The organism is Fictibacillus nanhaiensis (assembly GCF_023715445.1).
Lineage (GTDB): Bacteria > Bacillota > Bacilli > Bacillales > Fictibacillaceae > Fictibacillus > Fictibacillus nanhaiensis_D.
The window spans coordinates 115,151-345,836 of record NZ_JAMBOD010000003.1 but is presented as its reverse complement, the minus strand read 5'-3'; the positions used below and the strand labels follow the sequence as shown (position 1 = coordinate 345,836).

At 39.7% G+C, this 230,686-nt stretch carries 244 protein-coding genes, 1 tRNA gene, 1 riboswitch and 1 other annotated feature (2 of these 247 cut by a window edge); of the genes, 218 read left to right on the top strand and 27 right to left on the bottom strand.

Annotated features, from left to right (window positions below):
• On the bottom strand, nucleotides 1–597 hold the 5' portion of the coding sequence (locus tag M3196_RS11930) for an alpha/beta hydrolase (RefSeq protein WP_251322522.1). Its footprint begins 135 nt before the window's first position; 597 of the gene's 732 nt are visible here — the first part of the coding sequence; it begins with the start codon at nucleotides 595–597; the stop codon falls past the left edge of the window.
• A gap of 138 nt (nucleotides 598–735) precedes the next feature.
• On the opposite strand from M3196_RS11930, the gene M3196_RS11925 reads away from it, so the two are divergent.
• The 3 genes from M3196_RS11925 to M3196_RS11915 all read left to right on the top strand — a co-directional run bounded on the left by M3196_RS11925 (nucleotide 736) and on the right by M3196_RS11915 (nucleotide 2,700).
• A complete protein-coding gene (locus M3196_RS11925) occupies nucleotides 736–1,293 on the top strand; it encodes a phosphatidylglycerophosphatase A family protein (RefSeq protein WP_251322521.1) in 558 nt (185 codons plus the stop codon).
• A gap of 259 nt (nucleotides 1,294–1,552) precedes the next feature.
• Nucleotides 1,553–1,628, top strand: a tRNA-Val gene (locus M3196_RS11920).
• Between the two features lie 97 nt (nucleotides 1,629–1,725).
• Nucleotides 1,726–2,700 carry a tyrosine-type recombinase/integrase gene (locus tag M3196_RS11915; protein WP_251322520.1) on the top strand — a complete coding sequence of 325 codons (975 nt, stop codon included), beginning with the start codon at nucleotides 1,726–1,728 and terminating at the stop codon, nucleotides 2,698–2,700.
• Between the two features lie 1,748 nt (nucleotides 2,701–4,448).
• On the opposite strand, the gene M3196_RS11910 is transcribed toward M3196_RS11915, so the two are convergent.
• Nucleotides 4,449–5,600 carry a restriction endonuclease gene (locus M3196_RS11910; RefSeq protein WP_251322519.1) on the bottom strand — a complete coding sequence of 384 codons (1,152 nt, stop codon included), beginning with the start codon at nucleotides 5,598–5,600 and terminating at the stop codon, nucleotides 4,449–4,451.
• Nucleotides 5,601–5,851: 251 nt separating this feature from the next.
• Here M3196_RS11910 and M3196_RS11905 point away from each other — a divergent pair, with 251 nt between their 5' ends.
• From M3196_RS11905 to M3196_RS11815, 20 genes are all read left to right on the top strand, one after another.
• Nucleotides 5,852–6,025 carry a hypothetical protein gene (locus M3196_RS11905; RefSeq protein ID WP_251322518.1) on the top strand — a complete coding sequence of 58 codons (174 nt, stop codon included), beginning with the start codon at nucleotides 5,852–5,854 and terminating at the stop codon, nucleotides 6,023–6,025.
• Nucleotides 6,026–7,706: 1,681 nt separating this feature from the next.
• A complete protein-coding gene (locus tag M3196_RS11900; RefSeq protein WP_251322517.1) occupies nucleotides 7,707–7,895 on the top strand; it encodes a hypothetical protein in 189 nt (62 codons plus the stop codon).
• A gap of 30 nt (nucleotides 7,896–7,925) precedes the next feature.
• Nucleotides 7,926–8,474, top strand: coding sequence for a helix-turn-helix domain-containing protein (locus tag M3196_RS11895; protein ID WP_251322516.1), 549 nt, complete (start codon nucleotides 7,926–7,928; stop codon nucleotides 8,472–8,474).
• A 430-nt stretch (nucleotides 8,475–8,904) separates the two neighbouring features.
• Nucleotides 8,905–9,498, top strand: coding sequence for a hypothetical protein (locus M3196_RS11890; protein ID WP_251322515.1), 594 nt, complete (start codon nucleotides 8,905–8,907; stop codon nucleotides 9,496–9,498).
• Between the two features lie 45 nt (nucleotides 9,499–9,543).
• Nucleotides 9,544–9,780 (top strand): helix-turn-helix transcriptional regulator, encoded by a 237-nt coding sequence (locus tag M3196_RS11885; protein WP_251322514.1) that lies wholly within the window; start codon nucleotides 9,544–9,546, stop codon nucleotides 9,778–9,780.
• 379 nt (nucleotides 9,781–10,159) lie between these two features.
• The gene (locus tag M3196_RS11880) at nucleotides 10,160–10,303 is read left to right on the top strand and encodes a hypothetical protein (protein ID WP_251322513.1); all 144 of its coding nucleotides are present in this window, start codon (nucleotides 10,160–10,162) and stop codon (nucleotides 10,301–10,303) included.
• 17 nt (nucleotides 10,304–10,320) lie between these two features.
• Complete coding sequence (locus M3196_RS11875; RefSeq protein ID WP_251322512.1) at nucleotides 10,321–10,470, top strand: hypothetical protein; 150 nt, start codon at nucleotides 10,321–10,323, stop codon at nucleotides 10,468–10,470.
• The gene (locus tag M3196_RS22225; RefSeq protein WP_425310993.1) at nucleotides 10,470–11,033 is read left to right on the top strand and encodes an HNH endonuclease; all 564 of its coding nucleotides are present in this window, start codon (nucleotides 10,470–10,472) and stop codon (nucleotides 11,031–11,033) included. The genes M3196_RS11875 and M3196_RS22225 overlap by 1 nt, the downstream gene beginning before the upstream one ends.
• Nucleotides 11,026–11,244, top strand: coding sequence for a hypothetical protein (locus M3196_RS11870; RefSeq protein ID WP_251322511.1), 219 nt, complete (start codon nucleotides 11,026–11,028; stop codon nucleotides 11,242–11,244). The genes M3196_RS22225 and M3196_RS11870 overlap by 8 nt, the downstream gene beginning before the upstream one ends.
• Before the next feature lie 258 nt (nucleotides 11,245–11,502).
• Nucleotides 11,503–11,724, top strand: a complete 222-nt coding sequence (locus M3196_RS11865; protein WP_251322510.1) for a hypothetical protein — start codon at nucleotides 11,503–11,505, stop codon at nucleotides 11,722–11,724.
• Between the two features lie 170 nt (nucleotides 11,725–11,894).
• A complete protein-coding gene (locus tag M3196_RS11860) occupies nucleotides 11,895–12,191 on the top strand; it encodes a hypothetical protein (RefSeq protein WP_251322509.1) in 297 nt (98 codons plus the stop codon).
• 2 nt (nucleotides 12,192–12,193) lie between these two features.
• Nucleotides 12,194–12,397, top strand: coding sequence for a hypothetical protein (locus M3196_RS11855; protein WP_251322508.1), 204 nt, complete (start codon nucleotides 12,194–12,196; stop codon nucleotides 12,395–12,397).
• Entirely contained in the window at nucleotides 12,397–13,044 is a 648-nt protein-coding gene (locus M3196_RS11850; RefSeq protein ID WP_251322507.1) for a hypothetical protein, read from the top strand. Before M3196_RS11855 ends, M3196_RS11850 begins: the two co-directional genes overlap by 1 nt.
• A 195-nt stretch (nucleotides 13,045–13,239) precedes the next feature.
• The gene (locus tag M3196_RS11845) at nucleotides 13,240–13,545 is read left to right on the top strand and encodes a hypothetical protein (protein ID WP_251322506.1); all 306 of its coding nucleotides are present in this window, start codon (nucleotides 13,240–13,242) and stop codon (nucleotides 13,543–13,545) included.
• Nucleotides 13,546–13,735: 190 nt separating this feature from the next.
• A complete protein-coding gene (locus M3196_RS11840; protein WP_251322505.1) occupies nucleotides 13,736–14,494 on the top strand; it encodes an ABC-three component system protein in 759 nt (252 codons plus the stop codon).
• On the top strand, nucleotides 14,494–14,727 hold the full coding sequence (locus M3196_RS11835) for an ABC-three component system middle component 7 (RefSeq protein WP_251322504.1): 234 nt from the start codon (nucleotides 14,494–14,496) through the stop codon (nucleotides 14,725–14,727). Before M3196_RS11840 ends, M3196_RS11835 begins: the two co-directional genes overlap by 1 nt.
• Nucleotides 14,711–16,324 (top strand): DUF2326 domain-containing protein, encoded by a 1,614-nt coding sequence (locus M3196_RS11830; protein ID WP_251322503.1) that lies wholly within the window; start codon nucleotides 14,711–14,713, stop codon nucleotides 16,322–16,324. The genes M3196_RS11835 and M3196_RS11830 overlap by 17 nt, the downstream gene beginning before the upstream one ends.
• A 468-nt stretch (nucleotides 16,325–16,792) precedes the next feature.
• A complete protein-coding gene (locus M3196_RS11825) occupies nucleotides 16,793–17,221 on the top strand; it encodes a CotD family spore coat protein (protein ID WP_251322502.1) in 429 nt (142 codons plus the stop codon).
• Between the two features lie 110 nt (nucleotides 17,222–17,331).
• A complete protein-coding gene (locus tag M3196_RS11820; protein ID WP_251322501.1) occupies nucleotides 17,332–18,069 on the top strand; it encodes an SDR family NAD(P)-dependent oxidoreductase in 738 nt (245 codons plus the stop codon).
• A 90-nt stretch (nucleotides 18,070–18,159) separates the two neighbouring features.
• Complete coding sequence (locus M3196_RS11815; protein ID WP_251322500.1) at nucleotides 18,160–19,032, top strand: cation diffusion facilitator family transporter; 873 nt, start codon at nucleotides 18,160–18,162, stop codon at nucleotides 19,030–19,032.
• A gap of 9 nt (nucleotides 19,033–19,041) precedes the next feature.
• Here M3196_RS11815 and M3196_RS11810 read toward each other — a convergent pair whose 3' ends face one another.
• Together M3196_RS11810 and M3196_RS11805 are read right to left on the bottom strand one after the other, a co-directional pair.
• Nucleotides 19,042–19,401 (bottom strand): VOC family protein, encoded by a 360-nt coding sequence (locus M3196_RS11810; protein WP_251322499.1) that lies wholly within the window; start codon nucleotides 19,399–19,401, stop codon nucleotides 19,042–19,044.
• Nucleotides 19,402–19,406: 5 nt separating this feature from the next.
• Nucleotides 19,407–20,138 carry a sulfite exporter TauE/SafE family protein gene (locus tag M3196_RS11805; RefSeq protein ID WP_251322498.1) on the bottom strand — a complete coding sequence of 244 codons (732 nt, stop codon included), beginning with the start codon at nucleotides 20,136–20,138 and terminating at the stop codon, nucleotides 19,407–19,409.
• A 122-nt stretch (nucleotides 20,139–20,260) separates the two neighbouring features.
• On the opposite strand from M3196_RS11805, the gene M3196_RS11800 reads away from it, so the two are divergent.
• From M3196_RS11800 to M3196_RS11780, 5 genes are all read left to right on the top strand, one after another.
• On the top strand, nucleotides 20,261–21,124 hold the full coding sequence (locus M3196_RS11800) for a LysR family transcriptional regulator (protein ID WP_251322497.1): 864 nt from the start codon (nucleotides 20,261–20,263) through the stop codon (nucleotides 21,122–21,124).
• Between the two features lie 75 nt (nucleotides 21,125–21,199).
• Complete coding sequence (gene dapD, locus M3196_RS11795; protein ID WP_251322496.1) at nucleotides 21,200–21,916, top strand: 2,3,4,5-tetrahydropyridine-2,6-dicarboxylate N-acetyltransferase; 717 nt, start codon at nucleotides 21,200–21,202, stop codon at nucleotides 21,914–21,916.
• 28 nt (nucleotides 21,917–21,944) lie between these two features.
• Complete coding sequence (locus M3196_RS11790) at nucleotides 21,945–23,069, top strand: N-acetyldiaminopimelate deacetylase (protein WP_251322495.1); 1,125 nt, start codon at nucleotides 21,945–21,947, stop codon at nucleotides 23,067–23,069.
• Between the two features lie 282 nt (nucleotides 23,070–23,351).
• Nucleotides 23,352–23,597, top strand: a complete 246-nt coding sequence (locus M3196_RS11785; RefSeq protein ID WP_251322494.1) for a YkuS family protein — start codon at nucleotides 23,352–23,354, stop codon at nucleotides 23,595–23,597.
• Nucleotides 23,598–23,712: 115 nt separating this feature from the next.
• Nucleotides 23,713–25,032 carry a hemolysin family protein gene (locus tag M3196_RS11780; protein WP_251322493.1) on the top strand — a complete coding sequence of 440 codons (1,320 nt, stop codon included), beginning with the start codon at nucleotides 23,713–23,715 and terminating at the stop codon, nucleotides 25,030–25,032.
• A gap of 5 nt (nucleotides 25,033–25,037) precedes the next feature.
• On the opposite strand, the gene M3196_RS11775 is transcribed toward M3196_RS11780, so the two are convergent.
• Complete coding sequence (locus M3196_RS11775) at nucleotides 25,038–25,241, bottom strand: ChaB family protein (protein WP_251322492.1); 204 nt, start codon at nucleotides 25,239–25,241, stop codon at nucleotides 25,038–25,040.
• Between the two features lie 249 nt (nucleotides 25,242–25,490).
• Between M3196_RS11775 and M3196_RS11770 the strand changes: the two genes are divergently transcribed.
• Complete coding sequence (locus M3196_RS11770) at nucleotides 25,491–26,039, top strand: peroxiredoxin (protein WP_251322491.1); 549 nt, start codon at nucleotides 25,491–25,493, stop codon at nucleotides 26,037–26,039.
• 192 nt (nucleotides 26,040–26,231) lie between these two features.
• Nucleotides 26,232–26,897 carry a potassium channel family protein gene (locus M3196_RS11765; RefSeq protein ID WP_251322490.1) on the top strand — a complete coding sequence of 222 codons (666 nt, stop codon included), beginning with the start codon at nucleotides 26,232–26,234 and terminating at the stop codon, nucleotides 26,895–26,897.
• A gap of 46 nt (nucleotides 26,898–26,943) precedes the next feature.
• Here the strand turns inward: M3196_RS11765 and rnjA are convergent, their stop codons facing one another.
• Both rnjA and M3196_RS11755 read right to left on the bottom strand, forming a co-directional pair.
• Nucleotides 26,944–28,614 carry a ribonuclease J1 gene (gene rnjA, locus M3196_RS11760; protein ID WP_251322489.1) on the bottom strand — a complete coding sequence of 557 codons (1,671 nt, stop codon included), beginning with the start codon at nucleotides 28,612–28,614 and terminating at the stop codon, nucleotides 26,944–26,946.
• A 3-nt stretch (nucleotides 28,615–28,617) separates the two neighbouring features.
• Nucleotides 28,618–28,827 (bottom strand): DNA-dependent RNA polymerase subunit epsilon, encoded by a 210-nt coding sequence (locus M3196_RS11755; RefSeq protein ID WP_251322488.1) that lies wholly within the window; start codon nucleotides 28,825–28,827, stop codon nucleotides 28,618–28,620.
• 379 nt (nucleotides 28,828–29,206) lie between these two features.
• On the opposite strand from M3196_RS11755, the gene M3196_RS11750 reads away from it, so the two are divergent.
• Together M3196_RS11750 and M3196_RS11745 are read left to right on the top strand one after the other, a co-directional pair.
• Nucleotides 29,207–30,127 (top strand): DMT family transporter, encoded by a 921-nt coding sequence (locus M3196_RS11750; protein ID WP_251322487.1) that lies wholly within the window; start codon nucleotides 29,207–29,209, stop codon nucleotides 30,125–30,127.
• 61 nt (nucleotides 30,128–30,188) lie between these two features.
• Nucleotides 30,189–31,622 carry a carbon starvation CstA family protein gene (locus M3196_RS11745; protein ID WP_251322486.1) on the top strand — a complete coding sequence of 478 codons (1,434 nt, stop codon included), beginning with the start codon at nucleotides 30,189–30,191 and terminating at the stop codon, nucleotides 31,620–31,622.
• A 68-nt stretch (nucleotides 31,623–31,690) separates the two neighbouring features.
• Here M3196_RS11745 and def (M3196_RS11740) read toward each other — a convergent pair whose 3' ends face one another.
• Nucleotides 31,691–32,242: a peptide deformylase gene (def, locus tag M3196_RS11740; RefSeq protein ID WP_251322485.1), complete on the bottom strand. Its 552-nt coding sequence runs from the start codon at nucleotides 32,240–32,242 to the stop codon at nucleotides 31,691–31,693.
• A 545-nt stretch (nucleotides 32,243–32,787) separates the two neighbouring features.
• Here def (M3196_RS11740) and pdhA point away from each other — a divergent pair.
• From pdhA to M3196_RS11715, 5 genes are all read left to right on the top strand, one after another.
• Complete coding sequence (pdhA, locus tag M3196_RS11735) at nucleotides 32,788–33,870, top strand: pyruvate dehydrogenase (acetyl-transferring) E1 component subunit alpha (protein WP_251322484.1); 1,083 nt, start codon at nucleotides 32,788–32,790, stop codon at nucleotides 33,868–33,870.
• Nucleotide 33,871: 1 nt separating this feature from the next.
• Complete coding sequence (locus M3196_RS11730; RefSeq protein WP_251322483.1) at nucleotides 33,872–34,849, top strand: alpha-ketoacid dehydrogenase subunit beta; 978 nt, start codon at nucleotides 33,872–33,874, stop codon at nucleotides 34,847–34,849.
• A 106-nt stretch (nucleotides 34,850–34,955) separates the two neighbouring features.
• Nucleotides 34,956–36,287, top strand: coding sequence for a dihydrolipoamide acetyltransferase family protein (locus M3196_RS11725; protein WP_251322482.1), 1,332 nt, complete (start codon nucleotides 34,956–34,958; stop codon nucleotides 36,285–36,287).
• 4 nt (nucleotides 36,288–36,291) lie between these two features.
• On the top strand, nucleotides 36,292–37,704 hold the full coding sequence (gene lpdA, locus M3196_RS11720; RefSeq protein WP_251322481.1) for a dihydrolipoyl dehydrogenase: 1,413 nt from the start codon (nucleotides 36,292–36,294) through the stop codon (nucleotides 37,702–37,704).
• A gap of 120 nt (nucleotides 37,705–37,824) precedes the next feature.
• Nucleotides 37,825–38,061, top strand: a complete 237-nt coding sequence (locus M3196_RS11715) for a hypothetical protein (protein WP_251322480.1) — start codon at nucleotides 37,825–37,827, stop codon at nucleotides 38,059–38,061.
• On the opposite strand, the gene M3196_RS11710 is transcribed toward M3196_RS11715, so the two are convergent.
• Complete coding sequence (locus tag M3196_RS11710) at nucleotides 38,050–39,543, bottom strand: glycine betaine uptake BCCT transporter (RefSeq protein WP_251322479.1); 1,494 nt, start codon at nucleotides 39,541–39,543, stop codon at nucleotides 38,050–38,052. The genes M3196_RS11715 and M3196_RS11710 overlap by 12 nt on opposite strands.
• 121 nt (nucleotides 39,544–39,664) lie before the next feature.
• Nucleotides 39,665–40,114 (bottom strand): DUF1885 family protein, encoded by a 450-nt coding sequence (locus M3196_RS11705; RefSeq protein WP_251322478.1) that lies wholly within the window; start codon nucleotides 40,112–40,114, stop codon nucleotides 39,665–39,667.
• A 217-nt stretch (nucleotides 40,115–40,331) separates the two neighbouring features.
• On the opposite strand from M3196_RS11705, the gene M3196_RS11700 reads away from it, so the two are divergent.
• A complete protein-coding gene (locus M3196_RS11700) occupies nucleotides 40,332–40,631 on the top strand; it encodes a DUF3055 domain-containing protein (protein WP_251322477.1) in 300 nt (99 codons plus the stop codon).
• Nucleotides 40,632–40,734: 103 nt separating this feature from the next.
• A complete protein-coding gene (locus M3196_RS11695; protein WP_338082944.1) occupies nucleotides 40,735–40,866 on the top strand; it encodes a GapA-binding peptide SR1P in 132 nt (43 codons plus the stop codon).
• 35 nt (nucleotides 40,867–40,901) lie between these two features.
• On the opposite strand, the gene M3196_RS11690 is transcribed toward M3196_RS11695, so the two are convergent.
• Complete coding sequence (locus M3196_RS11690; protein ID WP_251322475.1) at nucleotides 40,902–42,377, bottom strand: aminotransferase class I/II-fold pyridoxal phosphate-dependent enzyme; 1,476 nt, start codon at nucleotides 42,375–42,377, stop codon at nucleotides 40,902–40,904.
• Between the two features lie 125 nt (nucleotides 42,378–42,502).
• Between M3196_RS11690 and M3196_RS11685 the strand changes: the two genes are divergently transcribed.
• Entirely contained in the window at nucleotides 42,503–43,465 is a 963-nt protein-coding gene (locus tag M3196_RS11685; RefSeq protein ID WP_251322474.1) for an NAD(P)H-dependent flavin oxidoreductase, read from the top strand.
• 102 nt (nucleotides 43,466–43,567) lie between these two features.
• On the opposite strand, the gene M3196_RS11680 is transcribed toward M3196_RS11685, so the two are convergent.
• Nucleotides 43,568–44,197, bottom strand: coding sequence for a YktB family protein (locus M3196_RS11680; RefSeq protein WP_251322473.1), 630 nt, complete (start codon nucleotides 44,195–44,197; stop codon nucleotides 43,568–43,570).
• Between the two features lie 167 nt (nucleotides 44,198–44,364).
• On the opposite strand from M3196_RS11680, the gene M3196_RS11675 reads away from it, so the two are divergent.
• Nucleotides 44,365–44,553, top strand: a complete 189-nt coding sequence (locus M3196_RS11675; protein WP_251322472.1) for a hypothetical protein — start codon at nucleotides 44,365–44,367, stop codon at nucleotides 44,551–44,553.
• Between the two features lie 111 nt (nucleotides 44,554–44,664).
• Nucleotides 44,665–45,459, top strand: a complete 795-nt coding sequence (locus M3196_RS11670) for an inositol monophosphatase family protein (protein WP_251322471.1) — start codon at nucleotides 44,665–44,667, stop codon at nucleotides 45,457–45,459.
• Nucleotides 45,460–45,475: 16 nt separating this feature from the next.
• On the opposite strand, the gene M3196_RS11665 is transcribed toward M3196_RS11670, so the two are convergent.
• Nucleotides 45,476–45,646, bottom strand: coding sequence for a DUF5325 family protein (locus tag M3196_RS11665; RefSeq protein WP_251322470.1), 171 nt, complete (start codon nucleotides 45,644–45,646; stop codon nucleotides 45,476–45,478).
• Nucleotides 45,647–45,801: 155 nt separating this feature from the next.
• Here M3196_RS11665 and typA point away from each other — a divergent pair, with 155 nt between their 5' ends.
• The 3 genes from typA to M3196_RS11650 all read left to right on the top strand — a co-directional run bounded on the left by typA (nucleotide 45,802) and on the right by M3196_RS11650 (nucleotide 48,294).
• Nucleotides 45,802–47,643, top strand: coding sequence for a translational GTPase TypA (typA, locus tag M3196_RS11660; protein WP_251322469.1), 1,842 nt, complete (start codon nucleotides 45,802–45,804; stop codon nucleotides 47,641–47,643).
• A gap of 79 nt (nucleotides 47,644–47,722) precedes the next feature.
• Nucleotides 47,723–48,004: a YlaH-like family protein gene (locus tag M3196_RS11655; RefSeq protein WP_251322579.1), complete on the top strand. Its 282-nt coding sequence runs from the start codon at nucleotides 47,723–47,725 to the stop codon at nucleotides 48,002–48,004.
• Between the two features lie 11 nt (nucleotides 48,005–48,015).
• A complete protein-coding gene (locus tag M3196_RS11650) occupies nucleotides 48,016–48,294 on the top strand; it encodes a hypothetical protein (protein ID WP_251322468.1) in 279 nt (92 codons plus the stop codon).
• A gap of 430 nt (nucleotides 48,295–48,724) precedes the next feature.
• On the opposite strand, the gene M3196_RS11645 is transcribed toward M3196_RS11650, so the two are convergent.
• Both M3196_RS11645 and M3196_RS11640 read right to left on the bottom strand, forming a co-directional pair.
• On the bottom strand, nucleotides 48,725–48,925 hold the full coding sequence (locus tag M3196_RS11645; RefSeq protein ID WP_251322467.1) for a YlaI family protein: 201 nt from the start codon (nucleotides 48,923–48,925) through the stop codon (nucleotides 48,725–48,727).
• Between the two features lie 341 nt (nucleotides 48,926–49,266).
• On the bottom strand, nucleotides 49,267–49,899 hold the full coding sequence (locus tag M3196_RS11640; RefSeq protein ID WP_276531340.1) for a YhcN/YlaJ family sporulation lipoprotein: 633 nt from the start codon (nucleotides 49,897–49,899) through the stop codon (nucleotides 49,267–49,269).
• Nucleotides 49,900–50,036: 137 nt separating this feature from the next.
• Between M3196_RS11640 and M3196_RS11635 the strand changes: the two genes are divergently transcribed.
• Entirely contained in the window at nucleotides 50,037–51,371 is a 1,335-nt protein-coding gene (locus M3196_RS11635; protein ID WP_251322466.1) for a PhoH family protein, read from the top strand.
• Nucleotides 51,372–51,413: 42 nt separating this feature from the next.
• Here the strand turns inward: M3196_RS11635 and M3196_RS11630 are convergent, their stop codons facing one another.
• Nucleotides 51,414–51,911 (bottom strand): peptidyl-prolyl cis-trans isomerase, encoded by a 498-nt coding sequence (locus M3196_RS11630; RefSeq protein WP_251322465.1) that lies wholly within the window; start codon nucleotides 51,909–51,911, stop codon nucleotides 51,414–51,416.
• A 142-nt stretch (nucleotides 51,912–52,053) separates the two neighbouring features.
• On the opposite strand from M3196_RS11630, the gene M3196_RS11625 reads away from it, so the two are divergent.
• From M3196_RS11625 to pyc, 3 genes are all read left to right on the top strand, one after another.
• Complete coding sequence (locus M3196_RS11625) at nucleotides 52,054–52,323, top strand: YlaN family protein (protein ID WP_425310996.1); 270 nt, start codon at nucleotides 52,054–52,056, stop codon at nucleotides 52,321–52,323.
• A 202-nt stretch (nucleotides 52,324–52,525) separates the two neighbouring features.
• On the top strand, nucleotides 52,526–53,686 hold the full coding sequence (gene ftsW / locus M3196_RS11620; RefSeq protein WP_251322463.1) for a putative lipid II flippase FtsW: 1,161 nt from the start codon (nucleotides 52,526–52,528) through the stop codon (nucleotides 53,684–53,686).
• Nucleotides 53,687–53,708: 22 nt separating this feature from the next.
• Nucleotides 53,709–57,152, top strand: coding sequence for a pyruvate carboxylase (gene pyc / locus M3196_RS11615; protein WP_251322462.1), 3,444 nt, complete (start codon nucleotides 53,709–53,711; stop codon nucleotides 57,150–57,152).
• 420 nt (nucleotides 57,153–57,572) lie between these two features.
• On the opposite strand, the gene M3196_RS11610 is transcribed toward pyc, so the two are convergent.
• The gene (locus M3196_RS11610; protein WP_251322461.1) at nucleotides 57,573–58,460 is read right to left on the bottom strand and encodes a COX15/CtaA family protein; all 888 of its coding nucleotides are present in this window, start codon (nucleotides 58,458–58,460) and stop codon (nucleotides 57,573–57,575) included.
• A gap of 401 nt (nucleotides 58,461–58,861) precedes the next feature.
• Between M3196_RS11610 and cyoE the strand changes: the two genes are divergently transcribed.
• From cyoE to M3196_RS11575, 7 genes are all read left to right on the top strand, one after another.
• Nucleotides 58,862–59,755: a heme o synthase gene (gene cyoE, locus M3196_RS11605; protein ID WP_251322577.1), complete on the top strand. Its 894-nt coding sequence runs from the start codon at nucleotides 58,862–58,864 to the stop codon at nucleotides 59,753–59,755.
• A gap of 175 nt (nucleotides 59,756–59,930) precedes the next feature.
• A complete protein-coding gene (gene coxB / locus M3196_RS11600; RefSeq protein ID WP_251322460.1) occupies nucleotides 59,931–60,950 on the top strand; it encodes a cytochrome c oxidase subunit II in 1,020 nt (339 codons plus the stop codon).
• Nucleotides 60,951–60,981: 31 nt separating this feature from the next.
• Nucleotides 60,982–62,826: a cytochrome c oxidase subunit I gene (gene ctaD, locus M3196_RS11595; protein ID WP_251322459.1), complete on the top strand. Its 1,845-nt coding sequence runs from the start codon at nucleotides 60,982–60,984 to the stop codon at nucleotides 62,824–62,826.
• Nucleotides 62,826–63,446, top strand: a complete 621-nt coding sequence (locus tag M3196_RS11590; RefSeq protein WP_251322458.1) for a cytochrome c oxidase subunit 3 — start codon at nucleotides 62,826–62,828, stop codon at nucleotides 63,444–63,446. Before ctaD ends, M3196_RS11590 begins: the two co-directional genes overlap by 1 nt.
• A gap of 3 nt (nucleotides 63,447–63,449) precedes the next feature.
• Complete coding sequence (locus M3196_RS11585) at nucleotides 63,450–63,794, top strand: cytochrome C oxidase subunit IV family protein (RefSeq protein ID WP_066289065.1); 345 nt, start codon at nucleotides 63,450–63,452, stop codon at nucleotides 63,792–63,794.
• A gap of 135 nt (nucleotides 63,795–63,929) precedes the next feature.
• Nucleotides 63,930–64,802, top strand: coding sequence for a cytochrome c oxidase assembly protein (locus M3196_RS11580; protein WP_251322457.1), 873 nt, complete (start codon nucleotides 63,930–63,932; stop codon nucleotides 64,800–64,802).
• A gap of 112 nt (nucleotides 64,803–64,914) precedes the next feature.
• Nucleotides 64,915–65,643 (top strand): nucleotidyltransferase domain-containing protein, encoded by a 729-nt coding sequence (locus M3196_RS11575; protein ID WP_251322456.1) that lies wholly within the window; start codon nucleotides 64,915–64,917, stop codon nucleotides 65,641–65,643.
• A gap of 33 nt (nucleotides 65,644–65,676) precedes the next feature.
• Here M3196_RS11575 and M3196_RS11570 read toward each other — a convergent pair whose 3' ends face one another.
• Nucleotides 65,677–66,027, bottom strand: coding sequence for a YugN family protein (locus M3196_RS11570; RefSeq protein ID WP_251322455.1), 351 nt, complete (start codon nucleotides 66,025–66,027; stop codon nucleotides 65,677–65,679).
• A 158-nt stretch (nucleotides 66,028–66,185) separates the two neighbouring features.
• Here M3196_RS11570 and M3196_RS11565 point away from each other — a divergent pair, with 158 nt between their 5' ends.
• Nucleotides 66,186–66,614 carry a CBS domain-containing protein gene (locus tag M3196_RS11565; RefSeq protein WP_251322454.1) on the top strand — a complete coding sequence of 143 codons (429 nt, stop codon included), beginning with the start codon at nucleotides 66,186–66,188 and terminating at the stop codon, nucleotides 66,612–66,614.
• A gap of 118 nt (nucleotides 66,615–66,732) precedes the next feature.
• Nucleotides 66,733–67,764, top strand: coding sequence for a CAP domain-containing protein (locus M3196_RS11560; protein ID WP_251322453.1), 1,032 nt, complete (start codon nucleotides 66,733–66,735; stop codon nucleotides 67,762–67,764).
• A gap of 43 nt (nucleotides 67,765–67,807) precedes the next feature.
• Here the strand turns inward: M3196_RS11560 and M3196_RS11555 are convergent, their stop codons facing one another.
• Entirely contained in the window at nucleotides 67,808–68,293 is a 486-nt protein-coding gene (locus tag M3196_RS11555; protein WP_251322452.1) for a PaaI family thioesterase, read from the bottom strand.
• A gap of 171 nt (nucleotides 68,294–68,464) precedes the next feature.
• Between M3196_RS11555 and ylbD the strand changes: the two genes are divergently transcribed.
• From ylbD to M3196_RS11535, 4 genes are all read left to right on the top strand, one after another.
• On the top strand, nucleotides 68,465–68,866 hold the full coding sequence (ylbD, locus tag M3196_RS11550) for a YlbD family protein (protein WP_251322451.1): 402 nt from the start codon (nucleotides 68,465–68,467) through the stop codon (nucleotides 68,864–68,866).
• A gap of 15 nt (nucleotides 68,867–68,881) precedes the next feature.
• The gene (locus M3196_RS11545) at nucleotides 68,882–69,184 is read left to right on the top strand and encodes a YlbE-like family protein (RefSeq protein ID WP_251322450.1); all 303 of its coding nucleotides are present in this window, start codon (nucleotides 68,882–68,884) and stop codon (nucleotides 69,182–69,184) included.
• A gap of 56 nt (nucleotides 69,185–69,240) precedes the next feature.
• A complete protein-coding gene (locus M3196_RS11540) occupies nucleotides 69,241–69,681 on the top strand; it encodes a hypothetical protein (protein WP_251322449.1) in 441 nt (146 codons plus the stop codon).
• 114 nt (nucleotides 69,682–69,795) lie between these two features.
• Nucleotides 69,796–70,230 (top strand): YlbF family regulator, encoded by a 435-nt coding sequence (locus M3196_RS11535; protein WP_251322448.1) that lies wholly within the window; start codon nucleotides 69,796–69,798, stop codon nucleotides 70,228–70,230.
• A 5-nt stretch (nucleotides 70,231–70,235) separates the two neighbouring features.
• On the opposite strand, the gene M3196_RS11530 is transcribed toward M3196_RS11535, so the two are convergent.
• Nucleotides 70,236–70,559: a hypothetical protein gene (locus M3196_RS11530; RefSeq protein WP_251322447.1), complete on the bottom strand. Its 324-nt coding sequence runs from the start codon at nucleotides 70,557–70,559 to the stop codon at nucleotides 70,236–70,238.
• 109 nt (nucleotides 70,560–70,668) lie between these two features.
• Between M3196_RS11530 and M3196_RS11525 the strand changes: the two genes are divergently transcribed.
• Nucleotides 70,669–70,944 carry a YlbG family protein gene (locus tag M3196_RS11525; RefSeq protein WP_251322446.1) on the top strand — a complete coding sequence of 92 codons (276 nt, stop codon included), beginning with the start codon at nucleotides 70,669–70,671 and terminating at the stop codon, nucleotides 70,942–70,944.
• A gap of 40 nt (nucleotides 70,945–70,984) precedes the next feature.
• Here M3196_RS11525 and M3196_RS11520 read toward each other — a convergent pair whose 3' ends face one another.
• The gene (locus M3196_RS11520) at nucleotides 70,985–71,362 is read right to left on the bottom strand and encodes a DUF7147 family protein (RefSeq protein WP_251322445.1); all 378 of its coding nucleotides are present in this window, start codon (nucleotides 71,360–71,362) and stop codon (nucleotides 70,985–70,987) included.
• Between the two features lie 341 nt (nucleotides 71,363–71,703).
• Between M3196_RS11520 and rsmD the strand changes: the two genes are divergently transcribed.
• Nucleotides 71,704–72,258, top strand: coding sequence for a 16S rRNA (guanine(966)-N(2))-methyltransferase RsmD (gene rsmD / locus M3196_RS11515; RefSeq protein WP_251322444.1), 555 nt, complete (start codon nucleotides 71,704–71,706; stop codon nucleotides 72,256–72,258).
• A 20-nt stretch (nucleotides 72,259–72,278) separates the two neighbouring features.
• The gene (gene coaD, locus M3196_RS11510) at nucleotides 72,279–72,767 is read left to right on the top strand and encodes a pantetheine-phosphate adenylyltransferase (protein WP_251322443.1); all 489 of its coding nucleotides are present in this window, start codon (nucleotides 72,279–72,281) and stop codon (nucleotides 72,765–72,767) included.
• Here the strand turns inward: coaD and ylbJ are convergent.
• Nucleotides 72,764–73,978 (bottom strand): sporulation integral membrane protein YlbJ, encoded by a 1,215-nt coding sequence (gene ylbJ, locus M3196_RS11505; RefSeq protein WP_251322442.1) that lies wholly within the window; start codon nucleotides 73,976–73,978, stop codon nucleotides 72,764–72,766. The genes coaD and ylbJ overlap by 4 nt on opposite strands.
• A 127-nt stretch (nucleotides 73,979–74,105) precedes the next feature.
• On the opposite strand from ylbJ, the gene M3196_RS11500 reads away from it, so the two are divergent.
• The 3 genes from M3196_RS11500 (at nucleotide 74,106) to M3196_RS11490 (ending at nucleotide 76,388) form a co-directional block, all read left to right on the top strand.
• Nucleotides 74,106–74,903: a patatin-like phospholipase family protein gene (locus tag M3196_RS11500; RefSeq protein WP_251322441.1), complete on the top strand. Its 798-nt coding sequence runs from the start codon at nucleotides 74,106–74,108 to the stop codon at nucleotides 74,901–74,903.
• A complete protein-coding gene (locus M3196_RS11495) occupies nucleotides 74,890–75,933 on the top strand; it encodes a SepM family pheromone-processing serine protease (protein ID WP_251322440.1) in 1,044 nt (347 codons plus the stop codon). Before M3196_RS11500 ends, M3196_RS11495 begins: the two co-directional genes overlap by 14 nt.
• A gap of 317 nt (nucleotides 75,934–76,250) precedes the next feature.
• Nucleotides 76,251–76,388, top strand: a complete 138-nt coding sequence (locus M3196_RS11490) for a hypothetical protein (RefSeq protein WP_251322439.1) — start codon at nucleotides 76,251–76,253, stop codon at nucleotides 76,386–76,388.
• Between the two features lie 46 nt (nucleotides 76,389–76,434).
• Here the strand turns inward: M3196_RS11490 and M3196_RS11485 are convergent, their stop codons facing one another.
• A complete protein-coding gene (locus M3196_RS11485) occupies nucleotides 76,435–77,640 on the bottom strand; it encodes a nucleotidyltransferase (RefSeq protein ID WP_251322438.1) in 1,206 nt (401 codons plus the stop codon).
• Between the two features lie 151 nt (nucleotides 77,641–77,791).
• Between M3196_RS11485 and M3196_RS11480 the strand changes: the two genes are divergently transcribed.
• The 4 genes from M3196_RS11480 to M3196_RS11465 all read left to right on the top strand — a co-directional run bounded on the left by M3196_RS11480 (nucleotide 77,792) and on the right by M3196_RS11465 (nucleotide 80,039).
• Nucleotides 77,792–78,310 (top strand): YceD family protein, encoded by a 519-nt coding sequence (locus M3196_RS11480; protein WP_251322437.1) that lies wholly within the window; start codon nucleotides 77,792–77,794, stop codon nucleotides 78,308–78,310.
• A gap of 51 nt (nucleotides 78,311–78,361) precedes the next feature.
• Nucleotides 78,362–78,535, top strand: a complete 174-nt coding sequence (rpmF, locus tag M3196_RS11475) for a 50S ribosomal protein L32 (protein ID WP_066240492.1) — start codon at nucleotides 78,362–78,364, stop codon at nucleotides 78,533–78,535.
• 78 nt (nucleotides 78,536–78,613) lie between these two features.
• On the top strand, nucleotides 78,614–79,375 hold the full coding sequence (locus M3196_RS11470; protein ID WP_251322436.1) for an enoyl-CoA hydratase/isomerase family protein: 762 nt from the start codon (nucleotides 78,614–78,616) through the stop codon (nucleotides 79,373–79,375).
• 91 nt (nucleotides 79,376–79,466) lie between these two features.
• Nucleotides 79,467–80,039: an RsfA family transcriptional regulator gene (locus M3196_RS11465; protein ID WP_251322435.1), complete on the top strand. Its 573-nt coding sequence runs from the start codon at nucleotides 79,467–79,469 to the stop codon at nucleotides 80,037–80,039.
• A 118-nt stretch (nucleotides 80,040–80,157) separates the two neighbouring features.
• On the opposite strand, the gene M3196_RS11460 is transcribed toward M3196_RS11465, so the two are convergent.
• On the bottom strand, nucleotides 80,158–80,637 hold the full coding sequence (locus M3196_RS11460; RefSeq protein ID WP_251322434.1) for an N-acetyltransferase: 480 nt from the start codon (nucleotides 80,635–80,637) through the stop codon (nucleotides 80,158–80,160).
• 166 nt (nucleotides 80,638–80,803) lie between these two features.
• On the opposite strand from M3196_RS11460, the gene M3196_RS11455 reads away from it, so the two are divergent.
• The 47 genes from M3196_RS11455 to M3196_RS11225 all read left to right on the top strand — a co-directional run bounded on the left by M3196_RS11455 (nucleotide 80,804) and on the right by M3196_RS11225 (nucleotide 131,231).
• Nucleotides 80,804–82,147, top strand: a complete 1,344-nt coding sequence (locus tag M3196_RS11455) for an acetyl-CoA carboxylase biotin carboxylase subunit (protein ID WP_251322433.1) — start codon at nucleotides 80,804–80,806, stop codon at nucleotides 82,145–82,147.
• Nucleotides 82,148–82,166: 19 nt separating this feature from the next.
• Entirely contained in the window at nucleotides 82,167–82,379 is a 213-nt protein-coding gene (locus M3196_RS11450) for an acetyl-CoA carboxylase biotin carboxyl carrier protein subunit (RefSeq protein ID WP_251322432.1), read from the top strand.
• Nucleotides 82,380–82,433: 54 nt separating this feature from the next.
• A complete protein-coding gene (locus M3196_RS11445) occupies nucleotides 82,434–83,972 on the top strand; it encodes an acyl-CoA carboxylase subunit beta (protein ID WP_251322431.1) in 1,539 nt (512 codons plus the stop codon).
• A gap of 387 nt (nucleotides 83,973–84,359) precedes the next feature.
• Nucleotides 84,360–85,253, top strand: coding sequence for a ketopantoate reductase family protein (locus M3196_RS11440; RefSeq protein ID WP_251322430.1), 894 nt, complete (start codon nucleotides 84,360–84,362; stop codon nucleotides 85,251–85,253).
• Nucleotides 85,254–85,257: 4 nt separating this feature from the next.
• A complete protein-coding gene (locus tag M3196_RS11435; RefSeq protein WP_251322429.1) occupies nucleotides 85,258–85,641 on the top strand; it encodes a DUF3397 domain-containing protein in 384 nt (127 codons plus the stop codon).
• 82 nt (nucleotides 85,642–85,723) lie between these two features.
• Complete coding sequence (gene bshC / locus M3196_RS11430; protein ID WP_251322428.1) at nucleotides 85,724–87,346, top strand: bacillithiol biosynthesis cysteine-adding enzyme BshC; 1,623 nt, start codon at nucleotides 85,724–85,726, stop codon at nucleotides 87,344–87,346.
• A gap of 128 nt (nucleotides 87,347–87,474) precedes the next feature.
• Nucleotides 87,475–87,906, top strand: a complete 432-nt coding sequence (mraZ, locus tag M3196_RS11425; RefSeq protein ID WP_251322427.1) for a division/cell wall cluster transcriptional repressor MraZ — start codon at nucleotides 87,475–87,477, stop codon at nucleotides 87,904–87,906.
• A gap of 33 nt (nucleotides 87,907–87,939) precedes the next feature.
• Complete coding sequence (gene rsmH / locus M3196_RS11420; protein WP_251322426.1) at nucleotides 87,940–88,872, top strand: 16S rRNA (cytosine(1402)-N(4))-methyltransferase RsmH; 933 nt, start codon at nucleotides 87,940–87,942, stop codon at nucleotides 88,870–88,872.
• Nucleotides 88,873–88,886: 14 nt separating this feature from the next.
• On the top strand, nucleotides 88,887–89,240 hold the full coding sequence (gene ftsL, locus M3196_RS11415; protein ID WP_251322425.1) for a cell division protein FtsL: 354 nt from the start codon (nucleotides 88,887–88,889) through the stop codon (nucleotides 89,238–89,240).
• 16 nt (nucleotides 89,241–89,256) lie between these two features.
• Nucleotides 89,257–91,476, top strand: a complete 2,220-nt coding sequence (locus M3196_RS11410; RefSeq protein WP_251322424.1) for a penicillin-binding protein — start codon at nucleotides 89,257–89,259, stop codon at nucleotides 91,474–91,476.
• Nucleotides 91,477–91,549: 73 nt separating this feature from the next.
• Nucleotides 91,550–93,484, top strand: a complete 1,935-nt coding sequence (locus M3196_RS11405; protein WP_251322423.1) for a stage V sporulation protein D — start codon at nucleotides 91,550–91,552, stop codon at nucleotides 93,482–93,484.
• Between the two features lie 100 nt (nucleotides 93,485–93,584).
• The gene (locus M3196_RS11400) at nucleotides 93,585–95,051 is read left to right on the top strand and encodes a UDP-N-acetylmuramoyl-L-alanyl-D-glutamate--2,6-diaminopimelate ligase (RefSeq protein WP_251322422.1); all 1,467 of its coding nucleotides are present in this window, start codon (nucleotides 93,585–93,587) and stop codon (nucleotides 95,049–95,051) included.
• Complete coding sequence (locus M3196_RS11395; RefSeq protein ID WP_251322421.1) at nucleotides 95,048–96,430, top strand: UDP-N-acetylmuramoyl-tripeptide--D-alanyl-D-alanine ligase; 1,383 nt, start codon at nucleotides 95,048–95,050, stop codon at nucleotides 96,428–96,430. The genes M3196_RS11400 and M3196_RS11395 overlap by 4 nt, the downstream gene beginning before the upstream one ends.
• On the top strand, nucleotides 96,427–97,401 hold the full coding sequence (gene mraY, locus M3196_RS11390) for a phospho-N-acetylmuramoyl-pentapeptide-transferase (RefSeq protein ID WP_251322420.1): 975 nt from the start codon (nucleotides 96,427–96,429) through the stop codon (nucleotides 97,399–97,401). Before M3196_RS11395 ends, mraY begins: the two co-directional genes overlap by 4 nt.
• Nucleotides 97,402–98,754 carry a UDP-N-acetylmuramoyl-L-alanine--D-glutamate ligase gene (murD, locus tag M3196_RS11385; RefSeq protein WP_251322419.1) on the top strand — a complete coding sequence of 451 codons (1,353 nt, stop codon included), beginning with the start codon at nucleotides 97,402–97,404 and terminating at the stop codon, nucleotides 98,752–98,754.
• A 68-nt stretch (nucleotides 98,755–98,822) separates the two neighbouring features.
• Nucleotides 98,823–99,890 (top strand): stage V sporulation protein E, encoded by a 1,068-nt coding sequence (gene spoVE, locus M3196_RS11380; RefSeq protein ID WP_425310995.1) that lies wholly within the window; start codon nucleotides 98,823–98,825, stop codon nucleotides 99,888–99,890.
• A gap of 290 nt (nucleotides 99,891–100,180) precedes the next feature.
• Nucleotides 100,181–101,089, top strand: coding sequence for a UDP-N-acetylmuramate dehydrogenase (gene murB, locus M3196_RS11375; protein WP_251322576.1), 909 nt, complete (start codon nucleotides 100,181–100,183; stop codon nucleotides 101,087–101,089).
• A 239-nt stretch (nucleotides 101,090–101,328) separates the two neighbouring features.
• Nucleotides 101,329–102,108 carry a cell division protein FtsQ/DivIB gene (locus M3196_RS11370; RefSeq protein WP_251322417.1) on the top strand — a complete coding sequence of 260 codons (780 nt, stop codon included), beginning with the start codon at nucleotides 101,329–101,331 and terminating at the stop codon, nucleotides 102,106–102,108.
• On the top strand, nucleotides 102,104–102,790 hold the full coding sequence (locus M3196_RS11365; protein WP_251322575.1) for a DUF881 domain-containing protein: 687 nt from the start codon (nucleotides 102,104–102,106) through the stop codon (nucleotides 102,788–102,790). Before M3196_RS11370 ends, M3196_RS11365 begins: the two co-directional genes overlap by 5 nt.
• Nucleotides 102,791–102,795: 5 nt before the next feature.
• Nucleotides 102,796–103,503: a DUF881 domain-containing protein gene (locus M3196_RS11360; RefSeq protein WP_251322416.1), complete on the top strand. Its 708-nt coding sequence runs from the start codon at nucleotides 102,796–102,798 to the stop codon at nucleotides 103,501–103,503.
• A gap of 1 nt (nucleotide 103,504) precedes the next feature.
• Nucleotides 103,505–103,858: a small basic family protein gene (locus tag M3196_RS11355; protein ID WP_251322415.1), complete on the top strand. Its 354-nt coding sequence runs from the start codon at nucleotides 103,505–103,507 to the stop codon at nucleotides 103,856–103,858.
• A 142-nt stretch (nucleotides 103,859–104,000) separates the two neighbouring features.
• The gene (ftsA, locus tag M3196_RS11350; protein WP_251322414.1) at nucleotides 104,001–105,281 is read left to right on the top strand and encodes a cell division protein FtsA; all 1,281 of its coding nucleotides are present in this window, start codon (nucleotides 104,001–104,003) and stop codon (nucleotides 105,279–105,281) included.
• A 31-nt stretch (nucleotides 105,282–105,312) separates the two neighbouring features.
• Complete coding sequence (gene ftsZ / locus M3196_RS11345) at nucleotides 105,313–106,500, top strand: cell division protein FtsZ (RefSeq protein WP_251322413.1); 1,188 nt, start codon at nucleotides 105,313–105,315, stop codon at nucleotides 106,498–106,500.
• 488 nt (nucleotides 106,501–106,988) lie between these two features.
• Nucleotides 106,989–107,900, top strand: coding sequence for a sigma-E processing peptidase SpoIIGA (spoIIGA, locus tag M3196_RS11340; RefSeq protein ID WP_251322412.1), 912 nt, complete (start codon nucleotides 106,989–106,991; stop codon nucleotides 107,898–107,900).
• Between the two features lie 31 nt (nucleotides 107,901–107,931).
• Nucleotides 107,932–108,654, top strand: coding sequence for an RNA polymerase sporulation sigma factor SigE (sigE, locus tag M3196_RS11335; RefSeq protein ID WP_251322411.1), 723 nt, complete (start codon nucleotides 107,932–107,934; stop codon nucleotides 108,652–108,654).
• Nucleotides 108,655–108,775: 121 nt separating this feature from the next.
• Entirely contained in the window at nucleotides 108,776–109,558 is a 783-nt protein-coding gene (sigG, locus tag M3196_RS11330) for an RNA polymerase sporulation sigma factor SigG (RefSeq protein ID WP_251322410.1), read from the top strand.
• Between the two features lie 105 nt (nucleotides 109,559–109,663).
• Entirely contained in the window at nucleotides 109,664–109,948 is a 285-nt protein-coding gene (locus tag M3196_RS11325; RefSeq protein WP_066289211.1) for a YlmC/YmxH family sporulation protein, read from the top strand.
• Between the two features lie 74 nt (nucleotides 109,949–110,022).
• Nucleotides 110,023–110,844 carry a peptidoglycan editing factor PgeF gene (gene pgeF, locus M3196_RS11320; protein ID WP_251322409.1) on the top strand — a complete coding sequence of 274 codons (822 nt, stop codon included), beginning with the start codon at nucleotides 110,023–110,025 and terminating at the stop codon, nucleotides 110,842–110,844.
• 7 nt (nucleotides 110,845–110,851) lie between these two features.
• On the top strand, nucleotides 110,852–111,532 hold the full coding sequence (locus M3196_RS11315; protein ID WP_276531337.1) for a YggS family pyridoxal phosphate-dependent enzyme: 681 nt from the start codon (nucleotides 110,852–110,854) through the stop codon (nucleotides 111,530–111,532).
• A gap of 14 nt (nucleotides 111,533–111,546) precedes the next feature.
• A complete protein-coding gene (locus M3196_RS11310) occupies nucleotides 111,547–111,969 on the top strand; it encodes a cell division protein SepF (protein ID WP_251322408.1) in 423 nt (140 codons plus the stop codon).
• A gap of 19 nt (nucleotides 111,970–111,988) precedes the next feature.
• Nucleotides 111,989–112,264: a YggT family protein gene (locus M3196_RS11305; RefSeq protein ID WP_276531336.1), complete on the top strand. Its 276-nt coding sequence runs from the start codon at nucleotides 111,989–111,991 to the stop codon at nucleotides 112,262–112,264.
• 9 nt (nucleotides 112,265–112,273) lie between these two features.
• Nucleotides 112,274–113,047 (top strand): RNA-binding protein, encoded by a 774-nt coding sequence (locus M3196_RS11300; protein WP_251322407.1) that lies wholly within the window; start codon nucleotides 112,274–112,276, stop codon nucleotides 113,045–113,047.
• 75 nt (nucleotides 113,048–113,122) lie between these two features.
• Complete coding sequence (locus M3196_RS11295) at nucleotides 113,123–113,632, top strand: DivIVA domain-containing protein (RefSeq protein ID WP_251322406.1); 510 nt, start codon at nucleotides 113,123–113,125, stop codon at nucleotides 113,630–113,632.
• Nucleotides 113,633–113,671: 39 nt separating this feature from the next.
• Nucleotides 113,672–113,896, top strand: a binding site (T-box leader).
• A gap of 282 nt (nucleotides 113,897–114,178) precedes the next feature.
• Entirely contained in the window at nucleotides 114,179–116,941 is a 2,763-nt protein-coding gene (ileS, locus tag M3196_RS11290; protein ID WP_251322405.1) for an isoleucine--tRNA ligase, read from the top strand.
• A 271-nt stretch (nucleotides 116,942–117,212) separates the two neighbouring features.
• Nucleotides 117,213–117,677 (top strand): signal peptidase II, encoded by a 465-nt coding sequence (gene lspA / locus M3196_RS11285; protein ID WP_251322404.1) that lies wholly within the window; start codon nucleotides 117,213–117,215, stop codon nucleotides 117,675–117,677.
• On the top strand, nucleotides 117,670–118,584 hold the full coding sequence (locus M3196_RS11280) for an RluA family pseudouridine synthase (RefSeq protein WP_251322403.1): 915 nt from the start codon (nucleotides 117,670–117,672) through the stop codon (nucleotides 118,582–118,584). The genes lspA and M3196_RS11280 overlap by 8 nt, the downstream gene beginning before the upstream one ends.
• 192 nt (nucleotides 118,585–118,776) lie before the next feature.
• Entirely contained in the window at nucleotides 118,777–119,319 is a 543-nt protein-coding gene (gene pyrR, locus M3196_RS11275) for a bifunctional pyr operon transcriptional regulator/uracil phosphoribosyltransferase PyrR (RefSeq protein WP_251322402.1), read from the top strand.
• 275 nt (nucleotides 119,320–119,594) lie between these two features.
• Nucleotides 119,595–120,914 carry a solute carrier family 23 protein gene (locus tag M3196_RS11270; protein ID WP_251322401.1) on the top strand — a complete coding sequence of 440 codons (1,320 nt, stop codon included), beginning with the start codon at nucleotides 119,595–119,597 and terminating at the stop codon, nucleotides 120,912–120,914.
• A gap of 133 nt (nucleotides 120,915–121,047) precedes the next feature.
• A complete protein-coding gene (locus tag M3196_RS11265) occupies nucleotides 121,048–121,968 on the top strand; it encodes an aspartate carbamoyltransferase catalytic subunit (protein ID WP_251322400.1) in 921 nt (306 codons plus the stop codon).
• Complete coding sequence (locus M3196_RS11260) at nucleotides 121,943–123,235, top strand: dihydroorotase (protein ID WP_251322399.1); 1,293 nt, start codon at nucleotides 121,943–121,945, stop codon at nucleotides 123,233–123,235. The genes M3196_RS11265 and M3196_RS11260 overlap by 26 nt, the downstream gene beginning before the upstream one ends.
• Nucleotides 123,232–124,329, top strand: coding sequence for a carbamoyl phosphate synthase small subunit (locus M3196_RS11255; RefSeq protein WP_251322398.1), 1,098 nt, complete (start codon nucleotides 123,232–123,234; stop codon nucleotides 124,327–124,329). Before M3196_RS11260 ends, M3196_RS11255 begins: the two co-directional genes overlap by 4 nt.
• Nucleotides 124,322–127,528 carry a carbamoyl-phosphate synthase large subunit gene (gene carB, locus M3196_RS11250; RefSeq protein ID WP_251322397.1) on the top strand — a complete coding sequence of 1,069 codons (3,207 nt, stop codon included), beginning with the start codon at nucleotides 124,322–124,324 and terminating at the stop codon, nucleotides 127,526–127,528. The genes M3196_RS11255 and carB overlap by 8 nt, the downstream gene beginning before the upstream one ends.
• Entirely contained in the window at nucleotides 127,525–128,295 is a 771-nt protein-coding gene (locus tag M3196_RS11245) for a dihydroorotate dehydrogenase electron transfer subunit (RefSeq protein WP_251322396.1), read from the top strand. Before carB ends, M3196_RS11245 begins: the two co-directional genes overlap by 4 nt.
• The gene (locus tag M3196_RS11240; protein WP_251322395.1) at nucleotides 128,292–129,230 is read left to right on the top strand and encodes a dihydroorotate dehydrogenase; all 939 of its coding nucleotides are present in this window, start codon (nucleotides 128,292–128,294) and stop codon (nucleotides 129,228–129,230) included. Before M3196_RS11245 ends, M3196_RS11240 begins: the two co-directional genes overlap by 4 nt.
• Nucleotides 129,203–129,934: an orotidine-5'-phosphate decarboxylase gene (gene pyrF / locus M3196_RS11235; protein ID WP_251322394.1), complete on the top strand. Its 732-nt coding sequence runs from the start codon at nucleotides 129,203–129,205 to the stop codon at nucleotides 129,932–129,934. The genes M3196_RS11240 and pyrF overlap by 28 nt, the downstream gene beginning before the upstream one ends.
• Nucleotides 129,906–130,541, top strand: a complete 636-nt coding sequence (pyrE, locus tag M3196_RS11230) for an orotate phosphoribosyltransferase (protein WP_251322393.1) — start codon at nucleotides 129,906–129,908, stop codon at nucleotides 130,539–130,541. Before pyrF ends, pyrE begins: the two co-directional genes overlap by 29 nt.
• 30 nt (nucleotides 130,542–130,571) lie before the next feature.
• Nucleotides 130,572–131,231 carry a class I SAM-dependent methyltransferase gene (locus tag M3196_RS11225; protein ID WP_251322572.1) on the top strand — a complete coding sequence of 220 codons (660 nt, stop codon included), beginning with the start codon at nucleotides 130,572–130,574 and terminating at the stop codon, nucleotides 131,229–131,231.
• Nucleotides 131,232–131,247: 16 nt separating this feature from the next.
• On the opposite strand, the gene M3196_RS11220 is transcribed toward M3196_RS11225, so the two are convergent.
• Nucleotides 131,248–132,957 (bottom strand): Rqc2 family fibronectin-binding protein, encoded by a 1,710-nt coding sequence (locus tag M3196_RS11220; protein WP_251322392.1) that lies wholly within the window; start codon nucleotides 132,955–132,957, stop codon nucleotides 131,248–131,250.
• 97 nt (nucleotides 132,958–133,054) lie between these two features.
• On the opposite strand from M3196_RS11220, the gene M3196_RS11215 reads away from it, so the two are divergent.
• From M3196_RS11215 to spoVM, 17 genes are all read left to right on the top strand, one after another.
• Nucleotides 133,055–135,727 carry a calcium-translocating P-type ATPase, SERCA-type gene (locus M3196_RS11215; RefSeq protein ID WP_251322391.1) on the top strand — a complete coding sequence of 891 codons (2,673 nt, stop codon included), beginning with the start codon at nucleotides 133,055–133,057 and terminating at the stop codon, nucleotides 135,725–135,727.
• 377 nt (nucleotides 135,728–136,104) lie between these two features.
• A complete protein-coding gene (gene remA, locus M3196_RS11210) occupies nucleotides 136,105–136,362 on the top strand; it encodes an extracellular matrix/biofilm regulator RemA (protein ID WP_251322390.1) in 258 nt (85 codons plus the stop codon).
• Nucleotides 136,363–136,377: 15 nt separating this feature from the next.
• On the top strand, nucleotides 136,378–136,995 hold the full coding sequence (gene gmk / locus M3196_RS11205) for a guanylate kinase (RefSeq protein ID WP_251322389.1): 618 nt from the start codon (nucleotides 136,378–136,380) through the stop codon (nucleotides 136,993–136,995).
• Entirely contained in the window at nucleotides 136,995–137,201 is a 207-nt protein-coding gene (gene rpoZ / locus M3196_RS11200; protein WP_251322388.1) for a DNA-directed RNA polymerase subunit omega, read from the top strand. Before gmk ends, rpoZ begins: the two co-directional genes overlap by 1 nt.
• A 136-nt stretch (nucleotides 137,202–137,337) precedes the next feature.
• Complete coding sequence (gene coaBC / locus M3196_RS11195; protein ID WP_251322571.1) at nucleotides 137,338–138,549, top strand: bifunctional phosphopantothenoylcysteine decarboxylase/phosphopantothenate--cysteine ligase CoaBC; 1,212 nt, start codon at nucleotides 137,338–137,340, stop codon at nucleotides 138,547–138,549.
• Nucleotides 138,546–140,954: a primosomal protein N' gene (gene priA, locus M3196_RS11190; protein WP_251322570.1), complete on the top strand. Its 2,409-nt coding sequence runs from the start codon at nucleotides 138,546–138,548 to the stop codon at nucleotides 140,952–140,954. The genes coaBC and priA overlap by 4 nt, the downstream gene beginning before the upstream one ends.
• A 16-nt stretch (nucleotides 140,955–140,970) precedes the next feature.
• The gene (gene def, locus M3196_RS11185; RefSeq protein WP_251322387.1) at nucleotides 140,971–141,444 is read left to right on the top strand and encodes a peptide deformylase; all 474 of its coding nucleotides are present in this window, start codon (nucleotides 140,971–140,973) and stop codon (nucleotides 141,442–141,444) included.
• A 6-nt stretch (nucleotides 141,445–141,450) separates the two neighbouring features.
• Entirely contained in the window at nucleotides 141,451–142,380 is a 930-nt protein-coding gene (gene fmt, locus M3196_RS11180) for a methionyl-tRNA formyltransferase (RefSeq protein ID WP_251322386.1), read from the top strand.
• A 2-nt stretch (nucleotides 142,381–142,382) separates the two neighbouring features.
• On the top strand, nucleotides 142,383–143,756 hold the full coding sequence (gene rsmB, locus M3196_RS11175; RefSeq protein WP_251322385.1) for a 16S rRNA (cytosine(967)-C(5))-methyltransferase RsmB: 1,374 nt from the start codon (nucleotides 142,383–142,385) through the stop codon (nucleotides 143,754–143,756).
• Nucleotides 143,749–144,834, top strand: coding sequence for a 23S rRNA (adenine(2503)-C(2))-methyltransferase RlmN (rlmN, locus tag M3196_RS11170; protein ID WP_251322384.1), 1,086 nt, complete (start codon nucleotides 143,749–143,751; stop codon nucleotides 144,832–144,834). The genes rsmB and rlmN overlap by 8 nt, the downstream gene beginning before the upstream one ends.
• Nucleotides 144,835–144,841: 7 nt before the next feature.
• Nucleotides 144,842–145,600: a Stp1/IreP family PP2C-type Ser/Thr phosphatase gene (locus M3196_RS11165; RefSeq protein WP_251322383.1), complete on the top strand. Its 759-nt coding sequence runs from the start codon at nucleotides 144,842–144,844 to the stop codon at nucleotides 145,598–145,600.
• A complete protein-coding gene (pknB, locus tag M3196_RS11160; protein WP_251322382.1) occupies nucleotides 145,597–147,570 on the top strand; it encodes a Stk1 family PASTA domain-containing Ser/Thr kinase in 1,974 nt (657 codons plus the stop codon). Before M3196_RS11165 ends, pknB begins: the two co-directional genes overlap by 4 nt.
• A gap of 2 nt (nucleotides 147,571–147,572) precedes the next feature.
• Complete coding sequence (rsgA, locus tag M3196_RS11155; RefSeq protein WP_251322381.1) at nucleotides 147,573–148,463, top strand: ribosome small subunit-dependent GTPase A; 891 nt, start codon at nucleotides 147,573–147,575, stop codon at nucleotides 148,461–148,463.
• Complete coding sequence (gene rpe / locus M3196_RS11150; RefSeq protein WP_251322380.1) at nucleotides 148,464–149,111, top strand: ribulose-phosphate 3-epimerase; 648 nt, start codon at nucleotides 148,464–148,466, stop codon at nucleotides 149,109–149,111. It begins immediately after the preceding gene.
• 20 nt (nucleotides 149,112–149,131) lie between these two features.
• A riboswitch (TPP riboswitch) is annotated at nucleotides 149,132–149,239 on the top strand.
• A 96-nt stretch (nucleotides 149,240–149,335) separates the two neighbouring features.
• Complete coding sequence (thiT, locus tag M3196_RS11145; protein ID WP_251322379.1) at nucleotides 149,336–149,905, top strand: energy-coupled thiamine transporter ThiT; 570 nt, start codon at nucleotides 149,336–149,338, stop codon at nucleotides 149,903–149,905.
• Nucleotides 149,902–150,546 (top strand): thiamine diphosphokinase, encoded by a 645-nt coding sequence (locus M3196_RS11140; RefSeq protein WP_251322378.1) that lies wholly within the window; start codon nucleotides 149,902–149,904, stop codon nucleotides 150,544–150,546. The genes thiT and M3196_RS11140 overlap by 4 nt, the downstream gene beginning before the upstream one ends.
• A gap of 106 nt (nucleotides 150,547–150,652) precedes the next feature.
• A complete protein-coding gene (spoVM, locus tag M3196_RS11135) occupies nucleotides 150,653–150,733 on the top strand; it encodes a stage V sporulation protein SpoVM (RefSeq protein WP_066240671.1) in 81 nt (26 codons plus the stop codon).
• Nucleotides 150,734–151,163: 430 nt separating this feature from the next.
• Here spoVM and rpmB read toward each other — a convergent pair whose 3' ends face one another.
• Nucleotides 151,164–151,352: a 50S ribosomal protein L28 gene (gene rpmB / locus M3196_RS11130; RefSeq protein WP_066240673.1), complete on the bottom strand. Its 189-nt coding sequence runs from the start codon at nucleotides 151,350–151,352 to the stop codon at nucleotides 151,164–151,166.
• A gap of 233 nt (nucleotides 151,353–151,585) precedes the next feature.
• Between rpmB and M3196_RS11125 the strand changes: the two genes are divergently transcribed.
• The 11 genes from M3196_RS11125 (at nucleotide 151,586) to rnc (ending at nucleotide 162,308) form a co-directional block, all read left to right on the top strand.
• Nucleotides 151,586–151,948, top strand: coding sequence for an Asp23/Gls24 family envelope stress response protein (locus M3196_RS11125; protein WP_066289314.1), 363 nt, complete (start codon nucleotides 151,586–151,588; stop codon nucleotides 151,946–151,948).
• A gap of 15 nt (nucleotides 151,949–151,963) precedes the next feature.
• Nucleotides 151,964–153,640, top strand: a complete 1,677-nt coding sequence (locus tag M3196_RS11120) for a DAK2 domain-containing protein (protein ID WP_251322377.1) — start codon at nucleotides 151,964–151,966, stop codon at nucleotides 153,638–153,640.
• A 94-nt stretch (nucleotides 153,641–153,734) separates the two neighbouring features.
• On the top strand, nucleotides 153,735–154,397 hold the full coding sequence (gene sdaAB, locus M3196_RS11115) for an L-serine ammonia-lyase, iron-sulfur-dependent subunit beta (RefSeq protein ID WP_251322376.1): 663 nt from the start codon (nucleotides 153,735–153,737) through the stop codon (nucleotides 154,395–154,397).
• 14 nt (nucleotides 154,398–154,411) lie between these two features.
• Nucleotides 154,412–155,299 carry an L-serine ammonia-lyase, iron-sulfur-dependent, subunit alpha gene (gene sdaAA / locus M3196_RS11110; protein WP_251322375.1) on the top strand — a complete coding sequence of 296 codons (888 nt, stop codon included), beginning with the start codon at nucleotides 154,412–154,414 and terminating at the stop codon, nucleotides 155,297–155,299.
• Nucleotides 155,300–155,301: 2 nt separating this feature from the next.
• Nucleotides 155,302–157,338, top strand: a complete 2,037-nt coding sequence (recG, locus tag M3196_RS11105) for an ATP-dependent DNA helicase RecG (protein WP_251322374.1) — start codon at nucleotides 155,302–155,304, stop codon at nucleotides 157,336–157,338.
• A 178-nt stretch (nucleotides 157,339–157,516) separates the two neighbouring features.
• The gene (gene fapR, locus M3196_RS11100) at nucleotides 157,517–158,089 is read left to right on the top strand and encodes a transcription factor FapR (RefSeq protein ID WP_251322373.1); all 573 of its coding nucleotides are present in this window, start codon (nucleotides 157,517–157,519) and stop codon (nucleotides 158,087–158,089) included.
• Between the two features lie 6 nt (nucleotides 158,090–158,095).
• Entirely contained in the window at nucleotides 158,096–159,094 is a 999-nt protein-coding gene (plsX, locus tag M3196_RS11095; RefSeq protein WP_251322372.1) for a phosphate acyltransferase PlsX, read from the top strand.
• 3 nt (nucleotides 159,095–159,097) lie between these two features.
• The gene (gene fabD / locus M3196_RS11090; protein ID WP_251322371.1) at nucleotides 159,098–160,048 is read left to right on the top strand and encodes an ACP S-malonyltransferase; all 951 of its coding nucleotides are present in this window, start codon (nucleotides 159,098–159,100) and stop codon (nucleotides 160,046–160,048) included.
• The gene (gene fabG / locus M3196_RS11085) at nucleotides 160,041–160,781 is read left to right on the top strand and encodes a 3-oxoacyl-[acyl-carrier-protein] reductase (protein WP_251322370.1); all 741 of its coding nucleotides are present in this window, start codon (nucleotides 160,041–160,043) and stop codon (nucleotides 160,779–160,781) included. The genes fabD and fabG overlap by 8 nt, the downstream gene beginning before the upstream one ends.
• Before the next feature lie 408 nt (nucleotides 160,782–161,189).
• Nucleotides 161,190–161,423 (top strand): acyl carrier protein, encoded by a 234-nt coding sequence (acpP, locus tag M3196_RS11080; protein ID WP_066289334.1) that lies wholly within the window; start codon nucleotides 161,190–161,192, stop codon nucleotides 161,421–161,423.
• A 174-nt stretch (nucleotides 161,424–161,597) separates the two neighbouring features.
• The gene (gene rnc, locus M3196_RS11075; protein ID WP_251322569.1) at nucleotides 161,598–162,308 is read left to right on the top strand and encodes a ribonuclease III; all 711 of its coding nucleotides are present in this window, start codon (nucleotides 161,598–161,600) and stop codon (nucleotides 162,306–162,308) included.
• 55 nt (nucleotides 162,309–162,363) lie between these two features.
• On the opposite strand, the gene M3196_RS11070 is transcribed toward rnc, so the two are convergent.
• Nucleotides 162,364–162,588, bottom strand: a complete 225-nt coding sequence (locus tag M3196_RS11070; protein ID WP_251322369.1) for a DUF1128 domain-containing protein — start codon at nucleotides 162,586–162,588, stop codon at nucleotides 162,364–162,366.
• A gap of 228 nt (nucleotides 162,589–162,816) precedes the next feature.
• Between M3196_RS11070 and smc the strand changes: the two genes are divergently transcribed.
• From smc to nusA, 71 genes are all read left to right on the top strand, one after another.
• On the top strand, nucleotides 162,817–166,383 hold the full coding sequence (smc, locus tag M3196_RS11065) for a chromosome segregation protein SMC (protein ID WP_251322368.1): 3,567 nt from the start codon (nucleotides 162,817–162,819) through the stop codon (nucleotides 166,381–166,383).
• Between the two features lie 12 nt (nucleotides 166,384–166,395).
• Nucleotides 166,396–167,388: a signal recognition particle-docking protein FtsY gene (ftsY, locus tag M3196_RS11060; protein WP_251322367.1), complete on the top strand. Its 993-nt coding sequence runs from the start codon at nucleotides 166,396–166,398 to the stop codon at nucleotides 167,386–167,388.
• 457 nt (nucleotides 167,389–167,845) lie between these two features.
• Nucleotides 167,846–168,169: a putative DNA-binding protein gene (locus tag M3196_RS11055; protein ID WP_077361341.1), complete on the top strand. Its 324-nt coding sequence runs from the start codon at nucleotides 167,846–167,848 to the stop codon at nucleotides 168,167–168,169.
• A 15-nt stretch (nucleotides 168,170–168,184) separates the two neighbouring features.
• The gene (ffh, locus tag M3196_RS11050) at nucleotides 168,185–169,531 is read left to right on the top strand and encodes a signal recognition particle protein (RefSeq protein ID WP_251322366.1); all 1,347 of its coding nucleotides are present in this window, start codon (nucleotides 168,185–168,187) and stop codon (nucleotides 169,529–169,531) included.
• A gap of 82 nt (nucleotides 169,532–169,613) precedes the next feature.
• Nucleotides 169,614–169,886 carry a 30S ribosomal protein S16 gene (gene rpsP / locus M3196_RS11045; protein ID WP_066393596.1) on the top strand — a complete coding sequence of 91 codons (273 nt, stop codon included), beginning with the start codon at nucleotides 169,614–169,616 and terminating at the stop codon, nucleotides 169,884–169,886.
• Between the two features lie 21 nt (nucleotides 169,887–169,907).
• The gene (locus M3196_RS11040; protein WP_251322364.1) at nucleotides 169,908–170,135 is read left to right on the top strand and encodes a KH domain-containing protein; all 228 of its coding nucleotides are present in this window, start codon (nucleotides 169,908–169,910) and stop codon (nucleotides 170,133–170,135) included.
• Nucleotides 170,136–170,566: 431 nt separating this feature from the next.
• Complete coding sequence (rimM, locus tag M3196_RS11035) at nucleotides 170,567–171,082, top strand: ribosome maturation factor RimM (protein ID WP_251322363.1); 516 nt, start codon at nucleotides 170,567–170,569, stop codon at nucleotides 171,080–171,082.
• Entirely contained in the window at nucleotides 171,082–171,822 is a 741-nt protein-coding gene (gene trmD, locus M3196_RS11030; protein ID WP_251322362.1) for a tRNA (guanosine(37)-N1)-methyltransferase TrmD, read from the top strand. The genes rimM and trmD overlap by 1 nt, the downstream gene beginning before the upstream one ends.
• Before the next feature lie 113 nt (nucleotides 171,823–171,935).
• Nucleotides 171,936–172,280: a 50S ribosomal protein L19 gene (gene rplS / locus M3196_RS11025; protein ID WP_066240730.1), complete on the top strand. Its 345-nt coding sequence runs from the start codon at nucleotides 171,936–171,938 to the stop codon at nucleotides 172,278–172,280.
• 84 nt (nucleotides 172,281–172,364) lie between these two features.
• On the top strand, nucleotides 172,365–172,916 hold the full coding sequence (lepB, locus tag M3196_RS11020; RefSeq protein ID WP_251322361.1) for a signal peptidase I: 552 nt from the start codon (nucleotides 172,365–172,367) through the stop codon (nucleotides 172,914–172,916).
• 10 nt (nucleotides 172,917–172,926) lie between these two features.
• The gene (ylqF, locus tag M3196_RS11015) at nucleotides 172,927–173,787 is read left to right on the top strand and encodes a ribosome biogenesis GTPase YlqF (RefSeq protein WP_251322360.1); all 861 of its coding nucleotides are present in this window, start codon (nucleotides 172,927–172,929) and stop codon (nucleotides 173,785–173,787) included.
• A 107-nt stretch (nucleotides 173,788–173,894) separates the two neighbouring features.
• The gene (locus M3196_RS11010) at nucleotides 173,895–174,680 is read left to right on the top strand and encodes a ribonuclease HII (protein WP_251322359.1); all 786 of its coding nucleotides are present in this window, start codon (nucleotides 173,895–173,897) and stop codon (nucleotides 174,678–174,680) included.
• Between the two features lie 2 nt (nucleotides 174,681–174,682).
• Nucleotides 174,683–176,155 carry a hypothetical protein gene (locus tag M3196_RS11005; RefSeq protein ID WP_251322358.1) on the top strand — a complete coding sequence of 491 codons (1,473 nt, stop codon included), beginning with the start codon at nucleotides 174,683–174,685 and terminating at the stop codon, nucleotides 176,153–176,155.
• The gene (locus tag M3196_RS11000; protein WP_251322357.1) at nucleotides 176,152–176,427 is read left to right on the top strand and encodes an EscU/YscU/HrcU family type III secretion system export apparatus switch protein; all 276 of its coding nucleotides are present in this window, start codon (nucleotides 176,152–176,154) and stop codon (nucleotides 176,425–176,427) included. Before M3196_RS11005 ends, M3196_RS11000 begins: the two co-directional genes overlap by 4 nt.
• Before the next feature lie 44 nt (nucleotides 176,428–176,471).
• Nucleotides 176,472–176,630: a small, acid-soluble spore protein, alpha/beta type gene (locus M3196_RS10995; RefSeq protein WP_251322356.1), complete on the top strand. Its 159-nt coding sequence runs from the start codon at nucleotides 176,472–176,474 to the stop codon at nucleotides 176,628–176,630.
• A gap of 202 nt (nucleotides 176,631–176,832) precedes the next feature.
• Nucleotides 176,833–177,993 (top strand): ADP-forming succinate--CoA ligase subunit beta, encoded by a 1,161-nt coding sequence (gene sucC / locus M3196_RS10990; RefSeq protein WP_251322355.1) that lies wholly within the window; start codon nucleotides 176,833–176,835, stop codon nucleotides 177,991–177,993.
• A 37-nt stretch (nucleotides 177,994–178,030) separates the two neighbouring features.
• On the top strand, nucleotides 178,031–178,954 hold the full coding sequence (sucD, locus tag M3196_RS10985; protein ID WP_251322354.1) for a succinate--CoA ligase subunit alpha: 924 nt from the start codon (nucleotides 178,031–178,033) through the stop codon (nucleotides 178,952–178,954).
• Between the two features lie 105 nt (nucleotides 178,955–179,059).
• On the top strand, nucleotides 179,060–179,926 hold the full coding sequence (gene dprA, locus M3196_RS10980; protein WP_251322353.1) for a DNA-processing protein DprA: 867 nt from the start codon (nucleotides 179,060–179,062) through the stop codon (nucleotides 179,924–179,926).
• A gap of 99 nt (nucleotides 179,927–180,025) precedes the next feature.
• On the top strand, nucleotides 180,026–182,101 hold the full coding sequence (gene topA, locus M3196_RS10975) for a type I DNA topoisomerase (RefSeq protein ID WP_251322352.1): 2,076 nt from the start codon (nucleotides 180,026–180,028) through the stop codon (nucleotides 182,099–182,101).
• A 13-nt stretch (nucleotides 182,102–182,114) separates the two neighbouring features.
• On the top strand, nucleotides 182,115–183,422 hold the full coding sequence (gene trmFO / locus M3196_RS10970) for an FADH(2)-oxidizing methylenetetrahydrofolate--tRNA-(uracil(54)-C(5))-methyltransferase TrmFO (protein ID WP_251322350.1): 1,308 nt from the start codon (nucleotides 182,115–182,117) through the stop codon (nucleotides 183,420–183,422).
• A 61-nt stretch (nucleotides 183,423–183,483) separates the two neighbouring features.
• On the top strand, nucleotides 183,484–184,386 hold the full coding sequence (gene xerC, locus M3196_RS10965) for a tyrosine recombinase XerC (RefSeq protein ID WP_251322348.1): 903 nt from the start codon (nucleotides 183,484–183,486) through the stop codon (nucleotides 184,384–184,386).
• A 23-nt stretch (nucleotides 184,387–184,409) separates the two neighbouring features.
• Complete coding sequence (gene hslV, locus M3196_RS10960; protein ID WP_251322346.1) at nucleotides 184,410–184,949, top strand: ATP-dependent protease subunit HslV; 540 nt, start codon at nucleotides 184,410–184,412, stop codon at nucleotides 184,947–184,949.
• A 25-nt stretch (nucleotides 184,950–184,974) separates the two neighbouring features.
• Nucleotides 184,975–186,369 (top strand): HslU--HslV peptidase ATPase subunit, encoded by a 1,395-nt coding sequence (hslU, locus tag M3196_RS10955; protein WP_251322345.1) that lies wholly within the window; start codon nucleotides 184,975–184,977, stop codon nucleotides 186,367–186,369.
• A gap of 24 nt (nucleotides 186,370–186,393) precedes the next feature.
• Complete coding sequence (gene codY, locus M3196_RS10950; protein WP_251322344.1) at nucleotides 186,394–187,173, top strand: GTP-sensing pleiotropic transcriptional regulator CodY; 780 nt, start codon at nucleotides 186,394–186,396, stop codon at nucleotides 187,171–187,173.
• 334 nt (nucleotides 187,174–187,507) lie between these two features.
• A complete protein-coding gene (gene flgB / locus M3196_RS10945; RefSeq protein ID WP_251322568.1) occupies nucleotides 187,508–187,894 on the top strand; it encodes a flagellar basal body rod protein FlgB in 387 nt (128 codons plus the stop codon).
• A 2-nt stretch (nucleotides 187,895–187,896) separates the two neighbouring features.
• Nucleotides 187,897–188,349: a flagellar basal body rod protein FlgC gene (flgC, locus tag M3196_RS10940; RefSeq protein WP_251322343.1), complete on the top strand. Its 453-nt coding sequence runs from the start codon at nucleotides 187,897–187,899 to the stop codon at nucleotides 188,347–188,349.
• Nucleotides 188,350–188,361: 12 nt separating this feature from the next.
• Nucleotides 188,362–188,661, top strand: a complete 300-nt coding sequence (fliE, locus tag M3196_RS10935; protein ID WP_251322342.1) for a flagellar hook-basal body complex protein FliE — start codon at nucleotides 188,362–188,364, stop codon at nucleotides 188,659–188,661.
• Nucleotides 188,662–188,742: 81 nt separating this feature from the next.
• On the top strand, nucleotides 188,743–190,335 hold the full coding sequence (gene fliF, locus M3196_RS10930; RefSeq protein ID WP_251322341.1) for a flagellar basal-body MS-ring/collar protein FliF: 1,593 nt from the start codon (nucleotides 188,743–188,745) through the stop codon (nucleotides 190,333–190,335).
• Between the two features lie 13 nt (nucleotides 190,336–190,348).
• Nucleotides 190,349–191,362, top strand: a complete 1,014-nt coding sequence (gene fliG, locus M3196_RS10925) for a flagellar motor switch protein FliG (protein ID WP_251322339.1) — start codon at nucleotides 190,349–190,351, stop codon at nucleotides 191,360–191,362.
• On the top strand, nucleotides 191,355–192,158 hold the full coding sequence (gene fliH / locus M3196_RS10920; RefSeq protein WP_251322338.1) for a flagellar assembly protein FliH: 804 nt from the start codon (nucleotides 191,355–191,357) through the stop codon (nucleotides 192,156–192,158). Before fliG ends, fliH begins: the two co-directional genes overlap by 8 nt.
• A complete protein-coding gene (gene fliI / locus M3196_RS10915) occupies nucleotides 192,148–193,467 on the top strand; it encodes a flagellar protein export ATPase FliI (protein ID WP_251322336.1) in 1,320 nt (439 codons plus the stop codon). Before fliH ends, fliI begins: the two co-directional genes overlap by 11 nt.
• Entirely contained in the window at nucleotides 193,467–193,904 is a 438-nt protein-coding gene (fliJ, locus tag M3196_RS10910) for a flagellar export protein FliJ (protein WP_251322334.1), read from the top strand. Before fliI ends, fliJ begins: the two co-directional genes overlap by 1 nt.
• Before the next feature lie 14 nt (nucleotides 193,905–193,918).
• Complete coding sequence (locus M3196_RS10905) at nucleotides 193,919–194,488, top strand: MotE family protein (RefSeq protein ID WP_251322332.1); 570 nt, start codon at nucleotides 193,919–193,921, stop codon at nucleotides 194,486–194,488.
• A 15-nt stretch (nucleotides 194,489–194,503) separates the two neighbouring features.
• Nucleotides 194,504–195,670 carry a flagellar hook-length control protein FliK gene (locus tag M3196_RS10900; protein WP_251322331.1) on the top strand — a complete coding sequence of 389 codons (1,167 nt, stop codon included), beginning with the start codon at nucleotides 194,504–194,506 and terminating at the stop codon, nucleotides 195,668–195,670.
• A 6-nt stretch (nucleotides 195,671–195,676) separates the two neighbouring features.
• Complete coding sequence (flgD, locus tag M3196_RS10895; protein WP_251322330.1) at nucleotides 195,677–196,129, top strand: flagellar hook assembly protein FlgD; 453 nt, start codon at nucleotides 195,677–195,679, stop codon at nucleotides 196,127–196,129.
• Nucleotides 196,130–196,143: 14 nt separating this feature from the next.
• Nucleotides 196,144–196,521 (top strand): TIGR02530 family flagellar biosynthesis protein, encoded by a 378-nt coding sequence (locus M3196_RS10890; protein WP_251322329.1) that lies wholly within the window; start codon nucleotides 196,144–196,146, stop codon nucleotides 196,519–196,521.
• An 83-nt stretch (nucleotides 196,522–196,604) separates the two neighbouring features.
• Nucleotides 196,605–197,468, top strand: a complete 864-nt coding sequence (gene flgG, locus M3196_RS10885; RefSeq protein WP_251322328.1) for a flagellar basal body rod protein FlgG — start codon at nucleotides 196,605–196,607, stop codon at nucleotides 197,466–197,468.
• Nucleotides 197,469–197,515: 47 nt separating this feature from the next.
• Nucleotides 197,516–197,731, top strand: coding sequence for a flagellar FlbD family protein (locus M3196_RS10880; RefSeq protein ID WP_251322327.1), 216 nt, complete (start codon nucleotides 197,516–197,518; stop codon nucleotides 197,729–197,731).
• The gene (fliL, locus tag M3196_RS10875) at nucleotides 197,732–198,160 is read left to right on the top strand and encodes a flagellar basal body-associated protein FliL (protein ID WP_251322326.1); all 429 of its coding nucleotides are present in this window, start codon (nucleotides 197,732–197,734) and stop codon (nucleotides 198,158–198,160) included.
• A gap of 35 nt (nucleotides 198,161–198,195) precedes the next feature.
• A complete protein-coding gene (gene fliM / locus M3196_RS10870; RefSeq protein ID WP_251322324.1) occupies nucleotides 198,196–199,188 on the top strand; it encodes a flagellar motor switch protein FliM in 993 nt (330 codons plus the stop codon).
• A complete protein-coding gene (fliY, locus tag M3196_RS10865; RefSeq protein WP_251322323.1) occupies nucleotides 199,182–200,321 on the top strand; it encodes a flagellar motor switch phosphatase FliY in 1,140 nt (379 codons plus the stop codon). The genes fliM and fliY overlap by 7 nt, the downstream gene beginning before the upstream one ends.
• Before the next feature lie 18 nt (nucleotides 200,322–200,339).
• Nucleotides 200,340–200,702: a response regulator gene (locus tag M3196_RS10860; protein WP_066289440.1), complete on the top strand. Its 363-nt coding sequence runs from the start codon at nucleotides 200,340–200,342 to the stop codon at nucleotides 200,700–200,702.
• Between the two features lie 14 nt (nucleotides 200,703–200,716).
• Entirely contained in the window at nucleotides 200,717–201,376 is a 660-nt protein-coding gene (locus tag M3196_RS10855) for a flagellar biosynthetic protein FliO (protein ID WP_251322322.1), read from the top strand.
• Nucleotides 201,369–202,049, top strand: a complete 681-nt coding sequence (gene fliP / locus M3196_RS10850; RefSeq protein ID WP_251322321.1) for a flagellar type III secretion system pore protein FliP — start codon at nucleotides 201,369–201,371, stop codon at nucleotides 202,047–202,049. Before M3196_RS10855 ends, fliP begins: the two co-directional genes overlap by 8 nt.
• Nucleotides 202,050–202,066: 17 nt before the next feature.
• A complete protein-coding gene (gene fliQ, locus M3196_RS10845) occupies nucleotides 202,067–202,339 on the top strand; it encodes a flagellar biosynthesis protein FliQ (RefSeq protein WP_251322320.1) in 273 nt (90 codons plus the stop codon).
• 1 nt (nucleotide 202,340) lies between these two features.
• Complete coding sequence (gene fliR / locus M3196_RS10840) at nucleotides 202,341–203,114, top strand: flagellar biosynthetic protein FliR (RefSeq protein WP_251322319.1); 774 nt, start codon at nucleotides 202,341–202,343, stop codon at nucleotides 203,112–203,114.
• Between the two features lie 4 nt (nucleotides 203,115–203,118).
• Nucleotides 203,119–204,198 (top strand): flagellar biosynthesis protein FlhB, encoded by a 1,080-nt coding sequence (gene flhB / locus M3196_RS10835; RefSeq protein ID WP_251322567.1) that lies wholly within the window; start codon nucleotides 203,119–203,121, stop codon nucleotides 204,196–204,198.
• Nucleotides 204,199–204,221: 23 nt separating this feature from the next.
• On the top strand, nucleotides 204,222–206,255 hold the full coding sequence (gene flhA / locus M3196_RS10830) for a flagellar biosynthesis protein FlhA (RefSeq protein ID WP_251322318.1): 2,034 nt from the start codon (nucleotides 204,222–204,224) through the stop codon (nucleotides 206,253–206,255).
• A complete protein-coding gene (gene flhF / locus M3196_RS10825) occupies nucleotides 206,255–207,379 on the top strand; it encodes a flagellar biosynthesis protein FlhF (RefSeq protein ID WP_251322316.1) in 1,125 nt (374 codons plus the stop codon). Before flhA ends, flhF begins: the two co-directional genes overlap by 1 nt.
• On the top strand, nucleotides 207,372–208,229 hold the full coding sequence (locus M3196_RS10820; RefSeq protein ID WP_251322314.1) for a MinD/ParA family protein: 858 nt from the start codon (nucleotides 207,372–207,374) through the stop codon (nucleotides 208,227–208,229). Before flhF ends, M3196_RS10820 begins: the two co-directional genes overlap by 8 nt.
• A gap of 8 nt (nucleotides 208,230–208,237) precedes the next feature.
• Nucleotides 208,238–209,281 (top strand): chemotaxis response regulator protein-glutamate methylesterase, encoded by a 1,044-nt coding sequence (locus M3196_RS10815; protein ID WP_338082943.1) that lies wholly within the window; start codon nucleotides 208,238–208,240, stop codon nucleotides 209,279–209,281.
• 18 nt (nucleotides 209,282–209,299) lie between these two features.
• A complete protein-coding gene (locus M3196_RS10810; protein WP_251322312.1) occupies nucleotides 209,300–211,303 on the top strand; it encodes a chemotaxis protein CheA in 2,004 nt (667 codons plus the stop codon).
• A 16-nt stretch (nucleotides 211,304–211,319) separates the two neighbouring features.
• Nucleotides 211,320–211,784: a chemotaxis protein CheW gene (locus tag M3196_RS10805; protein WP_251322310.1), complete on the top strand. Its 465-nt coding sequence runs from the start codon at nucleotides 211,320–211,322 to the stop codon at nucleotides 211,782–211,784.
• A gap of 1 nt (nucleotide 211,785) precedes the next feature.
• Nucleotides 211,786–212,418: a chemotaxis protein CheC gene (locus tag M3196_RS10800; protein WP_251322309.1), complete on the top strand. Its 633-nt coding sequence runs from the start codon at nucleotides 211,786–211,788 to the stop codon at nucleotides 212,416–212,418.
• Nucleotides 212,411–212,899, top strand: a complete 489-nt coding sequence (locus M3196_RS10795) for a chemotaxis protein CheD (protein WP_251322307.1) — start codon at nucleotides 212,411–212,413, stop codon at nucleotides 212,897–212,899. The genes M3196_RS10800 and M3196_RS10795 overlap by 8 nt, the downstream gene beginning before the upstream one ends.
• 35 nt (nucleotides 212,900–212,934) lie before the next feature.
• Nucleotides 212,935–213,699, top strand: a complete 765-nt coding sequence (locus tag M3196_RS10790) for a FliA/WhiG family RNA polymerase sigma factor (protein ID WP_251322306.1) — start codon at nucleotides 212,935–212,937, stop codon at nucleotides 213,697–213,699.
• A gap of 12 nt (nucleotides 213,700–213,711) precedes the next feature.
• Nucleotides 213,712–215,079 (top strand): DUF342 domain-containing protein, encoded by a 1,368-nt coding sequence (locus M3196_RS10785; protein ID WP_251322304.1) that lies wholly within the window; start codon nucleotides 213,712–213,714, stop codon nucleotides 215,077–215,079.
• Nucleotides 215,080–215,098: 19 nt separating this feature from the next.
• The gene (locus M3196_RS10780; protein ID WP_251322303.1) at nucleotides 215,099–215,362 is read left to right on the top strand and encodes a hypothetical protein; all 264 of its coding nucleotides are present in this window, start codon (nucleotides 215,099–215,101) and stop codon (nucleotides 215,360–215,362) included.
• 9 nt (nucleotides 215,363–215,371) lie between these two features.
• Nucleotides 215,372–215,791 carry a DUF6115 domain-containing protein gene (locus M3196_RS10775; protein WP_251322302.1) on the top strand — a complete coding sequence of 140 codons (420 nt, stop codon included), beginning with the start codon at nucleotides 215,372–215,374 and terminating at the stop codon, nucleotides 215,789–215,791.
• 160 nt (nucleotides 215,792–215,951) lie between these two features.
• Nucleotides 215,952–216,677: a 30S ribosomal protein S2 gene (rpsB, locus tag M3196_RS10770; protein WP_251322301.1), complete on the top strand. Its 726-nt coding sequence runs from the start codon at nucleotides 215,952–215,954 to the stop codon at nucleotides 216,675–216,677.
• A gap of 219 nt (nucleotides 216,678–216,896) precedes the next feature.
• Entirely contained in the window at nucleotides 216,897–217,775 is an 879-nt protein-coding gene (tsf, locus tag M3196_RS10765) for a translation elongation factor Ts (protein WP_251322300.1), read from the top strand.
• A 336-nt stretch (nucleotides 217,776–218,111) separates the two neighbouring features.
• Nucleotides 218,112–218,837, top strand: coding sequence for a UMP kinase (gene pyrH, locus M3196_RS10760; RefSeq protein ID WP_251322299.1), 726 nt, complete (start codon nucleotides 218,112–218,114; stop codon nucleotides 218,835–218,837).
• Nucleotides 218,838–219,395, top strand: coding sequence for a ribosome recycling factor (gene frr / locus M3196_RS10755; RefSeq protein WP_251322297.1), 558 nt, complete (start codon nucleotides 218,838–218,840; stop codon nucleotides 219,393–219,395).
• 203 nt (nucleotides 219,396–219,598) lie between these two features.
• A complete protein-coding gene (locus M3196_RS10750) occupies nucleotides 219,599–220,354 on the top strand; it encodes an isoprenyl transferase (protein WP_251322295.1) in 756 nt (251 codons plus the stop codon).
• A gap of 13 nt (nucleotides 220,355–220,367) precedes the next feature.
• Nucleotides 220,368–221,156: a phosphatidate cytidylyltransferase gene (locus tag M3196_RS10745; RefSeq protein WP_251322293.1), complete on the top strand. Its 789-nt coding sequence runs from the start codon at nucleotides 220,368–220,370 to the stop codon at nucleotides 221,154–221,156.
• 16 nt (nucleotides 221,157–221,172) lie between these two features.
• Complete coding sequence (gene dxr / locus M3196_RS10740) at nucleotides 221,173–222,330, top strand: 1-deoxy-D-xylulose-5-phosphate reductoisomerase (protein ID WP_251322292.1); 1,158 nt, start codon at nucleotides 221,173–221,175, stop codon at nucleotides 222,328–222,330.
• Nucleotides 222,331–222,335: 5 nt separating this feature from the next.
• Nucleotides 222,336–223,598: an RIP metalloprotease RseP gene (rseP, locus tag M3196_RS10735; protein ID WP_251322291.1), complete on the top strand. Its 1,263-nt coding sequence runs from the start codon at nucleotides 222,336–222,338 to the stop codon at nucleotides 223,596–223,598.
• 27 nt (nucleotides 223,599–223,625) lie between these two features.
• A complete protein-coding gene (locus M3196_RS10730) occupies nucleotides 223,626–225,335 on the top strand; it encodes a proline--tRNA ligase (RefSeq protein ID WP_251322289.1) in 1,710 nt (569 codons plus the stop codon).
• A 267-nt stretch (nucleotides 225,336–225,602) separates the two neighbouring features.
• On the top strand, nucleotides 225,603–229,904 hold the full coding sequence (locus M3196_RS10725; RefSeq protein WP_251322287.1) for a PolC-type DNA polymerase III: 4,302 nt from the start codon (nucleotides 225,603–225,605) through the stop codon (nucleotides 229,902–229,904).
• A gap of 155 nt (nucleotides 229,905–230,059) precedes the next feature.
• Complete coding sequence (gene rimP / locus M3196_RS10720) at nucleotides 230,060–230,530, top strand: ribosome maturation factor RimP (RefSeq protein ID WP_251322285.1); 471 nt, start codon at nucleotides 230,060–230,062, stop codon at nucleotides 230,528–230,530.
• A gap of 19 nt (nucleotides 230,531–230,549) precedes the next feature.
• A protein-coding gene (gene nusA, locus M3196_RS10715; protein WP_251322284.1) for a transcription termination factor NusA crosses the window boundary here: on the top strand, nucleotides 230,550–230,686 show its start. It continues 970 nt past the right edge of the window; only the first 137 of its 1,107 coding nucleotides appear in the window; the start codon lies at nucleotides 230,550–230,552; its stop codon lies off the right edge, out of view.

The window sequence follows — 230,686 nt, the reverse complement described above, 5'->3', positions numbered from 1 at the left end:
TGGTTCAAGAAAATCTTTAGTGATACCTTCAGGGTTTGTGAAACGATGTTCTTCATCACCAATTGAATGATAGATGGTTAACGTCTGCATCTGTTCAATGGATTCAACGGTTTGTAGCAGTTCATCTGGAACATACGGAGATTGGACGATAACTTTTCCGAACGTGTTCGGATATAAAAGACTTAGTTTAAGAGCAACATAACCTCCTAGTGAGTCGCCGATTAATCCCATTCCTGCACCAAGCTGAAGAGTATTATACTTCTCATTTAAATAAGCTGTTAGTTCAAAAGCCATAAATCTAATATAATCTTCGTGTTTTTCACCAGTTGGATCATATTTTGCTTTTCTGTCAGTCATCCCTTTATGGTTCACACCAATGATAATGCAATCTTCTATTTGGTGTTCTTCCATTAATCGGTCAGCCGTTTTTGCCAGCTTACCTAATTGAAAGTAATCCCTGCCATCTTGTGCAATTAATATTGGATATTTGACAAGCGGGGTGTACCGTGAAGGCAGGTAAACAAGAAGATCAATCGTTTCATCTAAGTATTTGCTGTATATTTTATCGTCTGTAATGGTACCTTTAAGAATGGCCATAAGCCGACCTCCTTTGCTGTCATCATAAAAAGTAAAAGCGTTTTCATTCGACTCGTATCATTGTATCATAAAATGATATAATGAAAGAATCAATTAGATGAACGATTCATAGTGAACATTAAGATGAGGTGAAGTCTGTTGAAAAATAGAGTGCACAGTCGGGAAGTAGAAGCAGCAGCGAGAAGACTGCTGAATGAAAGAGGCGTCACCATACCTGAGATCGCAGAAATCGTTTATGAAATGCAAATTCCGTTTTCACCTGGACTAACAAAGGAAGAATGCATGGAAAGTGTTGATGCGGTTTTAATGAAGCGTGAAATACAACATGCTATTTTAGTAGGTGTTGAACTGGATATATTAGCTGAACAAAAAAAGCTTTCCGAACCTTTGCAGAGTATCGTAGAACAGGATGAAGGCTTATTTGGGGTAGATGAGACCATTGCACTTGGAGCTGTATTCGGATATGGGAGCATTGCCGTTACGACGTTCGGACATCTGGATAAGTTTAAGATGGGCATCATCCAGAAGCTTGATACAAAAATAGCTAACGGCAAAGTCCATACCTTTTTGGATGACCTGGTTGCAAGTATTGCAGCAAACGCCTCAAGCCGTCTCGCACACAGACTTCGCGATAAACAAGAGCGTCTGACAGCAGAAGAAATCGCGCAGCATGAAAATGAAGAAAAGATCGGGTAGTAGATAAGCCCTCCGCGTTGGCGGAGTTTTTTTTGTGGGGGGAATTGGATCTAATGCTGAGGACTTATAAAAAAATTTGAAGACTTAAAAAAAAATCTGAAGACTTATAAATTTTTTTAAAGACTTATAAATTTTTTTGAAGACTTATAAAAGTCAATAAGGCATAATAAATGGTTTTGGGACTGCTTTTAGAGCATGAAATTTTTATTGACAGAGCCCATGCTGTATCGTATATTTTAAATTGTTCCGAAAAAATAGAGATCCGATAGCTCAGCTGGGAGAGCGCCACCTTGACAGGGTGGAGGTCGGGGGTTCGAACCCCTCTCGGGTCACCATACATACGATTATAAAACGTTGGTATAACGCCTTTTAATACGTTGGATTGATACGGTCATTGAATCGGTCAACTAGCGAATTAGGAGGCGTTTTTTCGTGACTAAACGTAAACCCGCATTACACGTTCAAGCCGATTTAAGCGGTGTATTCAACGTACAACAACCACAGCCCCCACGTCAGACCCACAAACTCACAATTCACAAAGCGTTAACCTCAGTACTTCGTCAAATGCGAGCAGCCGGACTTCGTGAACGTACGATGGACGACTACGAACTTCACGTCAGCCACTTCGCAAAGGTAACCGGTGTTCAAGCACTTGAAGACGTTACTAGCGATCATATTTACGAATGGCTATCGTCAATGAACGTCAGCAATCAGACGAAACTCACCCGACTAAAGTGTCTCAAGGCGTTTCTAAGCCGTTGTTTAGATAACGGTTGGGTTACGTCTAACTATTGGCGAGGCATCCGCATCAAGGTCGACAACCCAGTTAAAGAGGGCGCTACAGACCGAGACATTCGAATCCTACTGTCATTACTCGACTTAAGTAAGTTTGTAGAGTTACGTGATGCTACTGCCGTTTTACTTATGTATCAAACAGGGATCCGTGTCGGAACACTTTCGAAATTACAATCGAAACACATCGACTTAGATGCACAAATGTTAAAGATGGACGGCGGTATCATTAAGAATCATCAATCGTTGTATGTACCGTTCGACAATACACTTATGACGTTACTCACGGTTCTAATCGAACAAAACGATTTAGTACGCCAGGCTAATCGAACGAACAACGATTTACTGTTTATTACAAAGAATGGGACTCCGGTAGTCACGAGTCAGACGGGTAACAACATCACTAAGAGACTCGGGAGATACGCAAAAGAATACGGACTAAAGAACATCAATCCTCATGCACTTAGGCGAGGGTTTGCGAAGAATCTACTCGGTAAAGGTGCGAACATTGCATTGATATCGAAAGCACTCGGGCATAGCGATTTAGCCGTGACCACTCGTTACCTGCACTTAGACAAAGAAGAAGTCGCAGAGAATTTACGCAGTTATTTATAAACAAAAAAAATAGGACGCAACCACAGGGGCAAAACCACCGTGATATACGACCTACTCCGCAAAGTAAAGTATATCGCAAAAAATGTGTGTTAGTCAAATTCGGCAGCTACGTTTATTGAACCGAACAAACGTTCTAATCTTAGTGGTTACGTCCTCTAATACGGAGGGCAATGCAATGTTTTTATCATGCGAAGATACATATAAACGATTAACACGGTTTGACTCAGTCGAACAATTAAACGAAGCTATTCGGAAGCATCGGGAATCTCACGAACTATCGTCTACTGAACTCGCAGTACTGGACGTGTTAAGTCGTTACAGTTGTAAGTACCCCGGTGTAAGTTTCCTAACGAAGAATAACATCGGTAAGGCGATAGGTAAGTCACGACGTACTGTAATTCGAGTATGTAATCGACTTGAGGCACTCGGCATCATTAAACAGTACGAGTTACGTCGTAAGAGTGACGGGCAGCAGACGAGTAATGCAATCGTTGTAATGCCGTTTATAGAACGTTGTGTCACACAAGCCACCGCCGAAAGTGTCACACCATTAAACTCGATTCTTTTAAGCAATAAAGAGTTATTACATAATACGTCTGATGAACCGTTGTCTACGAGTCCATACGTTAGATTCAAACAAATAATCGACAACAAGAAACTACGCAATAAAATCTACGGGGTTTGGTTGGCACACATAAAATACATTCGAGGGATCTACGATGAATCGGAGCTACTGTACATCGGTATTAGGGCGGTAATGGTAACGTTTAAGGCGAATAACATACGCAACAAAGTCGGCTATTTTAACGGCGTCCTGGACCGAATGCTAGACCGACTACACGACGTTAATATGCAGTCAGCATCGTTTGTGTAACGTTTAAATACCGATAATACCACTCAGAATTAAAGGTTATAAATTCGTATAGAAGTAACTCGGAAATATGGTGAGTATACGGGAAATAAACGGGAAATAACATAATGCACAACGTTACACAATGGTGAAATTACCTACGTATGGACACCGTAATATCATCGGCAATGGCATTCAGCAGGCGAGAGGGTCGGAAAATATCGGGGGTCTGAGCATAACTAACGGCATACCACGTTGTTTACCGCTTACCAAACGATGGATCCCTGCGAAAATACCCACTCGTTTATGCACGATTCTATGCAGTATATCAATGTATATTATCGGTGGGTAAACGGCATCTATTCGGCAACAATCGTAAACCCCGTCATATCAACGTTTATACGATAGACCCAGTTTACATAACACTTGTTAACGGAAGCGAACGTATGTTCGTAAATCGGTGTGAACGTAGTCCAGGAAAGGGTTGGCGGCATATCAACGGTGGTCAATCGATGTATATGCGTAGCTGTATACGGATGAATAGCGTATGCAATGCGTAATGATGCGTCAGAATACGTTAACCCCCCCGGGGGTAGGTGCTTCCGTACGTGGCTGCCGGGTGGGTAAAAGTTTCGCCAAAATTTTAAAAGTTAAGGGGGCTAAAGCTTGCCTCTGATAGAACGGAAAAAGGTGGTTAATCGGCAGTCGGGGGCACCGTGCATATTAACGGGATACCAACGGACTTCACCGTGCGTAATAACGTTGATTCATGCGAATATGAACGTGTATTGTAGCCCCACTCCCCACGGTTACCTAAATATGGTTAGAGTCGGGGGTTCAAAGGTATCGTAGCATCACGAAATCCATGCGAGAAGAATCGTTATCCGTAGCCCCCCGGTTACTCGTCTTTAAAGTAATCATAATCTATTGCCTTAACGACAAAGGTTTGATTGATATCTACACCTACATTATGTGCTATCATTAACTTTGATAGTTCGATTCCATCAATTAAAATTATCTTTTTTGCCTCTAATCGTTCAGCATATTTCCTGGCGCCGTCCGTAAAATAGGATGTGGTGATAAAAACACCCTTTCTTGCTCCCTTACCGTCTAACGCCCCCGAAAAACTTTGTACAACTTCTCGACCAACAGAATTGTTTGCAGCATATCTTTTAGCTTGAACATAAATATTATCTAAGCCTAGTTTATCTTCTTTAATTACTCCGTCTAGTCCTTCGTCATTAGTTCGTTGAGTAACTTTCCCGTCTCCATATCCCATTACAGTCAAAAGCTCAACCACAATCTCTTCAAATTTAATCCAATGAACATTTCTCAATTGTTTTAACAAGTTATCTGCTAGTTCATTATTTAAATCGTCTATCTTTTCTTTAACTACAGTTAGTGGATCAACAACCTTTTCTAATTCTTCAATTTCTTCTATTATTTCGCTTCTACTTTCATTAAGAAGGTCTAAACCATCTGCTGTTATTTGATATGTTAGTTTATTAACTTCTTCAATGTAGTTCTCTTTTTTTAAGCTATATCTTACACTTCTTATTCTAGAAAGTAGTATTATATCAGGGTTATTTTCGTATTTCATTAATCGCTGTTCTTCACTTAATTTAAAGAACTCCACTAACTTTTCAGTAATTTCACTTGCTGGGTATGCTCTCCCATCTTTTATCATTTCTAAGTACGGTATCATCATTTCTCCGGTGGATGGAATCGTATCTTTAATTTGTTTATCAAATTCTCTATGCGCTTGTTCTGATTTATGTCTTTTAATTAAACTCTGTTCTTCTTTCTCGGTTGTTGGGATTCCTTCTTTATTAAGTATTTGCATAATGTCTGCAATAGTAAATCCGGCTTCGTTCATCTTCTTAAAGAATTTCATTATTCTTAACGACTCAGTGGTATACATAGTTTTATTTTTACTAGGAACCGTTGGTATATAATCTTTAAAGTGTTTAACCCATCTTCTTCCGTTTGTTTCTGACCATCCAACCAACTCGGACATTTTGGTTTTAGTATAAAGCTTATTGTTATTCACAAACTATCCCCCATCGTTTGTATGATAATAAATTCGTTTATTAAATTGAGTTTTATTTATATATTAACATTAATATCCAAATATTTTCCCTAGAAATAGGAAGTTTTTTGTAAAGAAACTGTTATAAAACCTGTTAAGCTCTCACCAGGACAACGTTTATTACCATCGACTCGGGAGCAGTGTCGGGGGTTAACGTGATACATTCGAATCAGTTGGCGCAGGGTAATTTTAACAGACGGGAGGTGCGTTGTATGACGTTAGTTTGGATTGGATCAGACGGTCGAACGATTGACCACAAGTTCAACGAAGATACCGCAAAGCTACGTGAGTTCTTTTTGGCGAAAGGACTACCGTTAGCAGTCGCGGAAGTTTGCGCTCAGTATGAGTGGGACGACGAGGTTGTAACGGAAATGCTCGGCGAGTAGCACAGGTCAGCCCCGAGTGATACGTATAACCGAACGATTATGCCGTAATAAACGTTAAAGTTCGTGTTTTTAATTGAACATCTAACGGATGAATTACGGCATTTTCCAGTTATAAACGAATATTTGTTCGGTAGTATCGGAATATCGTTCGGGTTTAGCTTATGGTGGTTGCTCGCTTATGGCTCGCCCTCAGCTATCGCCTCGGAACTGAACGATGCCTGTAATCGCCTAGTGCGGGGCTGAATCGATTCTAGAACGACAGTCGAACGAAAAAATTAAAGAATATATGCACCGATGGTTGTCCGGAGACACGGATCAGTGTAAAAAGTCGTGATTTATCGATGTGGGTTCAAGAGTAGATGGTGCATTTGCTCCAAACCAAAACCGTCGCAAATGTCCCGACTGAAGCATTTTAGCAATTTATCATAAATCTCACTTCTCAACCCTCTTTTGTAGGTGGGAGGGTGTTGCGAGGCGAAATTTATAATAAATGCTAAAATAGGCCCGCGCAGCGGGCGAAGTTAAGGTTTTTAGTTTTTTTTAGCCCGGATTCTGCCTATTTTCGGGTTAAATTATGGCTAAAGGTAAGTATTTTAGAAAAATATTTTTAAATATATTTTCAGAAATTCTATTGACAATCAAATTAAAGTATGCTAAGATTAAAAGATTTTGAACTTAAAAGAATTAAGGTCTTTAAGTACTTAAGTTCTTTAAAAGATTTAAGTAATTACGAGTTTACGTTAGTAAACGAGTACGAACGAAGTGAGTTATATACAACGTTGTTAACGAGTATTAAAGTCAACTACGTTCCCTTCGGTCACTTCGTACTCACTTCGCTTTGCTTAGTTCGTATAACCAATATACACGAAAACCTAAAGCATAAGCAAAACTAAGCGAAGATAACACCCAAGCCGAGTGGAATCGAGGTTAAACGTTGGTACCGTCGATCCGTTGGCTCGGGGGCTGGGCTGTAACTTCGCAACCCTAGACGCTGGCAGACGTCCATATTCGCCTTCTTACGGGGTTTCTGCTGCTCACAGTATTACTCCGCACCCTAAAATCGCTCTACGGGGCTTCTAGACGCCTTAAAACGCGTCTTAGAACGGGTGTTCTCGTCAATCCTGGCGACGACAAACGACTCAGGTGGCTGTCAGACGCAAAGAATGACGTCTATTTGCGATTCTAACCCGTTTTGAATACCAAAGGCGCCACCGTACCCTAAACGTCCCAAATTCGAGCTTCTAGACGCCTTAAACGACGAACGTGGGTTTGAGGGCAGCGTGCAAATCGATTCTGAGCTGTTTTTAGACGACAATAATCGCTGTTTACGGCATTGTACCCCGTTTTGAATACTAAGGGTGCCGATAGGGTATTTGATTCGTATTTCGCCCGAGTAGAGTCGACGTAAAATGGCACACCCAAATACCACCGTAAAGCATCGAAAAATAACAGGAAAAACTGGACATTGTTCGGATTTTAGCGAACACACGTTCTTAATGAAAAAACGCCTAATGTTCGGATTTAAAGAAAGGCTACCGGGTCAACCGGTGGTCTTTTTGGCGTTCGAAAAAAAAGTTTTGCAGAAATGCTGAAAACTATACCTACAAAGAAACCTCTCGTCGTAACTATAGGGGGAGTAATTCTAGCAATAAATCACACGATTTTAGGAGGTGAAAATCTTATGAACAACCCGTACAAAGTAATCCTGAGCATGGCGATTGCAAACGAGTTACTAACTAAGGGCTACCGCATCGTCGAAATCAAGCCGTCAACTAAGCACCGAGGAAAGGCAGCGTTTGTATTCGAGGTTTGCGGTAACTTTATCGCAGACTTATCGGAAATCGCAGACGCACGAGGTATCAAGCTCTAAACAACACTAAATCACATGGAGGTAAACACAATGAAACCCAACGAAACTCAAAAGCAATATCCTATCGAAATCAACGAATACTACTCGCCAGGGCTTAACAGTCTTAAGCGAATCTACACTAAGCATCCGAAGTTCAACGGAAATACTCGATTAATCTACGAAATACTATTCGATTACTACAATCCAGACTACGGTTACGCATTTCCTACGCATTGGGATCTCGCAAGGGACAGCGATCTTACTCGTGGCTCGATAATCAAGCAAATTAAGATACTCGAGGTACTGGATTTAATAGAGGTTCGTAAGTCACCGATGGGCGACCGTAAGAATAACGTCTATGTCGTAAAGGCACCAGTTACAACGATGGCTGAGTTCTACGCAAAGTTTCCGGATGTTTCCGACCAAGTTAAGGCGAAGTTGGCGAAAATAGATGCGGAAGAAGAAGCGTTGCAAAAGAAATGGTCGCAAGATAAAGCGAAAGGAAAAGCGTACACCAAGCCCGATAGCCCGCCCGAACCCGAAATGGTTCCAACGGAGCTGCCCGATGATGCTGACGAGGTTAACGAGAACTGGTTTTAGTACGCTATGTGCAAAAAATGAACATAGGCTATGTACAAAAAATGAACATGACTATGTGCAAAAAATGAACAGTATATAAATATACGTATATAAACGTACTACGATATAAATATACAATTACGCTCGCAAGCTCGCCCATGCAAGCATGGAAATAGATAAGCGAATATAAGAACACAAGTATATGAAAACCTAAGCGAATATATAAGAAACATAAGCAAACCCGGTGGCACCGCTATGGGGCTTATTTGCCGTGGGATAAAACACTATAAAACTCTAGGGGGAATTTAAAATGGCAAAGACATTAGGACAAATTCAAAAGACTTACAATCGAGCAGGAGTTACGGACGTGGAGGGTTTACGTAAGGATACGCAGGAATTTATCGACAAAACTATCAACCTCGACAAGAAGTCAATCGACCTTCTAGGCGGAGTGTGGGCGTTTGTTACTGTAAACATCGAGCGTGACAAGTGGAAATCGTACACTCGTGAAAACTGGGCGAAGTTGGAGCATGAGCACGTTGAAAAGTCGTCATTCACGGTGACCGATCTTTATGACAACGTACTGAGTCGTTTTGAACGTGGACGGATTACAGCGGAAGAAGCTCGTGCAGAGTTTACGAGTTACAAAGAATGCGAGTACGTGTTCTGTATCGAGGCATTTAAACCACGCCGTAAAGACCAACGGTTCTGCTGCCGAAACTGTAAAGAGCGTCAGAAGGAAGCTGAGAAGCGTTTTGAGCGTACAGGTACGTATCTACCGGAACACGTTTATAAAGAGAACCGTGATGAAACGGACGAACGCAACTACAAGTCTCGAGAGGTAGCGATGGAAACCGAAACAATAACGGACATCGTCGAGCCGTTCGAAAGAAACCGAGAAAAAGGCTACAAAAGATGCAGAAAACGTGAAGAAGTCTACGGATTTACGCCCGCAAAGGGGGAGAGCAGTCCCGTATATAATGAGAACAAGAGTTCGGTAGATGAGGTCGTTAGCACGCCGGCTTGTGTGACGACTTCTCGTTAATTTCGGACGTTATTTAACAATTTGTATAAATAGGAGGGGGTCTGAATGAACGCAAAACTAGTAAAAATGTTACGCAGGTTAAACTCGCTGAGCCAACACGAAGCAGCCGACAAGTTAGGCGTCAGCCGAGCGTTAATTGCATTGGTTGAAACGGAAAAAGCGCCAGTCAGTCGAAGCCTAGAGTTAAAGATAAAGGATACATTCGGACTACGTCAGATTGAACACGTTAAAGCTACGATGCGGGTATTCCACGGCGGTGAAAACGATGAAAAGAACGATTAAGCATACACCGTGGTATTACTCCGGCAATCCTGACCACGAACACTTGAAACGGGTGTACTTAACGGATTCTCGAGAAATGCTCAAGCTACTCATGCGACACAAGATCCATTGCTTCACGGTTGACCAACGGGTCGAATGGCTGGGCGACGCTACAATCGCAGGCGAGCCGAGGTTAAAGTTACTATGCGACAAAAAACAAATATATGCCGATAATCACGGTTTATATCGCCTGCAACAGTAACAGGACCCGACGAGGTCTATTTTTTATGCGCAAAAACAGAACTGGCGTTCGTACTGCGGGACATCGTCGCTGCCGCGACACTCCGCCCATAGGAGCCGGTAATTAGCGTTAAATACTTACGGGAAGGGATGTGACGGGATGGACACGGATAAGTTAGCAATGGCGATTTACTTACTAGCGTTGGCACAAATAGAAGCAAGCGGTGAGACGTTTGTTTCTCGAGAAGTTAGGACGACACAACGCAAGCTGCACGAAGTACTTGGATTAAAAAATAAAAACTAATTAAGGGGATGGGACGAATGGGAAGAGAGCAGATGTTATTCGAATTAATCATAAGACGACTAGATTCAATCGAAAAGAAGTGCGACCGACTAATCGACGATGTATCGGAGCTAAAGGATAAATCAGACGAACAGCAACGAGTAATTGCGAATGGGGGTCGTTACTAATGACGAAGACTTGTGCGAGGTGCCACGTTACGAAGCCGTTGAGCGAGTTCAGTAAAAACCGCAAACATAAGGACAGTCTTAGGAATGATTGTAAGGTTTGTCAGTCAGAGGCTAAGAGGAAGTACCTTAGAACCTACACAGGTAAGGCAAAGAACGCTCAGACATTTGCAAAGTACCGACGTAAGAGAGCTGAAAAAGCGATTGGGCAACCGATTAAGTGCGATCTTACTTCGCATCAGGTCAGCTTTATATTGAGCGAAGGCTCGTGCGGGTACTGTCAGAAACCGTTGGAGTACGCTGAGGCAACGGTGGATCACGTAATTCCTCATGCCCGCGGAGGCTATAACACGTTCGATAACGTAGTATGCGCCTGCTCTAGTTGCAATGCGACGAAACGAGATAGACCGGCACTACTATTCATGCTACAGTCGTGCAGTCCGCACGCTAGTAAACGTTTGCTTGAGCGATTGGCATTACGAAGTGGCTCGGATGTAACGGAAATATACGCAGGGCTAGTAGTTGATGCTCATGCTTACTTCGAGCAGGTGACATCGGATGCCTAATTCGATATGGCGGGCTGAAACGGGCTACTTATTCGCATACACTGAGAATCGCGATCTTATACGACGCATTAAACGATATAAAAAAGACTGGGCGATAACGGCTGACTATTTTCGAAATGGTCGGCTTATTGGCGTTCAGTTTAAAATACCGATTGAACAAAGGCGAGCAGCCGAAAGAATACTAGAAACTACGACAGAAAAGCGAGCTTAAACGCCGTTCTAAGCCAATGAATGCTATACCCTTAGCAAAGGTATTCGAACTAAAAAACAACGGCTCTAGTCGGCATTTTACGCTGAAAATCTGTCAAATACACACGAAATTAACGAGGAGTGACTAACAATATGAGCGAGAACAACAACAAACCACGAAAGCGTGGACGACGTAAGGGCAAGACCCGTAAGGTACAGCCGATGACTACGAAGCTACAAGACTTATTGCCGAAATCAATGGTCGGGAGGCTGAGACGCATTGCTAAAGAACGTACGGATTGAACCGAAGGCACCTCGAGAAAAGCACGAGGATATCGATAAATATACGAAGTCTAGCGATATCACTGAGTTTAACCTTTACGACCAGGACTACGAAACACTAGTCGACGAGGGGTTAGACTGGATATTCGCAAGCAGATCGGAATCTGAACGATTAAAACGTGAAAGAGAGTTGACCGAAGATGCCGAGATTAACACGTAAGGAAATAACCGTTAGAGGTGGATTCGAAGTTAAACGAAACCGGGCGAGATACAAAGATAAATATCCGGTGTGGGTGCTAGATATATTCGGTCTACAGTTGCCGAGATACTACTGGGAGCATCCGCCTGTATCGTTAGTAAAATATTCGCAAATCGAGGAGGTTGAGCAGCGTGAAATGGTTCGAAAAGAAGGGCGAGGTACACGAAAGCCACGAGGATATGAAAGGCAAGGTACTCACGCGCATCGACGTCGTGGGGCATGACGTAACGATAAAGGTTCACTCCCGAGAGGATAGTTCGGTGCTGTTTAAAGCCGAGTATCAAACGCAAGAAAGCCCACGAGCAGCGCATTACACCTCTGAGCAAATCGTTGAGGCATTCACGAAAGCAAACGGGTTGTACGTGCATACGAAGTTGACTAACGTTGACTTGCCCTATGTTGGCATGACGAGAAAAAGGAGTCGATAAGGATGGAAACCGGTAAATGGGAAGATAAGAACAAATTTGGTGACGTATTCGTTGTCAGATACGTAAAGCACTTAGAAACCGGGCAAATAAGTCTAGTGGACGCAAACACACAGGAGCCAATTATTATGTACCTCAAAAACGGTGAGCCGATGGTGTTTAACCCGACTGAGAAAGAAAAATTCGAATTTAAAGGAGATGTTGAGTGATGAACTTAAAGGAAACTTACTCAAAGCAAGTCGAGCAAGAGGTAAAGGCATTCCGAAAAGGTGTGCAAAAAATCGAAAATTCACAGAATCCTTACTACCACGACCCGGTGGTTGCGGAGTATGAGATAGGTAAACTACGAGAGTCACTAGAGGCTAACGTTAAGGGATTGGAATCGGAGTTCAGCGACAAAATTGACGAAGCTATCGCACACCAGTCGAGGGTAGCTGCCCGTAGTAGATTCGCAGTAAGCCCAACCGATAAGCAATTCGTTGAAGGGATCACGCAAGACTTAACGACTAAATTAACTTTCGCAATGAACGAGGCTGACACGCTAAGCGCAATCGCTGAGTATGAGGATAAACTCGAATCACTCGAAAACGAATCGGCGTTCAGCGAGGTTGTAAAGCAACTAGCGGAGGCATCACGTAAGGTCGGTGACAACGAACTGGCTCAGAAGAAGTTACGAGGGCTTTATCGTCAACTTAGCGATGGGCTAATGACACCTGAGCAGGAAGCGTTAGAATCGCTGAAAATGGATAAGTTAACGGGTGTCACATTTAAGTACAAGACACTAACGATGGTTCATCCGGCGTTTAAAGACGTTCAAGCAGCCCGTAAGTCCAACGTTAAGTTAAAGCAGTATTAACGCAAGCCTTCCGTTCGCACGACTTTAAACGACTCGTCCCCGTTTCTAGTCGGAGGAACAAGCGTAGAGTAGGATTAGTGGCGGTCATCGTCACGGGACGTCGGGTCGGTCTAAATCCGGCAAGACAAACACACGGCGGGGTTCGGAATTGGGACTCCTGCCCCGCCAAACTAAAAAACTAGGGGGGAATTTAACATGGTAAACGTAACAATTAAACTGGGACAGCACGGAGGTAGTCAATTCAGACACGGGTACAGAAGTCTTTTAGCAACGGATAATAACGGAATGCAACTAGCGAGCGACTTAACGGGAATGTCCATCGTTGACTTCATCGAGGTAGCGATTCGAGACGTAGTTAAGCAAACAATAGCAGGCCACGGACTAGCGCAGGATATCACGGTTAACTTGCCGGCTGAAATCGTATTGAGTGCGGGGCTACAAACGCATCTAAGCGATAAGTTCACGGCAGATCCACTCGTTAACTCAGTAGTATTCGCATAATACGGAAGTCCTTCGGGGCTTCCTTTTAATTTTAACCGAAAATCCGTAAGGTTTAAGAAACTATTTGTCCCTATTAAATCTAACGTATGATACACTATCAATAATGAATTTCCAAATATTTATTTTTTTGGTAGTATTATATAGTTTGGGAATAAACAATAAGGGAAAAGGTCGATGAGGTGTTTAGGTTATGCAGATTAATAGAAAGAATCTCAGTGCAAACGAAAATATTTTCCTTTTTTCAGAAGTAGAGGGCATGTGTCCTTTATGTACGAAAACGCTAATGTACGAAAAAAACGGCAAAAAAATGAAGATATTTGAGGGAGCGCATATATATCCTCTTCATCCTACACCTACTGAGAAAAAATTATTAATGAATGAGGAAAGGCTTCATGAGGATGTCAATAACTTAGATAATATTATTGCTCTTTGTAGAGACTGTCATAAAAAATTTGATAACCCAAGAACGGCTGATGAATATAGAAAGTTAGTAAAAATGAAAAAATTACTGATAAGCAGAACTCATGCGAGAGCAGGGTATTCAGATTTTCAAATTGAGTTAGAAATAAAGCATATAATATTAGCATTAGTTGATGAGACTGATGATACAAATGAAAGCCCGTTGAGTATGAATGCGCTTAAACTTAATACAAAAGCCAATAAAACACTGTCTAAACTGACCAAAAGAAAAATAAGGAATGAAATTACTGATTACTATTTTTTTATTCAAAAGCAATTTATGCAATTAGACAAACAATACCCTAAATCCTTCGATAGAATCGCTACTCAAGTAAAGTCTTTCTATCTCAATATAAGTAAAACAGAAACATCTCAAGAAAATATTTATGAGCAACTTACTGAATGGTTATCAAAGAAAACAGAGAACAGTTCGACGGTTTCATGCGCTATAGTTATTTCGTTTTTTATCCAAAATTGTGAGGTATTTTAATGATCGTTCCCAATAAGGTTATTCCTTTTAATGAGTCTATAGTTGGAAAAATGCCAGTAATACTTAAGGAATTGAAAAAAGAGGATATAAAACTAACAGAGCTGTATTTAAAAGTTCAAGAGGATTTTGAAGAGATAGATGAATTTATCTATTCGCTTGAAGCGCTATTTTTATTAGATGCAATAAATGTAGATTTTAAAAAGGGAGTAGTAAAGTATGTTAAAAGAAATTAGGTGTGAGATATTTAAAGAAAAAATTATAAAATTTCACGAAGGTTTGAATGTAGTGCTCGGTGATAAGGTAGGTTCAAACTCAATTGGAAAATCGACTCTATTGATGATAGTTGATTTTATTTTTGGAGGGAATACTTACATTACCCATAACAAAGATGTTGTTACAAAATTAGGACATCATACCTTCTTATACATACTAGAGTTTAACAACTTAAAACTATTTTTTAAGAGAGGAACTGAGGATCCCAATACAGTTTATAAGTGTACAAACGACTTTAAAATACAAGAAGCGATAAGTCTTACCGATTACAATAATCGTTTGTATCAATACTATGGTTTAGAATCTAAACAATTAAGTTTTAGGCAAGCTGTTAGTCTCTTCTCTAGAGTTTGGGGAAAGCAAAATTACGATGTAAAAAGACCTTTACATAACCATCATTCAGAGAAAAATTCACTTACTGTAACAAGATTAATTAAATTATTTAATAAATATGACAGTATCGCTAATGAGGATAGTGTTTTAAAAGATTTAAATGATTCAAAGAAAGCAATTAATAAAGCTAGTAAATATAATTTTATACCCAAAATAAATAAGACCAAATACAAATCAAACGTTAAGGAAATAGAATTACTGAAAGAAGAAATAGAAACATACAGTAAAAGTATGTTTAGTCCAATAATTAATGCTTCTGAAATTATTTCTGATGAATTACTTGAATTAAGGGATCAGAAGAATATATTAATGGAAGAAAAGGATTACTATAAGTCAAGGTATAGTAGAGCAGATAAGAGGATTACAAAATATACAGACGTAGGATTTGAAAAACTAATTGAGTTTTTCCCTAATGTAAATGTTGAAAAATTACATTCAATTGAGGAGTTTCATCAAGGGATTAGTACAATACTATCTAAAGAACTTCAACAAGCCAAGAAGGATTTAAAAGGTAAAATTGAGGAATTGGAAGATGAGATTAATGAAGTTAATAAAAAAGTAGAAGAGATATTAAATCCAAATAAAGAACCTAATATTTTTGTCGACAACTTAATTGAGTCTTCTTCAAACTTAAAGCAACTTCAACTTGAAAATGATTTTTACGACAAATTAATATCAATAAATGAAGACATAAAATTAAAAAGTATTTCATTAGCTGAGTTAAAAAAAGACATTATAAACAAAATTAAAGATGACATTAATTTAAAGCTAACTGAAATAAATGACTTAATTCATAAGGATAAAAGAAAACCTCCTGTATTAGAATTATCATTTAAAGATTATCAGTATAATTTGTTTGAAAACACAGGGACTGGTAAAGCTTATACTAATTTAATAATTTTTGACTTAGCGATATTTCATTTAACAAGGCTTCCTTTTGTAGCTCATGACTCTTTCCTATTTAAAAATATCGAGAAACCAGCGGTGGAAAATCTAATTCCTTTTTATATGAAATCAAAAAAACAAGCTTTTATTGCAATTGATTTTATAAACATTTATTGTAAGGAAACGCAAGATATTCTAAATGAAAGTAAAGTCATTAACTTGTCAAAAGATAATTTACTATTTACTTTTGACTGGCGGGATTCCAATACGGATGAATAAATAATTTCAGCTTCAGCGAAATTCACCTGTACTTTACATTTCTCCGTCTAATTGCATTAATACCTGATTGACCAAGCATATATAATAATGATAAAATGATTCAAACGGTCGCAGTTCGTTCAATGACCGAATCAACTAACGTATAGACCAACGTTTATTACCTATCGTTTATGACTGGTCGGGGGTTCGAACCCCTCTCGGGTCACCATAGACCATACATAGTTAACACTCTCATTTTTTTTTAAAAGAGAGTGTTTTTTTATCCTATTCATATATCGAGAAAAAACTCCTTAATAAGGAATAAAATTTAAATTGACAACTCCTCGAACATATAAAAACATACCTCAAAGGAATTTCCTTGATTAGCTCAAGGCGAATTTTTTGTGCTTAATTTGGACGAACTTTTTAAGTCGTCCCACATAAAATAAAGAGAAATAAGATTTAAGATTTTTGAAAGGAGAAGTCTTTTTGTTTAAACGCCCAAGAATTTTCCCTAAAAAGGGAATGGGGATGCCTGCAGCTGCTGGCGCGATAGGAATGGGGCCGACTTTGGGAGCTATGGGACAGATGCCTCAAATGGGTGGTTGCGGATACCCTCCCGTATCACCATCTCAGTATTATCCTCCGCAAGTATTGCCTGCACAATACAGTCCAACTAATCAACAGGTTCAATATAATCAGCAGGATGTATATGTTCCTATGATTCATCCAACACAAACGACTCAGGTTAACCAGACAAATTATAAATACGTTCACTATTTTCCTCAAAGTACGAATGTTGTTAACCAGGCAACTCAGCAAAACCTTTGTGGTACACAAGCTGTACAGCCGGTTGTTTGTCCTCCTCCTTGCCCTCCATGTCCTCCGCGTCCGCCATGCGGCTGGAGAAAAAATTAATGAAATGAAGCTGTCGTCAAATCGGCAGCTTTCTTTTTGATGATTGATACGATTGAAGTGAACTAGGGAATGAATAAGATAGTTAAATAAACGAGCGGAGGGTTAATAGGATGAACAAGATTGTACTAATAACTGGAGCAGCACAAGGGATCGGCAAACAAACAGCCATTGATTTTGCAAAAGCTGGCTGGATTCCATCATTGATAGATTTTGACCAGCAAGAGCTGGCGAAAACGTTAACCGAGGTTCATCAAATTGAACCGAAAAGTATATCTGTTCATTGTGATGTGAAAAATCCGAATGAGATAATAAAAGCTGTATTAGAAACACATGATAAATTGGGCGGACTGAACTGTGTAATTAATAACGCAGGCATTTCAAAATGGAAATCTCCCTATGAATTATCAGTAGATGAGTGGGATGAAATCATTCAGACTAATTTAAGAAGTGTATTTCTTTTTTCAAGAGAAGCCGCAAAATATATGTCCAAATCAGGCGGTGGCTCTATCATCAATATGGCTTCTACCCGTGCATTCATGTCAGAACCTCATTCTGAAGCATATGCCGCGACAAAGGGTGGTATAGTAGCGCTAACTCATGCCTTGGCAGCATCGTTTGCAGAGGAACATATTACTGTAAACTCTATTAGTCCAGGCTGGATACATACCGGAGATTACTCCAGGCTAAGAAAGATTGATCATGAACAGCATCTTGCCAAAAGAGTAGGTAAACCGTCAGATATTTCGCGGGCTTGTTTATTTCTTGCGGAGCCGGACAATAATTTTATCACTGGTGAAAACATTATGATTGATGGCGGTATGACGAGAAAAATGATCTACGAACATTAATGTTTCCTCTAGTGAAAAAGATTGCTCTAGACCCACCCGGAAACCATTCTTTATGATTAAAAAGGTATTATGGAATAAGGAGAAGAGAGAATGCAAGCTGAACAGCAAAAAAGAGTGGAACGCGGTGTTTATTATAGTTTAGGTGCATACATTTTTCTATCAATCGTAAAGCTGGTTTCAGGTTTCATATACAGTTCGGACGCGCTGATCGCTGACGGCTTAAATAATGCAACGGATATTATTGCTTCCATAGCGGTTTTAATCGGATTGAAAATTTCAAGAAAGCCAGCAGATGAGGATCATCCGTATGGCCACTTGCGTGCAGAAACTATCGCATCGATGGTAGCATCTTTTATTATGGTGGTAATCGGGATTGAAGTCCTGATTTCTTCCGTTAAAAAGATGTTTAGAGGGGTTGAAACCGAGCCTTCCCTTACAGCAGCATTGATTGCTTTGTTTGGAGCTGCAGTCATGCTGGGAGTATATTTTTACAATATTCGGATTGCCAAAGAAACAGACAGCCAAGGACTAAAGGCAGCGGCACTGGATAATCGCTCCGATGCTTTTGTCAGTATCGGAGCTGCAGTAGGGATCTTCGGTGCACAAGTGGGTATGGCATGGCTTGACCCCGCCGCAGCTGTAGTTGTAGGTCTTATTATCATAAAGACCGGATGGGAAATTTTCACCGAGACTTCTCATAACCTTTCTGATGGTTTTGATTACGAAGAAGGAAAAGAAATGGAACATAAAATTCTGGATGTCGATGGCGTTCAAAACGTAGGTGATCTAAAAGCAAGAAAGCACGGTAACCGGGCTATTATTGATGTAACAATAAAAGTTGATCCGTCGTTAAATGTTGTTGAAAGCCATGACATTACCGAGAAAATAGAAAATACCATTAAAGAAGCTTACAATGTTGAAAGTATACAAGTTCACGTTGAACCGGAAGATAGGAACAAATAAACACACGGATTACTCAGGTTCAATAAATTCAATCCTGTTGCCAAAAGGATCACGAATAGAAAAGCGGTTAAAACCTGGGATTGGTATCTCTTTTTGAATGGAAATTCCTTTAGCAGAAAGATGACTTTTAAGTTCACTTATTCCATTCACTAAAAAAGCGGGATGATGTTTACCTTTAAAAACTTGGTCCTCAACTCCAATATGCAGCTCCTGGCTGCCAACCTGAAACCACATTCCCCCGTTTTTTTGAAGAGTTTCAGGCTTAGGTATTTCTTTTAACCCAAGTACGTCTTTGTAAAAAAATTTTGCTTCAGATTCTTTTTCAGCAGGAATACATAATTGAATGTGATGAATGCCTGAAATTTTCATTTTGATTACCCCCATTGAATGATTAATTGAAGTATAAGCAGAGCGGTTACAGTCCTCATGAGGATTGTAACCTGTTTTGTTTTTAGCATAGGTGCAAGTTTTACTGCTAATTGAGCACCGCATATGCTGCCGATCGTTAATGGAATAGCAACGTTCCACATATAATGACCTGCCCAAAAATACGTAACCACAGCACCTGTACAGCTTAAAAATGTATTAAACCTTGTAAATGATACAGTCCGAATATAAGAAAAACCATTCCTTAAAAAAAGCTGCATTTGCATCGTACCTTGTCCTGGCCCGAACATCCCGTCGTATGCACCAATGCCGAAAAGATAGGGATATTTATTTGCTGGCAGCTGTTTGATCTCATTTTCGGGATTTAAATTCTTCTTTGTTTTTATAAAGGTTAAAAAAAGAGCTCCGCTTAACAAAATAAGTGCGATGATCGTTAGATTTTCTCTTGAGATTGCTGAAGCGATTAAGCCTCCGCATATCCCGCCTGTTAAGCTGACTGCGCCTGAAAGAAAGTAAGGAGCGAGCTTTGCATCATTTTTTCTCAATAGAACAAAAAAACTTGAAAAAGAACTGAACATGTTGGCAAACTTATTAGCAGCTATAGCAGAATGAACGGGGACTCCTAATAAAAGCATGATTGGAAAGTTAATCATTCCGCCACTCCCGGAAAGAGTGCCGATAAAGGTCGCACAAAAGCCGACAAGGATTAAGATATACATGCCTTCACTTCCTTTCTTTTCTGTTTACATATATATCCTATGTTAAGGTATACTTAAATTAAATTACTAAAATTGGACGCTGTTTCATAAGAAAAACTTATTGACTGAAAGAAGGCATTTATATGCAACTATCGGAATTTCGAATCTTAAAAGTACTTGCAGAAGAATTAAATATGAGGAAAGCTTCCGAAAGACTTTATGTATCTCAGCCAGCCCTAAGTCAACGGCTTCAGTCGATTGAAAATAATTGGGGCACGATTATTTTTGTAAGGTCCCAAAAAGGACTGACCCTCACTCCGGCTGGCGAAAAAATAATCTCTTATGTAAGTGAAGTGCTTCAAAAGGAGGAGGCAGTAAAAGAAGAACTGCAATCACTTTCGGAGCATGTTCATGGCACACTTAAATTAGCTGTAGCCTCAATCATCGGCCAATATTGGCTTCCGCATGTTTTAAAAGAGTACGTGAGTCTTTATCCTCACGTTAACATCTCTCTAATTACAGGATGGAGCTCAGAGATTATCAAGCATTTATATGAAGACCGCATCCATCTTGGAATCGTAAGGGGGAATCCGGAATGGAGAGGCAGCAAGGAGCATATTTTATCCGATCATCTGTACTTGGTGGATACAACGATATCATCCATTGAAGAACTGTCAGAGACAACAAAACCTTTTATTCAATTTAAAAGCCATTCCACCTATTATCAAGAAATACAAGTCTGGTGGCACAGTCATTTTAAAACGACTCCACAAAAGACCATCGTGGTTGACCAGATCGAAACCTGCAAGCAGATGGCCTTGAACGGAATCGGTTACGCGATCCTGCCTTCTATCAGCTTAAGACCAGAGGATGAAGTTTTTAAAATACCGCTTACTGATAAAAATGGAAATGTACTAAAAAGGGATACATGGCTCATTCACCATGGAACAGGATCAGAACTAAAACAAGTAAATGTGTTTATGGATCTGATTCAAAATTTAACGTAAGAATAACGTTTGAATGTTTCTATATTTAGTGGTTTAATACAATACAGAATGACTTTTAAGGAGGACATAATAAATATGAGAATGATGGATGCAAACGAGATTATTTCATTTATTCAAAACAGCACAAAATCTACACCTGTAAAAGTTTATGTAAAAGGAAATCTTGACAATATAGATTTCGGAAAAGAAACAAAAGTGTTCCCTTCAGGCAATTCAGCTGTATTGTTCGGTGAGTGGAAGGAAATCGAAACTGCTCTTAAAACAAACGAAAGCAGCATTGAAGACTTTGTGGTAGAGAATGACCGCCGCAATTCAGCGATTCCTCTTTTAGACATGAAAAACATTAAAGCACGTATCGAGCCGGGTGCGATCATCCGTGACCAAGTTGAAATCGGGGACAATGCCGTTATTATGATGGGTGCATCAATCAACATCGGTTCTGTAATCGGTGAAGGAACAATGATCGATATGAACGTTGTATTAGGTGGACGCGCAACTGTAGGTAAGAACTGCCACATCGGTGCAGGAACTGTACTTGCAGGTGTTATCGAACCTCCATCTGCTAAACCAGTAGTAGTTGAAGACGATGTAGTAATCGGAGCCAATGCAGTAGTACTTGAAGGTGTTACAGTTGGTAAAGGAGCTGTAGTTGCTGCAGGTGCAATAGTTATTGAAGATGTGGAACCATACACCGTTGTTGGCGGTACACCTGCCCGCGTTTTAAAAAAGATAGACGAAAAAACAAAATCGAAAACAGAAATCAGACAAGAGCTGCGCCAATTAAACGATTAATCAAAATGATTTAGGGGATGAGAAGAAGATGAAACCATTAATTGAGATCAGAAAAGACCTGCACCGGATACCGGAGCCAGGCTTTCAGGAATTTAAGACTCAAAGGTATCTACTCGATCTCATCTCTACTTTTCCTCAGGATAAGCTGGATGTGCATACATGGGAAACTGGCATTTTTGTACAAGTAAACGGGAAAAATCCTGAAAAAACGATTGCTTATCGTACAGATATGGATGGACTTCCGATTACCGAGGAGACAGGCTATGATTTTGCATCGTTGCATGAAGGTATGATGCATGCTTGCGGACATGACCTTCATATGACAATAGCACTTGGGCTGTTGGCTCATTTTGTCCTACATCCTTTAGATGATAATCTTTTGTTCATTTTTCAGCCGGCAGAAGAAGGGCCTGGCGGAGCACTACCGATGCGGGAATGCGAGCTTTTTCAAAAGCTGAAGCCAGATATGATTACAGCGCTTCATATTGCACCAGAATACCCAGTTGGAACGATTGCTGTAAAAGAAGGTTTGCTGTTTGCAAATACTTCAGAACTGTTTATTGACTTGATTGGAAAAGGCGGTCATGCAGCTTACCCTCACTTAAGCAATGACATGGTAGTTGCAGCGAGCCATCTCGTTACACAGATGCAAGCAATTGTTGCGCGCAATATCGATCCTTTAGATTCTGCAGTTGTTACGGTAGGGAAGATAACGGGAGGTACGAAGCAGAATATCATTGCTGAGAAAGCAAGACTCGAAGGAACAATTCGAACACTTTCTCCAGAGGCGATGGATAAGGTTAAAAACCGTATTGAGTCCTTAGTTCAAGGAATTTCTCAAGGATTTGACTGCCAAGCGGTTATAGACTATGGTTCGAACTACCGTCAAGTGGATAACGAACCGAAACTGACAAGAGAATTCATGGAATTTGCAATGCAGCAAGACAATGTGAATGTTGTTGAGTGTAAAGAAGCCATGACTGGGGAAGACTATGGCTATTTCTTAGAGAAAATACCAGGTTTTATGTTCTGGTTAGGTGTAGATACACCATTTGGCCTGCATCACTCGAAACTAAAGCCGCAAGAAGAAGCTATTCAGCATGCGGTCGATCTTTTAATTCAATATTTCTCCTATAAGGGGACTAGAAAATAGGAAAACGGCCATAACGGCCGTTTTTTTGTTACTCGTTGGAGCGAAAAAGCTTGCTCAATTCACAAAATATAGCTACTAATCCACAAATTATAGCTACCAATCCACAAATTTTAGTCCTCAATCCAAAAGTTTTTGCCCTCAATCCAAAAGATTTTGTGATTTATCCACGAGTCGACACACACACCTATCAATCGACACCGTGCCAGGAGCAATCACATGATATATTCATTACATATTCCCATACTGAGTTGGAAACATTAACAACAGTAAGGAGGTGGGAATATGGCTAGAATTGGTGTTGAACAATCATTAACGAACGTTTCTGATGCTCTAAGATCAGCAGGGCATGAAGTAGTGGAACTTAAACAAGAACATGACGCAAATGGCTGTGATTGCTGTGTAATTTCCGGACAGGATCAGAATGTTATGGGCATACAAAATGCGGTGATACAAGGCTCTGTAATAAACGCTCATGGTATGTCAGCAGACGAAGTACGTCAGGCTGTAGAAAGTAAATTACAATCATAGCATTCCCGGGGCCAGCCATGCTGCCCCTTTATTTCTGTTTAGCGATAGTTTGAAAAGGGAATTAATTGAGCAATCTTAATAAAATCTTTTTGTTTATAAAGATGGGGAGGATCTTATGCCAATCTTTAATGTACTCATGATCATTATACTCATCATATTAACCGCTTTTTTTGTTGTGACTGAATTTGCGATTGTTAAGGTCCGAAAAACAAGGATCGACAATTTGGCTTCAGAAGGAAACTCCAAGGCAATTGCTGCACAGAGGGTCATTGGAAATCTGGATGGGTACCTTTCAGCCTGTCAGCTTGGAATAACAATTACTGCATTAGGACTTGGGTGGTTAGGAGAGCCTACAGTGGAAATTTTCTTAAGGCCATTGTTTGAAAATGCAGGGCTTAACGAAGGACTTACCCATACTTTGTCCTTTTCGATTGCATTCGTCCTTATTACTTTTCTTCACGTTGTTTTAGGAGAGCTAGCACCTAAAACGGTTGCGATCCAGAAGGCAGAAACGATCAGCCTTGCTACGGCAAAGCCAATCATTATGTTTTATAAAATCATGTATCCTTTTATTTTTTTGTTGAATGGTTCAGCCAACTTGCTTACCCGGATTTTTGGAATCAGCCCGGCAAGTGAGCATGAGGTTGTACATACGGAAGAAGAATTGCGGTTAATTCTTTCTGAAAGTCTCCAAGGCGGAGAAATTAATCAATCAGAATATCGTTATGTAAACCGCATATTTGAATTTGACGACCGGGTTGCTAAAGAAATTATGATTCCTAGAACCGAGATGGTTTGTCTGTTTTTAGATAATACGGCTGAAGAAAACATGGCGATCATGCGTGAAGAAAAATTCACTAGATATCCAGTAGGCAATGAAGATAAAGATCATATTGTAGGACTTGTAAATATTAAAGAATTCTTTAATGAACATTTCAGTAATCAGAGGTTTGAACTAAAAGAATATATACGTCCAATCATTACTGTTCATGAGACAATTCCGATCCAAAAGCTTTTGGTGAAAATGCAAAAAGAACAAACTCATATGGCGGTACTAGTCGATGAATACGGCGGTACTGCAGGTATCGTAACTGTTGAAGATATTTTAGAAGAAATTGTGGGGGAAATCAGAGATGAGTTCGATGTTGATGAAGAACCTGAAATTCAGCAGATTTCAAACACAAACACAGTTGTGGATGGTAAAGTATTGCTTTCACAAATAAATGAAATGTTCGCACTCGATATTGATAACAGAGAAATCGATACAATCGGCGGCTGGGTACTTACAAGATCAATTGATTTAGAAAAAGAACATTCTTTTAATTACGAAAGCTACCGGTTTACCATTTTAGACTTAGAAGGACGTCAGATCAAAAAAATTGGAATTGAAAAACTGCCTGAAAAGACTGTCCAAGAACAAAGTAAAGGCTCCTGAGGAATTCAGGAGTCTTTGCTTTTCCATTTGCCATCTTCAGATTTTTCATATTTGTTCTTCACTGCGCTCCACGCAACTTTATGTGCAGTTTCTTCTTCTTTATATTCTTCAAGAGCTGAGTTGAATGCTTCTTTATAGATTTCTTGACCATGATGGGGAAGGTTATCCCTCACTCTTTCAGGTAGGTCTTTTAGTGAATCGTATGGCATTAAAATGCACCTCCTCATTGTATGATTTCCCAAGCAATCCTCAATTTAAACCTTGGAATTGAGAATGAAATGCTGAAAAATGAGCGGATGATTTCACATTTAATGTTTAACTTGCTATGATTAAGGAGAAATTAAAAAGTGGGTAGAAAACGCTTATTTAAATTAATTATTATTTAATATTGACTAAAAATAAGGACTGTACTATAATTACCCATGTAAATAAAACTGTTTTTGGAGGGATTTTTACCTATGGCTGAACGTATGGTAGCAAAACAAGCGCCTCGATTTGAAATGGATGCAGTATTACCAAATAAAGAATTTGGAAAAGTAAGTCTTGAAGAGAACATGAAGAACGACAGGTGGACTGTTCTTTATTTCTATCCAATGGACTTCACTTTCGTATGTCCAACAGAAATCACTTCTTTAAGCGATCGTTTCGATGAGTTTGAAGATCTTGATGCGGAAGTAATTGGTGTTTCAACAGATACAATCCACACTCACAAGGCTTGGATCAACACTCCGCGTGACATGAACGGTCTTGGAGAGCTAAGATATGCATTAGCAGCTGATACAAACCACACAGTAGCACGTGACTACGGTGTACTTATCGAAGAAGAAGGTATTGCACTTCGCGGACTATTCATCATTTCTCCAGAAGGTGAATTGATGTACTCTGTTGTTAACCACAACAACATTGGCCGTGACGTGGATGAAACTTTACGTGTACTTCAAGCACTTCAAACTGGCGGACTTTGCCCAGCAAACTGGAAACCAGGCCAAAAAACTCTTGAAGTTTAATAATTTATGAATCATAAATAACCCAAGACAATGTTCTTGGGTTATTTTTGTATGATAAGAAAGAAGGGCAAAGGGAGACCTTTATAGAAGTTTCCTATATAAAAAAAATACATATGATGCTATTAGCTTTTTAATGAAATAGAAGTGGTGTGGTAAAATAAGGTTATATGTTTGTGAAATGGAGTGAAGCCATTGAAAAAGCAATTTGCTGTCATAGGTCTTGGACGATTTGGCGGAAGCATGTGTAAAGCATTATCGGATCAAGGGATGGAAGTATTGGCAATTGATATTGATGAGGACAGGGTTAATGAGTTCTCAAATATCGTAACACATGCAGTAATTGCAGATTCAACCGATGAAGGTGTGCTGAAAAGCCTTGGAATCCGTAACTTTCAGCATGTTGTCGTTGCAATAGGGGATAATCTGCAATCAAGTATTTTAACGACATTGATTCTAAAAGAAATAGGTGTAGAAAAGATTACTGTTAAAGCCCAAAATGATTATCACGAAAAAGTGCTGCGTAAAATTGGAGCAGATAAGATCATACATCCTGAACGGGATATGGGTGTACGGATTGCTCACCAGATTGTCTCAAACAATGTATTAGACTATTTGGAGCTATCTGACGAACATAGCATTGTCGAGCTGGTGGCCACAAAAAAGATGGACGGAAAATCTTTAATTGAACTTGATATACGTGCAAGATTCGGATGTAACGTAGTAGCAGTTAAGAGAGGGAAAGATATTTATGTATCCCCGCAAGCTAATCAATCGATCAGACAGGGCGATGTATTAATTGTCATTGGCAGAGACAAAGATATAAACCGTTTAGAAAAACAAATGGCAAACGAAGAATAAAAAACCGTTTCCCCTTTCATAAAGGGTAACGGTTTTTTGTTTGTATTTAGATTTCCATGATGATCGGCAGGATCATAGGACGTCTTTTTGTTTTTTCATATAAGAAAGGTGCTAGGGTGTCTGTAATCTCATTCTTTATTTCAGACCATTGTGTTGTTCTTTTTTCACTCATTATTGTCTGCAAATGTTTGCTTAACAAATTTTGTGCATCATGAATGAGATCTCCAGATTCACGCATATAAACAAATCCGCGTGAAATGATGTCTGGTCCTGCTTCAATCGTGAATTCCTTCATGTCCATACTTACAACAACAACTACCAGACCTTCTTCAGAAAGGATTTTACGGTCACGAAGTACAATATTTCCAATATCCCCGATACCGCTTCCATCTACATATACAGAGCCTGATGGGATTTTACCCGCTATCATCGCATCGTTTTGGGATAAAGCGAGTACTTCGCCATTGTCCATAATAAAAGAATTCTGTAGCGGTACATCACAATCAGCAGCAAGTTTCGTATGCATTTTCAGCATTCTGTACTCGCCGTGTATAGGCAGAAAGTATTTAGGCTTCATCAGACGAAGCATCAGTTTTTGTTCTTGCTGGCCGCCGTGACCTGATGTATGAATATCATTTAGAGAACCGTGAATAACTTCGGCACCAGCACGATATAATTGATTGATTGTTTTGCTGACACTTAGTGCGTTTCCTGGAATAGGTGAAGAAGAAAATACAACCGTATCACCAGGGATAATTTGAATCTGACGATGTGTACCATTTGCGATCCTTGATAAAGCGGCCATAGGTTCACCCTGGCTTCCTGTACAAAGAATCGTTACCTGATTATCAGGGAGGCGGTTGATCTGGTTGGCATCAACAAAAGTCCCCTTTGGAGCTTTAATAAAACCGAGCTCCTGTCCAACCGTAATAGCAGAGTCCATGCTGCGTCCAAATACGGCAATTTTGCGGTTATTTGAGACAGAAGCCTCTACAACCTGCTGCAGTCTATGAATATTGGAAGCGAATGTAGCGAAAATGACACGGCCTTCCATTTTTCTGAAGATGTCTTGGATACTTTCACCAACACGTCTTTCAGATAAAGTAAAACCAGGTACCTCACTGTTTGTGCTGTCAGAAAGCAAGCAAAGTACGCCTTCTTTTCCGATCTCAGCCATTTTTGTAATGTTTGCAGGTTCACCGACAGGGGTGAAATCAAATTTGAAATCACCAGTATGAACGATGTTTCCTGGAGGTGTTTTAACAACGATTCCATAAGCATCAGGAATACTGTGTGTAGTTCTGAAAAAGCTAACGGAAGTTTTTCTGAATTTGATAACATCATCTTCAGTAATTTCATGCAGCTGAGCACGTCTAAGCAATCCGTGTTCTTCCAATTTGTTCTTAATAAGAGCAAGTGCAAGTTTGCCACCATAGATCGGAATATTCACTTGTCTTAATAAGTATGGAATACCTCCAATATGATCTTCATGTCCGTGAGTGATAAATAACCCTTTAATTTTTTCTTCATTTTTCACAAGATACGTATAATCAGGGATAACGTAATCAATTCCTAAAAGTTCATCTTCAGGAAATTTAATTCCTGCATCGATAAGGATGATTTCATCTTGAAATTGCACGGCATACGTATTCTTGCCGATTTCCCCTAAACCACCGAGGGCGAAAACGGCGGCTTGATGATTTTTAACAAATTTCATATGTTACACATTCTCCAATTCCAATGAGTTCGTATCTTTTTCATACTCAAGAAATTTTCCGTTAATTTCCTGTATGTATTCGATATTATATTTGCGGTCAGCAAGTTTTTTACGAACGTCATTTATAGTCTCTGCTTCAACGTATACCGTTTGCGTGTTCTCACGAATTGGTACCTCGGTTAAACTTGTTTGAAAATAAACTTTGAAAATCATGTTTCATGTCTCCTTACCGGTCTGTAGTATTTGAGTATCTTCGTTCTATTATATAGGAAAGTGACATGTTTTTCATGTGTTTTTCATTACCCGCTATTTTAACCATGAAAGTAAATAAATAATAACTGTTCGACGCGATGCTCTTTCCATTATAATGACAGTATCAATGGGAACTAGTTTAAGATCAGTTTTCCGTTATTATTCTGCTGCCTTACCCATTTCCTAAACTTTTTTAATAAACGTAATCTCTTTTTCATTTATTGCCCTCCGTTCGATTTTTTATTACATAGTATGCTTCAAACGTAAAGAGAATTTGAGAGGGAAATTGTGTCATTTTATTACAGGATAGCTGTTCAGCATTTCATACTAGGAGGATTTTATGAAACTTTATTCAGCACTTTTTATTCTAAGTTTGATCTGGGGCATGTCGTTTTTTTTTATTAAAGTGCTTCTCGATGTGTTTGATCCTTGGCAAATTGTATTTATCCGTTGTGTACTCGGGATTTTAACGATCATTCCGCTTTTCTTATTAACGAAACAAAAAATCAATTGGAGAGCGCTGCCTGTAAAAGCATTAGTAATCGTAGGATTATTAAATGCTGGTATTCCTTGGGGGCTGATAGCCTGGAGCGAAACATTTCTAGACAGTGGGTATACAGCGATTTTAAACGCGACTACTCCTATTTGGACGGCGATGATGGGAGTCGTTTTCTTTTCAGTAAAAATGCAGTGGAAACAGAGGGTTGGAGTGATGATCGGATTTGTGGGAATTATTTTCTTAATGGATGCCGATGCTCCTGGATTAACACAGAACCAGCTGTTAGTTGGAATCTTATTGATGCTGACCGCCACTTGCTGTTATGGCTACAGTTCACAGTATGCAAAAAAACATCTTCAAGGAACGACAGTTTGGATAACAGCCTCAGCAACACTTTTAGTTGGTTCTGTTTTAAGTGCCATTATGATGAGCTTTTCAGGGGGATGGAATGTAACTGGCAATACTGCTGACAGTAAAGTGATCCTTTTTTTAATTGGTCTTGGTGTATTTGGATCGGGTTTAGCTTATCTGTTGTACTATTATATGATATCTGCAGGTTCAGCTGAGTTTGCTACTCTTGTTACTTACCTTGTTCCGGTATCAGCTGTAATATGGGGAAGTGTCCTGTTAAATGAAAAGATTCCTCCAATCGCTTTTCTTGGATTGTTATTAATCTTCTTTGGGGTTTATTTAACAGGCAGGAAAAACATTCATCACCGATTCAAGTCTAATAAAACCGCACAGCCTAAACACTCAGTTTGAAATTGAGTGTTTTTTCTTTTTTGTGTACAATGTAAGCGTATACAAAAAGGAGGGAAAAAGGTTGATTACATTTTTAATCTCTATTGCTTTACTTGTACTTGGTTATGTAACGTATGGAAAATACGTTGAGAAAGTTTTCGGCATCAAACAAGACAGAAAAACACCAGCTTATGCTCAGAAAGATGGAATTGATTACGTTCCGATGGGGACTAAATCAAATTCACTCATTCAATTATTGAATATAGCAGGTGTAGGTCCTATCTTTGGTCCGATTATGGGAGCGTTATACGGTCCTGTGGCATTTTTATGGATTGTCTTAGGAGCAATTTTTGCAGGAGCCGTTCATGATTATTTAACCGGTATGATTTCTATCCGTAATCGTGGGGCGCATTTGCCGCAGCTGGCAGGAAAGTTCCTGGGTAAAGCAATGAAACATGTAGTTAACGGTTTTACTCTGCTTTTACTGCTATTAGTGGGTACCGTTTTCGTTAGTGCTCCAGCTGCGCTCATTCACAATTTAATAGGTAATTGGGTAAGTCTAAGTGTAATCGTAGGTCTGATTTTTGTTTATTATATTTTAGCTACGCTCCTTCCAATTGATAAAATTATTGGACGTGTTTATCCGATCTTTGGTGCATTGCTCGTAATAAGTGCAATTGGTATTGGGGGAGGGCTTGTTCTTACAGGAGCACCGGTTCCAGAATTGACGCTGCAAAACATGCATCCTGATAATGTTCCGATCTTTCCTCTTTTATTTTTAACGATTTCTTGCGGTGCTCTTTCTGGCTTCCACGCCACACAGTCACCGATCATATCAAGAACAACCAAAAACGAAAAAGCGGGAAGAAAAATATTTTATGGAATGATGATTGCAGAAGCCATTATCGCTATGATCTGGGCAGCGGCTGCAATGAGCTTGTTCGATGGAAAGTCGTTATCCGGAATAATTGCTGAAGGAGGTCCGGCAGCTGTTGTAAGCGAAGTTTCGGTAACGATGCTTGGAGCAGTTGGGGGAACACTCGCAGTTATTGGTGTGATTATATTACCGATTACATCAGGGGATACCTCATTTAGAAGTGCAAGAATGATTTTGGCAGATTATTTTAACATTGGCCAAAAGAAAATCACATCAAGACTTTGGATTGCGATTCCGATGTTTGTGATTTCATTTTTATTAACTAAGATTGATTTCACTTTGCTTTGGCGTTATTTTTCTTGGGCGAACCAGTCAACCGCAATGCTTGCATTATGGGTAGGGGCCATGTACTTAAAGCGAGCTCGGAAAAATCACTGGATTGCAACTATTCCAGCGATCTTTATGACGATGGTTACCACAACTTATATTTGTAATGCGCCTATCGGGTTAGGAATATCAATGAATGTATCATATTTGATTGCTGTAATAGTTACGGTAATTGTTAGTTTTCTTTTCTTTAAAAGTAAAACGACTGATAAAGATGCTATTTCAGTTGATGACGACCGTGAAGCTGCATAATCAGGTTTTGAAAAAAAGCTGGTCTCTGTTTGTGAAGAGATCAGCTTTTTATATGAATCTTTTTTTTATTATCTAAAAGTAACAGCGCTAGAAGGCGGTTCAAAGGGCTGCTTTTCATTGATGCGATCATAAAACATGATGCCATCTAAGTGGTCCAGTTCATGTTGAAAACAGATACCAGGCAGTCCCTTTAGCTTTAATTCAACTTCTTTTCCATCGGGTGTAAAACCTTTCGCTGTAACTTTTGCATAGCGTGGTACAAGCCCAGGAACATCTCTGTCAACTGAAAGGCATCCTTCACCGCCATCCAAATAAGTCATCTGAACAGAGTGACTGATTATTCTTGGATTTAATAGAGCGTAACTATATAAATTACCACTCTCATCAGTTACATGCATGGCAAATATTCGCTTTGGAACGCCAATTTGAGGAGCTGCAAGACCAATGCCAGGTCTTAAATTATACTTTCCGGCAACTGCAGGATCCTGGCTGTTTTTCACAAACTCCAGGAGCTGATTAGCAGTCTTAATGTCTTCTTCTGAGAACGGAACAGGTACTTCAGCGGCCTTTTGTCTAAGAACCGGGTTACCTTCTCTTACAATATCTTTCATTGTTAACACAAGCAAAACCTCCGTGCCTTAATTCGATTAATAGTAATTTCCTCTTATCATAACATAGAGAAATTTTATAAAAAAAGAACGCAAATAAAAAAATATTTCTTCTTGTTTTTCTAATTTTAATCCGTTTTTATACACATTCGACCCGCATTCAACTATTGACTGATACAGATGGAGTTTGTTTATGGAACAGTTTTATTAATAGGTGATGACAGGAATAGGGAGATGTCTATATTAAACAAGGTGGAATCTTTAATAAATCTATAGATTGACGGCATTTAACTGCTGGTGTAAACTAATTTACGTGATAAAGGTCGTTGTGTTACTCTAGATACATAACAAAGTAATACAGTTAGGATGCCGTAAGATGGTTTAGCTCCTGAATACAAGGGAAAACTTGAATTGGGACACAATGGTACGCCTAATAGCCTTTTTAAAATATAATCTTGTCTTAAAAATAAGGCACTTTGGGCAACCTGTAAAATGTGTGTGTGTTTTTAAGATCAGGGAAAATTGACAGGGTAAAAGAAAGGAAGAGGTGACTTTTCATGACGAAAACAATTGATGCTGTTCAAGATCAATTTGAAACGTTTCAGATTCTTTCTGAAGATGGAGAAGTAGTTAACGAATCAGCAATGCCTAAATTGTCAGATGAGCAGCTCCAAGAATTAATGCGCCGTATGGTTTATACGCGAATTTGGGATCAGCGTGCAATCTCTTTAAACAGACAAGGACGTCTTGGATTCTATGCTCCAGTTGCTGGACAAGAGGCTTCAATGCTAGGGAGTCACTTTGCATTAGATAAAGAAGACTGGATTCTACCAGGATACCGTGATATTCCTCAGATCGTATTTCATGGTTTCCCGTTATATCAAGCATTCTTATGGTCCCGTGGACACTTCCAAGGCGGACAGATTCCTGAAGGTGTAAACGTATTAATGCCGCAAATTATCATCGGTGCTCAAATTGTTCAAGCTGCCGGTGTTGGATTTGGTTTAAAGAAGCAAGGCAAGAAAAACGTATGTATTACTTACACAGGTGATGGCGGTGCATCTCAAGGTGACTTCTACGAAGGTTTGAACTTTGCTGGTGCTTATGCAGCTAACGCGATCTTTGTGGTTCAAAACAACCGTTTTGCGATCTCAGTTCCAGTTGAAAAGCAATCTGCTGCAAAAACAATTGCGCAAAAAGCCGTTGCTGCTGGTATTGAAGGTATTCAAGTAGACGGAATGGACGTACTTGCTGTATATGCAGCAACACAGCAAGCTCGTGAGCGTGCAATTTCAGGTGAAGGTCCAACATTAATCGAAACACTTACTTACCGTTACGGACCTCATACGATGGCGGGAGATGATCCTACACGCTACCGTACAAAAGACTTAGACAGCGAATGGGAAAAGAAAGATCCATTAGTTCGTTTCCGCAAGTTCTTAGAAAAGAAAAACCTTTGGTCTGAAGAGCAAGAAAATAAAGTAGTAGAAGAAGCGAAGGAAGATATCAAAGCTTCTATTAAAAAAGCTGATGGTGCGCCTAAACAAAAGGTTACCGACCTTATCAACTTTATGTTCGAAGAGCTGCCGTATAACCTTCGTGAGCAATTAGAACAATATACAGCAAAGGAGTCGAAATAATATGGCTCAAATGACTATGATTCAAGCAATTACAGACGCAATGCGCAATGAATTAAAAAACAATGAAAACGTACTTGTTTTTGGTGAAGACGTAGGTCAAAACGGCGGAGTATTCCGTGCGACTGAGGGACTTCAAAAAGAATTTGGAGAAGATCGTGTTTTTGATACTCCGCTTGCAGAGTCTGGAATTGGGGGACTTGCAATAGGTCTTGGGCTTACAGGTTTCCGTCCAGTAATGGAGATTCAATTCTTTGGCTTCGTTTTTGAAGTATTTGATTCAATTGCCGCTCAAATGGCTCGTATGCGCTATCGTTCTGGGGGGGTATATAACTCTCCTGTAACAATCCGTTCTCCTTTTGGAGGAGGGGTTAAAACTCCAGAGCTTCATGCAGACAGCTTGGAAGGATTAATGTATCAAACACCAGGGATCAAAGTGGTTATCCCTTCAACACCATATGACGCAAAAGGTCTATTAATTTCTGCAATCCGTGACAATGATCCTGTTGTTTATTTAGAGCATATGAAATTATACCGTTCATTCCGTGGTGAAGTGCCTGAGGAAGAATATACAATCGAACTGGGCAAAGCAGATGTGAAACGTGAAGGGAAAGACGTTTCTATCATCACTTATGGTGCAATGGTCCACGCATCATTAAAAGCTGCTGAAGAGCTTGAAAAAGAAGGCATTTCTGCAGAAGTAATCGACCTTCGTACGATCAGCCCGTTAGATATTGACACAATTATTGCATCTGTTGAAAAAACAGGACGTGCGATCGTTGTTCAAGAAGCTCAAAAACAAGCTGGAATCGGAGCGTTTGTTGTAGCAGAAATTAATGATCGCGCTATTCTGAACCTGGAAGCTCCTGTCCTGCGTGTAACAGCACCGGATACAGTCTTCCCATACGCATCTGCTGAGGATGTTTGGATTCCAGACCATCGTGATATTGTAGATAAAGCAAAGAAAGTCTACCATTTCTAAAATATAATTGAATGTCAGCTGAAAGGGTAGTTCATTAATGACTGCTTCTTTCAGCCTTTTCACATAAACGAGTAAAATAGATTGAACAAAATTGGAGGCGTTAACCGTGGCATATGAATTTAAGCTTCCCGATATTGGTGAAGGAATTCACGAAGGTGAGATTGTAAAGTGGTTTGTAAAAGCAGGGGACACTGTTAAAGAAGACGATATCCTGCTTGAAGTACAAAACGACAAAGCCGTTGTAGAAATTCCCTCTCCGGTAGACGGTAAAATTTTAGAAGTAAAAGTTGACGAAGGTACTGTATCTGTAGTAGGTGATGTCCTGGTTACAATCGAAGCTGAAGGGGAAATTCCAGCTGACGCACACGGCGGAAGCGATGAAACACCAGAACAGCCGAAAGCTGAAGAAGAAAAAGAAGTTACAGCTGACCAAGCAAAAGAAACCGACAATTCCGAAGCTAAAACAGATAAGACTGAGGACACTGCAAAAGAAGAGCCAGCTGATGAAACAAAACGTGTTATCGCTATGCCTTCTGTTCGAAAATACGCACGTGAAAAAGATGTTGATATTCGTAAAGTACAAGGTTCAGGTGACAACGGCCGTGTACTAAAAGAAGATATCGATAAGTTTGTAAGCGGCGGCGGAGAAGCTTCGGCCGAAGCACCTGCAGCTGACAAAGAGGCTCCAAAGGCAGATACTGCTAAGAAAGAAGCTCCAAAAGCTATTCCTGCTGGAGAAATGGAAACACGTGAGAAGATCAAAGGTATCAGAAAAGCGATCTCTAAAGCGATGGTTAACTCCAAACATACAGCTCCACATGTTACACTAATGGATGAAGTGGACGTTACTGATCTTGTTGCACACCGTAAGAAGTTCAAACAAGTTGCTGCCGATAAGGGCATTAAGCTTACTTATCTTCCATACGTGGTAAAAGCATTAACATCTGCACTTCGCGAATTCCCTGTGCTTAACGCATCAATCGATGATGCAAACGAAGAAATCGTGTACAAGCACTATTACAATATCGGAATCGCTGCAGATACAGATAACGGATTGATGGTTCCAGTTGTTAAAGAAGCAGATCGCAAGTCTATCTTCAAGATCTCTTCTGAAATCAATGAACTTGCTACAAAAGCACGTGATGGAAAACTTTCTGGTGAAGAAATGAAGGGCGGATCTTGTACGATTACAAACATCGGTTCTGCTGGCGGACAATGGTTCACTCCAGTAATTAATCATCCAGAAGTAGCTATCCTTGGTATCGGCCGTATCGCTGAAAAAGCAGTTGTTAAAGATGGAGAAGTTGTTGTAGCTCCAGTATTGGCACTTTCTTTAAGCTTTGACCACCGTCTGATCGATGGTGCAACTGCACAAAATGCATTGAATCACATTAAGCGTTTGTTGAACGATCCACAACTATTAGTAATGGAGGCGTAATTCGATGGTAGTAGGAGATTTTCCAATTGAGTTAGACACACTTGTCATTGGTTCAGGTCCTGGGGGATATGTTGCTGCAATTCGTGCTGCACAATTAGGACAAAAAGTTGCTATTGCGGAAAAGGCAGAAATGGGCGGCGTTTGCTTAAATGTCGGTTGTATTCCATCAAAAGCTCTTATTAATGCAGGTCATCGTGTTGAACATGCGAAGCACTCTGAAGACATGGGGATTAAAGCTGAAAACGTAACAGTTGATTTCAGCAAGGTTCAAGAATGGAAATCAGGCATCGTTAAGAAGCTTACTGGCGGTGTTGAAGGACTGCTTAAAGGAAACAAAGTTGAGATCATTCGTGGAGAAGCTTATTTCGTTAATGAAAATACAGTTCGTATCATGGACGAGAAGAACTCTCAAACATATACGTTTAAAAACGCGATTATCGCTACAGGTTCCCGTCCAATTGAAATCCCAGGATTCAAATGGAGCGACCGTGTGATTTCTTCAACTGGTGCACTTGCTCTTAAAGAAGTTCCTAAGAAGCTTGTTGTTATCGGCGGAGGATATATCGGTATGGAACTTGGTACGGCTTATGCTAACTTCGGTACTGAAGTTACAATCCTTGAAGGAAGCAAACAGATCCTTCCGGGCTTCGAAAAGCAGATGAGCCAAGTAGTTTCAAAGCGCTTGAAGAAAAAAGGCAATGTGGAAGTTTTTACTGAAGCAATGGCTAAAGGTGTAGAAGAAACAAAAGACGGTGTTACAGTAACTGCTGAAATCAAAGGTGAGTCAAAAACATTTGAAGCAGATTATGTACTCGTAACAGTTGGACGCCGTCCAAACACAGAAGAACTTGGTCTTGAGCAGGTTGGTGTTGAAATGACTGATCGCGGTCTTATTAAAATCAACAAGAAAGCTCAAACAAATATTAACGGCATCTATGCAATCGGTGATGTAGTTGAAGGGCCAGCTCTTGCACACAAGGCTTCTTATGAAGGTAAAGTGGCAGCCGAAGTAATCAGTGGACATGCAGCAGAAATTGATTATATGGCAATTCCAGCCGTTGTGTTCACAGATCCTGAACTTGCTTCAGTAGGTTATGATGAAAAGTCTGCTAAAGAAGCAGGTTTTGAAGTGAAAGCATCTAAGTTCCCATTTGCAGCTAATGGACGTGCGCTATCTATGAACGAGACAGATGGCTTCATGAAGCTGATCACTCGCAAAGAAGATGGACTAGTTCTTGGAGCTCAAATCGCTGGTGGAAATGCATCTGATATGATCGCAGAAATTGGATTGGCAATCGAAGCAGGCATGACTGCAGAAGATATTGCAATGACAATTCACGCGCATCCAACTTTCGGAGAAATTTCAATGGAAGCAGCAGAAGTTGCGATTGGACTGCCTGTTCATATCGTAAAATAATTAAATGGCAAACCCCTTGCAGAGCGCATATGCGTTTCTTGCAAGGGGTTTTTTCATGCAATCATATAATAGCAATCGTTTCATACCATTTAATTATAAAGATGTACATGGGAGGATAACATGAACGTATTGCTGTGTGCTGTTATTCAAATTCTAGTGTGGTGCGGATATTCATTAGTGCTTTATCTTTCTCATCATGACCATTCCTTTTATGAAAGTGTGCTTTTAATTATGTTTTCTTATTTTAATTTTCTTGTGGGGATCAGATTTTTTCAAAACAAAACCGCTGCAATGAATATAACCATATTCTTTACAGCGGTCTATGTTATGGGTAAAAGTATTATTTTATCCTTTTAATTTTTCTTCAGACAGGGCTTTTTGAAGTGAGATCATCATGAATATCATTACAAAAGCAAATGGAAATGCTGCGATGATAGAGGCTGTCTGCAGCGCTTCTAAACCTCCTGAGTATAGTAATATAGCCGCTGCAGCAGCTATAACGATCCCCCAGATAAACTTTGTCATTGAAGATGGATCTAACCGGCCATGGCGAGTCTGCATGCCTAAAACAAACGTCGCAGAGTCTGCAGAAGTAATAAAGAATGTACTTATTAAGAATATAGCCAATATAGACATAATCATGCCAAACGGTAGGTTTTCAAATAATGCAAATAAAGCAACTTCAGTACCTTTATCTGTAATAATCTTATTTAGACCCACATTCTTAAAGATTTCAAGATGCAATGCCGCTCCGCCAAAAATGGAGAACCATAGTGCTCCGAATAATGTAGGGACAAGCAACACACCTAAGATGAATTCACGAATCGTTCTTCCTTTAGATACACGCGCGATAAAAGTACCGACAAATGGAGCCCAGGCGATCCACCAAGCCCAATAGAAGACGGTCCACCCTTGTATCCAGCCTGCTTCACTCGGTCGGAAAGGACTTAGCTTCAAACTCATACTTGGCAAATATTGAAGATAATTGCCCAGTGACTGAACAAAAACATCCATTATAAAATTAGTGGATGACGCAAACAGCAGGAACGCCATTAATAAAACCGCGAGCAGTATATTAAGGTTGCTTAAATATTTAATCCCTTTATTTAGGCCAGTCTGTGCTGACAAAGTAAATAATACGGTTACGACAGCAATAATAATAAGCTGCGTTGTAAAGTTATTCGTAATATCTGTTAAATAGGATAGCCCTCCGCTTATCTGTACGGCACCAAGTCCAAGTGAGGTTGCTACTCCAAATATCGTGGCAAGTACAGCGATGATATCAATCGTCTTTCCAATTGGACCATGCACTTTATCACCTAACAGTGGAATAAAGATAGCACTGATCAAACCAGGTGCACCTTTTCTAAATTTAAAATAAGCCAGTGACACTCCGATTAGTGTGTAGATGGCCCAAGGATGCAGACCCCAGTGAAAAAAGCTGTAGCGCAATGCTGCTTGTGCTGATTCAGCGTTGCCCCCTTCACCTGAAGGCGGAGCATAAAAGTGGCTGATAGGTTCGGCAACTCCCCAAAATACTAAACCGATTCCCATTCCGGCACTAAATAACATCGCAAACCAGGTAACAGTATTATAATCAGGTCTGTCATCGGGATCGCCGAGTCTAATCTTTCCATACTTGCTGAACGCTAAGTATAGTACAAAAATTAAAAAGCTTGTAGCAGATAGAAGATAGAACCATCCAAACTTGTCTTGCAGAAAGTTTTGAACAGCTGTAGCACGGGCTTGAAATTCGGCAGGAAATAAGAATCCTATGATAATAAAGATCACAGATAATATCAGTGAAATGATAAAAACAGTGTTTGGTTGTTTTTTCATTTCTTCACATCCTTTCACGTATGTAATAATGTTATGATTCCCTATGGGCCCCAAAGTTTACATTTTAGTAGAAATAAATTAGGAAGTCCAATCATGTGATTGGACTTCCTGTAGAACGTACTTATTTTTTTAGGTAATAATACATAACTCTTCCATTAAAAAGATGAAGCTCACCCTTTAATTTTGAAGCTAAAAATTTGCAGAACTCATTTGCTTTTCCTTTATCTCCATGTGTCGAGATGTCTGTCAGCGAAACTTGTATGTAGCACTTTTGATGATCTTGGTGCTCTGAATCATCTTCTATTTGTTTATCATTCTCAAATCCGACACCGATTAAAATATATCTATTCTTCCTTGGATCGATGCCTTTTAAATAAAACCATTTGTTAGTTGCTTCTTCTTTTTCTTCAATCGTATAAGGAAATGCCGCTTCAGAGTATCCCCATGAAAGCTGTTCACCTGTTTTGGCGGTTATTGATTTGTAATACATTAGCATGTCTTTAACTTCATCAATGGTTACGATTTGTTTTTCGGATGCAGGAACTAGCTTGATAAAAGCGTTTTGGGACATTCTAACTCACTCCAGTTAGTCATTTTTAACAATATTCATACATAGAATAGTTTATCATATTTTATGAAGATTTTGACAATATTAGTTTATGGTTATTGAAAAAAGGGAATTACTCTTACATTCAATTAGAGACCTTTTAATTTTTCCATTTAAAACGTTAACAGTTGTTACACCACCCGATCGATGAACATTTTCTTATCATACGAGGAGGGATAACATGGAATGGTTTGAAAAATTGTATGACGAGAGTGAATCCGTTAAGGTAAGGTTCGTTGGATTTACAACAGATACAGTGAGATATGATTTTGGTATTGTATACACTAATATGTTTTTTGGGAAGCCACTGGTAGTATGCATGCAGACAGGAAGATCAGCATTGCTTGATTCTAATGATATGCGAAATCTTGAGTATATTAAGCAGGTTTTTCACATAAAAAGCCTTAAAGAAGCGGAAGATCTTGCCCTTTTCTTTGAAGAAGCAGTTCCACATCTCCCGGTATTAGAACAATACGATTAATGAGCACATTTTTTTAATGTGTTATACTAAAAGGGTTGACAAACCAATTGTGACATAATATTATACAGATATAAACGTAAGCGCTTTCAAAATGTGAAGGGAGATGGAACGGATGGGAGTAATCATTTGCCAAACGTGTGAAACAACAATAGAACATTTTGAAGAGGAAAAAGTAACGACTTTGTATTCTAAATCTTGTCCACATTGCCAAGAGCAAGATAGATTAAAGAAATAATAAAAAGAAGACCTGCTCAGGTCTTCTTTTTATTTTTATCGTATAGCTACTTGTTCTTGGATGACTTTTAAATAATTTAAATTGGCGTCCTCTGGTCCTTGAACTGGCAAACCTGCTTCAAGGTTTTCTTTAATGTAAGCTAAGTTTTCATTTGTAATGATTTCTCCAGGAATAAAGATAGGGATTCCTGGCGGGTAAACCATCACGAACTCAGCGATAATTCTACCAGCTGACTCTTCAAACGGTACACTTTCTGTATTGGCATAAAAAGCATCTCGTGGAGAGAGTGCAAGTACAGGAATGTCTGGAACATGCACCGGTAATGATTTAATCTCTTCCGTTTTTGAAGAGCTTTTTTCTTTTGAAAGCTTAGTTAATGCTTCTACAAGAATCATCGTATCTTTCTCATGATCAGCCGTTGTAATCAGGCACAGAATGTTATAAAGATCGGATAATTCAACTTCAATGTTGTAATTTTTGCGAAGCCAGGTCTCAACCTCATAGCCGGTGATTCCCAAATCTTTTACAGAGATCAGCAGCTTCGTTGGATCATAGTCAAAGGTAGCAGAAGTACCGAGCTTTTCTTCACCAACACAATAAAGGTTTGGAATCTCGTTAATTTTTTCTCTTGTTTGACTAGCAAGTCTGATCGTTTTTTCAATTAAAGTATAACCTTCAGTTGCCAGACGTCTGCGCGCAGCATCTAATGAAGCTAAAAGAATATAAGAAGTTGATGTCGTTGTCATCATGCTCAATATCGTTTGTATACGTTCTGGCGAGACAAGTCCTTCTTTTACATTTAAAATAGAACTGCCGGTGAGTGATCCTCCAAGCTTATGAACGCTAGTTGCTGCCATATCGGCTCCTGCCTGCATAGCCGAAAGCGGCATATGGTCATGGAAATGGATCAATACCCCATGCGCCTCATCTACTAGAACTGGCACGTTAAAACGATGCGCTACATTTACGATGCCTTTTAAATCTGCCGCAAAACCAAAATATGTTGGATTGATTACCAAAACTGCTTTTGCATCAGGATGCTGGTTTAAAGCCTTCTCCACACTATCAGGAGTAATACCGTGGGAGATGCCTAATTCGGGATCAATCTCTGGATGGATGAAAATAGGTGTAGCTCCAGAGAAAACAATAGCGGTCATAATCGATTTATGAACATTTCTGGGAACAAGGATTTTATCTCCTGGAGAAACAACAGACATGATCATCGTCATGATGGCTCCAGATGTTCCTTGTACGGAGAAAAACGTGTGATCAGCACCAAAAGCTTGCGCTGCAAGTTCTTGTGCTTGTTTAATCATACCTTTAGGATGATGAAGATCATCTAGAGGTGTGATATTGATTAAGTCAATGGAAAGAGCGTTCGGTCCAATAAAGTTTTTGAATTCTTCATCCATTCCCTGACCTTTTTTGTGGCCTGGTATATGGAATTGCAGCGGGTTTTTATTTGCATGTTCACGCAAGCCTGTAAATAAAGGAGTTTCATGTTGAGACAATTTATACTACACCTCATCTATCGTTAACTAAAGTTTTCATTTTTATATTTATAAAACAAAAGAAGTATAACAGAAAATGCATGAAGATGTAAGTAAATGATTTAATTTTCAGGAGGAGAGAGCACATGTTTAAAACACGTGTAACAACTTTGTTAAATATTGAACTGCCGATCATTCAGGGAGGTCTTGCATATTTAGCATATTCGGAACTGGCGGCAGCTGTTTCAAATGCGGGAGGGCTAGGACAGATTACGGCTATGTCACTACCTGACAGTTATGCTTTAAGGGATGAAATTAAAAAAACAAAGAAGAACACAAAAAAGCCTTTTGGTGTAAATTTTGCCATTGGACAGCATGGTAGATCTTATGAAGAACAGCTCGAAACCGCGATTGAAGAAGGAGTAGAGGTTATAAGTATTACTGGCGGAAATCCTGGCCCTGTTTTAAAAAGGTTAGAAAACACTGGCATAAAAACATTAGTTCTTGTATCAAGCAAGCGTCAGGCATTAAAAGCAGAACAGCTCGGGGCAGATGCTGTAATGGCAGTTGGGCAGGAAGGCGGAGGGCACATCGGGAAAGAAGATACAGGCACATTTGTACTAATTCCACAAATTGCAGAAAGCTTATCCATTCCTCTGATTGGTTCTGGTGGCATAGGGGATGGAAAAGGAATGATGGCTGCACTCGCGCTAGGTGCAGAAGGAATCGAAATGGGCACGAGATTTATTGCAACAAAAGAATGTGTTCATGCACACGCTGCTTATAAAAAATGGATCATTGAAAGCTCGGAGAATGATACTGTCGTAATAAAAAGGAAATTAGGGATGCCAGGGAGAACGTTGAACACTCCTTTTGCACTTAAGATTCTAGAAGAAGAAAATAGGAATGGAACATACGAACATCTGAGGGACTATATCAGCGGTGAAGCGAATCAGAAATTTATTTACGAAGGAAAAGGGAATGAAGGCTTCGGCTGGGCAGGACAAATAGCAGGAAGGATTAATGAGGTATTATCTGTGGAGGAATTGTTCATTCAAATCAAACAAGAAGCAAAAGCTGTCCATCAAAAATGGAACAGCCTATTCTAACACTTTTCTTACAATAGTGATACATACCCATACATTTATGCAATACGGCAATATACTAGTGGTAAGAAGCAGTTGAACTTCTGCTTCCTGCCACTTTTTTTATTACAGATTTTTTTTCAAGTGATATAGGGGTAACAGGGTTTTAAACGTTTCAGTGATGCGGCTGTACCATTCGTCTTCTGTCATATTCACCGCTTCATCCTTAGGAATATGAACGCCGCATAGCAATTCTGCTTTTTTCACTGAGCTGAGACGTTCAGCCATTTCTTTTAATTTATCCTTTTTTACTTCACTGTGTTTAAAACTTTCTGGCTTTGTGTGATCATCAGACCAGACATAGGAATCAGGAATGTCTTTTTTAATCTTATGAAGCTTTTTTAAAAACACCTTTCCATATGAATCTTTTATCGGTGATTCATAAATAAGTGCAAACCAGATAAAAACATGCGTTTCAAACAATCCAATCTGAAAATGTGGCAGCATTTTGTACCCTCTTTTATTAGGAGCAAAAGCAACCCATGTATCTTTTGGGGGATTTACAGTACGCCTAGCATGTTTTGCAACATGATAGAACATTTCCTCACCAGTTAAACCTGTAAGTTCATCAGCAAATTTATTGCCAAGCGCCTCTAGCTTAGGGCGAATAATAGTAATGATTTGATCCATACGCTGCTCAAGACCATCTGTCATAAATACATTGAAATCTTGTTCCTTAAATCCGTTAAAATTCATGAATGTTTCCTCCTGATTTAAAAACGATACAAAAGAAGTTTATCACAGAAGCAATTCTATAAAAAAATGTTTGCTTTAGATTCCACTAAGTGCCGTTTCACTATACATCAGTCATTCATAAAATATATAAAAGATGAATACGAAAAAAGAAAGGATGTGCCGGCGATATGAAACAAGTAATGAATACCTTAAAAAGAACGGATGCAGAAAGAAGAATTCCAGTTTTAAAACTTGAGATTGACTACGAATTAGTTACATTGTTTGATGCCTTAAAATCAAAAGATCAAAAACAAATCAATGATTCTAAACGTAAGCTCGAACGATTAAGGCTGGAGCTCGTGAGACTTGAGGCATGATTCAAAGAAATAGCGGGTAGCAAAAACGAATCCATCATGAACGGATGGTTCGTTTTTTTGTGAACAAGTCGGAATTGACATATACTAATAAGAAAGGCAAGGGGTGAAATCATGAAAAATGAAGAATGGAAAATGATTGAGAAGCATGCTAAAGCTTGGACACTCGAAGCGGCAGAGCTATTAAAGGCGTCTTTTGAAAATACGTTAACGATTACATACAAATCACATATTGCTGACCTCGTCACTAATATGGATAAAGCAATCGAAAAGTTTTTTATCGAAAAAATACAAGAAATGTTCCCTGATCACAGAGTTATTGGTGAAGAAGGATATGGAGATGATATCAAGGATAAAGCGGGTATTATTTGGATTATTGACCCGATCGATGGAACCACAAACTTTATCCATCAGCAGTCTAATTTTGCGATCTCCATTGGAATTTATGAAAACGGAAAAGGAAAGATCGGGTTGATTTACGACGTTGGCGGAGAAAATCTCTATTTTGCCAAAGATGGAGAAGGGGCATTCTTAAATGACTATGAGCTTCCCCGATTAGATAAAGCTTCTCTTTCTGAAGCGGTAATAGGAGTAAATGCTACATGGGTGGGTCCGAATAAAAGGATTAATCACGAAAATGTGCAAGAAATAGTCCGAAAGTCCAGAGGTACACGTTCATACGGCTCTGCTGCCATTGAACTCGCATATGTTGCATCAGGAAAATTAGATGCGTATATGACAATGAGATTGTCGCCTTGGGATTTTGCTGCTGGTCTGATACTGCTGAATGAAGTTGGCGGAATTGCAACGAAAACGGATGGGAAACCAATACAGCTCCTTGAACAAAATAGTATTCTTGCGGCAAAACCAGGTTTGCATGAAGAACTTTTAGGATATTTAATAAAATAAAAACGAAGAGAGCTTCTTATGAACGCTCTCTTTGCTTTTTCTTTAACGAAAAACCGTATCCCATTAATATGAAAACAGAAACGATGGATATGATAAATATTAATAAACTTTTTTCACCGATCGCTACGCCAATTCCACATATCGCAAGTGCAGTAAGTAAAGCAATAATCAAGAAAACTACGTTCATGATGACCTCCAGTGTAAATAAATCAGCCGATGCTGCATCATAAGTGTAACGAATTTACATAAAAAGAAAAAGCCTTTAATTAAATTTGTGATATAATAGTCAAGTTGAACAAAAAATGATAAGAAAAAGAGATAGGATATAAGGAGAGAATAATTTTGAATAGAAGAGATGATTTACGCAATATAGCGATTATTGCCCACGTTGATCATGGTAAAACAACCTTGGTTGACAAGCTGCTTCATCAGTCAGGAACATTCCGTGACAATGAACAAGTTAACGAACGTGCAATGGACTCAAATGATTTAGAACGTGAGCGCGGTATTACAATCTTGGCTAAAAATACAGCCATTAATTATAATAACAAACGTATTAATATCATGGATACACCTGGACACGCCGACTTTGGCGGTGAAGTAGAGCGTATCATGAAAATGGTAGACGGTGTTTTGCTTGTTGTAGATGCGTATGAAGGATGTATGCCTCAGACTCGCTTTGTATTAAAAAAGGCGCTTGAGCAGAAATTAACGCCTATCGTAGTTGTAAACAAGATTGACCGCGATTTTGCTCGTCCAGAAGAAGTTGTAGACGAAGTTATCGATCTTTTTATCGACCTTGGAGCAGAAGAAGAACAGCTTGAATTCCCGGTTGTTTATGCTTCAGCATTAAAAGGAACAGCTTCAATGGATCCAGATCCAAGCAAGCAAGATGAAGATATGACAGCATTGCTTGATACAATTATCGAAACGATTCCAGCACCGGTCGATAACAGTGCTGACCCGCTACAATTCCAAATTACGATGCTTGACTACAACGACTATCTTGGCCGTATCGGCATCGGACGTGTATTCCGCGGTACGATCAAAGTTGGACAAGCAGTATCTCTTATGAAGCTTGATGGATCTGTGAAGAAGTTCCGTGTAACAAAGCTGTTTGGTTTCCTTGGTCTTAAGCGTATTGAGATTAATGAAGCTAAAGCTGGAGATCTTATTGCGGTATCTGGGATGGAAGAAATCAATGTTGGTGAAACAGTATGTCCTGAAGGCCATGAAGAAGCTCTTCCAGTACTTCGTATTGATGAGCCAACACTTAAGATGACTTTCTTAGTAAACAACTCTCCATTTGCTGGACGTGAAGGAAAATGGGTAACAAGCCGTAAAATTGAAGAACGTTTAATGGCTGAATTGGAAACAGACGTAAGTTTGCGTGTTGAAAATACAGACTCACCTGATGTTTGGACAGTTTCAGGACGCGGAGAGCTCCACCTTTCAATCTTAATCGAAAACCTTCGCCGTGAAGGGTTCGAACTTCAAGTTTCAAAACCTGAAGTAATCGTTCGTGAAATTGATGGTGTAAAATGTGAACCTGTAGAGCATGTTCAAATCGATATTCCAGAAGAGTATACAGGTGCAATCATGGAATCTTTAGGTGATCGTAAAGGTGAAATGAAGAACATGATAAACAATGGTTCTGGACAAGTTCGTCTTGAATTCATGGTACCTGCTCGCGGATTGATCGGTTATACAACTGAATTCTTAACACAGACTCGCGGATACGGTATCCTGAATCATACGTTTGACAGCTATCAGCCAATGGTTGCTGGAAATGTTGGCGGTCGTCGTCAAGGTGTACTAGTTTCCATGGAAAACGGGAAAGCTTCTCAATACGGAATAATGGGTGTTGAAGACCGAGGTACCATTTTCATTGAACCAGGAACTGAAGTTTATATGGGTATGATTGTTGGGGAACACACACGTGAGAACGATATTACGGTTAATATTGTTAAAGTGAAACAAATGACGAACATGCGTTCAGCAAATAAAGACCAAACAGTAAGTATGAAAAAACCGCGTATTATGTCACTTGAAGAAGCACTTGAATACTTGAATGATGATGAATATTGTGAAGTTACACCTGAAAGTATTCGTCTTCGTAAAAAAGTGCTTGATAAGAACGAACGTGAAAGAGTAGAGAAGAAAAAGAAACTTGCTCAAGGCTAAACTTAACTTTTAAGAAGCGGGAGTGGGAATCGTGGAAGAACAAGAAATCATGAAAGCGACAGGGGAAGATTCATCTTCCATGGCTTTGCTGCTGGGGATCGAGAATGACCCTGTCAGAGCTTTTCTGCTGTTATATATCGTTATTACAGTCTTGAGTATCATTGTTTTTAAATTAGGATTCGCAAAGAAATTGCCGCCTTTAAAATCAGCATTGATCTACTTATTCTTAATAATCGGATGTATGCCCTTAGCGTTCTTTGGAATCGGACTGCCGGTTGCAGAAGGGTTAATTGTGGCAGCACTAATCCTTATTATTTACAAAGTAAGATTATATCGAAGTAAAAAGAAAGCAGCTAAATAAGGGGGTTCATCATGAAGCTAGTCGATGCTCTTTCAAATTGGTTAAGCATTAAAAAGGTGCATGAAGAACGGCCTCACGATTTAGCAGCAAAGGATACTTTTGAATTTTTTAGTGAAATCCTAAAAGACGACCATCAAGTTAACATTCAATCTGTAACTATTCAGGGTCATTTTTACATCGTAGAATTTAAAGCAGAAGGCGTTGAGAGAACAGAGCGGTTTTTTGTTGATGCTGTAGATGCTTTATATGAAGGAATTATAAATGAACCAAGATTTAACGAGGGGTGCTGATCAATCAGCACTCCTTTTTTTATGTATATATGAAACCAAGTATCCAATTAATAGTGCATATAAAATGTGTCCGATAATCCACAGTGTAAATGGAAAGAAAAATGGAGGGAAGAACGGCTTTGAAATAGCCATTTGATAAAGGGGAAAAAAGGTAAAGGACATAATAGCATTAATGATTACAGATAGGAGAAATGGATGAGAAAATCGTTCATAAAGTATATCAATGATAGCGATCAGAATAACAGATATGAATAGATGCATAACAAACTGAACAGGGACAGAATAAATAATGGTATCAGGTAAAGGCAAAAAATCAATGTTCAGCAAAAAAGTATAAAGTTTGATTTCCAGCCCTCTTTCTATCCAATAAAAAAAACAAGCCAGCAAAGTGCCGGCGATCGTGCCAAATATAAACCAGTTTATTAACCGGTTACCAATCATTGTTCGTATCGGGACTTTTATATAGTGTAAAATTACCTGTCGCTTCCCGCTGTGCTGTTTTTCGCGTGATCCGCTCTTTGCATGGCTCGCACATAAACGTGTGTATCGGTCTGTTTCTTAGTTTTTTTGCAAGTATACATTCGTTTTCAATAACTTCAATTGTATCGCATAATACGCATTTTACACGCATCGTATTTCACCTCTTTCAATCAGTATACCATAAAGGAAATTGTAAATTAAGCAAGGGAATTGAAGTACTCCAGAGAAGATTGAACGTTTTTGTGTATTTCAAGAGGACTATAACAAAGTATGTGCGTCTGATAACGACATATATCATGAGATTTTTGGTAACTTCTGGATAATCCCGCATTATTTTAAAAAATCCCACGTTAATTTAAAGAAACCCTCGTTATTTTAAAAAATCCCACGTTAAATGAAAAATACACGATTTTCGACATAAATCGTCAATTTATTTTCATAAAAAAATGACTGATAAAGGCTGAGTTCATCCCATATCAGTCATCGTAATGTTTAGCTCTCGTTTAATCGCTGCGGCTGATTCTTATCGGATTTTTCATGCTTTTTCTGATTATCTTTCAGCTGACGCTCTTCTTTTTCTGAAAGCTGGCTGTTATTTGTTTCTGTAGGCGATGGCTTTTCTGTTTGCAGGCTGTGCGGAACTTGTGGCATCAAACGGCCGACGATTCCAGCGAGCTCATTTGCGATTCCCCCTATAGGATGTCCCTGGCGAATCTGTTTTCCCATCTGACGCAGTCTTTCTGTTGTATCAGGATCTGCAGTTACAAGAGCGTTTTTTCCATTAGGATCATTTTTTAGAGCTTCTGCTACAGAGTATTTGATAGAACCTACACGAGAATTATCGAGCTTACGATCAACATCGATTCCTACAACTGCGTATGGACCTAATACAACTGCAGTTGCATCTTCAACACCTGGGATACCTGTAGCCAATCCTACGAGATGTCTGGAAATTTCCTGTGAACCTTTGGGCTGATCAGGCTTTTTGCTTTCAGCTGTTTGATTCACTTTTGTAAGACGCGGTATATTTTTATCAGCTTGAGCATTATCATTATTTTTTTCATTCATGCAGCCAAACAGAACAAAGATTGCGCATAATACAGCAGCAATACGGAATGTCTTCAATCATATCAGTCCTTCCAAGTCATTTCCGTTATTTTTTGTACATTCTTCTAACTTTATTCCTTAAGACATACATTTTTAATAGATAGTCCATAAAAATGCACTTTATAAATAGGATTACATTTAAGTCAGGAGGCTGAATGTTGAATAAACGATACGTCCTAGATACGAACGTGCTGTTGCAGGATCCTTATTCGATACAATCTTTTGGAGATAGTGAAGTAGTCATACCTGCTGTCGTGTTAGAGGAAGTGGATTCCAAAAAACGTTACATGGACGAAATTGGAAGGAATGCAAGAGAAGTTTCCCGCTTGATTGACCGGGTCAGACAAAATGGAAAGCTTCATATAGGGGTGCCGCTGGAAAACGGGGGAAAGCTTCGTGTAGAACTTAACCATAAATCGTTTCAAAGGCTTCAGGAAACATTTGTTGAACCGACGAATGATAACCGGATTCTTGCGGTTACTTTAAATCTGCAGCAGCAGGAAGAGGAAAAAAATAGCGGTATTAGGGTGATTCTGGTTTCAAAAGATGTACTAGTCCGGGTAAAAGCCGATGCCCTCGGCCTAGAAGCTGAGGATTTTTTAAGTGACAGGGTCATTGATAAGAATGATCAGACCTATACAGGCTATAAAGAGATCTATGTGCAAGGAGATCTGCTGAGTAAATTTTATGAGAAAAATGAATTGCAGCTTATTGAACTAACAGGACATTCATTTTATCCACATCAATTTGTTATCTTAAAAGATGTTTTTAGGTCTTCTGTTTCAGCACTAGGAAAAGTTGACGAATTCGGAAAAACTCTCAAGCCTTTGCGATATGATTCTGAACAGATTTGGGGAATACGGGCAAGAAATGTGCAGCAAAAAATGGCTTTTGAACTATTGCTGCGAAAAGACCTGCCGCTTGTTACTTTGATCGGTAAGGCCGGGACGGGTAAAACATTAATTACTCTTGCCGCTGCATTGCTGCAGACAGAAGACTTAAAAGATTATATAAAATTATTTATCGCACGCCCTATTGTTCCTGTCGGCAAGGACATCGGCTATCTGCCGGGGGAGAAAGAAGAAAAGCTTAAACCATGGATGCAGCCGGTCTATGACAATCTGGAATATTTATTTAACACGAAAAAGCAAGGGGAGCTTGAAAAAATCTTGGCTGGCATAGGTTCGATCCATGTTGAAGCACTTACCTATATCAGAGGGAGAAGCCTTCCTGATCAGTTTATTATAATTGATGAAGCCCAAAACTTAACGAAGCATGAAGTAAAGACTATCCTAACAAGGGTAGGGGAAGGAAGTAAAATTGTACTGCTTGGTGATCCTCAGCAGATTGACCATCCTTATTTGGATGAATTTACAAACGGATTAACGTATGTGGTGGAAAAATTTAAAGACCAGTCTGTCAGCGGCCACGTCCGGCTGGAAAAAGGAGAACGTTCTTCGCTAGCGCAGATCGCTGCTGACCTTTTATAATGAAAAAAGACAGCTCTCGGTTGAGCTGTCCAGAGATCTTCTTTATTGAATCGTAATGGCTGTAATATGCTTGATCGGATTTTCTTTGTTGCTTCCATCACCAAAGTAAAAGTGAACAGGACCGTCTGTTTTTAACGGTTTTCCGTTTTCGGAAAAAGCCAGATATCCTTCTTGAGCTTCTTTAAGTGTGATTTCTACGTTACCGTCCCCTGACTTAAATGTTACTTTCTCTGCGTCAGGGTGCGGTTGTGCATTATAGATGAAGTACGACAGCGAAATAGCAAAGGAACTAGTTAAGAGCGTTTCCTTTAAGGTTGTTTTTGGTTTTTGTTTTTCAGAAGGTGGAACAGCGCCTTCCTGCAATTCTCTGTCCCAGTGAGCAGAAACATCTTTTAAATATTTTTCTTGTTCACTTTCTTTATTATTTTTCCGGTCAAACAGCGTATTCAGGTCTTCTTTTCTATCGTCAAAAATCCAGACACCCGGATCTAATGTTAAGGGGTAGTTTACCTTCCCGTTAAGTGCAACTATAAATTCCATATAAGCCTCCTTGAATTGTAAACGCTATTAAAAGCATAGCATGATTATGTGAATACTGTAATATGTTGATTTTTTTTATTTAAACCTTTATATTTAAAGGTAGAAATTCGTGCGAACGGAGGGATGATCATTGTCAGCTGAGATGGCAACTGGACATCGGGAAAGAGCATTTGAACTATTAAAAGCAGATGCAGACAAAATCCTGAAATTGATTGAAGTTCAAATGGAAAACTTAACTATGCCACAATGTCCCCTCTATGAGGAAGTATTGGATACGCAAATGTTTGGTTTATCCCGTGAAATAGATTTTGCAGTCCGCTTAAATCTGGTAAATGAAGAAGCGGGAAAACAGTTGTTAGAATCGCTCGAAAAGCAGCTTACTGCATTGCATGATGCTTCTATGAAAAAATGATACACAGCCAGTCCGAAATACATTTGGACTGGATTTTTTTATATTTATAAAGAATTATTCATTTTTAATCAAAAACGGATACATTGTTACGAATGAATATGTTTAAAGGGAATATCGACGTGCTCAACTAATAAGAAAAAGGTTTTATATGTTACAATATCTAATAATTATGATTTTTTATTGAGAGGAGAAGGGTGAACAAGTGAAAAAAGCAGTAAGACCCTATGACTATTCTCTTTTAGTAGCCGTACTATTATTGTGCAGTACAGGTTTAGTCATGATATACAGCGCAAGTATAGGGGTAACCATTAACAAATACGATTATAGCAGCAGTTTTTTCTTCACAAGACAGCTCATCTTTTTACTCGCGGGACTGCTCCTCATGTATTTTACAATGAGATTTAACGTACAAATCTATAAAAAATTAATGCTCCCCATCGTGCTAGTCTCCATAGGAGTTCTGATTGCGGTTTTAATTTTAGGGCGGGAAGTAAATAACGCAAAAAGCTGGTTATACATAGGACCTGTTGGTATACAGCCGGCAGAGTTCATTAAATTATCCCTTGCCATTTACTTGGCAGCGATCTATTCCAAAAAACAGGGGAAGATGCATGATTTCAAAAAAGGAGTGATTCCTCCTTTGAGTATCTTTGCAGTCATGTTCATACTAATAATCTTGCAGCCCGACCTTGGAACAGCCCTAATTGTTGCAGGGGTTGCCGGCATCATCCTTTTTTGTTCAGGGATAAAATTCAAACACATCTTTTCCATGGCGGCATTGGCTGGCATTGTCGGAATAGGTATTTTCTTCCAGTTGAGTGAGGAACAATTATCCCGGTTTGATGCTGCATATGATCCTTTTAAAAATCCGGCTGGAGATGGGTATCAGCTTGTTAACGGCTATATTTCCATTGCTGCCGGGGGAATGACGGGCAGCGGATTGGGAGAAAGCATTCAAAAGTATGGATTTTTGCCTGAACCGCATACAGACTTTATCATTGCAATTATCGCGGAAGAACTTGGTTTTTTCGGAGTGTTTTTAATTATTGCTCTTTTGGGGTATATCGTATTGAAAGGATTTTGGATTGGTATGCAAAGCAATGAAACGTATACGAGTTTGCTTGCATTCGGAATATCTGGAATGATAGGTATACAAACAGTCGTTAATCTGGGGGCAGCTGTTGGTTTACTTCCAATCACGGGTGTACCGCTGCCTTTCATATCTTATGGCGGATCTTCCCTTCTCTTGTTTTTAACATCGATGGGAATTCTAATAAATATTTCTGCAAAAGTAAAATTGAATAAGAAAGTACCTGACAAACAACCGATTGAAAAAAACAGAAGCTTAAAAGCAATCATGTAACGGTAAAAGGAGAGGAACTTGTATGAGCAGAAAAATCAGCAAAGTCTTAGTAGCAAACCGAGGAGAAATTGCAATCCGGATTTTCAGAGCGTGTACAGAACTGGATATTCGAACTGTAGCGATATATTCAAAGGAAGATACTGGTTCCTATCATCGTTATAAAGCAGATGAAGCTTACCTTGTTGGAGAAGGAAAAAAACCGATAGATGCTTATTTGGATATTGAAGGAATTATCGAAATAGCAAAAACTAATGGTGTCGACGCCGTACACCCGGGTTATGGATTCCTTTCAGAAAACAAGGAGTTTGCAGACCGATGCCGTGAAGAAGGCATTATTTTTATCGGACCAGAAGAAAATCATCTTGATATTTTCGGGGATAAAGTAAAAGCAAGACAAGCAGCTATTGACGCAAACATACCGGTTATACCGGGAAGTGATGGTCCTGTTCATTCTTTAGAAGAAGTGAAATCGTTCGCAGAGGAACACGGCTTTCCAATTATCATTAAAGCTTCCATGGGCGGCGGCGGCCGCGGAATGCGAATTGTCAGAAGTGAAAACTCACTGGCAGAAAGCTATGAAAGAGCAAAGTCAGAGGCAAAGGCTGCTTTTGGCAAAGACGAAGTTTATGTTGAAAAATTCTTAGACAAACCAAAACATATCGAAGTTCAGATCCTTGGAGACTATGAAGGAAATCTCGTACACCTATACGAACGTGACTGCTCCGTTCAAAGGAGACATCAAAAAGTAGTTGAGGTTGCGCCTAGCGTTTCGTTAACGGAAGAACTGCGTCATGATATTTGTGAATCTGCTGTTTCCTTGATGGAGCATGTAGGATATGTAAATGCAGGTACTGTAGAGTATCTTGTTACCCAAAATGGCGATTTTTATTTTATTGAAGTGAATCCTCGGGTTCAGGTAGAACATACGATTACAGAAATGGTTACCGGTATTGACATCGTACAATCACAAATCCTTATCGCCCAGGGCTACTCATTGCACAGTAAAGAATTAGGAATTCCTCAGCAGAAAGATATTTATTGCCATGGTTACGCTATTCAATCACGTGTTACGACTGAGGATCCGGCAAATCAGTTTATGCCGGATACAGGAAAGCTTATGGCCTATCGTTCCGGTGGCGGCTTTGGAGTGCGTCTTGATGCTGGCAATGGATTCCAGGGTGCGGTTATTACACCTTTTTACGATTCATTGCTCGTAAAGGTTTCCACGTGGGCATTGTCCTATGAACAAGCTGCATCTAAAATGCTCAGAAACTTAAAAGAGTTCCGTATCCGCGGTATTAAGACAAATATTGCTTTCCTTGAGAATGTAGTAACACACCAGAAGTTCTTATCTGGAGACTATGATACTTCTTTTATTGATACGAGCAGTGAATTATTTGTGTTCCCTAAACGCAAGGACAGAGGGACCAAGATGCTTTCTTACATTGGGGCTACAACGATTAATGGTTTTCCTGGTCTTCAGAAACAAGAAAAGCCGCTATTTGATAACCCGCGCATTCCAAAAATGAGGCATTCTGAACCAATCCCAAATGGTACAAAGCAGCTATTAGACAATGAGGGACCCGAAGCGGTAGCTCAATGGGTAAAGGATCAGAAGAAACTCTTGCTTACGGATACTACATTCCGTGATGGTCATCAGTCGCTCCTTGCAACACGCGTCAGAACTAATGACCTTCTTCATATTGCAGAACCTACGGCAAGGTTATGGCCGGATATGTTCTCTCTTGAAATGTGGGGAGGAGCAACGTTTGATGTGGCTTATCGTTTCTTAAATGAGGATCCATGGGACAGGCTGTTGAAGCTGAGAGAAAAAGCTCCTAATGTATTATTCCAGATGCTACTAAGAGCTTCAAATGCGGTGGGGTATAAAAACTACCCTGACAATGTTATTGAAGAGTTTGTTAAAAAATCTGCTATGGCCGGGATTGATGTATTCCGAATCTTTGACAGCCTAAACTGGGTTGAAGGGATGAAAGTGGCAATTAATGCTGTTCGGGAAACAGGAAAAATTGCTGAAGCTGCTATTTGTTATACAGGTGATATTCTGGATCCAAGCCGTACGAAATATGATTTAAATTATTATGTGAAACTAGCTAAGGAACTTGAGCAGGAAGGTGCACATATTCTTGCTATAAAGGATATGGCAGGTTTATTAAAGCCTCAGGCCGCATATGACTTAGTATCTGCGCTTAAGGATTCTATTAATATCCCGATCCACTTGCATACACACGATACGAGCGGTAATGGTATTTTTACGTATGCTAAAGCTGCTGAAGCCGGAGTAGATATCGTGGATGTTGCATTAAGCTCAATGGCTGGACAGACTTCACAGCCAAGTGCTAATTCTTTGTATTATGCTTTAGCCGGGAACGAAAGGCAGCCTGACTTAAATATTCATCATGCTAAACAGCTATCAGCATACTGGGAAGATGTTAGAAAGTATTATTCAGGCTTTGAGAGCGGCATGACGGCACCTGACCCTGAAGTATACGAACATGAGATGCCTGGGGGACAGTTTAGCAATCTGCAGCAGCAAGCGAAAGCCGTTGCTTTAGGAGACCGCTGGGATGAAGTGAAACAGATGTATCGCAGAGTTAATGATATGTTCGGTGATGTCGTTAAAGTAACGCCATCTTCAAAAGTTGTCGGAGACATGGCACTTTATATGGTTCAAAATAACTTAACAGAAGATGATATATATGACAGAGGCGAATCATTGGACTTCCCGGATTCTGTTGTGGAATTCTTCCAGGGATATCTCGGACAGCCATATCAAGGCTTCCCTCGTGAACTTCAGCAGATCATTCTAAAGGGAAGAGAACCTTTGACGGTAAGACCGGGCGAGATGCTTGAAGCTGCTGATTTTAATGACATAAAAGAAACTTTGTTCCATAAGATCAACCGCCAAGTCACAAGCTTTGATGTACTGGCGTATGCGCTGTATCCGAAAGTCTTTTTAGACCGCGAGAAAATGTTTGCTCAGTTTGGAGATATCTCTGTACTGGATACTCCTACATTCTTCTATGGAATGAGACTAGGTGAGGAAATTGAGGTAGAGATTGAACAAGGGAAAACATTGATCGTAAAGCTTGTTTCAATCGGAGAAGCTCAAAATGATGGATCTAGAGTTCTCTATTTTGAATTGAATGGACAGTCGCGTGAAATTATTGTTATTGATGAAAGTGCAAAAGTAACGGTTTCTGCAAAGCAAAAAGTAGATCCATCTAATCCTTCACAAATTGGTGCTTCTATGCCTGGAACGGTAATAAAAGTACTGGTTGAAGAAGGTGAAAAAGTGAAAAAAGGCGATCATTTAATGATTACAGAAGCGATGAAGATGGAAACAACTGTTCAAGCTCCTTTTGACGGAAGAGTAAAAGCAATTTCTGTTCAAAACGGAGAAAGCATCAGTGCCGGAGATCTTTTAATCGAATTGGATAAATAAGTATTATAAAAAAAGAGGGTGTCTCGTTGTGAGACACTCTTTTTTATTGCATTTAAGGGAATATTTTTAGTATGACCGTGGCGAAATTTGTCGGTATTTGCCAACTCGTGGTTATAAGTTTATATTCGTGGGATTCTAATCGTTTTACGTGGGATTAATTTTATTAAGCTTAGAATTACAACTGTGTATACCCTTGACGGTATGGTTAAGAATGCTTTTCGTAAACCGATTTTTCAATTAAGAGGCGAATTCTAATTTTTTCTTTCCAACCATCAAAAAAAATGGCTGTAAAAAGCTCAATTCTTTCCTGCTAGGTTAGTTCATTAACTATCTGTTCCATGTTCAAAAATCTAACAAGGAAAGAAGCTGACACGAAAGGTTATTTTTATCTCAACCCTCGTACCAGCCTCTTTTATTTATCTATTTTCTATATACCATTAATGCTATAAAGCTCAGAACACCAAATAGGAAGGAGATAATCAGCCCATGTGACAAAGCTACAAATAGATTTAAGTTTGATAACACGATCAGAGCGCCTGAAATCCCCTGAAGTAAAACAAATAAAGCAGCAAATTGAAATCCTTTATTTAGAACCTTTTGATCTCTGTAATGTTTTCTAGCGTGATACCAAGAATAAATAATCCATAAAAATAACACGGTAGCTGCGATTCGATGAAGTAAATGTATACTCCCTTGAGAGCTCAATCCATTTATAAAAGTCCCGTCACACATCGGGAATTGCTGTCCACAGCCCATGCTGGAGCCTGTATGTCTTACGAGCGCACCTGTGTAAACAACTGCGTACAGGTAAGCGAAAAGCCAATAGATGTTCTTCTTGAATGCTGGTGTTACTTTTGCGATAAACGGCCGGTCGCGATCTTCAAAAGAAAGGATTGCCAAGAGAAGTACACTTGCAAACGATACCAATGAAAAACCAAAGTGAGAGGCCAGAACAGCTGATGATTGACTCCATATTACTGCTGCTGCACCAAGAAGTCCTTGTAGAACAATAAAAAATACAGCCGATCCTGCAAGGATTTTTACTTCTTTTCTATGAGGATCTCTTCTCCAAGCCCATATTGCTAAAATGATAACTAATATTCCGAGCCAGGCAGAAACATAGCGATGACTGACTTCAATTATCGTTTCAAGCTTTGGCTGGGAAGGCAATAGTTCGCCATAGCAAAGCGGCCATGAATTACCGCATCCTTCTCCTGAATCGGTCTTTGTTACTACTGCTCCCATAAGTAAAACGAGCAGCATACCAAAAGATGTAATAATCGAATAAACCTGATAAGCTCTTTTCAATTTCATTCACCTGCTTTTTTTCTATAACCTTCACAAATTTGTAAGAAATTCATCTGGTAATACTTCCAGCCTGATTGTACAAATAATATAAGGTACTATAAGGTACTGTCAGTATTAGTCGAAGTATACAAAGTACTTGTTTTGTTTTATAATGTTAAAGGACATTTTCTTTGCTTTCTTTTTATATTCTTATCCTACCATATGGGAAAATCAATCTACTTTACATATTGTGAACAGATAAAGACATTTTTTAACCGTTGATTTTACACACAAGCCCATATAGAATGAATGAGGGCTTATCTTACACTTGAAGAAAGAATTGGAACTGAACTTCACTTTTAGAAGGAGGTGTATCTGTATTGAGCAAAACACCAACTGCATATGAAGCCGCTAACAAAGTTATGGAACCGGGACCTCTTTCAGAAGCAAATCCGACTGGAACGTGGAAGGATTTTCTAACCATTGCAAAACTTGGAATAGTAATGAGCAACTTGATTACAACGTTTGCAGGGTTTTTCCTGGCTTTAAAGTATAACGATTATCTGTTCTCCGACAACATTCTCACATTAGTGTTGTGTATACTTGGAGCCGCATTAGTTATTGCAGGAGGATGCTGTTTAAATAACTATATAGACAGAGATATCGACCAGCTGATGGAGAGAACAGTTGAGCGTCCAACAGTTACTGGCCGTATTTCTGCCAGTCAGGTCCTATGGGTAGGAATTATATTATCTGCATTAGGAACGGTAATGCTCGCAATGACAACGCCTACAGCAGCTGTTATCGGACTTGTCGGACTTTTTGTATATGTGTTTGTTTATACAATGTGGCTAAAGCGCACACACTCTATTAATACAGTTGTGGGAGGGATTTCAGGAGCTGTACCGCCGTTAATCGGATGGGCAGCAGTTGATGCAAACCTTCATTGGGTTGCGTGGATCCTGTTCCTCATCATGTTTTTATGGCAGCCTCCTCATTTCCTTGCTCTTGCCATGAAGCGCTGTGAAGATTACCGTAATGCCGGTATTCCAATGCTTCCAGTAGTTTCTGGCTTCGGCATAACGAAGCGCCAGATGATCTGGTATGTTGCTGCACTGCTTCCAGTATCACTTTATCTGTTTGATTTTGGCATCATTTATTTGATCCTAGCTACTGTATTAGGCATGGGATGGCTGATTTTAGCCCTTTCAGGATTGAAAACAAAAGATGATATGAAATGGGCGCGCATGATGTTTGTTTATTCATTGAATTACATGACAATCATGTTTGTTGCCATGATTCTAGTAAATATATAGTTATTTTTACCAACGGAACAGCGCTTCATGTGCTGTTCCTGTAATTGCCTTTACATAAAAGGGCTTTCAAAAAGCTATTTAGCTATTTCCATTCAAATAACATACTTATTTGAATTGAATAGAAAGAAGATTCAGTCAAGACAGACTACAACGAGAAAGTGGGGTATATGTAGTGATGAAAAAATGGCTACAAAAAGGACGATTGGTTTCCTTATTTGCCATGTTGGCACTCTTATTGATGGGGTGCGGAGATCCGACTCTATCGGCTTTAATTCCGCAAGGTGAAGTTGCTGACAAACAGTTCCAGCTAATGCTGATCTCAATTAGTATTATGATTCTGGTTCTAGTGGTAGTTTTCGTACTTTATGCATTTGTACTATTAAAGTTTAGAAAGAAAAAAGGCGACAATTCTACACCTAAACAAGTAGAAGGAAACCATATGCTTGAATTACTATGGACAGTTATTCCGATCCTCTTGTTAATTATTTTAGCAGTGCCAACTGTAATGAGAACATTTGAATTCTCTGCAGATGCGAAACCAGCTTTAAAAAATGAACTAAGCATTAAGGTAACAGGACACCAATACTGGTGGGAATTTGAGTATCCAAAAGAAGAATTGATTACTTCACAGGAATTAGTTCTTCCAGCAGATACAAAAGTTCACGTTGAATTATCATCTGCTGACGTTATTCACTCGTTCTGGATTCCGTCACTTGCTGGTAAAACAGATACAAACCCTGGTGATAAAAATAAGAACTACATGTGGTTTGATACTGGAAGCAAGACAGATGTTGTTTACAAAGGTAAGTGTGCAGAGCTTTGTGGTGCATCACATGCTCTAATGGATTTCAAAGTAAGAGTTGTTTCTAAAGAAGACTACAAAAACTGGGTTGCGAGCTATAAGGCTGCAGACGGTAAAGCTTCTGCTAATGCTAACGGACAACAAGTCTTTGAAAAGAACTGTTTATCTTGCCACGCTGTTGGACAAGAAGGCGGTAATACAGGACCAAGCTTAACTGGTTTTGGTGATAAAGACCGTGTAGCAGGTATCTTAGAACATAACAAAGAAAATCTGGAAAAATGGATCAAAGACCCTCAAGAAGTGAAGCCTGGCAATAACATGCCTAAAGTGAACCTTACTGACGAGGAAATTGATGCTGTTTCAGATTACTTGTTAGGTCTTAAATTGAAATAGTCTTAAGCATAGCAAAAAAGGAGGTTACACCGTGGCAACTCACGAAAGTCACAAAAAGAGAAGTGGGCTTATGGATTGGCTCACTACCGTTGACCATAAAAAAATCGGTATTTTGTATCTTTTGGCTGGCGGGTTCTTCTTCTTAATCGGAGGACTTGAAGCCATCTTAATGCGTATTCAGTTAATGGAACCAGACAGCAAAATATTCACTGGTGAACTTTACAATCAATTATTAACGATGCACGGAACAACGATGATCTTCTTGGCAGCGATGCCGATCATCTTTGGTTTTATGAACGCGATCCTTCCACTGCAGATCGGAGCGCGTGACGTAGCATTCCCATTTGTGAATGCAGTAGGTTTTTGGTTATTTTTCTTTGGTGGTCTATTGCTGAACCTGAGCTGGTTCTTAGGCGGAGCACCTGAAGCTGGATGGACAGCTTACGCACCATTGTCAACTGTTGCAGAAGATACTGGAGTGGATTTCTACGTATTGGGTCTTCAGATTGCAGGGGCAGGGACACTTGCTGGGGGTATTAACTTCCTGGTAACTGTTATTAATATGCGGGCACCTGGTATGACATTTATGCGTATGCCGTTGTTTACATGGGCTTCATTCGTAACCTCTGGACTTATTCTGTTCGCATTCCCTGCTTTGACAGTAGGTATTTTCCTACTCATGTTTGAACGTATTTTTGATGCTAATTTCTTTAATGCGGACATGGGCGGAAACGTATTAATCTGGGAGCATATTTTCTGGATATTTGGACACCCAGAAGTATATATTTTGATCTTACCTGCATTTGGTATTATCTCCGAAATCGTATCTACATTCTCTAGCAAGCGTTTGTTTGGTTACAGTGCAATGGTATTTGCGACAGTACTTATCGGTTTCTTAGGATTTATGGTATGGGTCCACCACATGTTTACTGTTGGTCTTGGACCGGTTGCGAACTCAATCTTTGCAGTAGCAACAATGGCAATTGCGATTCCTACAGGTGTTAAGATCTTCAACTGGATCTTCACAATGTGGGGGGGGCAAATCCGTTTTACAACAGCGATGCTGTTCGCAGTTGGCTTTATTCCTACGTTCGTAATGGGTGGAGTTACAGGGGTTATGCTATCTGTTCCCGCAGCAGACTATCAGTACCATGACAGTTATTTCGTAGTAGCTCACTTCCATTATGTTATCGTTGGAGGTTTGATTTTAGGATTGTTCGCCGGGTTATACTACTGGTATCCAAGAATGTTTAACCGTGTATTGAACGAAACTCTTGGAAAATGGAACTTCTGGTTGTTCTTTATCGGATTCCATCTAACATTCTTTCCACAGCACTGGTTAGGATTGATGGGTATGCCTAGACGTGTATATACATATATGTCTGGTCAGGACCTAGATGGAGCGAACTTCGTTAGTACGATCGGTGCTATTCTTATGGGTGCCGGTACGATTGTACTTTTAATCAATATCGTTATTTCTGCTTCATCTAAATATGCAACAACAAAAGATCCTTGGGATGGGCGTACGCTTGAATGGGCAATGCCAGTTCCAACACCTGAATACAATTTTGCACAAACGCCGTTAGTACGCGGTCTAGATGCACTGTATGTTGAAAAAACAGCTGGTAATGGTGAAATGACACCTGCAGAACCTGTAGGAGAAATTCATATGCCGAATGGTTCAATTCTTCCATTCATCTTATCTTTTGGACTGTTTATTGCTGGTTTTGGATTTATTTATGCGAACTGGACCGTAGTAATCGTTGGACTAGGAGTTGTTCTAGTAACAATGTTCCTGCGCTCAGTTATTGACGACCATGGATATCATATTCACAAAGAAGAAGTGGAAGCAGATATTAAAGGGGGTAGAGCATAATGAATGCTGGAGAACGTTTAACAGATGCTAATTTTCCTGCTCATCCGGAAAAAGCTACCCTTGAAGGTAAAAATAAATTTCTAGGATTTTGGCTATTCCTAGGTGGGGAAACGGTTTTATTTGCTACTCTTTTTGGAACGTATCTTGGTCTTAGAAACATGCATCTGGATGGTCCATCAGGAGAAGAATTATTCTCACTGCCATTAGTATTTCTTGCAACTATGCTGCTTTTAACAAGCTCACTTACGAGTGTATATGCAGTTCTTTCATTAAAACAAAACAAAGTACGTTCTTTGCAAGGATGGTTTATCGTAACATTACTATTAGGACTTGGATTCCTGGGCCTTGAAATTTACGAGTTCATCCACTATGTTCACGAAGGACATACATTTACCAGCTCCGCATTTGGTTCTGCTTTCTATACACTGGTTGGTTTCCACGGAGGTCACGTACTATTCGGGATCTTATGGATTTCTACATTATTAGCTAGAAACTGGAACAGAGGCATCACATTAGCTAACGCACCTAAGTATTATTTGTTTGCACTTTACTGGCACTTTGTCGATGTTGTATGGGTATTCATTTTTACAGTTGTTTATCTAATGGGAAAGGTGGGGTAAGCAATGGCTGATCACCATAAAACTACTGAACCAACCGTGCATCGTCATGAGGAGATTCAGCGTAAACTTGCCTTAAAAGAGGAACGAAAGCACCATAACGTTTCCTTTGTTATGATGATTCTTCTTACGATCGTTGCGTTTTTCGCGATTTGGAGTGATAAGATCAGTGATTCATTCGCTGTCATCTTTATCCTTACTTTGGCTGTTGTGCAAGTGTTCTTCCAGCTATATATCTGGATGCACTTAAGTCACAAAGGCCATGACTTCCCGATTTGGGGAATGGCAAGCGGTGTTTTAGTTGCAGCTATTACAGTAGCATCCTTAATGGGAATGATCTGGACATCGTAATAATTTGAAGGGCTGCAGCTTTTGCAGCCCTTTTTATATGTTACAAAATTAAGAATTGTCACTGTATTACCATTACAAGTGTTTCAAAGACTGTTATAGTAGAAACGGGTACTATCCATAAAGGAGATGACAAAATTGCACCATAATCACCATATTCATCATACAAGTCTGAGTGAATACAGCTGGTACACTTTGTATCCGCCTAGTATATATATACTTGCCATCGTGCTTGCTATCGTTTATTTCCGTTGGATTACACGTGGAAACAACGGTCAAAATATCGCTACAGGCGGGCAAAAAACAGCTTTTGTTTCAGCACTTTTATTATTAATCGCAATAAAGGGAACTCCGATTCAGGTGTTGGGACATAATTATTTGTTTAGTGTTCATATGGCTCAGATGGCTGTTCTTTACCTTATGATTGCACCATTATTTATTTTAGGTATACCTGAAGAAAAATGGGAAACCTGGCTGAATAAACAGACTGTTCTTGTAAACCTATTTCATTTTCTTACAAAACCGCTAATAGCATTATTGGTTTTTAACGCAGCATTTTCTCTATACCACATTCCATTGGTTTTTGATAATGCTGTTTCAAATCCTATTATTCATTACACCTATCATACTGTATTGTTAATCACTGCTTTTACAATGTGGTGGCCAGTTCTTTGCCCAGTTAAAGAAATGGAAACATTATCTGATATTAAAAAAATAGGTTATGTTTTTGCCAATGGTGTCTTGATGACTCCTGCGTGTGCCTTGATTATGTTTGCTGATTATCAGTTATATGAGACATACCGAAATGTTCCTCAATTGTATGCTGCTATGACACCGTCAGAAGACCAGCATGTTGGCGGAGTAACCATGAAAATATTCCAGGAAGTTATCTATGCTTTTGTGCTAGGCTTAATTTTTTACAGATGGGTTAAAAAAGAACGTGTCCGTGATAAAGAAGATTTGGAATTGATCAAGAATCAGAATAATAGGCTTAATCCTGAGATGAAATAACCAGCTTAGAACGCTGGTTTTTTTGTCATTTTCAATCAATTTTGCAGAAAAAAAAGAAATTGAACCCCGCATGTAGAATAGATAATCTAAGCCGATTATGAAGGAGAAAAAAATGATGAAAATCAGTGCAAGACAAGCAGCAATTAAATTTGTAGAATCATATTTTCCAAACTGTGAAGTAGCATATTTGGCTGGAAGTGTGGTTCGAGGTGAAGAAACGGAAAGCTCAGATTTGGATATTATCATTATTGACAGCTCAGTTGGGGAGTCATATCGACAGTCGCTTACAGAGTTTGATTGGCCAATAGAAGTTTTCGTGCATAACATGTTTACTTACAAAAACTTTTTTAAAGAAAATATAGACAGAGCAAGACCCTCTCTTCCGCAAATGTGTGCAGAAGGGATCATTCTCCGTGATACTGGCCATGCCTCCCGGATAAAAAATGAAGCTCTTCAACTATTAAAAGCGGGACCGACACCTTGGAGATCAATTGAAATAGAAAGAGCTAGATATCATCTGACTGATCTCTTAAATGATCTAGAAGGATCTACTAATGGAATCGAAGACTTATTTGTGGTCTCTAAATTAGCCGACTTAACCCATGAATTTGTTCTTAGAGTGAATGGTCACTGGATCGGAGAAGGAAAGTGGATCATAAGAGCTCTTAAAGAATACAATGAAGATTTTGCTGCCCGGTTTGCTGAAGTATTTGACCTTTACTACAGCAGCAGAGAAAAAGTGGGAGTCATCCATTTTGTTGATGAAATTATTGCTCCTTATGGCGGCAGACTATTTGAAGGGTATTCTTCGTCTCACTCCCCGGAAAGTGCAGTTGAATAGAAAAAAATCCCTCAATAAATGAGGGATTTTTTATTAAACGTGAAGTTCGCTGTGCAAAGCTTCGATTAGCTTGTTGCATTGGTTTACCACATGCTTCGGAAACTCTTCATCATATTCAACACCGTGCGGATAGTAGTGTTTCCCTAGGTATGGAGTACCTAGTTCAATTTTTGCATGAGGTGTTTCAGTTTCTGCTTCAATAACATGACAAGGAAAACGGAAATAGTATACATCTCCATTTGTCATGTCTTCAAATTTGTAATCGTATGTAATACGCTCATAATCCCATTGTCCTGCGCGGATCATTCCATGATTGTCCATGACATGTTCTAAAAGTGAGAATTCAATTACCTTCCCGTTTAAGCCGCTATCTTCAAATTTCATTGTGAAACCTCCTAGGAAATTCAATAAAAAATAATAATCACTACTTAATGATATTATGAAAGCGCTAAAGATGCAATGATTGTCAAAAAACATGCATATATGTTCTTATTTCGTAAAAGATATTGAGTAGCACTATGAATTTTTATGGAGGTTTTAAAATGAAAAAAATAAGCGAGATTATGACGAGAAATGTAGACTTTGTTACTCCTTTAGACAATGTTTACGAAGTGGCTTTAAAAATGAAACAAGATAATGTAGGTGTAATTCCAGTGTGTGAGAATGACCAGGTCATCGGTGTGATCACAGACCGTGATATCGTGGTTAGAGGAGTTGCGGAAAAACGTCCGGGTTCTACCCAAGTTACGGATATTATGAGTGAAGATTTGTATACGGGAACACCGGATATGAGTGTACAAGAAGCTGCTGAACTTATGGCTGATAAACAAATAAGAAGACTGCCAATTGTTGAGAACAACAAGCTGGTTGGAATAGTATCCCTTGGTGACCTTTCACTTAATAAACAAAGCGATAATGCTGCAGGACACGCTTTATCGGAGGTTTCAGAACAGAGGGATCAATTACAATAATTGCTTGGAAAAAGCGTCATCTTTTGATGGCGCTTTTCATATTTTATAATCCCTGTAATCCATATCTTTTCTCTATGTGCTAAAATATTAGTAGATGAAAGACACAGGGGGAACCTATATGCGCGGTTTGGTTACTTTTTTTCTATCTATACTTATCTTGATTGGTTTGTTTTTTTATGATGTATTACCAGAACTTTCACTCGAAAAAGAACCTTCTGAAACAAAACTAGAATACATAGAAGAGCCTTTAAGAATCCCGGATGATGCCTTATCAAATTGGATGGGTAAAGACATTGAATCCTTTAAGAAACAATGGGGAGAACCTGACAGAATAGATCCTTCTGCTTATGGTTATGACTGGTTTATTTATGGAAGCAAAAGCCCGAAAGGATATCTTCAGGCTGGGGTGCTGGAAGGAAAAGTGGTTACCCTATTTGCGATTGGATCGGAACTAAATACACAGCCATTCACCATCGGGAATTCTTCAAACAGTATCATTCAGAAATATGAGATAAAAAGCGATATCACAATAAATGAAGGAGAAGAATTTTTCAGGTTTGAGCTCTCTGAACAAGAAATATTGCTGAGACCACTCATTAAAGTTGGAAATGATGTTTGGGTTCAATTGTACTTTGATAAATTTACGAATCAATTATCCAGTGTAAGGTATGTCACTTCGGAAATTTTATTAATACAAAGACCCTACTCGATTGTCTATAGGGGAGAACTTCCTGCTGATGAAAAACTTTCTGAGGAAGATCAAGCAAAAATTGATAATTCTGAAGAACACCAAATTTTTGAACTGACTAATATTATCAGATTGAAAAATAATAAAATTCCTCTTCAATGGGAAGAAAGTACGTCTGAAGTTGCTTTCTTACATTCAAAAGATATGAATGAGCAGCAATATTTTTCTCATGAAAGCAAAGATGGAAGAACTCTTTCAGATCGGCTGCAAAAAGGCAATGTCAGCTTCTTGCAAGCAGGAGAAAACATCGCTGCAAACTATACAGATGGCATAGCAGCTGTTGAAGGATGGATGAACAGCGAGGGACACAGGAAAACATTGCTGAACAATGAATATACTCATTTAGGTGTAGGCGTTTATAAGAAATATTATACACAAAACTTTCTCATTCCAGCGGAATAAAGAGGAGCTGACTTAAACGAGTCAGCTCTTTCGTTTTAATCCACTACTTTTCATCTGGAAGTTTAAAGAATGTCCCGGTTGCTGAAGCGATTAATGCTCCTTTTTCATTCCTTACTTTGCCTTCCATCCTGACTAACTGACGGCCGTTATGAACGACTTGAGCATGGCAAATAAATTTCTCCCCAACACCAGGCGAGAGAAAATCAACTTTTAATTCGACGGTAACTGCTCCTTTTTTGTTTCCGGGAACTCTGCTTGCCAGTGTACCTAGGGCTGTATCGAGAAGAGTTGCTGTCAGTCCTCCATGTACAATTCCGATTGAATTATCGAGTATAAGTGAATTAGGCATCGTTATTTCAAGCGTTCTGTCATCAATCTGGTTTGTTTCAAATTGCAATAAAGAAGCTATATGTGTAAGATTTGATTTCTCCCGTTTTGTTTTCAAACTGTTTAAAAATAGTTTCAATGCTTCTTTTTCTTGTTCACTGCTCTCCTCAATAAAGTCTTTTAATTCCTCGTGAATTTCCATAGGTGCACTCCTTCAATCTTTTTATTTTTATTGTACCTTTTTAGGCTCAATGGAATAAAGTAAACAGAATCATCTTTGAAATTTTTAAAAAAATGGGCGCACCAATTTATGGGCTTTTATGTATCATGTAGTAAAACATGATTCGTCAGTGGACGGCTGGGGGTGGATTCTGTGGTAAAGACTGATATAGAAAGCTTTAAGGAATTTGTTCATAAACATCCTGAATTAATTAAAGAAGTTAAGAAAAATAAACGGCCCTGGAAGGAAGTTTATCAGGATTGGATTGTATTAGGAGAAGAACATGAAAGCTGGAATCAGTATTCAAAAGACAAGAAAAAACAGAAAGACAAAAGATCTTCATCATCTCAAAAAATGAGAGCTGAACTAACGATCGGCGATATTATTGCCGGGTTAAGCAACCTTCAGATCAATGATGTTCAAAAATACTTATCCCAATTTGGCAGTGTGATGGATGCGGTACAAGAACTTTTACAGCACTTTAACAATCAGTCTGACAGACCAAACCAGCTGCCGGAAAATAAACGAAATGATTATCCTTCTTACAAAGATTAAAAGGATGTGAGCGGTGTGCGAAGAGAAATCCAGGATTATTTAAATACTAGACCTGATCTTAAGTACTATATTAGAGAGAAGCCGGAATGGTATAGAAAATTAAGCCGCAATCCTTTTTCTGTGGCGGAACTGGAGGAAGCGGCAAAGGTATTCTATGGGCGTACCTTTGGCCAGAGAGTCGATCGTTTTCATCAGCAGCTGCAGAACTTTGGTTTGCTGATGGAGTTAATCTCTATGATGGGTGAGGATAAACCTGAAGATGTGATGCCTCAAGAAGGATTTAACCCGCCGATGCCTGATGGGGTGAATCCTCTTTAAAAGGGATAATTTAATTGAAATTGGAAAAAACTATTCCTATAAGGAGTGGTTTTTTTATGAATAAAAATAGAAGAAGTCTGCTAGCTTCTGGTTCAATCTTAATTCTTATTTTGTTAATTCTAATTGGGATAACCTATACTGGTTCCCATAAAGAACAACAAAGCCAAGAACAAGAGCTTAAGGCAATTGAGGCATCAGCAGCCTACTCAATAATGGATAAAGACTGGTCCGTTAACTATCACGTAAAAAAGAAGAGGATCTATGTTGAAAATATTATCCCAAGATTCTCATTTCAGGGCAGTGTTAATAAGAAAACAAATGATATGGACGGTTATATCGCTGTATTTGTAAATGGAAAATGGAAGATGAATGTAAATCAATCCATTTTCATCTTAAAAAATATGAACCAGGGAAAACATAAGATTACGCTCCAATTAAAGAAAAAAGACGGTTCAAATTATGGTTTAAACAAAAATATCTACGTACATATTCGCTGACTCTTCTGCCAGAAGGGTTTTTTTATTTCTATGGAATAGGCGGCTGTGCTTTTAACTAGATTCATTATCCGCTATAATGAAAAGGTAACCTCATACCTAAAAGGAGGTGGCTGTATGAGTTTAGATCAAGTTGTATTGCTGGACGAAACATTAACTTTAGCAGAAATGGTTTCAAATTCCAGCGTTGCATTAGAATATAAAAGATCAAAATATATATTGGAGCAAGATATACAGGCTCAGGAAATGATTGCGCGCTTTGCTGAAATGAAGGAGAAGTATGAAGAAGTTCAGAGGTTTGGTAAATATCATCCTGATTTTCATAAGGTATCTGCTCAAGTTCGAACGCTAAAACGGGAGCTTGATTTTCATGAGAACATAGCAAATTTTAAGAAAGCTGAAAAAGAACTTGAACAGCTTCTTATTGAATGCAGCAGAATTATTGCACAAAGTGTTTCTGAGCAAATTAAGGTGCCGACTGGCAATCCGTTTTTTGACGAAAGTTCGTGCAGCGGAGGCTGTGGCTCTGGCGGCTCATGCGGTTGTGCATAAGCATTTTAGATATTTCTTAATCTGATACAATCAAAACACAAGTTGCCGCAGCAGAACATTTTTTCTTGCGGAACAAGGAAACGCATACGGAAAACGTATAGATTTTCTTCTGATCTTACAAAGTTTATTTCAAGCGTAAGCCGTTTTCCTTTCATCGACTTTACAGCATGTTTCTTTAAAATGTTTGTTGCGGTTTCTAGTGATGTTTGCGGAACAACGGATACATAAACAAAGGGAATTCCAGCCATTAATTTTTTTTCAATATGGATTACATCCGGGTCTGGCTGGATGTGATAAAAAAAATCTTCCCATATCGTATTTAAGTCCATCGTACATCACATCCTATCCGTTATCAGTTTTAAATATATGATCACGCTATTTTCATGAATGTGTGTCATTTATAAGTATGAATTCATTTTAACAAAAGGGGCTTATGTTATGATTGGTAACCGTCGTGGACTTTCTGTTTTTCTTCATTCTCTTAAATTCTCAAAGCAGCTGCGGCGCTACGGAAACGTTCATTATGTTTCTAGAAGATTTAAATATGCCGTTTTGTATTGTGACGGCAACAAAGCTGACGAGATTGCGGCTAAGCTTGAATCGTTGCATTTTGTAAAAGAAGTGAAGAAATCATATAAACAAGAAATTAAAACAGAATATGAAAGCAAGATTGCTGATAAAGCAAAAGAATATGATTATAAGATGGGTATTTAAAAACAGGCAAGCTAAGCTATCAAGCTGCTGCCTGTTTTTTTTACATTAATGGTGGAATTAAATAATTAAGTCTTAAAATACCGATTAAGTAATGAAAATAAAGCTCAGTTTCAGCGAAATCTGTTGATGGCTTCACGTCAAAAGAAATAATATCCTTGTTGATCTCAGCTGCTTTTGCTTCAAATAGGCTGTAGCGTTTAGAAGGGATCGGAATTCCTTCACGGCATATGTACAGGGGCTGAAATTTGCCTTCTGATGCAGGATTAAGAACCGCTACAACTGATGCATATTCTTTGTCCTCTTTTTTTAACCGTAAACATAATAGCTGTGAAACTCTTTCTTTATTTGTTTCCATAATTTCAAATAGCTCATATAAGTCAGAATACCCTTCACCAAGCTCAATAAATCGTTGAATCATGTTCGTAATGCTCCTTTCTCCTTCCTCAATGTAGCATATCAAAAGATCGATATAAAGGGATGTACACGAAAAAAAACCTGCAGCAATCGCTGCAGGCTGCCTTTAAAACAAAATCACTTCTGTTCAAAGGCGATGGGAGAGGAGAAACCGGATGAAGAACTTATGGGGAGTAAGTCTTCTCCGCGGTTGGCAACAACATCGTTCGTGATGTTGTTATATGTAGTATGACCGCATTTATTTTGCTCTATACTTATTAGTGAAAGATTTGATTGTTTGATTACGTGATTACTTGTGATAGGATAGGTAATGGAAAAAAGGATAAAAGAATCAGGTGAAAAATTGTGAGAGTAATAGCAGGAGAATGCAAAGGAAGACCACTCAAGGCAGTTCCGGGAACAAATACGAGACCGACTACTGATAAAATTAAGGAATCCATTTTTAACATGATCGGTCCTTTTTTTGAGGGAGGAACAGGTCTTGATCTATATGGTGGAAGCGGCGGCCTTGGACTTGAGGCACTAAGCCGGGGAATGGACCATTTTATTTTTATCGATAAAGACCAAAAAGCGATACATACTATTAAAGAAAATGTTAAACAATGCAACTATGAGGAAAAAACTGAGGTTTTCAGAAATGATGCTAAACGAGCATTGAAAGCGCTTCACAAAAGAGAGATACAATTCGATATGATCTTTCTGGATCCCCCCTATGCAAAACAAATGCTGATTAAAGATATGGAGGACATAGATAATCTTGAACTGCTTGCAAATGAAGGAAGCATAGTGGCCGAACATGGAACTGATGTTTCACTGCCTGAGCAGATTGGAAATTTTCATCGGATTAGACAGGAGACTTACGGAAAAACAACAATAATTTCTATTTTTAGGCGCGATTAAGAGAATAAGAGGTGAAGATTATGCCAACGACTGCTGTATGTCCTGGAAGCTTTGATCCTGTTACACGAGGACATTTGGACATTATTAAACGCGGTGCGAACGTGTTCGACGAAGTAATTGTAGTAGTAGCCAATAACCAGAGCAAGGATCCTTTATTTACTGTCGACGAAAGAATAGCTCTATTAAAAGAAGTTACAAAGAAATTTCCGAATGTAAAAGTAGACTCATTTAACGGTCTTTTGATTGATTATGTGAAAAGTATCGGAGCCAATGTGATCTTAAGAGGACTTCGGGCTGTTTCAGATTTTGAATATGAAATGAAAATAGCTTCGATTAATAAAAAACTGGATGATGAAGTCGAAACATTTTTTATGATGACAAATAATCAGTACTCCTTCTTAAGTTCAAGTATTGTAAAAGAAGCAGCGAAGTACCATGCCAATGTTTCTGATCTTGTACCAGAAGTAGTAGAGGAAGCTCTTAAAGAAAAATATAACAGCCCCCGTTAAAAGCGGAGGCTGTTTTTCTTCATAATATTGCGATGCCACAAAAAAATGGACAGAAGCAAGAATCCTAACGTTACATAATGACTGTGGGCAAGTGCTGCCATACCGATCTTTCCAAGGTCTTCGCTTTTTTCGGTAATAAAGGAAAATGCAGGAGCGGCTCCACTTTTAGCGTGATACAAATAAGGGAATACTAAAACACAAATAAAGGCTGACAAAAATCCGTGTATTATTCTTGCAATGAAAAAGGGTTTAAACTTAATATCAGTGTCTGCTAGTATACTGGCAACCTGAGCCTGAACAGAAAAACCGCTGAAAGCCAGTATGAAACTTGTGATCGCAGCCTGCTGCAGAACAGAGGATTGTGCAAGACTTGTTAAATTACTTCCAAGCGTAATTTCAAATATTCCTTTGATTAATGGAAGGCTTAATGTTTCAGAAAGGGAAAATAAAATGAAAATATAGCTAATCAGCTTTGAGAGCAATTCTGCAACATGAAGAAGATCCATCATCCGGCTTAATACGGAAAAAAGTATAATGAATCCGCCGATCATCAGCAGGGTTTTAGTCGATTGCTGTACGGCATCTCCAAGTAATTGTCCGATTGGGCGATTGTCAGCAAGCCTTGCCTCATGCATGTGTTTAAATGCGTTTTTAATTCCTTTGCCCCGATATTCGGTTTGTGTTCTTTCGTCTTTTTTCCAGCCGTGATATCTCATGATTAATCCAACAAGAAAATTACCTAGATAATGGCTGGCTGCAAGCACGATACCTATAGCCGCATTATGAAAAAAGCCAACTGCAATCGCACTGAACATAAATAAGGGATTGGAGCAGTTTGTAAAAGATACAAGACGTTCTGCTTCAACGGTTGAAATCTGTTTTTGGTGCCACAAACGGGCAGTTAATTTTGCTCCTGCTGGAAATCCTGATGAGATCCCCATCGCCCAAACGAATCCACCAGAACCAGGGACACGGAATAATGGCCGCATGAGAGGCTCGAAAAGGACACCAATAAGATGTACGACACCAAACCCCATTAAGACCTCAGATAAGATGAAAAATGGCATAAGAGAAGGGAAGACTACATCCCACCACATTTTGAGACCGGTTACTGATGCCATATACGTTTCTTTTGGGTATATAATAATAGAGAAAGCGATAATGATTGCTGAAGCTGCCATGATAAAGGATTTTAAATACGCTTTATTCATAAGGGGAGTTCTCCTCTCACCAAAAAATTACGCACTGCTAACTTGTCCTCATCCTTATTTATACGTATAGCCATTCTCTTTAGACCATATGTTAAAAAAAGACGATGCTTCCAAAGGAGGAGCAAAGATGAAAGAACCCAAAATCGGACTTGCTCTAGGTTCTGGCGGTGCCAGAGGCTTTGCGCATCTTGGTGTAGTAAAAGCATTAAGGGAAGCTGGTATTCCCATCGATATGGTTGCAGGAAGCAGTATGGGGGCTCTGGTTGGAGCGATGGTGTCCATCGGTCAAAGTGATGAGAATCTTTATAGAATGGCGACACTTTTTAAACGCAAGTATTATATGGACTACACCGTTCCCAAAATGGGATTTATAACAGGAAAAAAGATTAAAGAATTAATCAAGCTGCTAACGAAGCAAAAGCATATAGATCAAACAGAAATTCCATTGGCAATCGTAGCTACTGACTTGCTGCTTGGTGAAAAAGTAGTGTTCAGAACGGGTCCCATTGCTGATGCTGTAAGGGCAAGCATTTCCATTCCGGGAATAATGGTACCGGAAAAAATAGATGGAAAGCTGCTGGTTGATGGCGGTGTTATCGACCGGGTGCCTGTGTCGGTCGTTCGTGAGATGGGAGCAGATTTGGTGATTGCGGTGGATATTTCTCATTTCAAGGCAGAACATGAAGTATCCTCAATCTTCGATGTAATCATCCAAAGTATTGATATCATGCAGCGCGAAATGGTGAGATGGCACGAGGTATCGGCTGATATCATGATTCGGCCGATGGTAGAACAGTTCAGCTCAACTGCCTTTAAAGACATTAATGATATTATTGCTATAGGAGAGGAAGCAGGAAGTAAACAAGTACCGAAAATATTAGAAATGATTAAGAAGTGGAAGGAGTCATCTGATGACCATCAATAAGGATGAGAAAAAGAAAAACTTTTTCTCACAAAATAAATTTGTTATTTTATTTTTAATCGCATTTGCATTTATTGCATTTTATCCCCTTCCTTATTACATAACTTCTCCAGGGGATGCAAGGCTGTTAGATCCCATTATCCATGTTGAAGGTGGAGATGAGGATAAAGGGGAATTTATGCTGACCACCGTTTCAATCGGAACAGCAAATATCCCTCAATACATATGGGCAAAATTTAGTGATTACCGGGAAGTAATTCCTGCCGACCAAATAAGAAGCGAAGATGAAACAGATGAAGAATATAACCAGAGACAGCTGCAAATGATGGAGGATTCACAGCATGCAGCCACTATCGTCGCGTATCAAGAAGCCGGAAAAAAAGTAGATATCGAATACCATGGCGTTTATGTAACAGGTATCATGTCAGGCATGCCGGCAGAAGAAAAATTAAAAATAGGAGATAAGATTGTAGCAGTTGACCATAAAGCAGTTATGGAAACTAAAAGACTGCTTGAAGTATTGAGTCCTAAAAAAGCAGGCGACAAAGTAGACTTGACCATTTTACGCGGTGATAAAAAGATGGATATAGCCTTAAACATTGAAGAGTTCCCTAAAAAATATATTCAGGACGAAGGCCCGAAAGCAGGACTTGGTATAACTTCACCTGTAGCAGATGTATCTATTTCTACTGACCCAAAAATTAAAATCGATACTTCGCAAATCGGGGGACCATCTGCAGGACTTATGTTTACACTTGAGATCATGGATCAATTAAATGATAAGGATCTGACGCATGGTAAGAAAATAGCGGGAACAGGTACGATGGATCTTCAGAAAAATGTAGGTCCAATCGGAGGCATTCAGCAGAAGATCGTGGCAGCGGATGATGCTGGAGCAGAAATTTTCTTTGCACCCGTAGCGGGCAATAATTACCGTGATGCTGTAAAAGCTCAAAAAGATATCGGTTCGAAGATGAAAATCGTACCTGTAAAGACTTTAGATGATGCTCTGGAGTATCTAGAGAAGCTTTGAATTTACAAGGTTGTTTATTGCTATTAAAAGTGGTTGATTTCCGGTCCAGGATGCCCGCTTTCCGTGGGGCGTGCGGAGAGCCTCGGTAAAAAGATATAAGAAGTACTGCTCCTGCGTCTATAAGAAAAACAGCAGCGAAGCGAACTTCCTTGTCGCATGCCTTGCGAGAAGAACACTCAGGTAGCTGGCAAGCTGCTTCCGCAGGAGTCTCGCACCTTACGCTCCAATCAACTAGTCGACGAAGTGTTTTCACAAAGAAGTTCTTAAAACAAATCTTTTAGAAAAAAGCAATTAAAATAGAAGGATGCAGAAACCGAATGATGGTTCTGCATCCTATTTTTAATGACAAAGAAAAATTTGGCGATCGTTTAGCAGGATTTATCCTTACTAAACGATCGCCATACGGAATTTATGATCGCCATACGGAATTTATGATCGCCATACGGAATTTATGATCGCCATACGGAATTTATGATCGCCATACGGAATTTATGATCGTTCTTACTTCACCATCACCGGCGGAGTATTGTACTCTTCCTTCTCGGCTTCTAGTCTGTTAAACGAGGCTCCTTGGGCATACACAAGAGACGTTTTCGCTTCCATCTTCAATCCTTCAAAATCATGTTTTGAAAAAGTCGTCACCAAAGGAAGGTCTATTGATTTTTTTACATGACTGAGATACTCCCGTCCTGTTTCCGTCATCCCTAAGACGCGTAGATAAGCAGGAGGTGAATCAAGAATTCGGTGCATATCTTCTTTATGGATTTTATTCAGCACATGAAGACATGCGCGCTGAAGTCTTGTCCATGTATATCTCTTCGTTTTTAACCGAGTCATAAAGGATTGAAAACTGTCAGAAGCCTTCATTGCTTCAATCATTCTGTATTCTAAACCTTCTTCTACTTCATAAAAACTGTTTATTTCAGCAGGACTTGAAGATAATAGTTGGTAACGAAGCAAAGGGTAGAATTGTTCCCAGTTCATTAACTTACCTTTTATGCTTTGTTCATCTTTAAGAATCTCAATAGTAAAGGAAGGCATGTAGTTTTCAGCTTTACCGATATCATGAGAGAATACAGCTTCGCGGATAGCAGTAGCGCTCGCAATGTCACCTTTTCCAAGTACGACATCATGATAATCGGCATTTTTACGTTTTATGGTAAGTGGCTTTATTATAGACCCGAGCTCCCGTCCCGCACGAATGTATTCAAATCCTAAAATATTGTTAGGTTTACTTAAATCAAGTCCAACCGGGAGATCCAATAATTCATATGCCTTGGCTGCAGCTGCAGGATAGGAGAGCCCTTGTGACATAAATTCACTAACGTGTGTTTGGTATTTCCTATTTTGAGAACTAACCATATCATGAGTGTCATTAAAGACAGAGACATCTCCAGATTCGCTTCCAAAGCAGAATGATTCAGCTCCTGCCGACTGAAGCAAAAAGATGCTTCCAAAAGCAAAACGAGGTGCATGGCTTGTAGCAAAAGCGTAAGGAAGTTCGATCACAAGGTCAGCTCCGCCTAAAAGAGCCATTTTTGTTCTTTTCCATTTAGAAAGAAGTGCAGGTTCGCCCCTCTGAAGAAAGTTTCCACTCATAACAGCGATCATACAGTCAGCTTGTGTTACTTTTTTTGATTCCTGCAAATGATAATAATGCCCATTGTGAAAAGGGTTATATTCTACAACAACACCGGTAGCTCTCAATATGTCCACTCCCTTGACAGACCTTAAATCTTTTACGTTTACATTGTACTAAAAACAGGTTAAAATCAAAAGCATCACTGTAAAGATATAATATTGACATTTTATATTTTGACCGATATAATTACTACTGTTGCCTTGAGGTGATAAAGACATGAAATGGTCACTACAGGAATTAAAAAATTTTTACCGTAAACCGTTAACGTTTGAACAAAATGTTGATGCGAGCGGTGTGATGGAAAAAGACCCGGAGATCAGAAGCATTGATCCTGTCTTCGTAGAAGGACATGCAGATGTTACTCAACAAAAAGCCACTTTTTATTTGACCATAAAAGGAACAATGGTGTTGCCATGTGCTAACACATTGGTGGATGTGGAATTTCCATTTTCGGTAAAAACGACGGAAATTTTCATTTTCGACCCGAACTATACGGAATTTGAAGATGAAGAAAGCCTTCATAAAGTCGAAGGACATTACGTTGATCTTCTCCCTGTCATCGAAGAGCATATTTTGCTTGAAAAGCCGTTGAAAATAACGGCTGGTGATGTGACAGAAGGTCCTGCTCCCAAAGAGGGAAAAGGCTGGCAAAGGATAACGGAGGAAGACCGTCAAAACAGGGTTGACCCGCGTTTGGCTGGTCTAGCTAATTTTTTTGACAAAGACAATGAATGAAAGAATAGGTTATAATGATTCTTTCAAGACCTTTAAGGAGGTGGATACAAAATGGCAGTACCTTTTCGCAGAACATCACAAACTCGCCAAGCGAAGCGTCGTACACACTATAAGCTTTCCATGCCTGGTATGGTAAAGTGTCCACAGTGCGGAGAATACAAGTTATCTCACCGTGTTTGTCGTGAGTGTGGATCTTACAAAGGAAAAGAAGTAGTAAGCAAGTAATGAAAAACAGGGAGCTTTATGCTTCCTGTTTTTTCATATACATAAATAGTAGCGCTTTCTTTTATTGGAGGTGTAAGGATGGCAGAACAACCTGTACTATGGCATAAAGAAAATAATATCGGATGGATCACGTTAAATCGTCCTTCTGTAAGAAATGCAGTTAATTTTGAAGTGATGGAAAAACTATCGTCGCTTTTGAATACAGCAAAAATGGATGATGATATCAAAGTTCTTGTTATTACAGGTGCAGGAACACATGCATTTTGCTCCGGGGGAGATTTAAGTGCTTTTCATTCGTTAAAAACAGAACAAGAGGCTTTTGGCATGCTCTCTAAAATGGGCAGGGTACTGGACGAATTGTTTTTCTTCCCAAAACCAACTGTAGCTTTGATAAATGGTTCAGCGGTTGGAGGAGGCTGTGAGATAGCTTCGGCATGTGATATCAGGCTGGCGCGTGCTGAAGCAAAAGTCGGTTTTATACAGGGGAAACTGGGAATCACGACAGGATGGGGCGGAGGCAGCTACCTTTTAGAGCGAATTGGTCAGTCAGAAGCGATGGATCTTTTATACAGCTCATCTCCCGTTACGGCAAAGCAAGGTATGGACCGGGGATTCATTCAATATGTGATTAAAGGAAACAGCAAAAAGGAAACAGAAAGATATATTCAGCGCTATACCACTCAGCCGCTAGGCGTCATAACTTCTTATAAAACCTTGCAGCTTCAAAGGTACGATCAAAAAAGGATTAAACAAAATGTACAAGATGAAATTAAAAGGTGTGCACAACTTTGGGCTTCTGATGAACACCATAAAAGAGTAGAAGCATTTTTAAAGAAATAAGTTTATCCCCCTCATTTTAGTAGAATAAAAAGTCTATCTTTTCTAACACTAGCATATTCATAATACAAACCACTAAAATGGGGGGATCATAATGACCAATTTGCGCCAGGATGCCTGGACAAAAGACGAAGATGCGATTCTTGCAGAAGTTACACTCAGGCACATACGCGAAGGCAGTACACAGCTTGTTGCATTTGAAGAAGTGGGGGAGAAGCTGACAAGAACTCCTGCAGCGTGCGGGTTTCGCTGGAACTCACTTATACGCAAGCAATATGAAAAAGCAATTGCTGAAGCAAAAAAAGTAAGAAAAGAACGCAATAAAAGAAAAGGAAAACAGCAAGCTACTGACTTGCAGGACAATCCTTTATCATTGAACAGCAATAATGTTTACAGCAGGTATGATGGTGAGAAAACACTCTCGCTTAATGAAATTATAGTATTCTTGCAGCAGCTTCAATCAGAAGGGCCGTCTGCTAAAAATTTAGAAGCAGAAAATAAAGCACTTCTCGCAAGGCTGGCAAATATAAAAAAAGAGAATGGAAATTTAAAGAATAAGCTTGATAAGATCAATAAAGAGTATGAAAATGTATGCCGTGATTATCAAGATGTACTCCAAATCATGGAAAGAGCCAGAAAGTTAACCGAAGTTCCTGTAAGAAATTAAAAAAAAGATGGCAGAGGCCATCTTTTTTGCACTTTAAGAATTTATAAGTTTAGGAATAAAGTTTAAGTTATTAAACAAAGCTGACGGATAGAGCTTGTTGTCAGCCAAGTTTTCTTTATTATGCAAGACGCTGTTCGCTGACACCTGTTGGATACCATACATAAGGATTCTGTCCGCGGTCACGGTCTTTATTATAAGTTACTGCTTCAAAGCCCATTTTCTCCCAAAAACCGCTTGATTGCTGTCTTCCATTTGTCTTAATAGGCAAGTTGAAGGTTTTTGCAAATTCTACAAGTGCTCTCCCAAGCCCTTTTGTCTGGTGATGAGGAAGTACTTCAAGCTTCCATAATTCTAAGTAATCCTGAGGAGGATCAAAATATTGATCGTACGCAGCCTCAATTTGATACAAACTCATTCGGGCAACCAGCTTATCACCATAATATATTCCATAGAATGGGGACTCGCTGTCATTTTCGATCATATTTTCTTGAAGATCCTCGAGCATTGACAGTTCTTGTACGCCATATTCCTTGAACTGTTTAAACTCTTCTAACGTTTTATAGTTAACTAATAACTTTTTCACTTCATACTGTAACATCTTCTCTCCCCCAGTCATTCTGTACTTTTCTCTATAGTTATAGTATATACTAATTATGCTAAAAATTCTTTAAAAATAAAATATTCATTTAGTTTGCGCTTTCAAAAGAGGAAAAAGCACGATTTTGTCGAAAAAGGTAATGTTGACAACAGGAAGGAGGATATATATGAAAAAAATATTAATTGCTAATCGTGGAGAAATTGCACTTCGAATTATTCAGACGTGTAAAGAAATGAATATTGAAACAGTAGCCGTTTATTCTGATGCAGACAAAGACCTCCCTTTTGTAAAAGCTGCTGATGAGGCAATACATATTGGAGAGTCCCCGGTTGCCAAGTCGTATTTACAGACTGAAGTCATTCTAAAAGCTGCCATAGAACATAAGGTGGATGCTATTCACCCGGGTTATGGTCTTCTTTCTGAAAATGATGAGTTTGCTAAAAAAATAGAGGAAGCGGGCATTAAATTTATTGGTCCCTCTCCTAAAACCATTGAATGGATGGGCGACAAAATTATGGCCCGTAAAACGATGCAACAAGCCGGTGTTCCTATCGTTCCAGGAACAATTGAACCCATAGAGGATGTTGAAGAAGGCGTTAAACTTGCCGAGCAGATCGGCTATCCGGTCATGCTGAAAGCAAGCAGCGGCGGGGGCGGAATCGGAATGGTTAAATGCGAAAATAAAGAGGATCTGTACAAGCACTTCGTATCTTCGCAGCAGCGTGCAAAGAACTATTTTGGGTCTGGAAGAATGTTTATAGAAAAATGCATAGAAAACGCAAGGCATATTGAAGTCCAGATCATGGGGGACACATTTGGCAATATCGTTCACTTGTACGAGCGCGATTGCAGCATCCAGCGACGAAACCAAAAAGTAGTAGAAGAAACTCCTTCACCGTTTTTAACAGAAAGTCTGCGCTCAAAAATTACAGAAGCTGCAGTGGAATCTGCGAAAGCTGTAAACTACGTAAATGCAGGTACTGTTGAGTTCGTTGTTAGTGAGAATGGTGACTTTTATTTCTTAGAAATGAACACGCGTCTTCAGGTTGAGCATCCTGTAACAGAAAGTATAACAGGTCTTGATTTAGTAAGATGGCAGATTCAGATTGCTCAAGGTGAAGCATTACCCCTTTTACAAGATGAAATTATAAGTAAAGGGCATGCCATTGAATTCAGATTATATGCTGAAGATCCAGTGACGTTCTTCCCTTCACCAGGAAAAATTGAAGAAATGGTTTGGCCGAAAATAGAAAATGTAAGAATTGATGCAGGTTATGAAAGCGGAAACCAGGTTACACCATTTTATGACCCGATGATCGCGAAGATTATTGTAAGCGATTCCAATCGTGCTGGATGTCTTCAAACTGCAGCAAATTTCTTTAAGACGATCCAAATAAATGGCCTCAAAACGAACGTACCTCTTTTTCAGCAGCTTCTAGAAGAAGAAGGATTTGTAAAAGGCGAGTACACTACAAATTTCTTAAGCAAGCGATCAGTTAGTAAACCGTAAAATAAAAGGAGAGATAATCATGAAAGAAATTACAGCATCTATGGCAGGCACAGTATGGCAAGTACTAGTAAGTGAAGGTGATGAAGTAACTGCAGGTCAAACAGTTATCATCCTGGAATCTATGAAAATGGAGATTCCGGTAGGCGCTGCGGATGCAGGGACTGTTGATAGCATCAAGTTTGCATCAGGGGATTTTGTCAACGAAGGAGACGTTTTAGTTACTTTAAAATAAGGTTTGCCTACATTCTGAGCGAGCGCTCACTCTCTTAAAGGAGGTACATGCATAATGGTAGCAAAATTAGAAAATCAGCTAAAAGAAAAAATAGAACAAATCGAGGCTGGCGGCGCGCAAAAATATCATGAGAAAAACAGTGCTCAAAATAAAATGTTTGTACGTGACCGTCTTAAGCAATTGTTCGATAACAGCGAGTATTCAGTAGAGGATGCGAAGTTTGCTAACAACCAGGCTGGTGATCTGCCGGCAGATGGTGTTGTAACGGCTATAGGTAAGATAGGCGGGAAAACGGTTTGTGTCATGGCGAATGACTCCACTGTAAAAGCGGGATCTTGGGGTGCGCGTACGGTTGAGAAAATCATCCGTATTCAAGAAACAGCGCAAAAGCTCAAAGTACCGATGCTTTATCTGGTAGACTCCGCTGGAGCGCGGATTACGGACCAAATCGATATGTTTCCAAACCGCAGAGGTGCAGGCAAGATCTTTTATAACCAAGTGAAGATGTCAGGGATGATCCCGCAGATCTGTATTTTGTTCGGACCTTCAGCTGCTGGCGGAGCATACATCCCAGCATTTTGTGACGTGGTTATCATGGTTGATCAAAATGCGTCTATGTATTTAGGAAGTCCTCGGATGGCTGAAAAAGTTATCGGAGAAAAAGTAACACTTGAAGAAATGGGCGGAGCACGGATGCATTGTTCTGTAAGCGGATGCGGCGATGTTTTAACAGCTGATGAAACAGAAGCAATCCAAGAGGCTCGTCGTTATCTTTCATATTTTCCGGGCAACTATAAACAGAAAGCACCAGCTGCAAAAGCGGTTTCTCCAAAGCCGGGAAGAGAGCTTGAAGAGATTGTTCCTGAGAATCAAAACGTGCCTTTTGATATGTATGAATTTATCGACGGACTTATTGATGAGGGAAGCTTCTTTGAAATGAAAAAACTGTTCGCTCAAGAAATTGTTACAGGATTCGGCCGAATAGACGGAAAACCTGTTGGGATTATCGCTAACCAGCCGAAAGTTAAAGGTGGAGTATTGTTTGTGGATTCCGCTGATAAAGCAGCCAGATTCATTACTTTGTGTGATGCTTTTTCCATCCCGCTTCTTTTCTTATCTGACGTACCGGGCTTTATGATCGGTACGAAAGTAGAGAGAGCTGGGATCATTAGACACGGAGCAAAATTAATAGCTGCAATGAGTGATGTGACGGTGCCGAAAATCTCCGTTATTGTTCGTAAAGCTTACGGTGCCGGTCTTTATGCAATGGCAGGACCTGCCTTTGAACCAGATTGCTGTTTAGCACTTCCGACAGCGCAAATTGCGGTAATGGGTCCTGAAGCTGCGGTAAATGCAGTTTATTCCAATAAAATTAACGAGATTGAGGACATGAAAGAACGTATCCAATTCGTTCAGCAGAAACAGCAGGAGTACAAAGAACATATAGATATCTATAAGCTGGCATCAGAAATGATCATTGATGATATCGTTTCACCATCATCACTTAGAGATGAACTGAGTAATCGCTTTGCTTTTTATGAAAATAAAGAAATGATATTCAGCGAACGCAAACATCCGGTATATCCCGTGTAAAAGCAATGAAGCTGACCCAAAAGGACATGAAATATGCCCTTTTGTGGTCAGCTTTTATAATTCTGTTTATCTGTAAGCTTCTAATGTGTTATTTACAGGTAGAATATCCTTTTTGGAGAGAAAATGAGAGGTCTTCGTGTGAAAGTCCATGCCGTTTGAGCGAAACGCGGCTTGGTTTGAGCGAAAACTCGCCCTTATTGAGCGAAACGAGCAATGGTTTGAGCGAAAACTCGTCCTTATTGAGCGAACGTGTAATAAATAAAAGAACACGTACCGTAAAGACCAGAGGTTCACTACACTAATTACTTTTTAGCCGACCCCTTTTTTATCGAATTTCTTTTATATGGTAAAATCATTCTAAGATTATGGAATGTCAGGGAGGTAACTATGAAAGTCAGTGTCATTGGCGGAGGTGCAATTGGCCTATTAATTTCTTATTTTCTTAAAAGGAACCAGCATGAGCCTGTAATCTATACAAGGTCGAAAAAACAGGCTGAACAGCTGAACAAGTATGGAATGACGTATAAAAACAGATTCGGAATAGAAGATCATTCGGCAGTAACAGCTATTCCTGTTGGTGAATATGCAGGAAATGAATCATATTGTATTGTTGCAGTAAAGCAAACTTCGATTCAAGATCTTTCTTTTTTACGTGAGAGGGGTTTTGCAGAAGTGTCTTATTTATTTTTGCAAAACGGTATAAGTCATATTAAATTACTTGAAAGCCTTCCGCAAATAAATCTGGCAGTAGGGGCAGTTGAGCATGGTGCTGGAAAAGAGGGGCTTACCACGGTCAATCACCTTGGTGAGGGAAGGATTAGATATTCACCTTTCAGGGGACAACCAGACTTGAAATGGGCTGAAATCCTTCATAGTGAAGAATTCCCTCTTACTGTGGAGGGAAATTGGAAAGAAATGCTTTACCAAAAGTTAATCATGAATGCATCCATCAATCCGGTAACAGCCCTTTTGAGAGTGCCGAATGGTGATCTTATAAAAAATGAACATGCATTGTTTCTTATGAAAGAACTATTTGAAGAAGCAATTAAGGCCTTAAAAATGACATATAAACGAGATGAATTATGGAAGGATTTGCTAATCCTTTGCAGAAATACATCATTAAACCGTTCTTCTATGCTAAAGAGCATTGAAAGTGGAGAACAGACTGAAATTGACAGCATCACGGGTGAAATCATTGAACACGCAAGAAATAATAACGTGCAGACACCTTTTTCTTATTTTGCGTATAAAGCGGTAAAAGCATTGGATTGGAGAGGATGAATGATTGTCTAATGTTATTGGTACGGTTTTGGCTACTTTTATAACTGTACCTTATATTGTATTTTTTATTGTTCATATGAGTATGTATAAAATGACAAGGAAAAAACGGAAAGCATTGAAGATCAGTACTGATGTTACAACATTCTTTTTGTTTCTGGCTATTGAAAGAATGACTGTAGAAATTTGGGGAAATTCTTATTATTGGGTCCTCATATTGTTATTCATTGGAGGATGTTTGATATTTACATTATTCATCTGGAAAAATGATTTGGATCTGTCGATCGGAAAAATCATAAGGATGAACTGGCGTTTGCAGTTCCTGCTTCTCTCTATAGGGTATTTTTCTTTGTTGACATTTGGGATAATCGATCGCATTCTTTCGGCTTAGAGCAAATCTTTTATTATCTGATGATTTTCTTTGCTATACTCGTTAAGGATGTAATCGATATGCAGAAAGGAAGTACATAAAAATGAGACTGGAGGAAATGAAGCTTCAACTATCACCATTTCTTGAAAGGTACTCTAGTGGAGATTCAGATGTTATCCATTTTTTTGATTATAAAGAGCCTTTCAAACCCGAGGAATGGGCAAAAAGACAGCGGGAATTGAAGCGTCACCCATTTCCTAGAAAAGATTTGACAGATTACTTGTCATCTTACAATCAAAGAATTGGTTCATCGGCAAAAACGCTGGACAACATACAAAAATTAAAAAGCAATGACGGATTAGCAGTTGTCGGCGGACAGCAAGCGGGTCTGCTTACAGGTCCGTTGCTCGTAATCTATAAATGTATAAGTACGATTCAACTGGCCAAACAAGCAGAAAAAGAACTTGGCGTTCCAGTAGCCCCTGTATTCTGGATTGCAGGTGAAGATCATGACATGGATGAAATAAACCATGTGATGATACCAAGGAATGATACCGCTAAAAAAATTTCTTTAAAAGCAGCCGGTGCGGTAAAATCGTCAGCTTCACTCTGGAGATGGAATCCTGAGGAAGTTAAGCCGTGGCTGATGGAAGTATTTCGTTCGTTCGGAGAAACAGCTTTTACAAGCGACTTTCTGGCACAAACTGAGCGCTTTCTCTCCCAGTCAGATTCTATCGTTACTTTTTTTGCAAAACTTCTCTCGTACTGGTTTTCAGAAGAAGGGCTGATCTTGCTTGATTCAGGTGATCCGGAATTTAAAAAAATTCAAACTGACTTTCTTGAAATGATGATTCGCAACAATGAAGATATAGATATCGCGTTCAGGTCGCAAACGAAGCTGCTGAACGAAAGCGGGTTTAAGGACCCAATTGAAGTTCAAGAAAACAATGCTCATTTATTTTTCACAAAGAACGATGAACGCATTCTTCTTTTTCGGGATGAAAAAGGTTTTACTTCAAAGGAAGGAGACTTTTCAATTTCGGAAGCTGAGCTCATGACAGAAGCAGCGCTTCACCCTGAAAAATTCAGCAACAATGTAGTGACACGCCCCCTCATGCAGGAGTTTCTGCTCCCTGTCTTATCATTTATTGCAGGACCTGGAGAAATTTCATATTGGGCTTCATTAGGGAAGGTCTTTCATCACTTTGACCGAAAAATGCCTATATTGACGCCTCGGCTATCAGTCACACTTGTTTCACGGCGTACTCAACAGCTGCTGGAATCTAAGAAGCTAAACGCTGTGCAGGTTTTAGAAGAAGGAATAGAAAACTATAAAAGGGAATGGTTTGATAAAAACCGGCCGATTGAAACAAATAGTTCAATAGAGGCTGTTAGATCCGATTTTATTAAATCTTATACACAGCTTGTTAAACTCGCAGAAGAAATAGATTCAAAACTTCTTCCAGTGGCTGAGCAAAACCTGAACAGGATTCTTGGGGAAATTAATTATATGGAGCAAAAGATGGAGCAGCGAGTGAGAAAAAAAGTAAAGCTTCCGCTTGCTGAGTTTGATGAAATAATGCTTGATCTTAAACCAGGCGGAACGTTGCAGGAAAGAGTGTGGAACGTTTATCAATATATCAACCAAGAAGGTCCATATCTGATTAAAAACCTAATAGAATACCCTTTTGTATTCAATGAAAAACATAAAATAATATATCTTTAAAACATGAAAAATATTTTTGGAAAAATCCTGTGAGACAGCAGGATTTTTTTTTTTGTACACGAATAATACTTGTAGTGGTGAAAAGTGGAGCGTTGTGGTAGATTTAGGGGAGAAAGTGGGGTGATCATATGTTCATGGGAGAGTATCAGCACAACATTGATGAAAAAGGACGTATGATCATCCCCTCCAAATTTCGTGAAGAACTGGGCACAGAGTTTATTTTGACTCGCGGATTGGATCAATGTGTATTCGGCTATCCTTTAAGTGAGTGGAAGGTTATTGAGGAAAAGTTAAAAGCCCTTCCGTTTACTAAAAAGGATGCGCGGGCATTTACCCGTTTTTTCTTTTCTGGAGCAGCTGAATGCCAACTTGATAAACAGGGAAGAGTGAACATTGCATCTCCGCTCAGAGATTATGCAAAACTAGAAAAGGATTGCGTAGTTATAGGTGTGTCGAATAGAATTGAGATTTGGAGCAAATCCGTTTGGGAAGAATATTTCTCAAAATCAGAAGACTCTTTCGGTGAAATTGCAGAGAGTCTTATGGACTTTGATTTATAAACCCTTAAGTTTACAGCAGAAAGGAATTTTCCATTGTTTGACCATATAACTGTTTTAAAACAAGAATCAGTAGACGCATTAAACATTAAACCTGATGGGATTTATGTGGATTGTACGTTGGGTGGGGCTGGCCATAGTGAACTAATACTGTCCCAATTAGAAACTGGCCATTTGTATGCATTTGATCAAGATGACAAAGCGATCGAAAATGCACGGCAGGTGTTGAAAGAACATGAAGGAAAGTTCACGATCGTTCGCAGTAATTTCCGCTACATAAAAGAGCAGCTGAACAGCCTGGGCGTTCAAAAAGTGGATGGAATCCTTTTTGATCTGGGAGTCTCATCTCCGCAGCTTGACGAAGCAGATAGAGGATTCAGCTATCAGCATGACGCTGAACTAGATATGCGAATGGATCAGACCAGTGAACTGACAGCTAAAGACATTGTTAATGAATGGTCGTTTAACGAGTTGATGAAGATTATTTCTCGATATGGCGAAGAGAAATTCGCTAAACAGATCGTACGAAAAATTGAAGCAGCCAGAGAGAAAAAAGAGATTCAAACAACCGGAGAACTTGTCGAAATAATAAAGGACGCAATTCCTGCCCCTGCAAGAAGGACAGGCGGACATCCTGCCAAGAGAACATTTCAGGCCATTCGTATTGCGGTTAATGATGAACTGAACGCCTTCGAAGATGCACTAAAAGACTCCATTGAACTATTAAACATCGGTGGACGTATTGCAGTCATCACGTTTCACTCACTGGAAGATCGTGCGTGTAAAAATATACTAAAAAAAGCGAGTACAGGGCCGGAACTTCCTCCAGGATTGCCGGTCATACCAGAAGAATACAAACCCACTTTACAACTGATTACACGAAAACCGATAGTACCAACGGAAAATGAGCTTGAAGAGAACAGACGGTCTCGATCAGCGAAATTAAGGGTTGCAGAAAAGCAGAAATAGAGAGGAGAATAGTTTTGAGCAATTTAGCATATCAAGTTCAAAAACAACAGATACAAACACAAAGAAATCCTAGACCGGTTGAACAGCCTTCACGCAAGCTGTTTACAAAGGGCGAAGTTATGCTATGGGGAATTATGGGGGTTGTTTTAGTAGCCGGGCTCGTTTGGCTTATTTCGCTTTATGCATCTGTTTACCAAGCGACTGCTAAGGTAGAGACCATTCAAAGAGATATCGCTGCAGAAACAAAAATCGTTGAAGACTATCACCTTCAAGTGACTGAATTGAGCAACCCAGAGCGCATCATGAAAATCGCGAAAGAACAGGGTTTTATTTTTGATGATAAGAATGTAAAAGTGGTTCAGGACTAATTAAGCAGGTGTTGTTATGAAACTAAAAAGAAAAAATGTTGGAGCAGGTATTCTTATGGTTTTGTTTACCGTGCTCTTTTTTGTATTAACAGGCAAGTTTTTCCTCGTTGCATCTTCTCAATCAGCTGAAGGGGTAGATCTAATTGATTACGGAAAAAGGAAATGGCTGAAGAGCGATGTACTTGATGCAAAGCGAGGAACGATGTTTGACAGAAACGGTGAAGTAATTGCACAGGATATTCCTTCTTATAGTGTAATAGCGATTCTCGACAAAAATTATCCAAATCACATTAAGGATCCCGAAACAGCTGCTGAAAAATTAGCAGGGGTTTTGGATACTGATAAAGAAAAGCTTGTCGAGCTTTTAAGTAAAGAGGGACGCTTTCAAGTAGAGCTGCCTGCAGGAAGAAAGGTATCGTACAGGAAAAAGGAACAGATTGAAAAACTGAAAATTCCTGGAATCGATTTCCTGAGAGAATCCAGAAGATATTACCCGAATCAGACATTTGCTTCCCATGTTATTGGGTATACAGGAAACGGCGAGAAGGGTGTTCAGGCTGGTTTGATGGGTCTGGAGAAACTTTTGGATAAATACCTCCAGGAAAAAGACGGAAAGATTACTTTCCTTGGTGATGCATTCAGCCGTGCTATACCAGCGAATAAAGAATCTATTCAAAAACCAAAGCATGGACAGGATGTTTATCTGACACTCGATGAAAAAATACAGCTCTATTTGGATGAAGCTGTGCAGGAAGCAGCGAAAGAATATGAGCCGAAAAAAATCACGGGGATTGTAGCAGATCCTAAAACAGGCAGAATTCTGGCGATGACCAATTATCCTTCATTTAATCCAAATGAAAAGGACATTGACAACTATACGAATTTTGCTATATCTGACGCGTTTGAACCTGGTTCTACGATGAAGATCTTTACATTGGCTGCAGCCATTGAAGAAGGTGCTTATAACGGGAATGAAACATTTCAGTCAGGGTCGTATAAAATCCCTGGCAATAGACCGATTAGTGATCATAACCGAAAAGGGTGGGGTACGATCACTTACAATGAAGGGGTGCAGAACTCTTCTAACGTAGCATTTTCAAAAATCGTCCGTGAAAAATTAGGCTATGAAAAATTCAGAAGCTATATCTCAAAATTTGGTTTGGATCAAAAAACGAATATTGATCTTCCCAACGAGAAAAACGGTTCTATTCTATATAACTATGAGATTGAAAAAATAACGACTGCCTTTGGTCAAGGTTCAACCATTACGCCAATCCAGCAAATACAGGCAGCAACAGCGATAGCCAACGGCGGCAAAATGATGCAGCCATATGTCGTGGACAAGATTATGAACCCTGAGACAAAAGAAACTGTTTTAGATAATGAGCCGAAAGTGAAAGGCAAGCCAATATCTGAAGACACTGCGAAGCAAGTAAGAGATATCTTAGGAACAGTCGTAACAGAAGGAACTGGAAAACCATACATGATAGATGGATATAGTGTAGCTGGAAAAACGGGTACCGCTCAAATACCAGGAAAAGACGGCAGATACATTTCCGGGTGGGGAGAAAATATATTCTCTTTTATCGGAATGGCGCCGAAGGATGATCCTAAACTTCTAGTCTATGTTTCGGTTGAAAGACCAAAGGTTGAGTTTCCAGAAATGGGATCCACTCCGACTGCTAACATTTTTACTAGCGTAATGAAAAGCAGTCTGCAATACTTAAATATCCAGCCAGAAGAAAAAGAACAGCAAAGTAGAACAAAGCCTAAGAAATCATACGGAAAAGAGCTGCCGAATTACACGGGACAGTCAGCTAAAGAAGCTAAGTCCGAGCTTGAAAAGTTAGGCATGCAAGTATCGATTGTCGGATCTGATGATGAGGTAATAAAGCAGGAACCTTATGAAGGTGCTTATGTCATAAAAGGTGAACGTGTCATTCTTCGTACTTCCGGTGATGCCAAAATGCCTGATTTAACAAACTGGTCCTACATGGATATATTGCGTTTAAGCAAGATACTGGGGTTGAAGGAAACGATCACAGGCAGCGGGTTCGGGGTTAAACAAAACGTTAAAGCCGGAAATCCGGTGAAAGAGGGGGATTTCCTCGTCGTTCAGCTTGAACCGCCGAAAGAAACTGAACCGGTATCAGAAAATAAAAAAGAGAATAAAGAAGAAAATACCGAAGAATCAGAGCAAAGCAGCGGTGAAGAGGAGCCGGTCGTAACGGATTAAGTACAGCAATATGTTCTATGCGCTTGTGTACAAGCATATATTTGAAACGAACCATACAGGGGAGGTATCATGTGTGCGAGTTTCAAATGTGACAGTACGCAGGCGCTTAATTTTTGTTCTTGTTTTTGGACTAGCTTTTTTCTTTGTCATATCCGTACGGCTTGGATATGTACAATTTGTATTAGGAAATATGCTTACGGATCAGGCACTTGATTCTTGGAGCCGGAATATACCTTTTGAACCTAAAAGGGGAAAGATACTCGACAGGAATGATGTAGTTCTCGCTACAAACATTAGTGCTCCAACCGTATTTGTTGTTCCGAGACAAGTAAAAAAACCAGATGAAACATCGGAAAAACTTGCAGCAGTTCTGAACATATCAAAAACAGAAGTGTATAAAAGGATAACAAAAAAAGAATCGATTGTAAGAATTGATAATGGGGGCAGGAAAATAAGCAACAACAAAGCAAAAGAAGTTGAAGCTTTAAATCTTCCAGGAGTTTTTGTCGCCGAAGACAGCAAAAGACATTATCCATATGGGTCTTACCTTTCCCATGTGTTGGGCTTTGCTGGCATAGACAGCCAGGGTTTAACAGGCCTTGAATTATATTATGATGACCAATTGAACGGAAAAAAAGGGCATGTTTCGTTTTTCTCAGATGCCCGTGGCAGGAGAATGCCATCCTTATCGGATAAATATGAGAAACCAAAGGACGGATATGATCTTCGCCTTACAACAGATTCGAGGGTTCAAACGATCATTGAACGTGAATTAGATATTGCGCAAGCCACCTACAATGCAGATGGTGCCATTGCAATCGCGATGAACCCGAATACGGGTGAAATTTTAGGAATGAGCTCAAGACCGGATTTTGATCCGGAAGAATACAAACGTGTTGCTCCTGAAGTATATAACCGAAACTTGCCGGTATGGGCACAATATGAACCTGGTTCTACATTTAAGATCATCACACTGGCAGCAGCACTCGAGGAAGGCAAAGTTGACCTTGAAAATGACCATTTCCATGATCCTGGCTCGATAGAAGTGGCAGGAAGAAAGTTGAAGTGCTGGAAGGCTGGAGGCCATGGAAGCCAGAGTTTTTTAGAAGGAGTACAAAATTCCTGTAACCCGGGATTTGTAATTTTAGGTCAACGATTAGGAAAAGATAAACTGTTCTCTTATATTAAAGATTTTGGATTTGGTGAGAAAACGGGAGTTGACCTTGCGGGTGAAGGTAAAGGGATCTTATTTCCGCTTGATCGCGTAGGACCGCTAGAATTGGCAACTACTGCTTTTGGCCAAGGGGTATCAGTTACGCCGATCCAGCAAGTTGCAGCCGTCTCTGCGGCCGTAAATGGGGGTTATTTGTACGAACCATATATAGCTAAAGAGTTAGTAGACCCAGTTACGGGTAAAGTGGTCAGTAAGCAAACCCCTAAACTTAAAAGAAAAGTTATATCTGAAGAAACATCTAAAGAAGTCAGACATGCATTAGAAAGTGTAGTTGCACAAGGAACAGGGAAAAATGCTTTTGTAGATGGCTACCGTGTTGGAGGAAAAACAGGTACAGCCCAAAAAGCAGAAGGCGGCGTCTACTTAAAAAATAATCATATCGTTTCATTTATTGGAATGGCTCCTGCTAACAAGCCAGAGATCGTCGTCTATGTTGCCATCGATAACCCAAAAGAAACATTGCAGTTCGGGGGAATAGTAGCTGCACCAATCGTCGGCAACATCATTGAAGATAGTCTTTCAGCTATGGGAGTCAAAAAGCAAAAAGGCCAGATAGAAAAAGAAAAAACATGGCTTGATGCACCAGAGGTTGTAGTTCCCGATTTAGTAGGAAAGAAAACGAAGGAGCTGACAAACCTTTTATACAATTTAAAAATTGAAACATCCGGCAAAGGAAATTACATCGTTCAGCAAGCTCCGCAAGCAGGGGTTAAGCTTCAGGCAGGCAAGACTATTCGTTTATTTTTGGGTGACAAAAAAGAAGTGGAAGATTAAAATGAAAGATGTACACATAGCCAAGTGCGTAATTTTGCCTTGGCTTATTTTACTTAAATGTTGGATTTTCTAACGATGATTAGAGGAGAGGTCAGGATTAATGGAATTAAAAGACTTGCTTACATATTTAGTGAATTATGAAATGGATATTGAAGCCAATCCTGAGATAACCTCCATTGAAATGGACTCGAGGAAAACGGGTAAAGGCTGTCTTTTTGTTTGCATAGAAGGATTAATATTTGACGGCCATGATTTTGCTGGAACAGCTGCAAAGAACGGGGCAGCAGCAATTTTAGCTGAGAAGGATATTGATGTAAACATACCAGTTATAAAAGTGAAGAACTCTAAAAAAGCAATGGCAGTTTTAGCGGATGCTTTCTTTGGACATCCTTCACAAAAATTGCACTTGATTGGGATAACAGGTACAAATGGCAAGACAACTACTTCTCACTTGATTGAAAAGGTTTTTCGTGATGCAGGCAAAAGCACCGGGATGATCGGTACTATTGAGATGAAGATCAAAGACCAAAGCTTTAAAGTAGCAAATACTACTCCTGATTCTTTATTTCTTCAGCATGCATTTTACAGAATGACACAGGAAAATGTAGATGCTGCTGTTATGGAAGTTTCATCACACGCGCTTGATCAGGGCAGGGTCTGGGGCTGTGATTTTGATATTGCCATTTTTACGAATCTTACACAGGATCACCTGGATTACCATAAAAATATGGAAGAATATCAGTTTGCTAAAAGTCTTTTGTTCTCTCAAATGGGAAATACTTATAACAAAGCTGACAGGAAGGTGGCTGTCTTAAACAATGATGATCCTGCTTCAAAAATGTTTGAGAGAGTTACTTCTGCACAAGTTATTTCATATGGCATCGATAATGAAAGTGATGTACGTGCAACGAATATTACAATAGGTTCTCAAGGGACTAGCTTTACACTCCAGACACCTAGAGGTTCGAGAGAAGTTACTTTGAAGCTGATCGGTAAGTTTTCCGTCTACAACTTCTTAGCAGCAACTGCAGCTTGTCTATTATCAGGACTGGAACTCGATCAGATCATTTCTTCTCTTGAAGAGGTTACAGGTGTATCCGGCAGGTTTGAACCTGTTATAGCCGGGCAGGATTTTACTGTTATCGTAGATTATGCACATACACCTGACAGCTTAGAAAACGTATTAAGAACAATTAAGGAGTTTGCAAAGGGAAGAATTACTGCTATTGTTGGATGCGGCGGAGACCGTGATAAAACAAAACGGCCTATAATGGCAGGAATTGCTGCTGATTTAGCAGATTCAGCTATTTTCACAAGTGATAATCCCCGTACGGAAGATCCACTTCAGATTTTAAGAGATATGGAAGAAGGAGCAGATGAAGGTAATTACGTTACAATTCCAGACCGGAAAAAAGCAATTGAATATGCGGTTGAACGCGCAAAAACAAATGATGTTATACTAATTGCCGGTAAGGGACATGAGGCATATCAGATAATTGGAAAAGACGTGTTTGATTTCGATGATAGAATCGTTGCTCGGGACGCGATTAAGGCGGTGAAGAAATGAAACTGGATATAAAAGAACTGGTCGTATTAGCAGACCGCTCATCCGGTAAAAATGAAAATATATGGTTAGAAGGTGTCTCCAAAGACACGAGACAAAAGAGTGAGAACGCTTTGTACTTGCCTATTGCAGGTGAACGGTTTGATGGACACGATTTTTTGCTTGATGCCATTAAACAAGGGTGTATTGCAACGATCTGGCAGGAGGGAAAGGAACTTCCCGCAGGCTTGCCCGATGACTTCCCTGTACTTTATACGGCAGATACAATAGCTTTTTTACAAAAGATATCTAAATTTTATTTAAAGAAGGTTAATCCAGTTGTTGTTGCCGTTACAGGAAGCAACGGCAAAACGACAACAAAAGATATGATCGAAAGCGTATCATCAACAAATTTTAAAACATTTAAAACACAGGGGAACTATAACAATCATATTGGTCTTCCGCTTACAATTCTGGCGATGGATGAAGCAACAGAAGTTCTTATCCTTGAGATGGGCATGAGCAATTTCGATGAGATTTCGTTATTGAGCAAACTTGCAGAACCAGATGCTGCCGTTATAACTAACATTGGTGAAAGCCATCTTGAACAGCTTGGCAGCCGCGAAGGTATCGCAAAAGCTAAACTTGAGATTGCAGATGGATTGAAACAAGGCGGTCTGCTCATCATTGATGGTGATGAACCGCTTCTTTCACATGTTAAAGGTGAGAATGTTTTACAAGTTGGTTTTGGAGACTCTTGTACACTGAAATTATCTAACTTGCAAACTGACACACAAGGTGTTTCATTTACTTTAGAAGAAGGGACAACTGTTTATAGAATACCTATGCTTGGCCGCCACAATATTAAAAATGCGGCATATGCGATAGCTATCGGGCATTATTTGAATATAGAGGAAAATAAAATTCTTGAAGGACTTGAAAATCTAAAGGTCACTTCCATGAGACTTGAACTGAAAAAAGGAAAGCAAGGCACGCTCCTTATTAACGATGCCTATAATGCAAGCCCAACGAGCATGATTGCCGCTTTAGCGACACTTGCTGAGCTGAATGATTTTAATGCAAAAGCGGCTGTATTAGGAGATATGTATGAACTCGGATCAAATGAAGAAGAAATGCACAGAAGAGTAGCCGCTCATGTTGATCCTTCTATTAATCATGTAATTACAGTCGGTGAAAAAGGTGCCTGGATCGCTGATGAATTAAAAAAAATGAAACGAAAAAATCTTGAAGTCACTCCATGTCTGACAAAAGAAGAAGCGCAGGAACCGATTGGGAAATTATTATCGAAAGACACTGCTATTCTTTTTAAAGCATCGAGAGGGATGGCTTTAGAAACCCTCATTTCTACATTTATAGAAGAAGAACAGGAGTCGAAAAAATGATTGAGCAAGTCTTACTTTTTACATTAGTTGCATCCTTTTTAATCGCGGTGCTTAGCTCACCCTTCTTTATACCGTTTTTAAGAAGATTGAAATTTGGGCAAAGCATACGTGATGAAGGACCGAAATCACATCAGAAGAAACAAGGAACACCAACAATGGGCGGTATAGTTATCGTATTGGCTCTTGTTATTGCTACATATGCGATGACTGCTAAATTTTTTACCGTTACTGCTGAAACACATTTACTGCTCCTTGTAACATTAGGATATGGACTTATAGGATTTTTAGATGATTTTATTAAAGTAGTGAAGAAAAGAAACCTGGGATTAACATCAAAGCAAAAGCTTGTAGGACAGCTTATTATTGCTGCTCTCTTTTACTTCGGACTAAAAATGATTGATTTTACGACTGAAGTAAGTGTTCCAGGAACAGGTTTTTCATTCGATCTTGGCTGGTTTTATCCTGTCTTAGTTTTATTTATGCTGATCGGAGCATCTAACGCAGTAAATCTGACGGATGGTCTTGATGGATTGTTGGCCGGAACAGCAGCGATCGCATTTGGTGCTTTTGCCGTTTTAGCATCAACCATGCTTCAATTTGAAGCAGCAATCTTTTGTGTAGCTGTGGTTGGCGCGGTATTAGGATTTTTGGTATTTAATGCACATCCTGCAAAAGTGTTCATGGGTGATACTGGTTCATTGGCGCTCGGGGGTGCTATAAGTGCTGTGGCTATCTTAACTAAAATGGAAATATTGCTGGTCATTATTGGTGGTGTATTTGTTATTGAAACTCTCTCGGTTATGATTCAAGTTACCTCTTTTAAGCTGACAGGCAAACGGGTATTTAAGATGAGCCCGCTTCATCACCATTACGAACTGTCAGGCTGGAGTGAGTGGCGGATCGTTGTAACATTCTGGCTGGTAGGACTTGTTTTTGCTGCTTTAGGAATTTATTTAGAGGTGTGGGTTTAAATGAAGAACTTAGCGTTTTTTCAAGATAAAAATATTTTAATTGTTGGTTTGGCCAAAAGCGGTTTTGCTGCAGCAAAACTGCTTCATTCTTTTGGAGCGACTGTTGTTGTAAATGACAAACAGCCAAGAGAAGGGAATAAAGAAGCTGAAGAGCTTGAGGAAATGGGTATTTTTGTAGAATGCGGCGGACATCCACTAAATCTGCTTGACAGAGACATAGATTTTTTAGTGAAGAATCCTGGTATTCCTTATCATAATCCATTAATTGATGAAGCACTTAAGCGCAAGATACCTGTTTATACAGAAGTAGAGATTGCAGGTCTGATATCTGAAGCTTCCATTATCGCAATAACAGGTTCTAATGGAAAAACGACGACAACTACGCTCATTGGCGAAATGTTAAAAAACAGTGAAAAGAATCCTATTGTAGCAGGCAATATTGGAACTGTTTTTTCAGAGGTTGCCGCTAAATCTACTGTTAACGATATACTTGTTGCTGAATTATCCAGTTTTCAGCTTATGGGAACAGAAAAGTTCAAACCGAGAATCTCTGTCTTTTTGAATCTGTTTGAAGCGCATTTAGACTATCATGGCTCTCTTGATGAATATGGACAAGCAAAAGCAAAGATAACAGAGAACCAGGACCAGAATGACTTCGTTATTTACAATGCAGATGATGAACGGGTATCTGAGCTTATGAAACTGTCTAAAGCGAAGCATATTCATTTCTCTGTTAAGAAACAAATGATAGACGGAGCTTATATTTTAGAAGATGCGTTGTATTTCCAGCAAACCAAGATCATTAATTTGAAAGACATCGTACTGCCTGGTCAGCATAATCTATCAAATATCATGGCAGCAGTTTCTGCATCAATGCTTGCAGGTGCATCAGTTGACCAGATTAATAATGTATTAACCTCGTTCACAGGTGTGACACATCGACTTCAATATGTGGGAGATGTAGCAGGCAGACGTTTTTATAACGACTCTAAAGCAACGAATATATTAGCAACGAAAGCAGCGCTCTCAGCATTTGAAAATGGCGTTATCTTATTAGCAGGAGGGCTTGACAGAGGAAATTCATTTGATGATCTTATTCCATCATTAAAAAATGTCAAAGTACTCGTTACATTTGGCCAAACTGCTGAAAAAATAGCTGAAGCAGGAACACAGGCGGGAATAGAAACGATAAAACGTGCTGATAATGTGGAAGAAGCTGTTCCCATGGCATACAGCCATTCAAAAGATGGTGACGTGATATTGCTTTCCCCTGCATGTGCAAGCTGGGACCAATATAAGACTTTTGAACAAAGAGGGGACATGTTTATCAACTCCGTGCATAAACTTAAATAAGGTTTGTACAAATAATAAGAGTTGAGGTGTTCCCTTTGCCTGCAACGAGATCAACCCCTGATATAATCATGATTATTGTTACGCTTATGCTGCTATCCATCGGAATTATAATGGTCTATAGCGCCAGTGCTGACTTGGGACAGTATAAGATGGATGATTCATTCTTCTTTGTGAAACGGCAGCTGTTATTTGCCGGAGTCGGAATTGCAGCGATGTTTTTTATCATGAATGTAAACTATATGACATGGAGAGTCTGGTCAAAAATTCTTCTTATCATTTGTTTTTTTCTTTTAGTCGCTGTTCTTATTCCGGGAGTTGGTATGGTTCGGGGAGGTGCTAGAAGCTGGATTGGTGTGGGAGCCTTTTCCATACAGCCTTCCGAATTTATGAAGCTCGCAATGATAACCTTCTTGGCAAAATATTTATCTGAACATCAAAAGAAGATCACCTCGTTGAAAAAAGGCTTGATCCCAACACTTTCATTAGTGATGGTTGCCTTTGGAATGATTATGCTTCAGCCAGATCTCGGTACAGGGGCAGTTATGGTTGGAACAAGCATCGTCATGCTTTTTGTGGCCGGGGCACGAATTTCACATTTTGTAGGAATGGGGCTTATTGGTCTTATCGGCCTGGCAGGATTGATTATTTCAGCTCCTTATCGTATTAAACGAATTACTTCTTTCATAGATCCATGGAGTGACCCATTAGGAAGCGGGTTTCAGATTATTCAATCACTGTATGCGCTAGGTCCTGGAGGTTTGCTAGGTCTTGGACTCGGACAAAGCAGGCAAAAGTTTGGATACTTGCCAGAGCCGCAGACGGATTTTATTTTTGCTATTATTTCAGAGGAATTAGGATTTATCGGGGCAGTTTTTGTATTAATATTGTTTAGCTTACTGTTATGGAGAGGCATCAGAATAGCTCTTGGAGCACCCGATCTTTTTGGTTCCTTTTTAGCTATTGGTATTATAGGGATGGTTGCCATCCAGGTGATGATTAATATTGGTGTTGTTACGGGACTTATGCCTGTAACAGGAATAACACTTCCGTTTTTAAGCTATGGCGGTTCATCACTAACACTCATGCTTGCTTCTATTGGAGTAATATTGAATATAAGCCGTTATGCACGGTATTAATACTTGAGTTTCAACGGAAATTCTCTTATTCTAAACATAGTGAACTTTCAAACGTTACCCTGTCTTAATGACAGGGTATCTTCTTTTTCTTATATTGTTTTTGTAAACTTTGTTCCGGTTAGAAGTGAATCTTTTAGAAAACAGCTTTTTCTTAAGACAAATAGCAACAAATAGGATATTTCTTTCGAATACTACTTAGTCAATGTTTATGAATAGATTAAACATGGAAAAGAATAATGCATAGCATATAAATAGAGTTATGTGGGATGAATGTAGGGGGTTTTAACATGATAAACCAATTAGCAGAAAAATTAAAAAATGAAGAATTAGGCACTGTCTTATTAAATGAACCATTAAAGAACCATACAACATTAAAAATTGGCGGTCCTGCCGATCTTTATTTTGAACCGAAAAATATTGACTCATTGAAAAAAGCGATCATTTATATGAAGGAAGCGAATGTGCCGATTCGTGCAATCGGAAGAGGCTCTAACCTGCTTGTGGCAGATGGAGGTATTGAAGGTGTCGTTATCAAAGTAGGGGAGGGGCTTAATCATCTCCAGCAAGAGGACAGCAGGATAACAGTAGGGGGCGGATATTCGCTGATTCCGCTTGCTACTTTAATGTCCCGTGAAGCTTTTACAGGCCTTGAATTCGCAGCAGGCATTCCAGGGTCTGTAGGAGGAGCTGTTTTCATGAATGCTGGAGCCCATGGATCTGACATGTCCCAGATCGTTGAAAAAGCTTTAATACTTTTTCCGGATGGAGAACTAAAATGGCTGTCTAACGAAGAACTGGACTTTTCATACAGGACTTCTGTTCTTCAAAAAATGGGCGGGATCTGTGTTGAAGCTGTTCTTGTGCTGGAAAAAGGCGATAAGGAAACGATTATGGCTGAACTTAAGAAAAATAAAGATTACAGAAGAAACACACAGCCATGGAACTTTCCATGCTGCGGCAGCGTATTCCGCAACCCGCTTCCTAATTATGCAGGGCAGCTGATTGAATCGTTAGGTCTGAAGGGAACAAAAATAGGTGGTGCGCAAATTTCTGAAATGCATGCAAATTTTATCGTGAATACGGGTGACGCTAAAGCACAAGACGTTTTAAATCTTATTGGGTTTATACAAAAAACGATAAAAGAAAAACATGGAATCGACATTGAAACTGAAGTTGAGATCATTGGAAGAAATGAATAACAAAAAATTGGATAAATAGTGCTAAATTGGGTCTTATCCGTGCTATAATACAGACAACAAGAAAAAACTGACCGGCGACGTTTTGAAACGAAGATATCTGATTCGTTTATCCTGATAAATTGGCTGTAGAATAAGCCATTAATATAAGGCTTGGCGTCCTTTAGCCAAGTTCTTTTATTTGAGTTAACGGCTGGTTTGATGATTTATTCTTGTATTATATGATAAATCGGAGGAAGAGGATGGACAAGGTAAAGGTTGTCAAGATTGAGGACCGAATCCCGAAGCTGAAAGAACATCGTAAACAAAAAGCGAATCGCCGCCTGATATTTTACTTGTCCTTTTTCTTCCTGTTATTAATGGTCGTTGTTTATTTTCAATCTGATTTAAGCCGCGTGAAAAAAATTACGGTTTCAGGAAACTACTTTGTTACGGATTCAGAGATTCTGAAAAAAAGCAAGATCTCAACGGAAACAAAATATTTAAATATTTCAGAAGGACAGATTAAGAAAAGACTTGATTCTATTTCTGAAATAAGTTCAGTTGCGGTTGAAAAAAAATTCTATAACCATGTCATCATCAGCGTAAAAGAATTTCAGCGTGTTGGTTACTTTAAAAAAGAAAATACATATTACCCGATGCTTCAAAACGGAAAGATGCTTAAGCCGCTAAGCAAAAATGAGAGACCGGTTAATGCACCCGTTATTGTAAGCTGGGAAGACCCAGAACAGCTGGAGACGATGGCTCAGGAGCTGCAAAAGCTTCCCGAGGGAATTATACACCGTATTTCAGAAATTACACACACGCCTGATTCGGACAATCCTAGTAAACTTACATTATTTATGACGGACGGAAATAAAGTCGTTACTTCTATTTCCAAATTTTCCGAAAGAATGTCTGCTTATCCATCATTAATAAGTGAGATTAAACCCGCTGAAAAAGGGACGTTTTATTTAGGGATCAGTACCCGATTTGAGCGATACAACCGAGAAGTTACGGAGGAGAAAAATGAGGAAAATTAAAGGGAAACATCTCTTTTTATCTCTTATCCTTCTAGTTACCGGTTTCATTTTGTCTTTCTCCTATCAAAGAGCACAAGTCGAAAAAAATGAAGCAGTTCAAACGAACGAGTGGAAGAAAGAAGATTCTTTGCGCAGCCAGATACTGAGTCTTCAAAAAACAAATCGTGAGCTGGCAGGCGAGTTGAAAGGACTGCAGCAGACCGTAGAAAAAAAAGAGAACAAACTGGCTGATCAGGAACAGATTTCTTCTAAACTCGTAGAAGATTTGAAAGAACTTAGAATGGTAGTAGGGAATGTAAAAGTGAAAGGGGAGGGAGTTGAAGTAACCTTGCAGGACTCCTCTTATATCCCAGAAGGTGAGAACCCGAATAATTATATCGTTCATGAAGAGCATATTAGAAGTGTTATTGATGAACTTCATGTTTCAGGAGCAGAAGCGATTGCGATAAATGGTCAAAGGATCTCGCATGACACATATATTGCATGCATAGGACCGGTGGTGTCTGTAGATGGCAATCAGTATCCTGCACCTTTTGTTATTACGGCAATTGGAGATTCATCAGCACTGGAAAAATCTCTTAATCTTTATATAGTAGATAAAATTGTAAATGATGGTGTGGAAGTAAGAGTGGAACAAGAAAGCGCGATCGAGATGGAGCCATTTATAACAGAAGAGGGATGAGTAGGTTGAAAGAAAGACAAATCATGTTTGCAACTATAGCCCTCATTATAGGCGGTATGCTGGCGATCCAGTTTGAGACCACGAATAACCCAATCATTAGAGACACTCGCGATCTATGGGAGCTAAGAGCTGATCTGGAAAAAGAAAAACAGCGTCAGCAGGAGCTTAATGAGGAGCTTCATCGTTATAGCGAGCTTTTAAATAAGTACCAGACTGAGGGAAAAGACGAAAAAATTGAAGCGATGGAAAAAGCATTGGCAGATTTAAAAAAACAGGCAGGATTAACTACGGTGAGCGGTCAAGGAATCGTAATGACTGTCGAACCTTTTAAAGACGAGCTAATCGGAGTAGATCGCCCTCTGCCAAAGATTGACCCTGATATGCTTAGAAGACTTGTTAATGAATTAAACAGGTATGATGCAAAAGAAATCAGTATTGATGGACAGCGAATCGTATCAAAAACACCGATCCGGGAAGTAAATGGAGACATTTATATTAACAACAAGCCGATTTCCGATTTTCCTATTCAAATCAACGTTTTGGCAAAAAACAATGAAAAACTTCATCAAAAGATCATCGCATCACCTGCTGTTGAAGAGTTTATCAGGGAAGACTTCCTTGTAGAATCATCTCCGGCAGCAAAAGTGATATTGCCGGCTTACGACGAAGATGTGAAAGTGAAGTTTATGAAACCGGCAAAGGAGGAAACATAAGATGTGGTTACCGGTACTTGGACTTGTATTAGGTCTTTTATTGGGTTTCATGTCTGATATCCGGGTCCCTCCTGAATACTCAAACTATTTATCAATAGCTGTTTTGGCTGCATTGGATACATTGTTTGGAGGTATCCGTGCTCATCTCCAGGGCAGTTTTGAAGATAAAGTGTTCATTACAGGTTTTTTCTTCAATATTTTACTGGCTGCCGGATTGGCTTATCTAGGTGTTCATTTAGGTATCGACCTGTATTTAGCCGCAATTTTTGCGTTTGGTGTAAGGTTATTTAATAATATTGCTGTAATCCGGCGACTATTAATCTCAAAATGGACAGACTCACGTAAAAAGGCCTAAAAAATTTGAAAAAACGGTAAAAAAAAAGAGGGATAACCCGTTGTTTGTGGAATTTATTCCATAATTAAGCGAAAATGAAGGAATTTTGTTCATCGTTAATAGATGAAGATTTAATGGATGAAAGGTTAGGAGGTGCCACAGAATGAACAGCAATGAAATTTATGTAAGTCTAGACATCGGTACATCCAATATTAAAGTGATCATTGGGGAAATGACTAGTGAGTCCTTTAATGTAATTGGTGTTGGCCATGCGAAATCAGCTGGAATCAGAAAAGGTTCCATTGTAGATATTGATGAAACTGTTCGTTCCATTAGAAAGGCCGTTGAACAGGCAGAAAGAATGTTAGGCATTCCGATTAATGCTGTAATAGTAGGTGTGAAAGGAAACCACATTCAGCTTCAGCCATGTCATGGGGTTGTAGCGGTATCACGAGACGATCGGGAAATCGGCGATGAGGATATAGCTAGAGTAATAGAGGCAGCTCAAGTCATGTCAGTGCCTCCAGAACGAGAAATCATTGATGTAATTCCACGGCAGTTTATTGTTGATGGAACAGATGAGATAATAGATCCAAGAGGAATGCTGGGTGTCCGTTTGGAAATGGAAGGAACGGTAATTACCGGTTCTAAAACAATCTTACATAACTTACTTCGTTGTGTGGAGCGAGCAGGACTTACAGTAGCTGATATTTGTTTAGAACCATTGGCTACTTCATCTATTGCTCTTTCACGCGATGAAATGGAGCTTGGAGTGGCATTGATTGATATTGGAGGCGGATCAACCACATTATCCGTTTTTGATCAGGGAACGATGCAATTGACCTCTGTTCTTCCGATTGGCGGCGACTTTATTACGAAAGATATATCAATCGGATTAAGAACCTCAGCTGAAGACGCAGAAAAGATTAAGCTGAAACATGGTCATTCTTTTGTGGATTATGCTTCTAAAGATGAGACATTTACTGTTTCTCAGATTGGATCATCACAGGAACAGGAAATTTCACAATACGAGTTGTCACTAATTATTGAGGCCCGTATGGCTGAAATTTTTGAACTGATAGATGATGAATTGCATCAGCGCGGATATTCTGAGCTCCCAGGCGGTTTCGTTATTACTGGAGGAGTTGCAGCCATTCCAGGAGTGCTGGAATTAGCACAAGATATCTTCCAGCAGAATGTAAGAGTGTCATTGCCTGATTATATCGGTGTAAGAGAACCGAAGTTCACGGCAGGAGTCGGGCTGATTCAATTTACACACAAAAATATTAAAGTACAAGGAAAAGAAGTTGCTTCTGCATTAGCTGAAAATGCAGGGGAACCTTTACCAAAGAAAAAACAGTCCAGCCAGAAGCAGGCACAGGAAAAACAGCCTGGCGGTATGAAATCAAAAGTGAAAGACTGGTTTGGCTTATTTTTTGAATAACTTAAGGAACTAGTCATTAGGAGGAACGCTCATGTTAGAGTTTGATATGAATATGGATCAATTGGCAACGATAAAAGTTATTGGTGTTGGCGGCGGCGGAAGCAACGCTGTTAACCGAATGATTGAACATGGAGTACAAGGAGTAGAATTTATTTGTGTTAATACAGACGCACAAGCCTTGAATCTTTCAAAGGCACCTGTAAAGATGCAAATTGGTACGAAACTGACAAGAGGACTTGGAGCAGGTGCAAATCCTGATATCGGGAAAAAAGCTGCTGAAGAGAGCCGTGAGCAAATCGAAGAAGCTCTTTCTGGAGCGGATATGGTCTTCGTAACGGCTGGAATGGGTGGAGGAACCGGTACTGGTGCAGCTCCGGTTGTAGCTGAAATCGCTAAAGATTTAGGCGCACTCACAGTTGGTGTTGTAACAAGACCTTTCACATTTGAAGGACGCAAGCGTTCTACACAGGCAGTAGGCGGAATTTCTGTATTCAAAGAAAAAGTAGACACACTTATCGTAATTCCTAACGACCGTTTACTTGAAATCGTTGATAAGAATACACCAATGCTTGAAGCTTTCCGTGAAGCAGATAACGTACTTCGTCAAGGGGTACAGGGTATTTCTGACTTGATCGCTGTTCCAGGATTAATCAACCTGGACTTTGCAGATGTTAAGACAATCATGACTGAGCGCGGATCGGCACTTATGGGTATCGGTGTTGGAACAGGTGAAAACCGTGCAGCTGAAGCAGCGAAAAAGGCCATTTCATCTCCGCTTCTAGAAACTTCAATCGATGGAGCAAAAGGTGTATTGATGAATATTACCGGAGGAGCTAATTTGAGCCTCTATGAAGTAAACGAAGCTGCAGATATCGTTTCTTCAGCATCTGATCCGGAAGTTAACATGATTTTCGGATCTGTAATTAATGAAGAGTTAAAAGATGAAATCCTTGTTACTGTTATCGCTACTGGTTTTGACGAGAACGAAAAGCTTGTAAATAACCAGCAAAGAGCTGAGAGACCAAGAATGCAGCAATCTCCTGCTTCTAATCAATCTCACTCTAATCAAAGCCAGCCGCAATCACAAGGACAGACACAATCGCAATCACGTGAGGAAAACCAGTCTGAATCCAGAAACAATTCTTATTCAAATGCTGATTCAGATACTTTGGATATCCCAACATTCTTACGTAACCGCAGTCGCAACAGAAGAAGATAATAAATCATAAAAGATTAAGCATGCTTTCCAAAATGGGAAGCATGCTTTTTGTTTTTTATATTGTTCTAAAAGCTCTTTTCTAAAAGATTGTTGCTTATTGTCATTATTCTATTCTCTTCATTGACAAGTTGATTGGGTGCAAGGTGCGTGCGACGAGGAAGCACTCTTCGATAGAATTATCTTGGAGACGCAGGAGCAATATGCTTCTTTGACTCAGTATCTTTAATTATCTTCGAACGAGCTCACCGCACACCCCGCGGAAAGCGAGTATCCTGTAACGGAAATCAACCGCTTCTAATAGCAACCAAGATTACGTAAACAGCCTTTTGGTTTTATAAGCATATTCTTGTCCCTAAAGCGTATATCTAGTATATAAGTTATTTTGACAAAATTAGAGAAAATAAGAACAATACTTCTCTCATAAACTGACAGACTTTCAAACAACCTATACGTTATACTAATTTCAAAATTAAGAAAGGAGAAAACCAATGACCCTATATTTGGATGTCATTTGGTTTCTTAATTTCTGCATTGATTATGTATTGATCTCATTAACAGCATATATCTTAAAGCGCAATGCATCGAAAAAGAGAATCCTTATTGCCTCTCTTCTAGCATCCAGTTATGTCATTTTAGTTGTTTATCCGGAACTTATGGTTTTCTCGCAGCCTCTATTGAAGTTTTTGTTATCCATTGCAATCATGATTACGGCTTTTGGTTTTAAACGGGTACGATTTGTTGTGAAAAATGTAGCTATGTTTTATTTTGTTTCGTTCGTAACGGGCGGCGGAATATTTGCACTTCATTATTTTATGCAAAGTGATGCAGTGATTATGAATGGTGTTATTTCAACTAAAAGTACGGGGATGGGTGACCCGGTAAGCTGGATTTTTGTTGCAGGAGGTATACCTGCACTTTGGTATTTTTCAAAAAAAAGAGTGGACGACATAACTGTGGAAAAAATGGGTTCCAGCAGTCTTGTCAAAGTGAAAATTTCTATTGGAGAAGTTATTATTTTTGCAAATGGACTTATTGATACTGGCAATAAATTATACGATCCTATTTCAAAGATGCCCGTTATGATTTTAGACATGAATATTCACGGTACAAAGTTCCCGGAAGCCATCCAATCTGCTGCAAAAGATGTTCTTTCGATAGGAACTGATGATCAAGAACATCCATGGATAAACAAGTTAAGAATCGTGCCGTATCGTTCAGTTGGACATCAGCAATTTCTTGCATGTATAAAGCCAGACCAGATTGAGATCGAAAAGGATGGCATACCCATTACTTCACCGCAAAGTCTTGTCGGATTAAGCTGGACATCTTTATCAAGTGAGGGTCAATTCGATTGCATAGTTCACCCTAAGATGTATCTTCAACATGTACAAGCGTCATAGAAAAAACAGATGAAGTGAAAGGGGAGTAAAAATGTTCAACAAATGGCGTCTTAAGCTAACGATGTATTGGTATAAGTTATTATTCAAGCTTGGATTGAAATCGGATGAAATTTACTACATCGGAGGAAATGAAGCACTGCCTCCGCCATTAAGCAAAGAAGAGGAAGCACTTCTGCTTGAGAAATTACCATCTGGAGATCAGGCTGCAAAGTCCCTTTTAATTGAACGAAACCTGCGTCTTGTAGTTTATATTGCCCGAAAGTTTGAAAATACAGGGATAAATATAGAAGACCTAATCAGTATCGGAACGATAGGATTAATAAAGGCAGTAAATACGTTTAATCCTGAGAAGAAGATTAAGCTTGCCACATATGCTTCCAGATGTATTGAAAACGAAATATTGATGTACCTCCGCCGCAATAACAAAACACGATCAGAAGTGTCGTTTGATGAACCGCTTAATGTTGATTGGGATGGCAATGAGCTCTTACTTTCAGACGTACTTGGAACTGAGGATGACATTATTACAAGAAGAATTGAAGCGAATGTAGACCGCAAGCTATTATTAAAGGCATTATTCACACTCAATGACAGAGAAAAACAAATTATGGAATTGAGATTTGGATTATCAGGCGGTGAAGAAAAAACACAGAAGGATGTAGCGGATATGCTGGGCATATCTCAATCATATATTTCGCGACTCGAAAAAAGAATTATTAAGAGGCTTCAGAAAGAATTTAATAAAATGGTTTAGACATTATTTTATATAGATTATTGACTCAATAGCACTATTTATCAAAATTTACAATTGCATAAATTTCCCTCCGTTCGGTGATACTTAATTTGAAATTAGCTCCCGGCAGGAGGGAAAAGACTTGACAAGAAATAAAGTTGAGATTTGCGGAGTTGACACATCAAAGCTTCCTGTTTTAAAAAATCCAGAGATGCGAATTTTGTTTGATAAAATGCACAAGGGTGATCCTGATGCACGCGAAACTCTGGTAAATGGAAACCTCAGGCTTGTTCTGAGTGTGATCCAGAGATTCAACAACCGCGGAGAGCATGTGGATGATTTATTTCAAGTAGGGTGTATCGGGCTAATGAAGTCAATCGACAATTTTGATCTTGGTCAAAATGTTAAGTTTTCTACTTATGCTGTTCCGATGATTATCGGTGAAATTCGGCGTTATCTTCGAGACAATAATCCGATACGTGTTTCCAGGAGCCTAAGAGATATTGCTTATAAAGCATTGCAGGTTCGTGACCAGCTCATGAATAAATTATCCCGGGAGCCAACAGCACAACAAATTGCAGAAGCGCTTGATGTTCCAAAAGAGGAAGTCGTTTTTGCGCTGGATGCTATACAAGATCCTGTGTCATTGTTTGAACCTATCTATAATGATGGGGGAGATCCAATCTTTGTCATGGATCAGATAAGTGATGACAAGGCAAAGGATTTGCAATGGATTGAGGAAATAGCTTTAAAAGAAGGAATGCGCCGATTAAACGACAGAGAAAAAATGATACTTACCATGAGGTTTTTTCAAGGGAAAACCCAAATGGAAGTTGCTGATGAAATCGGCATCTCACAAGCACAAGTTTCAAGACTTGAAAAAGCAGCAATCTCTCAGATGAACAAGAATATTCAAAGCAGCTAAAACCCGTAGAAATACGGGTTTTTTTACACGATAAGTTTTCTTTATTAGACGAACATGAAACAGCTTGGGCCATCATATAATGAAAACAGAAAGGCGGGTTGTGACATGAACAAAATATCAGACTTTCAAGTGAAAGATGTTGTAAATGTAGCAAACGGAAAAAAACTAGGGCACATTGCAGATTTAGAGATTAATTTGAACACAGGTAAGATAGACGCCATCATTATTCCTGGAGCAGGAAAAATGCTCGGCTTTTTTGCAAGAGAAAATGACATCGTTATTCCATGGCGCAACATCGTGAAAATAGGAGCGGATGTTATACTCGTCAGACATATGGAAGCAAGCGAATTAAACGAATACGTAAAAGAGCCGTTTGATCAATTGAAATAAACGGTTCTTTTTTTCTTTATTCTTTAAAAATGTGGTAAAATAAAGATAAAACTTTCCAGGAGGATTACATAGGAATGAAGACATTTATACAGTCTGGAAAGCAACTCGCTATACATGATTGGCAAAAAGAGAATCCATTGATTATTGCTGGTTTCACATTACGAGAAGGCGGGTATAGTCCAATGCCCTTCAACTCTTTTAATATGGGTTTTCATGTGAATGATAATCCTCGTTATGTGCAAAAAAACCGAAAATCCTTTGCTGAAGAAATTCAATTCCCGATTCAGAATTGGGTAGGATCTAGGCAAGTTCATGGTACAAACATTGTAAAGGTGACAAAGGAAGACTTGGGCAGAGGTTCTTTGGATTTTGAAACGGCTGTTCCAGATGCGGACGGGATGTATACACAGGAAGAAGACATACTTTTAACTTCACTATATGCAGACTGTGTTCCGCTTTATTTTTACTCATCTAAGAACAAGCTGATCGGGCTTGCCCATGCTGGCTGGAGAGGTACAGTCGGTAAAATTGGTCCAAAGATGATTAAACAGTGGTGCGAAAAAGAAAATGCAGATGTTAAAGACATAAAAACAGCAATTGGCCCAGCTATAGGGGAATGCTGCTATGAAGTAGATGAGAAGGTAATCAGTGAGGTAAGATCTGCGCTGAATAAAAACGAAGAACCAGCTGTTTTTACTAAAAACGATAACGGAAAATATCAATTAAACCTACAAAGCCTTAACGAAATTCTGTTTTTGCAAGCCGGAGTACTTCCAGAAAATATTACGATTTCCCATAACTGTACGAGCTGCGATAATACAGTGTTCTTCTCACACCGCAAAGACAACGGGAAAACGGGTCGAATGATGAGTTTTATAGGCAGGAAGGGAGTTTAAAAATCGTTTGAACATATTAGAAAATAAAGAAAAAATCCTCAGCAAAATTCATTCGGCCTGCCAGAAAAAAAACATGCCTTCAAAGGGCGTTAATTTAGTGGCAGTAACGAAATATGTGAGTAACGAAACGACGAAGAATGCTGTGCTGGCAGGTATTGAGCATATCGGTGAAAACCGTATTGAAGGATTGCTTGAAAAAAAGGGATTTCTTTCGGATTTGTCTGTGAAATGGCACTTCATTGGAACCCTTCAATCACGGAAAGTAAAAGATATTATAAATCACGTAGATTATATACATTCATTAGATCGCTTAAGCTTAGCAAAAGAGATACAAAAAAGAGCTGAACGAACAATTTCTTGTTTTGTACAAGTAAATGTGGCTGAGGAAGATTCAAAACATGGAATTGCAGTAAAAGATGTGCTGTCATTTGTCGATAAACTAAAAGAGTACGACCGGATTAAAGTTGTAGGTCTGATGACAATGGCGCCGTTTACAGATGATGAATCAACCATTAGAAATGTATTTTCAGCACTGAAGCAATTACAGCTGGAAATTCAAAATAAAAATTTCCCGCATGCACCTTGTGAGGAACTTTCAATGGGAATGTCCAATGATTATGTAATAGCTGTTGAAGAAGGAGCAACCTTTGTTCGAATTGGTACAGATTTAGTAGGAAAAGAATTTTAGGGGAGGTGGAATAAATGGGAATCAAAACAAAATTCAAGCGCTTTTTTGATCTGGAAGATGATTATGAATATGAAAATGACTACGAGGAAGAGTCTTTTGCTGAGGAGGAAGAAATCACGCCTTCTCATACGAAAAAAGGGAAGCCAAATGTCGTAAGCTTGCAAAGCATCCAGCAGCAGGTTAAAGTTGTACTCGTAGAGCCGCGCGTCTATGCAGAAGCTCAAGATATCGCGGATCAGCTAAAGAACCGAAGAGCTGTTGTTATGAATCTTCAGCGTATTCCGCATGATCAGGCAAAACGCATTGTAGACTTTTTATCAGGTACAGTATATGCGATCGGCGGAGATATTCAAAAGCTCGGACCAAATACATTTTTGTGCACACCTGAAAATGTAGACGTTTCCGGTACGATCTCAGAAATGATGGACGAAGACTAAATCAGGCAGGTGAAATTTTTTGGTAGACACAATTGCAGGCGTAGTTCAACAACTTATACAAATCTACTATTACATGATAATAGGATACATACTTTTATCCTGGTTTCCTAACGCTAGAGAATCATCGATCGGCCAGGTTATTGGAAGACTTGTAGAACCTTATCTGTCTCCTTTCCGTAAAATCATTCCGCCGCTTGGCATGATTGATCTTTCTCCGATCGTAGCGTTAATGTCACTGCACTTTGCACAATATGGTGTAAGTGCTGTAGCCAGAATGATTGCTGGCTCATTTTAAGGTTTTCGAATGAGTATTTATCAGCATTACCGGCCTGAAGAACATGAATTTGTGGATCGTGTAATCAGATGGAAAACAGAAACAGCAGAACGATACAGTCCAAAGCTGACTGATTTTCTAGATCCCCGGGAACAGGAGATTGTTAAAACAATCGTAGGAAACGATACAGAAGTACGCCTCTCTTTATGGGGAGGCTCTTCTTTTTCTGAACGAAAGAGAGCATTGCTTTATCCGGATTATTACGAACCTTCATCAGAAGACTTTCAGCTTGTATATTATGATATTGTCTATCCTTCTAAATTTTCGACGATTGAGCATCGGGACGTATTAGGTGCTTTGATGAATATCGGAGTAAAAAGGGGCAAGTATGGTGATATTCTAATTTCTGCTGATAAGGTTCAATTTGTATGTGCAGCAGAGATTTCAGGCTTTATTGAACTGAACCTTACGAAAGTTGGCAAGTCAGGAATTAAGCTGCAGCACATAGAAGAAAACAATCTAATGGAAATAAAAACTGACTATGATGAAAGAAATGGTACAGTTTCTTCTCTCCGGCTGGATGTTATTGTAGCAGAGGTCTATAACCTCTCACGTTCTAAAGCTTCCCTTTTAATACAGCAGGGCAGGGTTAAACTCAATCATAAAATAACAGACCAGCCAGCAGTGGAAGTGATAGAAGGCGATGAACTATCTGTAAGAGGATTTGGACGCAGTAAATTAATCGCCATTGAAGGCATGACGAAGAAAGAAAAATGGCGGATACGCTACGGACATTTAAAATAATTTCCAGTATGAGAAGGAATGACCGATATTTTGTCGAAATTAGGTAAAAAATAATGCATCATGGAGGTGGCTGTTTTGCCTTTAACGCCGTTGGATATTCATAATAAAGAATTTACAAGAGGTTTCAGAGGGTATAGCGAAGACGAAGTGAATGACTTTTTAGATCAAGTCATTAAAGATTACGAAGCGGTTATTCGTGAAAAGAAAGATTTAGAGGAAACAGTTTCCAAGCTTGAAGAAAAGATTTCATACTTTAAAAATATTGAAGAAACGCTGAATAAATCAATTCTTATCGCTCAAGAAACTGGTGAAGAAGTAAAACGCACTGCATCAAAAGAGGCTCGTTTGATCGTAAAGGAAGCGGAAAAGAACGCAGACAGAATCATCAATGAAGCTTTGTCTAAATCAAGAAAGATCTCAATGGAGATTGATGAATTAAAAAAGCAATCTTCCGTTTACCGGACACGTTTCAGAATGCTGATTGAGGCACAGCTGGAAATGCTGAAGAATGATGACTGGGATTCTTTAAACGCTCCTGAAAATCTTGAAGGATATGAACTTCAGGAAGTAAAGACGGAAGCTTGACATTCATTTAAATAATCGCATATACTTTTCTAAGATTAATATGTGACGAAGACGGGGACAGTAAGATGCATATTCTCTATTTTAGCGAACCAGGAAGTGGTGTGAGCCTGGTATAGAGCGGTATTTGAAGATCACCCCTGAGTTCCTGGACTGAAAACATAGTAAGTTCCGGCGCCTCATCCACGCTAAGGATGACTAAGCGGGTTTAGATGAAAATCAAAACCTATTAGGGTGGTACCGCGGGTTAACCTTCTCGTCCCTACTGTATAATCAGTGGGGCGAGAAGGTTTTTTATTTGGCTCTTTTTCTAAAGTTGAGTATTTTGTCACCTCTCTTCATTGACAAGTTGATTGGAGTGCAAGGTGCGAGACTCCGACGGGATCTGTGGGACAGGTGAGACTCCTAATGGAGCAAAGCTCCAAGGAGGCTCACCGCCCGCCCCGCGGAAAGCGAGCATCTGGAGCGGAAATCAACCACCTACAAATGCTCAAATGTTTATGAAGACAGCTTTTATTTTTACGGTAACGATTTTAAGGAGGAAAAGCAATGAATTATAAAGACACTCTATTAATGCCAAAAACGGAGTTTCCGATGCGAGGAAACCTTCCGCAGCGAGAGCCGCTTGTTCAGGAAAAATGGAATGAATTAAATATCTATGAAAAAGTAATGGAAAAAACAAGGGATCTTCCCCCTTTTATTCTTCATGATGGTCCACCTTACGCGAATGGGGATATCCATATCGGGCATGCGGAAAATAAGATCTTAAAAGATATGATTGTCCGATTTAAATCCATGACAGGTCACTATGCGCCATATGTTCCAGGCTGGGATACGCATGGGTTGCCGATTGAAACGGCTTTAACTAAGAGCGGAAAAGTGAAAAGAAAAGAGCTTACAGTTGCTGAGTTTCGTAAACTTTGTGAAGAGTATGCATTAAAACAAGTAGATCATCAGCGCGAACAATTTAAGCGACTAGGTGTGCGCGGTGACTGGGAGAATCCTTATATCACACTGGATAAAGGCTATGAAGCTAGACAGATCGAAGTATTCGGTGAGATGGCGAAAAGAGACTTGATCTACAAAGGTCTAAAGCCGGTTTACTGGTCACCATCATCAGAGTCTGCTTTAGCTGAAGCGGAGATCGAGTATCAAGACAAGCGTTCTGCATCTATTTATGTAGCGTTTGATGTAAAGGATGGAAAAGGAGTACTTGATACAGATGAGAAACTTGTAATCTGGACAACAACTCCTTGGACTATTCCGGCTAACCTCGGTATTTCTGTACATCCTGAATTAGACTATGTTTCTGTTCAAACTGAAAACGGCACCTATGTTGTGGCGGAAGCTCTTGTAGAGTCTCTTAAAAAACAATTCGAATGGGAACAAGCTGAAATTGTAAAACGCTTCAAAGGAGCAGAAATCGAACATGCAGTAGCCGTTCACCCTCTCTATGGCCGTGATTCACTCGTAATGCTTGGTGACCACGTAACTACAGATGCTGGTACAGGATGTGTTCATACTGCACCAGGACACGGGGAAGATGATTTCCTTGTCGGAAAACGCTACGGGCTGGATGTTTTGTGTCCTGTAGATGACCGCGGTGTGATGACAAAAGAAGCACCAGGCTTTGAAGGACTGTTTTATGATGAAGCAAATAAGCCGATTACAGAACAGCTGAAAGAAAAAGGTGCTCTGTTAAAGCTTTCATTCATCACTCACTCCTATCCTCATGATTGGAGAACGAAGAAACCTGTTATTTTCCGTGCAACGGCTCAGTGGTTTGCTTCTATTAAAGGTATCCGTGATGATATGCTTCGTGCGATCGAAGAAGTTAACTGGGTTCCAACATGGGGTGAGACTCGTCTTCACAACATGATTAAAGACCGTGAAGACTGGTGTATTTCCCGTCAGCGTGCATGGGGTGTACCGATTCCAGTATTCTACGGTGAAGATGGTGAAGCGATTCTCACAGAAGAAACGATCAGTCATGTTGTAGAACTTTTCAGAGAACATGGTTCAAACGTATGGTTTGAAAGGGAAGCGAAGGACCTTCTACCTGAAGGATTTACTTCTCCTCATAGTCCAAATGGACGTTTTTCAAAAGAAACAGATATCATGGATGTCTGGTTTGATTCCGGAACTTCACATTGGGGAGTTCTAGAAGAAAGAGAAGATTTAGTCCGCCCTGCTGATTTGTATTTAGAAGGATCTGACCAGTACCGTGGATGGTTTAACTCTTCACTTTCTACTTCAGTTGCGATCTCAGGCAGAGCACCTTATAAAGCTGTCCTCAGCCACGGATTCGTTCTTGATGGAGAAGGGCGCAAGATGAGTAAATCGATCGGTAATACACTTGATCCGATTAAGGTAATGAAGCAGCTTGGAGCTGATATCATCAGACTATGGGTTTCTTCAGTAGACTATCAGTCAGATGTACGTGTTTCTGATGATATCTTAAAGCAAGTAGCGGAAGTTTACCGTAAAATAAGAAATACGCTTCGCTTTTTATTAGGGAACCTGCATGGTTTTGATCCAAAACAGCATGCAGTTGCTTTTGAAGATATGCCTGACCTTGAAAAATATATGATGGTAAAGCTGGATAAAGTCGTTTCCAAAGTTAAAAAAGCATATGAAGAGTATCAGTTTATTACCGTTTACAACACGATCCATAACTTCTGTACGATCGAGTTAAGTTCGTTCTATTTGGATATGGCAAAAGATACACTTTATATCCAAGCTGAAGACGATCATAAACGCAGAAGCATTCAAACGGTTATGTACGAGTCTCTTATGGCACTGACAAAACTCTCTGCACCTGTTTTATCTCACACAGCAGATGAAGTTTGGGAATACATCCCTGGAGTTGAAGAAGTTAGTGTTCAGCTTACTTCCATGCCGGAAGTGAAAAACTATCAAGGTACAGAAAAGCTTGAAAAAGACTGGAATCTATTTATGGATGTTCGCGGTGAAGTTCTAAAAGCACTTGAAGAAGCGAGAAGCCAGAAAACGATCGGTAAGTCCTTGACAGCATCTATTACACTGTACCCAACTGAATCCCTTAAGCCATGGCTTGAGAGTGTTGAGGATCTGAACAAACTCTTCATCGTTTCAAAGGCGGCTATCGGAGGAGCTAAAACAGATGCTCCAGAAAGCGCGAAAGCTTTTGAACATGTAGCTGTCTCCGTAACATCAGCTGAAGGCGAAACATGTGAACGCTGCTGGGTTGTTTCAGAAGATGTTGGCAAAAATGAAAATCACCCAACACTTTGTGCAAGCTGTGCAGACATCGTTGAAAAGAATTATGCTTAATTGATTAGGGAATCCCGCTGATTTGCGGGATTCTTTTCTATATCCGAATGAAGATAATTGTCGAGGAATGTAGACTCGTGGATAAACCCCGAAAACTTTTGGATTAACAGCCAAATCTCGTGGATATAAGTTCAAAACTTTTGGATTCAGCTTGAAAACTTTTGGATTCAAGTCTCAAAACATGTGTTAATTGGGTAAATTAAATTGTAGAACGTCCGATTGCTGTGCTACAATTCAAAAAGACATAATTTCTTAAATCGGAGGAGTTCTATTGTTTTATTATCTCTTGGCTTTGTTAGTGTTCGCTGCCGATCAAGCGACTAAATGGATAATTGTAAAAAAAATGGACCTCGGCCAGTCTATACCTGTCATTGATCAAGTGTTATACATAACCTCACACCGTAACAGAGGCGCAGCATTTGGGATATTGCAAGATCAGCGCTACTTTTTTATCGTTATTACAGTTATTGTAGTCGCCGCTGTTATCTATTACTTGCAAAAACATGCCACTGACAAGCTTCTTAAAACAGCACTTGCGCTAGTTTTGGGAGGAGCACTTGGAAACTTTATAGATCGTCTTCTTCGTGGTGAAGTGGTTGATTTTGTTGATGTATATATCGGAAGCTATGATTTCCCGATTTTCAATGTTGCAGACAGTGCTTTAGTTATCGGTGTAGGTTTGATTTTTATTCAGAGTTTTATGGAAAGCAAGCAGAAGGAGACAGAGAATGAGTAAATTTGAATATACGGTAACCAGTGATCAAGTAGGAAGCCGTATTGATAAAGTTTTGTCTGAGGTCCAAGATGAATGGTCAAGGTCACAGATTCAAAACTGGATAAAAGATAAAATCGTACTTCTTAACGATAAACCCGTTAAGTCGAATTATAAATGTGCAGCGGGAGATTTTGTTGAAATTGAAATCCCAGAGCCTCAGGAACTAGACGTTGTACCAGAGGAAATGAATCTTGATATCGTGTATGAAGATGCCGATGTGCTTGTGGTAAATAAACCTAGAGGTATGGTTGTCCACCCTGCTCCAGGACATTATAACGGCACACTTGTTAATGGGCTTATGGCTCATTGCAAGGATTTGTCAGGTATTAATGGTGTATTGCGCCCCGGTATCGTTCATAGAATCGACAAAGATACTTCAGGGTTATTAATGGTTGCTAAAAACGATATGGCGCATGAATCACTAGTAAGCCAGCTTAAAGATAAAACGACTACGAGAATTTATAAGGCTATCGTTCATGGTGTTATGCCGCATGACCAAGGTACAATTGACGCACCGATCGGCAGAGATAAAAACGACCGCCAAAAAATGACGGTAACAGATGAAAACAGCCGAAATGCGGTTACCCATTTTAACGTGATTAAACGATACACCAACTTTACATTTGTAGAATGCCAGCTTGAAACAGGAAGAACACATCAGATTCGTGTTCATATGAAATATATCGGTTTCCCATTGGCTGGAGATCCAAAGTATGGTCCATCCAAAACGCTTCCTATTGAAGGTCAGGCTCTTCATGCTCAAACATTAGGATTTAATCATCCTAGAACAGGTGAGTATATGAAATTCGAAAGAGACATTCCATCTGAAATGAGCGAGCTGCTGGATTTATTAGAGAAAAGAAGTTGACAATAGAAACGAATTTTGTCATAATCAATGTAACTTAAATAGTCCTTTAACTTTAGTCCCGTGAGGCTGAGAAGGAAACGTTATTAATGAGTATCCAACAGGGATTGCTCTATCCTCTCGTCATGCGTGGCGGGAGGATTTTTTTGCGAATGATGACGGTTAAAGGGAACTTTTGAAAAAGGAGGGTGTATTATGTCAAAGACTGTTTTAATGGATGACCAGGCAATCAGAAGAGCTTTGACCCGAATTGCTCATGAAATAATCGAGCGTAACAAAGGAGTCAAGAACATCGTATTAACCGGCATAAAAACCCGTGGTGAGTTCCTTGCTAAAAGGCTTGCTGAACGAATTGAACAAATCGAAGGAAACGCAGTTTCAGTTGGTGTGATCGACATTACACTTTACAGAGACGATTTGAAAATCAAGACTGATAACCAAGAGCCTCAGCTGAAAGGAACTGACATTCCTGTAGAGGTCACAGACAAAAAAATCATTTTGGTTGATGATGTCTTATATACAGGCAGAACTGTAAGAGCTGCGATGGATGCTATCATGGACCTTGGACGGGCTTCCAGCATACAGCTTGCTGTATTGATCGACAGAGGTCACAGGGAGCTTCCGATCCGAGCGGATTATGTCGGTAAAAATGTTCCGACTTCGAGCGAAGAAATCATATCTGCTTCACTTATAGAAGTAGACGGATTAGATGAAGTAGCGATATCAACAAATAAATAATTGTCCCTTTAAAATCAGTCCAGAGAGGCTGGCAAGGGAGGTAATAAATCGCGTGCAGCACAGATTTACCTGTATTCACGTGTGCCTCCACGGCCTCTTTTGCTAAAGCAAGAGAGGTTTTTTATTGCGAAGAAGTAATATCCAGCTTCAACGACCAGTCCCTCGAGGTCACTTTCCTCCTTCCCTTGACACAAATAGCGTGTCAGCGTGCAGAAGTTAAGTGCTTGTCGTGACTAAACGGCCGTTTCAGCTTTTAAAAATAGGAGGTAATCAAAATGGATAACCATACAAAAGCAATTTTAGATGTACATGAAAAACCGTCGCCGGTTCAATGGCTTACGTTAAGCCTGCAGCACTTATTCGCCATGTTTGGCGCAACGGTGCTTGTTCCTTTCTTAGTAGGACTTCATCCTGGAGTAGCGCTTGTATCAAGCGGACTTGCAACGCTAGCTTATCTTTTGGTAACAAGAGGACAGATCCCTGCTTACCTAGGATCCAGCTTCGCTTTTATAACGCCAATCTTAACCGTAAAAGCATTTGGCGGTCCAGAAGCGGCGATGCTGGGAAGCTTTCTTGCAGGTTTAGTTTACGGAGTGGTTGCACTCTTGATCAAAGGCTTCGGTTTTAGATGGCTGATGCGCATTCTCCCTCCGGTTGTAGTCGGACCAGTCATTATCGTAATCGGACTTGGACTTGCAAATGTTGCTGTAGGAATGGCCATGAACTTGCCAGGGACTGAAGAATACAGTTTAACACACTTTACGGTTGCACTCTTTACGCTCGCAGTTACAATAATATGCTCTATCTTTTTTAGAGGTATCTTAGGAATCATCCCAATCTTAATCGGAATCATCGCTGGTTATACATTTGCCTACTTTAGAGGACTTGTTGATTTTACAAAAGTAGCTGAAGCTAAATGGATTCAAGCCCCTGATTTCATCGTTCCGTTTGTAACGTACACTCCTGACTTTTCTTGGAGTATAGCGATGATCATGATGCCTGTCGCAGCAGTAACAATTGCTGAACATATCGGACATCAGCTTGTACTGTCTAAAGTTGTGGGACGTAACTTTATTGAAAAGCCCGGCCTTCATCGCTCTATTTTAGGAGACGGACTTGGAGTAATGATCGGCTCAATGATCGGTGGACCGCCTGTAACCACTTACGGTGAGAACATTGGAGTGTTAGCAATCACTCGAGTTTACTCCGTATTCGTAATCGGAGGCGCTGCAGTGACAGCCATCCTGTTCGGATTCTCCGGAAAAGTAACAGCCTTAATCGGCACAATTCCAACCGCTGTCATGGGCGGTGTTTCGATCTTGCTGTTTGGGATTATCGCTTCATCGGGTTTACGGATGCTTGTAGATAACAACATAGACTTTGGTAACAAAAGAAACCTGATTATCTCCTCAGTTATTCTTGTAACAGGTATTGGAGGAGCGGCCCTTAAGATTAATGCAAACTTTGAGATTGCTGGAATGGCGCTCGCAACATTAATCGGTATCTTTTTAAATCTGGTCCTTCCAGGCAGAGAAGATGATAAAGACTTACTGAATAAGATGTTCAAAACAAACGGTAACGACACAGCTGCATAATACACCTTTTAATTAAGTACGAGATACTTGAAAGGGTGAACTCTGTTAAGAAAAACCTGGTTTTTCTTTCTGTTAAGAGCACCCTGAAAACGACTTTCAGGGTGCTATTTTTATGAAAAAAGGAGAGTTATGGATGAACCATTTGCTTACAATGAATGAGTTATCGATTGAAGACATTCAATACATTTTAAAAAAAGCTGAAGAATTTAAGAGTGAAAAACAAGATCAAATTTTTCACCAAAAGATGATCGCAAATTTATTTTTTGAGCCAAGTACAAGAACTAGGTTCAGCTTTGAAGCAGCAGAATACAGACTTGGCATGAAACCTTTAAATGTGGAAGTGAACGGATCTTCTTTCCAAAAGGGAGAAACGCTCTACGACACATTAAGAACTCTTGAGGAAATCGGCGTTGAAGCTTTTGTAATCCGGCATCCTCATGACCGTTATTTTGACGGCTTAGCTGAAAAAATAAATGTTCCGATTATTAACGCTGGAGATGGCTGCGGCAATCATCCAACACAATCTCTGTTAGATGTGCTGACGATTCAGCAGGAATTTATTGTGCTGCAAGGATTAACAGTAGTAATCGTAGGAGATATCCTGCACAGCAGAGTTGCACGTTCAAACGCAGAGGTGCTTCGTAAGATGGGAGCAAAAGTCTTATTCTCAGGTCCTGAAGAGTGGTTTGTTGATGAGTGGAAGGATGACTTCATTCCGATGGACGAAGCTGTTGAAGCAGCAGATGCTCTAATGATGCTAAGAATTCAGCACGAGAGACACAGTGCAAGTATGTTCTTAACAAAAGAAGACTATCACGAGCAATATGGTTTAACGATAGAGCGTGAGCAAAGGATGAAGCCACATAGCATCATCATGCATCCAGCGCCAGTTAATAGAGGTGTTGAGATAGCGGACGAACTTGTAGAATGTGAACGATCACGAATTTTCAGGCAAGTACAAAATGGTGTTTTTATCAGAATGGCTGTATTGAAATGGGCATTATCTACAAATCAGGAGGCGGTAAACGATGGGTTACTTATTAAAAAACGCTAAGATTCTCGACGGAAACAACAATTTGATCCAAACAGATATCTTGATTAAACATAATCTTATTAAAAGAATAGACAAAAACATCCCTGTTGATGAGCATGAAGTACTTCGAGCGGACGGTAAACTCGCTACACCCGGATTTGTAGACCTGCATGTTCACTTAAGAGAGCCTGGCGGTGAACATAAAGAAACAATTGAGACTGGAACAAAAGCTGCGGTAAAGGGCGGCTATACAACTCTTGCTGCTATGCCAAACACTCGGCCTGTACCAGACAGTGCTGAAATGCTAGAGCTTGTTCAGGAAAAAATTAAGATTGCAGCAAGCTGCAGAGTATTGCCATACGCCTCAATAACAACTCGCCAAATCGGCAATGAGCTAACCGATTTTGAGACTCTTCTAAAAGGTGGAGCATTTGCTTTTACTGATGATGGTGTAGGTGTGCAGTCAGCTGGAATGATGCTGAAAGCAATGAAAGAGGCAAGCAGACTTGGAGCGGTAATTGTAGCACATTGTGAAGATAACTCGCTTCTTCCTAAAGGAGGGGCATTCCATGAAGGACAGTTTACTGAAAAAGAAGGTCTGCCCGGCATTCCATCTGTAAGTGAGTCCGTTCACATTGCCCGTGATGTATTACTCGCAGAAGCAGCAGGTGCAAGATATCATGTATGCCATGTAAGTACAAAAGAATCTGTAAGAGTATTAAAAGATGCAAAGCGTGCAGGCATAAAAGTAACTGCTGAAGTAACTCCGCATCACTTGATTCTGAGTGATAAAGATATTAAACCAAATGACACTCATTATAAAATGAATCCGCCTCTTAGAAGTGAAGCGGACCGGAAAGCTTTGATACTAGGCCTTAAAGAGGGAACACTGGATTTCATTGCAACAGATCACGCGCCACATAGTGCTGAAGAAAAAAGCCAGGATGTTGAACTTGCGCCTTTTGGAATTGTCGGTCTGGAAACTGCATTTCCGCTTCTTTACACAGAGCTTGTTTTAAAAGAAGAAATTTTCACACTGCAAGAACTGGTAGACAAGATGACGAAAAAACCGGCAGAAAGTTTCAATCTGCCTTTTGGGACCCTGGCAGAAGGAGCTATTGCAGATTTGACCATCGTAGATCTGGAAATAGAAGAAACGATTAAGGCCAGCGAATTTGTCTCTAAAGGAAAAAATACACCGTTTGATGGCAGGGTCTGCAAGGGATGGCCGGTTGCAACGATTTTTGACGGAAAACTTGTTTATCACAAGGAGGAGAGCTTAGTATGAAACGTTATTTAATACTAGAAGATGGAACCATTTTTAATGGACTTGCATTTGGTTCACAGGGTGAATCAAGCGGAGAGGTTGTATTCACGACAAGTATGACAGGATACCAGGAAGTTATGACAGATCCATCTTATTGCGACCAAATCATTTGCTTTACGTATCCGTTAGTTGGAAACTACGGAATCAACCGTTCTGATTATGAGTCAATCCATCCGGCAACAAGCGGGATCATTGTAAATGAACATGCTGAGTTCCCAAATCATCACGAAGGCATGCAGTCATTAAGCAGCTGGCTTACGGCTAAAGATATACCTGGCCTGTACGGTATTGATACTCGTAAATTAACAAGAAAAATCCGTCAGCACGGAACATTAAAAGGCAAAATGGCAAATTCCATCGAGAATGCTGAAGAAATCATTAAAGAATTGAATGCTTCTCCATTAACAAACGATCAGGTTAAAAAAGTTTCAACAAAATCTCCTTATCACTTACCGAACAGCGGAAATAGAGTAGTAGTTGTAGATTTTGGTGTGAAGAGCGGAATGCTTAGAGAATTATCAAGACGTTTATGTGATGTAATTGTTGTGCCATACAACACAACAGCCGCTGATATCATCCGCCTTCAGCCAGATGGCGTACTTCTAAGCAATGGACCTGGAGACCCTAAGGATGTTCACTCAGGAATCACGATGATACAAGAATTGTTGAAACATAACGTACCGATCTTAGGGATTTGTCTAGGACACCAGCTTCTTGCACTAGCATGCGGTGCTGATACGGAAAAATTAAAGTTCGGACACAGAGGATCTAACCATCCTGTAAAAGATCTTTCGACTGGTAAGATCGCATTGACCTCTCAAAATCACGGTTATGCAGTAAATGAGAAATCACTCATGGATACTGAACTGGTCCTTACGCATCAAGCAGTAAATGATGGAACAGTAGAAGGATTAAAACATAAATTAAAACCTGCGTTCTCTATTCAGTATCATCCTGAAGCATCACCTGGACCACAAGATTCTAATCCTATTTTTGATGAGTTCATGAACATGATTAAAACAACTAAGAAAGAAGGTTTGATGCAATATGCCTAAACGACATGATATCCGAAAAATCCTAGTGATAGGCTCAGGACCCATTGTGATTGGACAAGCAGCTGAATTTGATTATGCGGGAACACAAGCTTGTCAGGCTTTGAAAGAAGAAGGTTATGAAGTTGTTCTCGTTAACTCTAACCCGGCAACGATCATGACAGATCCGAATATGGCAGATAAGGTATACATCGAACCGTTAACACTTGAATTTGTATCTCGAATTATCCGTCAGGAACGCCCAGATGGACTTCTTGCAACTCTTGGCGGACAAACAGGACTTAACTTAGCCGTTGAACTTTATAACTCGGGAATATTAGAAGAATATAACGTAGAACTGTTGGGTACGAAGCTTCCTTCTATCCAGCAAGCAGAAGACCGCGACTTGTTCAGAGAACTAATGAGAGAATTAAATGAACCAGTTCCAGAGAGTGCGATTGTTCACAATATGGAAGAAGCAAGAGCGTTTGTAGAGGAAAATGGCTACCCGGTTATCATTCGCCCTGCATTCACGCTTGGCGGAACCGGCGGCGGTATCGTAACGAATGAAGAGGAATTTTTAGAAATAACGCCAGCTGGACTTCATGCAAGCCCGGTTGGACAAGTATTGATCGAAAAAAGCATCGCAGGCTTTAAAGAAATCGAATATGAAGTAATGCGAGATAAGAATGATACGGCTATCGTTGTGTGTAACATGGAAAACATTGACCCAGTCGGGATTCACACAGGTGATTCTATCGTAGTTGCACCAAGCCAAACACTTACTGACAGAGATTATCAGCTTTTGCGCAATGCTTCACTAAAAATAATCCGAGCACTTCAAATTGAGGGAGGCTGCAATGTCCAGCTAGCTCTTGACCCAGAGAGCTCACAATATTATGTAATCGAAGTAAACCCGCGTGTCAGCCGCTCATCTGCATTAGCTTCAAAAGCGACAGGATACCCCATCGCAAAGCTTGCAGCGAAAATTGCAGTGGGCTACACATTAGACGAAATTAAAAACCCGGTAACAGGTACAACTTACGCTTGTTTTGAACCTGCACTTGACTATATTGTTTCAAAGATTCCAAGATGGCCTTTTGACAAATTTGAAGGCGCGAACAGAAAGCTTGGAACACAGATGAAAGCAACGGGTGAAGTTATGGCGATCGGACGCAACTTCGAAGAATCCATTTTAAAAGCAGTTCGTTCGCTTGAAATTTCAGCTTACCATCTTGAAGTGAAAGGAAAAAACCTTAATAAAAAAGAGGTCGAAGAAAAAATTCTTAGAGCAGACGATGAAAGACTATTTTATATCGCAGAAGCTTTCAGAATGGGTGTTACCGTTGAAGAAATCTATGACTGGACTAAGATTGACTTGTTCTTCTTAGAAAAGCTGCACGGAATCGTATTGCTAGAAAAACGTGTGAAAGAGCGCAAAAAAGATTCCGTTATTTTAAAGAAGGCAAAAGAAAAGGGCTTCAGCGACCGATGGATCGCAGATGCTTGGGAGATGGAAGAATACGAGCTGTATAAATTCAGACTAAACGAAAAAATCAAACCTGTGTTCAAGATGGTCGATACGTGTGCGGCAGAATTTGAATCTGCAACACCTTATTACTACGGAACATATGGAGAAGAAGATGAATCAGTCGTTACAGAAAAAAAGAGTGTTGTAGTGCTTGGATCTGGTCCGATCAGAATCGGACAAGGAATTGAATTCGACTATGCTACAGTACACACGGTTTGGGCGATCCAAGAAGCAGGGTTTGAAGCGATCATTATCAACAACAATCCTGAAACAGTTTCAACCGACTTCAGTATGTCTGACAAGCTTTACTTTGAACCACTGACTGTAGAAGATGTTATGCATGTCATCGAACATGAAAAACCAGAAGGAGTGATCGTACAGTTCGGCGGACAAACGGCGATCAATCTTTCTGAAGAGCTTGAAAGAAGAGGCATTAAGATTCTAGGTACATCTCTTGAAAGCATGGACCTTGCTGAAGACAGAGAACAGTTTGAACAAGTGATGAAGAAGCTTGGAATTCCGCAGCCTGCAGGGAAAACAGCATTCTCTGTTACTGACGCTGTAGCAATCGCATCCACGATCGGATATCCTGTGCTAGTTCGCCCTTCATATGTACTAGGCGGACGGGCGATGGAAATCGTGTATCAGGAAAGCGAACTTCTGCAATACATGGAAAACGCAGCGAAAGTAAATCCTGATCATCCGGTGCTGGTTGACAGATACTTGGAAGGGAAAGAAATAGAAGTTGACGCTATCTCAGACGGAAATGATGTTTTCATTCCAGGAATGATGGAACATATTGAACGTGCGGGAGTTCACTCAGGTGATTCCATTGCGGTATATCCTCCGCAAACCCTTCCTGAAACGATTAAACAAAAGATTATTGAAAGAACCATCTCTATCGCTAAAGGCTTGAAAATCATCGGATTATTAAATATCCAGTTCGTTTGGCATAAAGATGAAGTGTATGTATTGGAAGTGAATCCGCGTTCAAGCCGAACGGTACCGTTCCTAAGCAAGATTACAGGTGTACCGATGGCAAACGTGGCAACAAAAGTAATTCTTGGTGAGAGTTTAAAAAGCCAGGGTTATGAAACAGGCTATCAAAAAGAGGCAGATGAAGTATCTGTAAAAGTACCTGTGTTCTCATTCGCAAAACTTCGCCGAGTCGATACGTATTTAGGACCTGAAATGAAGTCTACTGGAGAAGTAATGGGCAGAGATAAGAATTTACAGAAGGCTCTTTACAAAGGCCTTATCGCATCTGGCATGAAAATTCCAGCATACGGCACAGTACTCTTTACAGTTGCAGACAAAGATAAAAAAGAAGCGCTTGATATGGTGAAAAGATTCTACGAGATCGGCTATACAATCATGGCGACTGAAGGTACAGCAAATATCATCGAAAAGGAAGGAATTCCAGTAGATGTGGTAGGTAAAATCGGCTCTGAAGGCAGAAATCTCCTTGATGTAATCCGAAAAGACGAAGCCCAGTTTGTTGTAAACACACTGACTAAAGGGAAAATTCCTGCAAGAGATGGTTTCCGGATACGAAGAGAATGTGCGGAGAACGGTGTAGTATGTCTTACAAACCTGGATACTTCAGTAGCACTGTTAGAAGTACTCGAATCTATCTCTTTCTCAGCTCATGCCCTTTCATCCTTTACAAAAAAAGAAAAGGTGCTCGTATGAAGAAACATCTGTTAAGAATTACTTCAAATACGGAAATTGCACGCAACATCTTTGAGATGAAATTGACTGGCTCTGGTGTAAGTCTTATGACTGCACCTGGTCAGTTTCTCCATGTCAGTGTAGGAAAGGATTCTTCTAATCTTCTGCGTCGGCCGCTTTCGATCTGTGATGTGGATCTTGACCGAGAAGAAGCAACTTTGCTTTACCGGGCACAAGGTGATGGGACAAAGCAGCTCAGCCAGAAGAATAATGGTGAGATGGTGGATGTACTGGGTCCGCTCGGAAACGGGTTTAATTTGGACACGGTCGATCAAAACAAAAATGCCTTGCTCATCGGCGGAGGAATCGGAGTGCCGCCGCTGTATTACCTCGGTAAGCAGCTGAAGAGTTCTGGTGTACAGGTAACATTCATCTTAGGTTATCAATCTAAGGAAGATAGTTTTTATGTAGAGAAGTTTCAGGAAATTGGAGAAACGATTGTTACGACAGTTGATGGTTCTCAAGGGCAAAAGGGCTTTGTAACAGATGCTATGGAACCTTGTTTAGAGGATGAGCCTGTTATCTATTCAGTTGGTCCTGGTGTCATGCTGAAAGCTGTTGAAGAAAGAGCAGGAGGTTTAGACGGCTATCTTTCTTTAGAAGAACGCATGGGCTGCGGCATCGGAGCATGCTTTGCCTGTGTATGTCCGACTGAAACAAGACAATCAGGCTATGTCAAAATTTGCAGTGATGGTCCAGTTTTTAAAATGGGGGAGGTTGTTTTATGAGTCGGCTAAGCGTTTCATTGCCAGGATTAAATATGAAGAACCCCATTCTTCCAGCATCGGGTTGTTTCGGATTTGGAAAAGAATACGCAAAATGGTATGATCTCAGTCTTTTAGGTGGAATCACCATTAAAGCGGCCACACTCGAAGGGCGGTTCGGTAACCCGACACCGCGGGTAGCTGAAACCGAAAGTGGAATGCTGAATGCGATCGGTCTTCAAAATCCAGGTGTTATTAACATCTTGGAGAATGAACTTCCTGCACTAGAACCTTATAACATTCCGATTCTTGCAAATATTGCGGGATCAACAGAAGAAGAGTATATCGAAGTAACAAGGCAAATTTCAGCTTCACCGCTCGTATCTGCCGTTGAATTAAACATTTCATGCCCGAATGTAAAAGAAGGCGGCATTCAGTTTGGCACGCATTATAAATCTGCGGCAGATTTAACACGCCAAGTGAAACAAGTATCTGAAAAACCTGTTTACGTTAAACTTTCACCGAATGTATCCAACATTGTAGAGATGGCACAGGCTGTAGAAGCTGCAGGTGCTGACGGTTTATCGATGATTAATACCCTTATCGGGATGAAGCTGGATTGGAGAACAGGCAAACCTATCCTGGCAAATAAGACAGGCGGATTATCAGGTCCAGCAATCAAACCGGTAGCAATCCGGATGATCTATGAAGTGAGCCAAAAAGTTTCGCTGCCGATAATCGGGATGGGCGGAGTGAGTACAGCTGAGGATGTTTTAGAAATGATGTCAGCGGGTGCCTCAGCTGTTGCTGTAGGAACTGCGAATTTTGTGAATCCGTATGTGTGTCCCGAGATTATTGAGAAACTTCCAGACCTGCTGGATGAGATCGGCGTTAGGAATATAAGTGAAATGACAGGAAGGAGTTTTAGGCAATGGAAAACCCCCTTATCATCGCGTTAGACTTTGAATGTGCTGATAGAGCCAAGGATTTTCTTTCGGGATTTGAAGGAGAGTCTCCTTATATAAAAGTAGGAATGGAGCTTTATTATGCAGAAGGACCTTCTTTAATCAGATGGCTGAAAGAAAAAAACTTTCGTGTCTTCCTGGATTTAAAGCTTCATGATATTCCAACCACGGTTCATAAAGCAATGAAAGTTATTGGCGGACTTAACGTTGACATGGTTAATGTACATGCTGCTGGCGGTACAGCAATGATGAAAGCAGCAAAAGAAGGTCTTCTTGCCACAGGAGCACAACATACGAAATTGATCGCCGTTACACAGCTTACAAGTACAACAGAGAAAGTGCTTAAGGAAGAACTTTTAATAAAAGATACAGATTTGAACGAAAGTGTTACACATTATGCAACGCTTGCAAAGGATTCAGGCTTAGACGGAGTAGTTTGCTCTGTCCAAGAAGCAAGAGCGATTAAAAATGTTTGTGGCGATGACTTCCTAACTGTAACACCTGGAATCAGACCTGAAGGATCTGATACACATGACCAGGCACGGATCGCGACTCCTGCTGAAGCTGCAGTGAAAGGATCAGACTACATGGTTATTGGAAGAAGCATTACGCAGTCCGAAAAACCTGCGGGCACCTACAAAAATATTTTAAAAGAATGGAGAGACGCACATGAAAACCATTTCCAAACATTTGCTTAATATAGGGGCTGTTACGTTATCCCCAGAAGATCCATACACATGGTCTTCAGGCATGAAATCTCCTATCTATTGCGATAATCGTCTTATCATTGCCTATCCAGAGATTCGCAAACAAGTAGCAGATGAACTTTCTTCATTAATTAAAGAACATTATCCAGAAGCTGATCTTATTGCAGGAACAGCTACAGCCGGTATTCCTCATGCTGCTTTTGTAGCAGATCATATGAATTTGCCGATGTGCTATGTAAGATCCAGTGCAAAAGGCCATGGTAGAGCAAAGCAGATTGAAGGCCTGACAGAACAAAGCAAAAAAGCTGTTGTAGTTGAAGATCTGATTTCAACAGGCAAAAGTTCCATTCAATCTGTTCTTGCCCTTCGTGAAGCAGGAATTGAAGTGCTTGGGGTTGTTGCGATCTTTAGCTACGGGTTGAAAAAAGCGGACGAAGCTCTTGGTAAAGAGGAAATTTCTTTTCAAACCGTTACGAACTTTAGTACATTAATAAAGGAAGCACAAGAAAGCGGTACGATTAGTGACCAAGGGCTTTCTTTATTAAAAGAATGGCAACGCGACCCTGAACGATGGGGAGCTGCCTCTTTTTCCAAATAGTTTTCTAGGGAGATTACGAATTTGAGAAAAATGAACGGTGAAGAATTTGATGAACTGGTATCCTTTTTTGATAGTATGGCTAGAACATCGTGGTTAAGAGAGATTCATGATACGTTAAAAGAAACAACGGGCACCTGGAATGAAAAAGATGTGCTTGATGTAGGCTGCGGAACTGGAAGGCTGTTGCTTCGTGGAGCAGAGGAGGCAAACAAACTGGTCGGTGTTGATTTGTCATCCGAGATGGTTAAAGCGAGCATACAGCAGTTCTTCTATCATGAACTTAGCAGCAAAAGTGAGTTTTTAGTAGCCGATGCAGTGGACTTGCCTTTTGAAGACGGATCCTTTGACCTCGCATTATCTACGTGTGTAATGTTTTTGTTGCCAGAGCCGGATACAGGGATAAACGAAATTCATCGCATTCTTAAAAAAGACGGAGAAATTGCTATGCTGAATCCCAGCGAAAAAATGAGTCAGGAAACGGCAGCTCAGTATGCAAAAGATAATGGGATCATTGGTTTTGAGAGAACCGCTCTATTAAAATGGTCCAATGTAAGTACTAGAAGGCATCGATATACGTTGAATGAAATGACCACATTGCTGAAAGACCTTCATTTTACAGATGTGAGGCATAAAGAAGTACTTGGAGGGCTTGCGATCATAAGCATGGCAAAAAAAGAGCAGAACAGCTAGAACTGTCCTGCTTTTTTTATTTTTTTAAGCGGAAAACCAAATCCTCATCAGGTGTCACGAAGACGGTTTGCTGATTGTCGTAAATAACAAATCCAGGCTTTGAGCCGTTTGGTTTTTTTACATGTTTGATTAATGTGTAATCAACAGGGACCGAGCTTGAGTTTTTTGCTTTGCTAAAAAACCCTGCTAATATGGCTGCTTCTTTGATCGCTGTTTCACTTGGAGACGAGGACCGGATTAATACATGTGATCCTGGAATGTCTTTTGTGTGCAGCCATGTTTCGTTCGCTCTGGATAGTTTAAATGTTAAATAATCGTTCTGTTTGTTATTTTTTCCAACCAGAATTTCTGTTCCGTCGGTTGAAATAAACTTCTCAGGCTGAGGCGTCTGATTCTGTTTTTTCTTGTTCTTGCCTTGACGGTGTTTTAAATAACCGCCTTCACTCAGTTCTTCGCGAATTTCTTCAACATCTTTCATAGAAGCAGAATCCATCTGAACGATCAGTCTTTCGAAATATAGCAATTCATTCTTTGCTTTTTCGATCTGATCTTGAATAATAGAAACGGATTTTTTGAGTTTTGCATATTTCTTAAAGTAGCTTTGCGCATTTTCGGCAGGTGTTTTTAGTGGATCGAGTTCAATTTTTACTAAAGGCTGATCTTCAGAAAAATAGTCCTCCACTTCAACATCTTTATCACCTTTTTTCGCAAGGTACATATAGGCTGTAAGAAGTTCACCTTTGCGCTGATATTCTTCAGCATTTGCGGTTTGTTCAAGCTCTTTTTCCAGTTTTCCGATCTTTTTTGTAATTTTGTCATACTCATTAGAAAGATATTTTTCAAGGTCGTTTGCCTGCTGTTTGATCCGGTCACGGTCGGCTTTTCCGTAAAAGAACCGGTCGAGCAGCTTGCTTACGGTCTCAAACGGACGGACATCGCCTGTAACATGTTTTAAAGAGATAACGGAAAAGTATTCTTTCTTTTCGTTCGTGATCATTTGGGGTTCGTACTGCTCTGCAGATATCTGTTTCATTACTGTCAGAAAAGCTTCTGCCACTTCTTCTTTTACAGAAAGCCCAGCGCGGTAAACGATTTCCTTTGCGATTAAAGGGGAAAAACCGCTAAATCGTGATACAAGCTGTTTATCCAACTTTCCTTCATTCCAAGAAATGTTTGAAATAAATTCCTCTTTCGTTGTTACAGAAAAAGGATTCGTTTTTTCCTGTGCTGGAGGCATGACGAACGTATAGCCAGGCAGTATCGTTCTATGGCGGTTTTGAAAACTGGGAATATGCTTGATACTGTCTATAATTTTTTCTGATTTTTCATCCACTAAAATGACATTGCTATGTCTTCCCATGATTTCAACATAGAGAACTTTAGTCGTTTCATCCCCGATTTCGTCTCTGTTTTTCACGGTGAGCTTTATTATTCTTTCAAGGTCCAGCTGTTCTATCTTTTCAATAAATGCACCTTCTAAATGCTTTCTGAGCAGCATACAAAACATCGGAGGAGTGTCTGGATTCTCATATTGATGCTCTGTTAAATGCATTCTTGCAAATGAAGGATTAGCCGATATTAATAGCTTATGATTTTTTCCGTTTGCCCGAATTGTTAAAACAAGATCTGTTTTATGTGGCTGATAAACTTTAGAAATTCGGCCTGACGTCAGGTTATTCTGCAGCTCAGCGGCAACTGCGCGTGTCATTATTCCATCAAAACTCATGATTGGTTCACCTCTTATTTCTGATTCATAGTATAGCATTTTTGCGGACATGCCTGCATATAAATGGCATAAACTAATCTTATTAGAGGTGGAAGCTATGAATTGGTACCAGCTGCCGCAAGACGAAATTGAAGCCATCCTGAACAGCAGGCTGGAAGAAGGGCTCTCGAAAAACGAGCAAGAAAGACGGTTAAAGTTAGATGGACCCAATCAGTTAGAAGAGGGGAAGAAGCAGCCTGCTATTCTTATGTTTCTCGCACAATTCAAAGACTTTATGGTCCTCGTGCTTTTGGCAGCAACTTTGCTGTCAGGTTTTTTAGGCGAGTATCTGGATGCGATCGCCATTATCTTGATTGTTTTGATGAACGGAGTTCTTGGCTTCATTCAAGAACGAAAAGCAGAAAAGTCGCTTGCTTCTTTAAAAGAACTTTCCGCTCCGACGGCACAAGTATTAAGAGAAGGTAAATGGGTTTCAATCGCAGCTAAGGAAGTAGTCACAGGTGATGTTGTGAAAATTAAGAGCGGTGACAGGGTTGGTGCAGATATTCGTTTACTTAAAACATCAGGTCTTCAAATCGAAGAATCTGCATTAACGGGTGAGTCTGTTCCTGCTCAAAAGCATAACAATTTGCTCAAAGCAGACGAGCTTGCACTTGGTGATCAGGAAAACATGGCTTTTATGGGAACGATGGTAACGAGAGGTACAGGACAAGGAATCGTAGTTGCAACAGGTATGAAAACTGAAATGGGGAAGATTGCTCACTTGATTCAATCTGCTGAGAATCTGGCAACTCCTCTTCAGATGAAGCTGGAACAACTCGGGAAAATTTTAATAGCTTTGGCATTGCTTCTGACGGTGCTAGTTGTTTTAGCAGGTGTAATGCAAGGGCATGATCTATACAGCATGATTTTGGCCGGTGTTTCTCTAGCCGTTGCTGCAATTCCTGAAGGGCTGCCGGCAATTGTTACGATTGCACTCGCGCTTGGGGTACAAAAGATGATACGAAAACGCGCGATCGTTAGAAAACTTCCATCAGTTGAAACACTCGGATGTGCAACAGTCATATGCTCGGACAAAACTGGAACGCTTACACAAAATAAAATGACCGTTACACGTGTCTGGTCACAAGGCAGACAGTGGGTCGTTAGTGATGACGGTTTTGAAGTGGCAGGATCAGGGATTAACGAAGACGGCAAGCGAGGGGATAAACTTACTGAAGTTTTAGCATATGCTGCACTTTGTAACAACGCATTACTTGAAGAAGGAAAGAATGGAACTTTCACTGAGGTGGGTGATCCAACAGAAACAGCTCTCTTAGTAAGTGCCTATAAAGCAGGTATTACTAAAGAATCATTAAGTGAACAGTTTACGATTCAGCATGAGTTCCCTTTTGATTCAACGAGAAAAATGATGAGCGTTATCGTACAGGATACGGAAGGCAATCAGATGCTCGTTGTAAAAGGTGCTCCAGATGTTTTATTGGAAAAAAGTGATTATATTGTTTGGGATGATAAAAAACAGTTAATGAAACAAGCCCACAAAGAACGCATCAAAGAAGCAATATATGCTTTAGGAAGCCAGGCGCTTAGAACGATAGCGGTCGCAGTCAGACCTCTGAAAGAAGGTGAATATTACGCGCAGGCAGCTTTTGCTGAAAGAAGTCTCACTTTTATAGGGCTTCAAGGAATGATGGATCCTCCTCGTCCGGAAGTGGAACAAAGTATAAGAGATTGTCAGACTGCAGGTATTAAAACGATCATGATAACAGGTGATCATGTAGTGACAGCTGCAAGCATTGCAAAAAGGCTGCACATGCTTCCTGAAGGCGGCAGAGTGATGGAAGGCTCAGAACTCGCGCAGCTCAGTGATGATGATCTGGACAAAGTATCTGAAAATGTATATGTATACGCACGTGTTTCTCCTGAACATAAATTAAAAATCGTAAAGTCCTTGCAGCGTAAAGGACATGTGGTTGCTATGACCGGGGACGGGGTGAACGATGCACCTGCTATAAAATCCGCCAACATCGGTATCGCTATGGGGATTACAGGAACAGATGTAGCGAAGGAAGCTTCCTCTCTCGTATTGGGAGACGATAATTTTGCTACCATACGTTCAGCTATTGAAGAGGGAAGAAACATCTATGAAAATATCCGAAAGTTTATTCGATATCTATTAGCTTCAAATGTCGGTGAAATTCTGGTTATGCTGTTTGCGATGATAATGGGACTGCCTTTGCCTCTCGTTCCAATTCAGATTCTATGGGTGAACCTCGTGACAGACGGACTGCCGGCGATGGCATTAGGAGTAGACCAGGCAGAAGAAGATGTTATGAGAAGAAAACCACGGCAGGCAAAAGAAGGGGTCTTCTCAAGAGGCCTAGGATGGAAGATTGTTTCCCGCGGATTTTTAATAGGGGGAGCAACCATACTCGCGTTTTGGGTAACTTTAAATGAAAATCCAGACCAACTAATAGTTGCACAGTCTGTCGCGTTCGCCACTCTTGTTATGGCACAGTTAATTCACGTATTTGACTGCAGAAGTGAACGATCCGTTTTCCATAGAAATCCGTTTCAAAACGGCTATCTTGTTCTAGCGGTCATTTCATCCATTCTATTATTGCTTGTCGTTATGTATGTTCAGCCATTACAGGAAATCTTCCACACCGTACCGCTTTCTGTAAGACAATGGCTGCTCGTTCTAGGCATGGCTTCCATTCCAAGTTTTGCATTAGCAGGTTTTCAGCTGTTTAAAAGAGAAATACGTTAAAATGAGAGCTGGCTCTGAAAAAAAGAGCCAGCTTCGTTTGTTTTTATTAAAAACAAGCAAATTCTGATAAGAATTTGCCGGATTTATGCTCGTTCGGGAAGATGTATGAGCGGTTCCCAAAAATTACGAGCAAATCATAAAATTTACGGTGTTCAGTGAAATGTATGGCTTCCTGGAGTTAAAAGCCCGCTCCCTGCAAAGAGATCCTTGTTAATAATTCACGATATTTCCGCAAAATAAGGGAAATTAGTTTAGATTCTATTATTTATGTGCTAAAATATAGGAACATGTGTACAGTTTTTCACAATATCGTACAATTAGCGTATGACCCGTTATTCCATTTGGCTAGAATAGTAGCAGGTTAGGGGCGGTTAAAGATGAAATTAATTAATATTGGTTACGGAAATATTGTTGCTGCTCACCGGATTATTGCGGTAGTCAGTCCAGAATCTGCACCGATAAAAAGATTAATCACGGTCGCAAGAGAAAAGAATATGCTGATTGATGCTACATATGGCCGCAGAACAAGAGCGGTCGTTGTGACCGATAGTGATCATGTTATTCTGTCGGCTGTACAGCCAGAAACTGTAGCTCACAGGCTTATGTCGATTGATGAGGGTTCAGAAGAAAGTTAGGTTGTGGAGGTTTATATGGAAAAAGAAAGAGGCATTCTGTTTGTGCTTTCCGGTCCTTCCGGTGTAGGAAAGGGTACTGTTTGTAAGGCGCTTCGTGAACAAAAGCTTGACATTCAATACTCAGTTTCGGCCACAACAAGGCAGCCGCGTGAAGGCGAACGACATGGAGTAGAATACTTCTTCAAAACGAAAGAAGAGTTTTTACGCATGATAGAAAATAAAGAACTGCTGGAATGGGCAGAATATGTCGGCAACTACTACGGAACACCGATCGAATATGTTAACAGCACACTTGATGACGGCAAAGACGTTATTTTAGAGATTGAAGTTCAAGGTGCGCTTCAAGTTAAGAACCTTTTCCCAGAAGGTGTGTTCATCTTCTTAACACCGCCAAGTCTGGATGAATTAAGAAATCGTATTGTTGGGCGCGGCACAGAAACGGAAGATTTGATTAACAATCGTATGACTGTTGCGAAAGAAGAAATAGAGCTTATGAAACACTATGACTATTCTGTCGTAAACGATGAGATTGAATCTGCTTGCAATCGCATTAAAGCAATCATTACAACAGAACATTGCCGTGTTGACAGAGTTCGCCCAAAATACGAAAAAATTTTAGGAGATGACAAATAATGCTATATCCATCCATCGATTCTCTTATGGAAAAAATTGACTCAAAATATTCTCTTGTTACACTAAGTTCAAAACGTGCGAGAGAAATCCAAAAGCATGGCAACCAGCAGATTGCTAACCCTGTATCACATAAGTTTGTTGGCAAAGCACTTGAAGAAATTCAATCTGGTATCTTAAAAAAAGTTGGGGAAACACCAGCTGATTAATATAGCCCGAAAAATATACAACCTTGACTCAAGGTTGTTATTTTTTTGCACTAAAAAACCCATAAAGTTTTTTAATACATATAAATGCTGTAAAATAGATGTGAATTGTTAAGCAAATGAGCGGCGGAAGGGGTTTATTATGGAAAAGAAAAAAGTTTTGCTTGCTGTTACAGGCGGAATTGCAGCATATAAAGCAGCTACTGTAGCAAGTAAGTTATATCAAAGCGGATATGAAGTGAAAGTTATACTTACAGAGTCTGCCCAGAAATTCATTACACCACTAACCTTTCAAACGCTGACTAGACAAGTTGTATTTACAGATACGTTTGAAGAAAAAGATCCGTCAGTCGTCAGTCATATCGAAATTGCAGATTGGGCTGATCTTGTATTGATTGCTCCAGCTACAGCAAATGCAATAGGAAAACTAGCGAATGGAATTGCTGATGATATGCTGACAACTACATTACTTGCAACAAAAGCGGATGTGCTGATCGCACCTGCGATGAACGTTAATATGTTTAACCATCCTGCCGTGAAAAAGAACATGGAAACACTTGCTTCATACGGCTGGCGATTTATAGAACCGAATGAAGGACTTCTTGCCTGCGGATGGATCGGTAAAGGAAGACTTGCAGAACCAGAAGAACTTATAGATTCTGTTCATGCGTATTTCCAGGAAAAAAATGAGGAATCTTCATTAACTCTTTCAGGAAAAAAAGTGATGGTAACAGCAGGCCCGACCAGGGAAGAACTTGATCCAGTACGTTATTTTACAAATCATTCTTCTGGAAAAATGGGATATGCGATAGCTGCAGCGGCAAAAAAACTAGGTGCTGACGTCACTCTAGTAACAGGACCTACTTCCCTTGAAGTCCCATCTGGAATAAAAGTAGAAAGGGTTACTTCTGCAAAAGAAATGTTTGATCAAGCACTTAGTCTTTATGCAGAACAAGATGTTGTCATTAAATGTGCAGCCGTTGCAGACTACACGCCAGTAACTGTACATTCAAATAAATTTAAGAAAAAAAATGATACATGGACGATTGAGCTGAAAAAAACGGATGATATTTTACAGGCTCTAGGCGATAGAAAAGAACATCAAATTCTGGTTGGATTTGCGGCTGAAACTGAAAACCTTGAAGACTATGCAAAAGATAAATTAAAAAGAAAGAATTTGGATATGGTAGTTGGAAACGATGTTTCTAAAGAAGGGTCCGGTTTTGGCAGTGATACGAACGAAATCATAATGATAAAAAAGGATGGTTCGGTATGCCCGCTACCGATTCTTTCAAAAGAAAAAGCAGCTCGCGAAATATTAGAAGAAGTGATGGACATGATGAAACGATGATAGCGGCGGTTGTTGTTGATGTTCCTTCCGGCAGTGTAAATAAAACGTTCGATTATAAAATTCCCGAAGAGTGGAAGAATTGGGCGGAACCTGGTATGAGAGTTATTGTGCCATTCGGACCAAGAAAGCTGCAGGGTTTCATTTTAGAAGTGAAACCATCATCTTCTGTAAAAGGGATCAAAAGCATCACAGAAATACTTGACCCGCTTCCGGTTCTTACACCTGAACTGATTGATTTGGGAAAGTGGCTTGCAGAAAGTACGCTAAGCTTTTATATCACTGCTTATCAAGCCATGCTGCCAGCTGCCATGAAAGCGACCTATGAAAAATTTTTCGAAATACTGAAGCCAGAGGAAATACCAGATGAGATATTTTCTCTATTTTCTGCGAATAATGAACTAAGTTTAATGGATGTTACCAAGCATTACCCTCATTTGCTCAAAAACCTTCAGGAACTTACAAAAACCGGAGTACTGGATGTTATTTATAAAGTAAAGGATAAGGCAAATAAAAAGAAAATAAAATTTATCTCTATTGCTGACAGAACTCTTGCTGAAGAAATGCTGCAGCAGAACCAGAAAAAAGCAGAGAAACAAAAAGCAGTACTGTCAGAAATGATCAGCAGGCCGCCAGGTGAATATTCGCTTCAGGAAATACTAAACGAAACAGGAGCGTCGATATCGTCGGTACAGTCCCTTTGTAAAAAAGGTGTACTTTTTATTGAAGAAAAAGAAGTATACAGGGATCCTTTTCAAGGTAGAAACATTAAACGGACAGATGCACTCTCGCTGACAGAAAATCAGCAAAATGCCATAACACCTATATTAGAATCGATTGAAAACAACGAGCATCAGACGATTCTCGTTCACGGTGTAACAGGCAGTGGAAAAACAGAGATTTATCTTCAATCTATTCAATCTGTTTTAGATAAAGGAAAAGAAGCGATTGTATTAGTGCCGGAAATTTCACTTACCCCTCAGATGGTGAACAGGTTTAAAGGCCGCTTCGGCAGTTCAGTAGCTGTGCTGCACAGCGCATTGTCTATAGGAGAGAAATATGATGAATGGCGAAAGATTCTTAGGAAAGAAGTTTCTGTAGTCGTAGGGGCGCGTTCTGCTGTTTTTGCGCCCTTTGAAAATTTAGGGATCGTAATCATTGATGAAGAACACGAAACGAGCTATAAACAAGAAGATCATCCGCGATATCATGCAAGAGACGTGGCGATCTGGCGGGGCAGATATCATTCGTGTCCAATCGTGCTGGGCAGTGCCACTCCTGCTTTAGAGACTTATGCGAGAGCACAAAAGGGGCGGTATAAACTAGCAGGATTAAAAGAAAGAGTCCATTCGAATCCAATGCCAGAAGTGACGATTGTTGACATGAGAGAGGAACTGAAAAACGGAAACCGCTCGATGTTCTCAAACGAATTAATGGAAAAGCTTAAAACAGGTCTTGAAAAAGGTGAGCAGTCCGTTCTTTTTCTAAATCGGAGAGGCTATGCTTCGTTTATACTGTGCAGAGATTGCGGATATGTAGCACAGTGTCCTCACTGTGATATCTCACTTACCTTCCATAAGAGATTTGGAGAATTAAAATGTCACTATTGCGGCTATAAAGAGACTACCCCTTCAGCATGTCCTTCTTGTACATCAGAGCATATCCGCTTTTTTGGTACAGGTACTCAAAAAGTAGAAGAAGAACTTACTAAAGTTCTGCCTGAAGCAAGAGTGATCAGAATGGATGTTGATACAACTTCAAAAAAAGGAAGTCATGAGCGTTTGTTAACCGCTTTTGGAGATGGAGAAGCAGATATCCTTTTAGGCACTCAGATGATTGCAAAGGGACTTGACTTTCCAAAGGTTACGTTAGTGGGTGTGCTGGCAGCAGATACAATGCTTCATCTCCCGGACTTCAGGGCCTCAGAAAAAACATTCCAGCTGCTGACCCAAGTAAGCGGAAGGGCTGGAAGGCACGAGTTGGAAGGGAAAGTTATTGTTCAGGGCTATGATATTAGCCATTACAGCATTCAACTCGCTTCACAGCATGATTATGAAAGTTTTTATAACTTTGAAATGAAAACAAGGAAGCTTCATCAATATCCGCCATTTTATTATTTAGGTTTGTTGACCTTCAGTCATTTAGAACTGATGCAAGTAGTGGAAGCTAGTGAAAAAGCAGCAAGCTTCCTATCGAAACGATTATCGCCTGACAGTCTGCTTCTTGGTCCTGTAACATCTCCCATTGCACGTGTGAAGGATAGATATCGTTATCAGGTCATGATAAAATACAAAAATGAACCAGAGCTAAGAAACTGGTTTGAAGAAATTATATCCCATTTTCAAAAAGATAAAAGTATAAAAGATCTTCAAATTACGGGTGAGTTAAATGCCCAGACACTTATGTAGCAATAAGGAGAAAAACATGACAATTCTTAAAATCGTAGAACACCCAGATCCTGTTTTGGAAACAGAATGTGAACCAGTAACAAAGTTTGATAAGAAATTAAAAAAACTTATTAATGATATGTTTGATACGATGTACGAAGCAGAAGGAGTTGGACTTGCAGCTCCTCAAGTCGGAATTACTAAACAGATCGCCGTGGTTGATGTTCATGATGAAGAAGGACAGATCGTATTGATCAACCCTGTTGTAACGGCTTCATCCGGCAGCCAGACTGGACCAGAAGGCTGCTTAAGTTTTCCAGGACTATTTGGGGAAGTGGAACGTCCTTTTGAAGTAACAGTGAAAGCTCAAGATGAAAACGGAAAAGAATTTAGATTAAAAGCGAATGATTTTCTAGCTCGAGCGCTTTTACATGAAATCGATCATCTGCATGGGATCTTGTTTACTTCTAAAGTGAGCGCATATTACGAAAACGAGGAATTGGAGAGATAGGATAACATGAACATTTTATTTATGGGAACACCTGACTTTTCCGTGCCCGTACTCCGCCAGTTAGTAGAAGATGGCTATAACGTGGTTGGTGTTGTTACACAGCCGGACAAGCCCGTTGGAAGAAAAAAAGAAATCAGGCAGACACCTGTAAAAGAAGAGGCTATTAAACACGGGATTCCTGTGTATCAACCAGTAAAACTGCGAGAAAACTATGAAGAGATTCTGACTCTTAAGCCTGATTTGATTGTTACGGCGGCTTATGGCCAGATTCTGCCGAATGCCATTTTGGAAACTCCTCAATATGGATGCATCAATGTACATGCCTCTTTACTTCCAAAATACAGAGGCGGAGCGCCGATACATAAGAGCATTATGGACGGCAACGACAAAACGGGTATTACAATCATGTATATGGTTGAAAAATTAGATGCAGGTGATATACTTACCCAAGTTGAAGTGTCAATTGAAGAAAAAGACCATGTTGGTTCGATGCATGACAAATTAAGTGCTGCGGGCGCTAAATTGTTGTCAGAAACCATTCCACTTCTTATTGATGGGAAAATTGAACCTATCCCACAGGAAGAAAGTGAAGTAACTTTTGCCTGGAACATAACAAGAGAACAAGAAAAGATTGATTGGTCTCGTTCAGGGAAAGACATTTATAACCATATTCGTGGTCTTCATCCTTGGCCTGTGGCTTATACGGTATTAAACAGCCAGCCACTTAAAGTATGGTGGGGTGAAAAAATAGAAACCAGCATTTCTTCAGAACCTGGTACTGTGATCGGCATACATGAAAAAGGACTGCAGGTAGCTACTGGAGACCAGACGAGCATTATCATTACGGACTTGCAGCTCTCAGGAAAAAAGAGAATGCTCGCAAGAGATTATCTTAAAGGAGCAAGCGTACCACAAGGCTTGAAATTAGGTGAATAAAGTTGGAAAACAACATTAGGGCAATCGCCCTGGACGTTTTAATAAAGATTGAACAAAATCAGGCATACAGCAATTTACAGCTGAATCAGACTTTGCAGAAAACAAACGTAAAAGATATTGATAAAGGTCTTTTAACAAGTATTGTTTACGGCACGATACAGCGGAAAAACACGATTGATTTTTATCTTGATCAATTATTGAATAAGCCAATAAAGAAAAAAGACCGCTGGGTGCTATCTTTGCTGCGTTTATCCATATTTCAGATGATCTATATGGATCGTGTTCCTGACCATGCCATCATTCATGAAGCAGTTGAAATTGCAAAACAAAGGGGCCATCAAGGCTTAGCAGGTCTAGTAAATGGTATTCTTCGAAAATTACAGCGCGAAGGTACAGATGAAATGGACAAAAAAGCAGCTGGCGGTGCTGAAAGAGCTGCATTAACTTACAGTATGCCACAGTGGCTTTTTGAGCGATGGAGCACGCAGTATGGCAATGAAGATGCTGAAAAAATGGCTGAATCAAACCTTTTGTCATCTCCTGTTACAGCCAGAGTAAACACGATGCTGGCCACTAGAGAAGAAGTTCTTCAACTGCTCGAGCAAGAAGGAGTTTCAGCTGAAGAAGGAGAATTGTCTCCTGAGGGTATCATAATAAAAGAAGGCTATCTTCCTGATACAGAAGTCTATAAAAAAGGTCTAGTAACAATACAGGATGAAAGCTCAATGCTAGTTGCAAGGTCAGTAGCTCCGGTACAGGGTGAAACTATTCTTGATGCCTGCGCGGCACCTGGCGGTAAATCTACACATATGGCTGAAATGATGAAGGGCACAGGGAAGATTGTTTCTCTGGATCTGCACAAGCACAAGATAGAGCTGATCAAGAAGCAAGCTGAAAGGCTGGGCCTTAAAAATATCGATGCTTCGGTTTTAGATGCGCGGAAAGCGGATGAAAAATTCGAATTAGAGTCATTTGACAGAGTCCTTGTTGATGCACCTTGCAGCGGTTTTGGTGTTATAAGGAAAAAGCCGGATCTTAAATGGTCAAAGACTGAGGAAGATGTGTTAAAACTTGCTTCGATACAAAAATATATTTTAGATACTGCCTCTCAAATGGTTAAGCCTGGAGGAATACTTGTTTATAGTACGTGTACAGTAGACAAAGAGGAGAACAGTGAGGTAGCGGACTGGTTTTTAAAAAATCATCCGGAATTTGAATGGGATCCAGAGTTTTCCGAAAAGATGCCAGAAAACGTTAGAACCTTTATACTAGATGGAAGATCTGATCTGCAAATTATGCCTCATTATTTCAATAGTGACGGATTTTACATTGCGGCTTATAGAAAAAAGACAACAGGTGGTGAGAAACATGCTTAAACCATTAACAGATAAACAAACAAAGCCAAATATTAAACCATCGATATTTTCACTCGAACTTCATGAACTTGAAGCGTGGCTGACTGATATAAGAGAACCTAAGTTTAGAGGAAAACAAATTTTTGAATGGCTTTATAAAAAACGTGTAACTTCTTTTGAGGAGATGACTAACCTTCCAATAGGATTACGCGAGAAACTCGAAAAAGATTTTTATATCAAACCTCTAAAAGAAGTGGTACGACAGGAATCTGCAGATGGCACAATTAAGTTCTTATTTGAGCTTCAAGACGGTTATTCAATCGAGACTGTATTGATGAGACACGAGTATGGAAACAGTATTTGTGTTACTACACAAGTAGGCTGCCGTTTAGGATGTACGTTCTGTGCTTCTACTTTAGGAGGATTAAAGCGTAATCTTCAAGCGGGTGAAATCGTTGCCCAAGTACTGCAGGTGCAAAGAGCACTAGATGAAACAGATGAACGAGTAAGCTCTGTCGTTGTCATGGGAATCGGTGAACCATTTGATAACTATGAGGGACTCATGTCTTTCTTAAAAATCATTAACCATGATTTAGGGCTTAATATCGGTGCACGCCATATTACGATTTCAACGAGCGGGGTAGTCCCTTATATTTATAAATTTGCAGATGAAGGAATGCAAATCAACTTTGCGATTTCTCTTCATGCCCCTAACACAGAAACACGAAGCCGTTTAATGCCAGTTAACAGAATGTATCCGTTAAATGAATTGATGGACTCGATCCGTTATTACATTAAGAAAACAGGCAGACGTGTTACATTTGAATATGGTTTATTCGGAAAAGTTAATGATTCAGTTGAACATGCAAATGAACTGGCGGATCTTATTAAAGATATTAAATGCCACGTTAACTTGATCCCGGTAAACTATGTACCGGAAAGAGATTATGTAAGAACACCAAAAACACAAATATTTAAGTTCTTAGAGACGTTAACCTCAAGAGGCATTAATGCCACCATCAGAAGAGAACAAGGACATGACATTGACGCAGCATGCGGTCAGCTGCGTGCGAAGGAACGTAAAGAAGAGACGAGGTGACGGGGATATGCAAATTGCCTTTCAAACGGATGTTGGAATGGTAAGGAAGCATAATGAAGACAGCGGGGAAGTGTTCACAAAGGGTGAACACTTTCTTGCAGTTATTGCTGATGGTATGGGCGGACATAAAGCAGGGGATATTGCCAGTCAGGAAGCCCTTAAAGTAATTAAAGCTGCATGGGTACAGTTTGAAGAAAATATGGGTAATTTTAAAGACTGGATCCAAAATGTTTTACGTGATACAAACAAACATATTTTTGAATTTTCGCAAGTTAACCCTGAAACTAGAGGGATGGGTACTACAATTGTAGCTGCATTAGGAACTGATAAAGAGGTTACTGTGGCACATATTGGTGACAGCCGCTGCTATTTATACTCTAATGGAGAATTAAGAAGAGTTACCGACGACCATTCTCTCGTTCAGGAACTTGTGAAATCTGGTCAGATTACAGAAGATGAAGCTGAAATTCATCCAAGACGCAACATGATTATGAAGGCAGTAGGAACAGATGAAACAGTTGAGGCAGAGTTAAACGTGATCACTTGGAAGACCGGTGATTATCTTTTGCTTTGTTCTGACGGTCTCTCCGATAAAGTTTCTTTTAAAAAGATTAAGGAAGCTTTAGACAGTTCTGCTGAAACAGTGGCTGAAAAGGTTGAAAAATTAATCGCTTGGGCGAAAGATGCGGGTGGAGAAGATAATATAACTGCTATCCTTATTCAAAATAGTTCTGACACAGAAATAAAAGGGGAAGCAAAAGCATGATTGGAAAAAGAGTCAGTGGCCGCTACAAACTTTTAGAAGTAATTGGTGACGGCGGAATGGCCATCGTTTATCGAGCAAAAGATTTAATCCTTGATCGAGATGTTGCTGTTAAGGTTCTTCGTTCAGAGTTTAATAAAGATGAAGATTTTATTAGACGTTTCAAACGGGAAGCCGAATCAGCTACTAGTCTGGATCATCCGAACATCGTCAGTATTTATGACGTGGGGGAAGATGAAGAAATCTATTTTATTGTTATGGAGTACGTGCAGGGAAAAACACTTAAACAATACATAAAAGAACACGGAAAGATCTCAGTTGAAGAATCCTTGCACATTATGAAGCAAATTGTTTCAGGTATGGCTGTTGCCCATGATCATGGTATTATTCACAGGGATATCAAACCCCATAATATTTTAATAACTGAAAATGGTACAGCTAAATTAACTGATTTTGGTATTGCGTTAGCTATAACTTCCGCTACAATAACCCATACAAATTCTATATTAGGATCTGTTCATTATTTTTCTCCAGAACAGGCTCGAGGAGGAATAGCAAACGCAAAATCGGATATCTATTCCTTTGGTGCTGTGCTGTATGAAATGGTTACTGGAAGAGTTCCTTTTGTCGGAGATTCACCGGTTTCTGTTGCTTTAAAGCATCTGCAGGAAAATGTAATTGAGCCAAGAAGGCTGAATCCAGAAATTCCTCAGAGCGTTGAAAATATTATTTTAAAGTCGCTAGCGAAAAATCCTTTAAGAAGATATGACAACGCACAAGAACTTTTGCGTGATATGAATACGGCTTTAGATCCGGATAGAATGTACGAACAGAAATGGAATGAAGACAGTGATGAGGATGAGAAAACAAAATATATGCCTCCTGTGGTTCCACCTCCGGACATAAAAGAAAAAAATAATGTTCCAGAAGAAGGAAAAAATCCGGAGAAGCCTAAAAAGAAAAGAAAATGGTGGCTTATCATATTAATTGCTCTTCTTTTAACAGGTGGTGCAACTATAGCAGCATTTACGATTCTTCCGTCTGTTTTTCACGTCGATGAAGTCGATGTTCCTGACGTGATTGGTGAAGAATACATTGATGCTTTTGATCAGCTAAAGGCACAAGGACTTGATGTTAAACGCCAAGAAGTATTTGACTCTGAGATTGAAGAAGGACATATAGTCAGACAGGATCCATCACCTGGAACGAAAGTAAAGCAAAACGCTGTCATTACCTTGTATGTATCAAAAGGACCTGAAAAGGAAAATATGCCTGATGTAGAAGGTTTGAACATCGATTCAGCTAAGGAGATTTTAAACGGTAAAGGATTTACAGATATTGATATCAACTACGAAGAATCAGATACAGAGCCAGAAGGCACTGTACTGACGCAAAGTCCTGACCGTGATGAAAAAGTGACACCTGCTGAAACAACCGTAACTTTAACGGTCAGTTCCGGAACACCAACTGTACAAGTGCCGAATCTAATCGGATTAACCGAAGAGAATGTTAAGAACTTTGCAGAAAGCGAAGGTTTAACCGTGCAATTCTCTTCTGAGCCTTCAGATTCTGTTGAAAAAGGATTAGTAATCTCTCAGGATCCTTCTGCTTTTACAGAAGTTGAAAAAGGTGCAACGATTTCAATTGTTTTATCTGACGGTCCCGAAGAAACGGAAGAACCGCCTGCAGATGAAGAACAATCGGTAGATAGAACAACAACAAAAGATATCGAAGTAAAGATTGATAAAAAAGGGAAAAAAGAACCGGTTCGCGTAAGAATCGTTTATTCAGACAAAAATGCTTCGAACGAAGTCTTTAAAGATGAAGAGATAACAGAGACGACAAGATATCAGCTACCATTAACAATTGCTGAAGGCGGTTCAGCTTCTTACGTCGTTTATATTAATGATAAAGAGCAAAAGAAAGAAACGATAAAATATGAAGAAATTGAGGAAGGGGACGATGGTGATTAAGCATGCCTGAAGGAAGAATCGTTAAAGCGCTGGCTGGTTTTTATTACGTAAAGGAAAACGGGAATTCTGAAGTTTTCCAATGCAGGGGCAGAGGAAACTTCCGTAAGAAAAAAGTGAATCCATTAGTTGGAGACTGGGTTGAGTTTGAATCCAGCAATATTACGGATGGATATATCCTTGACGTAAAAGAACGGAAAAATGAATTAGTCCGCCCGCCTATCGCGAACATAGACCAGGCCATTCTCGTTTTTTCGGCTACAGAACCAGATTTCAGCCCGCTCTTGTTAGACAGATTTCTTGTGCATATAGAAGCAAATGATATATTGCCGGTTATTTGTGTTTCTAAGATGGATCTTGTTCAGGAAACAAAGGATTTTGCAGAGATTCAAACGTATATTGATTCGTATAAAAAATTGGGATACGAAGTGATTCCGACATCTACAAAAACGGATGAAAGCCTCGAGATGTTCTACCCGCTATTTAAAGATAAAGCAACCGTATTTGCTGGTCAGTCTGGTGTTGGTAAATCATCGTTATTAAATGCCATCAACCCTGAGCTAATGCTTGAAACGAATGAGATTTCCAGTCATCTAGGAAGAGGAAAACATACGACAAGGCACGTTGAACTGATCCCATTCGGAAATGGCCTTGTAGCGGATACTCCTGGATTCAGTTCGCTAGATTTTATGAACATTGAGGCCGAAGATTTATCCATGTATTTTCCCGAGATGAATGAGAGACGCGGTGAATGTAAATTCCGAGTATGCTCTCATACTTCTGAGCCTAAATGTGCCGTGAAGCAGGGGGTAGAAGAAGGTGCGATCCCGAAATTCCGGTATGAGCATTATGTGAATTTCTTGCAAGAAATTAAAGATCAAAAACGGAGGTACTAAATGGTTAAAATAGCTCCTTCTATTTTGTCGGCTGACTTTTCAAAGCTAGGAGAAGAAATTAAAGCGGTAGAGATGGCAGGTGCCGATTACATTCATGTTGATGTGATGGATGGGCATTTTGTACCGAATATTACATTGGGTCCGCTCGTTGTACAAGCGATACGTCCAATAACAAAATTGCCTCTGGATGTCCATCTGATGATTGAAAAACCAGAGTTATATATTGATGCGTTTGTAAATGCCGGAGCGGATATTATTACTGTTCATGTTGAGGCATCAACTCATCTTCACAGAACAATACAAATGATTAAAAAGAAAGGTGTAAAAGCCGGCGTTGTTTTAAACCCTGCTACACCTGTAGATACGATTAAGCATATTATTCATGATATTGATCTTGTACTGCTAATGACAGTAAACCCAGGTTTCGGAGGACAGTCATTTATTCAAAATGTAATCCCGAAAATCAGAGAAGTGTCAGAACTTGTACACGCTCATGGACTGAATGTTGAAATAGAAGTAGATGGGGGTGTAAATGCTGAAACAGCTCCTCTATGCATTGAAGCTGGAGCGAATGTTTTAGTTGCCGGTTCTGCCATTTATGGGAAAAAAGATCTAAAAGATGCAATCAGCTCCATTCGTGGTGTATAATAGAGATTGAAAATTTAATAAGCAACCACAGGGGGAGTCCGATAATGGGCTGAGAGGGGAGTGTTTCTCCCGACCCTTTGAACCTGAAGCAAGATCATGCTTGCGTAGGGATGTGGAGTCGTATGCCTTTTGTATCCTATGGATATGAATGATAAAGCAGCCGAGCTCACACGCCCGGTTGCTTTTTTTATTTTCTTCAAATCTATTGTTTTGGGAGGATACAGATGAAAAATAACAATGTTTCACTATTAACAGAAATAGCTATAATGGCAGCACTGTCACTGATCTTGGGATTGATTAAATTTAATGGTGTTTGGCCGCAAGGCGGTTCAGTTTCGCTTGAGATGGTGCCGATTTTTTTAATGGCCTTCAGAAGAGGCTTAAAAGCTGGAGTATTTACTGGTTTAGTTGTCGGAATGCTTCAGTTGCTTGTTAACCCGTATATCGTTCACCCTGCACAGCTTATTCTTGATTACCCGCTTGCTTTTGCATTGGCTGGGGTTGCAGGTGCATTTGCCCCATCCATCTATCAAAATAAGGCAAAAAGATCTGTATTGATGGTAACAGGTATTTTAATTGGATGTATTCTGAGACTGGCTTCACACGTTTTTTCTGGGGTTATATTCTTTAGTGAGTTTGCAGAAGAAATGAATGTATGGCTTTATTCCATCATGTATAACGGTTCGTTTATGGTCGTTATTTTTGCAATAACATCTCTTGTGGTGATTTTATTAACTAACACATCTCCGAGATTATTGCATGCAGCCAGAAAGGGATATCATCAAGCAGCATGAAATTAAGAATTGTTGCAGGAGGTCCTGAACACCTTATACCTGAACTAAAGAAATATAACAGCGGATCTGATTCAGTGTGGATAGGTGTTGACAGAGGAACGTTCATCATTTTAGAGCAGGGGATAATACCTGGGATTGCATTCGGTGATTTTGATTCAGTCTCAGAAGCCGAAAAGGAAACAATATTAAACCTTGATATCATCCTGAATGAATATCAGTCTGAAAAAGACAAGACTGATATGGAATTAGCTTTGCAATGGGCGCTGGATCAAGAGCCAGAAGAAATATTATTGTTTGGGGCAACCGGCGGAAGAATCGACCACGAGTTGATGAACATTCAGTTTCTTTATAGAACGGTTTCTAGCAATGCTGATGTTAAAGTAGTAGATATAAAAAATGAAATCTCTATAAGAATTCCTGGAATGTATTCGATTGAATACGATTCATCATATTCTTATATATCTTTTCTTGCTTTTGAAGATGAAGTAAAAGGGATTACGCTGGAAGGTTTTAAATACCCGCTGCAAAAGGCATCTCTGCAAATAGGATCTTCACTATGTATATCAAATGAGCTTGTAAATAAAAGTGGTACTTATTCTTTCGACTCTGGCATAATATTGATGGTAAAGAGCCGTGATTAATTAAACACGGAAAACAGGCCCCGAGACACCTTTTTATAAGACGGGGAATATTGTATTTTATGGTTTTTGCTCTTATCATTTTTTATGGGCCTGGAGGAGGGGTAAGATGAAATTTTATACCATTAAACTTCCTAGATTTTTAGGGGGATTCGTACGTGCCATCTTAGGTTCTTTTAAAAAAGGATAACAAACAAAAAAAGCGCCCCAAGGCGCTTTTTTTGTTTGATAAGGCTGTTTTCGTAAACTTTGTTGCTTATAGAAATGGTTAATTTCCGCTCCAGGATGCTCGCTTTCCGAGCCTCCTCGGCTTATTGCGCCTGTGGGGTCTAGTTCTAGGCCGTAATTTAAATTACTAGGCCCTAATTTATACTTTGTAGGCTGTAAATAAATTTTATAGGCCTAATAAAAATTTCCAGGCCGTAAAATCATATTTATAGGCTTTTCGACAAATACATCTGCATTCAATAAAACTTTAGATTGCTGGAGCGATAATTATCTTATAAATAAACTAGTTAAAATGAAAAAGCTGACCCAAAAACGTACTTTTCGGGTCAGCCTCAATATTTCTATTCATCTTGAAAACAAAAAAAACAGCAGCGAGTGCTGCCATTTTTTTATTAAACGCGTTCTACTTTACCTGATTTAAGTGCACGAGCAGATACGTATACGCGCTTAGGCTTTCCGTCCACAAGAATGCGAACCTTTTGGACATTAGCTCCCCAGCTTTTCTTTGATTTGTTCATAGCGTGAGAACGCTTGTTTCCAGTTTTAGGTCCTTTTCCGGTAATAAAACATTTACGAGCCATAGTAGGTGAACCTCCTTTACAGCAAAAAAGCTTTGCATCAATTCAATCGTATGTTAAATACTAAATAATATTAGCATGACTCTCTTTCCATTGCAACATATTCATTTAGGTTTTCAAGTAAATTTCCTTGACATTACTATTTACATAGTGTGAAATGTAGTAGTCCTTTCAAAAAAACTTAATGTATAGTAAAATATTTGTTAGCCATTTACAATTTAAAGGGGGATATAAGCATGTCCATTGAAATGAAAACAACCTATGGTCAAATTGATATTTCTAATGAAGTGATTGCAACGATCGCTGGCGGTGCTGCAATCGATTGTTACGGAATTGTTGGCATGGCATCAAGAAAGCAATTGAAGGATGGATTAACTGAACTTTTAGGACGTGAAAATTTCTCCCGAGGGATCGTTGTCCGACAAGAGGAAGATGAAGTACATATTGATATGTATATCATTGTAAGCTACGGAACAAAGATTTCTGAAGTGGCTCATAATGTTCAGAACAAAGTGAAATATACCCTGGATCAAATGCTTGGATTAGCAGTTGACTCTGTCAATATCTATGTTCAGGGTGTCAGGGTGACAACCCCTTAGTTAGGAGGAAGTTTTGTGTCTTTAAAAGTATTAGACGGAAAAAAGTTTGCAAAAATGGTGCTCGAGGGTGCTTCAAACTTATCGAGAAATGCAGCAATGGTCGATGCACTTAATGTATTTCCTGTGCCGGATGGTGATACGGGAACAAACATGAACTTAACGATTACATCTGGTGCCAAAGAAGTACAGAAGAACACATCTAGTCAGATTGGGGCAGTTGCGAATGCATTCGCAAAAGGTTTGTTAATGGGAGCTAGAGGAAACTCTGGGGTAATCTTATCTCAGCTCTTTAGAGGGTTCTCTAAAGCAGTTGAAGGAAAAGAATCCATTACGGCAGCCGAATTTGCAAATGCGTTCGATAAAGGTGTAGAAACAGCTTATAAGGCTGTAATGAAACCAGTAGAAGGTACAATCTTAACAGTTGCTAAAGATGCTGCTAAGAAAGCTGTAAAAGAAGCTAAAAAGTCTGATGACGTACTATATATTATGAAAGAACTTGTTAAAGAATCAAAAGCTTCCTTAAAGCGCACTCCAGATCTTCTTCCAGTATTAAAAGAAGTAGGCGTAGTTGACTCTGGCGGACAAGGTCTTGTCACTGTATATGAAGGATTTTTAGCCGTTTTAGAAGGGAAAGAGCTTCCAAAGGTTTCTGCGAATGCTCCTTCAATGGGCGAACTTGTCAACGCAGAACATCACAAAGCACAGGTTCATATGAAAACGGAAGATATTCATTTTGGATATTGCACAGAATTCATGGTGAAATTTGAAGAGAATAAAATCAAAACCAATCCTTTTGATGAAATCAGCTTCCGAAACGAGTTAAGTCAGCATGGTGATTCACTTTTAGTAGTTGCCGATGATGATGTGGTAAAGGTTCATATACACACGGAACAGCCTGGAAATATGCTGACACTGGCTCACCGTTATGGAAGTTTAATCAATATTAAGATTGAGAATATGCGTGAACAGCATTCAGCCATTTTAGAAAGCGAAAATGAAGTAATTCCTTCGTATTCTCAAGCACCTGCAGAAAAGAAGAAAGAATATGGAATTGTTACTGTAGCAATGGGTGATGGGATTGAAGAAATGTTTTCTTCAATGGGAGCATCTGTTATCCAGGGCGGACAAACGATGAACCCAAGTACGGAAGATATTGTACGCGCTATTTCTGAAGTTAACGCAGAGAAGATTTTCATTCTTCCGAACAACAGCAACATCATTATGGCATCTGAACAAGCTGCAAGTGTTGTTGATGAGGAAGTAGTGATCATTCGGACAAAAACAGTTCCTCAAGGAATTGCATCCATCCTCGCGTTTAATCCTTCAGCAGATATGAAGGAAAACGAAAAGAAGATGAACGAAGCAATCTCCTCGGTAAAATCCGGACAAGTAACCTATGCTGTCAGAGATACGTCCATCGATGGCGTTGAGATTGCAAAAGGTGATTTTATGGGAATTTCAGAGGGGAAAATCATCACTTCTAAAGCAGATAAACAAGAAGTGACTAAAGAACTCTTAGCAAAAATGATGGATGAAGATTCTGAGATCGTAACCATTATTTATGGGGAAGACTCTTCTGAAGATGAGGCACAGGAACTTGCTGATTTCATCGAAGAAAAATTTCCTGATGCAGAAGCTGAAATCCATAATGGAAAACAGCCGATCTACTCATTCATTCTATCGGTTGAGTAAAAATTAAAAGTATTCTCTCTTAAACTTAAAGTGTGATAGAGTTAAGAGGGAATACTTATTTTATTGGGAGAAAACGCAATCGAAGGAGATCATCATGAAATATAAAAGTGTTTTTGATATTATCGGTCCTATTATGATTGGACCATCAAGCTCACATACAGCTGGTGCTGCAAGAATCGGAAGAGTAGCAAGGCACTTATTCGGAAGAAAACCCGAATATGCAAAGATTTCTTTTTATGGTTCATTCGCGAAAACGTACCGCGGCCATGGTACTGATGTTGCCATAGTGGGCGGCATATTAGATTATGATACATTTGATACCCGGATTGTGGATGCGCTTACAATAGCGAAGCAGGAAGGGATCGAAGTATCCATGACCGAAGAAGATGCCGTTACTGATCATCCAAATACGGCACGCGTTATAATTGGGGATAGCAAAGGGCAAATTGAAGTTGTGGGGATCTCCATTGGCGGAGGGAAAATCGAGATTACGGAACTGAACGGATTCAGCCTAAGACTCTCAGGGAACCATCCTGCGCTTCTGATCGTTCACAATGATAAATATGGTGCTATAGCAGGAGTTGCCAACATACTGGCAAAACATGAAATAAATATCGGACATATGGAAGTTTCTCGGAAGGAAAAGGGAAAAGAAGCATTAATGGTTATTGAAATCGATCAAAATGCAGATGAAAAAATCATTAATGAATTAAATTCTCTTCCTATCGTTCAGCAAGTCGTAAAGATACATGATTAAGAGGTGAGGAACGGATGTTTCGTAATGTAGCTGAATTAATAGAATTAGCTGTATCAAAGCAATGTAAAATTGCGGATATAATGATTGAACAAGAAATGGAAGTGACAGGACGTTCAAGAGAAGAAGTAACTTCATTCATGGATCGTAATTTAACCGTTATGGAAGAAGCCGTATTACGCGGGATTACTGAGGACGTTAAATCTCATTCTGGTCTGACAGGCGGAGATGGAAAGCTTCTGCAGAACTATATTAAGTCTGGCAAATCTCTGTCAGGTGATCTAATGCTGGATGCCGTTAGTAAAGCTATGGCGACCAATGAAGTTAATGCGGCAATGGGTACAATCTGTGCGACCCCAACAGCCGGTTCTGCCGGAGTGGTACCGGGAACACTGTTTGCATTAAAAGAAAAACTGAATCCAACACGTGAACAGATGATTGAATATTTGTTTACAGCAGGTGCGTTCGGTTTCGTTGTAGCAAATAATGCTTCTATCTCTGGTGCTGCTGGCGGCTGTCAGGCAGAGGTTGGCTCAGCAACGGGTATGGCGGCTGCTGCTATCGTTGAATTAGCAGGAGGAACACCTTCTCAGGCTGCTGAGGCAATGGCCATAGCGTTAAAGAACATGCTTGGTTTAGTATGTGACCCAGTAGCAGGTCTTGTAGAGGTTCCATGTGTAAAAAGAAACGCGATGGGTGCAAGCAATGCCATTGTTGCGGCAGACATGGCACTTGCTGGGATCGTAAGCAGAATCCCTTGTGACGAAGTAATAGATGCCATGTATAAAATCGGTCAGTCTATGCCTTCTGCTCTTCGGGAAACGGCTCAGGGCGGTCTAGCTGCCACTCCAACTGGAAGAGAGCTCGAGGCAAAAATATTTGGCATACCGTTAAATCAGAAGTGATTATGCTTACAGAACCAATAACTGCCGTTCAGGGAATCGGTGAAAAAAAAGCAGAAGAATTAGCGAGTATGGGCATTCTAAACGTACAAGATTTACTGGAGTACTTGCCTTATCGATACGAAGATTATCAGATCAAAGATCTATCCGAGATTGCACATGACGAAAAAGCTACCATCGAAGGGAAGGTTCATTCTGAGCCTTCTTTACGTTATTTTCCGAGAAAAAAATCACGACTCTCCTTTCGGATGCTGATAGGCAAGTATTTAATAACTGCTGTTATCTTCAACCGTCCATTTTTAAAGAGCCAAATCTCCCTTGGTCAAACCTTAACCATAACAGGGAAATGGGACCGGAATAAAATGACATTAACTGTTAGTGATGTTCATTTTGGAACATTTTCAGAAGACAGAAAAATAGAGCCAGTTTATTCGGTAAAGGGAACACTTCATGGAAAAACGATGCGCAAGATCATAAGCCAGGCTTTTAAACAATATACGGGTCAAATCTCAGACCCCCTGCCGCAAAAAATGCGTGAAGCATATCGTTTGCCCGGAAAAGAAGCTGCATTAAAAATGATGCATTTCCCGGAGAACTTTCAAGCATTAAAAGCGGGCAGAAGAAGGCTTGCTTATGAAGAGCTCTTATTTTTTCAGTTTAAGATGCAGATCTTCAGAAAGTGGAATAGACAGCAATCCGAAGGTGCCTCTCTCTTGTATAACAGGAAAAAAGTAGAGGCATTTATAAAGTCACTTCCTTTTCAGCTTACAGAAGCTCAACAGCGGGTAGTAGAGGAGATCCTAATAGATCTTTCCGGAACGAGCCGCATGAACAGACTCCTGCAAGGTGATGTTGGCTCTGGGAAGACCGTCGTTGCTGCAATTGCATTGTACGCTGCAGTAACGGCAAACAGACAGGGAGCATTAATGGTCCCTACTGAAATTCTTGCTGAGCAGCATTTTCAGTCTTTGAAAGAACTGTTTAAGCCGTTTGGCATAACCGTTGCTTTATTAACAAGCTCTGTAAAAGGAAAGCTTCGAAAAGAAACATTAAGTCTTTTAAGTCAAGGCGAAATTCAGATCATAGTGGGAACACATGCTTTGATTCAGGATGAAGTGGGTTTTAAGAATCTTGGTCTGGTTATAACAGATGAACAGCACCGTTTTGGTGTAAACCAGAGAAGAATCTTAAGGGAAAAAGGAGAAAAGCCGGATGTGCTCTTCATGACGGCCACTCCGATACCGCGGACACTTGCTATTTCAGCTTTTGGAGATATGGATGTATCTACGATAGATGTGATGCCAGCAGGAAGGAAACCTATTATTACACATTGGGCAAAACACGGGATGCTAGAACGTGTTCTTGATTTTATTAAAAAAGAGATCGTTAGCGGGAGACAAGCATACGTAATCTGTCCTCTTATTGAAGAATCCGAAAAAGTTGATGTACAGAATGCAATTGATGTACATGCCCAACTAACACAATATTTTCATGAGTATGAAGTTGGATTGATGCACGGCAGGCTCCACCCTTCAGAAAAAGATGAAGTGATGAGAAGATTTGCAGCTAATCAATGCCAGATTCTTGTTTCTACGACTGTAGTTGAAGTAGGAGTTAATGTTCCGAACGCTACAATCATGGTAATCTATGATGCTGAGCGGTTCGGATTATCACAGCTGCATCAGTTAAGAGGAAGAGTTGGCCGTGGAAGTGAGCAGTCCTATTGTGTCCTCATTGCAGATCCCAAAACCGAAGAAGGCCAAGAACGGATGAGGATTATGACTGAAACGACAAACGGTTTTGAACTCTCCGAAAAAGATTTGGAACTCCGCGGTCCAGGAGATTTCTTTGGCAACAAACAGAGCGGCCTTCCAGCTTTTAAAGTAGCAGATCTAGTGCATGATTATAGGATCTTAGAGACAGCAAGGAATGATGCAGCTAAACTTGTGAATTCAGATGAATTCTGGCATGACGATGCATACTCTCTCATAAGAGAAACCCTTGCAAACAACGGCGTGCTAGATAAAGAAAGACTTGATTAGTCCTTGAAAGAAGAGTATTGATACTATATACTACTATTAGTACCAGCTCTTAATAGCAGAAAGTCAACTTAGCAGGTACGCCTTTTTAATAGGCACCTGCTTTTCTAACGCCCTTCATTTGCAGAAAGACTACCTTTCTCATAAATGGGACCTTTTGAATGGAAGAAGGAAAGTATTTATGAAAAAAACAAAACGGGAGCGGCAAGAGCTGCTGAAAGAAACAATTAATCAGACACCTTTCATTACAGACGAAGAACTTGCAGAAAAATTCGGTGTCAGTGTTCAGACAATTCGTCTCGACAGGCTAGAACTTTCTATACCTGAATTACGAGAAAGAATTAAGTCAGTAGCTGAAACCAAGCTGGATGATGTTAAGGCGCTGCCTCTTGAAGAAGTCATTGGTGAAATTATTGACCTGCAGTTAGATGAGTCAGCTATTTCTATACTTGATATAAAAGAAGAGCATGTATTTTCACGCAATAAAATAGCCAGAGGCCATCATGTTTTTGCACAGGCAAACTCTTTAGCTGTTGCGATTATAAATGATGAACTCGCATTAACTGCCAGAGCGAACATTCGGTTCTCCCGCCCGGTAAAGGTTGGAGAAAGAATTGTTGCAAAAGCCAAAGTTACTGAAAAGGGCACTGAGCGGACAAGTGTAGAAGTTAATAGCTTTGTAGAAAAAGAACTTGTTTTTAATGGCGAATTTATAATGTTCCGATCCAAACAAGATTCAAAGGAAGGAAGTTAAATCAGCATGATTATCGCAATAGATGCAATGGGCGGTGACAATGCACCAAAGGAAATCGTAAAAGGTGCATTGCTGGCTGTTGAACAATATCCTGACCTTTCCATCACTTTGGTGGGAGATCAAGATAAGATTAATGAAAATTTACCAAGCAATCATTCTTTCAAAATTATCCATACGACTGAAGTAATTGAAACAGCCGAGGAACCTGTTCGTGCAGTACGCCGGAAAAAGAATGCTTCAATGGTCTTGGCAGCTAATGAAGTGAAATCCGGAAACGCAGATGCGTATATTTCTGCGGGTAATACAGGAGCACTGATGGCAAGCGGTCTTTTTTATGTTGGTCGGATTAAAGGGATTGAAAGACCTGCGCTGGCACCCACACTTCCTACATTGGATGGAAGAGGATTTTTATTTTTAGATGTTGGAGCAAACATGGATGCGAAGCCGGAGCACCTTTTGCAATACGCATTAATGGGTTCGGTTTATTGCCAGCAAGTCAGAGGAATCGCAGAACCGCGTGTGGGACTTTTAAATGTCGGTACAGAAAACGAAAAAGGCAATGCCTTAACAAAAGCGGCATTTCCGCTTTTAGAAGAAGCCGATATTAATTTTGTAGGAAATGTAGAATCCAGAGATCTCTTGAGCGGAGCAGCAGATGTCGTAGTATGCGACGGTTTTGCAGGAAACCTTGTACTAAAGTCAATCGAAGGTACTGCAATGAGCATGTTCTCAATGATAAAAGACACACTTACATCAAGCTTAATGAGCAAGATCGCAGCTGGTGTATTAAAGCCAAAGCTGAGAGGTATAAAAGGTAAACTCGATTATACAGAATATGGCGGTGCTGGCTTGTTTGGCCTTGCAGCACCAGTCATTAAAGCGCATGGTTCGTCCAATGCGAATGCTGTCCTGAATGCTATCAGACAAACAAAAGACATGGTAGATAAAGATGTTGTAAATACTATTCTGAGCCACTTACAACCTGAAGGTCAAAAGGAGGAATAAATCATGGGTAAAATCGCCTTTCTTTTTCCTGGACAAGGTTCTCAATTCACTGGAATGGGAAAACAGCTAGCTGAACAAGAACCTCACGCGAAAGAAATTTTTGAAAAAGCAGATGAAAAACTAAACTTTGATCTTTCAACAATAATCTTCGAAGGACCAGAAGAAGTCTTGAAAAAAACTGAAAATACACAGCCGGCATTATTGACTGTTTCTACAGCTGTCCTTGAAATTTTTAAGAAACATGGGATATCTCCGGATTTTACAGCCGGACATAGCCTTGGTGAATATTCAGCCCTAGTTGCAGCAGAAAGTATTTCATTTGAAGATGCTGTTTATGCCGTTCGAAACCGCGGACTACTAATGGAAGAAGCAGTTCCGGCAGGCGTAGGAACAATGGCAGCTGTAATCGGATTCGATCAAGAACGCCTAGAAGCAATCACAGCTGAAGTAAGCGAATCTGGAGACAGTGTACAGGTAGCAAACTTGAACTGTCCGGGGCAAATTGTTATTTCTGGCACAGTTGAAGGTGTAGAAAAGGCGAGCGGTCAAGCGAAAGAAGAGGGGGCTAAGGTAATACCGCTGCAAGTAAGCGGGCCCTTTCATTCAGCACTGATGAAGCCGGCTGCGGAAAAATTTGCAGATGTCTTATCCAAAATCACGATACATGATGCAAAAACACCTGTAATCGCAAACGTTACAGCGAAACCTGTAACATCGAAGGATGAAATAAAAGAAAAGTTGATTGAACAACTATATTCGCCAGTTCGCTGGGAGGAAACGATTAGAGAATTAATGGATGCTGGTGTTGATACTTTCATCGAGATCGGACCAGGAAAAGTTTTATGCGGTCTTGTGAAAAAAGTAAACCGCCGTGCAAATGTTTTTGCAGTCGGTGACATGGATTCAATGAAGCAAGCCTTGGAAAAACTGAAAGGGGAATCTGTTGATGCTTAATAATAAATCTGTCTTGGTAACAGGTGCTTCTCGTGGGATCGGGCGTGCTATTGCACTATATTTTGCAAAAAATGGAGCGAAGGTAGCTGTAAACTATTCTGGAAGTGAAGCTAAAGCGAATGAAGTCGTTGATGAAATTAAAGCGAACGGCGGTATAGCATTTGCTATAAAAGCGGATATTTCAAATTCAGAAGATGTAACGAACATGGTGAAGTCTGTAATTGATGAATTTGGCACACTGGATGTTCTAGTAAATAATGCAGGAATTACGAGAGATAATCTGATTATGAGAATGAAAGAAGAAGATTGGGACGCTGTAATTAATACCAATCTAAAAGGTGTATTCTTAACTACAAAAGCTGTTACAAGACAAATGATGAAGCAAAGGCAAGGGCGTATCATCAACATCGCTTCTATCGTTGGGGTTGCAGGCAACGCAGGTCAAGCTAACTATGTAGCAGCAAAGGCTGGCGTGATCGGCCTTACAAAAACAAGTGCCAAAGAGCTGTCCTCAAGAGGAATAACAGTTAATGCTATTGCCCCAGGTTTCATTGAAACGGATATGACAGGGAAGCTTGAAGAAGGCATTAAAGAAGATATGCTAAGAAATATTCCGCTTGCACGCTTTGGTCAGCCTGATGATATTGCAGCAGCTGCAGTGTTTTTAGCAAGTGATTCAAGCTCTTATATTACAGGACAGACGCTTCATGTCGACGGCGGAATGATTATGTAATCCTGCTGGTTAGCTTGATATTTAATGGCTCTTTTCAAAAGGCTCTTCTCTAAAAGATTGTAGCTTTGGTTCATTTTATTGATTCACTTCATGGACTAGTTGATTGGAGTGAAAGGTGCGAGACTCCAGCGGGATCAGCGTGCCAGCTACCTGAGTATTCTTCTCGCAAGGCATGCGGCGAGGAAGCTTGCTTCGCTGTTGTTTTTCTTGTAGACGCAAAAGCAGCACTTCATATATCTTTCCGTGAGGCTCACCATACGCCCCGCGGAAAGCGAGCATCCTGTAACGGAAATCAATCTCTTTCAAAGAGCAACGAAGATTTCGAAATCAGCCTAATTAATAGAACCTAATCCCTCTAGTTTTTTTAAGGGAAAAAGCATATACTATTGAAAGGAGGTGACACACAAAATGGCAGACGTTTTAGAAAGAGTTTCAAAGATTGTTGTTGACCGTCTAGGTGTTGACGCGTCTGAGGTTAAGCCTGAAGCTTCCTTTAAAGAGGATCTAGGTGCAGACTCTCTTGATGTAGTGGAACTTGTTATGGAACTTGAGGATGAGTTCGAATTAGAAATTTCTGATGAAGATGCTGAGAAAATTGCAACGGTTGGTGACGTTGTAGATTACATAAACAGCAAACAATAAGGTAACGGATAAAGTCCCGTGCATAAAATGCGGGGCTTTCTTCCCTTTTTGGGGAGAAAACAGCAAATAGCCCTTTTACGAGATTTTTGGAGGAAGTTTATGAAAGGTTCAAAACAACAATCAACTCAAAAGAAAACAGTTAAAAACCGGTTTAAATCGGCTTCCAAAAAGGGCATGGATGACAAATTGCGCATTCAGAAAGTAGCCCCTCTTCAGGAACGATTAAACATTCAATTTGAAAATGTAAAACTATTAGCCCAAGCTTTTACCCATTCATCATATGTGAATGAGCATCGAGGAAGAACATTCGAGGATAATGAAAGACTTGAATTTTTAGGAGATGCTGTTCTGGAACTGACAATTTCTCAATATTTGTACAGCAAGTTTATGAACATGAGTGAAGGTGAGCTCACAAAACTTAGAGCAGCGATCGTTTGTGAACCATCATTGGTTCTTTTTGCTAATGACCTGCACTTTGGTGAATTTGTTTTATTGGGAAAAGGGGAAGAAAATACTGGTGGAAGATCACGTCCTGCTCTTTTAGCAGATGTCTTTGAGGCATTTATTGGAGCTTTGTATCTTGATCAGGGACTCGAAAAAGTAAAAGAGTTTTTAAATCAGTACGTTGTCCCGCGAATTAACGAAGGTGCTTTTTCTCATGTGATGGATTTTAAAAGCCAGCTGCAGGAATATGTTCAGCGTGAGGGACTAGGTCATATTGATTATAGAATCGTTCAGGAGAAGGGTCCTGCTCATAACAGGGAATTTGTTTCCGAGGTGAGATTGAACGAAGCCGTTTTTGGCATTGGTTATGGAAGATCAAAAAAAGAGGCAGAACAGCACGCTGCACAAGAAGCAATCGAAAAGGTTGCAAAAAATAGCTAAACAAATAAAAAACCCCCTTTCCATGGCCTTTTAGAGCCATGCAAGGGGGTTTCTATTATTTCTTTTTAAGAGACGCAAGCTCTTCGACGATGCCTTCCATGTCTCGAATGCTGAAAGAAGGCATTTTCATGACCATGTCATAAAGTTCTTTAATATCATCATATTTATTCAGTTCATAATCTTCAGGCTGAATCAGTCCGCTATTAACCAATTGCAGTTTCTTTTTTAGACCTTCAATCATAAAAGCCAGATTTTCGTAGTTCTCATTGTTTAAGTCCATTTATAGTGCTCCTTTTGTATATATTCATTCATTTTCAATCTGTTTTTACCCCGACCGATAAACTTACTCTATTTTAGCATACTGAAATCTTTGTGACTATGAGAGACTAAATCTATGATAAAATAAAACAGTTAAAGACTTTTTTTACATATATTTAGACAAAAAACGAAAAAAGACCGATTGAACACGAACGCTTTATATAAAGTATGAAATAAGGGGGATTTAAAGATGTTCCTCAAACGAATTGATGTATCAGGATTCAAATCATTTGCAGAGCGGATACAAGTAGAATTTGTTCAAGGAGTTACTGCAGTTGTTGGACCTAATGGAAGCGGAAAAAGCAATATATCAGATGCTGTACGATGGGTTCTTGGCGAACAATCTGCCAAATCACTGCGCGGATCAAAAATGGAGGATATCATTTTTGCAGGAAGTGACAACCGCAAACCGCTAAATGTTGCCGAAGTGACACTTACATTGGATAACGAAGATCAGCACTTACCTCTTGATTATAATGAAATTTCTATTACGAGAAGAGTTTATCGCTCTGGGGACAGCGAGTATTTAATCAATAAACAGCAGTGCCGGTTAAAAGACATTGTTGAACTTTTTATGGACTCAGGACTTGGAAGAGAAGCCTTCTCCATAATTGGACAAGGCAGGGTGGAAGAAATCTTAAGCAGTAAATCTGATGAAAGAAGAAAGATTTTTGAAGAAGCTGCAGGAGTTTTAAAATATAAGACTCGTAAACAAAAAGCTGAACAGAAACTTTCAGAAACCCAGGAAAATTTAAACCGAGTTGAAGATATTCTTCATGAATTGGAAGATCAGGTTGAACCGCTTAAAATGCAGGCATCAATTGCAAAAGACTTTCTTGAGAAGAAACAAGAACTGGAAATTGTAGAGACTGCTGTTCTTGTACAGGAAATAGAAGACCTTCATCAGCGCTGGGAAAAACAAAAAACGTGGGTGGCAGAATTACAGAGACAAGAATCTGAACTTTCCTTAAAAGTTAAGCAGGGGGAATCTGCCATCGAAAGAGCCAGACTTGATATGCAGGCAATGGATGAGTCTATTGATGAGCTGCAAGGAGCTCTTCTTTTAGCCAGTGAGACCCTGGAAAAACTTGAAGGAAAAAAAGAAGTATTAAAAGAGAGAAAGAAAAACTATGATCAGCATAAAACGTCCCTGTTAGAACAGATTCAACAGCTTAAGGCTAAAAAGGAACAACTAGAAAAACAGCTGCAAACAGAGAAAAGTATTTCAACAGAGAAAGAGCAGCAGCTAAAAGTTGTACGCAAGCAGGTCAAAGAAGAAGAAAGCCGCTTAACGGTTCTTGAAATGGACGTTGAAGCAGAGCTTGAAAAGCTAAAGAGTGACTATTTCGAAAGACTTAATGAACAAACGACTATCAAAAATGAAATGCGTTATATTGAGGATCAATCAAAACAGCAAAACTATAAAAGCAGCAGACTTGATGAAGAAAACAATAAATTCCTTCTGCAAAGGGAAGAATTAAAGAACAGAAAAGAGCAAACGAAGAAAAGTTATCTAGAAACTGAGAATGCTCTGAGAAAGAAACAGGATGAATATCAGTCTTTAAGATCTGCTGTTGCTTTAGAAGAACAAGAAAGCCGTTCAAACCAGGAAAAATTGTATCAGGCCTACCAATTTATTCAGCAGTTTAAATCCAAGAAAGAGATGCTTGAATCGATGCAGGATGAATATGCGGGCTTTATGCAAGGGGTAAAAGAAGTTTTAAAAGCTAAGGAAACTAAGTTAGCTGGGATTGAAGGAGCTGTAGCTGAACTTCTATCAGTTCCATCAGAGATTGAAACGGCGATTGAAACAGCTTTAGGCGCTTCCATGCAGCATGTTGTTGTGGATCATGAACAAAATGCGATGAAAGCTATCCAATTCTTAAAACAAACAAGAGCTGGCAGAGCTACATTTTTACCGTTAAACGTTATCAAGAGCCGCAATGTTTCAAGTATGGATGTTCAAAATGCCCGAACCATCGATTCATTTGTAGGTGTAGCATCCGATTTAGTTCAATATGATTCAAAATATAAGAACATCGTTGGGAATCTATTAGGAAACATTATGATTTCCAAGGATCTAGCCGGCGCAAATGCGATTGCAAAGCAAGTCAATTATCGTTATCGCATAGTAACCCTTGAAGGTGATGTAGTAAGTCCTGGAGGATCTATGTCAGGGGGAAGTCTTAAGCAGAAGAGTTCCTCACTATTAAGCAGACAAAGAGAAGTAGAGGCTCTAACAGAAAAAGTAGCATCTATGGAAAAGCAAACCCTTCTTTTAGAAGAGAAAGCTGCTGAACAAAAAGCAAGAATTTCAAAAAATAAGGAAGTACTAGACAATCTTCAAGCTGAAGGCGAACAGTTAAGAGAGCGGGAACAAGAGCTTAAAGGAAATCTTCGCGAGATTGAGATTCAAGAAAAAAACCTGAACGACAGGCTTCAGCTATATGACCGTGAGAAACATTCCTTTGAATCTGAGCGGACAGCTGCTGACTCAAGATTGACTGACCTTCAGAAAAAGCTTGAGAAAGCTGTGAAATCAGGAAAAGAACTCGAGAAAACAATCGCAGACTTAACTGAAAGGAAAAAGATGCATCAGTCTTCAAAGGAAGAATTAAGAGAATCTTTGACCAAATTAAAGATTAAAGCAGCGGAACTTGAACAGCAAGTGGCTAATCAAAAAGAAAAAAGTTTGCGTCTTGAAGAGGAATTTGCGGGAGTAGAGTCAAAAAGCAAGGAAACAGAGGAAGATTACTGGCTTCTTGAAGAAGAAATGAACTCCAGCTCATCAGGTGAAGACTCACTTGATGAACAGATTCTGCAAAAACGACATGAAAAAAATACGGCTGTTAAGCTGATTGCAGAACGAAGACAAGAACGAACAGAGTCCTTCCGTTCTATAGAAGCGATGGAAATTGAGCTTAAAGAAGCGAAACGGCAATATAAACAATTGAGCGATGGGCTTAGAACGGAAGAAGTCAGTATTAACAGGCTCGACGTTGAATTAGAGACACGCCTGACCCATCTTCGAGAAGAATATGAGCTTTCGTATGAAGGAGCCAAACAAAAACACAAACTGGAGATGCCATTAGAAGATGCTAAACGAAAAGTGAAGCTGATCAAATTGGCAATCGAAGAGCTTGGTATTGTTAATATCGGAGCGATCGAGGAATACGACAGAGTCAGCCAGCGCTTTGATTTTCTTACAGAACAGCGGGACGATCTGACAGAAGCAAAAAATACACTCTATGGTGTAATTTCTGAGATGGATGAAGAAATGAAAAATCGTTTTGAAGAAACGTTCACATCCATTCGATCTCATTTCGGTGTCATCTTCCAAGAGTTATTCGGCGGCGGCCGCGCAGACCTTGTTCTGACTCAGCCGGAAGACATACTTGCAACAGGTGTCGATATTATGGCGCAGCCTCCTGGTAAAAAGCTTCAGCAATTAGGGTTGTTATCTGGAGGAGAGCGCGCTTTAACTGCTATTGCGTTATTGTTTGCCATCCTTAAAGTACGACCTGTTCCGTTCTGTATCCTGGATGAAGTAGAAGCAGCACTGGATGATGCTAACGTAAACCGGTTTGCGAAGTACTTGCGTGCATTTAGTAAAGAAACACAATTTATCGTGGTTACCCATCGAAAAGGAACAATGGAGGAAGCGGATGTATTGTATGGCGTAACCATGCAGGAATCGGGCGTTTCAAAACTTGTATCGGTACGGCTGGAGGAAACGAAAGAATTGGTAACATCTTAGGGAGGAAATAAAGTGAGTTTTTTAAAAAAGCTAAAAGAAAAATTTTCGAATCAACCATCAGAATCCTCTTCTGAAAAATTTAAAGATGGATTAGAAAAAACAAGAAGTTCATTTTCATTTAAAATAAATGACTTATTAAAAAGATATCGAAAAGTAGATGAAGAGTTTTTTGAAGAGCTTGAAGAGATCTTAATCGGTGCAGATGTGGGTGTGCATACAGTACTTGATATCATAGATGAACTAAAAGATGTAGCTCGTACAAGAAATATTAAGGATCCTAAAGAACTTCGTTCAGCTATCACAGAAAAACTTGCTGAAATGCTTCAAAAAGATGATAGCGACAACGAACTGAATATGCAAACAGATGGCATGACAGTCATTTTATTCGTTGGAGTAAACGGAGTCGGGAAGACAACGACTATCGGTAAACTGGCTCACCAGCTTAAGAACGATGGCAAGAAAGTTATTCTGGCTGCTGGTGATACGTTCCGTGCAGGTGCGATCGAGCAGCTGGAAGTTTGGGGAGAGCGTGCTGGAGTTGATGTTATCAAACATCACGAAGGTGCTGATCCGGCTGCAGTAATCTTTGATAGTATACAGGCTGCAAAATCAAGAAAAGCTGATGTGCTGTTATGCGATACAGCTGGCCGTCTGCAAAATAAAGTAAATTTAATGAACGAACTTTCTAAAGTAAAACGAGTGATTGAACGCGAAATACCTGGGGCACCTCATGAAGTTTTATTGGTCGTTGATGCAACTACCGGCCAAAACGCGATGAACCAGGCCAAAACATTTGGTCAGTCTACAGATGTTACTGGGCTTGTCTTAACAAAGCTTGATGGAACTGCAAAAGGCGGAATTGTCCTTGCAATCCGCCACGAACTGGATATACCAGTGAAATTTGTAGGACTTGGCGAAAAAATTGACGATCTTCAGGAATTTGATCCAGAACAGTTTGTATATGGATTGTTCGCAGGAAGTGAAGATGAGGAAGAAGCAGAGTAAAATCTGCTTATTGATATTCGCCTTTCAACTCTTTAGGGAGTTGGAGGGCTTTTTTTGTTAGGGTATAAGGGGTGTCGATGAATGTCGAGGATCTTCGACTTGAGGATAAAAAGTCAAAACTTGATTTGAAGTAAAAACTCGTGGATAATCCACTAAAATTTTTGGATTCACACCTCTTATTTTTGGAATTAAATCCTTTATAACGCTTATGCCATATACACAACCAAAATAATGAAAGTTCCTTATAAATAATAGAACGGACACCCTAAAACGCAGCTTTAATATAAGATTTAAGACTAAAAAGGTTTCTTTATGGTTTTTCATAATCATACAATGACGAGGTTCCTAAGTTCCGTCCAATAAGAGTTATTCTGTTAAGAAAAAAACTTGACATCTAATTTTTATGGTTGTATAGTATTCACGTAAAGGCATTTCACTTAACAAGGGTTGTGAAAATATGCTTGATAAAACGATGAGAATTAATTATCTTTTTGATTTTTACCAATCACTGTTAACCCCAAAGCAAAAGAACTATATGGGCTTATATTATTTAGACGATTATTCTCTCGGTGAAATTGCTGAACAATATAATGTCAGCCGCCAGGCCGTTTATGATAATATTAAACGGACAGAGGCGATGCTGGAGGAATATGAAGAGAAGTTAGGGCTTTTTGCAAAGTTTCAGGAACGTGAACAGTTGCTGTCATCTTTAAGAGAGCTGCTGAAAACTGAACCTGATAACGTAATTGCAATTATCGATCGCCTTGAAAATATGGAATAGGAGGCGTTCAGTGAGATGGCATTTGAAGGTTTAGCCGACCGTCTTCAGAACACTTTACAAAAAATTCGCGGAAAAGGGAAAGTAAATGAAGCGGATGTAAAGGAAATGATGAGGGAAGTACGCCTTGCTCTTCTTGAGGCGGATGTTAACTTTAAAGTGGTAAAAGATTTTGTGAAAAAGGTATCTGAACGTGCAGTTGGTCAGGAGGTTTTAAAAAGCCTGACACCTGGACAGCAAGTAGTAAAAGTAGTGAATGATGAACTTACAGCACTTATGGGCGGGGAACAGAGCAAAATTGCAGTTTCTAACAGACCGCCTACTGTTATTATGATGGTTGGTCTCCAAGGTGCAGGTAAAACGACGACTACAGGGAAGCTTGCGAATCATTTGCGTAAGAAACAAAATCGCAAACCGCTTCTTGCTGCAGCAGACATTTACCGTCCTGCTGCGATAAAGCAGTTAGAAACACTCGGGAAACAGCTTGATTTTCCAGTATTTCAAATGGGAGACCAAGTTAGTCCTGTGAAAATTGCTGAATCAGCAATTGCAAAAGCGAAAGAAGAGCATCATGATTATGTAATCATTGATACAGCCGGGCGTTTGCATATAGACGAAACGCTGATGGACGAATTGAAACAGGTTAAAGAAACAGCTAAACCTGATGAAATTTTCCTGGTTGTTGATGCGATGACAGGTCAGGATGCCGTGAATGTTGCTCAGAGTTTTAATGAAGCACTTGGAATTACAGGTGTTGTTCTTACAAAACTTGATGGTGACACACGCGGTGGTGCTGCTCTTTCTATCAAAGCTGTTACAGGGCTTCCTATTAAGTTTGTGGGTCTCGGTGAGAAGATGGATGCTCTTGAGCCATTCCATCCAGACCGTATGGCTTCCAGAATTTTAGGAATGGGTGACATGCTTACTCTTATCGAAAAGGCTCAAACCTCGGTAGATGAAGAAAAAGCACGGGATCTTCAGAAGAAAATGCGTGATATGTCATTCACGTTTGATGATTTTCTTGATCAGATGGGACAAGTAAGAAATCTTGGACCGTTAGATGAAGTCCTTGGCATGCTTCCTGGTGCGAACAAAATGAAAGGCCTTAAAAACGTACAGATTGATGAAAAACAAATCGGTCACGTTGAAGCTATCATTCGTTCGATGACTCTTACAGAAAGAGAACAACCGGAGATTATCAATGCCAGCCGTAAAAGACGTATCGCTAAAGGCAGCGGACGATCAGTACAAGAAGTAAACCGCCTTATCAAACAATTCGAGGACATGAAGAAAATGATGAAACAAATGTCCGGAATGATGAGTGGCAAGAAGAAAAAGGGTGGGTTTAAATTCCCATTTATGTAAACTGAATTTTCAGGTTTACAAACCTGTCAATTTATACTATCATATTATTTTGTGTGAACTATTTTCGGAGGTGCAAGTTATAATGGCAGTAAAAATTCGTTTAAAACGTATGGGTGCTAAGAAAGCTCCTTTTTATCGTGTAGTAGTAGCAGATTCTCGTTCTCCTCGTGATGGACGTTTCATCGAAGAGATCGGAACTTACAACCCAGTTGCTAACCCAGCTGAAGTTAAAATTAACGAAGAAAAAGCTCTTGAGTGGATGACTAACGGTGCGAAGCCATCTGATACAGTTCGTAACCTATTCTCAAAAGCTGGTCTTATGGAAAAATTCCATAACGCTAAGAACCAAAAATAATTTTGACGAAGGGGAACTGATATGACAGAGTTGATCGAATCGATTGTGAAAGCTCTAGTTGATCACCCAGAAGAAGTCAGCGTCAAAGAGGTAAAAGAAGGACATCGCCTTGTTTATCAATTATCTGTTAACCAGACTGATATGGGGAAAGTAATCGGCAAACAAGGAAGAGTGGCCAAAGCGATCCGTACCGTTGTTAATGCAGCTGGAACGAATCAAAATAAAAGGATTTCAATCGAAATCGTTTAAAAAGGATGAGGGAAACCTCTTCCTTTTTTTATCTTTTAAAAAGGTCTTATCTAAAAAATTGTTGCTTATGGCTTTTGCATTCTCTTCCTTGACAAGTTGATTGGAGTGCAGGTTCGAGACTCCAGCGGGATCAGCGTGTCAACCACCTGAGAATACTTCTCGCAAGGCATGCGACGAGAAAGCCCGCTTCGGTAGTATTTTCTTGCAGACGCAGGAGCACAAATTCTTCCTTGAATACGAGTCTTTACCCATCTTCCGCCAAGGCTCACCTTACCCCTCGCAGAAAGCGAGCATCCTGTAACGGAAATCAACTACTTTCAAAAACAACAAAGTTTTGGAAAACAGCTTTTAAAAGTATACATACCTGCATTTATGATAAACTTTAGACTGGACAATAATAAGATTAAAGACGTACGAGAGAAGGTTTTAAAATGACGGACAAATGGCTGAACGTCGGAAAAATTGTTAATACACATGGGATTAGAGGAGAGGTCCGTGTAATCTCAAGAACAGATTTTCCGGAAGAACGATATAAAATCGGCAACACCCTATATGTGGATATGGGATCAGAACAAATACCTGTAACGATCGAAACTCATAGAAAACATAAGCAATTTGATCTTTTAACGTTTGAGGGTCTAGAAAACATTAATGATGTTGAAAGATTCAAAGGACAATTATTAAAAGTTCCTAAAGAACAATCAGTTACATTAGATGAAGGCGAGTTCTTTTATCACGATATTATCGGGTGTTCTGTTTTTACTGTCGAAGGAGAAGAACTGGGTAAAGTAAAAGAAATTCTATCTCCTGGCGCAAATGACGTTTGGGTCGTAAAGAGAAAAGGGTTCGGCTCTGATATTCTCATCCCTTACATCCCTTCTGTTGTTAAAACGGTGGATATTGATGCTCAAAAAATCTCTATCGAACCTTTAGAAGGTCTTTTCTAATGAAGATTGATGTCTTAAGTCTTTTTCCTGATATGTTTTCCGGTGTTTTCGGTCAATCCATCTTAAAAAAGGCACAAGAAAAAAGCGCTGTCCAATTTCATGTCTTGGATTTTCGAGAATTTGCGACTAACAAACATAGAAACGTAGATGATTATCCTTATGGGGGAGGAGCAGGCATGGTCTTAACTCCTCAGCCGCTGTTTGATGCGGTAGAAACCTTAACGAAAGAAACATCTGAGGAACCAAGGATTATTCTGCTATGCCCTCAAGGAGAAAGATTTTCGCAGAGAAAGGCAGAAGAGCTTGCTAAAGAAAAGCATTTAATTTTCTTATGCGGCCACTATGAGGGCTATGATGAACGAATTAGAAAACATTTAGTTACAGATGAGATTTCTATCGGGGATTATGTCCTAACAGGCGGAGAATTAGGTGCAATGGTTGTAATTGATGCAGTAACCAGACTCCTCCCAGGAGTACTCGGAAAAGAAGAATCACATCTTCAGGATTCGTTCAGTACAGGACTGTTAGAACACCCTCAATATACGAGACCGGCAGATTTTAGAGGTATGAAGGTTCCTGATGTCCTCATGTCTGGAAACCATAAAAATATTGAAGAATGGCGGAAAAAAGAGTCATTAAAAAGAACATATGAAAGGCGTCCAGATCTCTTAGAGAAGATAGAGTTATCTAGAGAAGAAGAAAAATGGCTGCAAGAAATAAAAGATAATAAAACAACTTGATACTCGTCTGATTTATATGGTATTATATTGTTTGTGGCTTATGCCCGTTTAATCCGGTGTTCCGCTGCCTGAAAATCACGCAAGAACATCTATGGGAAGGGAGGCAATAAACTATGCAACAGCTTATTGCAGATCTAGCAAAAGATCAATTAAAATCAGATTTACCAAAATTTCGTTCAGGTGACACTGTACGTGTACACGTGAAAGTAATCGAGGGTACTCGTGAGCGTATCCAGCTTTTTGAAGGTGTTGTTATCAAGAAGCGTGGTTCTGGAATTTCTGAAACGTTTACTGTTCGTAAAATTTCTTATGGTGTAGGTGTGGAGCGTGCGTTCCCATTACATTCACCTAAGATCGCGAACCTTGAAGTTGTACGCCGCGGTAAAGTACGCCGTGCGAAGCTATACTACCTACGTGCACTTCGTGGTAAAGCAGCTCGTATTAAAGAAATTCGCTAATAATTCTCGAAAGGAGCTTGACTTACTCAAGCTCCTTTTTCCATATTATAAGTAAGGAATTTCTACAGATGGTGAGGATTAAGAATGGCACGTACAAAAAACGAAACGTGGGAATGGATCAAAGCTTTAGCAACAGCCTTGTTATTGGCAGGTATCATCCGGTTTTTCCTTTTTGCACCTGTAGTGGTCGACGGACAATCAATGATGCCGACTCTTCATGATGGAGACCGTTTAATTGTTAATAAGTTCAGCTATATGATTGGAGAACCTGACAGATTTGATATTGTAGTCTTTCACGCTACAGAAGAAAAAGATTACATAAAGAGAGTAATTGGTCTTCCGGGAGATACCATTGAGTATAAAGACGATACACTCTATGTGAATGGTAAAAAGGTTAAAGAAGAATACTTAGAAGCATATAAGAAAAAAACAAAGGACGGAAATTTCACCTATGACTTCACTTTGCTTGAAGTGACGGCTAAACAAAAAGTTCCTGAAGGACAATTGTTTGTTCTGGGTGATAATCGCCGGAATTCCAGTGACAGCCGAAATATTGGAACAGTAGATGAAGATCTTATCTTAGGAAAAGCATCTTTCCGTTTCTGGCCGTTATCAGATATTGGATTTGTAAAGTAGGGTGAAAAACATGACCATACAATGGTTTCCAGGCCATATGGCGAAAGCGCGCCGGGAAATAACTGAAAAACTTAAAATGATCGATGTGGTTTTTGAGCTTGTAGATGCAAGGATTCCACTTGCGTCACGCAATCCTATGATCGATGAGATTCTCGGTGAAAAACCGCGTATTGTTTTATTGAATAAAGCGGATCTGGCAGATCCGAAAGTGACTTCCATGTGGCAGGGATATTTTTTAGATAAGGGAATACCTTCTCTTGCGATAAATTCCCAAGATGGAAAAGGAATAAAGAAAATTGAACCAATTGCACAAGAACTGGTTAAAGAAAAATTTGATAAGATGAGAGCAAAAGGTATCGTTAAGCCTCGTGCTGTCCGCGCTTTAATCGTCGGGATTCCTAACGTTGGGAAATCTACGATCATAAACAGAATGGCTGGCAAGAATATTGCTGTAACAGGCGATAAACCAGGGGTTACAAAAAAACAGCAATGGATCAAAGCCGGAAAAACCCTGGAGTTACTGGATACACCAGGTATACTATGGCCGAAGTTTGAAGATCAGTCCATTGGCCTGAAACTTGCAGTTACGGGCGCGATAAAAGAAACATTATTTGATTTTACAGAAGTTGTCTTATTTGCTGTAAAATATCTAAAAGAACATTATCAAGAACGCCTCGTTGAAAGATATAAATTATCAGACATTCCAGAAGATCCACTTCGTTTATTTGAAGAGATCGGCAAAAAACGAGGATGCATCATGGGCGGTGGAGAAGTTGATCTTGAAAAAACGGCAGAGATTGTACTTCGCGATCTTCGTTCAGAAAAATTAGGGCGATTATCTTATGAGCAGCCAAATGCAATAACTGAATAAAATGCAGAACAGGCGCGTATTTTCTATGTGCCTGTTTTGTTTAGAACAAAAAAATCTTCATAGACTTATGGTTTAGCCGATAAATAATACATAAAGAGCGTGAAAAAATGAAACTTTCTATAAAAGAATGGGGTCAGAAGTTAAAGAATAGTACGTTAGAAGAGATCACAGACTTGCTAGAGCTGCTTGCTGCTGATGAAAGACAAGGTATTCAAAAATTATATCAAACCTACACGGCCCGTTTACGGGAAGCAGAAGCTGAATCAAAAAGGCTGAAAGTCATGTGCGAATACGAAAGACAGTTTATATTAAAGGGTAAGAAGCTTATTGCCGGAGTGGATGAAGTAGGAAGGGGACCGCTGGCTGGACCTGTAGTGGCGGCAGCTGTCATATTACCGGTAGGCTACATATTGACTGGAATCAACGACTCAAAAAAGCTTTCAGAAAAAAAACGGGAAGCTTTATATGAAAGAATTAAAGAGGATGCTGTCTGCTGCAGCGTATTTTTAGTTCAGCCAGAAGAAATAGATGAGATAAATATTTATCAGGCGTCAAAACTAGCTATGACTGAGGCTGTTTGTCAGTTGACAGTACAGCCTGACCAGTTATTGATTGATGCTATGGAAGTTCCTCTTCCAATCGATCAGCTGAAGATTATTAAAGGTGACGAAAAAAGTATATCTATCGCAGCCGCTTCTATTGTGGCTAAAGTGACAAGAGACCGTTATATGAAGAAGCTTGACCAGATTTATCCTCAATATGGCTTTAAAGCAAATATGGGCTATGGAACGAAGGAACATCTTGAAGCGTTAAAAGTATTCGGTGCTACAAAGATCCATCGAAAAACCTTCAGCCCAGTAGGAGAACTTATTCAGTTTACCGGGAGTGAGTAAAGGTGTTACAACTTAACAGGATCTTCAGCCCGCACCAGCAGCAAAAAACAGCAGAAGGAATCACTCTTAAATTAAACCAATTGCTGACCGCTAAAATACTGGAGATTTTCCCAGACCAAACAGCGAAAATTTTTTATAATGGTGTCACATTGCATGCAAAGTTAGAGGCACCATTAACGAAAGGGAACCGTTACTTGTTTGAAGTTACAGAAAAAAACGGAACTGTCGTATTAAAAAAATTAGAAGCTGATCCTGTAAAAACGACAACTGAACAAATTTTGAATAAGTTAACTCTGCCGCTAAATGATACGAACAAAAAAGCTGTGGATTTTTCAGTCTCTGAAAAAATCCCCATTACGAAAGACCACGTCAAATTAGTTGCTGATATTCTCCAGATGACATCGGAGCTGCCATTAAAAGAGAAGAAAGAAGTTGTACACCGTATGCTGGAGCTTCAGCTGCCTGTTAAACCAGATACAGTTAGAGCCGTAATAGCAAATGTTATGAAAAACACCAACAATCACTCTGAAATGCAGCAATTGTTTGAGTCACTTCTGCCATACATACATAAAGATAAGAGCATTGCAAAAACGGTGGAACTTTTACAGGGCTTGTTTGGTTTTCAAAACGATCAATCAAAGTCAAAAGAGGGTTTTCAAGTTTCTGGCCTGATTAAATCAGACACAGGAAATCTGAATAAGGAAATTTCCTATCAAGTGGTAAAACAATCATTAGATACACGAGGAACAGTTACAGAAAACAACTCTATAACTGAAAACTCAAAACAAGAAGTAAAACAAAGTCACCTTCAGTTACAGAGAACAGAAGTTTCTATAAATGAATTTAAGAGGCAGGCGGCTAACCGTTTTTTTCATTCCGTCCATAGATGGCTCGACAAGTCAGGCTTATTGCACGAGAAAAATCTTCTGCTAGACCCGATGCAATTAAAACAAACGGAAACTTTAAAGTCGCAGCTTATGTTATTGAAGCAAAATGCAGAGTATCTGGAACTGCCTGAAAATGTAATGGTAAAAACAGAGCAAGGACTTACTAAAATAACGAGTCAGCAGCTTCAGAATATTAATACTAATGATGTCATGCAGCAATTCCTTTTGCAGATTCCTTTTGGTCAGGATGAAAACCCGAAGGAAATTACGATCAAATGGGAAGGGAAAAAACAAAATGGCACATCGTTAGATCCTGATCATTGCAGAATGCTGTTTTGGCTGGATATGAAAAACTTAAAAGATATAGCAGTTGATGTTCAGATTCAAAACCGGATATTATCTTTAAAGGTTTATAGTGAACATCCTTTTATAGAAAAGCTTTCAAAAGCTTTTGTCCCCTCATTAAAGAAAAGTTTAAACGAGATGAACTATACACTCTCTTCCATAACTTTTTCACAAAAGCCTAAAAATGAAGTTAAAAGTACTGAATCAGCCGCAGAATATAAAGGGATGGATTTACGTATATGAAAAGTAACATAAAAGAAGCTGTTGCTCTGAAGTATAATCCTGAAGAATCCGGTTCTCCTGTTGTAGCTGCGAAGGGGAAAGGTGAAACTGCACAGCGCATTGTTAGCACTGCTAAAGAGCACAACATACCTATACAGGAAGATGCATCACTCGTACATCTTTTATCAAGATTAGAGATTGAAGAAAGTATTCCTGAAGAGCTTTATGAAGTTGTAGCAGAACTATTTGCTTTTATTTATCAAATGGATAAAGAAGCAGAGTTAAAAACATAATCTTGAGCGTTTAGGGCATTGCTAACATAAAAGGAGTGTGTACAATGCCAAAAAATAAACTTGTTGTAAAGCAATCTGAACAATTAGTTAATCAATTCAAAGAGGAAATGGCCGAAGAGTTTGGTCTATATCGTCCTGCAGCAGAAAAAGAGGCGATTACACCTAAGATTATTAAAAAACAGCAAAACGAAAAAAATAAATGAAATAAGGTTTGGAAATCACTATTTCATAAAGATAAAAAGAAGTAAAACCAAAATCAGATTATAATGGTTTTGGTTTTTATTATGCTATAAAAATACTGTATGCGCTTGCAATTTTCTGTAGAATAGTAGACATTAGACGCTTGGTCTTATACAATGATAACGGTACTTTAAGTTTTCACCATGATAGGAGGATGGAGAGTAAATGAATATCCACGAATACCAAGGTAAAGAGATACTTAGAAAATATGGTGTGGCTGTTCCAAACGGAAAAGTAGCATTTTCAGTTGAAGAAGCTGTAGAAGCTGCTAAAGAACTGGGGAGCACTGTATCTGTTGTAAAAGCACAGATTCACGCAGGTGGCCGCGGTAAAGCGGGTGGCGTAAAAGTTGCTAAAAACATTGATGAAGTGCGTACATACGCAAATGAAATTTTAGGTAAAGTTCTTGTAACTCACCAAACTGGTCCAGAAGGTAAAGAAGTTAAGCGCTTACTTATCGAAGAGGGCTGTGACATTAAAAAGGAATATTACATCGGACTAGTACTTGACCGTGCAACTTCAAGTGTAGTAATGATGGGATCTGAAGAAGGCGGTACTGAAATTGAAGAAGTGGCAGAAAAAACGCCTGAAAAAATCTTCAAAGAAGTAATCGATCCGGCTATTGGTCTTCAAGCTTTCCAAGCTAGACGTCTTGCTTATAACATAAACATTCCAACTGCGTTAGTAGGCAAAGCTGTTAAGTTCATGCTTGGACTATACACAGCTTTCGTTGAAAAAGACTGCTCTATCGCTGAGATCAATCCATTGGTTGTAACTGGAGACGGAAACGTAATGGCACTTGATGCGAAAATGAACTTTGATTCAAATGCTCTTTACCGTCATAAAGACATCATAGAATACAGAGATTTAGAAGAAGAAGATCCAAAAGAGATTGAAGCTTCTAAATATGATTTAAGCTATATCTCTCTTGATGGAAATATCGGCTGTATGGTTAATGGTGCTGGTCTAGCTATGGCTACTATGGATATCATTAAACATTACGGCGGAGATCCTGCTAACTTCCTTGATGTTGGGGGCGGTGCTACAACTGAGAAAGTAACCGAAGCATTCAAGATTATTCTTTCGGACAAAAATGTTAAAGGAATCTTCGTTAACATTTTTGGCGGTATCATGAAATGTGACATCATTGCAAATGGTGTTGTTGAAGCTACTAAACAAGTAGGTCTTGAACTGCCTCTTGTAGTACGTCTTGAAGGAACAAATGTGGATCTTGGCAAAAAGATCTTAAAAGAGTCCGGACTTAATATTACAGCTGCTGATTCAATGGCTGACGGTGCAGAAAAAATCGTCGCTTTAGTTAAGTAATAGAGAAAACATTGCAGGAAGGATGGGAATTTAAAGCATGAGCATTTTTATAAATAAAGACACAAAAGTCATCGTTCAGGGTATCACAGGTTCCGTAGGTCTTTTCCATACGAAACAAATGCTTGAATATGGTACTAAAATTGTGGGCGGAGTTACACCAGGCAAAGGTGGAACTGAAGTTGAAGGGCTTCCTGTATTCAACACGGTTGTTGATGCAGTAAAAGAAACTGGAGCAAACGCTTCTGTTATTTACGTTCCTCCAGCATTTGCTGCAGAAGCAATCATCGAAGCTGTCGATGCTGAACTTGACCTTGCGATCTGTATTACTGAGGGCATCCCGGTAATGGATATGGTTAAAGTGAAGCGTTATATGGAAGGCAAAAAGACTCGCTTAGTTGGACCAAACTGCCCGGGTGTAATCACTCCCGAAGAATGTAAGATTGGTATCATGCCAGGATATATCCACACTAAAGGACATGTTGGCGTTGTATCCCGTTCTGGAACATTAACGTATGAAGCTGTACATCAGCTCACAGAGCGCGGAATTGGACAATCCACAGCTGTAGGTATCGGTGGAGACCCAGTTAACGGTACAGACTTTATTGACGTTCTTAAGGCGTTTAATGAAGATGAAGATACGTATGCAGTTATCATGATCGGTGAAATTGGCGGAACTGCTGAAGAAGAAGCTGCTGAATGGGTTAAAGCTAACATGACTAAACCTGTTGTTGGTTTCATTGGCGGACAAACAGCGCCTCCAGGAAAGCGCATGGGCCATGCTGGTGCAATTATCTCAGGTGGTAAAGGTACGGCGGATGAGAAAATCAAAACAATGAAAGAATGCGGAATTAAAGTTGCAGCAACACCTTCAGTAATGGGTGAAACTTTAGTTGAAGCGCTTAAAGAAAACGATCTTTACGACGCTTGCGTTACGAACAAAGAAAAAGCATCAAAAGCATAAATTGAATAAGAGATGTTTTGAACATCTCTAACATCGTGAGAAGCTCCCAGAATCAGGGAGCTTTTTCGCTTTAATATCCATAGGATTCATGAGGAGGAAAAGATTTTGGATTATGAACGCTTAATTTTTCTTCATCATTGCGAAGGTCTTACATGGAAACATATTAAAAATATATTAATAGCTGATCCGAAATTAACAGATGTTTTTAAGATGGATATTCCCAGCATGATGATGTCTTTTGCTTTAAGTGAGCAGATGGCAAGGCGTTTAAAAACTTTCGTGAACCAAAAAAGAAGTACATACATAATGAATGTTTTAAAGAAAAACTCAATCTCTGCTATATCTGTTTTTCAACAAGAATACCCTCCTAGCTTAAGGACAATTTTTGATCCTCCATGGGTTCTTTATGGGAAAGGCGATTGGAGTACACTAAAACAGGATAAAATAATTAGTGTAGTAGGAACGAGAAACCCTAGTTCTAATGGGAAGCTAGCATTAAAAAAAGTCCTTTGTCCGTTGCTGGAAAACGATTGGGTTGCAGTAAGCGGACTTGCTAAAGGGATAGATACATATGCACATCAGCTTTGTCTATTAAAAAGTGTACGAACTGCAGCAGTACTAGGTTCAGGACTATTAAGCATCTATCCTAAAGAAAATAGTAAACTTTCGGAAGAAATAAGCGAAAATGGCATTCTGCTTTCAGAGTTTCCACCTTATGCTGCACCAAAACGCTGGCATTTTCCATTGCGTAACCGTATAATAAGCGGTCTCGGGAAAGCAACATTGGTTGCAGAAGCCAGAACAAAGAGCGGTTCTTTAATAACTGCCGATCAGGCGCTGGAGCAAGGAAGAGATGTCTATGCCATACCAGGTTCAATCCTTGAAGAATGTGCAGCAGGTACAAATTTTTTAATTCAAAATGGCGCAAAACTAGTTATGTGTGCAGATGATATTACAAATGAATGGACTTAACCGTTTTCATTAAAAACAGGAAACAGTTTGACAAAAGCAGATACATTATTTAATAATAGGGAAGATTTCACTAAACCCTTAAAGGGGGATAAACTGTAAATGGAAAAATACTTAGTCATTGTTGAGTCTCCCGCAAAAGCAAAGACGATAAAAAAATATTTGGGGAGCAAATATGACGTAAAAGCATCTATGGGCCATGTGCGTGACCTACCCCGAAGCCAGATCGGTGTAGATGTTGAAGAAAATTATGATCCTAAATATATTACAATCCGAGGGAAAGGTCCGATTCTAAAGGACTTAAAAACTGCAGCAAAAAAAGCAAAACAAATTTTTCTCGCAGCTGACCCGGATCGTGAAGGTGAAGCAATTGCATGGCATCTTGCTCACAGCTTAGAAATAGATTTAGATTCTGAATGCAGAGTTGTATTTAATGAAATTACAAAAAATGCGATAAAAGATTCCTTTAAGCGTCCGAGAAAGATAAACATGGACTTAGTCGATGCTCAGCAAGCCAGGAGAGTTCTGGACAGACTTGTAGGGTACAAAGTCAGTCCATTATTATGGAAGAAAATAAAAAAGGGTTTAAGTGCAGGACGAGTACAAACTGTAGCTGTGCGATTAATTGTTGAACGTGAAAAAGAAATTGAAGCTTTCCAGCCTGAAGAATACTGGAAAATCAAAGGGGTTTTCAGTGCTTCTGGAGAGGATTTTGAAGCTCAGTTTTATGGCATGGATGGTAAGAAAAGAGAACTTTCCAATGAACAAGAAGTAAAAGATATCCTAAGCAAGATCAAAGGAAAATCATTTACGATCGAATCTGTACAAAAGAAAGAACGAAAAAGAAATCCTTCTCCGCCGTTTATTACCTCTTCCTTACAGCAGGAAGCTGCTCGAAAGCTTAACTTTAGAGCGAAGAAAACGATGATGCTAGCACAGCAGCTATATGAAGGGATCGACCTTGGTAAAGAAGGTACAGTCGGTTTGATCACATATATGCGTACTGACTCTACGCGTATATCGGATACAGCAAAGAATGAAGCTTCAGAGTTCATCGCTAATGAATTCGGAAAACAATACGTGAACACCACCAGAGCTGAAAAGAAAGCAGGAAAAAATGCTCAGGATGCCCATGAAGCCATTCGTCCTACTTCTGTTATGTATCATCCAAAAGATTTGAAAGCCTATTTATCCAGAGACCAGCTCCGTCTTTACAAGCTTATTTGGGAACGTTTTCTGGCAAGTCAGATGTCTTCTGCCGTACTGGACACTATGACAGTTGACCTTCAAAATAACGGAGTAACTTTCCGCGCAACCGGATCAAAGGTTAAGTTCCCTGGATTTATGAAGGTATATGTTGAAGGAAACGATGACGGCAAAAAAGAAGAAGACCGTATCCTTCCCGATGTTAATGAAGGAATGCAGGTTGAAAAGAAGGACTTGGAGCCAACACAGCACTTTACCCAGCCGCCGCCGCGCTATTCAGAAGCAAGACTCGTACGGACTATGGAAGAATTGGGGATCGGAAGACCTTCAACTTATGCCCCGACTCTGGACACGATCCAAAAAAGAGGCTATGTAGCTTTAGACGACAAGAAATTCGTCCCAACAGAACTTGGCGGACTTGTATTAGAGATGACACTTGAATTTTTCCCTGAAGTGTTTAACGTTGAATTCACTGCCAAGATGGAAAGTGATCTCGATGAAGTTGAAGAGGGAAAAGAGAACTGGATCGAAATCATCGATGATTTCTATAAAAACTTTGAGAAGAAGCTGAAGATTGCAGAAGCTGAAATGCAAAAGGTAGAAATTAAAGATGAGCCTGCTGGTGAAAATTGTGAAAAATGCGGTCATGAAATGGTCTTTAAGATGGGCCGCTTTGGCAAGTTTATGGCATGCTCCAATTTTCCTGACTGCCGTAACACGAAGCCTATCGTAAAAGACATTGGGGTTGAATGCCCGGCTTGTCACAAAGGCTCAATCGTTGAAAGAAAGAGTAAAAAGAAACGGGTATTCTATGGCTGTAACCGATATCCAGACTGTGAATTCGTTTCTTGGGACAAACCTATTGCAAGAACATGCCCAAAATGTAATAGTATGCTAGTAGAAAAGAAAACGAAAAAAGGAAAAGTTGTTCAATGTGTATCTTGCGACTATTCCGAAGAGGAAGCAAAGTAAGGAGTTTTTCTTCATGAGCCACGAACATGTTAACGTAATCGGAGCGGGTCTTGCCGGCAGTGAAGCTGCATGGCAGATCGCGAACCGTGGTATAAAAGTTAAGTTATACGAGATGAGACCGGTCAGACAAACACCGGCTCATCATACTGAGAAGTTTGCAGAACTCGTTTGTTCCAATTCATTGCGTGCAAATACTTTAACAAATGCAGTCGGTGTATTAAAAGAAGAGATGAGAAAGTTGAATTCAGTCATCATTTCATCTGCTGACGATTGTGCAGTACCTGCTGGAGGAGCATTAGCAGTAGACCGCCACGAGTTTGCAGGTCTTGTAACGGAAAGAGTCAAAAACCACCCGAATGTTGAAGTAATAACGGAAGAAGTAACTGAAATTCCGGAAGGACCAACGATTATTGCAACAGGCCCTTTAACATCAGATAATTTATCTAAAGCGCTTAATTCCTTGACCGGAGAAGAGTATTTATATTTTTACGATGCAGCTGCTCCAATCATTGAAGTTGACAGTATTAATATGGATAAAGTTTATTTGAAGTCGCGCTATGATAAAGGTGAGGCTGCTTACTTAAACTGCCCGATGACCGAGGAAGAATTTGACCGTTTTTATGAAGCTCTGATTTCAGCGGAGACAGTACCTCTTAAAGAATTTGAAAAAGAAATCTTTTTTGAGGGATGCATGCCGGTTGAAGTGATGGCTAAGCGAGGCAAAAAGACCCTGCTATTCGGTCCTATGAAGCCTGTTGGTCTAGAGGATCCAAAAACAGGAAAGATTCCTTATGCTGTGGTACAGTTAAGACAAGATAATAGTGCAGGAACGTTATATAATATGGTTGGATTTCAAACACACTTGAAGTGGGGTCCGCAAAAAGAACTTATCCAGCTGATACCTGGTTTGGAGAATGCAGAAGTTGTCCGCTACGGCGTTATGCACCGCAACACATTCTTGAATTCTCCAAAGCTTTTAAATGATACTTATCAGCTAAAAGCACGTAAAGATCTTTTCTTTGCAGGACAGATGACTGGTGTTGAAGGATACGTAGAAAGTGCAGCATCGGGCCTTATTGCTGGAATAAATGCAGCAAAGCTCGTAAAAGGCGAGGAATTAGCGGTATTCCCGAAAGAAACTGCAATCGGAAGCATGGCCTATTATATTACTACTGCTAATCCTGATAATTTTCAGCCTATGAATGCGAACTTTGGATTGCTGCCTCCACTGGAAAAGAGAATCAAAAATAAGCAGGAACGTAATACAGCACTAGCTGAACGAGCCTTGGAAACAATTCAGAATTTTATAACAAATTTGTGAACATCTATTGCTTTAGCCCCTAAGTTGTGATACGATTTAGGGGCTTTGTGAGGTGTATGGAATGAAATCAGAACGCCAGCTCGTGGTGGATTTTCTTAATTACTTAATGATTGAGAAGAACAGTTCACCTTATACGATTGAACACTATGAAAAAGATATTAATGACTTTACTTCTTTTTTGAAACAGCAAGCAATCGAAGGATTCGCTGCTGTTTCTTATGTTTTAGTTAGACATTATCTTGTGTCTCTGCATGAAAAGAAGTATGCAAGGAACACCGTTGCAAGAAAGATCTCTTCGATGAGGAGCTTTTACCGGTTTTTGAACCGTGAAAAAATCGTGGAACATAACCCTTTTGCAATGGCGTCTTTACCAAAAAAAGCAAAAATGCTTCCTCAATTTCTTTATGAAAAAGAGTTGGAGAAGCTTTTTAACGTGTCTGACTTAAGCACACCGATTGGACAAAGAAACCAGGCCATTCTCGAACTACTCTACGGAACCGGAATACGGGTAAGCGAATGCTGCAAACTTCAGTTAAAAGATCTCGATCTTTTTGTTGAAGCCGTATTAGTAAAAGGAAAAGGAAGAAAAGAAAGATATGTCCCCTTAGGTTCTTTTGCAATAGAAGCGCTGGAAAGATATATGACCAACGGACGCAAGATGCTGCTTGCAAAAACTGAAAATAAATCAGATTCTTTATTTTTAAATTATAAAGGGGAACCTTTAAGCGCGAGAAGCGTAAGAAACATATTGAACAAAATAATTGAAGAGTCATCGCTCACAATACATATTAGCCCTCACGTATTACGTCACACATTTGCAACGCATATGCTCAATGAAGGTGCAGACTTAAGAGCTGTCCAGGAACTGCTGGGCCACTCACAGCTATCCTCTACACAAGTCTACACACATGTTACAAAAGATCATTTAAAAAAAATATATAATAATACGCATCCGCGAGCATAAAAACAAAAAGGGAGGGATTTTTTATGTCAACTTTTCATGCAACTACAATTTTTGCTATTCGGCACAATGGAGAAGCAGCAATGACGGGTGATGGACAGGTTACTTTCGGTAATGCAGTTGTAATGAAGCATACAGCCAAAAAGGTAAGAAAACTATATGGCGGCAAGGTTCTGGCTGGGTTTGCCGGCTCTGTAGCAGATGCCTTTACTCTTTATGAAAAATTTGAAAGCAAGCTTGAAGAATACAGCGGCAACCTGCAGCGTGCATCTGTGGAAATGGCTAAAGAATGGCGTACAGATCAAGTGTTAAGAAAGCTTGAAGCGTTACTGATTGTTATGAATAAAGAACATATGCTGCTGATTTCAGGTACTGGAGAAGTAATTGAACCAGATGACGGAATCTTGGCGATTGGTTCTGGAGGAAACTATGCACTTGCAGCTGGAAGGGCGTTGAAAAATAATGCTCCCCAACTATCTGCAAAAGAAATCGCACTCGCTTCATTGCAAACAGCAGGTGAGATTTGTGTGTATACAAATACAGAAATCGTTTTAGAAGAATTGTAAAATTCCTAAAAAGGAGTGATTTTGTTTGAACAGTCAATTAACTCCAAGGCAGATCGTTGAAAAACTTGACCAATACATTATCGGACAAAAAGAAGCTAAAAAAGCGGTGGCCGTAGCACTCCGTAACCGATACAGAAGAAGTTTGCTGGATGACAAACTGCGCGACGAGGTATCGCCTAAGAATATATTGATGATCGGTCCGACCGGCGTAGGTAAAACTGAGATTGCGAGAAGGCTTGCGAAACTTGCACAAGCTCCTTTTATAAAAATTGAGGCAACAAAATTTACAGAAGTCGGATACGTCGGACGGGATGTAGATTCCATGGTCCGTGATTTAGTCGAAACTTCTGTAAGGCTTGTGAAAGAACAAAAAATGAATGAAGTAAAAGATAAAGCAGAGCAAAATGCAAATAAGCGTCTAGTGGAATTGCTTGTTCCGGGTAAAAAAACTGAAACGAATTATAAGAACCCTCTAGAGATGTTTTTTGGGGGCGGGAATCAGGATGCTGATCAGACTCAGCAGCAGGACGATGCGGGAGACTTAAAACAAAGAAGAAATCAGATGGCTCATAAGCTTGCTCTTGGAGAAATGGAAGATCATCTTGTTACTGTAGAAGTGGATGAACAAAATCCATCAGTGCTAGATATGTTCCAAGGCTCAGGCTTGGAGCAGGTTGGTATGAACATGCAAGATATGCTGGGCGGGCTTATGCCTAAGAAAAAGAAAAAAAGAAAGCTTACCGTCCGTGAAGCGAGAAAAGTTCTTACACAAGATGAAGCAGCAAAATTGATTGATATGGATGACGTTACGAGTGAAGCAGTTTACAAGACTGAACAAACAGGTATTATATTTATAGATGAGATTGACAAGATTGCAGGAAAAAATCAAAATTCTGCAGATGTAAGCAGAGAAGGTGTTCAAAGAGATATACTTCCGATCGTGGAAGGCTCAACTGTAATGACGAAATATGGTTCGATTAAAACAGATCACATTCTCTTTATTGCAGCGGGGGCATTTCATATGGCAAAGCCATCAGATCTCATACCTGAGCTTCAAGGAAGGTTTCCAATCAGGGTAGAATTAAATAGCTTGTCTGTTGAAGATTTTACACGTATATTAATAGAGCCTGATAATGCGATTATAAAACAGTACAAAGCTCTATTGAGTACGGAAGGTATAAACGTTGAATTTTCTGACGATGCTATTGCTAAGATTGCTAGTATCGCATTTGAAGTGAATCAAGATACCGATAATATCGGTGCGAGAAGACTTCATACCATATTAGAGCGTTTATTAGAAGATTTATCTTTTGAAGCGCCTGATATCAGTTTAGATCAAATTACCATTACACCCGAGTATGTAGAAGAAAAGCTGGCTAATATCGCAAAGAATAAGGATCTAAGCCAATATATATTATAGGATGCAGTAGGAGGAAGAAAGAAAATGAATTTATTAAACAAAGCAAGAAGCATTAACTCAATGCTACAGCAAACAGGCGGGAAACAAGTTAACTTTAAAGAGATGGCTGAAACACTCAGCTCTGTAATTGGTGCGAATATCTTCGTAGTCAGCCGCAGAGGTAAACTATTAGGAACAGCACTAAAACAGGATATTGAAAACGAGCGAATGAAAAAAATGATCCAGGATCGCCAATTTCCTACGGATTACACAAAAAATCTTTTCAACATTACTGAATCAATGGCAAACATCGATGTTGAAAGTGATTACACTGCGTTCCCGGTTGAAAATAAAGATTTATTCTCAACTGGTTTAACAACGATCGTACCAATTGTTGGTGGCGGTGAGAGACTCGGAACTCTAATCCTTTCCAGATTATCTACTTCATTTGAAGAAGATGACTTAGTATTAGCAGAGTATGGTGCTACTGTAGTCGGCATGGAAATCCTTCGTGAAAAAGCTGAAGAGATCGAAGAAGAAGCAAGAAATAAAGCCGTTGTACAGATGGCGATTAGTTCATTGTCTTACAGTGAGCTAGAAGCAATTGAACACATTTTTGAAGAGCTTGAAGGCAACGAAGGTCTGCTCGTTGCAAGTAAAATTGCTGACCGTGTCGGAATTACAAGATCAGTTATCGTAAATGCTCTTCGTAAGCTTGAGAGTGCTGGTGTTATTGAATCACGTTCGCTTGGTATGAAGGGAACATATATTAAAGTATTAAACGATAAATTCTTGCTTGAACTTGAAAAATTAAAAACTTCTTAATAAAGAATGATAGAGAGCCGATCCACTTTGGATTGGCTTTTTTATTTTTGCGGGAAATAAGAATAAGTTATGGACAATTATTTGCCTCTTTATAAAAAATATGTCGATTTCATGAAGAGTAGTAAATACGTACTGCACCTGCAAATAAGACAGGGATTTTATTACTAGAAGTGAAAATGGGTATAAAGTCATGGTCGAAACATAGTGCTTTCTATCGAAAAAAGTCATTTTGGGAAAAAATACATAGACACTTTTTGGATATATCACTTAAAATATGATATAGCGGTAAGATTTAACATTATATGAAACATCTATAGTAAAAAAGAGGGAAGTGATCAACTTGTTCTCTAGCCCTGTCATGAAAAATTTAGAGATGGCATTAGATGGATCAGCGTTAAAACAGAAAACCATTTCAAATAATTTGGCTAATGTGGACACTCCTGGATATAAAGCGAAAGAGACCGTTTTTAAACAGGAATTTGAAAGAAGTTTAAATGCATACCGTACAAACCAGCGTCATCTTTCTTTCAGCACGGATAGACCTTCATCTTTTTATGTAAAAGAACAAGGCGGCACAACGATGAACCACAACGGAAATAACGTTGATGTGGATAAAGAGATGGCTGAACTAGCTAAGAATCAATTGTATTATCAGACGCTTGTGCAAAGAATCAACGGAAAATTCAATTCAATAAAGATGGTTGTTAAAGGCGGGAGATAGGAATGGGAGTTTTTGATGCACTGAATTTTTCTGCATCTGGATTAACAGCTCAGCGATTGAGAATGGATGTAGCTTCTTCCAACATGGCAAATGTTGATTCAACAAGAGGCAGATTATTACCGAATGGCGAGTGGGAACCTTATAAAAGAAAAATGGTTGTGCTGGGTTCAGGTGAGTCCAGTTTTAAAAGCATGTTTCATACAGCGGTTAACCAGAATGGGAATCTTAATGGAGTAAAAGTAAGTGAAATTAGAAATGATGAGACACCATTTAAATCTGTCTATCAGCCAGATCACCCGGACGCAGGAGAAGATGGATTCGTACAGCTTCCAAATGTTGATCCACTGAAAGAGATGGTTGATCTAATGAGCGCTACACGTTCTTACGAAGCAAATGTTACAGCATTGAATGCAGCAAAAGGGATGTATTTAAAAGCCCTCGAAATCGGCCGTTAGGAGTGGTAATACATGGACAAAATTACTTTAGGAACGATTCAGAGCATGAACAGCATTTCTCCATCAATGAAAACAACACCTTATGAAGCACAAGAAAGCTTTAAGAACTATCTTCAAGGTGCGTTGGAGAATGTGAACGAAACACAAGTTCAGTCTAACGCAGCTACACAAGCACTAATGAATGGCAACATGGATAACCTTCACCAAGTCATGATTACAGCTGAGAAAGCTAGTGTTACATTGCAAACCACTCTTGAAATTCGCAATAAAGTGGTTGAAGCATACCAAGAAATCATGAGGATGCAAGTTTAATAGTTAATACATAATTCGAAGTGTGCATTCTATTTTGGGGGTAGCTTCAAAAAATTTTTATTGTGTTTATCGGGGGAAAAAATGAAAGAGAAATGGAAACAAGTCACCACGCAAATAACAGAACGTTTCAAATCACGTTCAACTATGCAAAAAGGGCTTATACTTGGCGGAATCTTTCTTTTGATAGCAATTTTTATTTTTCTGACCGTCATGTTTTCGAGTCCGAATCTAGTACCTTTGTATACGAATCTTTCACCACAAGAAGCTGGCCAGATTCAAGAGAATCTGAATAGCAAAGGAGTCGCCAATGAAGTTCAGGATGGCGGGAAAACAATCCTTGTGCCACAAGAACAAGTTAACAATCTCCAAGTACAGCTTGCGGCAGAAGGACTGCCTAAGAGTGGAAATATCGACTTTTCCTATTTTGGAGAAAAATCAGGTTTCGGAATTACTGACAAAGAATTTGGAGTTCTCGAGCGGGAAGCTACCCAAACGGAAATTGCCAATTTGATCAAAAGCATCAACGGAGTAGATGATGCCAGTGTGATGATCACGCTGCCGGAGAGCAGTGTCTGGGTGAATCAAGAAGAGGAGAAAGCATCTGCATCTGTTGTTCTTTCACTGGGTGCTGGGGCGAGGCTAAATGAAGATCAAGTTAAAGCTCTTTATCACCTTGTATCTAAAAGTGTCTCTAACCTTCCTATGGAAAATATCGTCATTACCGACCAATACTTTAATTATTATGACTTAAACTCAGTGAACTCTACTTCTTCAGCTTCCAAGTATGAAGAGCAGCGAAAAATTAAACAAGACGTAGAGAGAGACCTTCAGCGAAGAGTACAGCAAATGCTTTCGACAATCATGGGCCAAGGAAAAGTCGTAGCCACTGTAACGACTGATATAGATTTTACAGAAGAGAAACGTGAGGAAACACTTGTTGAGCCTGTTGATAAGGAAAACATGAAGGGTATTGAAATAAGTGTTGAACGTATTCGTGAAACCTTTACAGGAGAAGGTGCAGCTGCAGGCGGAGTAACCGGGACTGGAGATCAGGAAGTCCCTACATATCCTGGTTCGACAGCAGGATCTAACGGAGATTACGAAAAAGTTGAAGAACGCATCAATAACGAAGTTAATAAAATTCGTAAAGAGATCGTTGAAAGTCCCTACCAGATTCGTGATTTAGGGATTCAGGTAATGGTAGAGCCACCAAATCCAAAAGAACCAGATTCTTTGCCTCAAGAACGTTTGGATGACATTGAGCAGATTCTGAGTGCAATTGTTAGAACAAGTATTTCTAAAGATGTGAATAACGAACTGACTGATGAACAGATTCAAGAGAAAATTTTTGTTTCAGCACAGCCGTTTAACGGCAAGCCTGACCAGGAACCAGCATCGGGCGGTATTCCTCTCTGGGTGTATATTACAGGTGGTATCCTCCTGATCGTTATTATTCTTTTAATCTTCTTACTGACACGCAAAAGAAGAGTGGAGGAAGACAAAGGAACGATAGAAGAATATGAGATGGAAGAACAGCAGACCTATTATGTTCCAGATGTGAATAAAGAGCAAGGTTCAGAAGGTACAGTACGCAAAGAACAGCTGGAAAGAATGGCTAAAGAAAAACCAGAAGAGTTTGCAAAACTCGTAAGAACATGGCTGTCAGAGGAATAGGAGGTAGCGATCGATGGCAAAAGGTGTAAAAGAGCTGTCAGGCAAAGAGAAAGCAGCGATCCTCGTTATCTCTTTGGGACCTGATGTAGCAGCACAAGTGTACAAGCATTTAAGCGAAGAAGAAATTGAAAGATTGACTCTTCAAATCTCTCAAGTAAGAAAAGTAGATTCAACATTAAAAGAGGAAATCATTACACAGTTTCACCAGCTGGCGCTTGCTCAGGATTATATCACGCAAGGCGGCATTGGATATGCGAAGACAGTCCTGGAAAAGGCTGTTGGCAAAGACGAAGCCATGCAGATTATAAACAGATTGACATCTACTCTACAGGTTAGACCGTTTGATTTTGCAAGGAAAGCTGACCCTGGTCAGATACTCAATTTTATTCAAAATGAGCATCCGCAGACAATTGCACTTATATTAGCATACTTGGACTCTTCTCAAGCAGGTCAGATTCTTTCTGAACTGCCACAGGAAATGCAAGCAGATATTGCAAAAAGAATTGCATTGATGGACAGGACATCACCTGAAGTGATCAACGAAGTGGAACAGATTTTAGAGCGCAAACTCTCAGCCACTGTTACACAAGATTTTACCCAGGCAGGCGGTGTTGAAGCAGTAGTTGAAGTGCTTAACGGCGTTGACCGAAGTACAGAAAGAACCATTCTTGATGCATTAGAAATTCAAGATCCTGAACTGGCAGAAGAAATCAAGAAAAGAATGTTTGTGTTTGAAGACATTGTTACACTTGATAATCGTGCCATTCAGCGTGTTATCCGTGAAGTTCAAAACGAAGATCTTCTTCTTGCATTGCGTGCATCAAGTGAAGAAGTAAAAGAAGTTATGTTTAAAAACATGTCACAGCGTATGGCTGAGAACTTTAAGGAAGAGATGGAATTCATGGGTCCTGTCCGTCTGCGTGATGTTGAGGAAGCTCAATCGAGAATTGTTGGAACGATCCGCAGACTTGAAGAAGCAGGGGAACTAGTCATCGCCAGAGGCGGAGGAGATGATGTGATTGTCTAAGGTAATAAAATCTTTTAACAATCGCATTGAAAAAATAGACGAAGAAACAGATGTAGTAATCGGAATTCAGCCTGTTTCCTTTTATACCTCTTCATCCAGCACTTTTGCAGAAGAAGATGATGAAACAAAAATTCTCCGTTTGAAAAAAGAAGCGGAAGTTCTTCTAGAAGAAGCGCGCAGCGAAGCAGCTAAGATAAAAGCAGAGGCTGAGATGGTTTATCAAGAACAACAGAAAAGACTTGCAGCTGAAGAACAAGAGTGGCGTCTTAAAATGGAACATGAACTGGAGTTCGCTAAGCAAGAAGGCTATGAAGCTGGTTTTCAAAACGGCGCACATCAGGGACTAGAAAGCTGGCAGTCTCAGCTGAATGAAGTAAAGCATTTCATTGAAAAGACGAAGCAGGATTATTATCAGGTATTAAGTGAAGCAGAACCACAAATGATTTTATTAGCTGTAAAAGCAGCAGAAAAAATTATCGGAAAACAACTGGAAGAATCCCCTGAAACATGGGTTTCGATCGTTAAGCAGCTAGTAAAAGAAGCTCGTGAGTTTGAAGAAGTGAAATTATACGTTCCGGTCGATTGGTTCGATTTGACAGTCGGGCATCGTGAAGAATTGAAAAACATGCTTCAATCCACCGCAGCCCTTTTTATCTATCCAGATGAAACATTAAAAGAGAATGAAGCTGTAATTGAGTTTCCGTTCGGAAAAATTGATGCAAGCCTCGATGTTCAGTTGAAGGAAATAAAGGAAAAGCTGCTGGAACAAATTGAGGTGACTGATCATGAACGTTGATCATCTGCTGGATTCATTGCAATCGATAGATTCCTTTAAACGATACGGAAAAGTAATCCGTGTCATTGGTTTAATGATCGAATCAAAAGGACCGAAGACATCCATTGGTGATGTTTGCTACATCCATACTTCCAACGGCAAAAAACAAAAGATAAAAGCTGAAGTCGTTGGTTTTCAGGAAGAAAATGTGCTGCTGATGCCTTTTACATACGTTAAGGATATTGCGGTTGGGAGCCTTGTAGAAGCCACAGACAGACCATTGGAAATCAAAGTAGGACAGTCTTTAGTAGGAAAGGTTTTAGATGGTATGGGAGTTCCTCTGGATGGATCTTCACTGCCGCGCGGGTTATTCCGATATCCAACGGAAAACGATCCTCCTAATCCGATGGAGCGTCCAAGAATTCATGAGAGCATACAGCTGGGTATTCGGTCCATTGACAGCCTTTTAACCGTAGGAAAAGGACAACGGGTAGGGATTTTTGCCGGTAGCGGTGTCGGAAAAAGTACATTGCTGGGGATGGTGGCAAGGAATTCGACAGCTGATCTAAACGTCATAGCACTCATTGGGGAACGCGGTCGTGAAGTCCTTGATTTTATTGAAAGAGATCTCGGTGAAGAAGGTTTAAAAAGGTCCATAGTTATCGTTGCAACCTCTGACCAGCCTGCATTAATGCGGATAAAAGGGGCACAGACAGCTACTGCAATTGCTGAGTATTTCAGGGATCAAGGAAAAAATGTCATGCTGATGATGGATTCTGTAACGCGTGTAGCTATGGCGCAGCGTGAAATTGGTCTTGCAGTCGGTGAACCTCCGACAACAAAAGGATACACACCAAGCGTCTTTGCAGTACTGCCTAAGCTCCTGGAGCGTTCTGGAACAAATCGATACGGTACAATTACTGCTTTTTATACGGTCTTAGTTGACGGAGATGATTTTAACGAACCGATATCTGACACAGTACGCGGTATATTGGACGGGCATTTTATTCTAGACCGGAATCTAGCAAATAAAGGACAATTTCCGGCTGTTAATATCTTAAAGAGTATCAGCCGTGTTATGAATGATATCGTCTCAAAAGAGCATCGGCAGGCTGCAGACCGTTTTAGAGAATTGCTCTCCTCCTATATTGATGCAGAAGATCTGATCAGCATAGGTGCATATAAGAGGGGCTCTTCTAAATCAGTGGATGAGGCCATTCAAATATATCCAGGCATTCTCGCTTTTTTAAAACAGCAGGTCGATGAAGATGTTAGTTTTGATGAAGCCGTTCAGCGGCTGCTGATGGAATTTGGAAAGGATGATCTGTAATGTCGTTTCAATTTTCAATGGAAAAAGTTCTTTCAGTTAAACAAAAAGAAAAAGAATCCATTGAACTTGAGCTTGGTGAAGCTGTTCAGGCATTCGAGAGTATTGCAGAAGAAGTTTACAGTCTATTAAAACGTAAAGAAGATATTGAAAATCTGTCAAATCAGCAGTTTCAGCAAAGGATATTTGTTAATGATCTTCAAAACACTCAGCGCTTTATTCTTTCGATGGCAAATAAAATAAAAGAACTTCAGCCTGTACTTCAAAGGGCCAGAGAACAAATGCAGGTCATCCAGCAAAAGCTGCTTCAGCAGACCATCGAAGTTAAAAAATATGAAAAGCTGAAAGAAAAACAATTTCATGCCTATGAAATGGAACTGACTTCGTATGAAAATAAACAGAATGATGAATTCTCCGTATTGCGTTATGCGAAGTCGTGAAAACAGGTGAGCTTATGAAACAAAATGAAAAATCAAGCAAGTTTGTATGGTTTCTCCTAGTAATTGCTGTTCCTGCAGTATTTGCTGTCACTGTATTTGGAATCGTTCTTTCTTTTATGGGAGTAAACGTGATGGAAGAAGCAAAGAACACAGGGAAGAAGATACCGATCATAAAAAATGTGTTTACAGAAGAAACAACAACTGTTACCTCAAGCAATGAAAATACAGAAATGCAATGGAAAGCGAAGTTCGATGAACAAGAAGATTACATAAAGATTCTTACTGCTGATCTGCAAAAAAAAGAAAAAGAAGTAACCACATTAAAGAGCGATATCGCATTGCTGGAAAAACAAGTTGAAGATGCTGAAACATCTGTTAAGGCAGATGAGAATGAACAATTAAAAAAACTATATGAAGCGATGCCGGCAAAAGATGCAGCGGCAGTAATGACAGAGATGAACAATAATGATGTACTTAGGATTCTCACTCTATTACAAGAAGAAACGCAAGCTGCTATTCTGGCGAAGCTTGATGCGAAGCGTGCAGCAGAGTTAACCGTATTAATGACTAACAATTCTCTTTAGAAGGAGGTGAAGAAAATGCAAGTTATGATGGCACAGACTTCAGCGCCAGTTCAAGTGACAACGAGCAGCAAACAAACAAGCAATACAGGAACACTTTTTTCACAGTTTATGTTGCCTGCAGAACAATTACAAACAGATACCAGCAAGGGTATAGGTGGAAACTTAGGTGAAATCATTGAGAACCTGTTCTCAAACACTGAAGAACTAGAACAATTCTGGGATCCGGAAGCAGTAGAGGATCAAGAGGTTCAAACATTACTGAATGAACTGCCTGCTGAATTAAAAGAAATGATTGAGACATTCCTTCAAGAACAGATTAGCGGTACAGAAAATCTTCACAACCCTGCACCTGAAATGAAGTTAGCTTTTCTTTTACAGGCAATGGTCCATGATCAGCAGCACATGTTATCTCAGCCTCAAAAAAAGGAACTTACTCAGTTAATTGAAAAGTGGTTCCCAGGATTAAAGCTGGAAAACAAAGATTCCCTGCCTAAACAAATTGAACAGATTTTTAGCCAAGTGAAAAAGCTGATGAATGAGAACGGCTCAACTGATAAAAATAGCTTTTACAAAATCATGGAGCAGCAGCTTTCTGTTGTAAAAAAGGCACAAACATATGCTGAACAAGCTTTTCAGCGATACGTACCAGTAAAACAAACAGAACATGTATCGAAAGAATTTCAAACTGTCCAAAGTCCATTATCTCCATTAGAACAATGGACGTTAAAAGTACCTGCTTCTTCGGAAGAAGGACAAAAGCAGCTATTTGTTCGTGAAATACAGCAGATCATCACAAAAGGAAAGTTGATGGTTAATGAAGCTGGATTTACGAAAATGCAGATTAAGCTTACACCAGAAAATCTAGGCACAATAGAAATTCAGCTGATTCAAAAACATGGCGAGATCGCAGCTAAGATCATTGCTTCCTCTCAGGCAGCAAAGGATGCATTAGATGGACAGCTTACTCAACTGAAACAAGCTTTTGCTGGACAAAATATCGATTTTGAAAAGCTTGAAGTTGTTTTTCAGCAAGAAGAGCAATCCTTTCAATTTCATGATCAGGAAAGACAAAAACATGAAGAGCATCATCAGTCAAATGATAAAGAAACGGATGACCCCGATATCAACAATCTTTCATTTGAAGAACAGCTCTCACAAATTGTTTTAAATGAAAAGGTGTGATGAAGAGTGACGAAAATATCAGAAGATCTTATGCTCTCGAATTACCAGGCTAAAACAAAACAAACAGGATCAAACATTTTAGGTAAAGATGATTTTTTAAAAATCCTTATTACCCAGCTGCAAAACCAAGATCCGACAAGCCCGATGCAAGACCGCGAATTCATCGCACAGATGGCCAGTTTTTCATCCCTTGAACAGATGACTAATATGAACCAGACGATGCAGCAGTTCTTGACATTCCAGACAGAAGCATCACTTCTTCAGCAGAGCCAGATGATTGGAAAGCAAGTTACATATGAATCGGAAACCGTTAATGCAGAAGGCGAAAAGGTAGTAGAAGAAAAAGAAGGTACTGTAAAAGCAGTATTGTTTGAAAGAGGCTCAGTCATGCTGGAAATGAGCGACGGAACAAAGATAACGAGTTTCCAAGTTATTAAGATTACAGACCCAGCGAAATAAGAGGAGTTGATGCTATGAGCGAACGGATAAACGCTCATCAATTGTACCAGCCAACCCTTTACCCAAGACGAACTCAGCATCAGCAAGTTAATCAGAATACGTTCAAGTCACTATTTGATAAGGAGTTAGAACCATCACTCATAATCAGCAAGCACGCAAAAAAGCGGCTTGAAGACAGAAATATTGAAATAACTAACGCTAGTTGGAACAAGATTGGCGAAAAGGTAAAAGAAGCTGGAAGAAAAGGCGTGAAAGATTCTCTCGTTATCTTGAGAGATGTAACCCTTGTTGTAAATGCGCCGAATCAGACCGTGATCACAGCTTTAGGAAGAAACGAATCAGCATCTCAGATCTTCACAAATATTAATGGTGCCATTGTTATAGACGATTAAACGAGCTGGACCTTTACAGGAGGCTCACAAAAACTGCAGATTGATTGAAGCAGTTATTAAACGAAGTAAGGGAGTAAATACAAATGTTACGTTCTATGTACTCAGGAATAAGCGGTATGAAAAATTTTCAGGTAAAGCTTGATGTAATCGGCAACAACATTGCAAACGTAAATACATATGGCTTCAAAAAAGGCCGTACAACGTTCAAAGATCTAGTGAGTCAACAGATTGCTGGGGCAAGTGCTCCAACGGCAGGTCGTGGAGGGGTTAACGCTAAACAGGTGGGATTAGGGTCACAACTTTCTACCATTGATACTATCCATACACAAGGAAGTTTACAAACCACAGGTAGACCTCTAGATTTGGGAATATCAGGGGATGGATTTTTTGTATTAAGTGATGGAACTAACGATTTTGTTTCGCGTGCAGGTAATTTCTATTTAGACAAAAGCGGGAATTTAGTTAACGCTGATGGCTTATTTGTTAAAGGACTTGAACCAAACGCAAACAAAGATGGAGTAAATACTAGTTCAGTAACTAATATTAATATTCCAACTACTGCTAAGAGCTTTAGCATTGGAAATGATGGAATGGTTACTTATATAGATTCTACAAGTAGTACCCCGAAAGTTGCAGGACAAATACTATTAGCTAAGTTCGCAAATACGGGAGGTTTGGAAAAAGTTGGAGGGAATTTGTATCGTGAAACTACAAATTCCGGTGCAAGTATTAAAACGGGTCCAAACACTTATAACGCAACTGTTGTTGTACCTCCGAATTCGGCCGGTGCTGGAACTCTTGAAGCTGGAACCCTAGAAATGTCTAACGTCGATTTATCCGAAGAGTTCACTGAAATGATCGTGGCACAGCGTGGTTTCCAAGCGAATACAAGAATTATTACAACTTCTGATGAGATCCTTCAAGAACTGGTGAACTTAAAACGCTAATGAAGGGAGAAGGGGTTAAGCAACTAGTTGCTTAACCCCGAATTCACATGATTTCTTTAACCCAATTAAATGGTAATACGTTTACTTTAAATGCAATCTACATTGAGCAGGTACAATCGTTTCCTGATACAACGATTACCTTAACAACAGGCAAGAAATTTGTTGTGAAGGAAAGCGAAGAAGTTGTTGCCCAAAAGGTTGCTTCATTTTACAAAGGCATCACTTTGCTGCCGTTTAACGGTAATAAAAAGGAGGGTCAGTAGATGGGTAAAAATAAGGCTGTTACGATCATGCTCTCCATGATTATTGCTATTGGCCTTGTAGGTGCAGCTGGCTACTTTGGTTTTCAATATTTCTCACCTAAAACAGAAGCTTCAGAACCAACAGCTGAAGAGTTAGATAAGCTGATGGTTGAAACGGATGAGATTACTACCAATCTAGCAGACAAGTCTTATGTCAAAATCAAGTTTAAGATTCAGGCAGATAATAAGGATGCGAAACATGAGCTGGAAAAGAGACTGTTTCAGGTGAACAACCTGATCATCTATGAAATCTCAAACAAGAAAACAGAAGAACTATCAGGGCAAAAAGGATTAATCTCTTTGGAAAACACTCTAAAGACAGAGATTAATAAAGTGATGCAAGATGGGAAAGTTGTCAGAGTCTACACAACACAAAAGATTATTCAATAATTTAATAAATACAAGCATGAAAAGAGGTGAGACTCTTGGTAGATGTTTTGTCCCAAAACGAAATTGATGCTCTTCTTTCTGCACTCTCCACAGGAGAAATGGATGCAGAAGAGCTAAAAAAGGAAGAGTCAGAGAAAAAAGTAAAAGTATACGACTTTAAGAGGGCACTTCGTTTTTCAAAGGAACAGATTCGCAGCTTAACTCGTTTACACGAGAACTTTGCAAGACTTTTAACAACGTATTTTTCGGCACAGTTACGGACGTATGTACAAATCGGAGTGGCTTCTGTTGACCAGCTGCCATACGAGGAATTTATCAGGTCTGTTCCTAAAATGACACTGTTAAATGTTTTTGAAGCGCATCCTTTTGAAGGCAGAATTTTAATGGAAGTGAATCCTAACATTGCATACGCGATGCTGGATAGGGTAATGGGCGGCAGCGGTTCAGGCATGAATAAGATTGAAAATTTGACTGAAATCGAAACAAGAATCATGAGCCAGCTGTTTGAAAATACACTTGATAGTTTTAAGGAAGCCTGGACAAGTGTGATCGAACTGGAACCTTTTATGGTTGATCTCGAGGTGAATCCGCAATTTTTGCAGATGGTGTCTCCTAACGAAACTGTAGTTGTCATTTCTTTAAACACGATGATCGGGGAAACGAGCGGGATGATCAATATTTGTCTGCCTCATGTTGTAATTGAGCCGATTATTCCTAAACTCTCCGTCCACCACTGGATGCAGAACAAGAAGAAAACACGTAATCCTGGTGAAACAGAATTTATTGAACAAAAACTGAAAAACGCATTTCTTCCTTTTAAAGTTGAACTGGGTTCTTCAGAAATGTCGATCGAAGAATTTCTTCATCTTTCACTGGGAGACTGCATTGAGCTGGACCAGAGAATCGGTCAGCCTCTTGTCATTAAAGTTGAGAACAGTCCAAAATTTTATGGGCAGCCTGGAAAGGTAAAGAAGAAATTAGCTGTACAAATATTAGAAACCATTAAGGAGGATGAGGATCAATGGTAAGTGGAGATATGCTTTCACAAGATGAAATTGATGCTTTGCTGAATGGTGGAAGTCCTTCCTCGTCCGGAACGACACAAACCGAAGACTACTTATCTACTATGGAACAAGATGCTTTAGGTGAAATCGGAAATATTTCATTTGGAAGCGCTGCAACTGCTCTATCAACGCTTTTAAACCAGAAGGTGGAGATTACAACACCTACCGTCAGCGTTGTGAAACGAACAGAACTAAAAGACGAATTTCCGATTCCTCATGTTGCCGTTCAAGTTACATATACAGAAGGCATAGAAGGAGCAAACCTTCTAGTAATTAAAAAATCTGACGCGCAGATCATTGCGGATCTTATGCTTGGCGGCGAAGGTACAAATCCTTCTCCAGAATTCGGGGAACTGCAGTTAAGCGCTGTAGGCGAAGCGATGAATCAAATGATGGGTTCTGCCTCAACATCGATGTCTACCATCTTTAATAAAAAGGTAGATATTTCTCCGCCAAAGATTGATTTTCTTGACGTTGAATCGGACTCAAGCCTTATACCGGATGAAGAAATACTAGTAAAAGTTTCATTCCGTCTCAAAGTTGGAGATTTAATAGATTCAAATATTATGCAATTGATCGATGCAGAATTCTCAAAGAGCCTCGTTCAAAAGTTAATGAATCCTGATCCAGTTACAGAACAGGAGCCTGTTGCTGAATATAAGCCTCAGGATGAAAAACCAGTTCCACAGCCTTCATTAAGGGATCATGAAGATTCGTATGTTCATAGAGAGACAAGAGCAGAACCTTCACCAACTTATCAGCCGCAGATGAGAGATGTTTCTGTAAAACCTGCCAGTTTTTCAGATTTTAGTGATTTTGGTTCAAGTCAGACTGAGTCAAAGAATCTCGATATGCTTTTAGATATTCCGCTGCAAGTAACGGTGGAATTAGGAAGAACGAAGAAAACGATTAAAGATATTTTGGAAATGTCAGCGGGGTCTATTGTGGAACTTGACAAATTAGCGGGTGAACCAGTAGATATTTTCGTTAATCACAAGATGATAGCAAAAGGTGAGGTAGTTGTTATCGATGAGAATTTCGGTGTGCGTGTAACCGAGATCTTAAGTCAGCGAGATCGTTTAGAAAAATTGAAATAAATAGCGGAGGTTATTGAAATGGGAGAGCGTATTTTAGTTGTTGATGATGCAGCATTCATGAGAATGATGATTAAGGATATTCTAGTGAAAAATGGTTTTGATGTAGTAGGTGAAGCTGCAGATGGAGCACAAGCCATTGAAAAATTTGAAGATCTTAAGCCTGATCTTGTAACGATGGATATTACAATGCCTGAAATGGACGGAATCACTGCGTTAAAAGAAATTAAAAAATCACACCCTGATGCAAAGATTATCATGTGTTCCGCAATGGGCCAGCAGGCTATGGTAATTGACGCTATTCAAGCTGGCGCGAAAGACTTTATCGTTAAGCCTTTTGCAGCTGACCGTGTAATTGAAGCGATTAAGAAAACCCTGGGATAATTAAGGAAATCTCGATGTCTAAATGGATTATATGTTTATTTGCAGCAGTTTGCCTTTCGTTTGTACCAGCCAGTGTACAAGCGGAAGGCGGCAGTCAAGGGAAAAGTGTTTGGGATTCGGTGAATGATTCGAAGAGTGATAACAACGATCAAACCAGCATTTCTGAAGGAAATGAGACTTCTGATAACGGCAGCACTTTTTTTATGCTGGTGAAACTGATCTTTATGTTTGGAATCGTACTTGCTATTTTATTTTTCGTATTACGTTTTATTCAGAAAAAATCGGTTAGTTTTCAGGATGGGAAAAACCTTCAATCCCTAGGAGGATTAGGAGTCGGACAAAACCGGTCTATTCAGCTGATTAAAACCGGAAACTCGGTCTTAGTAGTTGGTGTTGGAGACACAGTTACGCTTTTAAAAGAAATAAATGATGAAGATGAAATTAAAACAATGCTTGAGCAGCGCCCATCTCAGCAAGTAAGTACGGTTGCGAATCAGTTGAAGACGAGATGGCTAAATCGTCAGGAATCTTCACAAACAGCGTCAATAACTGAAGAAGTCTCAAAAGAACAAACAGCTAGCTTTAAGAATATGCTGACCTCTGTTTTAAACGACAGAAAAGAACAGCGGAAAGAAATCGAGAAGGCTTTTGAGGAAGGTAAACATCATGAATGAATTTATTCCAGGTCTTGATTTGGACTTCATCAATAACAGCGACCCGGCAAATATGGAAACCACTATACAGTTATTGCTGCTTTTAACCGTTCTTTCACTGGCACCAAGTATTCTAATACTAATGACTTGTTTTACCAGGATCATCATTGTTCTTTCTTTTGTAAGAACATCCCTTGCGACACAGCAGATGCCGCCGAATCAAGTATTGATAGGCATTGCACTATTTCTTACTTTTTTTATCATGGCACCTGTTATGCATGATGTAAATAAAGAAGCGATACAGCCTCTTGTAAAAGGTGAAATTTCACAGAAGGAAGCCTTTGATAAAGGAAGTCTTCCGATCAAAGAGTTTATGGCAAAACATACAAGGCAAAAGGATTTAATGCTCTTTCTGGAATATTCCGGTGCGAAGAAACCAGAGAGCATTCAAGATATCCCGTTGACAACGCTTGTTCCAGCGTTTGCGATCAGTGAGCTCAAAACGGCCTTTCAGATGGGTTTTATGATATTCGTACCGTTTCTGATCATTGATATGGTTGTAGCTTCTGTACTGATGGCGATGGGGATGATGATGCTGCCGCCCGTTATGATTTCACTGCCATTCAAAATATTATTATTCGTTCTTGTTGATGGCTGGTACTTAATCGTTAAGTCATTATTATTAAGCTATTAAAACGGGCAGGTGGAAACATGGATTCTCAATTTGTTGTATCACTAGCAGAAAAGGGAGTATACATAACACTTCTCTTATGCGGTCCTTTGCTTGCATTAGCATTGGTTGTCGGTCTGGTAGTCAGTATATTTCAGGCAACGACCCAAATACAGGAACAAACGCTTGCATTTATTCCTAAGATCGTAGCAGTTTTAGTGGGGCTTGTATTTTTTGGACCGTGGATGTTATCACAGATTCTTGCATTTACAGCTAATATTTTTCAAAATCTGCACAATTACATAGGTTTATAACATGATAGATCTACTTTCTTTCCCGGCGTTCTTACTCATACTAACTAGAGTATCGGCATTTTTCCTAACAATTCCTGTGTTTTCTAATAAAAATTTACCGGTAATGCATAAGATTGGTCTTTCTCTCTTTTTATCATGGATTATGCTGTATGCCATAAACCCGGATCCTGTACCAATAAACGGCTCTTTTCTACTGCTGGTCATAAAGGAAGCGATGATTGGTCTGTCTATCGGATTTATTGCAGCAATCGTGTTTTATGCCATTCAGGTAGCAGGGGGATTCATAGATTTACAGATGGGTTTTGCAATTGCTAACGTATTTGATCCGCAGACGGGTATTCAGACACCACTGATGGGGAGATACCTTTACACATTTGCCATTCTGTTTTTACTGGCAGTTGATGGGCATCACATGCTCTTAGACGGAATCTTTTACAGTTATAAGTTTCTGCCGCTCGACGCTGCCATTGCTAATTTTGGAAATGGAAGCATGACTAAGTTCATTCTGAGCGTATTTTCCGGCATGTTCCTTGTTGCTTTACAGATGGCGATTCCGATCGTCGGAACGTTATTTCTAGCAGATTTGGCACTGGGGATTGTAGCCAGAACAGTTCCGCAGATGAATATCTTTGTGATTGGTCTTCCGGTAAAAATTTTGATAGCACTCGTCTTATTCTTAGTTGTTATGCCTGCCTTTTTTATATCAATACAAATGCTTATTGAACAAATGCGTGATGCAATGGTCAATTTGATGAAATTATTGGGGGCTGCTTAGCTTGATGAAATATCAGATTCACTTGCAATACTTTTCACAAGAAAAAACAGAAAAAGCTACCCCGAAAAAGAGGCAGGAAAGCCGGAAAAAAGGACAGGTAGCAAAAAGTGCCGACATTAATGCGGCCCTCGTATTGTTTGTATCCGTTCTGTTTCTGGCATTTATGGGAAGTTGGATGGGCGAACGCTTGCTCCACCTTTTTACACACAGCTTGGACAAAAAGCTTTTGTACGATGTGACTGAAACGAGTATTCCAAAGCTGTTTTGGGAGCTGTCTATGGAAGTTTCTGTTATTTTGGCGCCTGTTATGATTGCAGCCATGTTTGCTGGTGTATTGGGAAATTATCTGCAGGTTGGATTTTTGCTGTCAACGGAAGCGATCCAGATGAAGCTTGAAAGGATCAACCCGCTTTCCGGTTTTAAAAGAATCTACTCTGTGCGTGCTTTAGTAGAGTTAACGAAATCTTTATTAAAGATCTTGCTGATCGGAGGAGTAACCTTCTTTATCCTGTGGATAGAAAGAGATGTTTACTTAAGGATGTCTCTCGTAAGTATTGAATCATCACTTCCGGTATTTGGAGGACTGGCCATAAAGATGGGTTTTGCCGCTTCGATCGTTTTACTGTTTCTTGCGTTTCTCGATTATATGTATCAAAAATACGACTTTGAAAAAAACATCCGGATGTCTAAACAAGATATTAAAGATGAATATAAAAAGTCCGAAGGTGACCCCAAAATCAAAGGAAAGATTAAGGAAAAACAAAGGCAGATGGCAATGAGGCGCATGATGCAAGAAGTGCCTAAGGCCGATGTGATCATCACCAACCCTACTCATTACGCGATTTGCCTAAAATATGATGATTCTGGTATGGAAGCTCCTGTCGTTGTCGCAAAAGGTGTAGACTTGATTGCTCAAAAGATCAAAGAGATTGGAAAAGAACATGAGGTCGTTACTGTTGAAAACAAACTTTTAGCAAGGACACTTTATGCAAGGGTCGACATCGGACAAGTGATACCTGAGGATCTTTTTAAAGCCGTTGCAGAAATCTTAGCCTTTGTTTATCGAATCAAGAAAAAAGTGTAAGGAATGAATAGGAGAGTATACAGATGAAAGCTAGAGACATAAGTGTATTAGCCGGTGTGATACTAATAATCGCCATGCTGGTCATACCAATGCCGACTTTTATGTTGGATTTCTTTATCATAACTAATATTTCTCTGGCACTTTTAATTATATTAATTGCCATGAATACAACACAGCCTCTCCAGTTTTCTATCTTCCCGTCATTGCTCTTATTGGTGACCCTTTTCAGACTTGGGCTTAATGTTTCTACAACAAGAAGTATTCTTTCTACTGGTGATGCCGGAAACGTTGTTCATACTTTCGGAGAATTCGTAGTCGGTGGAAATATTCTTGTTGGGATAGTTGTGTTTTTTATTCTTATAATCATTCAATTTATCGTGATTACAAAAGGTTCTGAACGTGTTTCTGAAGTTGCGGCAAGATTTACGCTCGATGCAATGCCTGGTAAGCAGATGAGCATCGACGCAGATCTGAATGCCGGAATGATTTCAGATCGGGAAGCGAAAGAAAGACGTGAAACGATAGAACGGGAAGCAGATTTTTATGGAGCCATGGACGGTGCCAGTAAATTTGTAAAGGGTGATGCTATCGCAGGTATCATCATCGTTCTGATCAATATGCTTTTTGGAGTTATTATCGGGATGGTTCAAATGGGCTTTAGTTTTGGAGAAAGCGCAGAGATGTTTACGCGCATGACTGTCGGTGACGGATTAGTATCGCAGATCCCTGCCCTGATCATCTCAACGGCTACAGGTATCATCGTTACAAGAGCTGCTTCTGAAGGAAATCTAGGTTTTGACATTAGCAAGCAGCTTCTCGCTTACCCAATCATGCTTTTTGTGGCAGGCGGAACAATCGTAATGCTTGGCCTTTTTACACCAATTAATGATTTTTTCACAATAACAATCGGTGGCTTGCTTGCTGCTGGCGGATATTTTCTCTTAAAAGCAGAACGGGAACAAAAAGAAAAAGAAGAAGTTGTAGAGGAAGATATTCAGACAGAACAGCTGAAAAGTCCAGAATCTGTTGTTAATCTTCTTCAGATTGACCCGATTGAATTCGAGTTTGGGTACAGCTTAATACCGCTTGCTGATACTTCTCAAGGCGGAGACTTGCTGGATAGAATCGTTATGATCAGAAGACAGCTTGCTCTGGAACTTGGAATGATTGTACCAGTTGTGAGAATCAGAGATAACATACAGCTCCAGCCGAATGAGTACAGAATCAAGATTAAAGGCAGCCAGGTCGCAAAAGGGGAACTTCTGTTAGATCACTATCTTGCGATGAGTCCGGGTATTGAGGATGAAGAAATCACAGGAATCGAAACTATAGAACCTGCCTTCGGACTGCCTGCTATCTGGATTGGAGAAGAAATGAAAGAGCGGGCAGAATTCTCGGGGTATACCGTGGTAGATCCGCCGTCCGTTGTTTCTACCCACTTGACAGAGATCATTAAGAAACATGCTCATGAACTAATTGGACGCCAGGAAACAAAGCAATTGGTGGAGCATCTAAAAGAATCTTACCCTGCGATTGTAGAGGAGGTTACTCCAGATGCGCTTACAATCGGAGAAATTCAAAAAGTATTGTCTAAATTACTGAAAGAACGCATCTCAATTAGAAACCTTGCTATTATTTTTGAAACATTAGCTGATTTTGCAAAAATGACAAAGGATACTGATCTGTTAACAGAGTATGTAAGACAAGGTTTATCGCGTCAAATTTCGAAGAGCTATGTAACCGAAAATGAACCTTTACATGTTATTACGCTTGGAGGATCTGTGGAGAAAAAGATAGCGGATTCCGTTCAGCAAACCGAACATGGCAATTACCTGTCGCTCGATCCGCATGACTCACAATCTATCTTTGACAGCATCACAAGAGAATTAGAATCTGGAAGAAGCTTTGATCAATCTATCGTTATTTTATGTTCTCCTGCTGTAAGGATGTATGTGCGTCAGCTGATTGAGCGCTACCTGCCAGATGTAGCCGTATTATCTTACAACGAGTTAGAACCAGAACTTGAAGTCAAAAGTGTCGGGGTGGTGAATATCTAATGAAAGTCAAAAAGTATACAGCAAAAAGTTTGCCTGAAGCTATGAAATTAGTACGGGCAGATCTGGGTAGCGGAGCTGTTATTTTAAATACGAGAGAAGTACAGGCTGGAGGATTTCTTGGCTTTTTTACAAAAAAGAACATCGAGATTTTTGCGGGCTTAGATCAGGACATAGATTATCAGGCGCAAAAGAAACAAGTAAAGCAGGTCATATCCGAACCCGTTCAGCAGGTGGTACAGGATGAAGAACTTACTAAAGAAATCAGGCAGCTGAAGAAAATGGTGCACAATTTGAGTGTTCAGAATAAAGAAGGTGATTCCTACCCAGCATTTGTAGAACAATGGCGTTCATTCCTCCAGGTTCAAGAAATAGATTCAAGCATATCAGAAGAACTTGTTTCACAGTTAAACAGTAAGTACAGCGCTATAGATGGACCAGAAGCTGAAAACTATGACTGGAATCTGTGGCTGACGAACTGGTTAAGCGCCAGGATGAAAAAAAGTGATTTTGGCGGTTTTCACTATGAAACCAAATTCCTTAATCTGATAGGTCCAACTGGTGTAGGCAAAACAACAACAATTGCAAAAATAGGCGCAAAAGCAGTTCTTAAGGACGGAAAGAAAGTTGCTTTTATCACAACTGATACATATCGGATAGCCGCTATCGAACAATTGAAAACATATGCTGAGATACTAAACATTCCTTGTGAAGTCGCATACACGGCAGAAGATTTTAAGAAAGCAAAAGAAAAGTTTTCGGATTTTGATTTAGTACTTGTTGATTCAGCGGGAAGAAACTTCTTAAACCGGTTTTATATTGAAGAGCTGCAGCGAGTTGTCCATTTTGATAAAGATATGAAAAATTATCTTGTATTGTCGCTTACTTCAAAATACAAAGATATGGAAACCATATATAGCCAGTTTAAGAGTCTTCCGGTGCATAAAGTGATTTTTACTAAAAAGGATGAAACAACAACCTTTGGAGCCATGCTGAACCTTGCCATTTCTCATAGTGTTCCAATCGGCTATATAACTAATGGCCAGAATGTCCCTGATGATATGTTTGAAGCTGATTCAGAAGAACTGATTCAAATGCTGCTTAAGGAAAAATTGAAACATGATTGATCAGGCAGAGAGTCTTCGCAAGCAATTAATGTCTTCTTCTGTTCAAAGCGCGAGAGTTATTTCTGTAGTTAGCGGAAAAGGCGGAGTTGGAAAAACAAACATTACAGTTAATTTGGCTCTTTCCCTTATGAAAATGGGAAAAAGAGTACTCGTGATCGACCTGGATGTTGGTATGGGCAATGTGGATTTAATTCTAGGCAGGAGAGCACCAAACCATATCATGGATATGCTGCAACATCATTTATCAGTCTGGGAGATCATTGAGGAAGGCAACGATGGATTGCATACCATTGCTGGCGGAAGAAATTTCGGTTCACTGGCACTTGTGACAGATGAAATGCTGGAACACTTTATTAAACAACTTGAAGAACTTGAGACCTTTTATGATTTTATTTTTCTTGATATGGGTGCCGGCGCAACTGAAACCGCATTAAAGTTTATTCTTTCAAGCCACGAAATACTTGTAATAGCAACACCGGAAATCACATCAATAACAGATGCCTATTCAATGATGAAATTTATTTATAAAAAAGACAGTTCCCTGCCTTTCTATCTGGCGGTTAACCGTTGTGAGAATGAAAGGGAAGGCCGGGATACTTCCGCTAGATTAGCCAATGTTTGCAAGCAATTCTTAAAAAAAGAACTTACTTTTTTGGGAATGATTCCGTTAGACCAGACCGTGCTGGAATCGGTAAAAAAGCAGATGCCATTCACATTGAATAAGCCGGCTTCTGAAGCATCTCGAGCTGTCTTTGAACTGGCAAGTAAATATGCAGGAGCTTCTCAGAAGCAAAAAGCATCCTATAAATCTTTTATCAGCAGGCTAAAGTCATTTCTCAGTGAAAGGTAGATGCTAAGGTGAAACCAATTTCAGTACTCGTTGTAGACGATTCAGCATTTATGAGGAAGCTCATAAAAGAATTCTTAAGCGAAGATCCACGAATAAATGTGGTGGATACAGCGAGAAATGGCCAGGAAGCAATCGATAAAATAATGAAACTCGAACCGGATGTCGTGACGATGGACGTTGAAATGCCTGTTTTAAACGGTATTGAAGCTGTGAGAGAAATTATGAACCAGCATCCTGTTCCTGTAATCATGCTATCAAGCACAACTAAAGCGGGTGCTGAAAATACAATTCTTGCAATGGAAGCTGGTGCCATCGATTTTATAGCAAAACCATCTGGAGCGATTTCGCTAGATTTGCACAAAGTAAAAGTAGAACTTATTGAAAAGGTTCTAACATCCTCTAAAGCAAAGTTAAAACCGGCAATTAAAGCCGAAATACCAAGAATCTATAAAACGGAACGGCGTGCACGAAAGAAAAACGACCTTGATAAACTCATTCTGATCGGAACATCTACTGGAGGGCCTCGTGCACTGCAAGAAGTGATCACTAAACTACCTGAAAAAATTGATGCACCAATTGTAGTAGTTCAGCATATGCCGCCTGGATTTACACAGTCATTGGCTAGCAGGCTTCATTCTCTTTCAAAAGTTTCAGTAAAAGAAGCGGTACATAATGAAACTCTTAAAAAAGGGACTGTTTATATCGCACCAGGAGGCTTCCACTTACGTTTAAACGAAAAGAGGGGACAAGCTTACCTGACTATTGATAAAGAACCGCCTGTGGGGGGACACAGACCGGCTGTTAATGCTTTGTTTGAAAGTGCTGCAAAACTAAATAACTATCATAAAGTAGCTGTAATAATGACTGGTATGGGGTCAGACGGCACGAGTGGAATCATAGAGTTGAAGAATGCCGGTCATACCACAGTTATTGCAGAAGCAGAAGAGTCGTGCATCGTATACGGTATGCCAAAAGCGGCTGTGTTAACAAAAAAAGTAGATGAAGTTGTACATCTCGAATCTATTGCACTGGCTATTCAGAACAATTTGTAAAATGGGAGGGTTTTAACAATGGAAATGACACAATATCTCGACATATTCATAGATGAAAGTAAAGAACATCTTCAGGCTATTAATCAGCAGGTACTATTGCTTGAGAAGTCCCCGGAAGAATTATCAATCGTTAATGAAATTTTCCGTTCTGCTCATACATTAAAAGGGATGTCAGCAACTATGGGGTACGAGGACCTGGCAAGCTTGACACATTGTATGGAAAATGTTCTTGACGCAATCCGCAACAAAAAAATCACCGTTACAACCGCTGTTCTAGATGTGCTGTTTGCTTCACTTGATCATTTAGAAGCAATGGTATTGGAGATCTCAGAAGGTGGCAGCGGGAAACGTGATGTTTCTCAGACTGTAAAGAATCTAGAAGCACTTGAAAAAGGTGAAGAAGTAAGCTCCACATCGCCGCAAGCTAAAAAACCAACTGAACTGTCACAGTCATATGATCAATATGAAAAGCAGATTATCCTGCAATCAAAAGAACAAGGATTTCAGGCTTACGAACTTTCTATCAGCCTTCGTAAAGACTGTATCTTAAAAGCAGCAAGAGTTTATATGGTCTTTGAGGTGATCGAACAGATCGGCGAGATTATTAAGTCCATGCCTTCTGTAGACATGCTCGAAGCAGAACAGTTTGAAACGGATTTTAAACTTTCTATTCTTACAAAAGAACCTGGTGAAGAAGTTAAGGAGCGTATCTTAAAAGTATCTGAAGTAGATGTGGTTGTTGTTTCAGAAATAGATGCCGAAAAGATGACTGATAATACCCAAATGGAAAGTGAACAATCATTAAAAAGCAACCCTGAAACTAATGTAGCGAAGAAAGAAGATGCCTCTGTAAATGGTGCTGGCAGCTCTGCAGCCGGTAAAACCATTCGGGTAAATATTGAGAGACTGGACCAATTAATGAACCTTTTTGAGGAACTAGTTATTGATCGTGGCCGTCTTGAGGAAATTTCAAAAATGCTGAAAAGTTCAGAACTGAATGAAACAGTAGAAAGAATGTCCCGTGTATCGGGAGATTTGCAGAACATCATTCTGACGATGCGAATGGTTCCAGTAGAACAAGTATTCAATCGTTTCCCACGTATGGTCCGCGGACTTGCAAAGGATTTAGGCAAAAAGGTTAACCTTGAGATCGTTGGTGCAGAAACAGAATTAGATCGCACCGTTATCGATGAGATCGGTGATCCGCTTGTACATTTACTCCGTAATTCCATTGATCATGGTATAGAAAAGCCATCGGTGAGAAGCAATTCTGGAAAAGTAGAAACGGGTACCATCTATTTAAGAGCATATCATAGCGGCAACCATGTCTTTATTGAGATAGAAGATGACGGGGCTGGGATTAACCGGCAAAAAGTGGTTGAGAAAGCTTTAGAAAATGGGATTATCACGAAAGAAATGTCAGAAAATCTGACCGATAAACAGTGTTTTGAATTGTTGTTTGCTTCTGGCTTCTCGACAGCTGAAGTGATCTCAGATATTTCTGGAAGAGGTGTTGGTCTTGATGTTGTAAAGAACAAAATTGAATCATTAGGCGGTTCTATTTCAGTTGATTCAACAGCAGGTTTTGGAACCATTTTCTCTATCCAGCTTCCTCTGACACTTTCGATTATGTCTGTCATGCTTGTAGAGGTTCAAAAAGAAAAATATGCTATCCCGCTTTCTTCTATTATAGAAACTGCAATCATTAAAAAAGAAGAAATTCTTTCTGCTCACAATCAAAAAGTAATGGATTTCCGCGGGAAAGTCGTACCTTTAGTATTTATGAAGGAAATTTTTGAAGTGCCGTCAGCAGTAGAAGCTAGTGAATATGTTCCTGTAGTTGTAGTAAGGAAAGGCGACAAGATGGCAGCACTAGTAGTAGATTCATTCATCGGGCAGCAGGAAATTGTTTTAAAATCTCTTGGCCAATATTTATCTTCTGTTTTTGCTATCTCAGGTGCAACCATTTTAGGAGATGGACAAGTGGCGTTAATTTTAGATTGCAATGCACTAATTAAATAAAAGGGTGGTTGTCCATATGTCAAACGAACAAAAAGTTATCATTTTTCAATTAAAAGATGAAGAATATGCTGTACCTGTTCAAGAAGTAAAATCAATAGAAAGAATGCAGCATATCACAAGAATTCCAAGAACGGTACCATTTGTAAAGGGTGTTATCAACTTACGGGGTGTTGTTACTCCTATTATCGATCTTCGTTTACGGTTTGATATAGAAGAAAGTGAATATGCAGATACAACACGAATCATTATCGTTTCGGTTGGAACAATTGAAGCTGGTCTAATTGTAGATGCAGCAAACGACGTTATTGACCTTGAGACAGATTCAATTGAACCTCCACCTGAAGTTGTTGGCGGAGTTGATGCTGAATACATTCAGGGCGTTGCAAAGATCGAAAAAAGACTTCTTATTTTATTAAATCTTACAAAAGTATTAAATCCTGAAAAGCTTGGTGCGCTGCAGCCTGTAGAGAACGGAAAGTAGAATGGATTTAACAAAAATTAATCATATTCATCTTGATATTTTACGTGAGATTGGCAATATTGGAGCAGGCCATGCAGCAACCGCTTTATCAACGATGCTGAATAAAGCAGTTGATATGAAGGTGCCGTCTGTAAAAATTATTTCATTTGAAGAGATTACGGAGATGGTAGGCGGTTCAGAAAATATTGTTGCTTCCGTGTTTTTAAGGATTGTAGGCGATGCACCAGGATGTATGTTTTTTATGCTTCCGATTGAACAAGCGGAAAAGCTGCTGGGAGACTTATTGGGCGAAGAGATTGTGCAGCTTACAGAAGGTCAATATCCAGAGATGCCGCTTTCTGCTCTTCAAGAGGTCGGGAATATACTATCGGGATCTTACCTTACATCTTTTTCGGATTTCACAGGTCTCAGCTTGCAGCCATCTGTACCTGCAACAAGTATAGATATGGCAGGGGCTATCTTAAGTTTTGGATTGTTTGAAATCTCAACAGTAAGCGATTTAGCTATTGTTATCGATACGGCATTTACGGATATGAAGGAACTGGATGAAGTAAAAGGCCATTTTTTCTTACTTCCTGATCCGGAATCGTTCGCTAAAATTTTTAATGCACTGGGAGTTCCGATGGATGAGTGAAATCATAAAAGTGGGGATAGCAGATATTGATCTAGTATCCCCTCCTGACACAATAAGAACAACAGGTCTTGGGTCCTGTGTAGGCGTTATTTTATTTGATGAAAGTAAAAAGATTGCTGGAATGGCACACATAATGCTGCCTGACTCGACGTCGATTAACTCACCTATAAAAAATATAGGAAAATTCGCCGATACCGCTGTAAACGCTTTATATGACATGCTTATAAAAAAGGGCGCGGCTGCAAAAAGCATAAAAGCAAAAATAGCAGGCGGTGCTCAGATGTTCCAGTTTTCTTCTGGAAGCGAAATGATGAGGATTGGCCCGAGAAATGTTGAGAGTGTAAAAGCACAGCTTAATCATTTAGGTGTTCCTCTTATTGCAAGTGATACGGGGGGATCGAGTGGGAGGACCATTGAATTTAACCCGGAAAAATCTGAATTGACCATTCGAACTGTAAATAAAGGAACCAAGATTATTTAAGCCGGAAAATCGGTAAAAAAACAAGGAGGATTACCATGACGGAGCCATCTTTAGTAGAAGAACAATCTTGTTGGGAAAAGTGGAACACTAGCCGTGATCGAGAAGCAGGTGATGAACTGCTTCGTGCTTATTTGCCTCTTGTTAACTATCATGTACAGCGCATATCGGTTGGACTGCCAAAAAGCGTCAATAAAGATGAGCTCCGATCCCTTGGGATGCTCGGCCTTTACGATGCATTAAAGAAATTTGAGCCAGAACGTGATTTGAAATTTGATACATATGCTTCCTTCCGTATACGCGGTGCCATACTCGATGGTCTTAGAAGAGAAGATTGGCTCCCGCGCAGCCTCAGGGAAAAAACAAAAAAGGTAGAAGCGGCAATCGAAAAGCTTGAACAAGAAAATTTGCGGTCAGTGAGCCCTAAAGAAGTCGCAGAAGAACTAGGGTTCTCAGAGAATGAAGTAACAACTGTAATGTCCGAAAGCTTTTTAGCGAATGTTTTATCTATTGATGAAGAAAACAAAGAAACAGAGAGCCGGGAAAAAGTTAGCTATACGATTGAAGATAAAAAAGCAATAACACCTGAGAACAGTCTTCTCCAAGAAGAACTTCATGGAGAACTTGCTCTTGTCATAAAAGAACTTTCAGAAAAAGAGCAGCTGGTTGTCAGTCTGTTTTACTTTGAGGAGTTAACGCTTACCGAAATCGGACAGGTACTTGGATTATCTACATCACGAATATCCCAAATTCATTCAAAAGCTTTGTTTAGAATCAGACAGGTACTTCAACGTTACATGTAAGGAGCTATAAGGATGGATCAATGGTTTAGTATTAAAACACATGAAAAAGATACTGTTGCTCTCTTAGTGAAAAAGAATGGCGCTGAAATAAATCCGGAAGAAGTAACTTATGAAAGTCTTGCGGCGTGGATTGAATCAAAAGGAATTAAGCATTGTATTCAAAATGAAGTGCTTCATAACGTTGTACAAAATACGGAAACTTTTAACTATCCTGCAGAAATTGCAATCGGGCAACTCCCTGTCCATGGTGAACGTGCACAGTTAATGCCTGTTGCAGAAACTCAGCCTTATCAAGATAATGCCGAGAATGAGAATGTTGATTTTAAGCGCCTTTTTGCCATTCCCACTGTGGCATTCAGCCAGCTTGTGGCAAAGAAGAAGCCAGCGACTGAGGGAACACCCGGAATAACTGTTTTTGGAAACCCGATACCACCAAAAAAAGGAAAAGATATTAAGGTCAGGAACGGTGAGAATACCGTTTTTAATGAAGAAAACCTCGGTGTATATGCAACAGCAAGCGGAGAAGTGAGCTATCGATCAAATTGTGTGGATGTTTATTCTGTATATAGAGTCAACGGCGATCTGTCTCTTAAAACAGGACATATCGATTTTACAGGCAATGTTCATGTTACAGGCGACGTACCATCTGGTTTTAAAATAACTGCAAAAGGCGATGTGCGGATTGAAGGTTTGGTTGAGGCAGCTGAAATCGTTACTCCCGGGAATGTTATTGTTGGAGGGGGAGTGCTTGGTCAAGGGAAAGGATCAATTCGCTGCGGGGGGAACTTCACTAGTCTTTATATTAATCAAGGCAGCATAATAGCTGGTGAAAATATTGAAGTCGCGCAGTCGATTCTTCACAGTCATTGTGAAGCAGGTAAGAGCATCATATGTTTAAGCGGTAAAGGAAATATAGCAGGTGGAACGTGCATAGCAGAGAAAATGATCTTAGCAAATGAAATTGGAAACGAAACGTACTCAAAAACTTCAATATATATAAAGATGAAGGAACCTGAAAAGAAACCTGTCTTGGAAGGTGACATGAAAATTAAAGATTTACAATCCAGTCTTGAGAAGCTGCAGCAGCTAAAAGATACTCTTATCAAGCAATCCTTAATTACGAACAAAATAGATCATGTGATGATCAATAAAATAGAGAACACAATCCATCAAACCACTGCCCAGCTGACAGAACTGCATATGCAAAAAAATAAACTTGCCGAGAAAGATCAGAATGAATCGTCTTATGTCATTATTAAAGGAACTTTACATCCAAGTGTAGAAATCAGTATCGGAAAATATAAACGAAAAGTCCAATCTTCATTTCAGTCTGCAAAAGTTTATATGGAAGAAAAAGAAATTATTATTAATTCCTTATAATGGACAGGGTGTGGATGAAGTGAGCTTAAAATTGATAGAACTTCAAGTAGCAATACCGAGAACAATGGATGCGGGAAAAATGGCTGCTGAACTTACACAAAAAGGGATGGTCCATCAAGCCCATCTATCAGAAACTAATCGTAAAAGGCAGATCATTGAATCTAAAAAAGTTTCCGGCAAAAAACATACGGAGAAGAATTTATTACATAATAAAGATCACACGTCAGCAAAGCCGCTGTCAAAGCATCCATTTAAAGGGCAGGAAATTGATTATTCGGGATAGGTGAACACTGTGAACGGAATTATTCTAATCAGTTTGTTTTTAAATTTCATCTGTATTTATTTAATCGTTCAACTCTGGAAAAAGCTTCAGCAAATCAGCAATGTCAAAAATACTACAGACGTTTCAGAGGACATTGAAGCAATTTTAGAGCTCTTCACACAAGAAATGAAAGAGGAAAATGAAAATCTGCGCAGGCTTATTTCGGACTTTGCAAAGAACAGCAGCCCTAAATCTACCTTTGGTCATGATGAAGCTACTAACGATGAGAAAGAAGATCAAAATGATGCGGACTTTACAAACGAAGTTGCTGAAACTGAAACAGCTAAAGTAGTACAGTTAGCAAAACAAGGGTATAATGCAGAAGAGATTGCAAAAATGCTTAACAGGGGAAAGGGCGAAATCGAACTGCTTCTAAAATTTTATGCATAACCCGTTAAAAGGACTTGCGGAATAAACACGAAATATGTTATATTATTTCACGGTGTTAAATCACACACGTTTGCGGATTTGAGCAATGTGGTGCTGCTTTAAAAGCAGTTATTGTTCAAAAGTGAAACAAACGGAGGAAAAAAACCTAGGAGGTGCCATTATGGCAGTAATTTCAATGAAACAATTGTTAGAAGCTGGTGTACACTTTGGTCATCAGACTCGTCGTTGGAATCCGAAAATGTCTCGTTACATTTTCACGGAAAGAAACGGTATCTACATTATCGATCTTCAAAAGACGGTAAAGAAAGTTGAAGAATGCTACAATGTTATGCGTAACATCGCAGCAGACGGCGGAAAGATTCTTTTCGTTGGTACAAAGAAGCAAGCTCAAGATTCAGTTAAAGAAGAAGCTGAGCGTTCTGACATGTACTACATCAACCAACGCTGGTTAGGTGGAACATTAACAAACTTCGGTACGATCCGTAAGCGTATCAACCGATTAAAAGATCTTGAAAAAATGCAAGAAGACGGAACTTTTGACGTACTTCCTAAGAAAGAAGTTATTCTTCTTAAAAAGGAAATGGAGCGTCTTGAGAAGTTCTTAGGCGGAATTAAAGAAATGAACAAGCTTCCAGATGCATTATTCGTAGTTGATCCTCGTAAAGAGCGCATTGCGATTGCAGAAGCTCGTAAATTAAACATTCCGATCATTGCAATTGTTGACACTAACTGTGACCCGGATGAAGTAGATCACGTTATTCCTGGTAACGATGACGCTATCCGTGCAGTAAAACTTCTTACAGGTAAAATGGCAGATGCGATCATCGAAGCTAACCAAGGCGGAGAAGAAGTAACTGAAGCTTCTGAAGAAGAAACAACTGCTTAATTAATTAAATGGAATGCTCAAGGGTGGTAGAGGGGATGACCCTTTATCACCTTTTTTACACTATATGAATCATAAACTTGTTAACAAGTTGAGAATCGACTCAAGTAACAAGTTCATGTTTATAGTATAAGTTCAACTAAGCTGAAGAATAAGGCTTGGCGTCAGCCAAGTTTCCTTTATGTAAAAAGCACTACATATCACTCAAGGAGGCAAAAGTTTATGGCTATTACAGCACAAATGGTTAAAGAATTGCGTGAAAAAACTGGCGCAGGCATGATGGATTGTAAAAAAGCATTGACTGAAACAGACGGCAACATGGAGGCAGCAATCGATTACCTTCGTGAAAAAGGTATCGCGAAAGCAGCTAAAAAAGCTGACCGTATCGCAGCAGAAGGATTAACTTCTGTAATCGTTGACGGAAATAAAGCAGTAATTCTTGAAGTGAACTCTGAAACAGATTTCGTTGCAAAGAACGAAAACTTCAAAAGCCTTATCGTAGAATTAGGTAATCACCTATTAGCTACTGAGCCAGCTTCAGTTGAAGATGCACTTGCTTCAGACTTCAACGGCACTACAGTTAATGACTACATTAACGCTGCAATCGCTAAAATTGGAGAAAAACTTACTCTTCGTCGTTTTGAAATCTTGAAAAAAGATGAAAACGCAGCATTTGGCGCATACTTGCACATGGGTGGAAGAATCGGGGTTCTTTCTGTAGTTGAAGGAACAACTGACGAAGAAGTAGCTAAGGATGTAGCGATGCACGTTGCTGCTGTAAACCCTAAGTACATCTCTCGTGATGAAGTGAGCGAAGAAGAAGTTGCTCGTGAGCGTAAAGTATTAACTGAGCAAGCTCTTAACGAAGGCAAGCCTGAGAACATCGTAGCTAAGATGGTAGAAGGACGTTTAGGGAAGTACTTCGAAGATATTTGCTTAAATGACCAGTCCTTCATTAAAGATCCAGACCAAAAAGTTGGTAAATATGTAGCTTCCAAAGGTGCTACTGTTAAAGCCTTCGTTCGCTTTGAAGTTGGAGAAGGTCTTGAAAAGCGTGAAGACAACTTCGCTGAAGAAGTAATGTCTCAAGTGAAAAAGTAAGCACATGCATGAAAAGAAAGGGGAGCACGTTGTGTTCCTCTTTTTTTACAGATATAACCTTGGGATTTAATAAGGCTCTTAATCTAAAAGATGTTGTTTTTATGTCATTTTATTATGCTTCATTGATAAATTGATTGAAGTGCAAGGTGCGAGACTCCTAGGGGACAAGCGGGACAGGTGAGACTCCTAAGGGCGCAATGCGCCGAGGAGGCTCACCGCACGCCCCCCGGAAAGCGAGCAACCTGGAACGGAAATCAATGACTTTCAAAAACAACTATGAACAGCTTAAATTTGAAATACCAGGTAAAAACATTTTTTTAGGTGATGGAGGGACAAATGACTACTTCAAAATATAAACGAGTTGTCTTGAAATTAAGTGGAGAAGCATTAGCAGGTGAACAGACTTCTGGAATTGATCCGAAAATTGTTCAATCGATAGCTGAGCAAGTGAAAGAGATTGTGGAATTAGGTGTAGAAGTAGCTGTTGTAGTAGGCGGTGGAAACCTATGGCGCGGCAAGACAGGCAGCGAGATGGGAATGGATCGCGCGTCAGCAGATTACATGGGCATGCTTGCTACCGTAATGAATTCCTTGGCACTTCAAGACAGTCTTGAGAATATCGGGGTTCAAACAAGAGTACAAACATCTATAGAAATGCGCCAGGTTGCTGAACCTTATATCAGAAGAAAGGCCATTCGTCACCTTGAAAAAAAACGCGTAGTGATTTTCGCTGCAGGAACAGGTAATCCATATTTCTCAACAGATACTACAGCTGCATTAAGAGCTGCAGAAATTGAAGCAGAAGTGATTTTAATGGCCAAAAATAATGTTGATGGTGTGTATTCAGCTGATCCAAAACTTGATGAAAATGCTGTTAAATACACATCGTTATCTTACCTTGATCTTTTAAAAGACGGGTTAGCTGTAATGGATACAACTGCATCCTCACTATGCATGGATAATGATATTCCGTTAGTAGTCTTCTCGATAATGGAAGAAGGAAATATTAAGCGTGCAGTAGCTGGTGAAAAAATTGGAACGGTTATAAGGGGGAAAAACTAAATGGCAAAAGAAGTTTTAACTCAAGCAGATGAAAAAATGCAAAAAGCAATCGGAGCGTTAAGACGCGAATACTCAACGCTTCGTGCAGGTAGAGCAAATCCATCATTATTAGACAGAGTGCAAGTCGATTATTATGGAACTCCGACTCCTATTAATCAATTAGCGGGTATTACAACACCAGAAGCTAGACTTTTAGTAATCCAGCCTTATGATAAATCTGCAATGGCTGATATTGAAAAAGCGATCTTAAAATCTGATCTTGGATTAACTCCTTCAAACGATGGGCAAGTGATCCGTATTGCGATTCCGGCTTTAACTGAAGAAAGAAGAAAAGAATTAGTAAAGCTAGTTAAAAAGTTTGCAGAGGAAGCGAAAGTTGCCCTTCGTAACATTCGCCGCGATGCAAATGATGACTTGAAGAAGCTTGAAAAAGAAGCTGAGATTACAGAAGACGAATTGCGCCGCTACAACGATGACGTTCAAAAGCTAACTGACAAGTATACTGCAGAAGTTGACTCTGTAAGTTCAAATAAAGAAAAAGAAATCATGGAAGTATAAAGCTTTTCCATGTACAATTAAATAAAAAAAGCCCTCTATAAAAGGGGGCTTTTTTATTAGACTATTTCAATCTAGAGCATTGCTTTATCATAAAGGTTGTAAAATGTCTGATTGAGTCAGCGATAGAAGCTGTCCGGCTCAAAGTGATATTCACTTGCAGCCGCTGTTTTCTTTATGAAGTCTGGAAAGATGGAGGCTTATACATGCTTGACAAGCTTTTCTTTAGAAAAAAAAGTCATGAACAAAAATGGAATCTTGACGACAATATTCCATCACATGTGGCAATAATTATGGATGGGAACGGCCGCTGGGCTAGAAAAAGAGCATTGCCTCGCATTGCAGGTCATCATGAGGGCATGAAAACCGTCAGAAAAATCGTAAAAGAAGCGAACCGGATCGGGATAAAAGTTCTTACTCTATATGCATTTTCGACTGAGAACTGGAAGAGACCGCGGGAAGAAGTTGATTTCCTGATGAAACTTCCTGGTGAGTTTTTAAATACATTTTTGCCTGATTTGATTAAAGAGAATGTCCAAGTGCGAATAATGGGTAAGAAAGATTTGTTGCCGATCCACACAGTTAAGGCGGTTGATCAGGCGATCAGCCAGACGAAGGACAACACGGGGCTGGTCCTAAATTTTGCGTTGAATTACGGCAGCAGAGATGAAATAACGGCTGCAGTTAAATTAATAGGCACCGAAATTAAAAACGGTACACTTGACCCATCACAAATTAATGAATCTACAATTGAAAGCCATTTGATGACACAAGGGCTTGGTGACCCAGATCTTCTAATCCGGACCAGCGGTGAAGTTCGCTTAAGCAACTTTATGCTTTGGCAGCTTGCTTATTCAGAATTTTGGTTTACTGATGTGTTTTGGCCAGATTTTTCAGAGGATCATCTACGTGAAGCTGTATCACAGTTTGCCAAGCGGGGCAGACGGTTTGGCGGGGTATAATTAAGGAGGACTTATGAAACAACGGATTATTACAGGTGTAATCGCAGCCGTTTTATTTATTGGGATTACCCTTTACGGAAGCTGGCCATTTTCATTATTGATCCTATTGCTTGCAGGAATCGGTATGTATGAACTTCTGCGTATGAGAAAAATGGAACGCTCGTTTATTGGGTTGATCGGCTATGTTTTAGCTATTGTAATCGCATTGCCTGAACATTGGATGAAAGTTCTGGAGCCCTTTACTAAAACAGATGCAATCATACTTGCAGTACTTTTGCTGTTAGTTGTGACGGTCATCCATAAAAATAAAACAGAATATAACGATATTTCTTTTGTTCTGTTTAGTTCACTTTATGTTGGGTTTGGTTTTTATTATTTAGTAGAAACCAGAATACTGGAAAATGGTGTTCAGCTATTATTCTTTATTTTATTTATGATTTGGGCCACGGATTCGGGTGCTTACTTCGTCGGTAAGTCAATGGGAAAACGAAAATTATGGCCGGTCATCTCACCTAATAAAACAATTGAAGGGGCCGTTGGAGGTATTTTCTTCAGCATCATTGTAGCGGTCATATGTTATGCCGCAAGTTTCGTTGATTTTTCTCTTATCCCGATACTGATCATTTCAGTATTAGTAGGTGTATTCGGCCAAATTGGGGATTTGGCTGAATCTGCATTCAAAAGAATATATGATGTAAAAGATTCAGGTAATCTTCTGCCGGGCCATGGGGGAATATTAGATAGACTGGACAGTGCATTGTTTGTATTCCCTTTGCTGCACGTGCTCCACTTGTTAGGATAATACTAGGGGGAATAATATGAAGTTTGTCAGTTTATTAGGTGCAACTGGATCAATCGGTAAGCAAACCCTTGATGTTATTGCTTCCCATCCAGATCAATTTAGATTAAGTGCGATGTCGGTGGGTAAAAATATTGAAGCAGCAGAAGAGATTTTACAGAAGTTTCAGCCGGAGATCTGCGCGGTTCAGAACGAAGTGGATGCACAACGTTTACGTGCAAGAGTGAGTTCTTCAACTAAGATTGTTTGGGGAATGGATGGACTTATAGAAGCTGCAGTTTCAACGAAAGCATCAGTGGTCGTTAATGCTGTAATTGGCAGTGTAGGATTGCTGCCTACATTAAAAGCGATTGAGGCAGAAAAGACTATTGCACTTGCAAACAAGGAAACACTTGTTACGGCCGGACACCTTGTAATGGAAAAAGCCATAGAGCATCAAACAGCTATTTTGCCTGTGGACTCAGAACATTCTGCTATATACCAATGTCTTAATGGTGAAGACATCAACCGTGTTGAAAAACTAATCTTAACCGCATCGGGTGGAAGTTTTAGAGATAAGACACGGGATGAACTGAAGAACGTTACTGTAAAAGAAGCATTGAATCATCCCAACTGGTCAATGGGAGCAAAAATCACAATCGATTCAGCGACAATGATGAACAAAGGCCTTGAAGTTATTGAGGCGCATTGGCTATTTTCATTTGATTATTCGAAAATAGACGTCATTTTACATAAGGAAAGTATCATACACTCTATGGTAGAGTTTGTTGATACAAGCATTATTGCTCATCTTGGACAACCTGATATGCGTGTGCCCATTCAGTATGCACTTACCCATCCAGAAAGACTTGAATTGATAAATGGGAAAAGGTTAAACTTATGGGAAGCTGGTAAACTCCATTTTCAGAAAATGGATTATGACCGCTTCAGATGTTTAAAGCTTGCATTTGAGGCAGGCAGAGTAGGAGGCTTAATGCCTACTGTTTTAAATGCAGCTAATGAAAAAGCAGTAGAAATGTTTTTAGATGGAAAGATATCATTTCTTGAAATTGAAGAAATGATTGAACGCGCCATGCTTCAGGCGGAAAATGTAAAAAAACCTGAACTGGAGGCAATACAAGAAACAGATAAAAGGACTCGAGAATTTGTAGAGTCACTACTAAACAAAGGCAGGTAATGGAAATGAACACTGTGATAGCCATTATCATCATTTTAGGGGCTTTAATATTCTTTCATGAACTAGGACATCTTTTACTGGCAAAACGAGCTGGTATCTTGTGCCGGGAATTTGCAATAGGATTTGGCCCGAAAGTGTTTGCCTTTAAAAAAGGGGAAACGGTTTATACCATTCGTCTTCTGCCTCTTGGAGGATTTGTGCGGATGGCTGGTGAAGACCCTGAAGGCATCGAACTCAAGGCAGGTCACAGAGTTGGTTTAATTTTTAACAATGCTGAAGAAGTTGAAAAGATCATTGTGAATCACCGTGATAAATATCCAGTGCAAAAAACGATCACAATTGAAAAAGCAGACCTTGAGCGTGAACTTTATTTAACCGGATATGAGAATGAAGAATCTGGTCCTTCTACTTATAAAGTAAAAGAAGATGCTCTTTTTGTCGCAGATCATCAGGAGATGCAGATTGCTCCTTACAACCGTCAGTTTGGATCAAAGACGATCATGCAAAGAACGCTAGCAATCTTTGCGGGTCCGGCAATGAATTTCTTGCTGGCATTCATTATTTTAGTAGCATTCTCACTGATACAAGGAATTCCTACGAATGAGTCCAGACTGGGGACTCTCCAGGAAGGGGCCGCTGCAGATAAAGCAGGATTGGCAGAGGGAGATAGGATCGTTGCTATTCAGGGTGAAAAAATGGATGACTGGAAGGAACTCGTTTCTGTTATCCAGCAAAATCCGGGCGAAAAGCTTATGTTTACCATCAATCGTGACGGGCAGGAAAAAGTGGTCCCTGTAACTTTAGGTTCACGAAAAGGACCAGAAAAAAAGAATGAAGGATTTATTGGAGCACATCCATTTACAGAATCCTCATTTGTTGGATCTCTAGAGTATGGGGCTAAACAAACATGGTTCATGACTACTGCTATTTTTACAGGTATCGGCCAGCTTATTACAGGTCAGCATGGTATTGACCAGCTTTCCGGACCTCTTGGCATCTATGAGTATACAGATCAGGCTGCAAAAGCCGGAGTTTATATGCTGCTGCAATGGGCAGCCATTTTAAGCATTAACCTAGGTATCTTTAACTTGCTGCCTTTACCTGCCTTAGACGGTGGACGCCTTCTTTTCCTGGGTGTAGAAGCACTTAGAGGAAAGCCGATCGATCCGCAGAAGGAAGGTTTGGTTCACTTTATCGGATTTGCGTTCTTGATGCTGTTAATGCTAGTTGTAACTTGGAATGACATTCAAAAAATATTTCTTAGTTAATTTGGGGTTTTTTGAGGAGTAGAGATAATGAGACAAAGCCAGTTGTTTATACCAACACTTAGGGAAGTGCCGGCAGATGCAGATGTAAAAAGTCATCAGCTGCTTTTGAGAGCAGGATTCATCAGACAAAATGCTGCAGGAATCTATTCATTCTTGCCACTAGGGAAAAAAGTACTTCATAAAATAGAAAACATCGTCCGGGAAGAAATGAACCGTGCAGGTTCACAGGAAATGATGATGCCAGCCCTGCAGCTTGCAGAACTGTGGCAGGAAAGCGGAAGATGGTACAGTTACGGTCCGGAACTGATGAGATTAAAAGACCGGCACGAAAGAGATTTTGCACTTGGAGCAACTCATGAAGAAGTCATTACAAGTATCATTCGTGATGAAGTGAAATCATATAAAAAATTGCCGCTTAATCTCTATCAGATTCAAACAAAATTCAGGGACGAAAAACGTCCGCGTTTTGGTTTGCTCCGCGGCCGGGAGTTTATCATGAAAGACGCTTATTCGTTCCATGACAAACAGGAAAGCCTGGATGAAACCTATGAAGCCATGAAAGATGCTTATTCAGCTATCTTCAGCCGCTGCGGTTTAAATTTCCGGGCAGTATTAGCCGACTCTGGTGCAATCGGCGGTAAAGATAATCATGAATTTATGGTTTTATCTGAAATCGGTGAAGATTTGATCGCCTATTCAACAGATTCAGAGTTTGCTGCTAACATCGAAATGGCTCCTGTAGTTTTAAATGAAGAGGCATCATCTGAAAATCCTTTAGGACTTGAAAAAGTTGAAACAAAGGATGCCAAAAATATCGAGGAAGTATCACGGTTCTTAAACGTACCCGCTACAAAGATTATTAAGTCACTGCTTTACTTAGCGGATGGACAGCCAGTACTTGTCCTCGTTCGAGGTGATCATGAAGTAAATGAAATAAAGCTTAAAAACGAACTATCAGCTTCTGAAGTGGTTATGGCGAGTGAAGAAGATGCAGTTAAATGGCTCAAAACGAAACCAGGGTCAATAGGTCCTGTTTCTGTTTCTGACGAAGTGAAGGTAATTGCTGACCAAGCTGTTCCTTTAATGGCTAACTCTGTTTGCGGTGCAAATGAGGAAGGCTATCATTATTTAAATGTAAATGCAGAACGTGACTTTTCTATTACGCAAACAGCAGATCTTCGCTTTGTAGTAGAAGGCGACCTTTCTCCAGACGGAAAAGGTACGATAGTTTTTGCAAAAGGTATTGAAGTAGGACACGTTTTCAAACTTGGAAAAGTATACAGTGAACCAATGAAGGCTTCTTATTTAGACGAAAATGGTAAAAATCAAATTATGTCTATGGGCTGTTATGGAATTGGGGTTTCACGTACACTGGCAGCAGCTGCAGAAGAGAACAATGATGAAAATGGATTAATATGGCCATTGGCACTTACACCATTTGATGTTCACTTGATAGCCGTTAACAGCAAAAATGCGGAGCAGGCATCACTTTCTGAAGAACTTTATGAACAGCTGAAAAGTGAAGGCTATGACTGTTTATATGATGATCGTCCTGAACGTGCAGGTGTTAAATTCACAGACAGTGATCTCATCGGTATACCTCTTCGGGTTATGGTAGGAAAGAAAGCAAGTGAGGGTATCGTTGAAGTGAAGATTCGCAAAAGCGGAGAATCTTTCGAAGTTCCAGTATCAGAGCTGAAAAGTATCTTGAAACGCGAATGGGACAAACTTGTTTGATAAAATCCAGGTGCCTCTTTTCATGAGGTGCCTTTCCTATTTAATAATGTAGGCTGTTTTAGTAAACTTTGTTGGTATTAGAAAGTTGGTTGATTTCCGCTCCAGGATGCTCGCTTTCCGCGGGGCGTGCGGTGAGCCGCGGTGAAAGATATTAGAAGGAGTCTCACACTTTAAGCTTCTATCAACTTTTCAATGTAGGTTCCTAACAAAAAACAACTTTCTTATAGAAAGTAGTCAAATGAATAACCCCTTTAAAAGGAGGTTCTTATGAGCGGTAATGATCAGCAGATCAGGCAAGAACGCCTGTCGCTTCTTTTAGAACAACTTGGCATACCTGAAGAAATGAAAGCTGGCTTCTCAGGCGGTACTATAGAAAAACTAACAATCGATAAAACAAATAGAAGCTGGCATTTCTTGATTGGAACTAAATGTCCGCTGTCATCTAATAGTTATGCATGGTTTAGCTCCAGTCTTCGGCAGACATTTGAACATATTGCAAATGTTACATTTTCCATACAAACCTCTGAAGGTTTTCAGCCTGAAGAATTACTCGCATATTGGCCATTATGCAAAGAACAGCTTGTTAATACGGCTGGACCAAGCTTGGGCAGTATGCTATCAACACAGGAACCTTCAGCAGAAGGTAACTTTTTGTGTCTGACAGTCAGAAACGAAGCAGAAGAAACATTGGTGCACCGAAAGTTATCCCCGGTAATAAAAGATATGTACCAGCAGTTTGGCTTTCATTCTGTATTATTAAAAACTGAAATCAAGCATTCTGAAGAAGACTATCAAAAATTTATTGAGCAAAAGAAACAAGAAGATAATCATAAGATAATGGAAGCTCTTGTTGAAAAAGAAAAAGCGGCGAAAAAGGCAGATGCACCAGCTGCTAGAACTGACATCATGATCGGCTATTCAATCAATGATGAACCAGTTCCGATCCAGACTATCCAAGATGAGGAACGAAGAATAACCATTCAGGGGTATGTTTTTCACTCTGAAACAAGAGAACTTCGAAGCGGACGTACTTTGTTAACGTTTAAGATTACAGACTATACGGATTCCCTTCTCATTAAGATATTCTCCCGTGATAAAGAAGATATTCCTATTCTTCAGGCTATCCAAAAAGGAATGTGGCTGAAAGTGCGTGGCGGCATTCAAAACGATACATTCGTCAGAGATCTCGTAATGATTGCTAACGATATTAATGAGATCAAACCTGAAACGAGAAAAGATCTCGCAGACGAAGATAAGAAACGAGTTGAACTTCATCTTCATACCCCAATGAGTCAGATGGACGCTGTATCATCAGTCTCTGCCCTTGTTGGACAAGCCAAGAAATGGGGGCATCCTGCGATCGCCATTACCGATCATGCGGGTGTGCAATCCTTTCCGGAAGCATACAGCGCAGGAAAGAAAAATGATATTAAGATCATCTACGGTCTAGAAGCAAACCTTGTTGATGACGGGGTGCCGATTGCGTATAACGAGGCACCAAGAAAGCTCGATGATGAAACATATGTTGTTTTTGACGTGGAAACGACGGGGTTGTCAGCCGTTTATAATAAAATAATCGAACTGGCAGCTGTAAAAATCAGAGGCGGAGAGATCGTTGACCGCTTTGAAGCTTTTGCAAATCCGCATGAATCACTGTCCCAGACAACAATTGAATTAACTGGTATTACAGATGAGATGGTGGAGAGTGCTCCGGAGATTGAAGAAGTCCTTCGTGATTTTCACTCATTTATGGGAGATGATATCCTTGTTGCGCATAACGCCAGCTTCGATATGGGATTCTTGAATGAAGGATTGCGTAAAATCGGTTTAGGAGAAGCGAAAAACCCTGTTATTGATACACTAGAGCTTGCCAGATTCCTTCTGCCACAATTAAAGAATCATAGACTAAACACACTCTGTAAACGATTTGATATCGAACTTACACAGCATCACCGTGCTATCTATGATGCGGAGGCAACAGGCTATCTTTTATGGAAACTACTAAAAGAAACGTTTGAAAAAGAAATCTTTTATCATGACAGGCTAAACGATAATATGGGGCAAGGCGGATTTCAGCGTTCACGTCCATTTCATTGCACGCTGCTCGCTGCTACACAGGAAGGACTTAAAAACTTATACAGGCTTGTTTCAGAATCTCATCTATCATACTTTTACAGGACACCCCGCATACCTCGATCCAGGTTAAGCAAATATCGGGAAGGTATTTTAGTAGGGTCTGCTTGTGATAAAGGTGAAGTTTTTGAGGGTATGATGCAAAAGCCGATAGAGGAAGTAGAAAAAATTGCTGAGTTCTACGATTACCTTGAAATTCAGCCGCCAAGCAACTATTATCATCTGATCGAAAGAGAACTTGTTTCTGATGAGATGAATTTAAGAGAAATTTTATCGAATATTGTAAAACTTGGAGAGAAGCTGGATAAGCCAGTAGTTGCAACTGGAAATGTTCATTATTTAAACCCGGAAGACGCAATCTACCGGAAAATCTTAATATCTTCACAAGGCGGAGCTAATCCGCTGAACAGACAGACGCTCCCGGAAGTTCATTTTAGAACGACTGATGAAATGCTGGATTTGTTTTCTTTCTTGGGTGAAGAAACGGCAGAAAAGGTAGTCTGCCGTAGCACAAGGCAGATTGCGGATTCCATAGCTGAAATTAAACCTATTCCGGATGACCTTTATACGCCAAAGATCGAGGGAGCGGATGAGGAAGTCCGTTCGATGAGTTATAACCGTGCAAGAAGCATTTATGGTGAAAACCTGCCAGAACTAGTCGAGAAAAGACTAGAAAAAGAACTTACCAGCATTATCGGACATGGTTTTGCGGTTATCTATTTAATCTCACACAAGCTAGTTAAAAAATCATTGATTGACGGATACCTTGTAGGTTCCCGTGGTTCAGTAGGTTCATCATTTGTTGCGACGATGACGGAAATTACAGAAGTAAATCCGCTGCCGCCCCATTATGTATGTCCGTCATGTAAAGAATCTCATTTCTTTAATGATGGATCGGTAGGTTCAGGATATGATCTTCCTGACAAAGAATGCCCGAGTTGCAATGTCCTTTATATAAAGGACGGCCAGGATATTCCGTTTGAAACATTCCTTGGATTTAAAGGAGATAAAGTTCCAGATATCGACTTGAACTTCTCTGGTGAATATCAGCCAAGAGCACATAACTATACGAAAGAGCTTTTCGGTGAGGATTATGTGTATCGTGCAGGAACAATTGGCACCGTAGCGGAAAAAACGGCTTACGGATATGTAAAGGGCTATGCCAGTGATCATAACTTAACCATTCGTTCAGCAGAGGTAGACCGTCTCGTTTCTGGATGCACCGGAGTTAAGCGAACAACTGGTCAGCATCCAGGCGGAATTATTGTAGTACCAGATTACATGGATATCTATGATTTCTGTCCAGTCCAATTTCCAGCAGATGACAGTTCATCAGAATGGAAAACAACTCATTTTGATTTCCATTCTATTCATGATAATTTGCTGAAGCTTGATATACTGGGGCACGATGACCCGACAGTTATCCGTATGCTTCAAGATTTAAGCGGCATCGATCCTAAGACGATACCAGCTTCAGACCCGGAAGTAATGAAAATATTCTCAGGGCCAGAAGTATTAGGTGTTACCGATGAGCAGATCATGTGCAAAACAGGAACACTCGGGATACCGGAATTCGGTACAAAGTTCGTAAGACAGATGCTTGAAGAAACAAAACCAAGTACATTTTCAGAACTTGTTCAGATTTCAGGGTTATCACACGGTACTGACGTTTGGCTGAATAATGCCAACGAACTGATAGCAAACGGTACATGTGTGCTTAAGGATGTTATCGGCTGCCGTGATGACATTATGGTTTATCTCATCTATAAAGGACTGGAACCTTCGCTGGCTTTTAAAATTATGGAAAGCGTCCGTAAAGGTAAAGGTCTTCCAGATGAGTGGATAGAAGAAATGAAAAATAATGATGTACCTGACTGGTATATAGGTTCATGTTTAAAGATTAAATACATGTTCCCGAAGGCGCATGCCGCAGCCTATGTTTTGATGGCTGTCCGCATCGCTTACTTTAAAGTGCATTATCCGATCTGGTTCTATGCTGCGTACTTTACAGTTAGAGCTGATGATTTTGATGTAGATTCCATGATTCGCGGATCAAAAGCCCTTCGTTCAAAAATCGAAGAGATCTCTGCAAAAGGTCTGGATGCTTCAACGAAAGAAAAGAACTTGCAAACCGTTCTCGAACTCGCATTAGAGATGTGTGAAAGAGGTCTTTCCTTCCAAAAGATTGATTTATATCGATCAAGTGCTACAGATTTTCTAGTTGAAGGGGATACGCTGATACCGCCTTTCAATTCGATTGCTGGATTAGGAACTAATGCAGCCCTAAACATTGTAAAAGCAAGGGAAGATGGAGAATTCCTTTCCAAAGAGGATCTTCAGCAGCGTGCAAAATTGTCAAAGACTATTATTGAGTATTTGGATGATCAGGGCTGCCTCGAAGGATTGCCTGACGCAAACCAGCTTTCCCTCTTCTAACATGGGGATTCAAGCAGGTAGAAAGTTGCAGTATTTTATTGGTTATGGTATTATATTTTTGGAAATACTGTTGAATGAATAACTGTCGGCGAAAGAGTGGGATTCCCCACTCTTTCGTTACGTTTTAAGGTCATTCAGCCAGAAGGAGGGCAGCAATGAGTCAGAAGATTACAGAGCTCACGACTGAGCTTGTAACCCCAATCGTTGAAAAACTAGGACTTGAACTTGTTGACGTTGAATTTGTTAAAGAGGGTAAGAACTGGTTCCTCCGCGTTTATATCGACTCGACCGGCGGTGTTGATATCGAAGAATGCGGTACAGTCAGTGAACAGTTAAGTGAAAAATTAGATGAACTTGATCCGATTGAACAGCCCTACTTTTTAGAAGTATCTTCTCCAGGAGTGGAAAGACCGCTTAAAAAGCCTGAAGATGTTAAAAATGCAATTGGCAAAAATGTAAACATTAAACTTTATGAGCCTATAAATGGTGAAAAAGTATATGAAGGACTTTTAAAAGACTTTGACGGTGAAACGCTGTTTATGGAGATCAAAGTAAAAACGCAAGTCAAAAAGGTAGAGTTGCCGTATAAAAAAGTGGCAAGTGCCCGTCTTGCGGTTGTTTTTTAATGAAGAGGGGAGTAAAAAAATGAGTACCGAGCTTTTGGATGCACTTACATTATTGGAAAAAGAAAAAGGGATAAGCAAAGAAGTTATTATTGAGGCAATTGAAGCAGCCCTTATTTCAGCGTATAAACGTAATTTTCATCAAGCGCAAAATGTTCG

Coding starts and splice junctions, on each gene's coding strand:
- M3196_RS11870 (WP_251322511.1), top strand. CDS start 11,026: ATGCCTAATTCGATATGGCGGGCTGAAACGGGCTACTTATTCGCATAC.
- M3196_RS11780 (WP_251322493.1), top strand. CDS start 23,713: ATGCCAATCTTTAATGTACTCATGATCATTATACTCATCATATTAACC.
- M3196_RS11225 (WP_251322572.1), top strand. CDS start 130,572: ATGAACGGTGAAGAATTTGATGAACTGGTATCCTTTTTTGATAGTATG.
- M3196_RS11715 (WP_251322480.1), top strand. CDS start 37,825: ATGAACGTATTGCTGTGTGCTGTTATTCAAATTCTAGTGTGGTGCGGA.
- M3196_RS11665 (WP_251322470.1), bottom strand. CDS start 45,646: ATGAACGTAGTTTTCTTGATTATTGCTTTACTTACTGCACTTGCGATA.
- M3196_RS11670 (WP_251322471.1), top strand. CDS start 44,665: ATGAAAAATGAAGAATGGAAAATGATTGAGAAGCATGCTAAAGCTTGG.
- M3196_RS10890 (WP_251322329.1), top strand. CDS start 196,144: ATGAGCGAACGGATAAACGCTCATCAATTGTACCAGCCAACCCTTTAC.
- M3196_RS11500 (WP_251322441.1), top strand. CDS start 74,106: ATGAAAGAACCCAAAATCGGACTTGCTCTAGGTTCTGGCGGTGCCAGA.
- carB (WP_251322397.1), top strand. CDS start 124,322: ATGCCTAAACGACATGATATCCGAAAAATCCTAGTGATAGGCTCAGGA.
- M3196_RS11830 (WP_251322503.1), top strand. CDS start 14,711: ATGTTAAAAGAAATTAGGTGTGAGATATTTAAAGAAAAAATTATAAAA.
- fmt (WP_251322386.1), top strand. CDS start 141,451: ATGAACATTTTATTTATGGGAACACCTGACTTTTCCGTGCCCGTACTC.
- M3196_RS11815 (WP_251322500.1), top strand. CDS start 18,160: ATGCAAGCTGAACAGCAAAAAAGAGTGGAACGCGGTGTTTATTATAGT.
- M3196_RS10805 (WP_251322310.1), top strand. CDS start 211,320: ATGTCAAACGAACAAAAAGTTATCATTTTTCAATTAAAAGATGAAGAA.
- M3196_RS11695 (WP_338082944.1), top strand. CDS start 40,735: ATGGAACGGATGGGAGTAATCATTTGCCAAACGTGTGAAACAACAATA.
- ylbJ (WP_251322442.1), bottom strand. CDS start 73,978: ATGAATAAAGCGTATTTAAAATCCTTTATCATGGCAGCTTCAGCAATC.
- hslV (WP_251322346.1), top strand. CDS start 184,410: ATGTCAACTTTTCATGCAACTACAATTTTTGCTATTCGGCACAATGGA.
- priA (WP_251322570.1), top strand. CDS start 138,546: ATGATAGCGGCGGTTGTTGTTGATGTTCCTTCCGGCAGTGTAAATAAA.
- M3196_RS11575 (WP_251322456.1), top strand. CDS start 64,915: ATGATGAAAATCAGTGCAAGACAAGCAGCAATTAAATTTGTAGAATCA.
- M3196_RS11880 (WP_251322513.1), top strand. CDS start 10,160: ATGGACACGGATAAGTTAGCAATGGCGATTTACTTACTAGCGTTGGCA.
- M3196_RS11625 (WP_425310996.1), top strand. CDS start 52,054: ATGGCAACTGGACATCGGGAAAGAGCATTTGAACTATTAAAAGCAGAT.
- M3196_RS11245 (WP_251322396.1), top strand. CDS start 127,525: ATGAAGAAACATCTGTTAAGAATTACTTCAAATACGGAAATTGCACGC.
- M3196_RS11900 (WP_251322517.1), top strand. CDS start 7,707: ATGAACAACCCGTACAAAGTAATCCTGAGCATGGCGATTGCAAACGAG.
- M3196_RS11555 (WP_251322452.1), bottom strand. CDS start 68,293: ATGGAAATTCACGAGGAATTAAAAGACTTTATTGAGGAGAGCAGTGAA.
- trmFO (WP_251322350.1), top strand. CDS start 182,115: ATGAGCCACGAACATGTTAACGTAATCGGAGCGGGTCTTGCCGGCAGT.
- M3196_RS11565 (WP_251322454.1), top strand. CDS start 66,186: ATGAAAAAAATAAGCGAGATTATGACGAGAAATGTAGACTTTGTTACT.
- M3196_RS10730 (WP_251322289.1), top strand. CDS start 223,626: ATGAGACAAAGCCAGTTGTTTATACCAACACTTAGGGAAGTGCCGGCA.
- M3196_RS11040 (WP_251322364.1), top strand. CDS start 169,908: ATGACAGAGTTGATCGAATCGATTGTGAAAGCTCTAGTTGATCACCCA.
- sucC (WP_251322355.1), top strand. CDS start 176,833: ATGAATATCCACGAATACCAAGGTAAAGAGATACTTAGAAAATATGGT.
- M3196_RS10900 (WP_251322331.1), top strand. CDS start 194,504: ATGCAAGTTATGATGGCACAGACTTCAGCGCCAGTTCAAGTGACAACG.
- pyrH (WP_251322299.1), top strand. CDS start 218,112: ATGACTACTTCAAAATATAAACGAGTTGTCTTGAAATTAAGTGGAGAA.
- rseP (WP_251322291.1), top strand. CDS start 222,336: ATGAACACTGTGATAGCCATTATCATCATTTTAGGGGCTTTAATATTC.
- ileS (WP_251322405.1), top strand. CDS start 114,179: ATGAATTATAAAGACACTCTATTAATGCCAAAAACGGAGTTTCCGATG.
- M3196_RS10750 (WP_251322295.1), top strand. CDS start 219,599: ATGCTTGACAAGCTTTTCTTTAGAAAAAAAAGTCATGAACAAAAATGG.
- M3196_RS11530 (WP_251322447.1), bottom strand. CDS start 70,559: ATGGACTTAAATACGATATGGGAAGATTTTTTTTATCACATCCAGCCA.
- M3196_RS10820 (WP_251322314.1), top strand. CDS start 207,372: ATGATTGATCAGGCAGAGAGTCTTCGCAAGCAATTAATGTCTTCTTCT.
- fliF (WP_251322341.1), top strand. CDS start 188,743: ATGAAAGAGAAATGGAAACAAGTCACCACGCAAATAACAGAACGTTTC.
- M3196_RS11790 (WP_251322495.1), top strand. CDS start 21,945: ATGAAACCATTAATTGAGATCAGAAAAGACCTGCACCGGATACCGGAG.
- M3196_RS11560 (WP_251322453.1), top strand. CDS start 66,733: ATGCGCGGTTTGGTTACTTTTTTTCTATCTATACTTATCTTGATTGGT.
- M3196_RS11535 (WP_251322448.1), top strand. CDS start 69,796: ATGAGTTTAGATCAAGTTGTATTGCTGGACGAAACATTAACTTTAGCA.
- M3196_RS10905 (WP_251322332.1), top strand. CDS start 193,919: ATGAAACAAAATGAAAAATCAAGCAAGTTTGTATGGTTTCTCCTAGTA.
- M3196_RS11585 (WP_066289065.1), top strand. CDS start 63,450: ATGGCTGATCACCATAAAACTACTGAACCAACCGTGCATCGTCATGAG.
- M3196_RS11590 (WP_251322458.1), top strand. CDS start 62,826: ATGAATGCTGGAGAACGTTTAACAGATGCTAATTTTCCTGCTCATCCG.
- M3196_RS10860 (WP_066289440.1), top strand. CDS start 200,340: ATGGGAGAGCGTATTTTAGTTGTTGATGATGCAGCATTCATGAGAATG.
- sdaAA (WP_251322375.1), top strand. CDS start 154,412: ATGTTTCGTAATGTAGCTGAATTAATAGAATTAGCTGTATCAAAGCAA.
- M3196_RS11875 (WP_251322512.1), top strand. CDS start 10,321: ATGGGAAGAGAGCAGATGTTATTCGAATTAATCATAAGACGACTAGAT.
- M3196_RS10795 (WP_251322307.1), top strand. CDS start 212,411: ATGAGTGAAATCATAAAAGTGGGGATAGCAGATATTGATCTAGTATCC.
- trmD (WP_251322362.1), top strand. CDS start 171,082: ATGAAGATTGATGTCTTAAGTCTTTTTCCTGATATGTTTTCCGGTGTT.
- M3196_RS11495 (WP_251322440.1), top strand. CDS start 74,890: ATGACCATCAATAAGGATGAGAAAAAGAAAAACTTTTTCTCACAAAAT.
- M3196_RS11805 (WP_251322498.1), bottom strand. CDS start 20,138: ATGTATATCTTAATCCTTGTCGGCTTTTGTGCGACCTTTATCGGCACT.
- M3196_RS10880 (WP_251322327.1), top strand. CDS start 197,516: ATGATTTCTTTAACCCAATTAAATGGTAATACGTTTACTTTAAATGCA.
- M3196_RS11450 (WP_251322432.1), top strand. CDS start 82,167: ATGAAAGAAATTACAGCATCTATGGCAGGCACAGTATGGCAAGTACTA.
- flgC (WP_251322343.1), top strand. CDS start 187,897: ATGGGAGTTTTTGATGCACTGAATTTTTCTGCATCTGGATTAACAGCT.
- ftsA (WP_251322414.1), top strand. CDS start 104,001: ATGAACAGCAATGAAATTTATGTAAGTCTAGACATCGGTACATCCAAT.
- M3196_RS11840 (WP_251322505.1), top strand. CDS start 13,736: ATGCAGATTAATAGAAAGAATCTCAGTGCAAACGAAAATATTTTCCTT.
- M3196_RS11220 (WP_251322392.1), bottom strand. CDS start 132,957: ATGAGTTTTGATGGAATAATGACACGCGCAGTTGCCGCTGAGCTGCAG.
- M3196_RS11300 (WP_251322407.1), top strand. CDS start 112,274: ATGAGTATTTATCAGCATTACCGGCCTGAAGAACATGAATTTGTGGAT.
- M3196_RS11755 (WP_251322488.1), bottom strand. CDS start 28,827: ATGATTTTCAAAGTTTATTTTCAAACAAGTTTAACCGAGGTACCAATT.
- M3196_RS11240 (WP_251322395.1), top strand. CDS start 128,292: ATGAGTCGGCTAAGCGTTTCATTGCCAGGATTAAATATGAAGAACCCC.
- fliP (WP_251322321.1), top strand. CDS start 201,369: ATGAATGAATTTATTCCAGGTCTTGATTTGGACTTCATCAATAACAGC.
- M3196_RS11645 (WP_251322467.1), bottom strand. CDS start 48,925: ATGCGTGTAAAATGCGTATTATGCGATACAATTGAAGTTATTGAAAAC.
- M3196_RS11490 (WP_251322439.1), top strand. CDS start 76,251: ATGATGGTTCTGCATCCTATTTTTAATGACAAAGAAAAATTTGGCGAT.
- acpP (WP_066289334.1), top strand. CDS start 161,190: ATGGCAGACGTTTTAGAAAGAGTTTCAAAGATTGTTGTTGACCGTCTA.
- M3196_RS11710 (WP_251322479.1), bottom strand. CDS start 39,543: ATGAAAAAACAACCAAACACTGTTTTTATCATTTCACTGATATTATCT.
- rpoZ (WP_251322388.1), top strand. CDS start 136,995: ATGCTATATCCATCCATCGATTCTCTTATGGAAAAAATTGACTCAAAA.
- ylqF (WP_251322360.1), top strand. CDS start 172,927: ATGACCATACAATGGTTTCCAGGCCATATGGCGAAAGCGCGCCGGGAA.
- M3196_RS11685 (WP_251322474.1), top strand. CDS start 42,503: ATGTTTAAAACACGTGTAACAACTTTGTTAAATATTGAACTGCCGATC.
- flhF (WP_251322316.1), top strand. CDS start 206,255: ATGAAAGTCAAAAAGTATACAGCAAAAAGTTTGCCTGAAGCTATGAAA.
- M3196_RS11700 (WP_251322477.1), top strand. CDS start 40,332: ATGGAATGGTTTGAAAAATTGTATGACGAGAGTGAATCCGTTAAGGTA.
- M3196_RS11010 (WP_251322359.1), top strand. CDS start 173,895: ATGAAACTTTCTATAAAAGAATGGGGTCAGAAGTTAAAGAATAGTACG.
- M3196_RS11140 (WP_251322378.1), top strand. CDS start 149,902: ATGAAATTAAGAATTGTTGCAGGAGGTCCTGAACACCTTATACCTGAA.
- M3196_RS11845 (WP_251322506.1), top strand. CDS start 13,240: ATGGTAAACGTAACAATTAAACTGGGACAGCACGGAGGTAGTCAATTC.
- fliG (WP_251322339.1), top strand. CDS start 190,349: ATGGCAAAAGGTGTAAAAGAGCTGTCAGGCAAAGAGAAAGCAGCGATC.
- M3196_RS11905 (WP_251322518.1), top strand. CDS start 5,852: ATGACGTTAGTTTGGATTGGATCAGACGGTCGAACGATTGACCACAAG.
- M3196_RS10785 (WP_251322304.1), top strand. CDS start 213,712: ATGGATCAATGGTTTAGTATTAAAACACATGAAAAAGATACTGTTGCT.
- rplS (WP_066240730.1), top strand. CDS start 171,936: ATGCAACAGCTTATTGCAGATCTAGCAAAAGATCAATTAAAATCAGAT.
- spoVM (WP_066240671.1), top strand. CDS start 150,653: ATGAAATTTTATACCATTAAACTTCCTAGATTTTTAGGGGGATTCGTA.
- sucD (WP_251322354.1), top strand. CDS start 178,031: ATGAGCATTTTTATAAATAAAGACACAAAAGTCATCGTTCAGGGTATC.
- M3196_RS11850 (WP_251322507.1), top strand. CDS start 12,397: ATGAACTTAAAGGAAACTTACTCAAAGCAAGTCGAGCAAGAGGTAAAG.
- cyoE (WP_251322577.1), top strand. CDS start 58,862: ATGGAACCGGGACCTCTTTCAGAAGCAAATCCGACTGGAACGTGGAAG.
- rpsB (WP_251322301.1), top strand. CDS start 215,952: ATGGCAGTAATTTCAATGAAACAATTGTTAGAAGCTGGTGTACACTTT.
- xerC (WP_251322348.1), top strand. CDS start 183,484: ATGAAATCAGAACGCCAGCTCGTGGTGGATTTTCTTAATTACTTAATG.
- spoIIGA (WP_251322412.1), top strand. CDS start 106,989: ATGACCCTATATTTGGATGTCATTTGGTTTCTTAATTTCTGCATTGAT.
- M3196_RS11000 (WP_251322357.1), top strand. CDS start 176,152: ATGAAAAGTAACATAAAAGAAGCTGTTGCTCTGAAGTATAATCCTGAA.
- M3196_RS11270 (WP_251322401.1), top strand. CDS start 119,595: ATGGATAACCATACAAAAGCAATTTTAGATGTACATGAAAAACCGTCG.
- rnjA (WP_251322489.1), bottom strand. CDS start 28,614: ATGAAATTTGTTAAAAATCATCAAGCCGCCGTTTTCGCCCTCGGTGGT.
- M3196_RS11750 (WP_251322487.1), top strand. CDS start 29,207: ATGAAACTTTATTCAGCACTTTTTATTCTAAGTTTGATCTGGGGCATG.
- M3196_RS10725 (WP_251322287.1), top strand. CDS start 225,603: ATGAGCGGTAATGATCAGCAGATCAGGCAAGAACGCCTGTCGCTTCTT.
- M3196_RS10995 (WP_251322356.1), top strand. CDS start 176,472: ATGCCAAAAAATAAACTTGTTGTAAAGCAATCTGAACAATTAGTTAAT.
- fliY (WP_251322323.1), top strand. CDS start 199,182: ATGGTAAGTGGAGATATGCTTTCACAAGATGAAATTGATGCTTTGCTG.
- coaD (WP_251322443.1), top strand. CDS start 72,279: ATGCCAACGACTGCTGTATGTCCTGGAAGCTTTGATCCTGTTACACGA.
- bshC (WP_251322428.1), top strand. CDS start 85,724: ATGAGACTGGAGGAAATGAAGCTTCAACTATCACCATTTCTTGAAAGG.
- pyrR (WP_251322402.1), top strand. CDS start 118,777: ATGTCAAAGACTGTTTTAATGGATGACCAGGCAATCAGAAGAGCTTTG.
- flhA (WP_251322318.1), top strand. CDS start 204,222: ATGAAAGCTAGAGACATAAGTGTATTAGCCGGTGTGATACTAATAATC.
- M3196_RS11570 (WP_251322455.1), bottom strand. CDS start 66,027: ATGAAATTTGAAGATAGCGGCTTAAACGGGAAGGTAATTGAATTCTCA.
- M3196_RS11895 (WP_251322516.1), top strand. CDS start 7,926: ATGAAACCCAACGAAACTCAAAAGCAATATCCTATCGAAATCAACGAA.
- M3196_RS11540 (WP_251322449.1), top strand. CDS start 69,241: ATGAATAAAAATAGAAGAAGTCTGCTAGCTTCTGGTTCAATCTTAATT.
- thiT (WP_251322379.1), top strand. CDS start 149,336: ATGAAAAATAACAATGTTTCACTATTAACAGAAATAGCTATAATGGCA.
- rlmN (WP_251322384.1), top strand. CDS start 143,749: ATGCTTAAACCATTAACAGATAAACAAACAAAGCCAAATATTAAACCA.
- M3196_RS11785 (WP_251322494.1), top strand. CDS start 23,352: ATGGCTAGAATTGGTGTTGAACAATCATTAACGAACGTTTCTGATGCT.
- coxB (WP_251322460.1), top strand. CDS start 59,931: ATGAAAAAATGGCTACAAAAAGGACGATTGGTTTCCTTATTTGCCATG.
- M3196_RS11885 (WP_251322514.1), top strand. CDS start 9,544: ATGAACGCAAAACTAGTAAAAATGTTACGCAGGTTAAACTCGCTGAGC.
- M3196_RS11655 (WP_251322579.1), top strand. CDS start 47,723: ATGGCTTTGCTGCTGGGGATCGAGAATGACCCTGTCAGAGCTTTTCTG.
- M3196_RS11280 (WP_251322403.1), top strand. CDS start 117,670: ATGAGTAAATTTGAATATACGGTAACCAGTGATCAAGTAGGAAGCCGT.
- dapD (WP_251322496.1), top strand. CDS start 21,200: ATGAGAATGATGGATGCAAACGAGATTATTTCATTTATTCAAAACAGC.
- M3196_RS11525 (WP_251322446.1), top strand. CDS start 70,669: ATGATTGGTAACCGTCGTGGACTTTCTGTTTTTCTTCATTCTCTTAAA.
- M3196_RS22225 (WP_425310993.1), top strand. CDS start 10,470: ATGACGAAGACTTGTGCGAGGTGCCACGTTACGAAGCCGTTGAGCGAG.
- M3196_RS11800 (WP_251322497.1), top strand. CDS start 20,261: ATGCAACTATCGGAATTTCGAATCTTAAAAGTACTTGCAGAAGAATTA.
- M3196_RS11260 (WP_251322399.1), top strand. CDS start 121,943: ATGGGTTACTTATTAAAAAACGCTAAGATTCTCGACGGAAACAACAAT.
- rsgA (WP_251322381.1), top strand. CDS start 147,573: ATGCCTGAAGGAAGAATCGTTAAAGCGCTGGCTGGTTTTTATTACGTA.
- pyrE (WP_251322393.1), top strand. CDS start 129,906: ATGAAAACCATTTCCAAACATTTGCTTAATATAGGGGCTGTTACGTTA.
- M3196_RS11705 (WP_251322478.1), bottom strand. CDS start 40,114: ATGTCCCAAAACGCTTTTATCAAGCTAGTTCCTGCATCCGAAAAACAA.
- fliJ (WP_251322334.1), top strand. CDS start 193,467: ATGTCGTTTCAATTTTCAATGGAAAAAGTTCTTTCAGTTAAACAAAAA.
- M3196_RS10790 (WP_251322306.1), top strand. CDS start 212,935: ATGACGGAGCCATCTTTAGTAGAAGAACAATCTTGTTGGGAAAAGTGG.
- lepB (WP_251322361.1), top strand. CDS start 172,365: ATGGCACGTACAAAAAACGAAACGTGGGAATGGATCAAAGCTTTAGCA.
- M3196_RS11680 (WP_251322473.1), bottom strand. CDS start 44,197: ATGAATTTTAACGGATTTAAGGAACAAGATTTCAATGTATTTATGACA.
- pyrF (WP_251322394.1), top strand. CDS start 129,203: ATGGAAAACCCCCTTATCATCGCGTTAGACTTTGAATGTGCTGATAGA.
- M3196_RS11370 (WP_251322417.1), top strand. CDS start 101,329: ATGGACAAGGTAAAGGTTGTCAAGATTGAGGACCGAATCCCGAAGCTG.
- topA (WP_251322352.1), top strand. CDS start 180,026: ATGGAAAAATACTTAGTCATTGTTGAGTCTCCCGCAAAAGCAAAGACG.
- M3196_RS11215 (WP_251322391.1), top strand. CDS start 133,055: ATGAATTGGTACCAGCTGCCGCAAGACGAAATTGAAGCCATCCTGAAC.
- M3196_RS11410 (WP_251322424.1), top strand. CDS start 89,257: ATGAAACTAAAAAGAAAAAATGTTGGAGCAGGTATTCTTATGGTTTTG.
- pgeF (WP_251322409.1), top strand. CDS start 110,023: ATGAAGACATTTATACAGTCTGGAAAGCAACTCGCTATACATGATTGG.
- M3196_RS11520 (WP_251322445.1), bottom strand. CDS start 71,362: ATGATTCAACGATTTATTGAGCTTGGTGAAGGGTATTCTGACTTATAT.
- M3196_RS10800 (WP_251322309.1), top strand. CDS start 211,786: ATGGATTTAACAAAAATTAATCATATTCATCTTGATATTTTACGTGAG.
- M3196_RS11125 (WP_066289314.1), top strand. CDS start 151,586: ATGTCCATTGAAATGAAAACAACCTATGGTCAAATTGATATTTCTAAT.
- M3196_RS11255 (WP_251322398.1), top strand. CDS start 123,232: ATGAAACGTTATTTAATACTAGAAGATGGAACCATTTTTAATGGACTT.
- remA (WP_251322390.1), top strand. CDS start 136,105: ATGAAATTAATTAATATTGGTTACGGAAATATTGTTGCTGCTCACCGG.
- M3196_RS11465 (WP_251322435.1), top strand. CDS start 79,467: ATGACCAATTTGCGCCAGGATGCCTGGACAAAAGACGAAGATGCGATT.
- frr (WP_251322297.1), top strand. CDS start 218,838: ATGGCAAAAGAAGTTTTAACTCAAGCAGATGAAAAAATGCAAAAAGCA.
- dxr (WP_251322292.1), top strand. CDS start 221,173: ATGAAGTTTGTCAGTTTATTAGGTGCAACTGGATCAATCGGTAAGCAA.
- M3196_RS11650 (WP_251322468.1), top strand. CDS start 48,016: ATGAAGCTAGTCGATGCTCTTTCAAATTGGTTAAGCATTAAAAAGGTG.
- def (WP_251322387.1), top strand. CDS start 140,971: ATGACAATTCTTAAAATCGTAGAACACCCAGATCCTGTTTTGGAAACA.
- pyc (WP_251322462.1), top strand. CDS start 53,709: ATGAGCAGAAAAATCAGCAAAGTCTTAGTAGCAAACCGAGGAGAAATT.
- fliI (WP_251322336.1), top strand. CDS start 192,148: ATGAACGTTGATCATCTGCTGGATTCATTGCAATCGATAGATTCCTTT.
- M3196_RS11730 (WP_251322483.1), top strand. CDS start 33,872: ATGGCTCAAATGACTATGATTCAAGCAATTACAGACGCAATGCGCAAT.
- M3196_RS11455 (WP_251322433.1), top strand. CDS start 80,804: ATGAAAAAAATATTAATTGCTAATCGTGGAGAAATTGCACTTCGAATT.
- codY (WP_251322344.1), top strand. CDS start 186,394: ATGAATTTATTAAACAAAGCAAGAAGCATTAACTCAATGCTACAGCAA.
- M3196_RS11265 (WP_251322400.1), top strand. CDS start 121,048: ATGAACCATTTGCTTACAATGAATGAGTTATCGATTGAAGACATTCAA.
- fliE (WP_251322342.1), top strand. CDS start 188,362: ATGGACAAAATTACTTTAGGAACGATTCAGAGCATGAACAGCATTTCT.
- fliL (WP_251322326.1), top strand. CDS start 197,732: ATGGGTAAAAATAAGGCTGTTACGATCATGCTCTCCATGATTATTGCT.
- M3196_RS11835 (WP_251322504.1), top strand. CDS start 14,494: ATGATCGTTCCCAATAAGGTTATTCCTTTTAATGAGTCTATAGTTGGA.
- fabD (WP_251322371.1), top strand. CDS start 159,098: ATGGGTAAAATCGCCTTTCTTTTTCCTGGACAAGGTTCTCAATTCACT.
- plsX (WP_251322372.1), top strand. CDS start 158,096: ATGATTATCGCAATAGATGCAATGGGCGGTGACAATGCACCAAAGGAA.
- M3196_RS11675 (WP_251322472.1), top strand. CDS start 44,365: ATGAAACAAGTAATGAATACCTTAAAAAGAACGGATGCAGAAAGAAGA.
- M3196_RS11480 (WP_251322437.1), top strand. CDS start 77,792: ATGAAATGGTCACTACAGGAATTAAAAAATTTTTACCGTAAACCGTTA.
- fliQ (WP_251322320.1), top strand. CDS start 202,067: ATGGATTCTCAATTTGTTGTATCACTAGCAGAAAAGGGAGTATACATA.
- rimM (WP_251322363.1), top strand. CDS start 170,567: ATGACGGACAAATGGCTGAACGTCGGAAAAATTGTTAATACACATGGG.
- M3196_RS11770 (WP_251322491.1), top strand. CDS start 25,491: ATGGCTGAACGTATGGTAGCAAAACAAGCGCCTCGATTTGAAATGGAT.
- rpmB (WP_066240673.1), bottom strand. CDS start 151,352: ATGGCTCGTAAATGTTTTATTACCGGAAAAGGACCTAAAACTGGAAAC.
- M3196_RS11165 (WP_251322383.1), top strand. CDS start 144,842: ATGCAAATTGCCTTTCAAACGGATGTTGGAATGGTAAGGAAGCATAAT.
- sigE (WP_251322411.1), top strand. CDS start 107,932: ATGTTCAACAAATGGCGTCTTAAGCTAACGATGTATTGGTATAAGTTA.
- sdaAB (WP_251322376.1), top strand. CDS start 153,735: ATGAAATATAAAAGTGTTTTTGATATTATCGGTCCTATTATGATTGGA.
- M3196_RS11460 (WP_251322434.1), bottom strand. CDS start 80,637: ATGTTACAGTATGAAGTGAAAAAGTTATTAGTTAACTATAAAACGTTA.
- M3196_RS11355 (WP_251322415.1), top strand. CDS start 103,505: ATGTGGTTACCGGTACTTGGACTTGTATTAGGTCTTTTATTGGGTTTC.
- rpmF (WP_066240492.1), top strand. CDS start 78,362: ATGGCAGTACCTTTTCGCAGAACATCACAAACTCGCCAAGCGAAGCGT.
- M3196_RS11395 (WP_251322421.1), top strand. CDS start 95,048: ATGAAACTGGATATAAAAGAACTGGTCGTATTAGCAGACCGCTCATCC.
- M3196_RS11310 (WP_251322408.1), top strand. CDS start 111,547: ATGGGAATCAAAACAAAATTCAAGCGCTTTTTTGATCTGGAAGATGAT.
- rnc (WP_251322569.1), top strand. CDS start 161,598: ATGGATGACAAATTGCGCATTCAGAAAGTAGCCCCTCTTCAGGAACGA.
- M3196_RS11810 (WP_251322499.1), bottom strand. CDS start 19,401: ATGAAAATTTCAGGCATTCATCACATTCAATTATGTATTCCTGCTGAA.
- M3196_RS11325 (WP_066289211.1), top strand. CDS start 109,664: ATGAACAAAATATCAGACTTTCAAGTGAAAGATGTTGTAAATGTAGCA.
- M3196_RS11635 (WP_251322466.1), top strand. CDS start 50,037: ATGTTGAATAAACGATACGTCCTAGATACGAACGTGCTGTTGCAGGAT.
- M3196_RS11470 (WP_251322436.1), top strand. CDS start 78,614: ATGGCAGAACAACCTGTACTATGGCATAAAGAAAATAATATCGGATGG.
- M3196_RS11440 (WP_251322430.1), top strand. CDS start 84,360: ATGAAAGTCAGTGTCATTGGCGGAGGTGCAATTGGCCTATTAATTTCT.
- murD (WP_251322419.1), top strand. CDS start 97,402: ATGAAGAACTTAGCGTTTTTTCAAGATAAAAATATTTTAATTGTTGGT.
- M3196_RS11630 (WP_251322465.1), bottom strand. CDS start 51,911: ATGGAATTTATAGTTGCACTTAACGGGAAGGTAAACTACCCCTTAACA.
- fabG (WP_251322370.1), top strand. CDS start 160,041: ATGCTTAATAATAAATCTGTCTTGGTAACAGGTGCTTCTCGTGGGATC.
- mraZ (WP_251322427.1), top strand. CDS start 87,475: ATGTTCATGGGAGAGTATCAGCACAACATTGATGAAAAAGGACGTATG.
- M3196_RS11400 (WP_251322422.1), top strand. CDS start 93,585: ATGGAATTAAAAGACTTGCTTACATATTTAGTGAATTATGAAATGGAT.
- rpe (WP_251322380.1), top strand. CDS start 148,464: ATGGTTAAAATAGCTCCTTCTATTTTGTCGGCTGACTTTTCAAAGCTA.
- M3196_RS11445 (WP_251322431.1), top strand. CDS start 82,434: ATGGTAGCAAAATTAGAAAATCAGCTAAAAGAAAAAATAGAACAAATC.
- pknB (WP_251322382.1), top strand. CDS start 145,597: ATGATTGGAAAAAGAGTCAGTGGCCGCTACAAACTTTTAGAAGTAATT.
- spoVE (WP_425310995.1), top strand. CDS start 98,823: ATGATTATTGTTACGCTTATGCTGCTATCCATCGGAATTATAATGGTC.
- M3196_RS10810 (WP_251322312.1), top strand. CDS start 209,300: ATGGAAATGACACAATATCTCGACATATTCATAGATGAAAGTAAAGAA.
- M3196_RS10745 (WP_251322293.1), top strand. CDS start 220,368: ATGAAACAACGGATTATTACAGGTGTAATCGCAGCCGTTTTATTTATT.
- smc (WP_251322368.1), top strand. CDS start 162,817: ATGTTCCTCAAACGAATTGATGTATCAGGATTCAAATCATTTGCAGAG.
- tsf (WP_251322300.1), top strand. CDS start 216,897: ATGGCTATTACAGCACAAATGGTTAAAGAATTGCGTGAAAAAACTGGC.
- flgG (WP_251322328.1), top strand. CDS start 196,605: ATGTTACGTTCTATGTACTCAGGAATAAGCGGTATGAAAAATTTTCAG.
- gmk (WP_251322389.1), top strand. CDS start 136,378: ATGGAAAAAGAAAGAGGCATTCTGTTTGTGCTTTCCGGTCCTTCCGGT.
- rimP (WP_251322285.1), top strand. CDS start 230,060: ATGAGTCAGAAGATTACAGAGCTCACGACTGAGCTTGTAACCCCAATC.
- lpdA (WP_251322481.1), top strand. CDS start 36,292: ATGGTAGTAGGAGATTTTCCAATTGAGTTAGACACACTTGTCATTGGT.
- fliR (WP_251322319.1), top strand. CDS start 202,341: ATGATAGATCTACTTTCTTTCCCGGCGTTCTTACTCATACTAACTAGA.
- pdhA (WP_251322484.1), top strand. CDS start 32,788: ATGACGAAAACAATTGATGCTGTTCAAGATCAATTTGAAACGTTTCAG.
- M3196_RS11055 (WP_077361341.1), top strand. CDS start 167,846: ATGCTTGATAAAACGATGAGAATTAATTATCTTTTTGATTTTTACCAA.
- M3196_RS11820 (WP_251322501.1), top strand. CDS start 17,332: ATGAACAAGATTGTACTAATAACTGGAGCAGCACAAGGGATCGGCAAA.
- mraY (WP_251322420.1), top strand. CDS start 96,427: ATGATTGAGCAAGTCTTACTTTTTACATTAGTTGCATCCTTTTTAATC.
- M3196_RS10855 (WP_251322322.1), top strand. CDS start 200,717: ATGTCTAAATGGATTATATGTTTATTTGCAGCAGTTTGCCTTTCGTTT.
- ffh (WP_251322366.1), top strand. CDS start 168,185: ATGGCATTTGAAGGTTTAGCCGACCGTCTTCAGAACACTTTACAAAAA.
- fapR (WP_251322373.1), top strand. CDS start 157,517: ATGAAAAAAACAAAACGGGAGCGGCAAGAGCTGCTGAAAGAAACAATT.
- M3196_RS11775 (WP_251322492.1), bottom strand. CDS start 25,241: ATGCCATACGATTCACTAAAAGACCTACCTGAAAGAGTGAGGGATAAC.
- rpsP (WP_066393596.1), top strand. CDS start 169,614: ATGGCAGTAAAAATTCGTTTAAAACGTATGGGTGCTAAGAAAGCTCCT.
- M3196_RS11855 (WP_251322508.1), top strand. CDS start 12,194: ATGGAAACCGGTAAATGGGAAGATAAGAACAAATTTGGTGACGTATTC.
- ftsZ (WP_251322413.1), top strand. CDS start 105,313: ATGTTAGAGTTTGATATGAATATGGATCAATTGGCAACGATAAAAGTT.
- M3196_RS11070 (WP_251322369.1), bottom strand. CDS start 162,588: ATGGACTTAAACAATGAGAACTACGAAAATCTGGCTTTTATGATTGAA.
- recG (WP_251322374.1), top strand. CDS start 155,302: ATGCTTACAGAACCAATAACTGCCGTTCAGGGAATCGGTGAAAAAAAA.
- flhB (WP_251322567.1), top strand. CDS start 203,119: ATGAAATATCAGATTCACTTGCAATACTTTTCACAAGAAAAAACAGAA.